Raw genomic sequence first — 174,143 nt, 5'->3', positions numbered from 1 at the left:
GCCCCAGCCTCCGCAGCCCCAGCAGCAGTACCCCTACCCCCGGCCTGCTCAGCGGCAGCAGGACATTCCGCCTGCCACGGCCCATGCCGTGCCGATGCGCATCGAACCGGGCAACGAACCGAGGCCCGCGCCCGCCACCAAGGGGGATCCGCCACGGGAGCGGCCACGCGCCGAATCCGCTTCGGGCGGCCATGACCCCGCGGCAGCCGGGCCGGCCAGGGGCGACACCGCCGACAGCACCGGCAGCACTGCCGGAAACGACGGAACCAACACCGCGGCTCGACCCGCCTCGGCCGCTTCGGACGGTTCGGGAGGCGCCGGCGGTGCCGCCCCACCTCGCCGTCGCCGTCGTGGCCTGCTGATCGGGGCGCTCGCATTGATCGTCGTCGTCGCGGTCGGGGTGACCCTTGCCCTGCCGGGTGTGGCCAACCGGCTGGCGCTGCCGTGGGCGCCGAACGCACCACAGGGTGAGCCGCCGGAGCCGGTGGCGGTGACCAGGGCGTTGCAGGGGCCGGACGCGGGCGCGCCCGCGCCGACACCTTCGGGTGTGGCGGCCGCGCTGCAGGGGCCCGCTTCGGCCGCGGCGCTCGGGGATCTCACCGGCACCGTCGTCGATCCAGCCAGCGGGGAAGTCCTCTGGGAGCAGCGGGCGAACGAGGTCAAAACGCCCGCGTCGGCGACGAAGGTGCTGGCCGCGGCCGCGGCGCTGCTCGAACTCGATCACGGAATGCAGATCCCGACCAGGGTCGTCGAGGGCGAGGAGCCGGGCACCGTGGTCGTCGTGGCCGGCGGGGACGTCACGCTGACGGGGCTTGCGAAGGGCGAGGACTCCCTCTACCCGGGTGCGGCCCGGCTCGACGACCTGGTGAACCAGGTCAAGGAGGCAACCGGCGGCGCGGTGGACAAGGTCGCGCTGGACCTGAGCATCTTCACCGGTCCAACCGAGGCCCCGAGCTGGGCGCCGGAGGACGCGCCGTCCACGTTCGCGGCCGCTGTGCAGCCAGTGGCGCTCGACGGTGGCAGGAAGAACCCCGCGGAGCCGAAGTCGATGCGCCACGAGGACCCGGCTGCCGCCTTCGCGAATGAGTTCGCCGAGCGGCTCGGCGCGTCCGCCGTTTCCGGGACCGTGACGGCGGACGACAACGCGCGGCAGCTCGGTGAGGTGCTGTCCCCGCCGCTGACCGAACTCGTCGACGCGCTGCTCACTCAGTCGGACAATCTGCTCGCTGATGTCATCGGCCGCCAGGTCGCGATCGCCACCGGCGCCGAGCCCTCCTTCGACGGTGCGGGCAAGGCGACGCTGGACGTGCTCGAGCGCAATGGCTTCGAAGTCGATGGCGCGCGGTTGTCCGATGACAGCGGTCTCTCGCCGGAGAACAAGGTGTCCGCCGCGCTGCTCAGCGACGTGCTGTCCGTGGCGGCGGCCCCGGCTGGAGAAGACCCGCGCACGGCGAAACTCCGGCCGATCATCGGCGGGCTGCCGGTGGCGGGTGGCAGCGGCACGCTCGAAGGGCGCTACGACACCGAGGCGTCCGATCAGGGCAGGGGCTGGGTCAGGGCCAAGACCGGGACGCTGTCCGGGGTCAGCACACTGGCCGGCGTCGTGCTCGATGCCGACGGCCGGCTGCTGGTGTTCTCCCTCATGTCGAGCGGTACCGACCTCGGGGTGGCGCGGCCTGCCCTCGACGCCGTGGCCGCGACGCTGCGCGACTGCGGCTGCAGGTAGGGCCATGACGCGGGTAGCGTCGATCCGGTGAGTGTGGTGAGCGAGCAGACCAAGGGCAAGCCGTCCTCGATCGTCGACTGGTCGATGGCCGCGTCGACCGGGGCGCTGCTGGTCCGCAGCGGACCGGTGGTCCCGCAGGAGGAAGCCGAGCTCGCGGTGACGGAGCTGCGGGAGCTGACGATCGCGGCCGAGGCGCACGTGCGGGAGCTGACCGGTCTCGGCGAGGGACTTCCGCTGCTACCGGGCGAGGTGGTGGACCGGCCGGGTTGGGTACGGGCCGCGGCCGTCGGGCTCGGTGAGCTCACCGGGCGCGCGATGCCACGCTCGCAGCCCGGGCCGTTCGCCCCGTTGCTCGCGAGTGGCGCGGGTGTGCAGACCGGGCTGGTGCTGGCCTTTCTCGGGTCCCGGGTACTTGGCCAGTACGACCCGTTCGGCGGACCCGAGCGCGACGGGCAGCTGGTCCTGGTCGCGCCCAACGTGGTCAGCGCCCAGCGGGCGATGAAGGTCGACGGCCACGATTTCCGTATGTGGGTGTGCCTGCACGAGTGCACTCACCGGCTGCAGTTCACCGCGGTCGACTGGCTGCGGGACTACTTCGCCGAACAAGTGGCCACCCTGGTCGGCGATCTCTCCAGCACCGACGGCGTCGGTGACCTGCTCGGCAGGCTGCCGGAGACGGTCAAGGAGCTGCGGCGGTCCAGGGAAGGGGACGGCAAGGGCTCCTCCGTGGGCATCGCCGAACTTCTGCAGTCGCCGCAGCAGCGGGTGGTCTTCGACCGGCTGCTCGCGCTGTCTACGTTGCTGGAGGGGCACGCCGACTACGTGATGGACGCCGTCGGGCCTTCCGTGGTGCCTTCGGTACGCACCATCCGGAGCCGCTTCACCGCCCGCAGGCAGGGCGGTGGCGTATTCGACCGCCTGCTGCGCCACCTGCTGGGGGTGGACGCCAAGATCCGCCAGTACGCGGAGGGCGCGGTCTTCGTCAGAGAGGTGATCGACTCGGTGGGCATGTCCGGCTTCAATGCCGTCTGGACCTCGCCGGAAACCCTGCCCACACGCGCGGAGATCACCGATCCCGCTCGGTGGGTGCGGCGCGTGCACTCAGGAGGGTGAACGCGCCGGAACCAGGGGGCGGCCTGAACGACAGGAACGGCAGGAACGACCAGAACGACAAGAACACCGCCGCACTGGCCCACGTGCGCCGTGCCGTCCGGGAGTTCCTGGCCGAACACGCCGGTCAGCTCGACGCTGGCGAGCTGACCGTGGCGGTCTCCGGCGGGGCCGACTCGCTCGCCCTCACCGAGGCGGCGGCCAAAGCGGCCCGCGACCGCGGCCTGCGCGTGCGGGCGCTGGTCGTCGATCACGGACTGCAGGAGGCTTCGGCACAGGTAGCCGCGACCGCCGCCCGCACCGCGCAGCGGCTGGGCGCGGACTCCGCGGAGATCCTCACGGTCGGTGTCTCCGGGCCTGGCGGGCCCGAGGCCGCCGCCCGAAGGGCCCGTTACTCGGCGCTCCGCGCGGCACTGCCGGGCGGACGCGGACTCGTCCTGCTCGGGCACACCCTGAACGACCAGGCCGAGACGGTGCTGCTCGGGCTCGGCAGGGGCTCGGGCCCGCGTTCGCTCGCCGGTATGCGTCCGTTGGACCCGCCGTGGGCCCGCCCGCTGCTTGGCGTACCGAGAGCGGTCACGCTCGCCGCCTGTGCCGCGCTCGGCCTGCGGCCGTGGAGCGACCCACACAACGAGGACCCTCGCTTCACCAGGGTGCGCCTGCGCACCGAGGTCCTGCCGCTGCTGGAGGACGTGCTCGCGGGCGGGGTCGCGGCCGCGCTGGCCCGTACCGCGGCACAGCTGCGGGAGGACAGCGAGGCGCTCGATCAACTCGCTGGGCAGCTCTTCGACGCCGCCCTGGTCGGTGACGAACTCGATATCGAAGTGCTGACCCCCGCCGCGCAGGCCGTTCGCCGGAGGGTGCTGCGGCGCTGGCTACTCGCCGCGGGGGTGCGTGAGCTGACGGACGCGCATCTGCGCTCGGTGGACGCGCTGATCGGGCACTGGCGTGGCCAGGGGGCGGTATGGCTGCCTGGCGGGTTCGAGGCGGGCCGGATCCGGGGCAAGTTGATCGTCGAGCCCGGCGCGGGCCGTGCTGATCCACGCGCTGATCCATAGGAACTTCGCCTGCCCGAGTTCCACAGATCATCATGACCTCGTAATCCGCGGTTCTCGCCGCGCCCGCTGTCATGTGCTCGCCCGGCCACGGGTCACGGGCGCCCACATGGCACGCTCTGCATGAAACGGGGCTCGCACATATCCTGGCGAACCGGTTTCTCCCGAACCCACCACCAGAGGGGACTGACCCGTGTACGAGGGCGACATCGCCTCCGTGCTCGTCACCGAGCAGCAGATCCAGGACAAGATCACCGAACTCGCCGAGAAGGTCGCCGCCGACTACCCCGCCGATCCCGAGCAGGGTGACCTGCTGCTGGTCGGGGTGCTCAAGGGCGCCGTCATGTTCATGACCGACTTCGCCAGGGCGCTTCCGGTGCCCGCCCAGCTCGAGTTCATGGCCGTCTCCTCCTATGGCTCTTCCACCTCGTCGTCCGGGGTGGTTCGCATCCTGAAGGACCTCGACCGCGACATCGCCGGGAAGCAGGTGCTGATCGTCGAGGACATCGTCGACTCGGGGCTGACGCTGTCCTGGCTGTTGAAGAACCTGGCCAGCCGCAACCCCGCCTCGCTGAACGTGTGCTCACTGCTGCGTAAGCCGGACGCGGTGAAGGTGGAGGTGCCGGTGAAATACGTCGGTTTCGACATTCCGAATGAATTCGTCGTGGGTTACGGCCTGGACTATGCGGAGCGTTACCGCGACCTGCCCTACATCGGCACTCTGGACCCGAAGGTTTACTCCTCGTAATCATCGCCGCCTTGGTCGTGGAACTCCTGTGTCTAATCAAAGGTCGGGTTGTTCACCGCCCACGTGCGGTCAAGCACGGATCTCACCTGCAGTCGGCAGCCATGGCCACCCTCCGGGCGACCCCGTCTGCCGACTTGTGAACAACCCTCGCTGGTGAACTCGCTGTGCCCAGGCCGCCGGAAGTGGGAACCTCGTCTCTGGGAAACGCGTCATACGGTCGAGTTCGGTGCGTTAATCTAAGCGAAGACCGCCACCGCGGGCCCGTGCGGTGCCGTTTCGGGGGAAGGGATGGGGAGGGCAATGCACGACGCAGTGGAACCGCGGATCCTGGCGGTTCCGGTTGTGTCGTTCGTCGTGCAGCACCAGCCCCTTTGTTGAGAGCTCTGGGACAGGAGACAGTGCAGATGGGAAACAGCTTTGCGGATGCCGCGGCGTTCCGTAACGCCGCGGTCACCGGGCAGGTGGGGGTCGATCCCGACGCCGCACAGACGGTGCTGCAGAAGATCAGGCTGGGCAAGGACCAGGTGGAATCGCTGCTGACCGGGGCGAGCGGTCTCGGCGTCGCGCCCAAGCTCGGTGCGAACCCGGTCGGGCAGGCGATGTCCGCCAAGATGTCGCAGCGCGCAGCCGGCGGTGACGAGAACTCCTACACCCAGGCACTGCGCAATCTCTACACCCAGTACGACCAGGCTGAGCAGGCGATCGTCACGGCCATGAGCCGTTACCAGGAGATCGACGACGCCAGTGCCGAGCCGTTCGCCGGCCAGGCGTGAGCGTGGGGGGAATCGGAATCATGGACGACAACACCGGCATCACCGGCGGCCAGCAGAGCCAGCAGGGATCCTCGCCCAGCGTTCCGCTCGGCGACAGTTCGGCCACGGCTGACATCGTCAACCAGGCGCGCAGCAGGCCCGACGGCTTCCTCTACGGCGAGGACAGGGCGATCCTCAGCCCGCCGAACTGGGACGCGCAGGAGAGTCAGCAGCTCTACAACGGCGCGACCATGAACAACGACCCCGGCACCGCCGAGGCCACCGGCGAGTCCTGGATCGGTCACTCCACGAACCTGAACCAGGCCGCCAACGATCTGTACAACGCGATCACCGAACTGGGCGCAGCCTGGGTCGGTGAGGGTGCGGCCGCGGCGCAGGGCTCGCTGGTCGGCATCGCGAACTCGAGCGCACAGGCCGCAGAGGCCGCGCAGACGATGGGCAACCGGCTCAAGCAGCAGGCCGCGGCCGCCGCCGAGGTCAAGAAGATGCCCGCGCCGAAGGAGTTCGACCCGGCGAGGCAGACCGAGGCCATGCTGGCAGGCGGGCCCGCCGCGATGATCGCCGACATGAAGGCGCAGTCCGACGCGGCGAAGGACATCAAGGCCCAGCAGGTCCAGTACTTCAACGCCTACACCAAGGCGATGTCCGAGGTCGACAGCAGCACGCCGAGCTTCGGCCCCGACTCGATCGGGCTCAAGCCCACGGCCGCTTCGGTGGGCACCGGCCCCAGTTCGGTGAGTGGCGTCGGCTCCTTCGGGGGCCTGCCCGGCCAGCACCTCGGGCCCAACCCGCTCGCCGGCGCACCGCTCGGCGGATACGCCGGGGGTGCCGAGGTCGCAGGGCACGGCCAGGCGGGCGGTGTCGGCGCAGGGCATGCACAGGGTGGCCACGCCGGTGCTCCGGCGGCGGGTGTCCCGGCGGCGACCGGCAGCGGGATGGGCACGGGTGCGGGTACCGCCGCGGCCGCTCAGGCTTCCGGTGGTGGCGGTTCCAGCAACCTCGGCATGCAGCTCGGTGGTGCCGCGGTCGGCGCCGGTCTCGGTGCCGCGGGCGCCAAGGCGCTCGGCAAGGGCAACCGCAGCGGCAGCACGAAGCAGTCCTCTTCGGAGACCGGTGCCTCGGCGAGCGGGCAGGGCGCCAGCGCGGCCAGCGTCGCCCCGCAGAGCCAGGGCGTTGTGTCCTCGGCAGGCACGATCGGTGGCGGTGCGGTTCCCCCGGGGGCGGCCCCGATGGGTGGAGGCATGGGTGGTGCCGGCCAAGGTCAGGCGCAGCAGGAAGAGGAGCGAACCCACGCTTCGTTCCTGATCGAGGCCGATCCCGACGAGGCGTTCGGTGCCACCGAGGCCACTCCGCCGCCAGTGATCGGCGCCTGGGCCGACGACGAGGAGCGCTAGTGGCGGTAGAGCTCCTCTCCCCGGTGGAGCTGGACTTCCTTTGGGAGTCACTGGGAGCGGGCGAACTGCCGTACCCACTCGAGGTGCGGTCGCATGGTTCGACGATGGACGAACGGGCGGCCCTGCGCGCGCAGGTGCTGTCCGGGCTGGCCGGACGTGGTCTCGCAGACCGGTCCGGCCGGCCGCAGCCGCATCTGGAGGACTGGTTCGAGGTACTCGCCCGGTCCGAGGTGAGTCTGGATTCGGTGCACATCTCCGCGCCCGACTCGCCGCCGCTGCTCGCGGTCGCGGCCGCACTGGGCGGCCAGGGGCTGCTCGCCGTGCAGGACACCAAGGGCCTGCACCTGCAGGCGGTGCCTGCGGATGGACTTGCCAGCGCCATCGTCGGACTGCTGCCCGCGGCCCCGCGGGGTACCGAGAAGTCCCTCACCGTGCCGCTGGAGCAGCTGCTCTCCGGTTCCGGGGTGGACTTCATGCAGCGCAGGTCGAACGGGGAGCGGGAGACCAAGGGCTCGCCGGGTTCGCGTCCGAACGGCGACCGCTCCGGCGCGGACGACGATCGCAAGGCGCTCGCCAGGTTGCACGCCCAGCCGCGGCTGCGGGGCGGGCAGATCGGCGCCAATGCCCGGAACCGAACGGGCGGACGCAGCCGGACCCCGGTGCTGAGCTGGTTCGACACCGAGGACGGCAGGTATTTCACCCAGGCCAGCAAGGGACACGACAGGCGGGACTGGATCACCATCGCCCCGGCGGACGCGCCCACCCTGCGGCACCGCCTCGGCGAGATGTTGTCGCGTGCGGTGAACTCCGACGCCGCCGCCTACTGACAGCGCCGGCAAAGCGGGCGCACGCGTCGCGCGAAGCCGATGGAGATCGATCGGCGAATCCGGATCGGTGGGCCGGTTGGCTCCCGGTACCGTCGTGGCTACCCTTCGGTGAGCGAGTCCGCCGCACCGAGGGCGTTCGGACGAACATTTCGGGTAGCAGGGGAGAGCAGTGCCCACGCAGGAGTTTTTCTCACCGGTCGCGTTCGACTTCCTGTGGGAGGCGATGCGGATCGGCGAGCTGCCCTACCCGCTGCAGGTTCGCTCGCACGGTGCCACCGAGGACGAGCGGTCCGCGTTACGGCAACGGGTCAACGTCGAGCTCAAGGCCAGAGGGGTACGTGACGGCAACGGCAGGCTGGAGCCACACGTCGAGGACTGGCTCATCCTGCTGGCCAGGCCGTCGCTGAGTATCGACGCGCTGCACATCCCGGACTTCCAGGCTCCCCCGGTGGGCATTCTCGCGGCCTCGGACGGCAAGAACGCGGTCGTCGCCATCCAGGACGCCGACGGCATCTGGGTGCGGCCGATCTACCCGGAGGGTCTCGCCTCGACCGTGGTCGATCTGCTGCCGTCGAGCCCAAGGGGTACCGAGGCGTCCATCACACTTCCGCTGGACGAGGCGCTGGGTGTTCCGCCTGCCCGCAGCATGGCCGCCGCGACCGGCCCCGCCGTTCCCGCCGAGTCCGCCGAAGCGGCGGAGCAGGAGCGGGGCAGGCGAAAGGACCGCAAGCAGGCCAGGGCGCGTGGCGGGCTCTCCGAACGTCCCACCGATCCCAGGCAGGCCTATGCCCAGCTGGCGGGCCAGCCCCGGTTGCGCGGTGGTCAGCTCGCCGCGAACAGCCGAAACTCCCTCGGGAGCAGGCAGCGTTCGCCGGTCCTCGGCTGGTTCGACACGGCCAGCGGGCGCTACCTGAGCCTGTCCAGGGCCGGCTCTGACGGGCGGGAATGGGTGACGGTGTCGCCCGCCGACCCCAAGACGTTGCGCTCGCGACTCGGTGAGATGCTCGCCGCGGTGAGCGATGCCAGGTGAGCGGGGATTGAGTCCCCGAACACCCGGTGGGAACATCGGCGCCGTTCCGACCGTTGAGCTGCGAGAGGCTCTGCAGGGAGACCACCGGAACCGGGCGGTACCCTGGAGGGACCGCACGCCCGTAGCACGGGAGTTGTCAAGACCATGACGGCGGATGTCACATCTACCGCCTAGCCAGGGAGGGTCGAGGCCACCACGGCCGAGTCGAATGGACCGCAAGCGCCTGCTCAAGAACCCACTACTGTGGATAGTTGCGGTTCTGCTGCTCTATTTCGCCTTCAGCTCGATCTTCGACGGGGATCGTGACTACACCCAGGTGCCGACGTCGCAGGCACTGGAACAGATCTCGAGCGGCAACGTCAACGAGGCGAATCTCGAGGACAAGGAGCAGCAGCTCAAGCTCACCCTCGCCAATCCGATCGAGGCCGATGGCCAGCAGGTCACCCAGGTCCTGACGAAGTTCCCCTCGGCGGCAGCCGACAACATCTACCAATCCCTGCTCAACGCCCGGTCCACGGACCAGGCGTTGAAGTTCGACACCACCGTCACCCAGCAGTCGTTCTTCACCCAGATGTTGATCTACATGATCCCGCTGGGCCTGCTGTTGCTGCTGCTGATGTGGATGATGAACAACGCCCAGGGTGGCGGCAACAAGGTGATGAACTTCGGTAAGTCCAAGGCCAAGCAGCTGAACAAGGACATGCCGAAAACCACCTTCGGCGACGTCGCGGGTGCGGACGAGGCCGTCGAGGAACTCCACGAGATCAAGGACTTCCTGCAGAACCCGGCCCGATACCAGGCGCTCGGCGCGAAGATCCCGAAGGGCGTCCTGCTCTACGGCCCGCCCGGCACGGGTAAGACGCTGCTCGCACGGGCGGTGGCGGGCGAGGCAGCCGTGCCGTTCTACACGATCTCCGGTTCCGACTTCGTCGAGATGTTCGTTGGTGTCGGTGCCTCCCGTGTGCGAGACCTGTTCGAGCAGGCCAAGCAGAACTCCCCCTGCATCATCTTCGTCGACGAGATCGACGCGGTCGGCCGCCAGCGTGGTGCCGGCCTCGGCGGTGGGCACGACGAGCGGGAGCAGACGCTGAACCAGCTGCTGGTCGAGATGGACGGGTTCGACGCCCGCAGTGGCGTCATCCTGATCGCGGCCACCAACCGGCCGGACATTCTCGACCCCGCGCTGCTGCGCCCCGGCCGGTTCGACCGGCAGATCCCGGTGTCCGCGCCTGACCTGGCCGGACGGAAGCGGATCCTGGCTGTCCATTCGAAGGGCAAGCCGATCGCCGAGAACGCCGACCTGACGGCGCTCGCCAAGCGCACGGTGGGGATGTCCGGTGCCGATCTGGCGAACGTGATCAACGAGGCCGCCCTGCTCACCGCTCGCGAGCACGGCAGCGTGATCACCGATGAAGCGCTGGAGGAGTCGGTCGACCGCGTCATCGGCGGTCCCGCGCGCAAGAGCCGGATCATCTCCGAGAAGGAAAAGAAGATCACCGCCTACCACGAGGGCGGGCACGCCCTGGCCGCGTGGGCGATGCCGGACATCGAGCCGGTGTACAAACTGACGATCCTGCCGCGTGGGCGTACCGGTGGACACGCCCTGCTCGTCCCCGAGGACGACAAGGAACTGATGACCCGCACCGAGATGATCGGCCGGCTGGTCTTCGCGATGGGTGGACGTACGGCCGAGGAACTGGTGTTCCACGAGCCGACCACCGGTGCCTCCTCCGACATCGACCAGGCGACCAAGATCGCCAGGGCGATGGTGACCGAGTACGGCATGAGTGCCCGCCTCGGTGCGGTCAAGTACGGCCAGGAGCAGGGTGACCCGTTCCTCGGCCGTTCCGCGGGACGGCAGGCGGACTATTCGCACGAGGTCGCGCACGAGATCGACGAGGAGGTGCGCAAGCTCATCGAGACGGCGCACACCGAGGCGTGGGAGGTGCTCAACACCTACCGCGACGTACTCGACGAGCTGGTCATCGAGCTGCTGCAGAAGGAAACCCTGCAGCGCAAGGACCTGGAGCGCATTTTCGCCACGGTGGAGAAGCGGCCGCACATCACCGTGTTCAACGAGTTCGGCGAGCGCAAGCCGTCGGACAAGCCACCGATCAAGACCCCGGCCGAGCTGGCGATAGAGCGGGGCGAGCCCTGGCCCCCGCCGGAGGAGCGCAGGCCCGAGCGCGAACCGGCGCCGACGCCGGTGCGCACCGCTCCGGGTGCTGGCGATCTCCCAGGCGGACCGCCGAGGCCCGCACCGGATCAGCAGCAGCCCGGCTATCCGCAGCAGGGCCAGCCAAACCCGAACCCGTACGCCCCACCGCCGCCCGGCGGTTATCCGAACGGCACGCGTCCGAACGGCAACGGTGGTGGTACTGGTTCCGGTAACGGCGGCTGGCCGCAGCAGCAGTACGGCGGCAACCCACCACAACCGCCCTCGGGCGGTCAGGCGGGTCCACCGAACTACGGTGCGCCTCCCGGCTGGACGCCTGCCACATCACCGAGTGGGCGGCCGAGTCAGCCGTGGCGGTCGAACGTGCCGAACCAGCCGCAGCAGGACGAGCCACGTACGGCCGACCAGCAGTGGTTCGGCGAGCAGGGACATGGGCAGTACGGCGGCCCGCAGCAGGGCAGCCAGCAACAAGGTGCCCGGTATCCCGAGCAGGAGTACCCCGACCAGGGGCGTGCGGAAGGGCAACACCGGCGCACGAACGACGATCCGGACGGTAACCATCAGCAGTGACAGGGCGTCTGAGCACGGCGGATTGCGCGGGCAGGGCGATCTGCGAAACTCGGCTGACGAGGGTTCTCCGCGGCACAGCGCGGTAACAGGGAACGGTCAGTCCACAGCGGATCAGGTTGTTCCGGTGCGCGCCACAGGTCGGAGTTTCGACCAGGCGCGCGCCGAGAGCGCCGTGCGGGAACTGTTGCTCGCGTGCGGTGAGGACCCGGACCGCGACGGACTGAAGGACACTCCGGCCAGGGTGGCGCGGGCGTATCACGAGATGTTCGCCGGCCTCTACAACGATCCGGACGCCGTACTGGACAAGACCTTCGACGAGAGTCATGAGGAACTCGTCCTGGTCACCGACATTCCGATGTACAGCACCTGCGAGCATCACCTCGTCCCGTTCCACGGGGTCGCGCACGTCGGCTACATCCCGAACAACCAGGGCAAGGTGACCGGGCTGTCAAAGCTCGCTCGCCTGGTGGATCTCTACGCCAAACGCCCGCAGGTTCAGGAACGGCTCACCTCCCAGGTCGCCGACGCACTGCAGCGCAGGCTCAAGCCACGTGGGGTGATCGTCGTCGTGGAGGCCGAGCACCTGTGCATGTCGATGCGCGGAGTGCGCAAGCCGGGTGCGCGCACGACCACCTCCGCCGTCCGCGGGTTGCTGCAGACCTCGGCATCCTCGCGGGCGGAGGCGCTCGACCTGATCATGGGCCGCAGGTGACCACGGCGCCCGGCCTGCCCGACCCGGGCCGCTGCGCGGTCATGGGCGTACTGAACGTGACGCCGGACTCGTTCTCCGACGGCGGCCGCTACGAGTTCGAGGCCGACGCGCTGGTGCATGCGCACCGGATGTGGCAACGCGGTGCCGACCTCATCGACGTCGGCGGCGAGTCCACCCGTCCGGGTGCGTCGCGGGTGGACGCGGAAACCGAGATCGAGCGGGTGCTGCCGGTGATCCGTGCGCTCGCCTCGGACGGGGTGGCGATGTCGGTCGACACCACCCGCGCCGCTGTGGCGGCCGCCGCACTCGAGGCGGGTGCGCAGGTGATCAACGACGTATCCGGTGGCCTGGCCGACCCGGATATGGCTCGGGTGGCCGCCGAGTCCGGTGTGCCATGGGTACTGATGCACTGGCGCGGCCACAGCAAGGATATGAACGCACTGGCCACCTACGACGACGTCGTCACGGAAGTGCGGGACGAGCTCACCGCACGGGTCGACGCGGCACTGGCCGCGGGAGTGCGAGCAGAGGCGATCGTGCTCGATCCGGGCCTTGGATTCGCCAAACGCGCGGAACACGACTGGGCGCTGCTCAGCCGGCTGGATGTGTTGCTGGCACTGGGATTTCCGGTGCTGGTGGGCGCATCCCGCAAACGGTTCCTTGGCCGGTTGCTTGCGGACGCGGATGGTGAGCCAAGGCAGGCGTCCGAGCGTGAGGATGCCACCGCGGCCGTGTCCACCCTCGCCGCGGCGGCGGGCGCGTGGGGTGTGCGGGTGCATGAGGTCGGCGCGTCGCTGGACGCCGTGGCCGTGGCAGCTGCCTGGCAGTCGGGTGTCGTGCGCGTGGACCCGAGTTCGCCAGCGAACACCGGGTCCACGGGGAGCCCAGATGCCTGATCGCATCACGCTGACCGGTCTGCGGGTGTTCGGCAGGCACGGCGTCTTCGAACACGAGAAGCGCGACGGCCAGGACTTTCTCGTCGACATCACGGTTTGGCTGGACCTGCGGGCCGCGGCCACATCGGACGACCTCGCCGAGACACTGCACTACGGGGAACTCGCCGAACTGGCCGCTGGCGTGGTCGGCGGGCCGCCGTACGACCTGATCGAGAGCGTCGCGGGCCGGATCGCCGACGAGGTGCTCGCGGACGAGCGGCTGTTCGCCGTCGAGGTCACCGTGCACAAGCCCGCGGCCCCGATCCCGCTGTCTTTCGCCGATGTCGCGGTCACCGTGCACCGCTCGCGCGAGGATGTGTGAGTGAGGCAAGAGAAATGAGTCGTGCCGTGCTCTCACTCGGGTCGAATCTCGGCGACCGCCACGGTTTTCTCCGGCTGGCTGTCGACGGCGTGCGTGAATCTCTCGTCGTTGTGTCCAGTGTGTACGAGACGGCGGCGTGGGGCGTCCGGGAGCAGCCCGACTTCCTGAATGCCGTGTGCATTGTGGACGATCCGGACCTGGACCACTGGGGCTGGCTCCGCCGCGCACGTGAGCTCGAGCAGGCCGCGCACCGTACCCGGGAACAGCGGTGGGGTCCGCGGACACTGGACGTCGACGTGGTGACGGTCGACGGTGTCCGCTCCGAAGATCCCGAACTGTTGCTGCCGCATCCGGGAACCCCGGAGCGGGCCACGGTGCTCGTCCCATGGTTGGAGATCGACCCTGACGCCGAGGTTCCTGGGCACGGCCGTGCCAGGGACCTGCTGGCCACACTGTCCGAAGCGGACCGTGCCGGTGTGCGGCTACGGGACGATCTGGCGCTCTAGGCCTTTTCGGCCATGCGGCCGGAGCAGTTGTGCGCCGCCGATTGCGATCATCGCGAGCAGCATCGGAAAAATGGCCACGCGCTCGGTCGCCCCGCCCCAGTCGTGCTGTCCCGGCAGCACATCGAGCAGGTGCAATCCAGTGACGGCCGATCCGGCGAAACCGAGTGTCCCGCCGCCGGTGCCGGCGGCCCAGCCGGATCGCCCCGTGCGGAGCAGCGCAAGCCCGAGTAACAGCACTCCGGCGTTGCCGAAGATGGTGGCGGCGAAGGCGCCGATCAGATGCAGACCCACTCGCAGGTCGCCCGGATTCAGCCCGACCAGTACCGTGCCCGCTCCCGCGAGGGCGAGCAGGACCGCCGCCGTATTTGGCAGCTGCCGCTGACCGGGCCGCAGGTCTCCGGAAACCATCCGGCCGAGCAGCAGTCCGCCCGCGGCCATGCACACACCGTTGACGACGAAGGACACGTTCATCGCGGTATGCCATGGAGAGCGGGCGGTGCCGAGGTCACTGATGGCGTTGGCCGCCCAGCTGTACGGTTCCGTCCACGCTGATTCGACCACGATGTGCAGTACGAAGAACTGGATCAGGAGCACGAAACACGCGGCCCCGACGATCCGGTCGCGCTGACCCATCGTGTTCGTCCCTCCGTCGGCAGCTACTCGCAGCCTGATCCCGCTAACGGGTTCCTGCGCTGAGTAGTGTCCATTTTCATGGTCCTCCGCGCGATCTGACGACATCCGGGTCGAGGCCGAGCCCTGCGGTGATCTCCAGCAAACGTTTGCGTCCCTCGCCGGGCATGGACGCGAGCCGGGTTCCCGCGACAGCCCGCCGGTCACTGGAGATTCCAGTCGGCGTGCTCTCGGTGCCGGCGCGAGCCGCCGGCTTGCTCGGTACGGTGTCGTCATGCACTTCACGAGGCCGCGCGAACTCGTCGTCGCCGGAGTGGTCGGTCTCGCTCTGACCTATCTGTTGTTCGAGATCGCCTACGGCTCGATCCCGCGACTGCCGGCCATGGCGGGGATCACCCTGCTGGTGCTCGCGGTCGTGGAGACCCTGCTGGGGTTCGCGCTCCGTGATCGAATCCGCTCCCGCAGGGTCCTCGGCGGCCTCACTTTCGCCCGTGCGGTCGCCCTCGCCAAGGCCTCGTCGTTGCTCGGCGCGCTCATGCTCGGCGCCTGGGTCGCGGCACTCGGCTACCTCCTTCCCCGGGCCGACCGCATCACCGCGGCCTCGAACGATCTGCCTGCCGCCGTTGTCGGGGCTGCCTGCGCCGTCGCGCTCGTCGCGGCCGCGTTGTGGCTCGAACACTGCTGCCGCACACCGGAACCACGTGATCGTGATGCCCGCCGGGATTGACCGGTTAACGCGCGGCAGCCACCGCTCGAAGTACCGACTAGGTCTCAGTCGGATTACCAGAAGGTACGGTGTGGGGCATGACTGGCGTGGGTGACGACTCGCGCGGCCGCTTTCCAGGCGCGCCGGCGCTCGTTGTCGGCTTCACGCTCGCCGTGGGCGCGACGCTCGCGCTGGTGTTCACCGAGGACCTGAGATGGCTCCGCCTGGCGATCGTGGCGGCGCTGTGGGCCGCGCTGATCGGCGCCTTCTTCGCCGTGCGGTACCGCAAGCAGGCAGCTGCGACGGCCGAGTCGGTCGCGCAGGCACAGGCGGTGTACGAACTCGAACTGGAACGGGAGATCGCCGCACGCCGGGAGTTCGAGCTCGAGATCGAAGCGGAGACCCGTGACCGGGTGGAAGCCGATTCACGGGAGGAACTGGAGGCGCTGCGCAACGAGGTGACCGCGCTCCGCGAGAGCCTGCAGTCCCTCTTCGGTGGCGAGGTGCTTTACGAGCGGGTCGCGCTGACCGCCCAGTCGACCAGGATGCGCTCACTGAACGACGAGCCCAAAGTCGTCAACGGGGGCGAGTCCAACGGCAAGCCGAAAGCGCAGCTGACAAACGGCCAACAGCCCGATTCGGCAGCGCGCGGCGAGCATCCCACCGAGATGATGAACAAGGTGCGTGACGGCGAGCCGGAGTTCGGAATCGCCAGGCGTACCCCGAAACAGGTGAAACCGCAGGTGGCGGTGCCCCGCGCCGCACAGCAGGCGCAGCCACACAAACCGCAGGCACCGCAGAAACCACTCCAGCCGCCACGCCCGCCCGCGCAGCAGCCCGCTCCGGCACAGCAACGCGAGCAGGAGAACGCGAAGACCCAGCAGGTGCCGAGGGCACCGAGGCCGCCGCAGGACAGTGGCCCGCCGACCCGCAGGGTGCCACTGAACGAGGTCGGTTCAGTGGCAGCGAAAGCGGCGAAAGCCGCAGGCGAGGCTCGGGCGGAGGCAGCAAGGGCACAGCAGCACGAGGACGCGACCGTGGCCGGTATGCGGCCCGTGCAGCCGCAGCCGCAGCCACAGCAGCCGCCGCCTCCCGCTCCGCCCCGCAGGACGGTTCCGCCCGCGGCGGTTCCACGCAGGCCCGCGCCGAGCGGGCAGCGTGAACCGGAACAGCACGAGCTGACGCGCCCCGCCATGGAGCGCATTGCCCGTGGCCGATCCGCGGCCAGTGTCGTGCCGGAAGATCCGCGGAGGGGCGCCGAGCGTCCGGAGCCGGCGCGCGAACCCGAACCAGTTGCCGAGCCGCAGCCGGAGTTCGACTTCGAGTGGATGTCGGCGTGGACCGGCGAGAGCCGGGCCGAAGGGGACGACACCGCCGACGCGGCGGACAGCGCCGACCCGGCAGTCGAGGACGACACCGCAGGTGGCACCGGCAGGCACGGCACAAACGGTTACGGCACAAACGGTTACGGCTCGCCGGAACCGGAACCCGTTCCGGAGGCAGGGCCCGCGCCCGAGGTTCCCGAGCCCAACCCGACGTTGCCCGAATCGGTGCGCGAGTTGCAACGCGGCAGCCGGCCGGGCGGTCGCAGGCGCAGGGCCGAAGACGCCGAGGGCAGCGAGGGCAGCGAGGGCACAGCGCAGTCGTCGAGCGCGTCCCGGCACGGTGCGGAGGAGACCGGACGCGGCTCCCGGCACGGCGCGAACGAGGGCGGCGGCCGCAGGCGCAGGGCCGAAGACGACCCACCGTGGCAGGGATTCGGTGAGCGTGAGCGGCCGGACGAAGAGAGCGGGTCGCACGCCGAGGGACGCTCGGTCAGTGAACTGCTCGCCGCACACGGCTCCGGCGCGACACCCCGCCGCAGGCGCCGCGCCGAGGACTGAGCCACCTCTCGCACTTTCCCGGGAAAGTGCGAGTCGGCGGGCGTCGGTGGCAGTACTCGAACGCGTGTCCGACCCGTCTTATATCGTGCCGAGGCGTGAGGGGATCGCGGCGAGTCCGGCAAGAACGACACCCCCTGCGCCGGCACACCCCGCGCAGGATCACCGTGCTGCTGCCCGTGCTCGGCCTGGTGCTGGTCGCGTTGTGCGGGCTGCTCGTACTCGGTCTCGCCACGGCACGGGTCGGGGTACTGGCCACCGTCATCGGGGTGGTCGCCGCGGTGCTGCCGGTCGCGGTGGTCGTCGCCACGTTCCTCTGGATCGACCGCTGGGAACCAGAACCCGCTTCCCTGTTGCTGCTCTCGTTCTGCTGGGGTGCGTTCGTCGCGACGCTGACCGCGTTGCTGATCAACGACACCGCCTCCGCGGTCGGTGACATGTTGCTCGGCAACGGTAACGGGGACAAATTCAGCGCGATCGTCTCGGCACCGTTGGTGGAGGAGGCGGTCAAGGCCCTGCCGGTGCTGGCCGTGCTGCTGCGCCGCTCGCACGAGTTCGACGGTCTGGTCGACGGCATCGTCTACGCCGGCTTCAGCGCGGCAGGCTTCGCGTTCACCGAGAACATCTACTACTTCGGCAGGGCGTTCGCGGAGTACGGCTTCGGCGATGCCACGAGCGCCGGTGTGCTCGCCGCGTTCATCCTGCGCGGTGTGCTGTCCCCGTTCGCGCATCCGTTGTTCACCGTGCTCACCGGGATCGGCATCGGCATCGCGGCCAGGACGGCGAGCAAGCAGGTGCGCTTTCTCGCCCCGCTCGGTGGCTATCTGGCAGCGGTGAGTCTGCACGCGTTGTGGAACGCTTCGGCGACCCTCGGCGGCGCGACCACGTTCATCAACGTCTACTTCCTGATCATGGTCCCGATGTTCCTCGGTGTGCTGCTGCTCGTGCTGTGGCAGCGACGAAGGGAGCAGCGGGTCGTCGCTGCCGCACTGCCGGAAATGGCCGAGTCTCGGTGGATCGCTCGCTCCGAAATGGAGTTGCTGGCTAGCCTCGCCGGACGCAGACAGTGGCGCAGGCAGGCACGCAGGGAGTCCGGCAGGGCCGCGGGCAGAGCTGTCGGGGCGTACCAGGCGAGTGTGACCGAACTCGCTTTCCTGCGGCGCAATCTCGCGTGTGGCAACGCCGAACCGGGGGCGAATCGCAGGCATGCGGAGTTGCTGGCGGTGCTGCGCTCGGTGCGGGCGGAAGCCGTCCGCCTGGCCAACGGCGACCGTCAGGAAACCGAGAGCATCCCCCAGAGGGGGTGACCCGGTCCGGGTGAAGCTGGTCACCAGGGGCGCGCAAACCCCCCGAGCGCGAACTATTCTCGCGCCGTCGTCCGGTACCCGCAGCCAAGGTCGGGACTGGAACGAATGGCAGGAGCTGTGAGCTATGCGAAAAGGCCGACGATGACGCGCCCCGCCCGGCTTTCGGTGGGTGTGGTGTCCGCGGGCCGGGTAGGCAGTGTGCTCGGTGCGGCACTGGTCCGCGCAGGTCACACTGTGGTTGCCGCCTCAGGCATCTCCACCGAGTCGGTGCAGCGAGCGGAACGACTGCTGCCCGGTGTGCCCCTGCTGCCCTCCGACGAGGTCGCCCGCCGCGCGGATCTCGTCGTGCTGGCCATTCCAGACGACAGCCTCGCCGTGATGGTGCGTGGTCTCGTGGCGACCGGCTCCCTGCGTCCGGGACAGATCGTGCTGCACACCTCCGGCGCGCACGGGGTCGGTGTGCTCGACCCCGTCGCCGAACTCGGTGCGCTGCCGCTCGCGCTGCATCCGGTGATGACGTTCAGCGGCAGGTCCGAGGACCTGGAGCGAATGGCCACCTGCTGCATCGGGGTGACGGCCGCGGCAGGCGACGAGGCCGCGTGGAACGTCGGTGAGGCACTTGCGGTGGAGATGGGGGCCGAGCCGGTTCGAGTGCCCGAGGCCGCGCGGACGCTGTACCACGCCGCGCTGGCCCACGGTGCCAACCACCTGATCACCCTCGTCGCGGATTGTGCCGAGGTGCTCAGGCGCGCGGAGGTGGCGGATGCCGAGCGGCTGCTGGGTCCGTTGTTGTCGGCGGCATTGGATAATGTGCTCCGGCACGGCGACCGCGCGTTGACCGGTCCGGTCGCCCGTGGTGACACCGGTACGGTCGGTGCCCATCTCGGTGCACTGGCCGAGCACGCGCCGGACGTCGTCGCCTCCTACTCGGTACTGGCCAGGCGAACCGCGGAGCGGGCCAGGAAGTCCGGGATGCTCTCTCCCGGAGGCGCCGCCGCGATCGCCGACCTGCTCGACAACCCTGCTGATGGACGTGAGACACAGTGAGTTCCCCGATCCCCGCCTATCCCGCGACGAAGGCGCCCGCGCCCAAGTTCACCCGTAACCAGCTCAACGTCTACCGGACGGTGGCGGATATGAGCCGGGTGACCGACGCGTTGCGGTCGGTGAGCCGCACGGTCGCTCTCGTGCCGACCATGGGCGCGCTACACGCCGGGCACCGGGAACTGTTTCGCAGGGCAAAGCGGCTGCCGAACACAGTCGTCGCGGCGTCGATCTTCGTCAACCCGCTGCAGTTCGGCGAGGGCGAGGACTTCGAGGCCTACCCGCGGCGGCTGGAGGCCGACCTCGAGGTGCTCGCGGATGCCGGTGTGGAACTGGCCTTCACGCCCTCGGCGGCGGATCTGTACCCGCAGGACCGGATCGTGAGCGTGGGGCCCGGCCCGCTCGGTGACGAGTTGGAGGGCTCGTCACGTCCTGGGCATTTCGCCGGAGTGCTGACCGTGGTGTCGAAGCTGTTCAACATCGTGGGGCCGCACTATGCGTTCTTCGGCGAGAAGGATTTCCAGCAGCTGGTCCTGATCCGCCGGATGGCGCGGGACCTGAACTTCCGGACCAGGGTGGTCGGGGTGCCCACGGTCCGGGAACGTGATGGGCTGGCACTGTCCTCGCGCAACGTCTACCTTTCCGCCGAGCAGCGGGAGCAGGCGGTGGTGCTCTCCGCGGCACTCACCGCGGGCGCGCATATGGGGGCGCGGGGACGATCGGCTGTGCTGGACGCGGCCAACAGCACGCTGCGGGCCCGTCCCGAGGTCGAGGTCGACTACCTCGAACTGCGCGGAACCGAACTGGGACCCGCGCCCGTCGACGGGGAAGCACGGTTGCTGATCGCCGCACGAGTGGGGAACACGCGGTTGATCGACAACGTTCCGGTTCTGCTCGGCTCCTCGGCCGGGCATGGGGTGGAGCAGGACGAGGGATCCACCGAGGACGCAGGGGTATAGGAGAGTCCGCCATGTATCGCACGATGCTGAAGTCGAAGATCCACCGCGCGACGGTGACGCAGGCCGACCTGCACTACGTCGGTTCGGTGACCGTCGACGAGACCCTGATGGAAGCGGCCGATTTGCTGCCCGGCGAGCAGGTCTCGATCGTGGACGTCACCAACGGTGCCCGGCTCGAGACGTACGTGATCACGGGCGAACGGGACAGCGGTGTCATCGGGATCAACGGTGCCGCGGCCCACTTGGTGCATCCGGGTGACCTGGTGATCCTGATCGCCTATGGGCAGATGGAGTCGGCAGAGGCGGCGTCGTTCCGCCCACGGGTCGTGTTCGTCGACGCGGACAACCGCGTCACCGACGCTGGCGGCGACCCCGGACACGCTCCGGCAGGGTCCGGTCTGGTCAGTGGTGCGCTGCCGGTGGCGGCGCCGGACGGCCATATCGCCAACTTCCCGGTCGCCGAGACCGTGGACGCGGCGCGGCTGGACGCCCTGCTGCACGCGGAGAGCTGAGCGAGCCGGTGCACCGCTAGTGCTGCTCACCGTCGACGTCGGTAACACGAACATCGTCCTCGGCCTCTATCGAGGCAGGGGCGACGAGGCCGAGCTGGTCCGGGACTGGCGCATGCGTACCGACGCGCGTATCACCGCCGACGAGCTGGCGCTGACCATGCGCGGACTGCTCGGGCCGCACGCCGACCTGGTGACCGGGATCAGCGCACTGTCGACGGTGCCCGCGGTCCTGCGCGAGCTGCGGGTCATGCTGGATCGCTACTACCTGGCCGTGCCGAAGATCGTGGTCGAACCGGGTGTGCGAACCGGCGTTGCGCTGCTGGTCGACAACCCCAAGGAGGTCGGCGGGGACCGGTTGGTGAACACCCTCGCCGCCTACCATCTGTTCGGCACTGCCTGCGTGGTCGTCGATTTCGGCACCTCGACCAACGTCGACGCGATCTCGTCCAGGGGCGAGTTCCTCGGCGGTGCCTTCGCCCCCGGTATCGAGATCTCGGTGGACGCCCTCGCGGCCAGGGCGGCGGCACTGCGGAAGGTGGAACTGGTGCGGCCGCGTTCGGTCATCGGTAAGAGCACCGTGGAATGCCTGCAGTCCGGAATCGTCTTCGGTTTCGCCGGCCAGGTGGACGGCCTGGTGAACCGGATCGTGCGCGAACTTTCTTCCGATGCGACTCCGGTCACGGTGATCGCGACCGGCGGTCTCGCACCGCTGGTGCTCGGTGAGTCCGAGACCATCACCGAGCACGTCCCCGAACTCACCCTGCTGGGCCTGCGCCTGGTCTATGAACGCAATATGCGCTGAGGGTTATTCACGATCGGTCGGACGGGGGTGGCCCGGGGCTTGCGGAGGGTCACTCACGGCTGGCCGATACCAGTGAGATGCGTGCACCCGGCAACTTACGCCGCGTGAATCACCCTCAGCTGAAGGCCTGCTGAGCGTTGCCGCATCCGCTCAGCTGATCACCTTCAGGCCGACGACGCCGGCCACGATCAGCACGAGGCAGGTGATCCGCGCCGCGGTGACCGGATCACCGAGCGCCGCCATGCCGTAAACCGCGGCGCCGACGGCGCCGATTCCGACCCAGACCACATAGGCCGTGCCGATCGGAATGCTGCGCATGGCGAACGCGAGCCCGCCCATGCTGAGCGCCAGCGCGACCAGAAACAGCAGCGAGGGATTGAGCCGGGAAAAACCCTTCGACGCGCTGAGCGCCGCGGCCCAGACGGTTTCCAGGACTCCGGAAATCACGAGTACGACCCAGGACATATGTCCGACCTCCAAGAAGCACGCAGTGAGTTGTCACGACACTGCGCCGTCTTGTCGATGCCGGGTACGACGCGCTCGTCCGGAGTGGTTCGAGATCCACCACACTCGACGTTAACACCGCCCGCCTGCGAGTGCCGGTGGTGTTCACCACCAGTCGTGTGCCAATACCTGCCGCAGGGCTGGCCGGCGCCGGCAATGGGTAATCCGGTTCGCGTCGGCCGAGGCGGGGTTCGTACGCTATGGCGTCATGACCGATATCCCCGCGTCCGAGAACGCCACTACTGACGATGACCTGCCCGAACAGCTGCGGGTGCGCCGGGAGAAGCGTGACCGGATACTTGCTGAGGGTATCGATCCTTATCCGGTTGAAGTCCCCCGTACACATACGCTCGCCGAGATTCGCGCCACACATTCGGATCTCCCGCCGGACACGAGCACCGGGATGCAGGTCGGAATCACCGGCAGGGTGATGTTCCTGCGCAACACCGGGAAGCTGTGTTTCGCGAGTCTGCGTGAGGGCGACGGAACCGAACTCCAGGCAATGATCAGTCTGGCCAAGGTCGGAGCCGACGCACTCGCGGCTTGGAAGGCCGATGTCGATCTCGGCGATCACGTTTTCGTGCAGGGTGAGGTCATCACCTCGAAGCGTGGCGAACTTTCCGTGATGGCGGACGGCTGGCGGCTAACGTCCAAAGCGTTGCGCCCCCTGCCTGTGGTGCACAAGGAATTGGCCGAGGAAACGCGAATCAGGCAGCGCTATGTTGATCTGATTTTGCGCCCGAAGGCGCGTGATGTGGTTCGGACGCGGGCCACGGTGCTGCGTGCGTTACGGGACTCGTTCCACGAACGTGGGTACACCGAGGTCGAGACGCCGATGTTGCAGACGCTGCACGGAGGCGCCGCGGCGCGGCCGTTCGTCACCCATTCCAACGCGTTCGATCTCGATCTGTTCTTGCGGATCGCGCCCGAGCTCTACTTGAAGCGCTGTGTGGTCGGTGGGATCGAAAAAGTCTTCGAGATCAACCGGAACTTCCGAAACGAGGGCAGCGACTCCTCCCATTCGCCCGAGTTCGCGATGCTGGAGTACTACGAGGCTTACGGGACTTACGACACCATCGCGGTGCTGACCCGGGAACTCGTTCAGGAAGCCGCGGAAGCAGCGCTCGGTACGCAGGTCGTCACTCTCGCGGATGGTTCCGAGTACGACCTTTCCGGCGAGTGGACAACCCTCACGATGTATGGCTCGTTGTCCGAGGCGGTCGGTACGGAAATCACTCCTGAGACATCAGTCGACACACTGCGCTCCTTTGCGAAGTCCCACGACCTCGAGGTCGATCCGAAACTGGGTCATGGCAAGCTGGTCGAGGAACTATGGGAGCACCTGGTGGGCGACCATCTTTACGCGCCCACCTTCGTTCGGGATTTTCCGCTGGAGACTTCACCGTTGACCAGGCAGCATCGCAGCAAGCCGGGTATAGCGGAGAAGTGGGATCTCTACGTACGCGGATTCGAACTTGCGACGGGGTACTCCGAGCTCGTCGATCCGGTGGTGGAACGGCAACGGCTAACAGAACAGGCTCGACTCGGTGCCGCGGGTGATAGCGAGGCCATGGTTCTCGATGAGGATTTCCTTCGTGCTCTCGAGTACGGAATGCCACCCAGTGGTGGTGCGGGAATGGGTGTCGACCGCTTGCTCATGGCGCTCACTGGTCTCGGCATCCGGGAGACGATCCTGTTCCCGCTGGTGCGGCCGGAATAACCCATAAGACTGACAAGTAGCTCTTGGTTAGTGCTGGTCGGACTGACTACACAACAACCGCCACGCCTAACAGCAATCGTGATTTGCGTTTAACGGCGGCAGCGGGTATTAATGTCGGAGTCGAAGCTTCTGGCGGGATCGCGTCTCCAGCGATCAACCGCCAGCTCAAAGCAGGAGGAAACTGATGGCGCAGAAGGTTCTCGTCTCTCTCGTGGACGATCTGGACGGTTCCGAGGCGGAGGAGACGGTTGAGTTCGGTCTGGACGGTGTGAGCTACCAGATCGATTTGTCCGCGGACAATGCCGAGGAACTTCGGGACGCGCTGGCGCAGTACATCGAGCACGCGCGCCGTTCCGGTGGTCGTAAGCGCAGTTCCACTCGCGCGGCGGTGAAAGCGACGGCTCGTCCCGCCACAGTGGACCGCGAGCAGAACCAGGCCATTCGGGCATGGGCTCGCAAGAACGGTTTTCAGGTTTCCGACCGCGGGCGTATCCCGTCTGAGGTGGTCGAGGCTTACCACAAGAAGAACTGACGTTCTTCACGGCTCCTGCTTCGAGCGGGCACCACAGGTCGTGCAGTGGGGTCACCGGATTCTTCCGGTGACCCCACTGCTGTCTTGGCCGGTCACGTAATCGATTTCCTCCTTCGCGGTCTGGCGTTGTCGCGTTTGTTCAAGACAGCCGTGTTGCCCCTGCGGTTTGATTCGACGCATGAGTGAACAAACCGACAACGCCGGCGCCCTGGTGTCCGCTGCCCGCACCTTCGTTGAGGTCGCGGGCTCGATCTCGCCGGAGCAGTTGAGGAATTCGACCCCCTGCGCCGAGTACGACGTACGCGGACTGCTCAATCACTTGCTGTACTGGGGACCTCGTCTCGAAGCCGCCGCACGGCGGTTACCCGCGCCACCACAGGACGCGGGTGAGGACGCAGCGGATCTCGTCGGCGCGGACTGGCTCCAGCGGCTGACGCGGCAGTCGGAGGGGCTGGCTGGCGCACTGGCGTCCCCGGCGGCCTGGGCCGGAACGACCGTGATGCGTATGGAACTGCCTGCCTCGATGGTCGGCGGAATGGTCCTCACGGAGTTCGTCGTGCACGGCTGGGATCTGGCGGTGGCGACCGGGCAGCCGTACGGCTGCGAGCCCGCTGTCGCGCAGGCGGCACTCGGAGTCCTGGCGGCGATGGCCGAGCAGGGCAGGCAGATGGGTGTCTTCGGTGCCGAGGTCGAGGTCCCGCCCTCGGCGGGCACTCTCGAGCGAGCCCTCGCGTTGTCCGGCCGCGACCCGCGATCCGGCGGGCACAGGACGCGGAGCTCTGAGCGCCGTTAGCCCTTGGGGCAGGTGCGCGGGCAGCCCGCGCACTCGGCCTCGTGCGGCAGCAGGTAGGAGAAGCAGCAACTCTCCCTGCGCCGCGTCCAGCCCCGTTCGCCGTCGGTCGCGGTCTCCATCCTGAGTGTGGAGGCCGACGTGAGTGGCGGGAAGCGACGTTCGAGCACCAGGGCGGCGTCGGCCACCGCGGCCCCCTCGGCAGCGCGGGTACCGCCCTGTGCTCCCGCCCACCAGAGCGCGCTGTCGAGCGCGTCGGTGGCGCCGGCCCACAGTGTTCTTGCCCCCAATGGGCTGCTCCTGCGGTAGGCCTTCACGAACCGCGAGGCGTGCGCGACGTAGCGGGCACGCAGTACCTCGGCCAGCGCTCGTTCGTCGGCGACCACCGTTGCCTCTGGCCTGCCGCCGCCGGGGTCGGATGGCAGGCAGTAGAAGGACCGGCCCAGTACCGCCACCCCGTCGGGATCCGGCCTGCCCGTAGCCGCGATCCGCAGGGCGAGTTCATCTGGGCGCAGATCGGGCACGCGGCGCTCGTGGTGCAGCAGCAAAGCTCCGGCGTACGCCGGGATGCGCAGGTACCAGGACATGATGTAGCTGGCGACCGTGCGCTCCGGAGCGGTTCCGTATTCCGCCCGCAGCCAGTCGCGCAGCCGGTTGCGCCACTGGTCGAGCTCGCGCTGGTCGTCGAGCAGGCTGGTGCACCGGAGCCAGCGGCCATCGGCGGGGACGTCGACGCGGATCTCGGCCCGCTCCTGGAGCCGAGCCACCCGCTCCAGAGAGGTGGTGAGGCCGCCGGGGGCGGCGAATCCGGCCGCATGCGGACCCGGGCGCCCGGCGTGAGCGGCATCACGGAAGGATCGGTCGATGCTCACTCGGACCTCCCTGCCGTGCCCGGTTCGGTTGATTAGGTCTGCCTTACCTTACATTGAGTGGGAGGTCGCGCCAGTTGTCAACCACGATCGGGCGAAGGCCACAAAGGTCACCCTGTTCGCGTTGAGCGGACAGGCTCGGCCCGGCGGAATCCTGATGGAGGCTCACACGTTGCAATGAACGTCAACAGCCAGCGAAAAGACGTCGATAACGACAGGTCGCGGCCTCCTCAGGAGTGACCATCGCGATCCGATTCCGGCGTAGTCGGACGCCGGTGCGGCGGCTGGGCCACTACAGTGGTCTTACGGTGCTGAACTCATCGCGGGCCGCATCCCTAAAATCGATGGGGACGTGGTGAGATCGGGCCGCCGGCGCAGCAGTCGAGGGAGTGGGAATGTTCGAAAGGTTCACCGACCGCGCGAGGCGGGTGGTCGTCCTGGCCCAGGAAGAGGCCCGGATGCTCAACCACAACTACATCGGCACCGAGCACATCCTCCTGGGCTTGATCCACGAGGGTGAAGGTGTCGCCGCCAAGGCGCTGGAGTCGTTGGGTATCGCGCTGGAGGGTGTGCGACAGCAGGTCGAGGAGATCATCGGCCAGGGGCAGCAGGCCCCGAGCGGGCACATCCCCTTCACGCCGCGTGCCAAGAAGGTGCTGGAGCTGTCTCTGCGCGAAGCGCTGCAGCTCGGCCACAACTACATCGGCACCGAGCACATTCTGCTCGGGCTGATCCGTGAGGGTGAGGGCGTCGCCGCGCAGGTGCTCGTCAAGCTCGGCGCGGACCTGAACCGGGTGCGCCAGCAGGTGCTGCAGCTGCTCTCCGGCTACCAGGGCAAGGAGCCCGCGGAAGCCGGTGCGGGCCGCGGCGAGGGCACCCCGTCCTCCTCGCTGGTGCTCGACCAGTTCGGCCGCAACCTGACCGCGTCCGCGCGGGAGGGCAAGCTGGACCCGGTCATCGGCCGCGCCAAGGAGATCGAGCGGGTCATGCAGGTGCTGTCCCGCCGCACCAAGAACAACCCGGTGCTGATCGGTGAGCCCGGCGTCGGCAAGACCGCCGTCGTCGAGGGGCTCGCGCAGAACATCGTCAAGGGCGAGGTCCCGGAGACGCTGAAGGACAAGCAGCTCTACACGCTTGACCTCGGCTCGCTCGTGGCCGGTTCCCGCTATCGCGGTGACTTCGAAGAGCGGCTGAAGAAGGTGCTCAAGGAGATCAAGACCCGCGGCGACATCATCCTGTTCATCGACGAGCTGCACACGCTCGTGGGTGCGGGTGCAGCCGAGGGTGCGATCGACGCGGCGAGCATCCTCAAGCCGATGCTCGCCCGTGGTGAGCTGCAGACGATCGGTGCCACCACGCTCGAGGAGTACCGCAAGTACATCGAGAAGGATGCCGCGCTGGAGCGCCGCTTCCAGCCGATCCAGGTCGGTGAGCCCTCGCTCGAGCACACGATCGAGATCCTGAAGGGCCTGCGCGACCGGTACGAGGCGCACCACCGCGTCTCGATCACCGACTCGGCGCTGGTGTCGGCGGCCACCCTGGCCGACCGCTACATCAACGACCGGTACCTGCCGGACAAGGCGATCGACCTGATCGACGAGGCCGGCGCCAGGATGCGGATCCGCAGGATGACCGCGCCACCGGACCTGCGCGAGTTCGACGAGAAGATCGCCGACGTCCGCAGGGAGAAGGAGTCGGCCATCGACGGCCAGGACTTCGAGCGGGCCGCGCGCCTGCGGGACGAGGAGAAGACGCTCCTCGGCCAGAAGTCCGAGCGGGAGAAGCAGTGGAAGGACGGTGACCTGGACGTCGTCGCGGAGGTCGACGACGAGCAGATCGCCGAGGTCCTCGCCAACTGGACCGGGATCCCTGTCTTCAAGCTCACCGAGGAGGAGACCACCCGTCTGCTCCGCATGGAGGACGAGATCCACAAGCGGATCATCGGCCAGGAGGACGCGGTCAAGGCCGTGTCGCAGGCGATCCGTCGTACTCGTGCCGGGCTGAAGGACCCCAAGCGCCCCTCCGGCTCGTTCATCTTCGCCGGCCCGTCCGGTGTCGGTAAGACCGAGCTGTCAAAGGCGCTGGCGAACTTCCTGTTCGGCGAGGACGACGCGCTCATCCAGATCGACATGGGCGAGTTCCACGACCGCTACACCGCCTCGCGGCTCTTCGGTGCCCCTCCGGGCTACGTCGGTTACGAGGAGGGTGGCCAGCTCACCGAGAAGGTGCGGCGTAAGCCGTTCTCCGTGGTGCTCTTCGACGAGATCGAGAAGGCGCACCAGGAGATCTACAACACCCTGCTGCAGGTGCTCGAGGATGGCCGCCTGACCGACGGTCAGGGCCGCACGGTCGACTTCAAGAACACGGTGCTGATCTTCACCTCGAACCTGGGCACCTCGGACATCTCCAAGTCCGTGAGCCTCGGCTTCTCTTCCGGCAACGAGGGCGTTGCCAAGTACGAGAAGATGAAGCAGAAGGTCAACGAGGAGATGAAGAAGCATTTCCGGCCGGAGTTCCTGAACCGGATCGACGACATCATCGTGTTCCACCAGCTGACGGAGGAGCAGATCGTCGAGATGGTGGACCTGATGGCCGGCCGCGTCGAGACGCAGCTCAAGGCCAAGGACATGACCATGGAGCTCACTTCGAAGGCGAAGAAGCTGCTGGCCAAGCGGGGATTCGACCCCGTGCTCGGTGCGCGGCCGCTGCGCCGCACCATCCAGCGCGAGATCGAGGACCAGCTGTCCGAGAAGATCCTCTTCGGCGAGATCGAGGCCGGTCAGATCGTCATCGTGGATGTCGAGGGCTGGGACGGCGAGAGCGCGAAGGACGACACGGCGCACTTCACCTTCCGCGGTGAAGCCAAGCCGTCGAACGTTCCGGACGCCCCGCCGGTCGGCGTCGCCGCCTCCAGTGGCGACGAGGCAGGCGAGACCGAAACCGAGTAACACCGCAAAACAACTCCAGAGCAAGCAGAACGCCCCCCGGGACAACTTCCAGGGGGCGTTCTGCTGCGCCCGCGCCAGGTTGGTACGTCTGCAAGTACTCCCAAGCAAGATCGACTTCGTCGCTAACCGCCACCAACTCCCCAACCTGGCACGCGCGAACGGGGATGGGTTGGGGGTAGGAAAACGCGAGAACGATCTTGCTTGGGGGTACTTGCAGCACCTCCATCCCTGGGCGGGAGGGGTGCGGGGACGGTGCGGTTCAGTGCAGGGTGCCCGCGGGGACGGGGAGGTCGGTTTTCGTGGTGAGCGCGGTGCGTACCAGGATGTCGAGCGCGCGGGCGGACTCCTCGACCGACAGACTCGGATGCTCCGTTCCGGCCTGTTCGGGGCTGAACGGCACGTGTACGAAACCGCCGCGCACGCCGGGTAGTTCGGTGGCGAGCAGGTGCATCAGGCCGTAGAACACGTGGTTGCACACGAACGTGCCCGCGGTATGCGAGACCTCGGCGGGCAGGCCCGCGGCATCGATTGCCGCCACGCAGGCCTTGACCGGCAACGAGCTGAAGTACCCAACCGGACCGCCCGGCACGACTGGCGCATCCACCGGCTGTCGGCCCGCGTTGTCGGGGATGCGGGCGTCCTGCAGGTTCACCGCGATCCGTTCCGGGGTGACAGCGGCTCGCCCGCCTGCCTGCCCGGTGCAGACCACGAGTTCGGGCCGATACGCCTCGATGGCCTCGCCGAGCGCGGGAAGGGACCGGTCGAAGTCGCAGGGGAGTTCCGCCACGGCCGGTTGGTAATCCCGGGGCCTGCCGTCCGCCAGCAGCCGAACAGCCTGCCAGGACGGGTTCACGGCCTGCCCGCCGAACGGGGCGAAGCCGGTGAGAAGTACGCGTCGCATGACCACGAACGATACGGCGGATGAAAACGGTGGAGAAAGTTCCGCTGTCGTGTCGATCCTGCCGCACGCTGTTCGACGTCTGGGTAAGGGCAGGGAAACGGACCCAGGCCAGGACAACCGGAGGCATCGACATGACCACCATCACGAGGAACGCCAAGTCCAGCACCAGCACCGCGGGCGAGACCGCCACGCCCTCCGCCGGCAGGCTGGTGAACCTGAGCGCGGGTACACACGGCGCCGTGATCGCCGCGGTGCGAGTCGTGGTCGCGTTCCTGTTCATCTGCCACGGCGCGCAGGGCCTCGGCGCCTTCGGCGGGATCGACGGTCAGGGGGCCGGAGTCGCGTTCGGTTCGTGGCCAGGCTGGTGGGCGACGGCGATCGAGCTCGTCGCCGGTGGACTCGTGCTGCTGGGCCTGTTCTCCCGGCCCGCGGCGCTGTTGTGCTCGGGCGCCATGGCCTACGCCTACTTCGTCGTGCACCAGCCGATGGGACTGCTCCCGCTGCAGAACCTCGGTGAGCAGGCCGCGCTGTTCAGCTGGATCTTCCTGCTGATCGCGGTGCTCGGCCCCGGCTCGTTCGCGCTGGACTCGCTGCGCCGGTCCCGGCGGTCCGTCGTCCGGACGGCATGAGCGCGACCGGCCAGGGCATGCTGGTCGGGTGAGCACGAGTGTTGAAGAGGTCGGAACTGCCGGGAAGGCCGAGCGGAAGGGGCGCGGACGGATGACGATCAACATCCTGCTACTGGTCGCGGCCGTTCCGTTCGCGCTCCTGGCGTTCTTCCGGCTGGCGGGTATCGACGGCAACCGGCACATCGCGGCCACGCTCGCGCTCACGCCGTACGTCACCGCCTGCGGGCTGCTGCTCGGTGTGCTCGCGCTCGTGGCCCGGAGCTGGTGGATCGGCGCAGTCGTGCTCGCGTTGACGGTCGCACTGCTCGCCGTACTGCTGCCCAGGGTCCTTCCGGACGGACAACCGGACAACGGCGGCGCGGTGCTGCGGGTGCTGGCGGCCAACCTGTACTTCAGCAACGGGAACGCCGACCAGGTGGTCGAACTTGTCCGGGACAACGACGTCGACGTGCTTGCGCTGACCGAACTGGACTCGACCGGGGTGGCGGCGCTGGCCGATGCCGGACTGTTCTCGCTGCTACCGCACGAGGCACTGCGAACGGCCGATTACGGCAGTGGTTCCGGCCTGGTGTCCCGCTATCCGCTGGACGAACTGCCGCCGATCGAGCCCTCGACGTTCGCGCAGCCGCGCGCGCGGCTGCACCTGCCGGACGGATCCTCGGCCGAGATCGTCGCGGTGCACGCACGGCCACCCATCTCGGACATGGACGACTGGCGCACCGAACTGGCCGCACTGCCGCCCGCGCCCGAGACGTCCACGCGGATCCTCGCGGGGGACTTCAACGCCACGCTGGATCACGCCGCGTTCCGCCGGGTACTCGACACCGGCTATCACGACGCTGCCGAGCAGCGCGGGAAGGGCTTAGTGCCCACCTGGCCATCGGGCCTCTACCCGCCGCCGGTGACCATCGACCACGTGCTTGCCGACAGCCGGGTGGCGGTGCGCGACTACCAGGTGCTCGACGTGCCGGGCAGCGACCACGACGCCGTGTACGCGGAGCTGGTCCTACCCGGCTGAGGTAGAAGTCAGCAGCTGGTCCAGTGCGGTGAGGGCCGCCAGCGCGCCCATCGGGAGCGAGATCCCCCTGCCGTGCCGCACCTCCGGCTCACGAGGATTGATCCGGATGAGTGCACCACTGGCGGCACTGGCGAGTTCGGCCTGACGCCGAACTGTCGGCACAGCACGTCCGGCCCCTAGTTCGATCACCACGAGGTCGCGCTGCGCGCGGCGCCACTGCCGCAGCGCGTCGAGCTGGCCCTGGCTGCGGTGTCCGATCCAGTCGAGATCCCCGAACATCAGGATGTTCGGGCGGGAGAGCCCGCCGCACCCGGGACAGCTGGGGAGCGGACGCTGCGCCCGCATGGTCTCCTCGTCCACCAGCACCCGGGTGTCGTCCGCGGGCCAGATGTCGTCGTGACAACCGCGCGCGCACTGCAGGTGATGGATGGAGCCGTGCACCTCCGCCACGCCGTTCCCGGGAAAGCCCGCCCGCTGGAACTGCCCGTCGACGTTTGAAGTGAAGACACGCACGCCACCGGGAGTGCGGGAGCCCCACTTCCGCAGCAGCTGGAATCCCTCGTGCGGGACGGTCCTGCGGTAGAGGTCCAGGCGATGTCCGTAGAAGCCCCACGCGAGTTCCGGATCCGCTGCGAAGTGCTCCGGGTCGGCCATCTCGGCGAAGCTCAGGCCCAGCCGGGCGTACGGCGGGTAGGCCCGCCAGAAGCCCTCGTCACCTCGGAAGTCGGGCAGCCCGGAATCGACGCCGGCACCCGCACCAGCGCACACCAGGAGCGCGCCCGCGCCGGAGATCAGCTCGGCGGCGCGAGCGAGGTCCGCATCGGTCACTCGGTTTTGGGGCCGTTGCTCTGTACGACCTCGAACTCCAGCAGGCTCGCACCGCTGGCCACCGGCTTGCCACGCTGCCCGGAGTGCGCCTCCTTGGCCGGGCCCTCGGACCAGGCACGGAAGTGCTCCTCGGACTCCCACTTCGTGTAGACGAAGTAGCGGTTCTCGCCGGACACCGGACGCAGAAGCTCGAACCCGAGGAAGCCGGGCTGCGAGTCGACGGCGTGCAGCCGCGCGGCGAAGCGCTGTTCGAGCTCCGGTCCCGCGCCCTCGGGAACCTCGATCGCGTTGATCTTCACAACAGCCATGCCGTCCAGGGTAGTCCGCCTCCCGGTATCGCACTTTCCCGGGAAAGTGCGATACCGGGCTTGGCTAGCGGCGCAGTGAGCCAGGGAAGAGGAACTCGTCGGTGGGCAGCCGCGTGCCGCGGAACCAGGCGTCGAAGAACTCGCCGAGATCCTGCCCTGCGATATCGGCGACGAAACGCTCGAACTCCGGCCAGCTCGCGTTGCCGTCCCGGTGCGCGGCCGACCACTCCGGCAGCACCCTGGCGAAGGCCTCGTCGCCGATCTGCCTGCGCAGTGCGTGGATGGCGAGGATGCCCTTGTCGTAGACCCCGCTGAACTCGTTGCCCGCCCCCATGTCGTAGAGCTTCGGCGACCAAAAGGCGGTGTTCTCGCGCAGGCGATCGACCGCACGGTGGTAGCGCTGGTCGAGATCCATTCCCTGCTTGCCCTCGGCCCACAGCCATTGCGAGTAGCTGGCGAGGCACTCGTTGAGGCAGATGTCGGCCCAGGAATCGACCGAGACCGAGTTCCCGTACCACTGGTGGGCGATCTCGTGGACCACGGTCTCCAGGTCCGCCCATTGTGCGTACGTGGGCCTGCCCTGGGTTTCCAGGGAGAAGCCGATCTCCTCGTCCAGGTAGATCCCGCCCGCGGTGTCCATCGGATACTCGCCGAAATGTCCACTGAGGAACTCGATGACCTCGCCGACACGGTCGCCGTCCGCGCGTTTCGACTCGGTACCCGGCGCGTAGGCGGTGAGTACGGGAGTGCCGTCGGCGAGCTTCGACCTCTCGATCTCGAACTTGCCCACCGCGAGGGTGGTCAGGTAGCTCGCGACCGGGGTCTGCTCGGACCAGGACCAGGTTGTCCATCCGCCCGCGCTGGTGGTGCCTTCCTCGGTGCCGATGGAGATCGCGGCCCAGCCATCGGGAACCCTCGCGTCGAGCCGGAAGGTGGCCTTGTCGCGCGGAGTCTCGTTGACCGGGTACCAGAACGCGGCCGAGTGCGGTTCGCCGACGACGAAGGCGCCCCCGCCGGAGCTCTGCTGCCAGCCGTTCGCGCCCAGCTCCCCGTTCGCTTCCTTGGGAGTGCCGCCGTAGCGCACGCGAGTGCGGAAGGTGCTGCCCTCGGCGAGCGGGGTCGCGGGGGTGATGACAAGTTCGGTCTCGCCCTCCCGGGCGAACTCCGCGCGGGTTCCGTCGACCTCAACCGAGCCGACCTCCAGTCCGCGCAGGTCAAGGTTGAACCTGCTGAGATCCTGGGTGGCCGTCGCCGTGATCGTGGTGTCGCCGTCGAGGGACCCCGCTGCCGGATCGAAACTCACCGACACGTGGTAATCGAGGGCGTCGTAACCGCCGTTGCCGTCGTTGGGGTAGTACTCGTCGCCTGCCCCGGCCGCTCCGGGTGTTGGCGTGGAACCCGCCTGCCGGGAAGTGTCGGGGGTGCAGCCGATAATGACGACGGTAAGGCCGCAGAGCAGGATCGCTCCGCTGGTGCGGCTACGCATGTCGGGAGCTTAGGCGGTGTGGCGTGAAGCGGGTGCGTGAGGACGTGGTGGACTTCGGCGGGCAGGGGCAGCCGATCGTCCTGCTCCACGGGCTGATGGGCCGCGCGACCACCTGGTGGCCCGTCGCGCGGTGGCTGACGTCGTACGGCCACGTCGTCGGCCTTGACGCACGCGGGCACGGCAGGCTGGCGCGCAGGGGCAGCTGGCACACCGAGGAGTTCGCCGACGAGGTCGCCGAGCTGATCGGCGAAATGGACGAGGGGCCCGCCGTGCTGATCGGGCATTCCATGGGTGGCCTGCACGCGTGGGCGACGGCCGCACTGCATCCGGAGCTGGTGCACGCCGTCGTGGTGGAGGACATGGCGCCGGACCAGCGCGGAAAGACCGTCGACACCTGGCGCGGGTACTTCGACTCGTGGCCGGTGCCGTTCCGTTCGATCGCACACGTGCGGGAGTTCTTCGGCGACGCGGGAAACTACTTCGCCGAATGCGTGGTCGAGCACGCGGACGGCTACCACCTGATGGCCGACCTGGAGGATCTCTACCAGATCGCCGCGGAGTGGGGCAGGCGTGACTACTGGTCGATGGTCGAGGCGGTCGGCTGCCAGGTACTGGTGATCGAGGCGGAGCACAGCGCGATGCCGCCGGGGCAGCAAGCGGAACTCGCCGCGCGGGTGCCCGGCGGCGGTAAGCACATCGTGGCCGAGGGCGCAGGACACGTCGTGCACGACACCGCGCCCCGGGAGTACCGGGGCGCGGTCGAGGCGTTTCTCTCTGGTGTGCTCCGCCGCTGACCGGCGGTGTCAGCCGGCGAGCAGTTCCTTCCACGCCTGTGGCGTAAGGGCCACCGATCGCGTGCCACGCAGCTCGGTCAGCACGCCGGCCGCGCGTGCGGCCTCGTTCTTCGTGCCGGGGGACACGGTGGGCGTGATCAGCGGCCAGATGTCGGCGCCGAGGAAGCCGCGCTCGTCGGCATGGGCGCTGCCGTAACACAGGTGCGCGGTGACGCCGTTGGCGTTCGCGACCCTCGCGACCGCGTCCCTGGTGACGGTGCCGAAAACGCCGTCGGTGGGCACGTTTCGCTCGCCTTGTGCGCGGAGCAGGTGCTGGGCGACAAGCACTCGCCTGCCGGTGTCGCCCGGTTTGAGCAGCGGCCACTCGACCGCGTCGCGGGCCTGCACGCCGAGCACCTGCGCGACCTCTCTGCGCAGCTCCGGCAGTCTGCCGTAGAGGATTCCCCCTGGGCACTCCGTGGAGTTGAAGTCGCGGTGTCCCTTGATGTTCATCGTGGGCACGCCGTACTGGTATGCCATGTAGGCGACGAGCTGAACCAACGAGTCCCACAACCGCTGCGGCACGTCGACCTGGGTGTAGAGCCCTTCGTTCTCAATGCCGATGACCTGGCTGTTGTTGTTGGCGACATTGGTGCCCTGAACGTGCCGGATGCCTTCGCGCAGGATCTCCAGGCTCCGGTGCCTGCCCTCGGTGATGTGGCCGCCGCGGCTGTTGGTGAACTGCTGGCCGCTGTCGATCCAGCCGCGAGTGTCCATGTGAAAGTTCTGAATCGAGCGGGAAATGGCGAATGCCCGCGCCAGGGAGTAGTCGTCGGTGTTGCCCGGCTCGACCGTGTGGTGCACGACGATGTAGTTGGGCACGTGGTTCTCGACGGTGATCGGCCTGCTCGGCGGTCTCGCCAGCCATTCACTCGTGCTGTAGATGCGTGGTTGCTGTACCGGTGCTCTGGCCGGGCCGGATTCCGCAGCGGAAACCGGCTGTGCGGCCAGACCACCCGCCGCACCCACGGCGGTGACGGTCAGCCCGGTCCGGAGCAGGGTGCGGCGGTCGAACCCTGGCTTTTCAGCCATGTTGATCTCCCTCGACAGGGGCGAGTCACTCGCGGGCGCTCGCCCAGATCAGCCGTATTCGGCTATGCGCAGGTGTTCATCAGCAGGGATTGCACCGCAGACGCTAACCCTCGAAGGCAGGTTCGACAATGGTTTACGAACTTCGATCGAGTGTTGTTTGAGTTCTACATGGCACCCAGAGTAGAGCGCTGCTCCATCGGGTTCAGTGCTCGCCAGGCAGAGCGAATCTGCCGTCCTCGATCTGCTCGACCAGACCGTCGGCCAGAAGCGAGTCGAGACAGCGATCGCGGCGGCCTGCCTCCGACCACACCACGTCGAGCTGGGCCTTGCTCACCGCTTCCGGGGTCGCGCGCAGTACGTCCAGCAGCCTGCCGCGAATCTGTCTGTCGGTACCCGCGAACTTCTGCGCCGGCTTGGCCTTTCCCGCGTAGGCAGGCTTGCCAGCGCGCTGCCAGGCGCAGTCGGCGAAGATCGGGCAGTCGGCGCACTGTGGGGAACGTGCGGTGCATACGAGCGCACCGAGTTCCATGACCGCCGCCGAGAACTTCGCGGCTTCGGCGTCCTGTTCGGGCAGGAAGGCTTCGACGTCAGCCATATCCCTGGTGTTGGACGGCGGTCCGGCGTCACCCGCGCCGTGTACCGCCCTGGCGACGACCCTTCGGACGTTGGTGTCCACCACCGGCGCACGCCTGCCATAGGCGAACGTGGCCACCGCACGCGCGGTGTACGCCCCGATGCCGGGTAGTGCCAGCAGGGTGTCGACGTCATCGGGGACGACGTCGTCGTGCTCGCGAGCGATCGCATCGGCCGCGGCGTGCAGCCGTAACGCGCGGCGGGGGTAACCGAGCTTGCCCCAGGCCCGCAGCACCTCGCCCTGCGACGCCGCCGCCAGCGCGGACGGCCGGGGCCACCGGTTCAGCCAGTCGAGCCAGATCGGCTGCACCCGGGCGACCGGTGTCTGTTGCAGCATGATCTCGCTGACGAGCACACCCCACCCGGTGCAGGTGGGCTCACGCCATGGCAGATCACGGCCGTGTTCGGCGAACCAGTCGATCAGGGTGTCAGCGTCGATGGACATCGCCCGAGAGCTTACCGAGCGATTACTCGGCCTCGGTGAGCTTGCCGGTGTGTACGTCGCTGACGAAGCCCCGCACCTGGTCCGTATGCGGCAGGAAAGGACTGCGCTTCACCCGCTGCACCGACTGCCGGACGCTGTCGTTGACGTCCTTGAACGCCTCGACGGCCCAGGTCGGCCGTAGCCCGGTTTCGGCCTCGAGTTCGTCCTTGAAGCCGTCCTCGGTCACCGAGTTCAGGCCACAGTTGGTGTGTTGCACGATCAGCACCTCGCGGGTGCCGAGCTTGCGCTGGCTCAGGGCGAGCGAGCGGATGACGTCGTCAGTGACGACCCCGCCCGCGTTGCGTAGCACGTGCGACTCGCCCTGTAGCAGCCCGAAGATCTCGAACACCCTGATCCTGGCGTCCATGCAGGTGAGGATCGCGATATGGAGTGATGGCTCGGGGGTGGATCGATCGCCAAGAAGGTCGTCGCCTAGTTCACTGTTACGGCGAATCAGCTCGTCGATCGCAGTCATGGTCACCTCCGGAGCGGTACTGGTCCGCAAAGTGCACACGTTCGCCTACCGTTTGGGCAACCGCCTTAGACCAACATCACTGAGTTGGTTCGAGTTCCTCGATCGCACTCCCTCAGGGGCCGAACCAGAGTTCCTCAGCCGTTCGTGGCGGTCCGGAAGTGGCGCCGACGCGAAGTTCCGTCGGCAGGGTGACGACCCGTGGTGTCATCTGTTCGTTCGTGGCGAGCAGCAGCTTCCCCGCAGCCTTGCCCTTCTCCAGCACCGGCTGGTGCACGGTGGTGAGACCGGCGCGGGTGGCCTCGGCGATGCCGTCGAAGCCGGTGACCGTGAGATCCGCGGGCACTCGTAGCCCGCGCCTGCCTGCCTCGGCCAGCGCGCCGAGCGCAAGGATGTCTGAGGTGCAGATCAGCGCCGTGACCTGCGGGTAAGCGTCGAGCAACTGGCGTGCGCCGGAGGCGCCTTCGTCCACCGTGTGCTCGAACCGCTCGACGACCGGAACGGTATTCCAGGCCACCCCCGCCGCCTCGAACGTCTTCGCCAGCGCCGCGAGCCGCGTCCGCTGTACGTGGAAGTGGGCGGCGCGCTGGCGCTCGACCGAAGCGAAATCGTCGTTACGGTCCCTGGACAATCGCATGCAGAGCACGCCGACCTGACGATGGCCGAGGTCCACGAGATGACCGGCGAGTTCGGTGATGGCCGCGGCGTCGTCCGGGCCGACCCGGTCCACGCCCTCGATCGCGGGCTGGTCGATGACGACCGTCGGAACCGGCCGGGAGAGCACCGCGGCAAGGTGCGGATCGTCGTCGGGGACCGAGTAGACCACGAATCCGTCGACACCGGCCCGGTTCACGGCCGCGACGTCCTCCCTGCCGGGGCTGGCCGGTACGAGGTGCAGCCCGACACCAGCGTCCTCGCACGCCAGCGCGAGCCCTTCCAGCACACCGACGGCTGCCGGATCGCGGAACGCGTACGACAGGTTCTCGGTGAGCAACAGCCCGACCGCGCCTGCCGTGCGTGTGCGCAAGGAACGGGCCACGGGGTCAGGTCCCGGGTAGCCGAGGCGGCGAGCGGTCTCCAGTACGCGCCTACGCAGCTCCGGAGAGAGCTGGTCCGGACGGTTGTAGGCGTTGGAGACCGTCGTACGCGAAACGCCCAGCTCAGCGGCAAGTGAAGCCAGCGTCGCCTGACGCCTGGTTCTGATGGGACGGCCCATGAACAAACCGTAACGGTTCAGAACGCATTGCAGAAGCGCTACCCCTCCTCGCGTCGCCCTTGATCACATTCGGCGTTCACTCGGGCGAGTGGACCACGGTGTGTCGTAGTCGATGAGGTAAGGGCCACCCGATGGGGTAAAGTGAATTCGACAACGGTTTCCATTAGCTACACGTTGTGCCCGAACCTTGCCGCCAAGCCTGCCCAGGAGTACTCCCGATGATTCCGCGCCGTCGCACCGGACGCCTGCTCACGATGACCGCAGCGGCCACCGCACTCGCTCTCGGCCTTGCCGGTTGTGGCGACGGCGGCGGTTCCGCGACCGGTAACGGCGAGGGTGACGCCATCCCCGTGGTCGCATCGACCAACGTCTGGGGCAGCGTCGTCAGCGCTGTCGGCGGTGACCAGGTGTCGGTGAAGTCGATCATCGACGACCCCGCTGGCGATCCGCACTCCTACCAGGCCAGCGCGGAAGACGCCGCTGACGTGCAGGACGCTCAGCTGGTCCTCTACAACGGGGGCGGCTACGACGACTTCTTCGCCGGCCTTGCCGAGCAGGCCGACGATGCTCGCAAGCTGGTCGCTTTCGATATCTCCGGCAAGGCAGCGGAGGAGCCTCACGCCGAGGAGGGTCACGCGGAGGAGGCCCACGCGGAGGAGGGTCACGCGGAGGAGCCTCACGCCGAGGAGGGCCACGCCGAGGAGCCCCACGCCGAGGAGGGCCACGAGGGACATGCGCACGGCGAGGTGAACGAGCACGTCTGGTACGACCTGGAGACAGTCGGCAAGGTCGCCGGCCAGCTCGCGACCCAGCTCGGTGAGTTGCGTCCCGAAGCAGCGCAGACGTTCACCGACAACGCCGCGGCGTTCCAGAGTGAGCTCGACGAACTCGGTGGCCGGGTCGAGAAGATCGGCGCGGAAAAGGGTGGTGCTCACGTGCTCGCCACCGAACCCGTCGCGCACTACCTGATCGAGGCCGCGAAGCTCGACAACGTGACGCCCGCCGAGTTCTCCAGGGCCATCGAGGAGGAGACGGACGTCCCGGTCGCCGCGCAGAACCAGGTCAACGAGCTGTTGGCGGGCAATGAGGTGCAGCTCGTGCTGAACAACGTGCAGACCGTCACTCCGGTGACCGAGCAGGTGACCAAGAAGGCCGGCGAGGCGGGTATCCCGATCGTTTCGCTGACCGAGACCTTGCCCGAGGGTGAAACCGGCTACATTGCCTGGATGAGCAAGCAGCTGGACGAGCTGGCGGGAGCCCTGAAGAGTTCATGACCGGCGCCGCCGTCGAGATCAACGATGCCGGGCTGAGTTTCGGCTCACGAACTCTCTGGTCCGGACTGGACCTGCGGGTCGAGCCCGGTGAGTTCCTCGCTGTGCTCGGTCCCAACGGTTCGGGCAAGACCAGCCTGCTGCGGGTGCTGCTCGGCCTGCAGCGGTTGTCCGCCGGCTCGGTGGAGCTGGCCGGCAGGCCTCCTGGCAGAGGAAACGCCCGCGTCGGCTACATCCCCCAGCAGCGGGCGATGGACGAGGGCCTCACGCTGCGCGGCACGGACCTGGTGGGGCTCGGTCTCGATGGTCATCGGTGGGGAACCGGCCTGCGCCGGATGGTCGAGCGGCGCAGGCGGGTCGCGGAAGCGGTCGCCTCGGTCGGTGCCGAGTCCTATGCGGACAGGGCGGTCGGCAGGCTCTCTGGCGGAGAGCAGCAGCGGCTGCGGGTCGCGCAGGCACTCGTCGGCGGCCCGGACATCCTGCTCTGTGACGAGCCGTTGTTGTCACTGGACCTCGCGCACCAGCGCGCGGTGAGTGAGCTGATCGACGCCCGCAGGCGCGAGGCGGACACCGCGGTACTGTTCGTGACCCACGAGATCAACCCCATTCTGTCCCTTGTGGACCGAGTGCTGTATCTGGTGAACGGCGAGTTCCGGATCGGCACGCCGGGCGAGGTGATGAACTCAGAGACGCTGTCTCAGCTGTACCGGACACGGGTCGAGGTCATCAGGGTCGGCGGGCAGATCCACATCGCGGGAGCGCAGAGCGGGTTGTGTGAGGACGACGCACACCACCACTTGGACGAGCGGGTGTCGCAGTACTGATGGAGAAATTCTTCGACTTCGAGCTGACCGCGCGGCTGCTCAACCTCGATCTCGTGCACAACGCCCTGCTCGCCGCGGCCGTGCTGGGACTGGTGGCCGGTGTTCTCGGTCCGCTGATCGTGATGCGGCGGATGTCGTTCGCCGTGCACGGCACGGCCGAGCTGGCCTTCACGGGTGCGGCGGCGGCGATGCTGGTCGGTAGCAGTGTCGCCTACGGCGCACTCGGCGGCGCGATCGTGGCGGCGCTGCTGCTCGGTCTGCTCGGTGGGCGGGAGGCCGATCGGGACTCGGTGATCGGCGTGATCCTGTCCTTCGGGCTCGGCCTCGGCGTGCTCCTGCTCTTCCTCAATCCGGAGCGGACGTCGAACAAGCTCGGCATCCTCATCGGCCAGATCGTCGCGATCGAACCGGCCGATCTGACCGCGCTCGTGATCGCCGCGGTGTTCGTGCTCGTCGTGCTCGCACTGATCTACCGGCCGCTGTTGTTCGCGAGCGTCGATCCCGCTGTCGCCGTGGCCAGGGGAGTGCCGGTGCGGGTGCTCTCGCCGATCTTCGCGGTGCTGGTCGGCATCGCCACCGCACTCGGCGTGCAGATCGTCGGGGCCCTGCTGGTGGTCGCGCTCATGGTCACCCCGGCTGCCGCCGCGGCCCGCATCACGGCGAGCCCGTTGCGGGCGACGGTGCTGGCCGTGGTGTTCGCCGAGACCGCCGCGCTCGGCGGGATCGTGCTCTCGCTCGCGCCAGGCGCGCCGGTCAGCTTCTTCGTCACGGCCATCTCGTTCACGATCTACCTGCTGTGCAGGCTGGCTTCCTACCTCCGCGACCGCGGCCGCCGCTCGAGTCCTGAAGACTCTGACGTGGCCGGCGTCAGTGCAGCATGAGCAGGACCTGCAGTTCGCCGACGATGCCGCCGATGAACGCACCCACGGCGATGAGCTTCCACTCGTCCTGACGGAACGCAGGACGCAGCAGGCCCTCGTACTCCACCGGGGTCAGCTTCAGGATGCGCTGTTCGATCATGGTCGCGACGTTCGGTCCGAGGACGGATTCGGTCAGGTAGGCCTGCGCGTGCCGGACGGTCTCGGGCATCCGCTGAGCAGCCCGGGTCGCCGCGGCCTGCTTGATCTCCTGCAGCCGCTGCCCACCCACGGTCAGTGAGACCACCGGCCGCGCCATCGCGACCTGCTGGTCGACCGCGGCGGCCACGGTCCGCTGGATCATCGCGAGCAGCCGGTCCGAACGTGGGCCGTGCAGGATCGACTCGGTCAGGTTCGCGGTGGTGAGCACCTCGTTCGCGATCAGTTCGCCGTACTGCCGCGCGACCTCGGCCTGCCTGCGCTGGAACTTGCCCTGCAAGCGGTAACGACCGAAGAGCCAGACCGGCTCCCGTGGCACGAAGATCAGTTTGATCGCCAGCCAGTCGGTGAACAGCCCGATGGCCGCGCCGAAGATCGGCATCACCAGGGGTTCCTTCGTCAGCGCCCAGACGATCGACTGGACAATGCCGAGGGCGAAGCCGAAGTAGATGCCGGTTCGTGCGATGAACGCCATCTCCGGGCGCGAGGTCTCCCGGATCAACCGGACCAGCAGCGCCTTGTCCCTGGTCAGGTACTGCACGGTCATGTGCTTGACGTCGAGTACCTCGTCCAGGTTGTCCCGCAGTTCGACGATCAGCTCCCGGACCAACCGGGGCGAGGAGGCCTGAATCTGCTTGATCAGCAGTTCCTGCGCCATCGAGGGCAGCACTTCCCACACCCGCGGATGGTGCTCGGCCAGTACGTCACGGGCGATGTCGTCGATGGCGCGCAGCAGCGGCTGTTCGATCTCCCTGGTGAAGCGGTCGGGGTCGAGCCGGTCGAAGATTTCCTTGACGTCGAGCAGATTCGAGGTCAGCAGGTCCGTCGCCACCGCGGCCATCCGGCCACCGTGCCGGGGCACAACGCCCTGCCAGCCGAGGAAGGGCCGGACGCCGACGAACTCCAGCGGCCGGAACATCATCTCGATAGCGACGCGTTTGGTGACGTAACCGATCAGTGCGGCGATGAACGGGATCGCGGCATACAGCTGCCAATGCTGTGCGAGGTCGTCGAGAACGGCGTCCACGCACACCTCCCGCATCGGTAGCCGGATTACCTGACGCGCAGAGTATCTGTGGCGCTCTAGTGCAGCAGGAGCAGGACCTGCAGCTCGCCGACGAGACCACCGATCACCGCGCCGACCGCGATGAGCTTCCACTCGTCCTGCCGGAACGCCGGGCGCAGCAGGCCCTCGAACTCCAGCGGGCTCAGCTGCCGCATCCGATCCACGATCGTGTTACGCACGTCCAGCGCCCGGATCGCGTAGTCCTCCGCATAGCGCACGGTGTGCGGCACCTGTTCGGCCGCCCGCTTCGCCGCGGCCTGCTTCATCTCCTGGAACTTCCTGCTGCCGACAGCGACGGCGACCACGGGTTTGACGACGCTGGCCTGCGAATCGATCGTGCGCTGCACCTCACGGGTGATCATCTGGAACAGCCGGTCGGACTTCGGTCCGGTCAGTACTGCCTCGAGGAGATTCGGCACGGTGATGATCTCGGTGGCGATCATCTCGCCGTAGTCGGCGGCGACCTGGTGACGTCGCTTCTGGAAGACGCCCTGCCAGGTGTAGAAGCCGAAGAACGTCCTCGGCTCGCGCGGCAGGAAGATCATCTTGAGTGCGAGCCAGTCGGTGAACCAGCCGATCAGCATGCCGAACGCGGGCAGCACCAACGGCGATCTGGTGAGCGTCCACACAACGAGCTGCACGATGCCGAGATAGAAGCCGAACACGATTCCCGACCGGGCGATGAAGGTCATCTCCGGCCGGGAGATGTCCCGGATCAGGCGGTTGAGCAGGGCCTTGTCCCTGACCAGGTTGGTCACCACCATGTGCTTGAGATCGAGCACGTCCTCGATGTTGTTCGAGATCTCGCGCATGATCTTGGCGATGGCCTTCGGCGCTTCCGCCTGCACCCGGTTGAGCAGCAGTTGCTGCGCGCCGACCGGCATCATCTCCCACAGGCGTGGCTGGTACTGCTCCATCACCTCGCGGGTGACGTCCTCGACCACCCGCAGCAATGGCCGTTCGATCTCCTTGGCCACCTGGTCGGGGTCCAACCTGGAGAAGATCTCCTTCGGATCGACCAGGTTGTTGGTCAGCATCTCGGTGGCCGTCGCGGCCATCCGCTCCGCGTTCGCGGGCAGCACTCCCTGCCAGCCGAGGAAGGGCCGGATACCGACGAACTCCAGCGGCCGGAACATCATTTCGATGGCCACGCGTTTGGTGACGTAGCCGATCAGCGCGGCGATGAAGGGCATGCTGGCGTAGACCTGCCAGTGCGCACTCACGTCCGCCACGATGGCGTCGACGTCCACCGGGTCTTCCTCCCACCGTTCGCGACTTCCCCGCCGGGAACGTTAGCTGGCATCCTGCCAACCGCTGCTTCCGCCTCGGGCAGGACTCAGTGCAGGAAGAGCAGGACCTGCAGTTCGCCGACCAGGCCACCGATCACGGCGCCGACCGCGATGAGCTTCCATTCGTCCTGTTTGAACGCCGGTCGCAGGATGCCCTCGAACTCGATCGGGGTGAGCTGCTGCATCTTCTCGACGATGGTGTTGCGCACGTCCAGCGCGTCGGTGGCGTAGTCCTCGACGTGCTCAACGGTCTGCGGCAGGTACTCGATGGCCTTGGCCGCCGCGGACCGCTTCAGCTCCTGGAACTCCCTGCCGCCGACCGCGAAGGCGACGATCGGCTTGGCGACACTCGTCTGTGTGTCGATCGTGCGCTGCACCTCACGCTGGATGAGTGCGAAGAGCCTGTCCGACTTCGGCCCGGTCAGCACGGCCTCCATCACGTTGCGGACCGTGAGCACCTCGTCGGCGATGAGTCCGCCGTAGTCGAGGGCCACCTGCTTGCGGCGCTTCTGGAACAGGCCCTGCCAGCGGAAGAACAGGAACCCCTTCGGTTCGCGCGGGTAGAAGATCATCTTCAGTGCGAGCCAGTCGGTGACGAAACCGGTGATGAACCCGAAGATCGGCATGATCAGCGGTTCCTTGGTCAGCGCCCAGGCGACCAGCTGGATCAGTCCGATCGCGAACCCGAACCAGATTCCCGAGCGCGCGATGAACTTGAGCTCAGGCTGGGCCACTTCCTTGATCAGCCGGCAGGTCAGATCCTTGTCACGGACCATGCTGGTGATCAGCATGTCGTTGACATCGAGGACCTCGTCGATGTTGTTCGACAGCTCGCGCATCAGCCTGGCGACCACCTGCGGCGCCTGCGCGCGCACTCGGTTGATCAGCATCCGCTGACCCTGTGCGGGCAACATCTCCCACAGCCGTGGCTGATGCTGCTCCATCACTTCCCGCGTGATCTCCTCCACGGCCCGCAGCAGCGGCTGCTCCAGCTCTCGGACGAGTTCGTCGGGATCGAGCCTCGCGAAGATCTCCTGCGGGTCCACCAGGTGCTTGGTCAGCAGGTCGACCGCGGTTGTGGCCATGCGGCGGGCGTTCGCCGGGATCACGCCCTGCCAGCCGAGGAAGGGCCGGACGCCGACGAACTCCAGCGGCCGGAACATCATCTCGATCGCGACGCGTTTGGTGACGTAACCGATCAGTGCGGCGACGAACGGGATGGCCGCGTAGATCTGCCAGTTATCGGCGAGATCTTCGAGGATCGCGTGGAAGTCCAATCCCGCTCCCTACTCTTCGCACGGCTGTGCGCGCTCACGGTACTTGCCGGAAACGTAATGCAGCCGAATGGCGGTATCCGATCCGACATGCGAACTCACTATGGTTTGCGGATGCCAGCAGCCGACAAGCCTGAACCGGCCCCCGCGACCTCCCCCTTCGCCACCGCCTTCCGCGGTTACGACCAGCAGCAGGTCGACGAGCGGATCAAGAAACTGACCCGTGACCTCGAGGACACCGCGCAGAACCGCGACGAAGCGGTCGCGTCGCTCGCCGAGTTGTCCAAATCACTCAGACAAGCCCAGCAGGATCTGGTGGAGTCGAAGTCCGCCCTCGGCAGGCTCGCCGCCAACCCCTCGGGCGCCACCGCGATGACCGAGCGAGTCCGGGCGATGATGACTCTCGCCGAGGAGGAGATCGCCGAACTGCGCGCGAAGGCCGAGAAGGAGGCCGAGCAGACCAGAGGGGCAGCCGACTCCTACGCCGAGCGCACGCGTGAGGCCGCGGACAAGCTGGCCGACGAGAAGAAGGTGGAACTGGAGAACCGCCGTGCGGAACTCGAGTCCGAGTTCGAGGCCCGGCACGCCAAGCTGACCGCGGAACACGACCAGTTGATGGCCGACGGCCGTACCGAGGTGGACCGGCTCGCGCAGCTCGCCGAGCAGCGCCGCGACAAGCTGGACGAGGAAGCGGCGCAGCGTCGATCCGCCGAGGAGAAGAAGACCGAGGAGACACTGGCAGCCAAGACCGCGGAGGTCGAGAAGGCCGCGAAGGAGCGGGAGGCAGACGCCGAGAAGCGGTCCACCTCCATGATCACCGACGCCGAGAACCAGCTCGCCGACGCCGAGAAGCAGCGCACTCAGGCCATCGCACTGCGCCGTGACGTCACCGAGCGGCTGACCGCGACGCAGACGGCAATGCAGGACGCCATGCGGCAGCTGGGTGCGCTGGAAGCAGGCGCGGCCGAGGACAACGCGAAGAAGCCGGGAGGCAGGCCGGCCCCTGCCGCCGCCGGCACGGAGAAGTCCGAGAAGTCCGAGAAGGCAGAAAAGCCCGAGAAGGCAGGCAAGCCGGTGCCCGCCAAGTAGCCCAACAGACCCGAGCCGTCCACAGGGGCCGCTCGCGAACCGTCCCGGTGCTCCGGCGCCGCGACAGGCTCGCGAGCGGCCCCTTTTCGCACTTTCCCGGGAAAGCGCGGGTAGGGGTGCCGCGTGAGCTGGGCGGGGCCGGGCCAGGTGTCGCACTTTCCCGGGAAAGCGCGGTACTTGCGCGCGCAAAGATCGCACTTTCCCGGGAAAGTGCGATGCCTCGTTGACGAGCGGCAACGATCTAGAACGAGGTTAAACTAACATCTTGCGTGTTAGTTTAACATATTGCATGATACGGGCTGATGGTAGGGAAACATCCCGCCAACACAGCGACGTGCCTCCAGTGCCAGGCGCCGGCCCGAGTCGTACGTCGCGGTCGCCGCCTGATGCTGTTCGTTCTGGAGGTCAGCATGTCCCAGTCCCCACCTACCGACCGCGGTTCCGGCACGGGCGCCCCGGAGGGTGCCGCAGCGCCGGAACCAGATGACCGGCCACTCACCGGTATCGAGCGCATCGGCATTCCCCGGCCGTTGGTCTGGGGTTTCGTCGCGGTCCTGATCTTCATGATCGGTGACGGCGTCGAGATCACGTATCTTTCGGACTATCTGCAGCAACCGGACGGCGGAGGCCTGCCCGGTGCCCAGGCCTCGTTCGCCACGGTGACCGCCTACGGCGTCGCCGTCATGGTCGCGGCGTGGTTCTCCGGCACGCTGTCCGCGATCTGGGGGCCGCGCAGGGTGATGTGGCTCGGTGCCGGCTGGTGGATCGCCTTCGAAATCATCTTCCTCTTCATCGCGATCCCCACGCAGAACTCGGCGTTCATCATCACGACGTACGCCATCCGCGGGTTCGCCTACCCGCTCTTCGCCTTCGCTTTCCTTGTCTGGGCCCAGATCGCCAGTCCGGAGCGGATGCGGGGTTCGGTCGCGGGCTGGTTCTGGTTCGCTTTCACCGGCGGTCTGCCGACGTTGGGCGCCGCGGTCGCGGCACTGGCCATCGGGCCGTTCGGCATGTCCCTCTACGGGACTTTGGTGCTCTCCCTGGTACTGGTCGCCATCGGCTCGGTGATCGGCTGCTTCTTCGTCCGGGAACCCAGCGGTAGCAAGCCGATCGCCGACGAAACCGTGGAGAACCCCACCAGCCTCAAGCGGCTCTTCGAGGGAGTCGACATCCTCTGGCGCGACCGCAGGGTGCTCGCCGGTGGGCTGGTCAGGATCGTGAACACCGCGCCGCAGTACGGCTTCTTCGCGATGTTCCCGTTCACCTTCGGGGTGGAGGCCACTGACGGCGGCTTCCTCAGTGCCGCGGAGGTCTCCTCGCTCAGTGCCATCGCCTATGGCGCGAACATCGCGGCCAACCTGTTCTTCGGCGTCTTCGGTGACTTCTTCGGCTGGCGCAGGACCGTGACCTGGTTCGGCTGCCTCGGCTGTGCGGTCGCCGCGCCGCTCTGGTACTTCGGCGCGATGGCGGCGGGCACGTTCTCCGCGGCCGCGGCGTTCGGCGTGCTCTACGGCGTGTTGCTCGCCGGTTTCGTGCCGCTCTCGGCACTGATGCCGTCGATGGTGCCCACAAAGGACAAGGGTGCGGCGCTGGCCGTGCTCAACTTCGGTGCCGGTGGCGCCGCGTTCGTCGGCCCCTTCATGGTGACGCTGTTCTACCCGTTGTTCGGCGGCGGTGGTGTCGCGATCACGTTCGGCGCGCTGTACGTGCTCGTCGCGGTGCTGTCGACCAGGCTGAAGGACGGCAGCGACCCACACGAGAAGAAGAAGGCGCGTCTGGCGCGTGCACAGGCGGCCGAAACCCCGGCGGTCGCCCCGGCCTGACCCACGGGAGTGCCAGGTGAAGGCACCTTGTCCGCGTTCGCCGCGGACAAGGTGCCTTCACCGCGTCATCGAACCGCGGTGGTCAGCAACTCGTCGTCGATCCAGCCCCGGTTGTGCAGTTCCGTGCAGAAGCGGCGGTAGGAGCCGGTCAGCGCGTCCAGTTCGGCCGGTTCCGGGTCGACCAGGCTGGTCGATCCCGGAAGGTCGCGGCACGCCTCGCTCAGACCGCCGGACAGCAGCGTGGCCGCGGCGAGCAGCGCGGCACCGTAGCCGGTCTCAGCGCTCTCGCTCACCCGCAGGCTCAATCCGGTCACGGTCGCCCTGATCCGGTTCCACAGTGGACTACGGCTGCCGCCACCGGCGGTGAACAGCGGCGCCGTCACCTCGAGGCCGAGCCTGCGCACGTGATCCAGTGCCAGGCGTTCCACGAACGCGACGCCTTCCAGCCGCGCACGATGTGCCTCGGCGGGGCTGTCCGCCTCCCCGAGACGGAAACCGCGAGCCGCTGCCGAGACGAAGGGGAACCGTTCGCCCTGCCTGCGCAGGGGGTAAGCCACAGTCCTTGCCGGACCCAGTTCCGCCGCCGCGGCGTCGAGCGCGGCCAGATCGGTCGTATCGGCCAGTGCCTCGCCGCCGGTGTTCGCCGCGCCTCCCGGCAGCCACCAGCCCTGGGGATGCCGATGGCTGTACATCGCCTCGGTGTGGTCGGCGACCAGATCGGTGCTGACTCCTTTGAGGACATAGGTGGTGCCGAGAATGCCGACGAACTGACCCGGTTCGCAGGCGCCCGCGGCGAGTTGCCCCGCGCATCCGTCGGTCATTCCCGCTACCACAAGGCAGCCTGGAGGCAATCCCGTCGTCTCGGCGGCAGCGCGGCACACCTCGCCGAGTACGGACGTCGGTGCCACCACGCCGGGCAGAAAGTCCGTGGAGACGCCGAGCGCGTCGAAGACCTCGGCCGGCCACTGTCCGGCCAGCGCGTCGTAGCCGCTCTTGAGTGCGTGCGAGGAATCCGTGGCCACCGGATGCCCGGTCAGGCGTGCGCCGATCAGCTCAGGGGTGTGCCGGACCGCCACCGCGGCGGGAATGTTGTCGCGCAACCAGGCGATCCGGCCGAGCGCGGCCGTCGCCGATGGCGCGAGGCCGAGACGGGCCCAGCGGTCCGCGCCCAGCGCGGCCGCCTTCGCGTTGTACGGCGCACCTCGGCGGTCGTCGTACATCAACGCTGGTGAAACGGGCCGTTCCGCGGCATCCACCGCTACGACCGTGCCTGACGTCGCGGCAACCGACACCGCCCGTACCTCCGCGCCGCGATGCGGCAGCCGGGCGGTGACCTCGGCGAGAGCGGCCTCGACACTCGGCCACCACACGCCGGCGTCAGCCTCGCTGTGACCGGGCTCGGCACGCACGGGAGCAGGTAGGTCGTACGAGGCCGAGGCCAGTACAGAACGGGTGGGCACGTCCAGGGCGACCGCGCGCACGCCCGCGGTCGCGACGTCGACCCCGATGGTCACCGGTCCACTCATGGCGCCGCCAGGTGCGCGCGCCCAAATAATCATCATGAGTGTTAATTTAACGCACTTGATGAGATATTGGGAATGCGCGCGACGGGAATCTCAGCGCGCCACGTCGACCGCGGTACGGCTGCGCAGCTCCTCGAGCAGCTGACCAGGTACGCCGGAGTCCACGATCAGCCGGTCGTAGTCGGACACGGGAGCGAGCCGGTGCAGCGCCGATCGCGGCATCTTGCTCGAGTCCATCAGCAGCACCTTGGTCTCGGCGCTGGCCAGCATGACCCGCTTGACCATGACGATTTCCGGTTCCTGGTGGAAGGTCATCTCGCCGTTCATCGACGACGTCGAGACGAAGGTGGCGTCCACGGTGATTCGCTCCACCGCCTCCAGGCAGGGCATGCCGAGGAAGGAGTCGTGCGTGCTGGAGTAGTCCCCGCCGATGCAGATCAGCCGGATGTCCTCGACGTTCTTCAGCACGTCGATGGTGCGGAGGTAGTTCGTGGCCACGGTCAGCGGCGCCACCTCGGGCAGCAGCTTGGCCAGCGCCAATGCGCTGGTCGAGTCGTCCAGCAGGATCGACATGCCCGGTTCGACGTACGTCAACGCCTGGCGGGCGATCGCGGCCTTCGCTTCGACGTGCGCGCCGAGCCGGTACTCCGCGTTGCTCTCGAACACTGTCGACGGCTGGGCCGAGACCCCGCCGCGGAACTTGCGCAGCAGACCGCGCCGGGCCAGCTCGTCGAGGTCGCGGTGCACGGTCATCACGCTCACCCCGGTCAGCTCCGCGAGTTCGGCCGCCGATGCGGACCCCTTCTCCACGACGTAATCGGTGATGCGCTGCTGCCGAATGCTCCGAGAGCGTGCACTGCCGCCGCTCGACGTCTCGCTGCTCATCCGGTCAATATCTCAGAGCTTGTTTCGCGCCGCGCGACCACGACCGTCAAAGACCGCCGTCGACCGGCAGGTTGAACCGTCGCAGGGCGGTCCGGTCGCCGTCGATGCCGATCTCGGTGAGCGCGCAGTTACCCAGCTGCGGGAACACCGTGCGGTAGGTCGAAAGCGGAATGCCCAGCAGCAGGCACAGCGACAGCCGGAGCAGGGTGTTGTGCGCGACGACCAGCACAACGTCGTCGCCCGCCTCGGCCGCGATCACCCGCAGCGCCTTGGCGCCCCGCTCTGCCGCATCCGCAGGTGGCTCCGAACCAGGAAAGGCGCCGTGCACCGGGTCGGCGCGGAAACGGGCCACCAGTTCCGGCTCCTGCGCGCGCACCTCATTGAGAGTCCGGCCCTCCGCGACCCCGAAATGCACCTCGCGCAGTTCCGCGGAGATTCGGGGGGACAGGCCGAGTGCCGCGGCCGCGGGCTGTGCCGTTGCCCGTGCGCGGCCCTGCGGTGAGCAGTACAGGGCGGTGGGTCTGTGCGCCGCGTCCAGTCCTCGGACGAATTCGGCCAGCGCATCCGCCTGCGCCAGCCCGGTCCGCGTCAGCTCGACCTCGCTGGTTCCGGCATACCGGTTCTCGGCATGCCATTCGGTCTGGCCGTGCCTGGCCAGGAGCAGTCGGGTCGGCATCAGGTCTCCAGTCTCGTCGATTCGTACCGCGCCACATGATGGTGACAGATCGCGTCTAGAGTGTTAATTTAACATCGAACATGTGAAAGGGGTTGTTTCCATGGCACTCGCCGCGGTGGTCTTCGACATGGACGGGGTTCTTGTCGACAGCGAGCACCTCTGGGAGGAGAACTGGGTCGCGTACGCAGCGCGGCACCAGGTCGAGTGGACGGACAGTGACACCGCCACGGTGCAGGGCATGAGCGCCCCCGAGTGGGCGGCCTATCTCGCCGAGCGAAGCGGGACTCCGGAGACGCCGGTCGAGGTCGAAGACGCGGTGGTCGACGGCATGATCGCCGCGATCGAGGCCGGTCAGGCCCCGCTGCTGCCGGGCGCCGACGCGATGGTGCGCGAGGTCAGTGCACGCGTTCCGATCGCGATGGCCTCCTCGGCGGCTCGCCGTGTGATCGACGCGATTCTGCACACGCACGATCTCGAGCGGGAGTTCACCGCGACCGTCTCCAGCGCGGAGGTGGCGCGCGGCAAGCCGAGTCCGGACGTCTACGCCGAGGCGGCCTCGCGGCTCGGGCTGCGTGGGGCCGACTGCCTCGGAGTCGAGGATTCCAGCAACGGCATTCGCGCCGCTGCCGCCGCGGGTCTCACCGTGGTCGCGCTGCCCAATCCGACCTATCCGCCGAAGCCCGACGCGCTCGAACTGGCCAGCGTCGTGGCGCGGGACAACGACGAGGTGCGCCGGACACTGCTCGCATACCTGGCGGGTGAGCTCGTCGCCACCGATGCGGGAGGCATGCCATGACGGTCCTCGGAACCGCGCAGACCTTCAAGCGTGACTGGCTCGACGGGTTCGTCACCGCATACGGCCGGACCGTGCGAAAGGTGCCGGATGCGTACGGCGTGATCGGCAGGCAGGTGCCACGCCAGGGCAAGGTCGCTGTCGTCATCGGTGGTGGCTGCGGGCACTACCCGGCCTTCGCCGGTCTGGTCGGTCCCGGGCTGGCCGACGGCGCGGTGATCGGAGACGTCTTCACCAGCCCCAGCGCCGAGCAGGTCTACCGGACGGCGAAGGCCGCCGACGGCGGTGCGGGCGTGCTCTTCGGCTATGGCAACTACGCGGGCGACGTGCTGCACTTCGGCCTCGCCGCACGCAGGCTGGCGGCCGAGGGCATCGACAGCCGCACGATTCTGGTGACCGACGACATCGCCAGCGGTTCGGCCGAGGACGCGGAGAACCGGCGTGGTGTCGCAGGTGACTTCCTGGTCTTCAAGATCGCGGGAGCCGCCGCGCAGCGCGGTGACGACCTGGCAGGCGTCCACGCCGCGGCAGTGAAGGCCAATGCCAGCACCCGCACCTTCGGAGCCGCGTTCGGCGGTTGCACGCTGCCGGGAGCGGCAGAACCCCTGTTCCGCGTTGGCGAGCAGGAAATGGAACTCGGTCTCGGCATTCACGGGGAGCCGGGGGTGCGTACGGTCGGCAGGCTGGACGCGGCCGAACTGGCGGACGAACTCGTGGACGGGCTGCTGCCCGAACTGCCACTGTCCGGCAGCGACGGCAGGGTGGTCGTGCTGCTGAACGGACTGGGGCGCACCAAGTACGAGGAAATGTTCGTCACCTATACCCGGGTGCACGAGCGGCTGGCCGCGGCCGGGCTCAACCCGCTGCACACCGAGGTCGGTGAGTTCGTCACCTCCCTGGACATGGCGGGGGTCTCCCTGTCGGTCATGGTGCTCGACGACGAACTCGCGGAACTGTACTCCGCGCCCTGTGACACTCCGGGCTACCGCAGTACCGGTGCTGTGCTGGAAACCGTGGAACTGGAGTCCACTGTGGATGCCACTTTGACCGGCGCCGAAGGCGCGGCGGGAGAGGGCCTCGCCGATCAGGTGCTCACCGCGGCGCTGGCCGCGGTCACCGAGGCCGAGGACGAGCTCGGCCGGCTCGACGCGGTCGCGGCCGATGGTGACCACGGGCTCGGTATCACCCGAGGTATGCGGGCCGCCGTTGCCGCCGCCCGTGCGGCCGAACAGGACGGTGAGCCCCTTTCCGGTGCGCTTCTGCGTGCCGGCACGGCGCTTGCCGACGCCTCTGGAGGTGCGTCCGGCGCGCTCTACGGTGTCCTGCTCGCCGAGACAGGAGCGGGTCTGCGGGGGCTGGATTCGGCGGAGATCACCGCGACGGCCGTGGCTGACGCGGTGGACAACGCCGCGAAAGCGTTCGTGGAGCTGGGAAAGGCCGAGCCGGGGGACAAGACGATGCTCGACGCGATCGAGCCGTTCCGCAGAGTGCTCAGGGAGCAGGCGATCTCCGGTGCTGCTGTGGCCGATGCCTGGTGCGAGGCCGCGCAGCGGGCAGCGGGAGCCGCGCGCGAGACAGCCGACCTCGTGCCCGCGAAGGGCAGGGCCGCCCGGCTCGCCGAGCGGAGCAAGGGACACGCCGATCCGGGCGCGACCTCGTTCGCGCTGATCGTGACTGCCGTCGGTGCGGCACTGACGTCTCGAACACCGGCGTCTCGAACACCGGCGTCTCGAACACAGGCAGGGGAAAGCTGATGCGAGTTGTGGTGGCGGCGGACAATGCCGGTGTGGAGCTGAAGAACGCGGTGCGTGAACTGCTGCGGGCCGATGAGCGGGTCAGTGAGGTGACCGACCTCGGCGTCGCCGACGCCGGGGACGATCGCGCCTATCCTGTGCTCGGTCTCGCGGCCGCGGAGGCCATCGCACGGGGAGAGGCGGACCGGGGCGTGCTCGTATGCGGCACGGGAATCGGCGTGGCGATCTCGGCGAACAAGGTTCCGGGGGTCAGGGCCACGGTGGCGCACGACTCCTATTCGGCGGAGCGCTCGGTCAAGTCGAACAACTGCCAGGTGATCACCTTCGGCGCGCGGGTGATCGGGCCGGAGCTGGCGAAGAAGATCGTGACCGAGTGGATCGGTTACACCTTCGACCCGGAGTCGGCCAGTGCGGGCAAGGTCGCGCACATCACCGACTACGAACAGGCCCACGTGGCCTGCTGACCAACCCGCACTTTCCCGGGAAAGCGCGGTAGTTGCACACGCCGTGTATCGCACTTTCCCGGGAAAGTGCGATCGACACGAACAGTGAGAGGAACAACGACGTTGCGGGTACTCGCTGCGGGAGACGAATTCGTCGGCACCGATCTGTTGGTCGCCGCGGTCCGGGCGGAACTGGGCACGGCGGCGGAGTGCGCCGAGCTGTCCCTGCCGTGGCCGATCGAGCCATTCGGCCCGGTCGGCGGTGTGCAGGAGGCCAGCGGCACTGAGGAGCAGGTGATCGAGGCCCTCGGCGGCACCGAGGCCGTGGTCACCCAGATGGCACCGTTCACGAAGAAGGTCTTCGCGGCCGCGCCGGGGCTGAAGCTGGTCTCGGTGTGCCGGGGTGGCCCGGTGAACGTCGATCTCGCCGCTGCCACCGAGGCGGGCGTCGCCGTGACCTATGCCCCTGGTCGCAACGCGACGGCCGCCGCCGAGTTCGCGCTCGGCATGATCCTGGCCGCGATGCGCCGGATCTCGACGTCCTCGGCCGAGCTGCTCGGCGGAACCTGGCGCGGGGACTACTACGCGTACCCGAATGCCGGCGTCGAACTGGAGGGCACGACGGTTGGTCTGGTCGGATACGGCGCGATCGGCTCGCGCGTCGCGCGGGTGCTGGTCGCTTTCGGGGCGAAGGTGCTCGTGTCCGACCCCTTCGCCGATTCCGCGGCCATCGCGGCCGACGGTGCCGAGGTCGTGGAGCTCGACGAGCTGCTGCGCCGCAGTTTTGTGGTGAGCCTGCACGCACGGCTGACCGAGCAGACGCAGCACCTGATCGACGCCGACAAGCTGGCGCTGCTGCCGGAGGGCGCCGTGCTGGTGAACACCGCGCGAGGTGGCCTGCTGGATTACGCCCCCCTGCCGGAGGCGTTGCGCACGGGCAGGCTCGGTGCGCTGGCACTGGACGTCTATGACGTGGAGCCGCCGCCGGCGGACTGGGCCCTGCGGGACGCGCCCAACGTCATCGCCACCCCCCACCTGGCCGGGGCGAGCAGGCAGACAGCCGAGCGCGCGGCGAAGATCGTCGCCGCCGAGCTGGGCCGCTACGCCCGTGGCGAGGCGCTCGCCCATGTCGCCAACCCAGACGTCCTCGGGTAGGCGGCCATGACGACCAGCAACGGGCACATCATCGGTGTCGACATCGGCACCTCGCTGACCAAGGCGGTCGTATTCGACCGTGCCGGGGTCTCGATCGCCGAGGCGTGCACCCCGTCGGAGGTGCACCACCTGCCGGGTGGCCTGGTGGAGCAGGATCTCGAACAGGTGCTGGGCACGGTCGCCACCGTCGTCCGCGAGGTGCACGGGCAGCTGGACGGACCGGTGGTCGCACTGGCGCTGACGGGACAGGGGGACGGCCTGTGGCTGCGCGATGCCGACGGCAGCCCGGTTCGTCCCGCGATCTCCTGGCTCGACGGCCGGGCGAACTCCCTGCTGGCCAAGTGGCAGGCGGAAGGAGTGACGCGGGAAGTATTCCGCCGCACCGGTTCCGGACTCTTCCCGGGCAGTGCCGCCACGATCTTGTCCTACTTGGACAAACACGAACCGGAGTCCCTCGATCGCGCCGTGGTCGCGGGATACTGCGTGGACGCGGTGTTGCAACGGCTCACCGGCGAGATCGCTGTGGACGTCTCAGACGCCTCGCTGCCGTTCCTGAACCCGGCGACCCGGCGCTACGACGAGGAAGCCATCGCGGCCTGCGGGCTCACCCACCGGCGGCACCTGCTCGCCGAACCGGCAGCGCCACGGACCGTGTTCCGCCTCGACGCGCGAGGTGCCGAACTGCTCGGGCTGCCCGCCGGACTCCCGGTCACCGCGGGCCCGTTCGATCTGCCGGCCTGCGCGATCGGGGCCGGTGTGTCGCAGGTCGGCGACGGGATCCTCACCGCGGGTACGACGCTGGCCTGCCAGGTGCTCACCGACAGTCCGGAGTTCGACCCCGAGGGTGAACCGGCCGGAATGTTCCTCTGCACTCCGACAGTGGGCGAGTTCCTGCGCGCGATGCCGGCCATGGTCGGGACCGCGAGTCTGGACTGGGCCTGCGGAGTGCTCGGAATCGAGGTGAACCAGGTGAGCGAGCTGCTTGCCGAGAGCAGCCCAGGTGCGGGTGGCGTGCGCGTGCTGCCGTTCCTGTCGACCTCCGGTGAGCGGGCGCCGTTCGTGGACGCGGCCGCGCGGGCACAGTTCTCCGGGCTCAGCCTGGAGTCCACCCGTGCGGACATGATCCGCGCACTCTGCGAGGGAATCGCCTACGCCGCAAGACATTGCTTCGAGGCAGCCGGACTTTCCGGAACGTTGTACGCCTGCGGCGGCGGAGTGCGATCCACCGAGTGGACCCAGATCTTCGCCGACGTACTCGGCAGGCCGATCGTGATTCCCGGCGATCCGGGAGTGGGCGCTCGCGGCGCGGTCCTGGTCGCGGGCGAGGCACTGGGTGAGCCGTTCGACGCCGAGTTGTGGGCCGCCAACTCTCGCACGGTCGAGGCACGGCCGGAGAACACGGCCGTCTACCAGCGTGGATATGACGAATACCAAGCCGCTTTGGCAGCGGCGCGAGAGCAATGGAGGCTCTAGGTGCTGCTGGGTGACGAGCGGGCCGAGGTGTGCGAGTACGCGCGGAAGATGGTGGCCGACGGGCTCGTGGTGGGAACGTCGGGAAACATCTCGATGCGATCGGGCGAGCTGGTGGCGGTGACTCCCACAGGGGTGGACTACACGTCCCTCACGCCAGAAGACATTCCGGTGGTGTCTCTCGACGGATCCGTCGTGGACGGCTCGCTCAAGCCGACCAGTGAACTCCCGATGCACCTTGGGATCTACACCGGGGCAAGCGATCCCGACGGCAAGGGAATCGCCGCATCGGTGCATACGCACTCCGTACATGCCACAGCGGTGTCCACACTGGTCGACGAGGTACCGCCGATCCACTACATGCTCGCCACGATCGGCCCGTCCGCCCGTGTCGCGGCCTATGCCACGTACGGCACGCCGGAACTGGCCGAGTCGATGCTGAAAGCCCTGGACGGCAGGCGAGGCTGCCTGCTGGCCAACCACGGAACGATCACCTACGGGGACACGCTCGACGCCGCCTACCATCGTGCGGAGCAGCTGGAGTGGGTATGCAGGTTGTGGCTGCTCGCCCGGTCCTCGGGAACTCCCACTCTGTTGCCGGGACAGGAAATCGAACACATCGTGGACCGGCTACGCGGTTACGGTCAGGGCTGAGCTCCTTCGAGAATCTCTAGTGGACCCCGGCGGAAATCTGTTGCCAAGCCGGGGAGCGGATCCCGGCGGGATCGACGCGGTACTGGATGAGCCGCCTGCCCCCGCGCAGCCGGACGGTGGATATCCGAGCGGCGTTGTTACTGGTGCAAGCGTTTGCGCGGCAATACTTCCTGGGCAGTACGGAGGCCGGTTTCGGCGCTGGCAGCTGTAACCAGCGTGTCCACTGTAGACGTCGCAGACAGTGAGCCGGGCTGACTGGCGGTCACGACGAGGGCTTCGCCGACCGGCGGTCTCGACTCGATCGGCGGTATGCCGACACGGAGGGTGCACGCGGCGGCGGCCTGATCGCCGCCCGGGCGTCGGAGTGATAACGGAGATGGTGCGCTTCCGGCCGCGCAGGTGCACTATGTCCCAATGGATCCGATGGGTGAGCAGGTGTCGCCGCCAGTGGACTTTCCCATCTACGGCCTCGACTGGGGATGGCGAGGTCCGCGGTGGCTCGACTTCTTCGAGGGACGGCCTGGTGAGCCGGTATGGGCGTTGTGGCTGGGGCATCGCGAGGAAGGTGGCGAGCACGGTGTGCGTGTCGGCACCTTGCCCCGCGATCGATACGACAGTGCGTTGTCGCCACGATCGGGTGATCCTCTCGTCGCTGTAGCTTTCAGCGCCGCGTTCGGTCTCATCAACCTCACGTTGCCGGACGGTTCGGTGCCACGTCCGGACGGTTTGATTCCGGCGATGGTGGAGCACGCGGAGGAGCAGGCGAAGCGGCATGCGCAATGGCCGCGCGTGGCCTGGGACATTGGCGGTCGTTGGGCACAGGCGTCGATCTGGTCGTTCGCCGGAGCCTGGGCCGGCTTCACCGATCTGCTGGACGATGCTTATCTCGTCGCGATCGGTATCGGAGTTCAGCCGGAGGGTATGCGGTTGGTTCCGGTGGGAAGCAACGCCAAGAACTACGGAATCGACCTCGCGGCTCCGCTCGACGCGACAGAACTGGCCCGGCAGCGCCATGTGCGGCCCGACACCTGGCTGCCGCCCCCGCGGCGGGACGCGTTCCATGCGGACCAGCTGGCGCTCGTCCCGGGAACCCGGCAGCGGCCGTCACCGGTTCCGCGTTAGCAAAACGGGCGCGGCGCGAGCTCGCGAAAACTGGTTGCGACCATCCGCGTCGGTCGACGCATGGCGAACCGTGATGATGCCGTTGCCGCCGCGACCGGCCTCGGAGAAACCGCCGATTTCCCCTGCGACGGAGGGGCCGGGTGCGGTTGCGGCGTTGAACCGGACTGTCGGTGTCGAGGGCTAGCCTGCGCGGTACACACAGATCGGCCGGGAGGGGAGCTTCGCAAATGCCCGATGACTTTCGAGTTCGTATCGGCGTTCGCACCTACGAACTCGACGCCCAAGGGCACGTAAACGGCGCGGTGTACCTGCAATACGGTGAGCACGCTCGGTGGGAATGCCTGCAGGCGGCGGGCATAACCCAGGCGAAGTTGCATGCACGTGGGGTCGCACCGGTGCGCATCGAGGAAACCGTGCGGTACCACCACGAACTACGCGCCGGCGACGAGGTGGATGTGTCCTGCACGTTCGTCTGGGGTGAGGGTAAAGCTTTCCGGGTCCAGCAGGACGTCCGTCGAGAAGACGGCACACTCGTGGCCGAGGTGGCCAACGTCGGTGGCGTTCTCGACCTCACCACCCGCCGCCTGGTGAAGGACCCTGGCGAGCAGTTTCGATCGCTGGCCTCGGCCCCGCACCTGCTCGGTCTGTGAACCCGGGTCACTTTCCCAGTGTGGCAGAACAACATCGTTGTCTGTCTACATTGGACAACATTCGAGTCGTGCCGCGCCTGACGGTTTCGCTGGGACGATTCCCGGCAGATCGGCCTGGCTCTAGAACTGGTAGTACAGGAACGGGCTGAACGTGCCCGTGGCGACGAGGACGGCGGCGTAGAACAGGCCGACGGTCATCACGCCGACGCGCAGTACGGTCGCGGAGTTGGTTCGCGAGGACTCCAGCATCGGCCCGGTCACCGGGTGCGCCGGTAGTGCGAAGACCGCGAGGGCCGCCAGCAGGAGCACCAGGCGCTGGTTGGTCAGCGCGGACTCCACGACGTCGGTCAGCCCGCCGAAGTCCGGCAGCAGCATGTGCCCGATCATCGTCAGGGCCTGACCGAGGTCGGGGGAGCGGAACAGGACCCAGCCGAAGATCACCAGCACCAGTGTCAGCACTCGCCTTCCGGCACGTTTGCCGGGCCGCTCCGGCGTCTGCTCCCAGCCGAACGCTCGCTCGATGATGAGCAGTGCGCCGTGGTAGACGCCCCACATGAGGAAGGTCCAGTTCGCACCGTGCCAGAGGCCGGTGAGGACGAAAACGATGCAGAGGTTGCGGTACGTTTTCCCGATTCCACCGCGGTTTCCGCCGAGCGGGATGTAGACGTAGTCGCGGAACCAGCGCGAAAGCGACATATGCCAGCGCCGCCAGAACTCGGTGATGGTGACCGAGGAGTACGGCCTCGCGAAGTTCTCCGGCAGCCGGAAGCCGAGCATCCGGCCGAGGCCGATGGCCATGTCCGAGTAGCCGGAGAAGTCGAAGTAGAGCTGCAGCGTGTAAGCGATCGCGCCGAGCCAGGCGACCGCGAACGTCATCTCGTCGGATGGCGTGGCGAAACACGCGTCCACCATCGGCGCCAGCGAGTCGGCGATGATCGCCTTCTTGCACAGGCCGAGCGCGAACCGGGGGAATCCGGCGGCGACGTCGTCGAGCCGGTGCAGGCGCTGCTGGGGCAACTGGTCGGCGATCTCCCGGTAACGCACGATCGGCCCGGCCGCCAGCTGCGGGAACATCGCGATGTACGTCGCGAACGACACCGGGTTGCGCAGTGCCTGCCGCTCGCCGCGATAGATGTCCACCACGTAGGAGATGTGGTGGAAGGTGAAGAAGGAAATACCGATCGGCAGCGCCAGCTGCACGATCGGGAAATCGCCGCCGAGCTGCTGGGTGAACCAGGCGATCTGCTCGGTTGCGAACCCGGCGTACTTCCAGACCACCAGGATCGACAGGTCGAAGGCGATTACGCCGATGAGCAACCAGCGGCGCTGCTGGTCCGGCCGCATGTCCCATTCGTCGGGCTGCAGTCTCGGCCCCGCCGCGAAGTTGACCACCATGCAGGCCAGCAGCAGCAGCGTGAACGCCCCGGCACCGGTCGCGTAGAAGATCAGGCTGCCCGCTGCGACGATGCCGTTTCGCCAGCTTCTGGGGCACACCAGCACGGCGAGCAGTACCGCCGGCATGAAGTACCACAGGAACAGTGGCGAGACGAACGACATGCTGGACGGGCCCCCTGGTCAGCGTTCTACAGTCCTCGCCTTTGGTTGAGGCGAGGACGTCGTGACCCTAGCCGAGGCCCTACCCCGTTGGAGTGAGGAGTAGCAGGAAAGTCGCCATGGCCACGTTACGGGCAGCTGCGAGCCCCGAAGCGGCCATGGCGGCGTCCGGCGTCAGATACGGCCGGCCATACGCCTGCGGCGTGCCACCTCGGCGAGCAGGACACCCGCCGCGACGGAGGCGTTCAGCGACTCCACACCCGCCGCCATCGGAATGGACACCGTCTCGTCGCAGGTCTCCCGGACCAGCCGGGACAGCCCTCTACCCTCGGAACCGAGCACGATCACCAGCGGATCAGCTGCCAGGTTCAGCTCGTCGATGTCCACCGAGCCGTCCGCGTCGAGGCCGACGATCATCAGCCCTTCCGCGGCCCACGACTTCAGCTGCCGGGTGAGGTTCGTCGCGACGGCCACCGGCAGCTTGGCCGCGGTTCCCGCGCTGGTCCGCCACGCCACCGCCGTCATCCCGGCGCTCCTGCGCTCGGGAAGCAGCACGCCGTGCGCACCGAACGCGGCGGCCGAACGGATCACCGCACCCAGGTTGCGCGGGTCGGTCACCCCGTCCAGCGCGACCAGCAGCGGTGCGTTTCCGGAGTCCTGCGCCGTGGTGAGCAGGTCGTCCGGGTGCGTGTAGTCGAACGGCGGCACCTGCAGGCCGAGGCCCTGGTGCATCGCCTTGCCGGTCTTGCGGTCGAGTTCCTCTCGCGGGATCTCCAGGATGGAGATGCCCTTGTCCGCCGCCATCCGCACGGCCTCGGTGACCCGGTCATCGGCGTCGATGTTCAGCGCCACATATAGGGCGGTACCAGGGACATCGGCGCGCAGCGCCTCCACCACAGGGTTGCGCCCAGCGATGATCTCCGGTCCTTCGGCCTTCTTGTTCCTGGCCTTCTCTGCCTTGGCCACGGCCGCGGCCTTGCGCTGCTTCGGGTGCCCTGGCCGCTGATCGGCCTTCGGGGTCGGCCCCTTGCCTTCGAGTCCCTTGCGTCGCTGGCCGCCGGAGCCGACGACCTGCCCCTTCTTGGTACCGGGTTTGCGAATCGCGCCCTGGCGTCGGGAGTTGCCTGCCATTGTTCCTCAGTCCTTAATAGTCCACATAGGACCGTTTGCGGTGTCTTCCACCGTGATCCCGGCGCTCTGCAACTGGTCCCGCACCGCGTCCGCCCGAGCGAAGTCACGATCGGCACGCGCCTGCTGCCGTTGTTCGAGTAGTCCCTCGACGAGCACGCCCAGTGCCTGCCGGGTGCCGGTGTCGTCGCCCACACCCGTCGTCCAGGTCCGCGCCAGCGGATCGACGCCGAGCACGCCGACCATCGCTCGCACCGTCGTTGCCAGTTCGAGTGCCTTCGAGATGTCGCCCGAGTCCAGTGCGGCGTTACCGTCGCGCACCGTGTTGTGCAGCACGGCGAAGGCCTGCGGGGTGCCGAGGTCGTCGTCCAGCGCGGTCGCGAAGTCGGCAGGCACCTCACCGACACTCACCTCGCCCGCGGTTCCGGCGACCCTGCGCAGGAACTGCTCGATCCGCCGGTAACCCTGTGCCGACTCGGACAGTGCGTCGTCGGAGTACTCGATCGTCGAGCGGTAGTGCGGCTGAATCAGGTAGTACCTCAGCTCGACGGGCCGGTAGCGGCGCAGCATCTCGGGGATGGCCACGGTGTTCCCGAGCGACTTCGACATCTTCTCGCCGGAGAGCGTCACCCAGGCGTTGTGCAGCCAGAAGCGGGCGAAGCCGTCACCGGCGGCGTGTGACTGCGCGCGCTCGTTCTCGTGGTGCGGGAACACCAGATCGACCCCGCCGCCATGGATGTCGAACTCGGGCCCCAGGTAGTTGGTGGCCATGGCCGAGCACTCGAGGTGCCACCCGGGCCTGCCGGAACCCCATGGCGTCGGCCAGGACGGTTCGCCGGGCTTGGCCCGCTTCCACAGCGTGAAGTCCCTCGGGTCACGCTTGCCGGTCGCCTGGTTCTCCCCCTGCTGGACGTCGTCCAGCCGCTGCCCGGACAGTTCGCCGTAGTTCGGGAAGGAGGTGACCGAGAAATAGACGTTGCCGTCGGCTGCGTAGGCGTGATCGCTGTCGATCAGCCGCTGCATCAGCTCGATCATCTGGGTGATGTGACCGGTCGCCCTCGGCGCGATCGACGGTGGCAGGCAGCCGAGCACCTCGTAGGCGTCCTCGAACGCGCGCTCGTGGGTCGCGGCCCACTCCCACCACGGCCTCTCCGCGGCTTCGGCCTTGTCCAGGATCTTGTCATCGATGTCGGTGACATTGCGCACCATGAGCACGTCGAGTCCACTGTGGATAAGCCACCGGCGCAGCACGTCGTAGTTGAGTGCACCCCGGATGTGTCCGATGTGCGGAATTCCCTGCACCGTGGCACCACACACGTACATGGACGCCGTTCCACTGCGAGCGGGGTGAAACTCCCGCACGTCCCTGGCCGCGGTGTCGTATAGGTGTAGGACCACCCTGAAATGGTACGGGTCACCTCAGCCGGGACGCAGTGAAGGCCAGCTAGAGGACGTCGTGCGCCCGCAGTGCGGCGAGCAGGCCGTCCTGCCGTTCGGTGGTGGGTGACGGCTCGACCAGGGCAAACGCGCACCCGAGTTCCACGGCGGCGCCGTCGGCCTCGGCGCTGTCGCCGACCATCAGTGTCCGCTCGGCCGAGGCGCCAAGCCGCTCCAGCGCAGTACGGAAGATCGCCAGGTCCGGTTTGATCGCCGCGACCTCGAAGGACAGCACGAACTCCTGGACGAACGCGTCGAGCCCGCGCTCGATGAACGCGGGCCGGATGTCGAACGCGATATTGCTGAGCACGCCGACGGGCAGTCCCCGGTCCGCGCAACCTTTCAGTACGTCCGCCGTGTCCGGGTACGGCGTCCACTGGCTGGGGTCGATCAGCCGGTCGTAGAGGGCTTTCGCCTGCTCGACCTGCGGCACCCCGGACTGGCGCAGCACCTCGAGGTAGACCTTGCGGTGCAGGTCCGGATCGAGGTCGCGGTTCTCCCAGGCGTGCTGGTGCTCCGCGGAGAGGTCGACGACCTGGCCCACCGGCGCGGTCATCCGCCGCATCAGCTCGGTCTGCGCCTCCACGTCCAGCGGGTCGCCGCCCGCGTCGGTGAGGTGGTCCAACCACGTCTCGTCCTGCTCGAGACGGAACAACGTGCCGGAGAAGTCGAAAAGAACAGCCTCGATGGTCACGCCCCAAACACTACGTGGTTGCGCTTCGGGGGCGTTGTAGTTCCCCAATGTGGCTTTGGGGAACTACAACGTCCCCAATGCCACATTGGGGACATCCTGAGCAGGCCCGCGCACGGCTTCATCGAACCTCACGGTCAGGGCGCGAGGCCGGCGATCAATCCGCTGTCGCGTTCGCGTCCAGCGGGAACAGCAGGGCCGTCGCCACGGCGGCGATGCCCTCACCCCGGCCGGTTAGGCCCAGCCCGTCGCTGGTCGTGCCGGACACGCTCACCGGTCCGCCCACGGCCAGGCCCAGCGTCCGCTGTGCCTCCTCGCGGCGGGTGCCGATACGTGGTGCGTTACCGATCACCTGCACGACGGCGTTGCCCACGCGATAGCCGGCCGCCTCGACGCGCCGCCGTGTTTCGGTGAGCAACTCCGCCCCGTGTGCGCCGGCCCAGCGCGGATCGCCGGTACCGAAAACGGCACCGAGGTCGCCGAGACCCGCGGCCGACAGCAGCGCGTCGCAGAGCGCGTGCGCGGCGACGTCGCCGTCGGAGTGCCCGGCGCAGCCGTCCACTTCGGGCCACAACAGACCGGCGATCCAGCACGGCCTGCCTGTCTCCACGGGGTGGACGTCCACGCCCTGTCCGATTCTCACTGCTGTCCTCCGGCCTGGTCGCCCGCGAGTAGTGCCTCGGCGACGGTGATGTCGAACGATGTGCGCAGCCGGATGGCATTGGGATGGCCGGCGACGACTGTGGCGTCGGACACCGTCTCGTCCAGCCCGGGACCGCCCTGGACGACCAGCCGTCGCAGTGTCGCCGTCGCGAAGCCGTGGGGGCCCTGTACCGCGCGCAGGCCGGAGCGGTCGTGGGTGGACAGTACGGTTCCGTCGTCGCCGACGACCTTGATGGTGTCGGTGACGTCCTGCACGGGAACCACGGAGGGGGCGCCCGCGCGCACGGCGGCGACTACCGATCGAAATACGGAAGGCGGGACGAATGGCCGGGTGGCGTCGTGTACGAGCACGACCTCGGCCTCGTCAAGTGAGTGTGCGGCAAACGCCGACCGCACCGCGTTGGTGCGGCCGGCGCCGCAGTAGAGCTGTGTCAGGCGGGCAGCGCCGGGTCCGAGCGCCTCGATGCACTCGGCATAGGCCGAGTGCCCGGGCGAGAGCTCCGGGGGGACCGCCAGGATCACCCGGTCCACCACTTCCGAGCCGAGCAGGCCCCGAAGGGTGTGGACCAGTACGGGTTCGCCCCGAACGTGGGCCAGCGGAGCTGGCTCCACGGCCGGGGACCGAGCATCCCTGTTGTCGTAAGGGACCAGCGCGACGACAGTGTTGTCGCAGTTCTGCGCAGCCCTCACCTGTCTGTTCGCCGATACTTCGCGGTGTCTCGAAGCCTGCGAATCAGACTGTTGCGGTTTCCAGAACCTCGTCGAGCAGCACTTCGGCCTTGCCTTCATCAGTGCCCTCGGCGAGTGCGAGCTCGCTCACCAGTATCTGTCGCGCCTTGGCCAGCATCCGCTTCTCACCAGCGGACAGGCCGCGGTCCTTCTCTCGCCGCCAGAGGTCGCGCACCACTTCGGCCACCTTGTTCACATCGCCGGAGGCGAGCTTCTCGAGGTTGGCCTTGTACCGGCGAGACCAGTTCGTGGGCTCGTCGGTGTGGGGAGCACGCAGCACGTCGAAAACGCGGTTCAGACCGTCCTGGCCAACGACATCACGTACGCCGACGATCTCGGCGTTGTCAGCAGGCACGCGGACCGTCAGGTCCCCCTGCGCGACTTTGAGGACGAGGTACTTCTTCTCCTCGCCCTTGATCACGCGGGTCTCGATTGCTTCGATGAGTGCGGCACCGTGGTGCGGGTAGACGACGGTCTCTCCGACCTTGAAAACCATGTGTCCTCTGCCCCTTTCGCTGTATCCAGCTTAGCACGCGACGAGAGTGCGCACCTAGCGCCCCGGGATCGTCCTTGCAGGTCAGTGGCCTAATGCTGCTCTGGATGGGGGTTGACAAACCCGCGTTACCCATACTCACGCAGGTGGCGGCGAATCAGTCTGCCGTTGATCTTGCAATCCACTATGGACCATTTGATCTCACAATTCCCGCGACGGTCGCCACAATGACGACCACGTGCCGGAGGTGATCGGCCGTCCGGCTACCCTTCGCGAGCAGGTACATAAGTAGCTAGGAAGGGCTGAAGACCGTGAGGCAGCAGAATCGTCGCGCGCTGGGCTTGCGCAAGATGAGCTCGGTCGTGGCCGGTCTCGGTGCCGTCCTGTTCATCGCTGGATGCGGTGCCGGGCAGATCACCCAGACCGACTCGCAGGAGGCCGCGATCAACGGCGCGAAGGCCGACGTCGGCAAGATCGCCGTCCGCGACGCCGAACTTGCCTTCCCCGAGCCCGTGCCCGGTGCGACCACCGATTCCGGCCAGCCCGTCCGCTACTTCCCCGCCGGTTCGCAGATCCCGGTCGAGCTCGTCATCGTGAACGAGGGCGACGTCGACGACGAACTACTCTCGGTGACCTCCGACGCCGCGGGCAGCGTGGCCGTGCAGGGTGATCGCCGGATCGTGGCCGGCAGCATTTTGGCGGTCGGCCAGCCGGAGTACGGCGAGGCCGCGGCGTTGGTGGACCCGCCCACCGAGACCGATTCCGGCTCCACCGCCCTCGCGCCGTCCGGCGGGGAATCCCCGGGGAACGGCCACGCCTCGATCGTGCTGGAGCAGCTGGTCAGGGAGGTCTGGCCGGGTCAGAGCATCACGGTGACTCTCACGTTCAAGAACGCAGGTTCCGCCACCCTGGACATCCCCATCACCGCTCCGGCGCACCCGCGCGTCGCCGATGTGGAGCACGGGGAGTCCGAGGGCGGTCACTGACAGGGCGTGTTGTCGGACCCGGTGACTAGCGTCTGATCCATGGCGAAGAAGGGGACGACGTACCGCTGCGGCGAGTGCGGTTACGAGGTCGCCAAGTGGGTCGGGCGCTGCCCGGAGTGCCACGGCTGGGGAACCATCGAGGAACGTGGCGACGCGCGGCCGGCGATAGCCAGGGTCGCGGCAGGGGCGCCGAGCGCACCGGCGCGGCCGATCGGTGAGGTCGACGTCGAGGCCGCGAGGGCGCGGAGCACCGGGGTCCCCGAGTTGGACCGGGTCCTTGGTGGTGGGCTCGTTCCCGGCGCCGTGGTGTTGCTGGCAGGGGAGCCCGGGGTCGGCAAGTCGACACTGCTGCTCGAGGTCGCCTACCGCTGGGCGGCGGGCGAGGAGCCGCGGTCGCGCCGCCGGGACCTGCGGCAGGACGGCGAGTTCGGGCCCTCGCTGTACGTCACCGGTGAGGAGTCCGCAGGTCAGGTGCGGTTGCGCGCCGAACGCACCGGCAACTTGCACGACCAGATGTACCTCGCGGCCGAGAGCGATCTCTCGGCCGTGCTCGCGCATGTGGACGACGTCAAGCCCGGCGTGCTGATCGTCGACTCCGTGCAGACCATGGCTTCCCCGCTGGCCGATTCGGCTCCCGGCGGGGTTACGCAGGTCCGGGCGGTCACCGCGGGGTTGGTGGCGCTGGCAAAGGAGCGCGGGCTGCCCGTGTTGCTGGTGGGACACGTGACCAAAGACGGCTCGGTGGCCGGTCCGCGAGTTCTGGAACACCTCGTGGACGTCGTGTTGCACTTCGAGGGTGACCGGCATTCGACCCTGCGAATGGTGCGCGGGGTGAAGAACCGGTTCGGCGCTGCCGACGAGATCGGCTGTTTCGAACTGCGCGACGAGGGCATCGTGGGCGTGCCCGACCCGTCCGGGTTGTTCCTGAACCGGCACGCCGAGGCCGTGCCGGGAACGGCCATCACGGTCACGGTGGAGGGCAAACGCCCGCTGCTGGCCGAGGTGCAGGCGCTGGTGGCGAAGTCGAGCCTGCCGCAGCCGCGGCGTGCGGTCAGCGGACTCGACTCGGCCAGGGTCGGCATGGTGCTGGCCGTACTGGAGAAGCGGGGAAAGCTGAAGTTCGGCGAGCAGGACGTCTACGCGGCGACGGTCGGCGGAATGAAGATCACCGAACCCGCGATCGACCTCGCGGTGGCACTGGCCGTCTGGTCGGGAGCGGGTGACATCGCACTGTCGCCGCGGCTGGTGGCGATCGGCGAGGTGGGGCTCGCCGGGGAGATCCGCAGGGTCACCGGCGTCGGCAGGAGGTTGGCGGAGGCCGTTCGGATGGGCTTCACCCACGCGATCGTCCCGCCGGACCCAGGCCCGCTCCCCGATGGCATCCGTGCGCTCGAGGTGGACAACCTGGGCGCCGCCATCAACGCGGTCCAGCACGTGCCACTGCGCTGAAAGTTTCACCGCCCAGGTCTCGGTCTTACTATCCGTGTTCGAACGGACTCCGGGGGTGACCAGCAGTGGGTGAGGCGCCCAAACCGAACTTCCATGCGCGCAAACTCGGCCGCACCCTGCGCTCTTTGCGTGAGGAAGTCGGTTTCACCCAACGCGAGGCCGGGGCGAAGCTGCTGTTCTCCGAGCCCAAGATGAGCCGGATCGAGCAGGGCCAGGTTCCGGGGTACCACGAGTTCCTGGCCATGCTCGACGTGTACGGGGTCGTGCTGTCGGACTGGGACGAATACCTCGACCTATACCACCGGGCGAAGGAGAAGGGCTGGTGGCATTCCTACGGGATTGATGATCGCGGATTCGTCACCATCCGGCTCCGTCGACAACGCAGGTTGCTGGAAGACCCATTGCTGACCCTGCACGCGATCATCGACGAGTCGGCCCTACGGCGACCGGTCTGTACAGGACAAGCGCATCGCGAACAGTTGCGTGTCATCGCAGAGCGAGCCAGCCTGCCCAACGTGACCGTCCAGGTCGTCCCGGAGTCGCACGGGGCTTATCCGGGCCAGAACGGCGCGGTGATCGTAGCTAGCTTTCCTGACCCAGCTGAGCACGACGTGGCTTACGTCGAGCACATACTGGGATCGGTGCTTGTCGAGAAGGAGGCCGAGGTCGCCATCGCCAGGCAGGTGCTCGACGATCTTTCTGAGCGGGCATTTGATCCCGACGACTCGATCCTGTTGATCAAAAACCTCTGACTTGGAGACCGCTGTGGAAACCGCTTGGGTCAAGAGCAGCCACCGCCGGAGGTAACAACGCGGACTGTGTCGAGGTGGCCTTCGCCGGGGCGCGGATTGCCATCCGGGACTCCAAGGCCCCCGCCGCGGGCGCCCTGCTGGTCTCCCGGTCCGCGTGGCGGCACCTCACCACGTCGCTCGCCTAGCCCTTCCTGCTGATCAACCGCCTGGGTGGCGCACGCCCCGAACTTATGAAGCTCACGAGCAAACTTCTGCGGATTCACTCTAGACTTTTGCTGATTTCATGAGGAAGTATCCAACGTGTGATGGAGGCCACTGCCGTCGCCACGGTCGATTCCTAGGAGGAAGTAGATGCAGTCGCGAAGACTTCAGAGACGTCGGAGGGGTCTGATCGGCCTCCTCGGTGTCGCCCTGCTCGGTTCCGTGGCCACCATCGGCGCGCCTGTCGCCGCCGCTCAGGATCTCCCGTCTCAAGAACCAGGCGTCACGCTGCGCACCTTCGATCTGCGTCAGTCCCTGGAACAAATCTGCGAGCTCAAGCCCGGCACGACGCCGAATGTCGACAAGTTGATGCCCGCGATCGACTTCAGCAGCGCCGATGAGTTCGGGTTCGAGGACAACTTCCTGTCCCACGTCATCGCCAACATCAACATCCCGGCCGAAGGGGACTACACCTTCCGGTTGACCAGTGACGACGGCTCGCGGCTGTACATCGACGACCAGCTCGTCATCGATCACGACGGGCTGCATGCGGCCGAGCCGAAGGACGGCTCCGTCACGCTGACTCCCGGGTACCACGCACTGCGAATCGAGTACTTCGAGGCGCGTTACGACCAGCAGCTGACCCTGGCGTGGCAGCCGCCGGGTGCCACGGACTTCACCGTGGTGCCGAACTCGGTGCTGAGTACGGACGCCGGTGTCGTACGCGTGACGGCTCCGGGACGCAAGTACTGCGAGGGCGACAACGACACTCCCGGTGACGGGCTCCCGCTGGACTCGGTGAATCCGAACTACACCCTCACCGACCTGCGGCCGGACGGTTTCCAGCCGATGGTGGCGGCGATGGACTGGACCGAGGACAACCAGCTCGTGGTCGTGACCTCCGGCTCGGTGAGCCCCGCAGGCCCTGTGGAGGATCCCGAGCCAGGGGAGGTCTTCCTCCTGGACAACGTCACCGAGGCGACCGGACCTGACGAGGTGACGGTGACAAAGGTCGCCACGGATCTGCTGAACCCGATGGGCGTGGCAGTCGTCGACGGCTCCATCTACGTCTCCGAGCGGGACCGGCTCACCGAGCTCACACCGGACAGCGATGGTGACGGGCTCCTCGAGCACGGCACGCTCGCCGAGTGGCCCTACGGCGGAAACTTTCACGAGTTCGCCTTCGGGCTGCTGCACGACGAGGAGAACTTCTACGTCAACCTGTCGGTCGCGATCAACCAGGGCGGCGCGACGACCGACCCGCAACCCGCGGAGAACCGGGGCACCAGCATCAAGGTGAACCGGGAGACCGGGGAGGTCAGCTACGTCGCGGGTGGCCTGCGCACGCCCAACGGAATGGGCTGGGGACCCGAGGGCGAACTCTTCGCGATGGACAACCAGGGTGGCTGGCTGCCGTCCTCCAAGCTGTTGCACGTCAAGCAGGACCGGTTCTTCAACCACTACACCAACCCGGACGGTCCGTTCGACGACAAACCGGTGACCCAGCCGGTCCTGTGGTTGCCACAGAACGAGATCGGCAACTCCCCGAGCAATCCGGTTCTGCTTGAGGAGGGCCCGTTCGCCGGCCAGATGCTCTTCGGTGACGTGACCTACGGCGGGCTCCAGCGTGCCTCGTTGGAGAAGGTGCACGGCGAGTACCAGGGCGCGGTGTTCCGGCATTCGGCAGGACTCGAGGCCGGTATCAACCGGACCGTCGTCGGTCCCGACGGGGCTGTCTACGTCGGCGGAATCGGCGAAGGGGGCAACTGGAGCGAGCCGGGCAAACTGAAGTACGGCCTGCAGAAACTGGCGCCCAACGGTGAGAACACGTTCGACATGAAGTCCATGAGCGCCACAGAGGACGGCTTCGCGATCGAGTACACCCAGCCGTTGTCCGCGGAGGCCGTGGAGAACATCGCGCAGAGCTACCAGGTCGAGCAGTGGCGCTACGTGCCGACACCTGCCTACGGCGGCCCGAAGGTGGATGAGGAGACCCTGACCGTCGCCGCTGCCGAGGTTTCGGCCGACGGCAAGACAGTCACCCTCGCGATCGACGGACTGAAGCCGGGCCGAGTGGTTCACCTGCGGTCGCCTCGTCCGTTCGCGGCCGCGAACGGGGAGCAACTCTGGAACACCGAGGCGTGGTACACGCTCAACGCGATCCCCGGTGAGCAGCAGGATGCGACCAAGGTCTTCTACGAGGCCGAGGAAGCCCGTCTCGAGGGCGGAGCACGGGTGGACAACGATCACGCCGGTCACTCTGGTGTCGGCTTCGTGGCCGGTTTCGGTGAGCCTGGCGCGTCCACCACGATGCGCGTCGAGGTCGACAAGGAAGGCGCCTACGACGTCGGCCTGCGGTACTCCAACGGCCCGAACCCGTTCACCGGTGACAAGACGGTCAGCATCTACGTCAACGGGGACAAGGTGAAACAAACCGTTCTGCCGTCCACAGTGACCTGGAAGGAGTGGGCGACCAAGAACGAGAAGCTGAATCTGCGTGCCGGGGCCAACACCGTTGAATACAGAGTGGACGGAGAAGACACCGGTCACGTCAACCTCGACCTCATCTCCGTTCGTGAGCCCGGTGAGCGGATCACCCTCTTCGGCGGCGGCGATCTGTCCGAATGGCTGCATACCGACGGACGCTCGCCCAGCTGGAAACGTGTCGACGGTGGTGCCATGGAGGTCGCAGGGGGCGATCTGCGGACCAAGCAGGCCTTCGGTGACTACCGGATGCACGTGGAGTTCAAGGTGCCCCAGCTGCCGCCGGACGTGACCGGACAGGATCGCGGCAACAGCGGTGTCTATATGCAGGAGCGCTACGAGATCCAGGTTCTGGACTCGTTCGGCGACCCGACGCTCGACAACAACGAGGCAGGGGCGATTTACCTGCAGAAGCCGCCGGACGTCAACGCCGCAACGGAACCGGAAACCTGGCAGAGCTACGACATCGAGTTCCGCGCCGCCAGGTACGACGACGCGGGGAACAAGGTCGCCGATGCCCGGGTCACCGTGGTGTGGAACGGGGTGACCGTGCACGACGACGTCGCCATCACCGGTCCCACCGGGGGATCCATCCCCGAAGGCCCGTTCACCGGTGCGATTCGGTTGCAGGACCACGGGAACCCGGTGCAGTACCGCAACATCTGGCTCGAACCCATCGAGAAGGCGGTCGCGTCGGTCAGCGGAACTCCGGCACAGCTGAACTACGGCCAGCAGGGACAGGTCGGCGTCACGGTCCGCTCGGAGAACCCGGTGTCGGGAACGGTGGAGGTGCTCGACGGTGACCGGGTGGTCGGTACCGCCACCGTGCCGGAGAACGGCACGGCCACTGTGGCCATCCCGGCCACGGCGCTCGCGCCGGGAAGCCACGAGCTGTCCGTTCGCTACAGCGGCGACGAGGCGAACCTGCCCGCGGAGGGCACTGTGGACGTTCAGGTCGCCAAGGCGGTCACCAGCGTCGCGGGTGACGCGGCGCAGGTGACGTTCCGCCACGACAGTCCGATCGACCTCACTGTCGGCTCGGCCGTCCCGGTTTCGGGAACGGTGGAACTGCTACACGGTGATCGGCTGTTGGGCACGGGCATCGTGGCGGAGAACGGGACGGTCACGGTGACCATCCCAGCCAAGGCGCTCAAGCCCGGCCGCTACGAGCTGTCGGTGCGCTATGGCGGCGATGAGCTGAACACACCCGCCGAGGGCACGATCGACGTGCAGGTGGGCAAGGCGAAGGTCGTCCGCTAGGAAGTGCCGCTCGATGCCACCCCGCGTGTCTGCGCGGGGTGGCACCGAGTGGCGTTCGGGCGAGGCACACGCACGGCGAGGCGGGGCGCATGTCTCGCGGCGGGTGATCAGCCGCCGAGGGTGGCGGTGTCGATGACGAAGCGGTAGCGGACGTCGCTGTTCTGCACCCGCTCGTAGGCGGTGTTCACCTGCTCGCCCGTGACGAGCTCGATCTCCGCGCCAATTCCGTGCTGTGCGCAGAAGTCCAGCATCTCCTGCGTCTCGGCGATGCCGCCGATCATCGAGCCGGCGAGCACCCTGTTCCCGCCGATCAAGGAGAACGCACTGTAGGACAGCGGTTCGCTCGGGGCGCCGACGTTCACCATCGCGCCGCCGGGTCGCAGCAGCGACAGGTATGAGTCCACCGGCAGCGGCGCCGAGACGGTGTTGAGGATGAGGTCGAACCGGCCCCGCAGCTGCTTGAACGTCGACTCGTCGGAGGTGGCGAAGTACTCCGTGGCGCCGAGTCGCAGCCCGTCCTCCTGCTTCTTCAGGCTCTGGCTGAGTACCGTGACCTCCGCACCCAGGGCAGCGGCGAGCTTGACGCCGATGTGCCCGAGCCCGCCGAGCCCGACCACGGCGACCTTCTTGCCGGGGCCGGCACCCCAACGGCGCAGTGGGGAGTACGTGGTGATGCCCGCGCAGAGCAGCGGGGCAGCGACGTCAAGGCCGATCCCGTCCGGAATGCGGCAGACGAAGGAGTCCTTGACGACGATCTGCTGGCTGTATCCGCCGTAGGTGTTCTCGCCGTCGAAACCCACCCCGTTGTAGGTCTGCACGTTGCCCCGTACGCAGAACTGCTCGCTGTCCGCGCGGCAGTGCTCGCACTCACCACAGGAGTCGACCATGCAGCCGACCCCGACCCGATCCCCGACGCGGTACTCCGTGACACCCTCGCCGATCGCGGCGACCATTCCGGCGATCTCGTGCCCCGGCACCATCGGGAAGATCGCGCGGCCCCACTCCTCCCGAGCCTGGTGGATGTCGCTGTGACAGATACCAGCGAAGGCGATGTCGATGAGCACGTCATCCGCGCGCAGGTCCCTGCGCTCGATCGTCGTCGGTTCCAGCGCGGCGCCCGGGGCGGGTGCGGCGATGGCGCGCGTGGTCGTGGTCATGAAACCCTCCCAAGGATCCGATCGTTCCGGGTCCACAGATAGCTCGATGTGCATGCGACCTACAGTGTAAGAGGTCTCTTACATCTGCCGGTAGCAGGGAGGGGCAACGCGGCATGTCCGGCAAGTACCACCACGGCGACCTGCGCTCGACGCTGGTCGCCACTTCGCTCGACCTGATCGCCGAACAGGGGATGCACGCCTTTTCGGTGGCCGAGGTTGCGCGCAGGGCCAAGGTGAGCCCCGGCGCCCCCTACCGGCATTTCGCCGACCGTGACAGCTTGCTGGCCGCCGTCGCGTGCACCGTCGCGCAGCAGCTTTCAGCGTCGGTTCGGCAGGCGACCACGGCACACACCGAGCCCGGCGAACAGTTGGCGGCGGCCGCTGGTGCCTACACCGAGTACCTGATCACGCGCCGTGCCGGCCTGCAGGTCGTGTTCGCGGCTGGGCTGCGCGGACCGCAGTACGCCGAGCTGCACGAGCAGACCCGCACGCTGATGGACGAGTTCCTGATGTTGTGCCTGGCCGTGTCGTCCGGTCCGAGTGAAGCGCTGGAGCTGATGGAGCAGCTGCTCACCCAGGCCCACGGCTACGCGGCTTTCCAGCTCGACGGAGTCTTCGCCGTCCACGGCTACAGTGTCGAACTGGTGGTGCGGAAGTCGGTGGATGCCGCCCGGATCGTCATCCTCGGCCACCGCGGCGAGCCAGGGGAACGCCGGTAACCAGGGCCGGAGGCGGGTTTGACCCGCCTCCGGCCGGGTACCGGCCCTTGTATGCGTATAGGCAGGAGCGAGGTCAGGTTTCTCGGCGGCGGAGCCGGATGCCTCACCATGATCATCGCCTCGGTGTTGCTCTCGGTCCTGTTGACGGTGCTGCTGAACGTGCTGTTGTGACTGGCTCACAACCCGACCGAGCGGCTGCAGGCGGTCGGTCCGGACCTACTGCGCCAGCAGGTTGGCGCAGCGGATGAGGCCGATGTGGGAGTAGGCCTGTGGGTGGTTGCCCAGCGAGCGCTCGGCGACGGGGTCGTACTGCTCCGGCAGCAGCCCGGTCGGGCCGGCCGCGTCGACGAGCTGCTCGAACAGCTCCTCCGCCTCGGTCCGTCGTCCGGTGAGCAGGTACGCCTCGATCATCCACGCCGCGCACAGGTGGAAGCCGCCCTCATCGCCTGGCAGGCCGTCGTCACGCCGATACCGGTACACGGTGGATCCGCTGCGCAGCTCCGCCTCGATCGCGGTCACCGTCGACTGGAACCGCTCGTCCTGCGGGTCGAGCAGGCCGGACAGTCCCACGAACAGTGAGGCCGCGTCGAGGTCCGTACCGTCGTAGGCCGTCGTGTACGCCCGGACCTCGGCGTTCCACCCGTGCTCGAGCACGTCGGCCGCGATCGTGTCGCGCAGCTCGACCCAGCCCGCGGGCACGTTCCGCCCGTAGACCTCGGCGAGCTTGACCGCGCGGTCGATCGTGACCCAGCACATCACCCGTGAGTACACCCGGTGCCGCGGCACGTGCCGCTCTTCCCAGATGCCGTGGTCCGGCTCCGACCAGCGCCGCGTGACGGCCTCGGCCATCGCGCGCACCAGCTGCCAGTCGTGGTCCCGCAACTCGCCCCGGGCCTCCGCCATGGCGACCACCAGCTCCACGACAGGCCCGAACACGTCGAGCTGCACCTGGTGGTTGGCCAGGTTGCCGACACGCACCGGTCGTGAACCCTTGTAGCCGGGCAGCGAGTCGATCACGGCCTCCGCGCCGATCTGCGTGCCGGCCAGCGTGTACAGCGGGTGCAGCCGTTCCGGGCCCGCCAGCGTCGCGAGCACGCCGTGCAGCCACTCCAGATAGCCCTCGGCCTCGGTCATCGAGCCCAGCGCGACCAGTTCGCGCACGGTCATCGCCGCGTCGCGAATCCAGCAGTAGCGGTAGTCCCAGTTGCGGACGCCGCCGATCTCCTCCGGAAGCGAGGTCGTGGCCGCAGCCATGATCCCGCCGGTGTCGGTGTTCACCAGGCCACGCAGGGTCAGCGCGGAACGCGCCACCATCTCGGACTCGACGGGCGGCAGCTTCAACGTGGTCGCCCAGTCGCTCCAGTACCCGCCCGCTCGGCGCCGACGGTCTATTTCGGACAACTCGTGCGGACCGAGATCTGTCGTACCACAGCGAAGTTCGAGTACGACCGGCTTGTCCGGTGTCGGCTGCACGATCGCCGACGCGGTGTCGTGCAGGCCGTCCGAGGTGATCTCCCACCGAACGCCGGGTGCGCGCAGAACGATCGGCTCCGAGGTGCCCAGCACCCGCAGGCCGTCGTCCTCGGGCAGCAGCCGCACCGGCACGCCGCCGAACTCGGGGCGGGGCGCGAACACCACGGCGGCGGTGGTCTCGCCGGAGATCACCCGGACGATATCGGTGCGGTGCTGTGGGCTCTCGGGCTCGAGGTAGTCGGTGACCAGCAGACGCGACCAGCGGGTCTCGACGGTCATCGTGTTCGGCAGGTACCGCTGGCCGAGCGGCAGGCCGTTGCGGTCCGGCTTGATCGAGAAGTGGCCTGCGCCGGGGCCGCCGAGCAGGTCGGCGAACACGGCGGGCGCGTCGGGGCCGGGGTGGCACAGCCAGTTCAGCCGGGCGTCCGGGGTGACCAGCGCGACCGCGCGCTCACTGGCCAGCATGGACAGCCGCTCGATCGGGGGCGCCTGCTCGCCGTAGAGCCAGTTGCGCCGCTCCTCGAGCATGAACGCCAGCACGGTCGCGACGTCGATGGTGTCCGGAACGCGGTACTGGGCGAGGCTCTCGCCCTCCCCGACCTTCACGCCGAGGTCCGGGCCGGTGATCCGGGCGAACGCCTTCTCGTCGGTGACGTCGTCGCCGATGAACACCGCCGCGGTGGCGCCCGCCTGGTGACGCAGCGTGTCCAGCGCTTTACCCTTGTCGGTCTGGACCACGGCGAGTTCGACGACCTCCTTGCCGTCGGTCACCGAGACGCCGTCCCAGTTGGATGGTCCGCTGTGGACCGCCTCCAGCACCCTGCGGCCCGCCGAATGTTCGGCGCGGCGCACGTGCACGGCGATGCTTGCCGGCTTGACCTCCAGAGTCACCCCCGGTACGTCCAGCACCAGCTGTTCCAGTTCGGTTTCCAGCCTGCGGTGCAGCTCCCGCGCGCTCGTGTCGAGCGCGTGCACGAAGCCGATGTCGAACTCGGAGCCGTGGCTGCCGACGAGGTGTACCTCGGCGGGCAGGCGGGACAGGGTGGCGAGGTCGCGCAGGGCACGACCGGAGATCACGGCCGCGGTGGTCTCGTGCAGCCCGGCGAGCGATCGCAACGCACCGACGGACTCGGGTAGCGGTCGGGCCTCGTCGGGGTTGGCCGTGATCGGCGCGAGAGTGCCGTCGTAGTCGCAGGCGACCAGCAGGCGCGGCGTCCTGGCGATCTGCACGATCGCGCGCCGCAGCTCGGCGGGCAGGGCCTCGGCGGTCAACACTCCTCCTCGGGAGCTGGCAGGGGTGATTGAGATTTAGCTGGACGACTCGGCCCCGAGAGCTTCCAGGAACGAGCGCGCCCACCGATCGACGTCATGGGTCAGGACTTGACGACGTAGGGCGCGCATCCTACGTCGGCCCTCGGCGGGGTCGAGCGTAATGGCAGCCTCCAAAGCGTTCTTCACCCCGTCAAGGTCGTGCGGGTTGACCAGGAAAGCACTGCTCAACTCGGCTGCGGCCCCGGCGAATTCGGACAGTACGAGCGCACCGCCGAGATCGTGACGGCAGGCGACGTACTCCTTGCACACCAGATTCATCCCGTCGCGCAGCGGAGTCACCACCATGACGTCGGCCGCGGAGAAGAACGCGGCCAGCTCCTTGCGGTTCACCGACTGGTGCAAGTAGTGCACGACCGGGTGACCAACGCGGCCGAACTCGCCGTTGATCCGGCCCACCATCTGTTCGATGTCGCCGCGCATCCGCTGGTAGTGCTCCACCCGTTCCCGGCTGGGGGTGGCCAGCTGGATGAAGGTGACGTCCTCGGGGTGAACGCGGCCCTCCTGCAGCAGCTCGTGCAGCGCCTGCAACCGCAGGTCGATGCCCTTGGTGTAGTCGAGCCGGTCGACGCCGAGCAGGATCGTCTTCGGGTTGCCGACGTCGCTACGCAGCTGTGCGGTGCGTTCGGCGACCTCCCTGCTCCTGGCGAGGTTGTCGAGGCTCGCGGCGTCGATGGAGATGGGGAAGGCACCCACCCGCACAGTGCGGTCGCCCACCTGCACCATGCCCGGCCGGGACCGCACGCCGACGGCGCCCCGGCTCGGTTCGAGGCCGATCAGCTGACGGGCCAGCCAGAGGAAGTTCTGTGCGCCGCCCGGCCGGTGGAATCCGACGAGGTCGGCGCCGATCAGGCCGCGCACGATCTCGGCCCGCCACGGCAGCTGCATGAACAACTCGACCGGCGGGAACGGGATGTGCAGGAAGAAGCCGATGCGCAGGTCGGGGCGCAGTTCCCGGAGCATGCTCGGTACCAGTTGCAGCTGGTAGTCCTGGATCCATACGGTCGCGCCCTCGCCCGCGACGGCCGCGCTGGCCTCGGCGAACCGCTGGTTCACCCGGACGTAGCTCTCCCACCACCCGCGATCGAACACCGGGCGCTCCACGACGTCGTGGTAGAGCGGCCAGAGGGTGGCGTTGGAGAAGCCCTCGTAGTAGTCGCGGACCTCGTCGGCGGACAGCGACACCGGGTGCAGGATCAACCCGTCGTCGGTGAACTGGTCCACCTCGACGTCCGGGATCCCCGGCCAGCCGACCCAGGCGCCCTTGCGGGAGCGCAGGAACGGCTCCAGCGCGGAGACCAGGCCGCCGGGGCTCTGGGTCCAGCGCTGCGTTCCGTCGGCGGAGCGGTCGAGGTCCACGGGCAGCCGGTTGGCCACCACCACGAACTCGGCCGCCGTGTTCGTTGGCTCGGTAGTGTCCGGGCGCGGCATACCTCGACACTATCGCGCGAGACCCGAGTACGTGGTGTGAGCAATTGCGCAGGTTGACGCCTGATCAGCGGTGTCGTCGCTGGGGCGTGTCTGCCGGAAAGCGGATCCGTCAGACACGCCCTAGTCCAGTCGGCGGCCCGCCCGCAGTGGACCGGCCATCCGCGGGCCAGACAACTTGCGTTCCAGCCTGCCGAGACCGCTGCGCAGCGGCTGCGCGAAGAACTCGCCGAGCACCACACCGGCGGCGAGGGCGAGCCCGATCGCGACGGCGCTCATCAGGATGGTGATCTCGCCGAAGTTCGCGAGCTGGTCCAGGCCGCGGTAGGTGGAAAGACCCGGCAGCAGCGGGGTGATACCGGACACGGCGACGACCAGCGGGGTCACCTTCAGCCTGCGGGCGAGCACCCCGCCACCGAGACCGACCAGCGTGGCCGCCACCGCCGACGCGGTGATCTGCTCGACGTCGGGAAGCAGCCGCAGTGAGCCGTAGGCCGCGGCACCGACGGCACCGGCGACCCCGGCCACCAGCAGCGGCCGGAGCCGTGAGTAGGAGGCGAGCGCGAAGCAGGCCGCCGCGCCGGAACCGGCCATGATGATGGACGGCAAGTCGAAGGCAGTGGTTGCCGGGACATTCGGAGGCGGCGTCTGTTCGGCCTCGAAGGAAGCCGCGATGTTGATCGCGAGCGCGACACCGGTGATCAGGCCGGCACTCATCATGGCCACTTCCATCGTCCGGCCCGCCGCTGTGACGTAGTAGCCGGTGATGGCGTCCTGCACGGCCGACACGGTGGAGAGGCCGGACAGCAGCACGGTGATCGCGGCCGCGACCACGATCGTCGGTCTCTCCAGCGGGATCAGGTCGACGTTCACCAGTACGGTCGCCGTCAGTGTGGCTATGAGGCCGCCGACAGTCTGCTGGAAGAAGAACGGCAGCGCGTACTTGTTGAGGAAGCGGCCGACCCGGTCCACAACGGAGCTGATCACGAACGCGACCAGTGCCGTCCAGATGTTGCCGTCGATGATGACCGTGACGAACGCGGCCATACCGCCCCAGGCCAGGGTGGAGACCCAGCGCGGGTACGGGTGAGGAGCGCGGTAGATCCGCTGCCACTCGCTGTAGGCGTCCTCGGCGCTGATGCGGCCGCGGGTGATCTTCTGGACGAGCGCCTCCGTGTCGGTGAGGCGGCTGTAGTCCAGGCTGCGGCTGCGTACGACGCGCAGAGAGGTGACCGGCGGTACGTCGGAGCCGCGGTGGCAGCTCACGGTGATCGACGTGAAGATCACGTCGACCTCGCACTGCGGCAGACCGTAGGCGGAGGTGACCGCGAGGATAGTCGCGGTCACGTCCGAGGCACCGGCCCCGCTGAGCATCTGCACCTCGCCGAGCCGGAGCGCGAGGTCGAGCACGAAGTGGACCCGAGCCTCGTCGGGCAACTGCGGCCCCATGGCGATCTCGGCGTCCACCGCGGGCTGTTCGCCGGTCGGCGCTTCCAGCACGTGCCAGGCGCGGCGCTCGGGTTCTTGGCCACGGCGCTTGCTCGCCGCGCCACGCTTCTCACCGCCCTGATCGTCCTCCGGCGGTTCCAGGATGTTCCACGCGCGCCTGCGATTGGCGGCCGTTTTCCCGCGCTGGCTGATCTTCAAGCTCGGTCCACCTCCTCACTGATTCCCGCAGAGCATCGACGCAGACGCCTCGACCGTTGCATGTTGGAAGCAGTGGCGTCCACCACATCGTGTCGTGATCGTGAGCACGATGTGCTTGTTCACTGTTTTCCCAGGTGAGAGCCATTCTCCCTGGGGGCTTGTGTGGGGCGCGAATCGTACGCGCAGCCCGGCTGCGCGCAGCGCCCGAAAGCGGGCCGATACACTCATGGCGCAACGTGACCCGCCGGTATAGCTCAGCTGGTAGAGCATCTGTCTTGTAAACAGAAGGTCAGGGGTTCGAGCCCCCTTGCCGGCTCCATCTCAAACGCTTCTGACGTGGCGTTATTCCTTGTTCGTCCCGGCCCTGCTCCCAGCATCGAGCCCGGGATCCGCCGTCGCCGGTACGGACAGCGATCAGCCCTTCGCGATGGCGGCGATCGCATCCGCCAAGTCACTGACCACGCGCTTGTGCTGGGGCTCGTCGGCGTCGCCCGGCAGGTCCAGCTGCAGGCCCATGAAGGTGGGGTCGAGCAGCGCCACCGCCCGCGCCGCTCGTGCCCGCGTGCAGCCCGTGGCGGCCAGATGGTCCGTGAGGGCGTCCACCCAGCGCTCGTTGGCCTCGCGGACCACCGATACATACGGCTCCCGGCCGAGTAGCCCCAGCGCGGCGGCCTCGACGTAGGTCCGATGGCAGTGGTCGGACTCCTCCGAGGTGCTGACCCGCCAGAGGTCCAGGACGGCCGCGCGCACGCTCCGCGATCGCGGCAGGTTCCGGACGGCATGCACCGATCGGTCGTTGGAGATCCGGAGGATGGTGGCGACAAGGTCGTCCTTGTCGGCGAAGTGGTAGAGCAACATCCGGTCACTGGTGCCGATCGCGGTGGCGAGCGGTCGCAGGCTCAGCCCGATCAGTCCGTGCTCGATCGCGTAGTCGGTCGCCAGCGCGGCCAGCTCCTCACGTCGCGCCGTGTTACGAACCATGACGCCTCCTCGTCCCATTGAGACGAAAGTGTAGCGGATGCTACGTTTGTAGCAGTCGCTACACGAGAGGTGTGTCATGCTCCTGGCCTGGGTACTGCTGTTGTCGGCCATCGGCGTCGAGGTGGCCGCGACCGCCTCGTTGCCCCGCACCGACACTTTCCGCGACCCGCTGTGGACCGGGCTGGTGCTGCTTGGCTACGCACTGTCGTACTGGCTGCTGGTCATGGTGATCCGGCACATCCCGGTTTCGGTCGCCTACGCGATCTGGTCGGGGCTCGGCACCGCGGGCATCGCCGTCATCGGCGTGCTGTTCCTCCACGAGCGACTCGACCTGGCCAAGGTCGCGGGGATCGCGATGGTCGTCATCGGGGTCGCGGTCCTGAACCTGCACGAGGCGCACTGAGACGTGGACATTCCCGATCACAAGCCTGAACCACTGAGAGGTATGAACTCATGAGCATGCACGAGGCGGAACTGGAAGCATTCCTGGCCCAGACCTTCCCCACCCCACTTGGCGTTATCGCGACCTTGCGCCGTGACGGATCGCCGCATGTGGTGCCGGTCTGGTTTCGCTGGGACTCGGGCCTCGTGCATCTCTGGACGACGGAGAACCGAGTGTGGGTGCGCAATCTGCTGCGCGACAAGCGGGCAGCGTTCTCCGTCCAGACTTTCGAGGATCCCTATCCGGCGGTGATGATTCGGGGAGAGGCGACCGCCAGGACCGCGGATGACGTCACTACCGTCGAGCAGGCGCAGGCGATCTCCCGCCGCTACCTGCCGCCGGACGACGTTGAGGCCTACGTCGCCCGCTGGTCGGACCTGCGCACCATCGTCACGATCGTCCCGGACCACATCGTGTCCTGGTCGGTCGGCGGCTGATGTCTGGCGCCAGACCCGGCGCCGCAGCAGGCGTTGTGACCGATCGGTTCTGCCTGGTATCGCCGCCATCGTCTGAGGGCATGGTGGCGGACGAGTACCCACAGCAGGTTGGATGAAGTGGTCGGGGCATGGGAGTGCCTGTGCCGAAGGACTCGAAAAAAAAGGAGAACCGTGTGACGAAGGCACCACGAGACGTTGAACGTATCTACTCCACGGCTGACGTCGTTGCGAAGCTGCGGCGCCTTGCGGACGCGCTGGAGACTGAAAGCTCCTTCCGGATTCAGATCGCTGGAGAGCGGTTCCGTGTGCCAGGTCGGGCTCAGTTCTCCGTCGAGCACGAGCGTGGCGATGGCGAGGAGGAGATCGAGTTCCAGCTCAAGTGGAAGCTTGACGGGACAGATGAGTCGGAGGAAGAGGGCGAATCTGTCGTTTAGCCGTGCAACCGGCTGTGCCGGGCGAGGTGCTCGCTGCTGGCGAACGCATCAGTGGACCGCGCGCCGGATCGGGACGCTGACGTCGACATCGACGTCAGCTTCCGCTGGAGTACGTGCGGTCGCGTGCATGACACTTGTAGTCGCCACCTGCAGGTCGAGGTGGTGACCGTCGGGCACCGTGTAAGCCAATCCGGACATCCGAACCCGCACCGTCTGCGGCGTGCTGGAAAGGTTCTCGACGCGTACCGGGGTCTCCTGCAGATTCACCACCACTCCGGACTCGCGGTCCACGAGCTTGAGGAACAGGTGTGTCACCGGTCCGGACCCGGTGACCTGAAGCGTCGCGGTGGGAATGCCGACCAGTTCCATTGGCCCTCGGTCGGCTACCGCGACCTCGGTGGTGAATGCGTGTGGGTCGCCCGCGCGGGACGGCTGTGCGGTGAACAGCGGCGCTCCCGGCGGCACGGCGCCTGAGAGGACGTCGTCGACGAACGGGGCGGCATCTATTGTGGACGGAAGTGGCGTACTGAGCACCGAGCCATGGCCCGAGGCCGTCTGCATCCGTGCGTCGCTCGGAGTGAAGTGGCTGGCGGTGCGCCAGATTCCCTCGTTGGTGCGGTATTCGACGGGGGCGCCGACGTCGACTCCGGTGTCGCCACGCAGGTAGCGCTCGAACCAGGTGAGGATCGCCTCGTCGAGGTGTGCCCGATCGTCGACCTCGGCATAAGAGGCCGGGCAGCCGACGTGCCCGCCGCAGAACGCGATGAGTTTCGCCGGTGCGCCGCGCGATCGCAGATGCTGGAAGTTGTCGGCGGCCTCGGTGAGGTCGAACAATGTGTCCACGCTGCCCTGCATCAGCAGCGTTGGGACTTCGACTCCGTCGTCCTGACCGTACTCGGCGAGGCTGCTGCGGCCGAAGTAGTCCAGTGTCTGCGTGGAAGGCTGCCCGGTGGCCAGGCCCTCTGCCTGTGCCTCGTGCAGTTCCGGCGCGAGGCCACCCGCCTGCGGGCCCGCCGGGTTGCGCGGGTCCAGGCCTGCGGCGGTTGCGGTGGCGAGGCCCGCGGCGTAGAGGGTCTCGCCCCAGCCGAGGTTGATCACGCCACCGCCGTAGAGGGAGTAACGCAGGTCGTTCCAGGTGATCTCGGGTGCCAGCACATCCACCCGGTCGTCCAGCGTGGCCGACAACAGCTGGATCCCGCCGCCGTAGGAACCGCCGGTGAAGCCGATGCGAGGATCGGCCGGATCGCCGGGCTCACGTGCCACCTCGTCGGCGTTCGCGGCGATCCAGTCGATCAGAACGGTGGCGTCGCGGCCTTCCAGTTCTGGCTTGAGCACATTCGCCTCTCCACCGGAATAGCCGAATCCGCGCTCATCCCAGGTGAACACTGCGTAGCCATTGTCGAGCAGCGTTCGCACCAAACCCGTGGGCTCGCGTTCGCCCTGACCTCCCCAGCCGTGACTGCGCATGACCAGCGGTACCGGTTCCGTGGCGCTGGCCTCCGGTGGCAGGAACAGGGTGGAGTAGATCGGGGTGCCGTCGAACGAGTTGATGACCTGGTGAGTCACCGTCGGTTCCGCTTGCTGCGCGAGCGTCGGTGCCGGGGCGGCCAATGCCACCAGCGCGATCGAAGCCAGCAAACTCTTCCCGATGTTTCGCATCGCACTCTCCCGTGACGGCACTGGTTGGTGACGTAACGAGAAAGCCGTGCTTTGGTCACGCACCTCGTAGAAAACTACGCGCGGTTGTGTCCATTTCAGACGTGTTCGTTCGCGCATACCACCGCGTCAGGGAAAAAGCATCCCTTGATCTTGGGGAAACCGCGTCGTACGTTCCAAAACCGTTGTCGCTAACTCGAAGGCGAGTGGAGGATCCGAATGATGGGGATCAGCGGCATTCGACGCGGACGCACCCTTGCCGGCGCGGCAGTGGTCGCGAGTCTGAGTCTGCTCGCCACGGCGACACCTACGGCCGATGCCATCGCGGCGGAGCCCGATGCTGACAGCTCGCTGCTCGCTCCGGCGAACGGTGTGCACAAGGCGACGATCACGCGGACGAGTCATGGAATCCCGCACATCGTTGCCAACGACTATGAATCACTCGGGTTCGGCCAGGGCTACGCGACGGCCGAGGATTCCCTCTGCGTTCTCGCCGACACACTGCTGACAGCGCGCGGTGAGCGGTCCCGCTGGTTCGGGCCCGATGCGCGCTACTCCGACCAAGTGACCCTGAACGCCACGAACCTGCAGACCGACACGCTCTTCACTGATATCCGCAATCGACAGGTTGTCGAGGGACTACTGGCGGATCCGGTCCGTGGTCCAGGGCAGGAGGCGCGGGCGCTCGTCCGTGGTTACACCGCAGGCGTGAACGACTATCTCGAGTCGATCGACGGTGTCGATGGTGTCGAGGATCCCGCTTGTGCCGGTGGTGATTGGGTCGAGTCGTTGCGCCCGATGAAGCCGATAGACCTCTGGTACGGCACGTACGCCGCCAACCTGCTCGCCTCCACCGGCGTCTTCGTGCCACAGATCGTGGATGCTGATCCGCCCTCCGTGGGCGACCTCGGACTTCCGCTGTCGGCGGACGAGGGTGCTGCCCGGTTTGCCAGCCCGCCAGAGGACCTGCCATCGAAGGAGGCCCTGATGGCGGGCCTCGGCAAGGACCCGGACTCCCCGTTCGGCTCCAACGCCACTGCCCTCGGCTCCGAGGTGACCTCGACCGGCAAGGGGATGATCCTGGGCAATCCGCACTTCCCGTGGCGGGGCCGATACCGGTTCACCCAGTCGCACCTGACGATTCCTGGCGTGTACGACGTAGCCGGTGCCGGTCTGATCGGATCCCCCGTGGTGAACATCGGCTGGAACAAGAACGTCGCATGGAGCCATACCGTGTCGACGGCCTACCGATTCACTCCGTACGAGTACCGCCTCATCCCTGGCTCGCCCACGACCTACCTCACTCGCGAGGGCACACGGGAGCTCGAACGCCGTGCGGTGGAGGTGACGGTCCGGGGTAGTGACGGTGAGACGCACACGGTTACCGAGGAGATCTACCGCACCGACCAGGGCTACGTACTCGACGCTCCCGAGGTGTTGATGGGGTGGACCCCGGCGAGCGTGTTCGCGCTGCGCGATGCCAACGCCGAACACCTGCGCACCATCGACGTATTCCACGAAATGGCCAAGACAGACAACGTGCATGACCTGCTGGCCGCGCAGGACGAATCCGCCGGGATGCCGTGGGTGAACACGATTGCCGCTGACCGTGCGGGAAACGCGTTGTACGCCGACCACTCCGTTGTGCCGAACGTTCCGGACGAACTGGTGCGGAAATGCGCGACACCGATCGGCCAGGTACTCGTGCGGTTGGCCGGGCTGCCCGCGCTCGACGGCACCCGGGCGCAGGACGACTGTGCCTGGCGCAGCGATCCGGACGCCTCGCGTCCCGGTATCTTCGGCCCGTCCAACCTCCCGGCCACGGTCAGGAAGGACTGGGTCGCCAACGCGAACGACAGTTACTGGCTGCCCAATCCGGCCGAGCGACTCGAGGGTTTCGCCCGGATCATCGGCTGTGAGAAGTGCGAGCGTTCCCTGCGCACTCGAATGGTCTACCGGTACGTGCTGGACCGCATCGAGGGCAGCGACGGTCTCGGTGAGCCCGGCACGGTGAGCCACGAGCAGTTGAAGGGCTTCGAACACGCCAACCGCGTCTTCGGCGCCGAACTGTCCCGTGCGGGCGGTGATCTACAGGAGGTCTGCGCGGCGGCCGATGGTGGGGAGGCCTGCGACGTTCTCGCCGCGTGGGACGGCCGGACCAACATCGACAGCGTTGGCGCGCACATCTTCCGGGAGTTCTTCGCCAGGGTGCCCGCCGACGGATTGTGGCAGCAGCCCTTTGATGCCGCTCGACCGATCGAGACACCACGCGACCTCAACCAGCTCAACCCGCAGGTGACCGCTGCGATGCGCGATGCCCTGTCTCATCTGGAGAAGGAGGGTGTGCCTTTCGACGCCGCTCTGGGTGACCTCCAGGTGTCCGGTGACGAAGGCGCTCCGGCGATCCCGATCGGCGGCGGCGAGGGTTTCACTGGCAACGCCAACGTGGTCAGCAGCCGGGACGCGGCCACGAATCTCCAGCGGCTGTACCCGATCAGTTACGGCTCTTCACATATTCAGGCGGTGGCGTTCACCCGAGACGGAGTGGACGCGTCGACCATCCTGACCTACGGGCAGGCGGCCGATCCGACCAGGCCGTTCTCCGCGGATCAGACCGAACTGTTCAGTCAGGAGCGGTGGGTCAGCTTCCCGTTCACGCAGGAGCAGATCCGATCCGACAACGTCCGCAAATACACCGTCGTTTCCCGCCGGTGACCCGGAAGTTCTTTACGACAGAGACATGTCGCTCGTTCAGTAGTTCTGCCCTGCCTACCTCGGAGACGCGATGAAGATCAGAAATTCGTTCCTGGCAGTCGCGGCGGTCGCCGGTCTGTTCCTGACCGCGAGCACTGCCCACTCGCTGCCGATGACGATCGGTTCCGGGGCCGCGTCGCCGTTCGCGGGCGCGACCGTGAGCGAGCTGAAGAAACCCACGCCCAGTTGGTACACAGCTGAACTGCACGAGAAGGCGGTCGCCGCTGCCGCGAATGGCGAGGGGGTGGCGATTCCGGACGGAGTGGACTACCCAACGAGCGCGTTGTCGTTCACCGGCATCCGTCCGGGCGCGTGGATCATCTCGCCTGCGGGCTGTACCACCAACTTTGTTTTCGGCAGCGAGGGAAAATACTCGATCGGCACCGCCGGACACTGTGTCGAGCGGGGCGACGAGGTCACGATCGTCGCGGCGCCCGGCCTGCTGATGACGATCGGCAAGGCGAGTAAGAGCGTCGACAACGGGATCGGCGATGACTTCGCTTTGATCGACATCTATCCCGAGATGCAGCAACACGTGAACCCCTCGATGGCGTACTTCGGCGGGCCGACCGCCGCCGGGTCCCCGCAGATCGGCGACATCGTGGAGCACGCGGGGCACGGACTGGTACTCGGCACGGGAGGTACACCGCGTGCGGGCGTGACCGTCTACCGCGGTCCGGGCGAGGAAAGGCGCAGTGACGCGTTCGCGTGGGACGGAGCGGCCTCCCCCGGGGATTCCGGTTCACCGGTACGCCTGCTCACCGGCGAGGCGGCGGGTGACCTGACGCATCTCGTGGTCGGTGGACCGTACGTGCCCGGTGTCATCGCCGGTACCTCAATCGAACGGATGCTGCAGATCTCCGGGAAACCGCTGGCAACCGCCCCCAACACGCCCGATCCCAGCAGTTGATGCGACGACCCTGCTCGTGCCCGGTCCCCTTGACAATACTTGCCGGCACACTACTCTGAACCAATCGGTTAATTAACTACTTGGTTTAGGGGTTGCGGTATGGTGGATCTTGCTCCGGTTGCCGGGCAACTGAAGTTGCTTTTGGGCGGGACGGCCGACAACCAGCTTTCGGCGCCGACACCGTGCACCGAATACACGGTGGGGGACCTGCTCGATCACCTGATGGCACTGACACTCGCGTTTCGTTTCGCTGCCGAGAAATCCCCCGGCTCGGGTAAGGAGGGTCCTCCCGAGGCATCGGCAGGAAACCTGCCCCCGGATTGGCGCGAGCAGCTTCACGCACGACTGGACGCATTGGTGCGGGCGTGGTCTGATCCCGCTGCCTGGATCGGGGAAGCGACCGCAGGTGGCGTGACCCTGCCTGCCGACGTGATGGGGGTGATCGCGCTGGACGAGATCGCCGTGCACGGCTGGGATCTGGCTCGCGCCACAGGGCAACAGTTCGAGTGTGACAGCGAATCCACGGAGGCACTCTTCGCGCTGCTGTCTCAACCGGCGGACGGGGACGGGGACGGCGACAACGGCCTCTTCGGCCCGGTGGTTCGGGTGTCCGCGGACGCGCCACTGTTCGACCGCGTTCTCGGCCTGGCTGGCCGGGATCCCGCGTGGACGCCCTGACCGCCTGCCGATCACGAAGTTCCGGTCCCTCGCGGGTGCCCGGTGTCCAGGTCACCCGGTTTCTTGTCGAAGTGTGTCGAGTTCTAATGGCGTCCGGACTCAGGATCGCGGTGATATCGCCAAATCGATGGTGACCACAGCCCGGTCTCGGCCGGTCGCGGTCGCTTCCTTGATCAGACGCTCGTCCACTTCGATCAGAACGGTGATCGCGCCGCTGCCGTCGCCCTCGGCGGTGAGCGAGACAAAACCAAGATCGCCATGCGGCAGCGAGAACCGTGTTTCCCAGGGCAACTCGACATCGACATGCTGCCGGCCGCTGATCGGTGGTCGCGCGATCCCGTCGGTGATGTAGCTGACCGTCTCCGCGGTTCCGCTGCCGGTCACTCGGTACACGATCGAATACTCCGCGGCATCAGCGTCGGCATCGGCACTGGTCACGAAGAGCGCGATAACGGAGGTGACCAACGCGGCACCGACCCCACCGAGGCTGATTCCTCGGATCAACGAGCGCTTCGGTGCCTGCCCCGGGCCAGGCGACTCGATCATTCAGGGGGCTCCCTGCCCGTTGGCGACACATCGCTTTTTGCGCTGTACCAGGATTTCGCCAGGGCAGGGCGTGGTGTTACCGGCTGCTCTGTTCGGCCTAACCCGCTGCCGGAGTGGGAAGGCGGAACAGGGTCACGAACAGCTCGACCGCCTGTCGGTCGCCGTCGAGAGTCAGCTCGCCCGAGTCGACAGCGACATCGAGATCATGGCCGCCGTAAAGGATTGCCGCGAGGGTGATCGGTGCCGTCTCCACAAAGGCTTCAGGGGCAGCACCCTGGCTACCGGTCACCCGGTGTACCTCGAACCGGCCCCGATTCACTTCGGCGAGAAAGTGTTCCTCGCCGAATCGCAGCTCCAGCCGGACATCGACGGCCTCGCTCGCGTCCGGGTCGAAGTTGGTCCGCAACGAGAGGACGATCGAGCTGACGCTGAGATTCGCCTCGCGCGGCCGCGACGGTGATCGGGCACCCCAGCGCCCGAGCGATTTGATGACCGGTTCGAGTTCCTGGCCCCACTCGGTGAGTTCGTAAACCGAAGATCCCGCGGGCGGGCCGAGTCGGCGTCGTCGGACGACCGCCGACTGTTCCAGTTCGTCGAGCCGATGGGACAGCACGTTCGCGCTGATTCCGGGCAGTCCCGCTCGCAGGTCCGTGTAGCGCTTGGGGCCCAGTACGAGCTCCCGTACGACCAGCAAGGCCCACCGCTCGCCGACCAGGTCCAGTGCATGTGCCATGCCACACGCGTCGTTGTAACTGCGACTGGTCGCCATAGCGTCCCAGGCTACCAGCGGAAATCTTTTTTCCGGATGAATTGGTTGTTTTTTAGGAGTGACGCCTGCTACATTCTCGCCAACAGCCTGGGAAGGAGTGGGGATGACCGGGGTACGAGTGCTTGTCGGGACGCGCAAGGGGGCGTTCCTGTTGACGTCGGACGGCAAGCGCGAGCAGTGGGACGTCAGTGGGCCGCACTTCGCGGGCTGGGAGATGTACCACCTCAAGGGGTCGCAGGCCGACCCCGATCGTCTCTATGCCTCCCAGTCCGGCGGCTGGTTCGGCCAGGTCATCCAGCGCTCCGACGACGGCGGAAGCAGCTGGGAGCCGGTGGGCAACGAGTTCGCCTACGAGGGAGAAGTCGGTACCCACCAGTGGTTCGACGGTACGCAGCGGCCCTGGGACTTCACTCGGGTCTGGCACCTCGAACCGTCACTGACCGATCCGGACACCGTGTACGCCGGCGTGGAGGACGCAGCGCTGTTCAGGTCGGTCGACGGCGGGCAGAGCTGGGCGGAACTGCCTGGCCTGCGCACGCACGATTCCGCGCCGTCCTGGCAGCCGGGTGCGGGCGGAATGTGTTTGCACACCATTGTTCTCGACCCCAGCGATCCCGCGCGGATGTTCGTCGCCATCTCGGCCGCCGGTGTTTTCCGCACCGACGACTCGGGCAAGACCTGGCAGCCGATGAACAAGGGCCTGCGCTCCGGCGCGATCCCCGACGAGGACGCCGAGGTCGGCCACTGCGTCCACAACCTCGCGATGCACCCTTCGCGTCCCGAGGTGCTGTACATGCAGAAGCACTGGGATGTCATGCGAACAGACGACGCAGGTGAGTCCTGGCACGACATCGGCGACAATCTGCCCACCGACTTCGGTTTTCCGATCGCGGTTCACACGCACGAGCCGGACACCGTCTACATTGTGCCGATCAAAAGCGACTCCGAACACTTTCCGCTGGACGGGAAGCTGCAGGTCTACCGCAGCCGTGTGGGTGGCAACGAGTGGGAACCACTGACGAACGGGCTGCCGCAGAGCAACTGCTACGTGAACGTCCTGCGGGATGCGATGGCCGTGGACAAGCTCGACTCCTGCGGCATCTACTTCGGTACCACCGGTGGCCAGGTGTATGCGTCGGCCGACGCGGGTGACAGCTGGTCGCCGATCGTCCGTGACCTTCCGGCCGTGCTCTCCGTCGAGGTGCAGACGTTGCCTTGACGTCCTCCCGCCGTGAACGGTGGGGATTCCATCCCACACAACCACTACGCAGCGGAAGTAGGTGTGAGTTGAGGTTCACGCTTCGCGGACCGGCGCACGCCGAGGTCTCCGCGGGTTTGGCGTCGGAACACCGCTTGGCTCTCGCGGTTGCCCCGTGCGCAGTACCCCCTGCGGGGTGCTTCTTGCTCGAATCAGCTCCTCCCCGGCGTAAACGCCAGGGTTTCCGCCGATTGGAACCTCGATGATCCGGGTCAAACTACCCACGCACCTGCGCACGCTCGCGCGGGTCGACGGCGAGGTGCGCCTCGACATCGACGGCGCGGTCACCCAGCGCACAGTCCTCGACGCCCTCGAGGAGCGCTACCCGATGCTCCGCGGCACTATTCGGGACCACGCAACCCAAAAACGCCGCGCCTTCGTCCGCTTCTTCGCCTGCGAGGAGGACCTGTCCCACGAGTCGCCCGACGCGCCGCTTCCCGACCCGGTGGTGACCGGGGCAGAGCCGTTCCTCGTGGTCGGTGCGATGGCAGGCGGCTGAGCCCGAATCGACCCCGCCGCGACGGCTGCGGCGGCAAATGATTGACTCTCTGTGACCGATCGAAGGCCCGCTGATGATCTGTGGGTTCACGGACTTTGCCCTCGCAGTGTCGTGCGCCACTGCCAGGGCGGCGAGTTTCACATTTCGTTTCGGTTAATTCGGCTGGATGCCTAGTATTACGCGCGGTAACAGACATCGGTGCGGATGTGGGGACGGGCGTCCGGATCGGGAACGACTGCGTGAGTGTGTGCGTCACACGCAGGGAGCGAGGGAGACGCATGAAGACGATCGAAGCGCCCGCGGCCGAGCGGGTCAGCACACCAATTTTCGAGCAGTTGCGTGAGGAGTTCGGGTTCACTCAGCTCATCGCCGAGATCGAGCAGGATGATCCCGCTGAGGACCCCGCTGAGGAAACCGCGCAGGCGGAAGAGTCCGACGAGGACTCCGCGGCGACCGAAGCCGGCGAGGACGCAGCGGTCACCGAGGCTGCCGCCGTCGATGTCGCCGACGCCGACGCCGCCGAGGTCGAGGAGACCGAAGAGGCCTGACCGGTCTCACGTTCCACCTCCCAGGAAGCAGGCGCCACCGGTCACGACTACCGCACTCTTACTTGACAAATAAATCTGTCAATTAAAGAATGTGACCGTGACCACGCGCGATCTCCTCGACGAACCCGACCGGGTGCGACAGGCGCTGTCTCCGCTGCGCCGGCAACTGCTGGCCCGGCTTCGTACCCCGGCCTCGGCATCGGAACTGGCCACGGAACTGCAGCTGCCCCGGCAACGCCTCGGGTATCACCTGCGCCAGCTGGAGGAGTCCGGACTCATCGAGCTCGTCGAGGAGCGACGCAGGCGGGGGTTCGTCGAGCGGGTGCTGCAGGCCACGGCGGATGCTTTCGTGGTGGACCCCGGAGTCCTGGGAATCCACGAAGGGCAGCACGCCGGAGACGTCCACGCCGCCGAGCACCTGCTCGACGCGGCCACTCGCACGGTCCGCGATGTCGCCAGGATGCAGGCCGGGGCGGAGCGCGAGGGCAAACGCCTGCTCACTTTCACCGTGGAGACCGAGGTTCGCTTCGATGCTCCCGGCGACGTACACCGATTCACCGAGGCCCTTGCCGGCGCTGTCGCCGACGTGGTGGCCAAGTTCGACTCACCGTCCGGGCGCCCCTACCGGCTGATCGGTGCCGGTCATCCTGCGCCACGAACGGAATGACCACACCGCTGACTGGAGGAACCAGTGAACGCGAATTCACCGGAGAGTGGGGAAGGCCCGCGAATCGAAGTCACGATCGCGGCATCCGAGGATGAGGTCTGGCAGGCGTTGCGTAAGCCGGAACTCATCCGGCGTTGGCACGGCTGGCATTTCGACGGCCTCGACGACGAGGTGCGAACCATCTACACCGAAGGCGTCACCGAGGACTCTGAGCAGCATTCGCTCACCGTTCAGGGCGGCGACCGGTTCAGCCTGCATCGGGTGGAGGACGCGACGGTCGTCCGCATCACCCGGTCACCGCGCGGGCTCGACCCCGACTGGGACGTCTACTACGACGACATCACCGAGGGCTGGACCACGTTCCTGCATCAGCTGCGGTTCGCCGTCGAGCGCCACGGACTCGCCGAGCGGCAAACCCTGGTACTGGAAGGCATTCTGCCGGACCAGCGGAAACCGTTCGCCCAGGTGCTCGGTCTCGGCGCGGTGGCCGAGCTGGCGGAGGGCAAACGCTACCGGGCCACGCTCACTCCGGGAGACGATTTCGCGGGCACGGTCTACGCCCGCACGCAGAACCAGCTACTGCTCACCGTCGACGCCCTCGGCGACGGACTGTTGGTCGTGGCCCAGCAACCGCGCAACCCGCATCGCCCCGACGGCGGCGCCCTCGCCGTGCTGACGGCCTACGACACCGACCCCGCCGGCTTCGCCGCCCTGGCCACTCGTTGGAGCACCTGGTGGAAGTCGGTGAACACAGCCACCGCCACAGCCACGGAGACCGAGTAGCGCGAGGCGCCGCAATCCCGCACTTTCCCGGGAAAGTGCGGCGGGCTTGGGCTAGCGCAGGTGGGTGAGGAGGGCTTGCCAAGGGGCTCCGGGGATGGTGAGCGAGCCGCCAGGACGGTCCTTGGTGTCGCGGACAAGTATCTGGTCGGACCGGTGCCCGACCTCGACGCAGCTTCCGCCATTGCCGCTGTAGCTGCTGGTGCGCCAGGCGATGCCATCCGATTCAGGCACGTTCATCGCGATCCTCTCCCGAGGGGTACAGCTCGGTTGCCAGGCTGGCAATCAGCTCCCGCGATTGTCCCTCATCGAGCGCTTTGTCCGCGAGGTCGTGCAGAACCCGACGGTAGGCGGCAATTTCCACGGGCTCCTCAAGGAAGAGGCATGAGGTCTCGCTGTCCAGGTATACGACCGGTTTGAACTCGGTGAACTCCATCAGTTCGAATTGGCCAGCAATGCCAGCGTGTACCCCTATGGCGGCAGGTACCACGCGCAGGGTGATGTGTGGACGCACCGACATTCGCAGCAGATGGTGCAACTGGTCCGACATGATGTGTGAGGTGCCAACTGGCAATCTCAGCACGAACTCGTGCAAGAAGTAGCAGAATCGCACTGGAGGTCGCCTACTGAACAGGCTTTGCCGAGTCAGTCGTGCCGCTACCCGATCTTCGACTTCCTCGGTGGGCACATTGACCACCGCGCTGATCAAAGCTCGTGCGTAGTCGCCGGTTTGCAGCAGCCCCGGCACCATCACCGGTTCGAAGTGATCGATGCTCACCGCCTTGTCCTCGTGGTCGATGAGGGTGCGGAGTTGCTTCGGCAGGCGGTCGCCGTGCTGCTGGAGCCAGCCCGGCCTGCTCTGCTCGTGACTGAGCTGGAGCAGCCGTTCGCGTTCGGCTCCCCTCACCTCGCAGATCGTGAGGAAACTGACGACCTCTATCTCGGTGCCGCCGCGTTTTCCGCTCAACAGCCGGGAAACCCGGCCCTGCGACCAACCGAGCTTGCGTGCGACGTCGGTGCCGGACAGACCGGCTCCGCGCATCGCTGCGCGCAACCCTTCACCCAGTTCCCGGCTGCGGACGGTGGTTTCGCGATCCTCCATGGATCCGAAACTAGACCGAACCGGCCTCCTTCCTGGGCGGCGCGCGGGCCTTTCCCCCGAAGAGGCGCGTGTGTGTCCGGGGGACAAATGTGTTGCTGCCACACTGTGGACGTGCCCGAAGAGCCCGTGTCCATCGCCGAGATCACTTGCGCGCTGCGTACCGTTCGCCCAGCCTCCTATCGGATCGAAACCACGCCGGACGGTCCCGCGCTGGCCCTGGTGATGAACGCCAGTCCGAGCGGACGGCGCAACGCGGCGGACCGAATCGTGCGACTGCTCGGCGAGCACGGTCTCGGCCTCGATGTGCCGAACCAGGTGGACGCGCTCACCGAGGAGAAGGTTTCGTTCGCTGTCGTTCGGCTGCCGTAGGCGGTGAACTCGCGTCGTGCGACTGTCCCTAGTGGATGCGTAGCCCTGCGATGACGAGTTCGACCATGCGACGTGCGTCGTAGCCGGGATCGCTGTCTGCGCCGATGCAGAGATTTCCGACGCCGCGCAGCAGTTCGTAGGCCCCCAGGTCGGGGCGGATCTCGCCCGCCTTGGCGGCGGCGTCGAGGAGTTGGGTGCACACGGGCATCAGGCGGTCGAGGAAGTAGGCGTGCAGGGCCTTGAAGGCGGCATCGTCGGACTGCAGCGCCTCGGCGAGACCGTGCTTGGTGGCCAGGAAGTCGACGAAGAGGTCGATCCACTGTGCCAGGGCGGCGTGTGGCGTACTGCTGTTCGCCAGCAGCGCCGGACCGGCCGCAGCGCATGCCTCTACCTGGTGCTGGTAGACGCCGACGATGAGATCGGCTCGCGTCGGGAAGTGGCGGTAGATCGTGCCGATGCCGACACCGGCTTTGGCTGCGATGTCGCGCACGGGCACATCGACGCCGGAAGTAACAAAGGCCGTGGCAGCCGCGTCCAGCAGCGTCTTTTCGTTGCGCCGGGCGTCGGCTCGCTTCCGCGGCGCAGGCGACGCTGATCCGCCGTCGGTGTCCACCACTTCGCCACTACCTCCGTCACTCACTTGGCAAACGGAACGTTGTTCCGTATGTTGATTTGCGGAACAAGGTTCCGCTTGCCCAAGGATGCCAGAGCGGGTGGGTCGAACCAAGCCACACACCACACGGGCTCCCTCCAGGAGGAACAGCTATGCACTACCGCACCTTGGGTCGCACTGGCGTGCAGGTGAGCACCCTCGTGCTCGGCGCGATGAACTTCGGCAAGATCGGGCGCACCACCCAGGACGAGGCCACCGCTATCGTCGATGCCGCTCTCGAAGGTGGGATCAACCTCATCGACACCGCCGACAGGTACAGCGACGGCGAGTCGGAGGAGCTGGTCGGTAAGGCCATCGCAGGCCGCCGCGACGACATCGTGCTGGCCACGAAGGCGGGCATGCCCATGGGCACCGAGCGCAACCATCAGGGCAGCTCACGCCGCTGGCTGGGCACCGAGCTGGACAACAGCCTCCGCCGCCTGGACGTCGACCACGTCGACCTCTACCAGATCCACCGGTGGGACCCGAGCACCAGCGACGAGGAGACGCTTTCGGCGTTGACCGACCTGCAGCGCGCGGGAAAGATCCGCTACTTCGGCTCCTCGACGTTCCCGGCGTACCGCATCGTGCAGGCTCAGTGGGCCGCTCGGGAGAATCACCTGAGCCGTTACGTCACCGAACAGCCCAGCTACTCGATCCTGCAACGCGGGATCGAGACCCACGTGCTGCCCGTGACCGAGCAATACGGACTCGGCGTACTGGCGTGGAGCCCGTTGGCTTCGGGCTGGCTGTCGGGCGCGATCCGCGAGGGCCAGGAAATCAGCACCAACCGTTCGGTAATCCTGCCGGAGCGCTTCGACCTCACCATCCCCGCCAACCGGGCCAGGCTCGATGCCGTCGAACAGTTGGCCACGGTCGCCGAAGAGGCGGGCCTGACCATGATCCAGCTCGCGCTCGGGTTCGTCACCGCGCATCCGGCCGTGACCAGCGCGATCATCGGCCCCCGCACGTTGGAGCACCTGCATTCACAGCTCGCCGCCGCGGACACCGTGCTCTCCGCCGACGTGCTTGACGCGATCGACGAGATCGTCGCTCCCGGCGTCGACCTCGCCGCGCACGAAAAGCAGGACGCCCCGCCCGCCCTGCTCGACCCGTCACTGCGGCGTCGCTGATCGCCCTTCCGGCCTTCAAACGAAAGGAAGACGGCCCCATGCCGCACACATCCAGGCCACGTTTCGGGATCATGACCGCCCCGATGCAGGTCGACTACCACGACGTCCTGCGAGTATGGCGCGAGGCGGACACCGTCCCGGAGATCGAGCACGCCTGGTTGTTCGATCACCTCATGCCGATCGGCGGTGACCCGAACGGACCGGTGCACGAAGGCTGGACACTGCTTTCGGCTCTCGCCGCACAGACCTGGCGGCTGCGCCTCGGTCTGCTGGTGACCAGCAACCGCTTCCGGCCGCCCGCGATGCTGGCCAAGATCGCCACAACCGTCGACATCGTCTCCGGCGGACGGCTCGACTTCGGGATCGGCGCAGGCTCACGACCCAGTCACCCGCTGGCCCGGCGGGAATACGACGCGCACGGCCTGCCCTTCCACGACTCCGCACATGCCGTGGGAAGCCTCGCCGAAGCATGCACGGTTGTCCGGCGGTTGTGGACCGAGCCGGAACCGTTCGATTTCCATGGCACCCACGTCAGTCTCACCGGAGCATTCGGCAACCCCAAACCCGTCCAGCGTCCCCACCCGCCGATCCTGATCGGCGGACGCTCGGCCCCGGTACTCCGCGTGGTCGCCGAGCACGCGGACATCTGGAACGTGCCCGGCGGTGACATCGACGACGTTGTCCGTCGCAGCGCACTGCTGGACCGCTACTGTGCCGAGATCGATCGGGATCCCGCCTCCATCACTCGCTCGATTCACGTGCCGGTCTCCTACGAGCAACCCGGCAGCACTCGGGACGCGATCGGCGAAGCGATCGACGCAGGCTTCCGGCACATCGTTCTCGGACTGTCAGAGCCCTATCCCGCCAACGTCGCACGGTGGGTCGCCGACGAGTTCATCACGCCCGGTTGATCAGCGGAAGTCCCGGGACTTGCTGCCCACAGCGCCCAACTCCAAGGGGCGCAACAGGTCGGCGACCACGCTGACCACGCCCGTGGCGTTCTGCACCACTCCGCGCACGAGCAGGGCCGGGCTGTTGCGGGCGATGCTGCGCTGCCTGATCCACAGTCCGGGTGAGCACACGACGTTCACCATCCCGGTCTCGTCCTCCAGGTTGAGGAACGTGATCCCACCCGCCGTCGCCGGACGTTGCCGGTGCGTGACGGCCCCGCCGACCAGGATCCGGGTGCCGTCGGGGACGTCGATCAGCGAGGCGGTGGCGAGGGCGCCCGCCGCGTCCAGTTGCGCGCGAAGGAACTGGATCGGATAGCTGTCCGGGGAGATCCCAGTGGCCCAGACGTCGGCGGCCGCGACTTCCAGTTTGCTCATTCCGGGCAGCGCCGGGGGGTGCTGGCCGGGTGTGGTGCCGGGCAGGTGTCCCTGGCGCTGCCTGGCGACTGCGCCTGCCGTCCACAGTGCCTGGCGGCGATCACCGCCGAACCGGGCGAGTGCGCCCGCGCCTGCCAGCGCCTCGAGTTGCGGCTCGCGGAGTGTGACGCGGCGGCCGAGGTCGGCGGTGTCGCGGTAATCGCCGCCCGCCTCCCGCTCGGCGACGATCGACTCCGCCAACTCGTCACCGATTCCCCTGACCCCGGCGAGTCCGAGGCGCACCGCCTGCCCACCAGTACTGTCCACATCAGACTCCAGAGTGGCGTGGGTGAGACTGGCGTTGACGTCCGGGCCGCGGACGATCACTCCGTGCCGCCGCGCATCCGCGACCAGCGACTGTGGTGAGTAGAACCCCATCGGCTGGGCGCGCAGCAGCGCCGCACAGAACGCCGCCGGGTGGTAGTGCTTGAGGTGCGCCGATGCGTAGACCAGCAGCGCGAAGGACATTGAGTGCGCTTCGGGGAAGCCGTATCCGGAGAAGGCGCGAATCTGATGGAAGATCCGGTCGGCCAGCTCGCCGGATATGCCGTTGACGGCCGCCCGCGCGAAGAACCGCTCACGCAGCCGGTCCATTCTCGCGCTGGAGCGTTTGGCGCCCATCGCCCTGCGCAGCTCGTCGGCCTCCGCCGCGCTGAACCCCGCGACGTCCACCGCCATCTGCATCACCTGCTCCTGGAACAGCGGGACGCCCAATGTCCGGTCGAGTGCCCTGGCGAGCAACGGATGTTCGTGCTCCCACGGCTCCTCGCCGCTTCGTCTGCGGATGTACGGATGCACCGACCCGCCCTGGATCGGACCGGGGCGGATCAGCGCGACCTCGACCACCAGGTCGTAGAACTCCCTCGGCCGCAGCCGGGGCAACGTCGCCAGTTGCGCGCGGGACTCCACCTGGAAAACCCCCACGGCATCGGCCCTGCACAGCATGTCGTAGACAGCTTCGTCGGCCAGGTCGAGCTTCGCGAGGTCGACGGTGACGTTCTCGTGCTCGGCGATCAGGTCGATCGCGTAGTGGATCGCCGAGAGCATGCCCAGCCCGAGCAGGTCGAACTTGACCAGCCCGACGGCCGCGCAGTCGTCCTTGTCCCACTGCAGCACCGTGCGCCCGGCCATCCTGGCCCATTCGACCGGCACGACCTCGGAGACCGGACGGTCGCAGATGACCATCCCGCCGGAGTGAATGCCGAGGTGACGCGGAGCGTCCCCGATCCGGCCCGCCAGTTCCACCACCTCGGCCGGGATGGGGTGTTCCTCTCCTGGATCGACCTTCGCCACATGTCCCCACTGGTCGATCTGCCTGCTCCACGCGTCCTGCTGGCCCGGCGAGTACCCCAGCGCCCTGGCCATGTCCCGCACCGCCGACCTCGCGCGGTAGGTGATGACGTTGGCGACCTGAGCGGCGTGATGGCGACCGTGCTTGCGGTAGACGTACTGGATCGCCTCCTCTCTGCGGTCGGACTCGATGTCCACGTCGATATCCGGTGGGCCATCGCGTTCGGGGGCGAGGAAGCGCTCGAACAGCAGGCCCCAGCGCACCGGGTCGGCGTTGGTGATGCCGAGTGCGTAACAGACGGCGGAGTTGGCCGCCGATCCCCTGCCCTGGCACAGGATGTCGTTGTCCCGGCAGAACCGGACGATGTCGGCGACGATCAGGAAGTACCCGGGGAAGTCGAGCTGCTCGATCATCGCCAGTTCGTGATCGAGTTGCCGGTAGGCGGCGGGATTACCGGCGCGGGTGCCGTAGCGCCGCAGCGCTCCGGCCCACGTCAACGCGCGTAGGTGAGTCACCTCGGTTTGGCCTTCGGGGACCGGGAACGGCGGCAGTTGCGGGGCGACGAGCTTCAGGTCGAAGGCGCACTCCACGCCGAACAGTGCCGCGCGCTGGACCGCTCCGGGATAGCGGGAGAACCGGGTGGCCATCTCGGTGCCGGATCGCACGAAGGCCGCCGGAACTGGGGGCAGCCAGCCCCCCAGTTCCTCGATGCTGCGCCTCGCCCGGACGGCCGCCACGGCCGCGGCGAGCTTGCCGTCGCCAGGAACCGCGTAGTGCACGGCATTCGTGGCCACGGTCGGCAGGTCGAGCTCGGCCGCGATACGAGCCAGCAAATCGTTGCGGACCGAGTCCGTGGGCATACCGTGGTCGGTCAGCTCCACGGCCACGTGGTGCCTGCCGAACCGGTCGGCGAGGCCGCGCAGTTCGGCCTCCGCCGCGGCCGGGCCGGATCGGGTCAGTGCCTGGCGGACGGCACCCTTGCGGCAGCCGGTGAGGATGACGCTGTGCCCGCGCAACTCCTCGACGATCTCGTCGTGGTCGTAGACCGGCCTCCCCTTCTCCTCGCCACGCAGCTGGGCGTTGCTGATCACCCGGCAGAGTCGCCGGTAGCCCTCGAGTCCGCGTGCGAGCACCAGCAGGTGGGCCCCCTCCGGGTCGGCGGCGCCGTTCTGTGGTCCTCTCAGCCCGAGGCTCAGTTCAGCGCCATAGCCCACCCGCATCCCGAGTTCGCGCGCCGCCTCGGCGAACCGGACCACGCCGTACATCCCGTCGTGGTCGGTGAGGGTGATGGCGTCCAGCCCTGCCCGGACGGCCTGTTCCACCAGTGCCTCAGGCGAGCTCGCTCCGTCGAGGAAGCTGAAGTGCGAATGGGCGTGCAGCTCCGCATAGGGCACCCGGATCTCGAAACCGCCGCTGTCCCGTGCCGGGCTCAGGCCGGCCGGTCCGGTGTAGGTCTCACGTTTTCGAGTCCACGCCGGACTGTCACCGCCGTCCCCCTGGGGTTCGGGGCCGCGACCGGAAAGGGCTCGCTCCAAGTCACGCCACGGAAGCAGAGGGTTGTTGAACGACATCGCACTTCTTTCCACGTTGATCCTGCCGCCGTGGGGAAGCCAGCGCCGATCTGTTCGAACATGTGTTCGGAGTATGTGTCGGCGTGGCCGGGATGGTCAACGCGGCGAAGCTCACCCGACCCGTCAGGGTGAGAGACTTGGGATTGGCGCGGCGACACCAGGCGATCCACACTGGACACGCTGCTGCTCGCCTGTGACGTAGCGAACACGGACAGACATCCGCAGAGAGGGCACCAGTATGTCCCGTCCCCAGGACCAGCCGATGGCACCACACGATGTTGCCCACTACACCCGCCGCACGCCGGTCCAGGTCGTCGCCGCGGTGGTGTCCCTGACCTTCTTTCTGGTGGGAGTGCTCGGATTCGTACCGGGCGTCACCAGCGAATACAACCTGATGACCTTCGCGGGACACGAGAGCGGGGCACTGCTGTTCGGCCTCTTCGCGATCTCGGTGCTGCACAACCTGGTGCATCTCGCGTTCGCGGTCGTGGGGCTGACGCTGGCCCGCACCGCGACCGGTGCCCGGGCGTTCCTGCTGGGCGGCGGGCTCACCTACCTGGTGCTCGGTGGCTACGGGCTGATCGTGCGGCCCGGGTCGGCGGCGAACTTCCTGCCGGTGAACTCCGCGGACAACTGGCTGCACTTCGGTCTCGCGGTCGGCATGATCGTGCTCGGAGTGGTCTTCGGCCGCAGCACGAAGATCTGACGACACTGTCGGCACCCGGCCGGCAGCCCCGATCCCAGCGGGTTTTAGTTCCCCAATGTGGCATTAGGGACGTTAGATGTCCCCAATGCCACATTGGGGACATCCCGCAAGCCGGCCCGAGCGGCGCGTCGGAAGCTCATACTGTCGGTGCTCTCCGAGACACTGTCCGTCCGTACGGATCTGGGGCTCGGAGGCAAACAGCAGATGATGGGTCGAACGCACGCGCTGACCGGCTGGTGTGCTGGACTGGTGGTTGCGCCGCTGACCGGGGTGAACTCGATCGCACAGGCGGTGGTGTTCGCTTCGACAACCGCAGGCTTCGCCCTGCTGCCCGATCTGGACCATCCCGGCGCTCGAGCGTCGAAACTGCTCGGCCCGCTCACCGGGGGCGTGTCCTGGCTGCTGCGCAAGGCATCCGGCGCCCTGTACTCGGTGACGAAGGGGCCGAGGGACGAGAACGGCAAGGGCACTCACCGGCATCTGTCGCACACCGTGCTGTTCGCACTCGCGATCGGCGCGCTCACCGCGGCCGGTACCGCAGCGGGCGGGCCGTGGGCGGTGGCCGGGGTGGTGCTGCTCGGGCTGCTGCTCGCCGAGGACGCCCTCGGCGACTGGCTGCTGCCGGTTGGCGGCGCGGCGGTGATCTGGTGGGTGTACGAGGCAGGTCCCGATCCGTTGGCCCAGCTGGATGCGGTGTCGGGATACCTTGGCATCGCCGTGGCGGCCGGTTGTATCACCCACTGCCTCGGTGACGCCCTGACGGAATCCGGCTGCCCTTTCCTCTTCCCCGTGCCCATCGCGGGAGAGACCTGGTACGAGATCCGGCCACCGAGCTGGCTGCGGTTCCGCACGGGAAAGGGGGTGGAGAACGCCGTGATCTTTCCCGTGTTCACCGTGCTGGCCTTCGTGCTGTTCCCCGGAGCGTGGGAGCTGGGTGTCGAAGTCGTAGACCGGGTGTTCGGCGATCCGGGAGTCGCGACCGCCGAACCATGAGCTGAAACAGGATGCGCCTGCCTGACCGGATCGCGAGGATGACGGGATGGTGACCCACAGTCTCGCCGACCGTCCCGACCTGCTCGAGCCGGCGCTCGCACTGGGCGGTGTTGGGGCCGAGTTCATGCGGCACGATCCGGTCGGCGGCCTGACCAGGGCCCGACGGCTCGCGCGACGCTGGCCGGAGTTCTTCCTGGTGGTACTCGACGGCGACGAACCTGTGGCCAGGGCCGTCGGTATCCCGTTGGCATGGCCCACCGAGGAGCGGACCGAACTACCCGATCACGGATGGGACGGGGCCATCCTCTGGGCCGCGCAGGACGCACTGGACGAGCGGACACCGGCCGCGCTGTGCGCGCTGGACGTACAGGTGGCGCAGGCTCGCCGTGGTCAGGGTGTGGCCGCCACCGCGCTGGGCGCGTTGCGCGACCGCGCGCGGGAGCACGGACTGGGCCGGTTCGTGGTACCCGTGCGACCGACGGGAAAACGTGAACATCCCCTGGTGCCGATGGCCGAGTACGTCACCCGGCGCCGAGCCGACGGCCTGCCCGAGGATCCGTGGCTGCGCACCCACGAACGTCTCGGCGCGTGCTTCGTGAAGATCGCTCCCTTTGCCATGACGATCACCGGAACCCTTGCCCAGTGGCGGGAATGGACCGGGCTGGCCCTTGTGGACGGTGAGAACGAGGTGCCAGGCGGTCTCGTTCCGGTGCTGGCATCGGTCACCCAGGACGTCGGTGTCTACGTGGAGCCGAACGTCTGGCTGGAGCACCCGCTCTGACGGTGGCGACCGGACCGCGCTTCGAGTGAGCGAGGCCCGGTCGCCTGCCGTTGTCAGCGAGCGGGGTCGACGCCGAACTGCTTGGCGAGGTCGTCCAGCGTCGCGTGCGCACCCTGAAGGCTCACCGAGGTGAACCAGGTGGTGTCGTCCACATTGGAGATGTCGCCCTTGAGCGTGCCCCAGAGCGGATTGCTCTCGAACTGTGCGCGCGGGTCGCCCTCCTCGGTGCGGGGGTCGGAGTAGGTGGAGACGAAGACGTGGTCCGCGTCCAGCTGGGTGATGTTCTCCTGACTGAGGTCCGCCGAGATCGAGTCCTGCGGATTCGGCTGTCCCTCGGGACGCTTCAGCCCGACGTCGTTCATGATGATGCCGCCATAGGACGCGCTGCTGTAGAGCCGAACCGTGGGCTCACCTTCGACGAAGCGGACGAGCGAGTACGTGGCATCACGCCCGAGCTTCTCGCGGATGCTGTCGCCGATCTCCTTGGCCCTGGCCTCGTAGGCGCCGATCTTCTGCTCGGCCAGCTCTTCCTTGCCCAGTGCCTTCGCCAGCAGCCGGATGTTGTCCTTCCAGGTCGCACCGGTGGTCTCGCTGAAGACGGCCGGGGCGACGCCGGACAACTCGTTGTAGATCTTCTCGTGTCGCACCTTGGCGGAAACGATCAGATCGGGCTGGATGTCGTAGAGCTGCTCGACGTCCGGCGAACCCAGTTCACCGATCACCTTCGCATCGGCGGCGAACTGCTTGTCGCTCTCGGGCAGGTAGTCGGGCAACTGCTCGCCCGAGACCGGGAACTGGGTGAAGGCGACGACCTTCGTCTCCAGTGCCAGAGCGGCGTCGACGTAGCTGGAGTCCAGCGCGGCGACGGTCTGCGGCTGGGCCTCGACGGTTGTCTCGCCCATAGCGTGCTGAATCGTGCGGGGAAAGGCACCTTCGCCGGACTGCGCCTGCTGGGCAGGCTCGTCGGTTCCCCCGCAGGCGGTGAGCACGAAGCTGGCCGCCACGGCTGCTGCGACTCCCGTCCGCCACGGTCGGCGTGGGCGCGTCGAACTGGGCATGGCATTCCTCCGGATCACAGGATCACCTGTTTGGTTAGGCTTGGCTAACGGACCCTAGATCCTTCGGATCGTTAACACAATCCGTGCATTGCGGATGTCACGTTCTACCCAGAAATACCTGTTCAGGATGTGGATGACTGAGGAAGTCGTGGTGTGAGATCTCCCAGCCGTAGGCCCCGGCGTACTGGAAGACCAGCACGTCGCCCGCTCGAATCCGCGGTGCCGCGACCTCCCTGGCGAGGACGTCCTTCGGGGTACACAGCTCGCCGGTCACGGTGAGCGGCTCGCCCGCGGACTCCGGTCGCGGCGCGGGGTAAGCCCAACGCTCGACCGGCTGGACGACGAACGGGTGACTGTGTTGCCAGGACACCGGCAGCCGGAAATGGTGGGTCCCGCCGCGCACCAGCGCGAACACCGAGCCGTGGTTGCGCTTGACGTCGAGTACCTCCACCGCGTAACTGCCGCATCCGGCGACCAAAAAGCGCCCGCACTCGAAGTCGATCTCCCGCCAGTGTTCGGGAAACGTCAGCTCGAGGTCGCGCAGGCCGCGAGTAAAGCCGGCCCAGTCGAACTGCGCGTCCAGGTCGCCGTAGTTGACGCCAATCCCGCCGCCCATGTTCACGACCTCGCAGCGCAACCCGAACTCCCGTTCCCAGCCGAGAACCCGGTCCCGGTAGACCGCCAGCATCTCGAGGTGCGCGCCTGCCGAGAGGTTGTTCGACAGCGAGTGCAGATGGAAGCCGGCAAGGCGCACGCCGGGAAGGTCGAGAGCGATGCGCACCGCCTCGGGCAATGTCGATTCATCGACACCGAACTGGGTCGGCCTTCCCGCCATCGCGATGGTCGCGGCAGGAAACGGTCCCGCGAGGTTCACCCGCAGCAGGACGTCGGCACGGACGCCGAGGCGGGAGGCGATCGCCGAAACACGGTGTAGCTCCAGCACGCTCTCCACATGTAGCCGGAGCACTCCGGCCAGCAGTGCGTCGGCGATCTCGCGATCGGTCTTCGCCGGCCCGCCGAACAGAATCGCCGAGTCCCCATCCACAGCGCGGGCCTTCGCCAGCTCACCGCCCGAGGCGACCTCGAATCCGGCGACCAGCGGCGCCAGCGTGCGCAGCAGAGGTTGTGCGCTGTTCGCCTTCATCGCGTAGAACATCCGGCAACGCGGGGGAAGTTCCGCGACCAGTGCCCTGACGTGCGAAGCCAGTTCGTCCAGGTCGTAGGCGTACAGACACACCGGGTCTGGCCCTTTCGCTCGCTCGGCGACCAGGGCGGTGATCCTGCTGCCGGCCATCACGAGGTCGCAAGGGGGTTCGGTACCGGGTGCAGCCGAAGTTCTGTGTCCGGCAGCAGTCGCCGGGTGGTGAGCCGCTCCACCGCGATGGTCGGTTTGGTCAGGTCGAACTCGGCGAAGCGGGTGGTTAGCTCGGGAAAAGTTTGCTGGTACTTCGTCACCCGCGCCCGGATCAGCGCCCAGAACTCGGTCTCGGCCAGTCCGTACGCGTCGGCGAGAAAGATCGCCAACTCGCCGAGGTTGATGAAGAAGAACGCGTCCAGCAGGAAATCCGTCACCAGGTCCAGATCGTCGGTCTCCACAAAGGAGTTCCGGTTCCCGTGGCTGGCCGGGGTTCCCGCCAGTTCCGGACATCGTTCCGGCTCCGCGAGATGTGCACGGGAGAACCGCACCCCGTCATGGAAATCGCGCAGCGCCACCCGGCTCGGAACTCCAGCACGATGCAGGAGAACCATGTTCTGCGCGTGCGACTCCAGCGCGATTCCGTGCGCACACAGCAGATGCAGTAACGGAACGACGCTTACCTCGACGAGCCGGTCGAGCCAGCCGGTGACTCCCTGTTCGCGAATCCACCGATCGATCAGCGGTGTTCCGTCGATCTCGCGGGCCGTCAGCCCGGTGAACGGCACGGCCTCCTCGTCAGGATCGACATGCGCGTGCAAACTCTCCCGCCAGATGCAGGACAACGCCCCGTAGATCTCTTCATGTAACAGTCCTCCGGGCTGGTCTGGCCGCACGGCGCTGCCCTGGATCTCACCGAGCAGCACCACCCTGCAGGCATCGCGCAGGAAGGGATCCGATTCGACCACACCGCGCAACCAGTCGGAGATCGGTGCGGCGTTGCGCACGGTATGCGGCGCGAGCACCCTGCTGGTCGAAGTGTTCACAATGGACATCGAAAGTTTGAGGTAGGGGCGGCGGGCGGCAGTGGTGCAGGCAAGTGTGCGAATCGACTGCTGTGGAAGGAACTCGTCCGGATCAGGCCCCAGTAGGTGCAGTTGCCCCGCTCGGAGTTGCTCCGCGAACGCGGTTTCCACCTGCTCGCGCCACTGCCAAGGATGCACCGGCAGCAGGGTGAAGTTCGCGGGATCGGCACCTGCCGCACGCAGGACGTCCAGGAACCGGTCGACCGTGGCGGCGCCGAGTTGGTCACGGACGAAGTCGTGCCTTTCGAGGGTCCTCGACGCGGTCACCTCGGTGATCTCGTTGTGCGCCGCGATCCACAACGGACGCACCGGGTGAGCGAACTCTGGGCCGAATGCGTAGTTGTCCTCTCCATCGAAGCCCATGCGCGACTTGTACGTCGGGTGGTACCGGTGCCCGTCGGTGATCCGGCACTCCAGTTCGTCGTAGGTCGCACCGGCGAGTCGATCGCCTCGAAGAATGCGCACGTACTGCGCTGTCGCGTCCTTGACCAGCGTCTCCTCGAGCTCCCTCGCGAACCTGTTCAGCAGCAACGGGTCAGCGTCCAACGCGGCCTGCGCCTCGCCGAGAAACCGGGGAAGCGAGACGGCTTCCGCCGTGCCGGCAGCATCGCACCGAAGGATCGGCTCGGTCACGGCGACGCGGCCGAACCCGAACCGGCGCCGGGCAGTGACGAGGTACCGCACCGGCTCTCCGTCGTCGCTCACCGCGTCCACAACCGACTGGCCAGCGTCGTTCTCGTGTGCCCGCACCGCGCGCTCGTACAGCAGTGACTCCAGCAGTTGCCGGAACACCCTGCGCCGCACCTCTGCGAAGCCCGGCGCCCGCGCGGCCCGCTGCACCAGATCTGGTTCCATCGACTTCACCTGATCACTCCTCACGCAGCGGGTTCGGGACATCGACGTACAGCGGACGCTCGCCGCGTCCGCTGAATCGGCTCAGCAGGTTGGCCTTCGCGGGCAGACTCCTCGCGGTGAGCAGGTCGCGGCCGCAGGAACCCGCCGGCTCGCAAGCCGCGACCTCTTCGCGCACCACCCGCCACAGGCGCTTCTCCCCGGTCCCGGTGTGTCGTCCGAGGACCCGCAGCACGTGCCCGAGTTGGTTGGTCACCGCGTGATACCGCAACCGCGACCAGGCCTCGGCATCGTCATAACACACCGGACTGTCCGGCGCCGGCGCGTACTCACCTGCCCGCGCAGGAATCCGGTCCCTGCTCACGCTGACCCCCTCGAGGTCGCGTACCCAGAACCGCACCGGCCAACCGTCCTCCATGCACAGCAACGAGTTCTGTACATGTGCCTCGAAACTGACGCCGTCGGCCGCGAAGACGCCAAGCAGGGGCAGCAACGAGATTCGCAGGTAGTGCCGCAGCCACTCCAAAGTGTCTCCTGCCTCCCACACCCATCGCACCAGTTCCGGCGGCTCGCCCCCGGGGCCCTCCTCCAGCAGTGCGGCCAGCACCCTGGGCGACTGGCCGTTGGCATGGAACGGGTTGTCCCGGTACAGCACGCCGAACTCGGCCGAAAGGTCGCCACCGGCCACCTCGGGATCGATCGTCCGAAAGCCGCTCTCCAGCAGTACCTCGAAACCAGCACAGGACCAGCCGGGAAGCAGCCTGCCGATGAGCATCGACGCGTCGGTGGCCCGTCGCAGATGCTCGACCGGGTTGGTGCGGACGAAGTTGGTGATTCGTACGTGCAGCGGCAGCTTCCACGAAGATGGGAACCCGGGGTCGCACACCGTTCGCACCGAAGAGGTCGGGTACACCCTTGGGCCGAGCGGCCCAAGTGGCACAAGGCCGCCCTCCTCCACAAGTGTCCGGACGCGGGGTTGCGCGAGCAGGTGACGAACCTGCCACGGATGCGCGGGAAGTGGAACGAAACCGGCCGGCACGTGCTCCCGCACTTCAGCTGGGGTCCAGTCCGTATCCGTGATTCGGCGCTGCAGCAACAGCTCCTCGGCGACTGCCAGCTGATGCGGTACGAACGAGGCGCCGAGTTCGGGGGCGAAGTGGGCGAGGTCGTTCTCGTCGAATCCTTCTGCGCTCTTCGGGGTCGGGTGGAACGGGTGTCCGGTCAGCACGCGTTGCTCGGCGTATCTGGTCAACGCCTTCGCGTCCGGACCGGGAAAACCCCGGTTCGGGGCCTCGGCGAGATAGCGGGCGGTATGGGCGACGCTGCCCCTGACCTGTCCGGCGAGCTCCGCCCGGCGAGCCTCGGCGTCGGCGAGGCCGGACCGGTCGGCGATCTCACGCAGCAACGCGTCAAGGAACGCCGCGTTTCCAGCCGGAACAGTTTCACCGTTGTCGGCACCGAACAGTACGGTGTCGTCGAACAGGTGCCCGCCGGTGAGCGACCGGTATCGCACTCGCACGATGAGAGTGCACTGTGCCGCGGCCAGTGGAATGCGCAACTCGCCTTCGGCAGGCACCTGACATTTCGTTTCCCGCAGGAACGCGTTCAGCAACCGCTCCCGCGCTACCCGCCAGGCCGTCTCGGTGTAGTCCTGTTCCACTGTGCTCATCCGGTCGTCCACGGTGATTCGAGTAGCGGGTTGGGTACCGAGCCCGTTTCCGCGGGCATGCTCACCCCGGCCGACGGGCCGCGGCGCAACAGCGGCCCGAGTACCTGCCTGCTCGGCCAGCGCGGTTCGTCCAGCAGCCGTCGCCGGACGGTTCCCGCCACGTGCGCGGGAAGGTCCAATGTGTCCATGGCTTCCGTTGTCGCCGTACGGACCGTCTCCCACAGTGTTTCCTCGCTGATCCCGTAGTGCCTGCCGAGCGCGTCGGCGATGGCGAAGAGGTTGACCTGGATACCGAGTGTCTGCAGGTAGCCGATCAGCCGGTCGGCGGACTCGAGAGACAGCGACTGCGCGGCACCGGGCCGGACGCGGTACCGGGGATCGGCGACGCCTGCTGCCGACATCCACTGTGGACACACCCTTACCGTGTCGTGGTCGCGGAGTATCAGCCGGGCCGCGTGCCCGTTCCGCACGGTCAGAACGACGTTCTGTCCGTGCGGTTCGGGGAGAACGCCGTACCGCAGGAACCCGAGCATGGTTTCGAGGAAGAGCCTTGCCAGCTCCGCGAAGAACGCGAGCGGATCCCGGCCACACAGGATCGGCCGTTCGAGTAGCTGCCACTCGTGCGCCGCGAGCGCCGCGGCCGGGAGTGCGATCGTGGCAGGATCTTCGAGTACGCCGCGCGGGTACTTCCGCACCTGTGCGGCCAGATGCCCCGGCCGGTCGGCGAACTCGTCGCCGGGGTTCGCCTGCCAGCCGCACCAGGTCCGCTCGTCGCAGATCAGCACCCTGGCTCGCAGTTCGGGGTCGCGGTCGAGCAGGTCGCGGAGCAGTTGCTCGCCACGTTCCCCGTTGTCCAGGTAGCGAGGCGGCAGCAGTCGTGCGGCGCCGAGTGTGGAGATGCCGAGTGGAAGTTTCAGGTGCAGGGCAGACTCCGGCGCGGTCGCGAGAGTGCGCAGGGATGCGGTCGGCTGGAACCGCCCGAGACCGCTGAGCAGGGGACGCACGGCTCCGGATGCGAACTCGTCGGCGAACTGTGTGGGGAGTACGTGTTCGAGTTGCCACGGGTGCACCGGAAGGATGGTGAACTCGCCGGGAGGAAGACCGCTCCTCCGGAGGGCATCGGCGAGCTGTTCGGCATCCCGTTGGTTCAGCAGCAGATCTGCGATTCGGTCGCTGCCCCCGCCCGTGCCGTGCCGCAGAAACTCGGTGTGGACCGCGACCCAGTCGAGTGCGAGTGGCCGCCTGCGCATCGGCCCGTAGGTGGCCAGTTCGTCTTCTGTCCATCCGCTCGCGGCTCGCGCGGTGGGGTGGAACGGGCGATTGCGGGTGGCGGCGAGACGCTCACCCGCGAGCAGCCCACCCGGCTGGGGGAGCAGCGTGTGCCGGGCGGCCAGTGTCACGCGAGCGTGCTCCACGGCCACGCGCAGATCCGCGGTGACGGAATGAGCGTGCGGAAAGTCCACTGCCAGCAACCGCAGCAGCTCGGCCGGTGTCAGTTCCACCGTGCCACGGCGCACCGGCCCGCGGCTGTAGCGGTACTTCTGCAGGCGACCGCCTGCGCGCACGAGCACCTCGACGCCCGCAACCCGGTACCGCCACTCGTCGTGCCCAGCCGGTTCCGCGTCGCCCTCGGCGAAGCCGAACAGGTTCTCCTGCAGCAGTGTGTCGACCAGGTCGCGGACGACCTCCTCGGCGGCCGGATCCATTTAGTACAGATCCAGCCAGGTGCCGATCTCTTTCTCCCTTGCCCTGCGATGAACCTCGGCTGCGCAGGCTATGTCTTCCACGGCCATCCCCATCGGGTTGAGCAGGATGATCTCCTCGTCGTCTTCCCGGCCAGGACGAGTGCCTGCCAGTACTTCGCCGAGTTCGGCGTGCAGTTGTTCCCTGGAGAAGGTTCCATCGAGGACCAACTGGTTGATGATCTTCTTCTCCCTGTTGCTCTGTTCCCAGTCGTCGACGACGACCTTGTCCGCGTTGAGGAACACGTCCTTGTGCACGTCCATGATCGATACGTTGGCGAGGAACGTTCCAGGACTGAGCCAGGAGAAGGGAATGTAGGGGGCATCGGCGAGAGTGCACGGCAGGACGACCTCGCCGGCACGTACCGCGTCCTCGGCGCTGCCGGTCACCGTGACCTCGATGCCGGGCCGTTCCACCCCGATCCGGTCCGCCAGGGCGTGCGCGGCGTCCGGGTCGGTGTCGAAGAGGTGGGCGGTCGTGATGTTCGGGAACCATCGGGTGAGCGCCCTGAGCTGAGTACTGCCGATCACCCCACAACCGATCAGTGCGAGGTCGGTGAAGCCGGGCCTCGCGAAGTACTCGGCGGCGAGGCAGGTCACGGCGGCGGTGCGCCACGCGCTGATCAGACTGCCTTCCAGCAACGCGATCGGGTAGTTGGTTTCCGGGTCGTTGAGCACGATCACGGCACTGGCCCGTTCGAGTCCGCGAGCCGTCGGGTTGTCGTGCTTGCTTCCGATCCACTTCAGACCGGAAATGCCGGGATCGCCGACGTAGGCGGGCATGGCGATGATGCGGTCCGCGATATGTCCCTGTTTGCCATTCGCTCGCAGGTACGGCTTGAGCGGTTGCACGGTCCGGCCGGCCGCGTGCGCGACGAGGGCGGCCCGCAGGGCGGTGACATAGAGCTCGGGATCGGCGCCACCGACCGCCGCGATGTCCCGGCGATTGAGGTAGAGCATTCGCGGGGAATCCGTGCCGGCATCCGGGGAGGCGAGGGTCTCGGTCACGAACTACTCCTGTCGGTGTCGGTGTCGGTGGCGGTCTCCGCACGACGAAGCCGTGCCTGCTCCAGCCAGTCGTCGTCGTAGACCAGGTCCAGGTAGCGGTCGCCGCGATCGGGGAAGATCGCCACGATGCGGCAGGGCTTCGGCAGCCGGGGCAGGCAGCGGGAGATCGCCGCGACCACCGAACCACTGGAGCCGCCCGCGAAGATCCCCTCGGTGGACAGCAGCTCCCGGCAGCCGAGGGCGGCGTCGACATCGTCGACGTGCACGACCTCGTCGACCTCGGCCGGGCAGCACAGCTCCGGCACGCGGCTGGAGCCGATCCCGGGAATCTCCCGCCGCCCTGGCGGGCCACCGAAGATCACGGACCCGACGGCGTCCACGGCGACGACCCGCAGCCCGGGAAAGCGTTCCCGGAGCCGGCGTGAGCAGCCGAGGACGCTGCCGGTGGTACTCACCGCCGCGAACAGGTAGCCCGGAGGCTGGGTGAGCTGCGTGACCAGCTCGGCTCCGGTCCCGTGGTAGTACGCCTCCCAGTTGCGGTCGTTGGCGTACTGGTTGATCCAGATGGTTCCCGGTCGTTCGGTGAGCAACTCCCGCACCCGCCGGATGCGCGTGCCGAGGTAACCCCCCGCCGTGTCCACCTCGTCGACGACCTCGACAGCCGCTCCCAGACTGCGCAGGATCGCCAGGTTGGCGGAGGTCGTCTTCGGGTCCACGACGCAGGTGAACTCGAGGCCGTGTACGCGCGCGGCCATGGCGAGGGCGATCCCGAAGTTGCCCGAGCTGCTTTCGATCAGCCTGCTGCCGGGCGTGATCGTGCCGTCGTGCAGTCCGCTCTCGACGATGTAGCGCGCCGATCGATCCTTCATGCTGCCGCCAGGGTTCATCAGCTCCAGCTTCGCGACCACCTCGACGTCCGGGGCCGGAAACAGGCGATGCAGCGCGACGACCGGCGTACCACCGACGCAATCGAGGATGGATGCGCGCACGGATCCGGCCACGGCGTCGGTGACAGTCACGGTTCTCCTCGGCTAGGCGAAGCTGCAGCAGCAAGGTAAGTCTTACCTTAGTACCGCTGTGACTGTAAATGAGAGGGCCGACACGAACAGTTACTGACGGGTTGGCGAAAGGGGCGGTCCCCCCGGATCTGCCAACTCGGCCCCCGGATCTGCCAACTCGGGCCCCGGATCTGCCAACTCGGGCCCTGGAACTGCGAACTCGGGCCCTGGAACTGCCAACTCGGGCGTCATCACCGCTCGATGGAGTTGACCGAGCGCAGGGTTCGCATCGCGTCGGCAAGGGAGGCCGAGACCTCCGGGCCGAGCGGGGTGAGGACCCTGCGCCGCAGGATTTCGGCGCAGGCCTGCCTGGCCTTGTCCGCGACATCGTGGCCGTGCTCGGTCAGCGTCACGAACGTGACTCTGCGATCCTCGGGACTGGGCACCCTGCGGATGAGGCCTGCGGTCACCAACCGGTCGGCCACCTTGGTGAAGCCGCCGCTCGACAGTGCTGCTTCGCCTGCGAGCCGGGTCATGGGCATCCGGTGCTCGGGAGAACGGATGAGGCGGATGAGGATGTCGAACGAGGCCGGCGCCAGCCCGAATCGCTCGGCGATCTCGCCCATCAGCCGGTCCTGCGTTGCGAGGTACCCCTCGATGACCAGTCCCCACCAGGTCACGATCTCGTCGTCGTCGGCACAAGGGTTGGGCTCGGTCGGCACGGGGTCAGTGTACCCGATTCATCTCACTGGAATATATCTTGCGCGCAAGAGGTTATCTGGTTAGCGTCGGAAACACCCCTCGAACGGAGTTGTCATGTCGATCAGGACTAGCGGACTGCACCACGTCACCGCCATCGGTGGCGACCCGCAGCGCAACGCCGACTTCTACCTGCGCACGCTCGGCCTGCGCCTGGTGAAGACCACGGTGAACTTTGATGACCCTGGCACCTACCACCTGTACTACGGCGACCGTTCCGGCAAGCCCGGCACGTTGCTGACGTTCTTCCCCTGGAAGGACGCACCGAGTGGGCGACACGGCACCGGACAGGCAACCACCACGTCGTTCTCCGTGCCGGAGGACTCGATCGGGTGGTGGAAGCAGCACCTCGAGGGTGCGGGCGTGGAGACCAGCCGGGTGACCAACCGGGACGACGAGGACGTGCTGAGTTTCCGGGACCCGGACGGTCTGCAGCTGTCGCTGGTCGCCCATCCGCAGGGTGACCCGAGGCAGCCGTGGGACAACGGGCACGTGCCCGCCGAGCACGCGGTCCGGGGACTGCACTCGGTGACCCTCTCGGTGGACCGGGAGGAGGCCACCGCCGGAATGCTGACCGAGGGGCTCGGCCTGGAGTTCGCCGACCAGGATCGCAACCGGTTCCGCTTCAGCGCGGGCGAGGGCGGTCCCGGTGCCCTGGTGGACGTTCTGGTCACCCCGGACGCGCCGAGCGGGCTGGTTGCCGCGGGCACCGTGCACCACGTGGCCTGGCGCGCACCGGACGAGCCGACCCAGGCCGCCTGGCGGGAGGAACTCGTCGACCGCGGTGTAAAGGTGACCTCGATCCTGGACCGGCAGTACTTCCGGTCGATCTACTTCCGTGAGCCCGGCGGAACGCTGCTGGAGGTGGCCACGGATGAACCCGGTTTCGGGATCGACGAGCCGTTGCTGGAGCTGGGTCGCGCCCTCAAGCTGCCACCGTGGCTGGAGCCGGACCGGGAGCAGATCCAGGCGATGCTGCCGAAGCTGGAACTTCCGGACGAGAACGACCTGGAGCGGGCATGAGTGAGTTGTCCCTGGAACACCGGTTCGTCGCCGGTGAGCAGGATGCCCCGGTGTTGCTGCTGTTGCACGGCACCGGAGGCGGCCCGGACGACCTGCTGGATCTCGGCAGGGAGTTGAGCCCCGCGTCGCCGATGCTCGCCCCGGCAGGGCCGGTGTCGGAGAACGGTGCACGACGGTGGTTCCGCAGGCTCGCGGAGGGCGTGTTCGACTTCGACGACGTTGTCGTGCGGGCGGGTCAGCTCGCCGAGTTCGTGCGAACGGCCCTGCAGCACTACGAACTGGGCGATCGGCGGTTGGTCGCGGCCGGTTTCTCGAACGGCGCGAACATCGCGGCCGCGCTTACCCTCATGCACCCGGACGTGGTCCGCGAAGCGGCCCTGTTCGCGGCGATGTCGCCAGTGCCGGAGCCGCCGCAGCACGATCTGTCCGGCTCGCGGGTGTTCCTCTCCAATGGTGAGCGAGATCCGATGGCACCACTGGATGCCGCGGACCGTCTGGTGCGACACCTGCGAGAGCGGTCGGCAGAGGTGACCACGCATCGCCACTCGGGTGGCCACCAGCTCACGCTCGACGGTGTACAAGCAGCACAGAAATGGCTCAAGGCCTGACTTTCAGGAAGATCCGGAAGCTGGCCGGCTGGCGGGGAGTTACAGATATGACGTCAGCCGGTCGGCCAGCTCCGCCGGGTGGCTGAGCGCGACAGCATGCCCACCGTCGATCTCGTCCGGGGTGATGCCGAGCCGCTTCGCTGCCACGTGGCGCTGGAAATCCGGCGTAAAGAATTGGTCCTGACGAGGGGTCAGTACCTTTGTCGGCACGTCGGGCCAGGCGTCGAGCGGCCACGGTTCGTCCCATTCGGCGCTGGCCTGGTCCCGTGCGTGCGCCGGGGCCTGCGCGACGAGTTCGGCCGGGACGCCGTTGAAGAACTTCTCCTCGTCGCTGAGCTCGGACTGGTCCTGGAAACCCGTGTTGCCCCACCATTCGCTCGGCGGCTCACCAGGGGCGGGAACCATTCCCGACAGCAGCACCAGCAACCGCACTGGTATCGCGTCGGCGACCAGCGGCGCGGTGAACCCGCCGTAGGAGTGGCCCACGACCACGAGGTCGCTCCGCTCGCCGACGGCTTTCACCACCGTCTCGCGGAACTCGTCGAATCCCGCGGACTCGTTCTCGATGGGCAGTTCCGGAGTACTGACCTCATGGCCGCGGGCGGCGAGTTCGGGAGCGACGAGGTGCCAGTCCCAGGCGCTACCCCCGCCGCCGTGGATCAACACGAATGTGGTCATGCCGGACAGCCTCCACCCAACCGAGCCGGCTGGCAATGGTCATACCGTCAACGCGGGCGATCTCGCCTTGATCACCCGTTCGGCTCGCCGGGCTGCGCCGAACTCGCGTCAGGGGGACAATGTCCGGCATGACACACGGGCAGGGCAGGAAGTGGACTTCCTCCGGCGGTGACGACACCGGGCCGGCCCCCGCAGAGTCCACATTGGATGACTACGAGAGGGACGAGCCCGCTCGTCCTGAGCACAGGCGCACCAGGATCAGTGGCGTGTGGATCGCGGTCGTCATCGCCACGATCCTGCTCATCTTCCTGCTGATCTTCATCTTGCAGAACCTCGACACGGCGACCGTGCACTTCCTCGGCATGTCCGGCAGCCTGCCGCTGGCGGTCGCGATGTTGTTCTCCGCGATCGCGGGTGCGTTGCTGGTGGCTCTCGTTGGTGGAGCCAGGATTCTGCAGCTGCGCAAGGAAAACCGGACGACACGCAGGGCCGTCCGCTAGAGCGTGCTGCCGGAAATCGGTTAAGCCACGCGGTGTCCTGCCGCTACTGTGTGCCGATGGCTTCGATCAAACAGTTTCAAGTCGCCTTCGATTGCGCGGAACCTGAGCGTCTCGCCCGTTTCTGGTGCGACGTGCTGGGGTACGAGGTGCCGCCACCACCGGATGGGTTCGCTACTTGGGACGATTTCGATCGCTCGCTGCCGGCTGAGCGCCAGGGTTCAGGATTCGTCTGCGTTGATCCCACAGGCGTTGGCCCTCGGCTGTTCTTTCAGCGCGTTCCCGAAGGCAAGGTCGTCAAGAACCGGGTGCACCTTGACGTCCGGGCAGGCAGCGGGCTCGTGGGCAAAGAGCGCCTCGACACACTCGAGGCCGAATGCGCACGACTGGTCGCGCTCGGCGCGGAGCGCGTTCGGGTGCTGCTCGCGGATGAGTTCGAAGAGTCCTGCATCGTGATGCAGGACATCGAGGGCAACGAGTTCTGTCTCGACTGAGGGTCCGCGAATGTCCCCGTTCTGTCCCTGTCGCGTATATGGAAGACACGCCCTAGCCGTTCGGCCGCCACTGCGGATCACGGCCGACTAGCCCGAGCACTCGATCCAGATCCGGGGCGTTCTCGGCTACCGGGACCACGGCGCCGGACCGAGGCCCCGTACGGGTCCCCGCGGCCGTCGCGACGAGATCTACCGGCAGATCCGTGCCGCGGTGGCCAGGGACGTACGGGGCCACGAGCGAGGACGTCATGGTCACCGCAGGCGCTCAGCAGGCGCTGGACCTGCTCATCCGCGTGGTGTTGCGGCCCGCGCGACAACGACTGGCTGTGTACTTCGTGCACACTGTCGGCACCGGAACTGCCAACTCACGCCCGTAATCTGCGAACTCAAGCCCCGAAACTGCAAACTCGAGGTGACCGGGCAGGGTGGGTCCGGCTGTCCGGTGTCCTTACGCCTACCGGCGGGTAGCATCAGTACCCCAGCAGGAGGGAGCGGCACCGTGGGTCCAGTGGATCGTTCGACCGGCAGGAGTGCGAGCAGCGGGGACGGCGGTCCCGAGCTGGTCCGCCGCGCCGGTTCGCTGGTCGGCTGGGCAGCCCGAACCGGTGCCTCTTTCGGCCGGCGACTCCCGGGAGCCGAGGTGGCCGAACGCGGTCTGCGCTCGCTGGAGCGGGTGGCCCTCACTGAGCTGCGTCGCAGGCTCGACGACGTCGACGACCCGTATCACGCGGCGCTCACCCAGGCGTCGGCGATGACCCAGCACACCGACAACGGCAGGGCGCAGGACCCGCTCCCGGTCCGGGCCACCACCACTGTGGTGCCGACGGCGCTCGGTCAGGTGGAGCCGTTGCGTGCGGCGATGGGCGAACTTCTCAACCAGTCCATCGGCTTCGGCAAGGAGCGGGCACGGGAGTACCTGTACGCGGTGATCCTGCGCCAGCTGACGCCGGACGAGGCGCGCATCCTTTCCGCGCTTTCCGACGGCGAGCCGTTCCCGGCGCTCGACGTGGTGGAGCGCACCGGGCTCGGCGGCGCCGGTCGCGTGGTCCTGCGCAACGCCTCCACCGTCGGCAAGTCGGCCGGGGTGTCGCTGCTCGACCACGTTCCCAGCTATCTCACCCGGCTGATCGGGCTCGGCCTCGTCGACCTCGGTGAGGAAGCGCCCGCGCTGGACACCCAGTACGAGATCCTGATGACCGACGAGACGGTGCGCGCGGCAGAGGATTCGGTGAAACGAGCCAGGTTCGTCCGCCGCACCGTGCACATCTCGCGCTTGGGCAACCACTTCTGGCGTGCGTGCGACCCCAGTGGTGCTGCCTTCCGCTAGCGTTCTGCGAACAGGTGCGCTTTTCCCACTGACGTGTGACCATGGTCACTCGTTGCGGTGATCAAGTGGGAACCGAGGTGGTCATGGGTGCGCTCGTCGACGACTTCATCGACAACTGGCTGCTTTACAGCTCTATCCCGGTCGTCGCGGCGCTCATCGGTTACCTGACCAAACTCGTCGCGATCCGGATGATGTTCCGGCCGCTGGAGTTCGTCGGGGTGAAGCCGTTTCTCGGCTGGCAGGGGATCGTGCCGAAGCGGGCGGCCCGGATGGCGAGCATCGCCTGCGACACCATGACGCAGCAACTCATCCGGCCAGCCGAGGTGATCGATCGCCTTGATGCGGACCGCATCGCGAAGGAGATCGAGAAACCCCTGCTCGCCGCCGTCGAGGAGATCGTGCGCGACGTCGCCGCCGAGTACCAGCCCGGGTTGTGGGAGTCGCTGCCGAACCGGGTGCAGCGCTTGGTGATCAGCCGCGTGCAGGCCGAGGCGCCCCGCATGGTGAGCACGGTGATGGACAGCATCAAGGCCGATGTGGACGAGGTGTTCGACCTCAAGGACATGGTCGTGACCAGCCTGGTCAAGGACAAGGAGCTGCTCAACCGGATCTTCCAGGAGGCGGGTCGCAAGGAGTTCCAGTTCATCGCCAGGTCCGGGTTGTACTTCGGCGCCGTGATCGGGGTCGTGCAGATGGCGGTCTGGATCCTGTTCAAGCTGCCGATCATCATGCCGCTGTTCGGTCTGTTCATCGGATGGTTCACCGACTGGCTGGCACTGAAGATGATCTTCCATCCGAGGTACCCGGTGCGGTATTTCGGCCTGTTCGAGTGGCAGGGGTTGTTCCTCAAACGCCGGGCCGAGGTGTCGGAGGCCTATGCGTCGTTGATCGCCAAGGAGATCATCACCCCGCACAACGTGATCGAGGCGGTGCTGCGCGGGCCACTGTCGGACAAGGTGCTGGGGCTGATCCAGCGGCAGGTGGACGAGGAACTGGCCAAGCACGCGAGCATCGCCAAACCACTGGTGGTGCTCGCTGTCGGAAGCAGGCGGTACCAGGAGATGAAGCTGGGCATCTCCGAGCAGATCATGCGCAGACTGCCCGAAACCATGCGCTACGTCGAGGACTACGCCGAGGACGCGATGGACATCCGCAACATCCTCGTGCGGAAGATGAAGGAACTCGACGCGGAGGAGTTCGAGGGCTTGCTACGTCCGGCGTTCCAGCAGGACGAGTGGATACTGATCACCACCGGCGCGCTGCTCGGTGCGGCCGTCGGCGAAGCCCAGGTGCAGGTCCTGCTCCTGTTCGGCAACTGAGTCCCGCTACTTCTTCGCCGCCGCCTTGGCCGCTTTCTTGAACTCGCGCACCTCGGTAAGGGAATCGGCGCTGGTCACGTCCGCGATCGAGCGCCGGGAGCCTTCGTCGCCGTAGGCGCCGGCCGCCTCGCGCCAGCCATCGAGCTTGACCCCGAGCTGCTTGCCGAGCAGTGCCAGGAAGATGCGGGCCTTCTGGTCGCCGAACCCGGGCAGTGCCTTGAGCCGTTTGAGCACTTCGGCCCCGTCCGGCTTGCCTGCCTTCCAGATCCGGTCGGTCTTGCCGCCGTAGTTCTCCACGACGTACTCGGCGAGCGCGTGTACCCGGCGCGCCATCGAGCCCCCGTAGCGATGGATGGCCGGCTTCTGTACACACATTTCGACGAACTCGTCGAGATCGGCTTCGGCGATCTTGGTGACGTCGAACCCGTCCATCCGCTCCGCGATCTTCCGTGGACCGTTGAAGGCGACCTCCATCGCGATCTGCTGATCGAGCAGCATCCCCGTGAGCAAGGCGAACGGATCCTCGCTGAGTAGCTTGTCAGCCTCGGCGTCGCCGGTCAGTCGTAGCTTCTTCGCCATGGCGTCATCTTCGCACGTCCACCGGTGCGGATGCGTGCACGAGGAAGACGGCTTGCGGTCGCCCGCCGGCGAAGTCAAGTCGTGTCGCGGTCGCCTGCTCGAAACCGGCTGCGGTGGCGACACCCGCGGCCTGGCCTGCGTCCTGCGGGAGTGGCAGGTCGGTGGCCACGAGTTCGGCGATGGCGCCGGAGGGGCGGAAGGTGTCGGCAGGCGGCAGGCTGAACGCCACCCGGCCGCCGGGACGCAGCACGCGAAGCCAGTCACGAAGCGCGGCCATGCCGAGGAAGTGCAGCGCCGAGGCGCACAGCACGACGTCGGTGGAGGTGTCCGGCACCGGGGCCGGGACAGCCTCGCCGATCCGCCAGTCGATCCGCCCGGCCTTGTCCTCCGCAACGGCTCGGCCTCGCGCCCGCTCGATCATCGCCGGGGATATGTCGACTCCGACGAGACCGCGTGCGTCCAGGAGTCGCAGCGCCGCGAATGCCGCGGAGCCGGTACCGGTGGCGATGTCCAGCACGACCGGTGGCGAGGTCATCGGGATGAGGCCCTGGACAAGGGCTTCGGCGACGGACTCGTGAAAGCGATCTTCGTCGTAGCCAGGAGCGAGATCGTCGAACAGGGATCCGGCATCCGCGGTTGTCATGATCGAAGACTAGTGAAATCGACCGAGGTGGTCCATTTCACTATTCGTCGGAGATTCTTCAAAATTGCCCGACAGGGGATGACGCTTCGGTGCCGGGCAGATCACGTTTTCGAAAAGGTGAACGAGTCGGCGAAATTTGCGCAAACCCACAGCGGTCGCGAATCAGTTGGTCACGCTCAGTCGCCAGGGTTGCTCCCCGTCGCCGGAGAATCGCCCTTCCGTCGCTCGCATTTCCGTGGCGATGCCACTACGGTAAGCGGTAGAAGGTGCCCCCGTGCTGGTCACGGTCTTGCGTGTCGCCGTAAGGCGCGGTGGCCATGCAGGTTGTGCACATAGCACACCCCTGGGCATGATCGGTAGATCTATGTCGTCATTGTCACAGGTGATTCGTCATCTTCGCAGGTAGCTCGCTTGCTCGTAGCGGCGTGGGCTGAGCTGCGGAAACTGGTCTGTTAAGTTGCATTGATATGTCCGGAAAGCACTCAGACCGTGCCAACGGCGATAATCGAGCAGCGGTCGGCGACGTGGTGATCGAGAACCCGTCCAAGTCCGACGGCGCGGCGCTCTGGCGAATTGCGCGTGATTCACAAAAGCTGGATCTCAACTCGTCATACGCCTACCTTCTGTGGTGCCACGATTTCGCCTCCACCTCCGTCGTCGCCAGAGTCGACGGCGAGCCAGTCGGCTTCGTGATGGGCTACCGCAGGCAGGACGCGCCCGACGCCGTTGTGGTCTGGCAAGTAGCGGTGGACTCCTCGCAGCGAGGTCGTGGTCTCGCCGGGAAGCTCCTCGACGCACTGTTCGACGGGCTCGTCGACGCCGGGGGAGTCCAGTACCTGGAAACCACCATCACCCCGGACAACGAGGCCTCGATTCGGCTCTTCACGTCCTTCGCGAAGCGCTGGGACGCCGAGTTGAAGTCCTCCGCACTGTTCGCGGCCGACGACTTCCCGGACGAGCACGAGCCGGAGGACCACTACCTGATCGGGCCGTTGGCGCCCCGGAACGTGGCAAGCGGCTGAGTCCTCCACAGGGGACAATGCTGATAAGAGAACTGAGAGACGGAGCAAGCGTGAGCATCTTCGAAACGCTCGAATCGGAAGTGCGCAGCTACAGTCGTGGCTGGCCGGTCGTGTTCGATCGAGCGCAAGGTAGCTGGCAGTACGCCGAGGACGGCAAGGCCTACCTTGACTTCTTCGCCGGAGCGGGGGCGCTCAACTACGGGCACAACAACCCGGTGCTGAAGCAGGCGCTGATCGACTACATCTCCCGTGACGGCGTCACCCATTCGCTCGACATGTACACCACCGCGAAGCGGGACTTCCTGCAGACCGTCGACGACGTGCTGCTCAAGCCGCGTTCGATGGAGTACAAGGTCGTCTTCCCCGGGCCAGGTGGCGCGAACGCGGTGGAAGCCGCACTGAAGCTCGCGCGCAAGGTGACCGGCAAGGAGTCGGTCATCAACTTCACCAACGCCTTCCACGGGATGACCCTGGGTGCCCTTTCGGTCACCGGTAACTCGATGAAGCGCGGTGGTGCGGGCATCCCGCTGGTCCACGCGACCCCGATGCCGTACGACAAGTACTTCGACGGCGCGTACCCCGACTTCCTCTACTTCGACCGGCTGCTGCAGGACTCCGGCAGTGGTCTGAACGAGCCCGCGGCGGTCATCGTCGAGAGCGTCCAGGGTGAGGGCGGCATCAATGCCGCGCGACTGGAGTGGCTGAAGGGCCTTTCCGAGCTGTGCAAGCGGCACGGCATCCTGTTGATCCTCGACGACGTCCAGATGGGCTGCGGCCGTACCGGGCCGTTCTTCAGCTTCGAGGACGCGGGTATCGAGCCGGACATGATCTGCCTGTCCAAGTCCATCAGCGGTTACGGCCTGCCGATGGCGGTGACGCTGATCAAGCCCGAACTCGATGTCTGGGAGCCGGGCGAGCACAACGGCACCTTCCGTGGCATCAACCCCGCGTTCGTCACCGCCGCCGAGTCGCTGCGTACCTACTGGAGCGACGACGAGCTGGAGAAGGCGACCAGGGCCAAGGGCGAGCGCGTCGGCGCCGCGCTGTCGGAGATCGCCGACTCGTACCCGGACGTGGGCCTCACGGCCAAGGGCAGGGGCCTGGCGCGCGGACTCGAGTTCCCCAACGGGGAGCTGGCCGGCAAGGTGTGTGCCGCGGCCTTCGAGCGCGGCCTGCTGATGGAGACCTCCGGCCCCGACGGCGAGGTCATGAAGCTGCTGCCGCCGCTGACCACGACCGATGCCGAGTTCTCCCAGGGCCTGGAGATCATCACCGAGTCCGTCCGGTCCGTACTGTCCGCCTGAGACGGTCCTGCCGGACAGCAAAAATTTAACGACACTTCAAGGAGCACGCTTTGATCGTCCGCACCCTCGACGAGATCACCGACACCGACTCCGACATCAAGACGGAGAACTGGCGGAGCAAGCGCATCATCCTGGCCAAGGAGAAGGCCGGCTTCTCCGTGCACGAGACCACCCTCTACGCGGGCACGGTCAACGATTTTTGGTACGCGAACCACATCGAAGCGGTGTTTGTTTTCGAGGGTGAAGGGGAAATCACCGACAAGGCAACCGGTGAGACCCACCAGCTCAAGCCTGGATCGCTGTACCTGCTGAACAATCACGACAAGCACCAGGTACGGCCCAAGACCGACATGCGCACCGTCTGCGTGTTCAACCCGCCGGTCACCGGCCGCGAGGTGCACGACGAGAACGGTGTGTATCCGATTGTGCGCGAAGAGGACTGAGCGTCTCCGCGCGTTCCGAACACAAACTCCCGAACTGACCGGTGCTCCTCACCACCACCAATGAATGGGGCAATTCGAAACAATAAAATTTAGGAGGCGAGCAGCTTGACGCTCACGGACACCCGTGTGGAGGACAGTTACCCGACCCGCATCCCTGGCGAGGCGCAGCTCATCGACCGACTGGATCCGACCGTCTGGGGCGGCGAATCCGACGGACCGATCGACGCGGCCACCCTCGCCTCGCACGACGCAAAGGGATTCTCGGTCGTGGAGGGACTGCTCTCACCTGCGGAGGTCCAGGGCTACTGGCAGGAACTGGTCCGGTTGTCCTCGGACGACGAGCTCAAGGCAGACGAGCGCGTCATCACCGAGAAGGAGTTCGGCGAAGTCCGTTCCATCTTCGAGGTGCACAAGATCAGTGAACTGATCGGCGAGCTGGTGCGGGACCCAAGGGTGCTCGACCGGGCTCGGCAGATCCTCGGCTCGGAGGTCTATGTTCACCAGAGCCGGGTCAACTACATGCCCGGCTTCAAGGGGTCCGGTTTCTACTGGCACTCCGACTTCGAGACCTGGCACGCCGAGGATGGCATGCCGCGTCCTCGCTCGGTGAGCTGCTCGATCGCACTCACCGACAATTACCCGTTCAACGGTGGTCTGATGGTGATGCCCGGCTCGCAGCGCACATTCGTGCAGTGCGTCGGGGAGACACCGGACGACTACTACAAGACCTCGCTCAAGGAACAGAAGATCGGTGTTCCGAGCGAGAACGACATCACGAAGCTCGCCGCGGAGTGCGGGATCGACCAGTTCACCGGCCCTGCCGGTTCGGCGCTCTGGTTCGACTCCAACATCATGCACGGATCGGGCAACAACATCACGCCGTACCCGCGCTCGAACATCTTCCTGGTGTTCAACAGTGTGGAGAACGCGCTGGTGGAGCCCTACGCGGCGGGTAAGCCCCGGCCCAACTTCATCGGTAGCCGGGACTTCACTCCGCTGTCCCGTTAGGTCGGGCGCCAAGGGTGTGGTCGGGCCGCTTGTAGCGGTCCGACCGCACCCTGTTATGTTATGCCGGTCACGCGGTCGGCCCGGTCTCGGGCCGTCGCCGGCGTGATCGTTGCCGATGACAGTGGAACGGGTTTCTGCTCGGGGTGAGCTCCCGTATCGCTGCCTACGGCAACACCTGGTGGATCGTCCTGCGAGTCCGCCGCAAGCACCACCGAGTACGGCCCCGCGCCATCAGATCGGGACTGATGGCACGGGGCCGTACTTGTGTCCGCTCCCGCCGAACGGGTGACGACCTTTGGTGTCGTCTCAAGCGAAATGACTGTTGCGTATCCGTGGACACCGTTGTTCGCGATACGTTCGGCTTCTCGTTGGAGACCGACCGGGGGGACGGGACGTGGACGAACGGGATATTCACGACGGCGCTGGGCCGGATGTGCGCATTCGCCTGCTTGGCCCGGTGCAACTGTTGCGGAACGGGAAGGCGATACCGGTCGGGGGACCCGGGGTTCGTGGCCTGCTCGCGCTGCTCGCACTGGACGCGAACGAGGTCGTGACGCTCGACGACATCATCGATGCCCTGTGGGGACACGAGCCACCCGCGACAGCACGAACCATCGTGCACGGCAACGTGTCCCACCTGCGGCGGGTGCTGAGATCGGTGTACGGGGAGGACCGCGCGGACAGCGCGGAGTCGGCCCGGATCCGCACCGCGCCACCGGGATACCAGCTGCACGTCGATCCGGATCGGATCGACGTGCACCGCGCACGGGCCCTGTTGGAGCGAGCGGCGGTCGCACCGTTGGCGTTACGTGCGGAACTGCTGCGTGAGGCTTTCGCGCTGTGGCGCGGACCGGTCCTCGGTGGTGTTCCGCAGTCCGTGGCGGCACCCGCACTCGAGGAGCTGCGGCTGGCCGTGCACGGAGCCAGGGTGGACGCCGACCTGGAGCTGGGCAGGCACGCCGAGCTGATCGCGGAACTCACGCCGCTGGTGCGGGAGAATCCGGCGGCTGAGCGCACCGTCGGTCAGCTCATGCTCGCGCTGTACCGGGCCGGTAGAAGGGCAGATGCGCTCGATGTCTATCGCCAGGTCTCGCAATACGTGACCGAGCAACTCGGCATCGACCCGGGCCCCGAGCTGCGCCATCTGCACGACCGGTTGCTGCGGGACGATCTGGTGGGCACGGAAACCGGGGGCACCGTTGCGCTGGTACCGGCCCAGTTGCCCGCCGCGCTCCCCGGCCTTGCCGGACGGAACGAGGAGTTGTCCTGGCTCGATGAGCTGAGCGCGCTTGCCGACGTAGGGGCAGGAGCCATCGGTGTGCTCACCGGCCCTGCCGGAGTCGGCAAGAGCGCACTCGTGGTCTGGTGGGCGCACCGGGCGACCGGGCAGTTCGTGGACGGCGTGCTCTTCGCCTCGCTGCGCGGATTCGATCCACGGATGCCCGCACTCGGCCCTGCCGAGGTGCTCAACCAGTTTCTTCTCGGGCTCGGCGTCGTCGCGTCCGAGTTGCCGGATCGGCTGCACGAGCGGGTCGCGCTCTACCGATCACTGCTGGCCGGCCGCAGGGTGCTGGTGGTGCTGGACGACGCGAGGTCGGCGGAGCAGGTTCGCCCTTTGCTGCCACCGGGTTCGCACTCGATGACGTTGGTGACCAGCCGTTCCAGGTTGGACGGACTCGCCGTCAGCAACACCGCGCGGCTACGCGCGCTGGATGTGCTGGCCGCCGACGATGCGGTGCGGCTGATCGAGGAACTGGCGGGCACGGCTGTCGATGACCGCAACGAACGGCTGGCACGGCTGTGTGACTACCTGCCGCTGGCCCTGCGGATCGCGGGAGCCCGGCTGGCGGAAAGTCCACAGTGGATCGGCGCGGAGTTGCTGGAGGACCTTGCCAACGAGCGGACCAGGTTGTCGGCACTGGAAACCGATGGCGGCGCGGCCAGCGTGCGCGCCGCTCTCGATCTGTCCTACCGGGGGCTGGATAGCGAGATCGCCCTGACACTGCGGGCGATCGGGGTCCTGCCGTTCGCCGAAGTGGACCCGCGACTGCTCGCGGTGCTCTGCGACGTGGAGGTCGGCGAGGCCCGGCGCAGGCTGCGGCTGCTGGTGGCCAACCATCTGCTGGTCGAACCGCAGCGGGATCGGTTCACCTGCCACGACCTGGTGCGGCTTTACGTGCGTGAACTGGCCGAGGCAGAGCTGACCGAGGCGGAACGGTCGGAGCTACTGGCCTGCGCGGTGCGGTACTACCAGGTAGTGGCGGACCGGGCACGCAGGCGCCTCCTGCGGATCGTGGACCCGCTTGACTTCACCGGACTGCTGGCCGAGGCCAGTGCGGCGCTGCCCCCGCTGAACACCTTCGACGAAGCGCTGGACTGGTTCGCCGGGGAATGGGCGAACCTGTTGTCCGTGATCGAGGCGGCGAATGGATCGGGTGCCCATGAGGACGCGTGGCAACTGGCGAGGGTGGTGCACACCTACCGCGTGGTGCGGCCGTGGTGGGACGAATGGACCCGGCTGGTGGAGCTCGGTCTGACCGCGGCCGAGGCGGCAGGCAGTGAGCTGGGGCGTTGTTGGATGTTGATCTCCAGATGTGCCGTTGCGCTGACGTTCGGGCAGGCCGAAGGCAGCCTGACCGACGCGGAGACGGCCCTTGACCTCGCGCGGCGGCTTGGCGACGACCGGCTGCGGATCTCCGCGGACATCCACGTCGGTTGTGCCCTCGTCCTCTCCGGCAGGGACGACGAGGCGATCAGCCGGCTGCGGACGGCGATCGAGGAGACAGAACGCAACGGTGACCTGGCGTTGCTCGGCCAGGCGCTGAACAACTGCGCGGAGGCGGAGAAGTGGGCGGGCAGGTACGCCGAAGCGATCGATCATCAGCGTGCCTCGCTGCGCGTGGACCGGGAGCTCGGCGACGACAGCTATGCGGTGGTGTCGCTGAACAACCTTGCCGAACTGCACCTTGCAGTTGGCGAGCCGATCGAGGCGGAACGCTACGCGCGGGAGTCGATCGAACTCACCGTCGCCCGCGAGTTCGTTCTGCAAGAGGGTGTGGCGAGGCTCACTCTTGGCCGGATCTTAGGCGCGCGCGGTGACGTGTCGGCGGCGCGTGAGCAGCTCAGGGTCGCGCTCGAGCTGCACGAGCGGGTCAGTTCCCGCTCCGCCGTGGAAATCCGGGCAGAACTGGATCGGCTCCGGCCAGCCGACGTTTAGCGGATTCTTAGTGGCGACACGGCCGTTCGGCGTACTGTCCCGCTCGCGGTGCTCGCCACAGTGGCCTTCGGGGGAGGAGCTGCTGTGGCAGCACTGTTCCTTCGCAGACCAGGGAGGGTCGCGAAGAGAACGGGCGTCTCGCGAGACGAGCCGTTGCGTGCTGGCCGGTCGGCCCTGGTGGGGGGAGTTCCGGCCGGCCAGTGGCGTTGGCGCTGCCGCGCTTTCCCGGGAAAGCGCGAGGATGAGCCCGGACGCACTCTTCGGTCGCGCGGCGATTTCGAGCCGCTGCTGACCTGAAAAACGCCCGAATGTGACCGGGCTTGACGTCAAAGGGATAATAAAAAGTCGGCTTGTCGTCCATACATAAATGGATAACAGCCGATCTAAAATCAGTTTAGTCACAGTGAGGGGCATGTGTCAACTCAGGGGTATGAAGGCGAATTGCGGTCCGAGCAGAGCTATGTGGCTGGGCTGTACCGGCGGCTGGACGCCGAGCGCGCGCGGGTGAAGGCTGCGTACACAGCGGCGTTGCGGAGCCCTGTCGCTCGGGAAAACATCACCTCGCCCATGGAGCGCGACGTCGAGGTGCGCGCGCTGGCGAAAGAGGCGAAGCGGCTGGACGTGGTGGACAACGGACTGTGTTTCGGCCGGTTGGATTCCCTTTCGGGAGAGCATTCCTATATCGGCAGGATCGGTCTTTTCGACGAGGAGAACTCCTACGAACCCGTGCTGCTCGACTGGCGGGCGCCGGCATCACGTGCTTTCTACGTCGCCACCGCGGCGAATCCGGAAAACATGCGCCGGCGCCGTCAATTCCACACGCGCGGGCGTCGCGTGGTGGACTTCACCGACGAGGTGCTCGGCCGTCCCGATGCCGCCGAGCGTGGGGACACCGCTCTGCTCGCCGCGGTCAACGCACCTCGGGGTGCGGGAATGCGCGACATCGTGGCAACGATCCAGGCCGAGCAGGACCGGATCATCCGGCTGGAGCACCCTGGAGTGCTGGTGATCGAGGGCGGCCCCGGCACCGGAAAGACCGTGGTGGCGCTGCACCGCGTCGCGTATCTGCTCTACACCCAGCGGGAACGGATGGAACGCCACGGCGTGCTCGTGGTCGGGCCCAACCCGGCGTTCCTGAACCACATCGGCCGCGTCCTGCCGTCACTCGGCGAATCCGACGTGGTGTTCATGACCACCGGCGATCTCGTGCCCGGTCTGCACGTCACGGCCGAGGACACCCCGGAGGCGGTGCGGCTCAAGGGCTCGCTGAAGATCCTCGACGTGCTCGCGGCCGCGGTCGCCGACCGGCAGCGGCTGCCGGATGACCCGCTGTCGATCGACCTGGCGGACGTCACGGTGCGGATCGACGTCGAGACCGCGCAGTGGGCAAGGGAGGAGGCGCGCGCGAGCGGGCTGCCGCACAACGAGGCCCGCGCGGTGTTCACCGAGATCGTCACCTACGTGCTCACCGAACGGGCGATAGCCAGGATCGGTCGGGGCTGGCTGACCAGGGAGGACCGCGAGGGCTGGGAGCAGCTGCGAGCCGACCTGCTCGCCGAACTCGCGCAGGACGAGAAGTTCACCGCCGCGCTCGACGAGTTTTGGCCGGTGCTGACCCCGGAATCGCTGCTTTCGTCGCTGTACACCTCACCCGAGCGGTTGCGAGCGGCAGGCGCCGACGAGGCGCTGGCTCGCGTCGACGGGGATGCCTGGACGGTTTCGGACGTGCCACTACTCGACGAACTGGTCGACCTGCTGGGCAGTGACGGGTCGGCGGACAAGTCGGCCGAGCGGGAACGGAAGGCCGAGGCCGAGTACGCCACCCGCGTGATGGACATGCTCGTCGACCGCCAGGACTCGATGGACGACGACGATCACCTGTTCGCAACGGACCTGCTCTACGCCGAGGACCTCGCCGACCGGTTCGTCGAACACGACACTCGTGAACTCGCCGAACGCGCCGCCGCCGACCGGGACTGGACCTATCGGCACGTCGTGGTCGACGAGGCCCAGGAGCTGTCCGAAATGGACTGGCGAGTGCTGATGCGGCGCTGTCCCGGCCGATCCTTCACGGTGGTCGGCGATCTCGCCCAACGCCGCTCCTTGGCCGGAGCGACGTCGTGGGACACGATGCTGCGGCCGTACGTACCCGGCCGCTGGGTCTACCGGTCGCTTTCGGTGAACTACCGCACCCCGGCGGAGATCATGGCCATCGCCGCCACGCTGCTCGCGGAGTTCGCGCCAGGAGTCCAGGCGCCGGAATCAGTTCGCGCCTGCGGTGTCCAGCCGTGGTCCAGGCAGGTCACCGAGGACGAACTGCCCGCTGCTATCGAGGAGTTCGTCCGGCAGGAAGCCGGATACGAAGGCACCAGCGTCGTGATCGGGCCACCGGGCGTCCCGGGCACGGTGCCGGTTTCGGAGACGAAGGGCCTGGAGTTCGACGCCGTCCTGGTCGTGGAACCGGCGAGGATCCTCGCCCAAGGCCCACGCGGTGCTGCCGAGCTCTACGTCGCACTCACGCGTGCGACTCAACGCCTCGGCGTCCTGCATCAGGGGTCACTGCCACAGGTACTGGCCGGACTCGACGAGAAGGGGACCGCCGCGAAGCTGGGAAACCGTTGATATAGCGACTGGCGTTCGCGGCCGGTCCCGAACACGGACCGGCCGCAGCGCTTCGGCGGAGGGCTGCCGTTGGGGTGAAGGTTCCGTTGCCGCCTCAGTCGGTGCTGTTTTGGCAGCGCTTCGCAGGCTTCGCGCTGCGTGCGTCTCCTTCGGCGGGCGGCTGCCGTTGGGGTGGAGTTCCGTTGCCGCCTCAGTCGAACAGGCTCGTTTGGGAATGGATCTCCAGAAGTTCGTACACCGGCCTGCCTCGCCGGCCGTCGATCGTCGTCGTTCGTACGACGCGCAGGCGCGCTGTGACCGGCTGGTCGAGCTTCAGTTTGATCTCGTCGAGCAGGTCGGGCGCGACGGCGCCCTGAATGGTTCCGCCGGTGTCCCGTTCCAGATAGAAGATGCGCCTGCGGGTTCGGACGCCGTCGAGCCTGCCGCTCACCGTTTCGTAGCCGACGTCCTCACGGGACTCCCGGAGGCTGCTCTGCAGCACCCTGGCCTGTTCCGTGGTCATGCTCCGCGCCACCTCTTCACCGGAGGTCGGTGTGAGAGTGAGACCGATGCCCGAATTCTTGGTCACCGCGTTGACGATGTCGCTGACCGCATTGCGCACCGTGTCGCGCTGCAGCAGCACCGCGTCGAGCGCGCCGTCGTCGGAGCCGTTGACCGGGAGGAAGTCACAGAGTTCCTTCACCGCGCGCTCGGACAACGTCTCGATGCCGTCCTGGATCAGCGCGTCCTCGGCGCTCATCTCCGGAAAGCCGAAGAAGATCGTGTTGCCCGCCTGGCCACGCTGGATCAACGGGGCCTTCTCCCGGTCCGCGGGCTGCACGGAGGTGATCTCGCCCTGCGGATTGCGGACGATATGCCCGACCTTCGCGGTCGCGTCCTGCAGTGAACGGCTGATGTCGGAGAACGTGTATGCGTCGAGCTGGGTCGATCCGAGAACCGAGACCCGTAGCAGCGGCGCCCGCGAGGTGCGTTCGAACTTGGCGTACGCCGACATCGCGGAGGCGCGCGCCAGGTCGTCCAGCCAGGTGCCACCGGGGATGTCGTCGGCGATGTGCCGGAACCTCATACCGTCCTCACCAGGTCACTTCCGCGAAGCCCTTGACGAGCCCCTCCACCGGGCCGTGCGGGCCCCGCACCGCCGACCACGTCTCAGCCCAGGTTTCCTCGTCGCCGGGACGGCAGAGGAAGCCGTCCAACAACCCACCGACCGGCTGCACCTGGTCCAGGTACATCACCGGCTGCTCCACGATCACGCCCCGCAGCGTCAGCAGACCGTAGAACTCGGCCCTGCCCGCACTGTCGAGGCGCTTGAGGCTGCCCCAGTCGTCGGGCAGCAGCAGGACGTCGATGTCGCTGGGGACGCCATCCATCCGGGTGGTGAAGCCACCGCCGATCCAGGCTCTTCCCGCCGGGATCATCCGCATGACCACGCCAAGGTAACCACCGAGCGCGCCGAACAGGTTCTCCCGCTCATTGCGATGCGGGGCGTCCCATACGAAGCGCTCGTAGATGTCGGAGAGGTCGGCCGGATGCCGGCCTGGCGGGAGCAGGCTGTCCGGAGTCCAGTGCGGGAGCGCCATCCTGCCTCCTTACGGTGCGAGTCCTGCGGCGAGTTGCCCGAGAACGCCCTTCGAGATCCACGCCGAGGACGGCACGCGCCGCATCGATGGCTTCCCCCAGATGCTCCGGCGCGGGCCTCACTCGCATGGATGTTCGAATTTATCAGTCCGGCATCAGCGCTCGTGCGGACGGTGGCCCGAGTCGTCCACGATCTCGGTGGTGTGCCCCTCGTCCTCTCGCGGCCAGTCGTTCCTGGAGCGCCAGTCGTCGTCGCGTGGCAGTGTCCCGGACTGACCGCCGAGGTTGATCTGTTGCGTCAGGTCGTCGTCCTGGGGCTCGAACCGGTCGTACGCGGCAGCCGGCAGCGGGATGTCGCCGGAGATCCGTTCGGGAGCCTCGGCCGTTTCCCGACCACCCGCCCGGCTGTCGGCGCGGTCGTCGCGGACCCGCTCCGGCTGGGGTTCGGCGCGCCCGGCCTGTGCCTTCCCAGGTTGCCGTCGAGTGAGGAGAAACCCGGTGATCCCGGCGCCCAGCGCGAAGGAGATCAGCAACCAGAGCCAGATCTGACCGGCCAGCCACAGCATGGCAACCCCTCTCTCACCTCAGTGTGATCTCCACCCGGCGGTTGTCGCCGCCGTCGGTGCGTGGGCGCGTCGCGCCGTACCCCCTCGCGGTGATCTGCTCCGCGGGCACTCCCGCCGAAGTCAGCAGATCGACCACGGTCTCGGCCCGTCTCGTGGACAGCGTCATCGCGGTCGACTCGTCTCCCGGAGTCGCCGCGACATGTCCACCGACCTCGATCTCCGAGAATTCGCGTGCACCAGTGAGCAGGTCGGCGACCGCACGGGCGGAGCGCGCGCCCTCCTGCGTCAGTTCGGCCGTGTCCGGCACGAACGTGATCGGCGTTTCGCCCAGCAAGCGGTCGATCTCGGCCTGCAGTTCCTCGACGCTCTGCCCGCCGGAACCGTTGTCGCCTGCCTGCTCGACAACCCGGACTCCGGTGACCGACCGCACCGCGGCCGCGGCCTGCGCCGCCCGGTCACCGGTGAATCCGTCCAGCGTCGCGTCCCGGCCATCGAACGTGACGGCCCCGCCGCCAAGCCCTTTCTCGGCGAGGGCGGCGGCCGAACGCTCGGTGAGGTCGGCTTCGATGTCCTGCCCGGTTGTCCATCCGGCGAGCAGGGTGAGCACCCCTGTCACCAGCAGTCCGAGCGGGATCAGCGGGAGCCAACCGCGTGGACCGGACATGGGCTGACTGTAAGCCCGCGTGGGTCCCGATGCGACTCGAGAACGCCAGCCGATCGGTGGATCAGCGCAGGTCGGGGTTGCAGGCGGCGACGTCGACCAAGCCGTTCAGCGGTGGCTCGGGCGCCGCTTCGATCAGCGGCGTCAGTTGGGGACGTTTGGGGGCGAGGCCGTCGCCCATGGACTCGCCGCGCAGCTGCCTGCGGATCCACGGCAGCAGGTGTGCCCGTGTCCATTCCAGATCGGAGCGGCGAGAGGTGATCCAGGTGGCGTGCTCGTCGTTCGCCGGCCACGGCTCGCGCCAGTCCGCTTCGATGGCGATGCCGAGCACGTCGGCGGTGCGCAGCGCGATCCGGCGGTGCCCTTCCGCCGTGAAGTGGAGCCGATCGTCACTCCACGCTCGCAGGTCATGCAGGGCGTCCATGGCCCAGAGATCCACGACCTTGGCGCCGTAGCGGTCGGCGATGGCCCAGAGGTGTGCGTTGTAGATCCCGACCTTGCCGCGCAGGATGTTCATCACCGACACCTGCTTGGTGTCCGGACCGGTGAAGATCACGACGTTGATCCCGGCCGCACGCAACTGCGCGACCGCGGACTCGAACCGCTCGGCGACGGCATCGACGTCGGCGCCGGGGACGATGATGTCGTTGCCACCCGCGCAGAGGGTCACCAGGTCGGGCCGGATGTCCAGGGCGATCGGCAGCTGCTCCTCGACGACCTCGGCCAGCATCTTGCCCCGCAGCGCGAGGTTCGCGTACCGGAAACCGGTGCGTCCTCCCGCGAGAATCTCGGCGAGACGGTCGGCCCAGCCGCGAAACGTGCCGTCCGGTCGTGCGTCGTTCAGCCCTTCGGTAAAGCTGTCCCCGAGCGCAACGTAACTGTCGAAGGCATACACGCTGAGTCTCCCTCCATCCGCGCCTGGTGCGATCCCCGCCAAGTGCGTCCGTCCTCCTGGCCAACACCCCAGCTTGTCCAGGTAGTCCTGCCCTGCGCCGCCGTCGGTTTCGACGGAGTTCCCAGTTTCTTCCTTTGTCGGCCGAGCCCGCATCCCCATTACACGGACTGCCTGGATGGCGCCCTCGTTCCATCGGACATCGAGCGCTTTTCCGGCGGTGCCGCTCCCCTTCGCCCCGATCACGGACGGAAGGATGTAATGAAGCTCTCACCCGGGCCTGACCCACTGGCTGTTTTGAGGCACGCTATAGGACGTGACCGACAGTCCCGTGCCTGAGCCCGCGCCGGCGCGGGAATCGCTGGCCACCCTGCTCGGTGGGCGTGCGGGTGCGGTGGACGCCAGCCTCCCGCCGGCGGCCTTCGTGCTGGGCTGGCTGGTGACGGACAGGTCGATCGCCTGGGGTGCCGCGGCCGCGATCGCGGTGAGCATCGTGGTCGGCGCGGTACGGCTCTCCAGGGGCGGCAAGGCCCGCGCTGTCTTGGTGAGCCTCACCGCGGTGATCGCCGGCGCGCTGATCGCGTTGTACACCGGGCGCGCCGAGGACTTCTTCCTGATCCAGTTGCTGTCGAACGTGGTGAGCGCGCTGGTCTGGACCGCGAGCATCGTGCTCCGCTGGCCGCTGCTCGGCGTGGTGGTGGGCACGCTGCTGGGTCAGCGGACCCGCTGGCGGCGTGATCCCGCGCTACTGCGCGCCTACTCGCGGGCCAGCTGGATCTGGGTGCTGCAGTACGTGATCAGGGTGATCGTGTTCGGCGTGCTCTGGTGGAGCGGCGCGGTCGTTGCTCTCGGCGTCGCCCGCACGGCACTCTCCTGGCCGCTGGTGGCGCTCACGATCGCGGTGAGCGGCTGGGTGCTGCGCAAATCGCTGCCTGCTGACCACCCCGGCCTGCGCCTCGCCGCCGACAGCGAGGGCGAGAGCGCGCGCTGACTCCGGCGGAGCGCGGCGCGGGACGGGAGTTCCCCAATGTGGCTTTGGGGTACTTCAACGTCCCCAATGCGGCTTTGGGGAACTCCAACGTCCCCAAAGCCACATTGGGGAACTTTGGCCGGTGCCCACGGCCAGCTCGGGCTCGCTTACCGCAACTGGGGGCGGGGGGCGTTTTCGCCGTAGGCGTCTACGGCGGCTAGCCAGGCCGCGCCGAGTTCGCCGTCGGCGCTGGCCAGCACTTCGAGGCCCCGCAGACCGGCGCGCACCCCCTTGGCCACCGGACCGCACTGGCTGAGGACGCTGCCGACCAGCACCACCGGGGTGTCCTCGCCCGGTTCTCTGGCCGCCAGTGCCTGGGCTACCAGCAGTTCCGCGGCGCGTGTGGTGATCTCCCCGGCGACCGGGTCACCATGCTGTTCGGCCGCGCTCACCAGTGGCGCGAAGCGGGCGAGCCGGATCGGTGCCTCCGCGTTCGCCACGGTGATCAGTTTGTGCGCGACCTCGAGCGGTGCGCCCGCGGGCGGCGCCCCGAACGCCTCGGTGAGTACCGCCTCCGGCAGCCCGTCGAGCGACCGGCCGCCGGTGAGCGCGTCCAGGGTCGCCCGGACCGCCTGCCTGCCCAGCCAGAACGCCGAACCCTCGTCGCCGAGTAACCAGCCGTAACCTCCGGCGACCGAGACACGTCTGCGCTTGCGGATCCTGGCGGCGATCGAGCCAGTGCCCGCGATGAGTACCGTCCCGTCGGGCGCGGTCGTGGCCGAGGCGAACGCCGCCTCAGCGTCGCTGACGACGCGGACAGGGCAGCCGAGCCCGAGGCCTTCCCAGGTCCGCTCGAACGCCTCCGCGACGGCTTGATCGTTCAGTTTGCTCGCCCCGGCCATCCCCACGACGCAGGCGCGCGTCCTCGCCGCGTCCAGTCCGTCCAGCGACCGCGTGATCGCCTCGGCGAGGTGTGCCGTCGCGTCCTCGGGAGAGTGGGAATTCGGGTTCGCGCCGCCGGACCGGCCCCTGCCGAGCACGTTCCCGTCCGGGCCGACCGCCAACGCCCTCGTGGCCGTGCCGCCGCCGTCCACTCCGACGACGTGCCCCTTGTTTCGGTCCATCACCGGGTCCTGGTGACCTTTTGCAGCCCGCGCGGGCGGTCCGGATCCCCGCCCCTGGCCAGAGCGAGGCCGAGCGCGAGCCGCTGAATCGGCAGGATCTCCAGGATGGGCGCGACCTCCTCCGCGGTCTCCGGCACCTCGACCCGGAGGGCGGCGGGCATCGTCGCGGCGGCCGAGCCGACCGCCAGCACGTCGGCCCCCCTGCCGGATACGGCGTCGAGTACGTCGTGCATCGCCGCCCCGCCCCGGCCCGCACTGGTCACCGCGAGTACCGCGGTCTCCCGGTCGACGGCCGCCACCGGACCGTGCAACAGGTCGGCCCCGCTGTACGCACGCGCGGCGAGATAGCTGGTCTCGGCGAGCTTGAGCGCCGACTCCGCCGCGCTCGCGTAGGAATAGCCACGGCCGGTCGTGATGACCCGCTCGACGAACCGGTAGCGGTCCACCGCCCTGGACACGGCGTCCTCGGTGCTGTCGAGAGCGCGCTGTGCCCGCTCGCCGATCGTGGCCACCTCGGTGGCGTCGCCGCCACGGACGGCGTCGATCAGCAGGTAGAGCGCCATCAGGGTGGCGGTGTAGGTCTTGGTGGCCGCGACCGCGTTCTCCGTGCCCGCGCCGATGTCCACGGCCAGCTCCGCGGCGCTGTGCAACGGTGACGACGGAGTGTTGCTGACCGAGACGGTCAGGGCGCCCTGCCGTCGTGCGGCCTCGGTGACCTCGAGCAGGTCCGGTGAGCCCCCGCTCTGGCTCACCGAGATCAACAGCACGTCCCGCAGATCGGGTTTGGCGCCGTAGAGCGTCGCGGTGGAGGGCGAAACCAGGCCCGCGGGCAGGCCGAGTAGTACCTCGATCAGGTATTTGGCGTAGAGCGCCGCGTGGTCGCTGGACCCACGGGCCGCGAGCAGCGCGAACCTCGGTGGCCGCGCGGCGATGCTCCGCGCGACCTCGGCGATGTCCTTCCGCCGGTCGACGAGCCCGGCCAGCACGGCTGGCTGTTCGGCGACCTCGGCGCTCATATGCTCGCCCGGTCGTTGCCCGCTGTCGCTGCTGGTCATCTCGCTCCCGATTCCGGCGGTACGTGAGTGGTCCAATGAGGTCTAGACCAATGCTAGCTGGTCGACAGCATACGTGCGAAGGGTACTTTTCCTCCCTGAGGCTCCGCAGTGCTCACGAGAGGGCATGCTGTGGGGTGGAGGAGTCGGGACACGGATTTCGAGGAGTCGGTCATGTTGGAGACGTCCACCGCAGGAGAAGCCGCCCAGGTGTCCGGGGCGAGGGTGCAGCGCGAGCCGAAGTACTGGGCGCTCAAGCGGCACCTGCTGGACCTGCTCGAGGCGCTGCCTGCCGGATCGCCGATCCCCACCGAACGAGCGCTGGCCGGAGACTTCAACGTGTCCCGGACGACGGTCCGCCAGGCGTTGGCCGACCTCACGGTCGAGGGCAGACTGCACCGGGTCCAGGGCAAGGGCACCTTCGCCGCCGAGCCAAAGCTCGCACAGCGGCTGCAGCTGTCCTCCTACACCGAGGACATGCGGGCACAGGGCCGCGAGCCCTCCTCCAAATTGCTCAACGTCGAGGAACTGCCCGCCGACGCCGAACTGGCGAAACTGCTCGGGATGCGGGCCGGGGCGAAGGTACTGCGGCTGCACCGCCTGCGCCTCGCCGACGCCGAGCCGATGGCGCTGGAGACCACCCATCTGCCGCTGGCGCGGTTTCGTGGTCTGCGCAAGCAGGTGGCCGACGGGGGATCGCTGTACGCCGTGCTCCGCGATCACTACGGGGTCGAGATGGAGCGGGCGGAGGAGACCTTCGAAACCGCGCTCGCCGGCCCGCAGGAGGCGGAGTTGCTCGGCGCCGACGTCGGCATGCCGATGCTGCTGCTGTCCCGGCACTCGTTCGCCGCGGACGGCAAACCGGTCGAGTTCGTCCGGTCGATCTATCGCGGCGACCGGTACAAGTTCGTGACTACCTTGTATCGCGCTTGATCCGCGTCGCCGTCGGCCGTTTGTGAGATCGACGTTTGTTCTTGTCCGATGTGGACAAACCGGTAGTGTCGGTGCTCACTGTGGGGCAACGGCGGGAGCATCTGAACCGACTTACTCGTTGAGACGTGGGGAAAAGCGAGTAGGGGCGGGGAATGTCGAAGCAGGAGCCAGAAAGACCGGACACAGAGCCGGTGGAGGTGCGGGCGCCGGAGGAGAGCTCGGGCGTCAAACCGATCCAGGTGGCCGCGGCCGCACTGGCCGCCATCACCGCCGCGTTCGTGGGCTCGTCACTCGGCGTGTACGGCACCGTACTCGGCGCGGGAATCATCAGTATCGCGACCACGGTGGGCAGCGAGATCTACCTCCGTTCGTTGCGTCGCACGAAGGAGGCCGCTCGCCGCACGAGGGTGCTCGTTGCCCTCTCCGATCAACGCACACGGCAGCCGAGGGTGGTCCCGGTGACCGTGGAGGCGGGGGCCGATACCGGCGACACCGCGGCGATCGGCGAGGCCGATCCGGCGGATACGGACATGTTCACGACCGAGGGGGAGGGTGAGAGCGGCAACCGCCGCTTCGGCAGGCTGCGCTGGCCGTTGATCATCGGCACCAGCGTGCTGGCGTTCATGATCGGCATGCTGGTGCTCACCGGATTCGAGCTGACCACCGGAAACGCGGTTTCCGGCGGCGAAGGCAACACCGTGGGCAAGCTCATCGGCGCTGGCGGCGGTCAGGGCGATGAGCAGCAGGAACTGCCGGTGAGTACGGGTGGGGACGTGCAGCCGACCGAGTCCAAGGCCCCTGAGCAGGGTGGTGCCGCAGACGGCGGCACCGAGACGAGCACCTCGGGGTCGAGCGAGCCGCAGGAGACCGGGGAGTCCGAAACGTCCTCGGCGCCCTCCGAATCCACACAGCCGCCGACCAGCAGCCCGCCGAGTTCGCAGTCCTCGCCATCGTCCGATCCGGGCGGAGATGCCGGAGATGCCGGTGGTGCCGGGGCAGGTGCGGGCGAGGAACAGTCCGACGACTCCTGACCCGGGTCAGCGGGTCAGCCTGTCCCGGAGTCCGCGTGCGGCCGCTGCCGGGTCCTCGGCCTCGGTGATCGCCCTGACCACGACCACCCGATCCGCGCCCGCGTCGAGCACCTCCGGCAGCCGCTCGTGGTCGATCCCGCCGATCGCGAACCATGGCCGCTCCTGCTCCAGCGCCGCTGTCGCGCGGACGAGGTCCAGACCCGGTGCGGTGCGGCCCGGCTTCGTCGGTGTGGGCCAGCAGGGGCCGGTGCAGAAGTAGTCCACTCCAGCCTCCTCGGCGGCGGCGCGGGCCTGTCCTGCCGAGTGGGTCGACCTGCCGATCACGACATCGTCGCCGAGGACGCGCCGGGCCAGCGACACCGGGATGTCGTCCTGCCCGAGATGCAGCACGTCGGCGTCGACCGCGAGCGCGACGTCGGCCCTGTCGTTCACCGCGAGCAGTGCCCCGTGCCGGGCGCAGGCCTGAGCCAGCACCTCGAGAGCGGCGAGTTCCTGCTTCGCTTCCAACGGGACACCGTCGGTCTTGTCCCGCAGCTGGATGATGTCCACCCCGCCCGCGAGCGCGGCTTCCGCGAACTCGGCGAGGTCTCCCCGCGAGCTGCGGGCATCGGTGCAGAGATACAACCGCGAATCGGCTAGCCGCCGTCTGATCTGGTGTCCTTCGAGCCCTGGCATGGCGTCCACCGTAGCGCTCGCGATACGGTGGGAAGCGTCCGCACGGGAGCCCGAGGCACGGGCTGAGAGGGAGCCGCGACCGCTCCGACCGTGGAACCTGATCCGGATCATGCCGGCGCAGGGAGCGTGAGTTCTTGAATGAACACAGCGATGAGTGAACGCACCGTGGAGACACCACTCGCCGTCGTCGGCGGTGGGGTCATCGGCTTGTCCGTGGCCTGGCGGGCGGCGGCAGCCGGGTTCGAGGTGACCTTGTTCGACCCGGCGCCGGGGCGTGGCGCGTCCTGGGTCGCCGGCGGCATGCTGGCGCCCGTGGCCGAGGCCTGGCCCGGCGAGGAGGACGTCCTGTGTCTCGGCGAGGAGTCGCTGCGGCGCTGGCCTGGCTTCGCCGAGGACCTGCGGGCGGAAGGTGCTGATCCCGGCCTGTCCGAAGCGGGAACCGTCGTCGCGGGTGCGGATCGCGCCGACGTCGAGCAACTGATCGTGCTCGCGCGGTACCTAGCCTCGCTCGGCCGCGAAGTGACCGTGCTCAGTGGTCGTGAACTCCGCAGAACGCAGCCCGGTCTCGGGTCGTCGCTCAGCGGCGGCCTGCTTGTGCCCGGCGATCTCGCGGTGGACAACCGAAGGCTGCTCGACGCCCTGATCGACGCCGCGACCGGCAGGGGCGTGCGATTCGAATCCACGCCCGTGACCGGCGTGGGCGGTAACGAGGTGCGCACAGGTGACTCGACCAGGGAGTTCGCGCATGTCGTACTCGCGGCGGGGGCATGGAGCTCTCGCCTGCACCCCGAACTGGCTGAGCGGGTACGGCCGCTGAAAGGCGAGATCCTGCGCCTGCGGGCCCGCAGGGCAAGCCTGCCGCCGCCACACCGCACCGTGCGGGCCGTGGTCGAGGGCAGGCCCTGCTACCTGGTGCCGCGCGAGGATGGGGAACTCGTGCTCGGCGCCACCCAGTACGAGGCCGGTTTCGATTCCACGGTGACGGCGCGGGGAGTGCGCGAACTGCTGGAGAACGCCGAGCGGGTGTTCCCGGCCGTCGCCGAGTACGAGCTGGTGGAGACCTCGGCAGGACTGCGGGCCGCGAGTGCGGACAACCTGCCCTATATCGGTGCGCTCACCGATGGCGTGCTCGCGGCCACCGGCCACCACCGCAACGGTCTGCTGCTGGCTCCGGTGACCGCCGACGCGGTGGTCGCGCTGCTGACCGGCGTCGAGCCACCTGCCTCTGCGGTGGCCGCACATCCGGACCGGACGCGAGAGAAGGAGGGTTCCGCGTGAGAGCGCAGGTCAACGGGACCGAACACGAGTTCGCCGACGGCAGCACCCTGACCGAGGTGCTCGAGAAGGTCGGCGCGAATCGGCGCGGGGTCGCGGTCGCGCTCGACGGGGAGGTGGTGCGCCGCGGCAGCTGGGCCGAGGCCGTCGTGCCTCCCGGCGCGCACATCGAGATTCTTACAGCTGTGCAAGGAGGTTGAGATGGCTGGAGAAGTAGTCACCGACGGCAGCGACGACCTGCTGATGATCGGGGAGCACAAGCTGCGGTCCCGGTTGATCATCGGCACCGGCGGCGCGGGGAACCTGGCCGTGCTGGAAAAGGCCCTGGTCGCCTCGGGGACCGAGCTCACGACCGTGGCGCTGCGGCGGGCCGATGCCGAGGGCGGGTCAGGTGTGCTGGAGCTGCTGCGGCGGCTCGGCATCCGGCTGCTGCCGAACACGGCGGGGTGTCGCAGTGCCGCCGAGGCCGTACTGACGGCACAGCTGGCGCGGGAGGCGCTGGAGACCGACCTGATCAAGCTCGAGGTGCATGCCGACGAACGCACGTTGCTGCCCGATCCGGTGGAGACACTCGACGCCGCCGAACAACTCGTCGCCGACGGGTTCACCGTGCTGGTGTACACCAACGACGATCCGGTGCTCGCGCTTCGCCTCGAGGAGGCAGGGTGCGCCGCGGTCATGCCGCTGGGGGCGCCGATTGGCACCGGACTGGGCATCCGCAACCCGCACAACATCGAGCTGATCGTCTCCCGCGCGGGCGTGCCGGTGGTGCTCGACGCGGGCATCGGCACGGCCTCGGACGCGGCGCTGGCGATGGAGCTGGGTTGCGACGCCGTCCTGTTGTCCACGGCGGTGACCAGGGCACAGGATCCGGAGCGGATGGCGTTCGCGATGCGGTCGGCCGTCACGGGCGGAAGGCTTGCCAGGGCGGCGGGGCGCATTCCGCAACGGTTCTGGGCGCATGCGTCGAGTCCGCCACGCTGACCCGCGTCACTCTTTCGAAGGCAAAGCGCGCCCGGCCCGTATGGTGGACCGAAATTTCTCCCGTTCGTGCCAGGCACGGACCAACGACGCGCAAACATTCGAAGGAGCGCAAGGTGACCACGTCGCCCTCACAGGACGTCCCCGGCAGGTTGTTTCTCGCCGTGGGCAGGCTCTCGCGCTCGCTACGGCAGGCGGGAACGCCCGGGCCGGGGCATGGTGCCATCTCCGCGCTGGCCACGCTCGTGAACTTCGGGCAGTTGCGGCTCGGTGACCTCGCGGCCAAGGAGGGGGTGGCGGCCGCGACGATGTCGCGCATCGTCGCGGCACTGGTCGAGGCGGGCTACGTCCGGCGCGAGTCCGATCCGCTCGACCGGCGCGCCTGGCTGGCCACGGCCACCGAGGAGGGCGAACGACTGGTGTCCGGGGTGCGCTCCACGCGGGTGCAGGAACTGGGCAAGCGAATCGACCGCCTTTCCCCGGAACACCGCGAAGCCCTCGAATCCGCACTCCCGGCACTGGAGGCCCTCCTCGCCGACGAGGAGAAGACCTGACAGCCGTCCCCGACCCCCTTGGTGCGTCTGCAAGTACGCCCAAGCAAGATCAACACGTGCGCTAAGTGCTACCGAGTCAGAGGGTGCGGCGCCGTGGGTTGGGGGTAGTTAACGACGTAGTTGACGCTTCTATGTGTGTCAAGGGTGTGGTGTGGGGGTCATGGTGTTGGTGAGGGTGCGGTAGAGCTGTCGGGTGATGTAGCGCTTGAGGCAGCGGCGGATTTCGCGGGGGGTTTTGCCTTCGGCGGTGCGGCGGGTGACGTAGGCGCGGGTGGTGGGGCAGCAGCGCATGCGGGTCATGGCGATGGTGTGGATGGCGTTGTTGAGTGCTCGGTCACCGCCGCGGTTGAGGCGGTGGCGGATGGTGCGGCCGCTGCTGGCGGGGACGGGGTTGGTGCCGGCGAGTGCGGCGAAGGCGGCGTCGTTTCGGCAGCGTCCGGGGTGGGAGAAGGTGACGATGGCTTGGGCGGCGGAGACGGGGCCGATGCCGGGTTGGTGGGTGAGCCCGGGGGCGAGGTCGTTGACGATGTCGTGGAGTTGGGTGCGGTTGGTGTTCAGGTCGCGGCGGGTGGTGTGCAGGGCGTGGGCGAGGCGGCGGATCTCGGCTTGGCGGATGGTGTGTTCGCGGCTGGTGCCGGTGCTGGTGGTGCGGTGGGCCAGTGTGGTGAGGATGGTGGTGGTGAGTGTGCTGCGGGCGAGGTCGAGGTCGCTGTCGTCGCCGTCGCGCAGTAGTGCGCGCAGGCGGTTGGTTTGTGCGGTGAGGGTGGTGGTGAGGTCGGTGCGGGCGCCCAGCAGGATCCGTAGTGCTTCGCGGTCGCCGTCGGCGCGGGGTGTGGGCAGGCGGTCGGCGGGCAGTCGTAGCGCGGTCAGGACCGCGAGGTGGGCGTCGATGGGGTCGGATTTGCCGGTGCCGCGGCGGGTGGTGTGGGTGGGTTGTTCGCATTCGAGGACGAGGATCCCGGCTGCGGTGAGCGCGCGGGCCAGGCCGGCGCCGTAGCTGCGGGTGCCCTCGATGGATGCGGCCAGCTGGGCGCCGGGTGCGTGCTGGTCGATCCAGGCCAGCAGTTGGGCGTAGCCGGTGCTGGTGTTGGGGATCGAGCAGGTCGCGATTACCGCGCCGGTGGGTGTGGCGAGCTCGACCTGGTGGGTGTCGCGGTGGGTGTCGGCGCCGATGACGGCATCGACGATGTCTGCCAGCATGGGCATAGGCCTGGTCCCTTCCAGACTGGGTCGGTTTCGGTCGGCACCGGCCTGGGTGGGATCACCACGTGGCACATCTGTGACGGGTCACGCCCACGGCGGACAGGCTTCTGATCAGGCCAACGGGGTGGGCCAGGCCGGTGCCGGCGATCCCGGCGGACACGTCAACTGCAGGGCACGCCAGAAGCGGCCAGATCTTGCTGGAGCCACGCCGAGATCACCAGCACCAAGCCTGACAGCGACCCAGACCACAGCCGCCACCCCACACACTCACAGATCTTGCTTGGTGGTACTTGCAGGCACCCCGGCCCGGTTGCTCAGGGGTGGGGGCGTAGGGCGGCTACCTCGGCGCGGAGGGCTCGTAGTTCGGCGAGGATCTCGGCGTTGGCGACCGCCTGCTGCTCGGTCTGCTTGGCCTCCTCCTCGAGCAGGTCGTCGCGCAGCTGGTCCTCCATCGCGCTGACCACCACCGCGATGAACAGATTCAGCACGGCGAAGCTGGACACGAGGATGTAGACCACGAAGAAGATCCAGGCCATCGGGACCTGCTCCATCACGTCCTTCGCGATGTCCGGCCATGCCTCGCCGGTCATCACCTGGAACAGGGTGAACAGCGAAGTGCCGAGATCGCCGAAGTTCTCCGGCGAGACCGTGCTGAACATCTTGGTCGACATGACCCCCGCGACGAACACGATGAGCCCGAGCAGCGCCGCGATCGAGGCCATCCCGGGCACCGCGGCGAGCAGCCCGGACACGACCTTGCGCATCGAGGGGACCACGGAGATCAGCCGCAGCACGCGCAACACCCGCAGGGCGCGCAGTACCGCGAACGGCCCCGCCGCGGGAACCAGGGCGATGCCGACCACCAGCAGGTCGAACATGTTCCACGAGTCGCGGAAGAAGTTCCTCCGGTAGACGTAGAACTTCGCCAGCAGTTCCAGTACGAAGATGGCCAGCGCGCTGTAGTCCAGTGCGTGCAGCACTCCGCCGTACGCCGCAAGGATGCTGCTCGAGGTCTCCAGCGCCAGCGTGACGGCGTTGAACACGATCACCGAGATGATGAAGTTCTGGAAGCCCTTGCTCTCCACGAGCTGGCGCACCTGATCCCGATGCCGGTCGCGTGTCACCGAGTCGCCCCTCACATTCGCCGGAAACCCAAACGCGCGAATGCTATCGGTCGGACGCGGTCAGCGGGGGGTGCTGCGGGTTCCATTCCTCCGCAGCCAGCCGCCAGAACGCGGACACCGGCCCCACCTTCGCGCCCATCGGATACGAGTGCAGGACGGCGTTGCCCACGTACCACTTGCCGAACCGAGCCGCGTCCGCGACGTTCATGCCCCTGGCGAGTCCCGCCGTGAGCGCCGACGCCATCGCGTCGCCCGCCCCGTGCGTATGCGGGGTGCGCACCCTCGGGCCCGGCAACTCGGTGAACGCCCGGCCGTCGTAGAGCAGGTCGACACACTCCGGGTCCGCCGTCAGATGCCCGCTCTTCACCAGCACGGCCCGCGGCCCCATCGCGTGCAGTGCGACGGCGGCCTCCCGCATCTGGTCCCGCTCGGTGACCTCGATCCCGGTCAGCAGGCGCACCTCGTCGAGGTTCGGGGTGAGCACCGTGGCCCTCGGTAGCAACTCCGCCCGCAGCGCCTCGAGCCCGGCCGCGTCGAACAGTGGGTGGCCGTGCATCGACGCGGCCACCGGGTCGACGACGAACGGGATGTCGTGATCTCGCCCGATCCCCGCCGTGTCACAGGCCGAAGCGACCGCGTGGATGATCTCGGCGGATGCGAGCATGCCGGTCTTGGCAGCGCCGACAGGCATGTCCGCCGCGACCGCCTCGATCTGCCCGGCCACGATCCTGGCTGGAACGTCCGAGCGATCGTGTACTCCGAGCGTGTTCTGCACGGTCACGGCCGTGACGGCGACGAGACCGTGGACACCACAGGTGAGAAACGTCCGCAGATCGGCCTGCAGGCCCGCCGCTCCGCCCGAGTCCGACCCCGCGATCGTCAATGCCGCGGGTGGTGCGGTCGCGATCGGGGCGTCCGCTCCGAGGTTGCCGGGCAGGTCATCGGTGCCATTCACGCCAGTCATTTTCCCAGTGTCCCCACCAAGTCCCCGAGATGCTCGGCCAGGTGGGACGGGCAGACGGATGTTCAGTCCGGGTCGCTCCTGTCCAGCCGCCAGAACGGGGAGACCGGGCCGATGCCCTCGCCAAGGGGATACGACTCGACGACCGAACGCTCGATGAACCGCTTGCCGGTCTCCACGGCGTCCGGAACCCCGAGTCCCTTCGCGAGTGCTGCGGTGATGGCCGATGCCAGCGTGTCGCCCCCGCCGTGGGTGTGCGGGGTGTCGTGCCGCCTGCCCTTCAGCTCGACCACATGGGTTCCGTCGGAAAGGAGATCGACGCACTGCGGGTCCGAGTACAGGTGTCCACCCTTGACCAGTACCCACTGTGGACCGAAAGCCAGCAGGGCGTCTGCCGCGGCACGCTGGCTCTCCGGCCCGGTGACCTCGATACCGGTGAGCAGCCGTACCTCGTCCAGGTTCGGCGTCACCAGAGTCGCGCGCGGAAACAGTTCGGTGCGGATCGCTTCCAGCGCATCCTCGCGCAGCAATGCGTTGCCGTGCATCGAGGCGGCCACGGGGTCCACGACGAACGGGGTATCCGCGTCGCGTCCGATGCGGACCTCGTCGAGAGTTTCCCCCACGGCACCAATGATCTCCGCGGTGGCGAGCATGCCTGTCTTGGCCGCGTCGACGCCCATGTCCCCGGCGACGGCCTTGATCTGCGCCACCACGGTTTCGGTGTCGATCGCGGTGAATCCCTGCACACCAAGGGAGTTCTGCACGGTGACGGCCGTGATGGCGGTCATTCCGTGCACCCCGCAGGCGAAGAATGTGCGCAAATCAGCCTGGATGCCCGCACCACCGCCGGAATCGGATCCGGCGATGGTGAGGGCGGTCCGTGGAGTGGCCGTCATGAGTGGGCGGCCGGCTGCTCCACCACCGGCAGGTAGACCTTGTTGCCCCGCTCGCCGAACTCCTCCGACTTCTCCTTCATGCCGGCCTCGATAGCCTCCACACTGGACAGGCCATGTTCCTCGGCATACTTGCGAATGTCCTGCGTGATCCGCATGGAGCAGAACTTCGGCCCGCACATCGAGCAGAAGTGCGCGGTCTTGGCCGGTTCAGCCGGGAGGGTCTCGTCGTGGAACGCCCGCGCGGTGTCCGGGTCGAGCGAGAGATTGAACTGGTCGTTCCAGCGGAACTCGAAACGCGCCTTGGACAGTTCGTCGTCCCAGTCCTGCGCGTGCGGGTGCTCCTTGGCCAGGTCGGCGCTGTGTGCCGCGATCTTGTAGGTGATCACGCCGGTCTTCACGTCATCCCGGTTTGGCAGTCCCAGGTGTTCCTTCGGTGTCACGTAGCAGAGCATCGACGTGCCGTACCAGCCGATCTGCGCCGCCCCGATAGCCGAGGTGATGTGGTCGTAGGCAGGGGCGATGTCTGTCGCGAGTGGACCAAGCGTGTAGAACGGGGCCTCGCCGCAAAGCCGCTCCTCGAGCTCCACGTTCTCCTTGATCTTGTGCATCGGCACGTGTCCCGGGCCCTCGATCATCACCTGCACGCCGAGTTCCCTGGCGATGTGGGTGAGTTCGCCCAGCGTCTCCAGTTCGGCGAACTGGGCCCGGTCGTTGGCGTCCGCGATCGATCCGGGGCGGAGGCCGTCACCGAGGGAGAAGGTGACGTCGTAGGCCCGGAGGATCTCGCAGAGTTCGGAGAAATGCGTGTACAGGAACGATTCCTGGTGATGCGCGAGGCACCACGCGGCCATGATCGAGCCGCCGCGGGAGACGATGCCGGTGACCCGTCGCGCGGTCAGCGGGACGTACCGCAGCAGTACCCCGGCGTGCACGGTCATGTAGTCGACGCCCTGCTCGCACTGCTCGATGATCGTGTCCCGGTAGAGCTCCCAGGTGAGCTTCTCCGGCTCCCCGTCGACCTTCTCCAGTGCCTGGTAGATCGGCACCGTGCCGACCGGGACCGGCGAGTTGCGGACGATCCACTCGCGGGTCTCGTGAATCCGCTTACCGGTGGAGAGATCCATGATCGTGTCGGCGCCCCAGCGGGCCGCCCACACCATCTTGTCGACCTCTTCCTCCACCGACGACCACACGGCGGAGTTGCCCATGTTGGCGTTGACCTTCACCAGGAAGTTCTTCCCGATGATTGACGGCTCGCTCTCCGGATGCCTGCGGTTGACCGGAATCACCGCCCTGCCGGACGCGACTTCCGCGCGGACGAACTCCGGGTCCATCCGTTCCCGGGCCGCGACGAACTCCATCTCGCGGGTGACGACTCCGGCCTTCGCCCACTCCAGCTGGGTCTTGTGCTCCCTGCCGTCTATCCACCCGGTACGCATCGGGTGCAGTCCCTTGTGGACGTCGATGTCGACATCGGTATCGGTGTACGGGCCGGAGGTGTCGTACACGTCGAAATGATCGCCGTTGGACAGGTCGATGCGGCGTGCGGGAACCCGCAGGCCGGACTCGGTGTGGTGGTAGACCTTGTGTGATCCAGTGATGGGTCCGGTGGTCACGCTCGGACGAATGTCAGCAGCGTTGTTTTCCAGCGTCGTCAACGAAGATCACTCCCTACGCCGGCATTACCCGGTCAGGTTCATGCGGTCGGCGGCGCCAGATCCCGGACGGGACCAGCCACCCTCTCAGCCCGCCATGGCGCGAGCTCCCGCGGTGTGTGGTTGTTCCCTGACCATGCCATGCCGGGGGTGGTCTTGCCAAGTGAGTGTCCGCACGCGCTGGGGGCGGGAACGACGACGGCGGGCCCGGCCACCTGGACCGAGCCCGCCGTTCGGCTGAATTCTCTGTGGCTACTTGACCTCGGTCTCCAGGTCCTGCGTCGGCAGGCGCTGGATGTAGGCGGCCGCCCGCTCCGGCGAAAGCCTGCTGGCCACGCCGTAGTAGTAGATGGCGATGCTCCAGCCGAGCAGGATCAGGGCGCCGAGGCCGAGGCCGATCGGCCCGTCCCCACCGTTCAGGATCCACGGATCCGACGGGGGCTGGGTGGGATCCAGATCGCCGAGGTAGCTGACGACCATGATGCCGAGAACCCAGATGGGGAACCACAGACCGTTCTTGATGTCCAGCGGTGGAAGCTCCCGCTTCGCGGTGAAGTGATACAGGGCATAGACGATGTAGCCGAAGAGGAAGGCGACGAACATCTTCTCGTTGATCGGCCACTCGTTCCAGAAGACCAGCATGCTGGATCCGTAGAAGGCAAGGATGGGCAGCAGGTCACCGAACGGCAGCCGGAACGGGCGGTCCTGGTCGGGCAGTTGCCTGCGCAGTGCGCCGACGACGACGGAACCAGGGCCGAACGACACCGCGAACGCGGCGGTGATGAAACCGATGAAGAGCTGCCAACCGGGGAACGGCAGGAAGAAGATGCAACCCACGACGAAACCGAGGATGACCGCGGACCACGGAATGCCCCGGCTGTTCAGCTTCTCCAGCCAGCCAGGAGCGTTTCCGTTGCGCGCGTTGGCGTAGGCCAGCCGAGTGGTGACGCCCGCGTAGATGAGGCCGGTGTCAGCGGGTGAGACGACGGCGTCGACCCGCAGGAGGATGGCCAGCCAGGTAGCGCCGAGGACCACGGCCAGCCCGGCCAGTGGACCGGCGGAGTCGGCGAAGTCCAGTTCGGACCAGCCGTTGCCGAGAAGCTCGGCCGGCAGGCCGGTGATGAAGGCGATCTGCAGCGCGATGTAGATGACCGCGCAGATGATGATCGACCAGATGATGGCGAACGGTACGTTCTTCTGCGGGTTGTCCGTTTCCGCGGCGTACTCGACGGCGTTGCGGAAGCCGAGATAGGCGAATGCCACACCGGCCGCCGGAATCGCGGTCAGCACCGCGCCGAAGCCCTCTGGGGCGAAACCGTGCTGGGTCAGGTTGCCCGGGTTGAACTCCAGGCCGAGGAACATCACCACGACCAGGGCGAGGACGGCGAGCTTCCACCACACCAGCACGTTGTTGAACTGGGCGAACAGTTTCACGCCCATGACGTTGATCAGGCTGTAGACGAACATCAGGGCGACCGAGACCACGATCCCCCAGCCGGTGAGCACGGGCACGCCGTCGGCCTCGGTCATCAACCAGGGAATGTAGGGGTCCGCGTACTGCGTTGTGGCCAGCACCTCCGCGGGGGTCACCGTCGCCGCGGCGAGCCAGCTCAGCCAGCCGACGCTGTAGCCGGTGAAGGAGCCGAAGGCGTAGTGCGGGAATCGGACGATGCCGCCCGCGACCGGAAACATCGCGCCGAGTTCGGCGTAGACGAGCCCGATCACCATGACGATGACGGCGCCGATCACCCACGACAAGATCGCGGCAGGACCCGCGATCTGGGATGCGTAGAGCGCGCCGAACAGCCAACCCGATCCGATGATCGCACCGACACCGGTGAACAGCAGTCCGATCTTGCCGACGTCTCGTCGCAAGCCCGTATCGAGCGCGACCTCCACCTTTCGCGGAGTCTCGGCAGGTGCGGCCATGAGTGCTGATCCTTCCTCGTGGACCTTTACGCACCGGTCCACTCAGGATCGCTGATCGGCACCGGTGCCTGAACGCGGTGCGCCAGGCTAGTAGCCCGATTCGGATCGATCTACCTGAGGGATAAGAGTTGTCTGCTCTGTCCCTTTTGGCCTTTTAGGGTTCGATGTTCGCGGACTCCGGTAGCCAGCTGTTGCCCGGTACGCCCCACTTGTTGCGCTTGAGCATTCGCTTCGCCTCGCGGGCGTGCCTGCCGACAAGCCGGTCGAGGTAGATGTAGCCGTCCAGATGATCGGTCTCGTGTTGCAGGCAGCGGGCGAAGTACCCGGTGCCCTCGACCTCGATCGGTTGTCCCTCGAGGTCGACGCCGGTGACCTTCGCCCAGCTCGCCCTGCCGGTCGGATAGGACTCGCCGGGGGCGGACAGGCAGCCCTCCCAGTCGTCGTCCGGGTCCGGCATCGTCTCGGGCGCTCCCGAGGTCTCCAGGCGCGGGTTCACCACGAGGCCCTTGTGCCGGTTGCCCTCGTCGTCAGGGCAGTCGTAGACGAAGACGCGCAGATCGATGCCGATCTGGTTCGCGGCGAGCCCGACGCCCTCCGCTGCGTACATCGTCTCGAACATGTCCTCGGTGAGGGTGCGCAGCTCCTCGTCGAAACCGGTCACCTCGCGGGTGGGGTTGTGCAGGACTGGGTCACCGGCGATGCGGATGGCGTGGACGGTCACGCGGCGCATTTTAGTCAGACCCCTCTGATAGACCTGAGCCGAACCTGCAACTGGGGATCATCCGAGTACCGAACCCGTCCGAACGCCCTGACTACTGCACAGAAGAGCTTGTGACGCGCCGTGTGTGATGACGGCGCACACACTGCTGCCCGTGATCTAATGGCCTCGCGGGAATCACAGCTGTGTGATTCGAGCACGCTCGCCTACGAATCGGATTGCGAGGAGCCAGATGGACGCTGCGGAGTCGACGGCCCGACAGGACCAGCCGTCCCCGTCCGCGCCGTCCGCGCCGTCAGGGGCTGCCACGCCGGCCACCGGTGCGGCCGAGGGCCTCACTCCCCGTGAGCAGGAAGTGCTGGCGTTCGAGCGTCAGTGGTGGAAGTACGCGGGCGCGAAGGAGCAGGCCATCCGCGAGATCTTCGCGATGTCCTCCACCCGCTACTACCAGATTCTCAACCAGCTCATGGACAAGCAGGAAGCGATGCGTGCCGATCCGATGCTGGTCAAGCGATTGCGGAAGATGCGTGCCAGCCGCCAGCGCACCCGTGCGGCACGCCGGTTGGGGATCGAGCTGTCATGAGTTTCGGTGGAGTGTCCCGTCCGGCCCGCGCGGCGGGAGTCGGCCTGCTCGCGGTCGCGGCCGCTGCGGCCGTTATCGGCGGGGTGACCCTGTTGACCAGCGGTAACGGGGACGAGACAGCCGCGCCGCCCGCGACGTCGGTGCCCGGCTCGCCGAGCGACCCCGGCACCAGCGGGCCGGACGGTACTTCGCCGTCCAGCGGGCCAGACGGCACCAGTACACCGCCGGGAACGTCCGGGGAACCCTCCGGAACGGCGGGACCGGCACCGGGACAGCCGGGGCAGTCCGGTCAGCCGGGGCAGCCCGGTCAATCAGGTCAGCCGCAGCCAGGTCAGCCGGGTGGGCCGCCCGCGCCGGGCGGTTCCGACTCGGCCCAGGACAGGCAGGCCTCGGCCAAGTGGGTCAGCGTCCGCGTGTACAACAACAGCAACATCAAGGGCCTCGCCAGCAGGGCCGCGGAGGACCTGCGCGGGCAGGGCTGGAACGTCGGTCAGGTCGCGAACTATTCGTCGGGGATCATCCCCACCACCACGGTGTACTACCGGCCAGGTACCGACGAGGAGACCGCGGCCGACGCCCTCGCCGCGAGCTTCGGGATGCGGTCGGAGCCGCGCTTCGACGGCATCAAGGACTCCGCGCCCGGTGTGATCGTGATCGTGACCAACGACTACGGCAAGTCGAGCGGTAAGAGCGGCAAGTAACGGTGCCGCGCGCCGGTCACCGCCCCTGCGAGTAGGCCTCGAGGGCCGCGAGTTGTGCCGGGTCCAGGGACGGCCGCACGGAATCGCGGGCCGCCGCGAGGTGAGCCGCGGTGACCTCCTTCGCCTCCAGTGACTCGCGCATCGCCGTGAGTGCGGCCTCCCGGATCAGGGCAGCGCAGTCCGCTGCCGAATAGCCGTCGAGGGTGGCCGCGACGGCGTCGAGGTCGACGTCGCCGGCCAGCGGTGTGTTCCGCGAACTGGCACGCAGGATGTCGGCCCGGGCTTCCTGGTCGGGCGGCGGGACGTACACCAGTCGCTCGAGACGTCCCGGCCGAAGCAGTGCGGGATCGACCAGCTCCGGGCGGTTCGTCGCACCGAGCACGACGACTTCCCGCAGCGGTTCGACCCCGTCCAGCTCGGTGAGCAGGGCCGCCACCACGCGATCGGAGACGCCGGAGTCACCGGACTGGCCGCGGCGCGGTGCGAGGGCGTCGATCTCGTCGAGGAAGATCAGCGACGGTGCGGCATCCGCGGCCCGCCGGAACAGCTCCCGAACGGCGCGCTCGGACTCACCGACCCATTTGTCCATCAGTTCGGCGCCCTTGACGGCGAAGACGTTCAGCGCACCCGTACCGGCGAGCGCTCGCACGAGGAACGTTTTGCCGCCGCCGGGCGGACCGTAGAGCAGTACACCGCGGGGCGGAGCGACGCCGAGCCGGGCGAACGAGTCGGGGTAGCGTAGCGGCCAGAGCACCGACTCGGTCAGCGACTGCTTGACCTCGGTCATGTCGCCGACGTCGTCCAGCTTCAGCCCGCCGGTAGCCAAAGTGTCCGATGTGGACATCGAGATCGGGCGGACGGTGGCCAGCGCTTCCAGCAGATCCGCTTCGGAGATCCGGGGTTCGGCGGTGTCCCGCTGCCGGAGTGCGGCGCGCAGGGCCGCGTCCCTGCGGAGCGCGACCAGGTCCGCGGCGACGAAACCGGGCGTCCGCTCGGCGATGACCGCCAGGTCGGCCCCGTGTTCCATGGGCGCCTCGCGCAGCAGTACGGCCAGCAGTTCCGCCCGAACACGCGCATCCGGCAGCGCTATGCCGATCTCACGGTCGAGCAGATCGGCACCCCGCAGTCGCGGATCCACCGCCTCCGGATGTGCTGTGGTCGCGACCACCGCGAACCCCGGCCTGCTCATGGCCGTGCGCAGCTGTTCGAGGACGACAGTGGCGACTGGCGGCGGCTGGCTCGCCGGCAGCAGGGCGTCGATGTCGGTGAGCAGCAGCACGGTGGGCTGATCGCTTTCCTGTGCCTGGCCGATCGCCGCACGCACCTTCGCCGCTGCCGCGTCAGGGCCGAGCACGGCGACGGTCGGTGCGGTCAGCGCGACGATCCTGACGTTCTCGGCGTGGGCCACAGCACGGACCAGTGTGGACTTACCGACTCCCTCCGGTCCGGAGACCAGCACCCCGAGCCTTCCCGAAGTGCCCAGCCGGGCGAGCAGTTCCGGCCGGTGGAAGGCGAGGTCGAACCACTCGGCGAGCTTGCGGGCAGCAGGGGCGGAACCAGCGAGGTCGGCCATCGGCACCGCTTCCTCCGCGTCCTCCGCTTCCTGAGGGGCCTGAGGGGTCTGAGCGTCCTCCACGAGCTCCGCGTCTAGGATCTCCATGGCATTTTGGGTACTGGTCACCGAAGTCTGGCGTCCGCCGTCCTGCTCGGCAGGGGCGGCGGGGGCGGCGGGCCGAGCGTCCTCAGCCCGGCCCGCGCCGTCCCGCCACTGGACTACTGTGGACGGTCCGATAGCGACTGTGCCGTCCGGTTCGGTCGCGGTGACCGTCAGCAGCTCACTGGTCCAGGTCATGCCGATGGCGCCGGACAGCCTGCTGCGGGCGGTGGGCAGATCCGCACCGGGCGGGGGCGCCAGGTCCTGCGGCAACAGGGAAACCGCGTCGCCCACGGTGAGCACCTTGCCGATCAGGGCCAGCCGCAGCGTCGCCGGGGTGAGCGACGTGGAGGCCAGCCGGGACCCGGCCACTGTCACGGTTCTGGCTGAGCTGACCTCGACCGGTCCGAGCACGATCTCGGTCCCCTCGGTCACCCCGAGATTGGACATGGTGACGTCGTCGGCGAGTACGACGCCGGTCGGACCACTGGCATCGGCAGGCGCGGCCAACGCCGCACTGACCCGCGCCCCGGTCAGCCGGACCGCGTCCCAGGCCCGTAGCCCGAGCGCGTCGAGTACCTCGGGATGCAGTCGCACGACCCCGCGCCGGGAGTCCAAAGCGGATGGCGTGTGCCGGACCGTGAGCGTGATCTGCGGGGTCGAGTGCTGCTGGGAGGACGTCACCCCGCCACACTATCGTCGTCCGAGCCGTGGGTGCGGTAAAGCGCGCCCGCGCCTGTCAGTCCTGCCTGCCGCGTTGGCGCAGACCGATACGTCGCCAGCTACGTCGCCTCTGGCCGTGCTCGGCCGCGCGTCCCTGCGGCTCGGGCGGATGAGTCCGGGACACCCTGGCGACATGCTGGTCGTCGTGGCGGGGCATCCGTACGGCACGGCGGGCGGCGCCTGCCACCCTGCGGCGCAGCGGCGGTCGCAGTCCCAGCCTGCGCTGGCTGCGCGCACGCCGAATAGCCCTGCGTTCCCTTGCGGGCACGTCCCAGGCCTCCGGGTGTCCGGCAAGCCAGTGGTAGCGACGCACCGAGTAGGGAACGTGCGCGATGTACAGCACCAGAGCGGCCGCGAGTGCGATCAGCGGGTACTGGATGATCGCCGCGGCGAGCAGACCGACGCCGACGAGCAACGGTGCGACCGCCTTGGCCGGTGCCTTCACGGTCTTCAGCGACAGTGTCGGGATCCGGCTGATCAGCAGCGCCGCGATGGCTACCGTCCACACCCACACCGTGACGCCCGAGGACCACCAGCCCGCACCGAACTGCTCGGCCAGGATCAACGGGAGCAGCGCGAGCAAACCACCTGCCGGTGCGGGCACGCCGACGAAGAACTCGCTCGCGTACGGCGGCTGCTCGGTGTCGTCGAGCAGCGTGTTGAAGCGGGCCAGTCGCAGGATCATGCACACCGCGAAGATCAGCGCCGCGATCCAGCCGATCCGGTCGCCGTCGAACTGCCAGACGTAGAGGACCAGCGCGGGTGCGACGCCGAAGGAGATCGCGTCGGACAGTGAGTCGAGTTCCGCGCCCATCCTGGAGGTCGCGTCGAGCAGCCGGGCGATGCGGCCGTCGAGGCTGTCCAGTACCGCGGCGACGCCGATCGCGCCGATCGACAGCAGGTAGTCGCCGGTGAGTGCGAACTGAACCGCGGAAAGCCCGGCGCAGAGCGCGAGGACCGTGATCGCGTTCGGTAGTAACCGGACTCCTGGCGTTGTCCGCGCCATCACTGCTCAGCCCTCCGGAGTCGGCGCGGTCGGCGCGGCCTCGACCGAAGGCAGCGCGGCGAGCGGGGTCTCACCACCGATGGTGCGCTGCCCCTTGCTGACCATGACCCGGCTGCCCTCGGGGAGATAGAGATCCACCCGCGAGCCGAACCGGATCAGTCCGTAGGTATCGCCGGCCCGTACCTGCTCGCCCTCGGCGATCTCGCAGACGATCCGGCGGGCGACGAGCCCGGCGATCTGCACGACGACGAGGTCGTGACCGTCCTCGGTACGCAGGAGCACCGAGTTGCGCTCGTTGTCGTCGCTGGCCTTGTCCAGATCCGCGGAGAGGAACTTGCCGGGCCGGTAGGCGACCCGCTGCACGGTGCCGGTCGCGGGCAGGCGCTGCACGTGGACGTCGAACACCGAGAGGAAGACGCTGATCCGCATCCGCGGCGTGGCGGGCAGTCCCAGTTCGGGCGGCGGGCTGGCTTCTTCGATCAGGGACACGACGCCATCGGCGGCGGCGACGGCAAGGCCGGTGCCGGGAGGTGGTACCCGCTTCGGCTCCCGGAAGAAGAGCGCGGTCGCGGCTGTGCCGAGCGCGGCGACGCCGCCGAGGCGCTTGGAGAACTTGCGCAGTACCAGGGTCGCCGCCAGGCCGCCGAGAACGAATGGCCTGCCCGCCGGGTGCATCGGGGGCACGGCCGCGCGCGCGAGCTGCAGGGCGTGGGTGAGGCTGTTGCCAGCCGGTGCGTCGGTTGCCGGCGTGACGGGCGCTTGCGAAGCGGCGCTCATGTGATCGGGGTTCCCCGTGTTGTCGTGGTCCGAAGACGAAACTGTGCTGCCAGTGGTGGCGTGGCGACGGCGATTATCCACGCCCGCCGCAACGGGAGCCAACGCTACGCCAGCGGCGGGAAACACGGATCGGCCGGGCGCATCCACCCCCCGACGGCGACGGATAAACACCGATCTACCTCCTCTAACTTCCTGTGCGTGGGACTGTGGTGGGACGAGTTGGCTTCAGTTCTGCCACCGCATCACCTCCCCTCTCGGTGTCTGCGGCGTCACCCTCGACGGCCTTGAGGCCGGTCGTCGTGGGGTCACCCAGCGCGGCCAGGACGCGCATCCTCGCAGCCTTCGTGCGGTGGATGTAGTCGCCGCTCTGCTCCAGCGTCGCGTGGCCCATGAGCCGCGCGATCTCCCACGGGTCGACACCGGCCTCGGCGAGCCGGGTACCGAACGCGTGGCGCAGATCGTACGGGCGTCCGACCGGGGTGACTTCGGCCGCTCTCTGGGCCTTCACGAAGTTGAACCTGAAGTTGAGCGTGTCCATCGGCCCTTTGCTCCGCGGCTGCCGGAACACCAGGTCCGACTTGCACTTGCCCGCCTGATGGGGGAGGCCGCAGGTCGAGCGGGTCGTTGGGTACCGCGCCTCGTACTCGGTGAGCAGCTCGAGCGCCTTGGACGTGAGCGGGACGGAGCGCTCCTCTGCGTCCTTGGGGTAGGTCTTGATGCGCTTAGCGGTCTTGTCGTACGTGTCGCGTACGGTCAGCCACCCGTTACGCCGGTCGATCCGGCTCCAGTGCAGCCCTGCGAACTCTCCCGGCCGAAGGCCGGTCTCGATGATGAAATCCACGGCGAATCGGTAGGCCGGCCCGAGGTGCGCGTGGATGGCTGCGAGCTCATGCTCGTCAAACAGCCGCTCGACGCCACCCTTCGACTTCGGTGGCAGCGTGATGTCGACGCACGGCGTTCCGGTCAGCACGCCCTTGCGAACTGCTGCGGAGATCGACGACCGGAAGATGGTGTAGACCCGCCTCGTGGTCGAACCCGACAGCGGGTTGTCGGCGCGACGGTGCAGGCTCGTGACCCAGTCCTGCACGTCCGGCTGAGTGATCCGCGCCAACTCCCAATCGCCCCAGCCAGGCAGCAGATGGTTGGCCACGGCGTACCGCTCCTTCTTCTCCGTGCTGGGCTCGATGTCCCGGGTTGGCCACCACACCTCAAGCCACTCCTCCCACGTCGTGTGTCCAGGCAGCGTGCCCTTGCTGGCTGACGCCGTGCGTTTCGCATTCACCTCGGCTTCGCGCGCATCGGCCAAGGCGTCACGCTTGCGGTCCTGCGTCGGCGTGTACCGCTTGACCATGGCGGCATCGCGGTACACCCCGCGATACCGGCCCGACTTCAGCTTCTCGGTGCTGGCCACCGTCGCTCCTTACCTGCCGCCAGCCGCAGAGTCGCAAGCATTGCGATCCACCGCTGGATTCGGTTCCACGTCGAGGCAGCGCACACGCTCGTTGCGGTACTTGTCGTCGCGGCCGCCGCTGCCTTTGCGGTTCTCGTCTGTGTCACCGCGGTCGCTGTGGGCCTCGCGCTCCTCGTCGACGGGAGCGGGTTCCGGACGAGAGGTCGTCTCAGCGCTCGGCTGCGGCGCCGCCGGCTGTCGAGGCACCGGGATCACCGAGCTGCTCGGCGCAACCTTGGCTGTCGGCACCTCGTGCGGCTTCGGGGCAGGCGACACCATGGACGCCACGGTGCTGGGCTGCGGTGTCCTTCGGTTTCGTTGCTCGGGAATTTCAGCGGCCGCCCCTCCGGGTGTTCCAGTGGGAGGGGACACCGTGAGCTCGGCGGGCAGAGCGCCTGGCAGATCGGTTGTCCTGTCATCGCGCTCAGGGCCCAGCACGAAGACCGCCGTCGACACCGCGACGACGGCGAGGGCGGCCGCGGCACTACTGGCAATACCTGGATGGTTGCGCGCCTTCTCCGTTATTCGCGCCGCCGCTCCGCAGACGGCGATCGCCGCGATCAGACCGCCCTTCACGATGGTCAACTTCGGCCGGACGGGAGTCCTGTCCGTCGTGCACTGACGCGCCTCCAGGCGCTGCAGAGCTGTCTCGGCCCGCCGCATGATGTCGTCGAGCTCCGAGATGAGACGGTCGCGCTCAGTCAATACCGCTCCTCATTTAGTCCAAAATTCAAATGTCCGGATCACGGAGTGTCGATGAGCGCGGTCCCAGCGCTACGCTTGGTGCACTAGTCGTGACCGGATGGTTACCCAGGGGGACGTAAGTTTTCGTCCTCCGTGTATGCGTCCACCTGCGCTTCCAGGGCCTCCAGTTGCGCCTTCATTTGCGCCACCGTCGCCCGTAGTTGGGACAGCGGGATCCGTTGCGGGTTCAGCTCAACAACAGGTCTGCCTTCTGGTTCGCTCTCGGCCAGTGCGCGGGTCGCTTGTAGCGCCGCGTCCCTCCACTCAGGACTGTCGGGTTCGAGGTTTCCTGGGTAGCCGGCCATCAGGCTGTCAATCGCCCCGTCGCAGAGCTTCAGGGCGGTCTGAAGCTTGCGCTTGGTGCGCCCAGGCAGCCCGCCCTTGTTGTTGCGAATACGCCGCAGGTTGACCGTCGTCATTCCCGCGCCCTCAGCTACTTCCTCCCAGGAGAAGTCGAGGTCGATACGTCTCTGGTCAAGGCACTCGGCCAACCAGTAACGCCGGTCATCATCGGTCATCCCTGCTCCAAGCGAACGTTAGCGAACATTATGCAGCGTGGCAAGGGTAACGCGCAAGTCACGTTCGGAAACTTTCCGCTGAAGATCGTTGAATGAGCGCACAACGTTCGCTAACGTTCGGCTCATGCCGAAAGACGCACTGACGCTTCCCTTCGACCCGGATCTGCTCCGGGAGGAGCGCGAGCGTGCGGGCCTAACCCGCCCCGGGCTGGCCGCAAGGTGCCTGGCCTCCGGACACCACGTCACGCCTCAGCACATCGGTCGCCTGGAACGTGGGCTGCACACGCCCCAGGCGCCACTGCTTAAGGCGTTCGCCGATGTGCTCGGAGTTCCCATCGACCGACTGCTGTCCTCGAAGGCAGGTGTGTGAATGAACGCGGTTCCACAGTGGATGCAGACCCACCAGGTGGCCGAGTACGCGGGCCGACACCACAAGACGGTCCTGAAGGCCGTGCAGACCTACCAGCGCACACAGGGCCGAAAGGGCCTGGAGGGCTACCAGTCCGCCCCCCGGGCACGTCACACCATTCCCCGAGAAGCGGTCGACCGATGGCTGCGCGGCGAGCCGCCCAAGAAGACCCGGAGCCGCATCCCCGCAGCTGTGTGACCCCAGAAGAAGAGGGGCCCGGCGCTGCAGACGCCGAGCCCCGAGGTGGCCACCAAGCCGCCCCAACCCGAATGAAAGGACATCTGGTGACCGTCCGACAGCCTATCGCCTCCACCACGGCGGTGGTCGCGGTGCTCACGCTCGGCGCATGCCGCGCCGAGCCCGTGATCCCCGTCGACGAGCAGACCACCCACACCACGACCGCGGTCGCACCCACGCCTCCCCCGAACACGCAGGGCGGTAACTGATGACCGCCCTGAACAAGACCCGCAGCCGACTTTCGGCCGCTCGACTGCGGGAGAACCTCGCGGGGTACCAGCGGACGCTCATGGCTGACCGCGATGAGGCTCGCGCCGCCAAGGAGGAGGAGCGCGAATCCGACTTTCTCCACGGATGGTATTTCGGACGCGCGGCGGCCGCCGAGCTCGCGCTGGCCTATCTGAACACCTGGACGGACGGCGAGTTCGGTATCTCGCTTGAAGATCAACGTGCTGAGGAGCAGAAGGCCGAGGCGGGCCAATGACCGCGCGGCGAGGGTGGTTCGAGGAATCCGGTGCTCACCGAAAGCGGTGCGCCGGCATCGACGCCAGCGTGTTGCTGCAGGCAGCAGGCCGAACGATCACCGCCGGCCCACCGCGTCACTCCCGCGCCACTGGGGCTACCGCATCCGCGGCGAGCTCCACATCAGTCGTCCTCGAAGCACGCCCCGACCGGAGGCCCAACCCGATGCTGCACACCGAACCGCACCAGCTGGCCGGTCAGGACGTCACCGTCACGACAAGGACCGGGATCACGATGACCTTCCGAATCGAGGACTGGTGGGACCGGATCACCGGTGGCTCGTGGATGAACGCCGACGGCAACCCCGCCGCGATGGCCTACGCCGTTCGCTCCGTGGAATGCGGCCTGCCGGTCGACAACGCGGTGGTGTACGGCAAGTCGGGCGGCTTCGGCCATTTGGTGCACGTGTCGGAGATCGTCGTCGACGACCCTGGCGACACGACCCGGATCCTCCCGGCCGCCGGTGAGCTCACCGACGGCCAGCTGCTCGAGCAGTCCCCGGACGCGTGGCTGGCCGTCGACGCCCTGTCGAGCTGCACCACCGTGGACTGTGCCGAGGCGCCCGTGTGGCAGCTACGGCACGTGCCCGGCGCCGCGTTCTGCACACCGCACGCGGCCACCAGCTTGGACGCGGATCGTCGTCACGCGCCGCAGGGGGGTGCGCGATGACGATCCGTGTCCTGCCTTCGGTGCCCCAGGCCCCCAATGCAGTCAACAAGCTGGGCAATCACTTCTCCCGTAGCTCCGAGCTGATGCTGATCGTGCTCGCCGCCGCGATCGGGCTCGTCGCGGCCGCCGGCGCGCTCCTCACCATCGGCGGCGTGCTGTGGCTGCTGTTCCTGCAACTGACCGCAGGGATGTGGTCGTGATGAGCACACTGCATCCCGCCGTCACCCGAACCCAGCTCGTGGTGATGCACATGGCCGCGCACAACCTCGGCGAGCACGTCGTAGCGATCGCGCCGGGCTTCGACCCGGTCCGTGTCCAGCTCATAGGAGTCGACGCGCCAGGAGGAGGGTGGAACGAGTTCGTGGCGTGGGCACGGTCTCTTCAGCGGGTATCGATCACGCTGCGGCACCTCGCTCACAGCGTGTTCGCGTCGCTCGAAGGTCGTACCGACGAGCACCACCAGGTCAACGTCGAGCTGATCAACCCGTTCCTGTCGGACGAGGTCCACTCAGAGATCTCCGCCCGCCTGCGTAAGGGCGCGAGCACGGAGCTCACCGTCGACGAGTTCACCGCGCTGCTCCTGGTCGACGGGCAGGTGACGACATGAGCATCTTCGGTCAGCCCACTGACGCCGAGCGCCGCCGCTGGCAGCGCCGCAGCCTTGCCGCGATCACCGAGCTGGTCACACTGGGCGAGGAGCGGAAGCTCGCGCCCCTGTCGTGGACGGTGCCGCCTGGACTCGGCACCGTCTCGGGAAATGTCGAGGCCCGCTCGCATCCGCGCGTTTCCTTCGAGGCGTGGTGCTCCGCGATCGCCGCCCACCCCATGACCGGGCCGCGCACGCTCGGGTATCGGGGTAACGGAGCAACTCGGGACGAACAGACCAACAAGTCCGGCCGGACTCGCATGTGCGCGGCTTTCGAAATGCGGCTGCCCAACCAGTGGGGTGTCGCCGAGGTCGCGCTCATCGCCGAGTGGTTCGAGGACGACATGCCCACCGGAAAGGCCCTGTGATGTCCCTGTGCCCCAACGGCGCGAGCAGCTCAGAGAGCTGGCCGGACGTCGGCAACGCCGAAGACCCCTGCTGTTACGGATCTGCCCTGAGCGGGCCGGGCGGGTGTACGTGCTGGATGCCAGTGTTCGACCTCGAGCAGCAACCGCCACGCACCGATCTGGAACCGGACGTCCAGGCGGGCATGTGCCCGGACTGTGCCTACCGGCCGAACTCGCCCGAACGCCGCGGCGTCGCGGACGCCGCAACCGATGAGCAGGCGCTGCTCGCGCTCGTCGAGAGCGGGAGCGTGTTCTGGTGCCACCGCGGAATGCGCCGGCCAACCCACTGGCAGCATCCGTTCGGCGCGACGACGCCCGCGTCGCCGCTGAACTACCAGCCGCCCATCCATGACGGCCGACCGTACAAAGCGGACGGCACACCGGGTGACCTGTGCGCAGGCTGGACCGCGCTGCGGCTGAAGGCGATGCAGCGGAGTGATGCGGGATGACATCCGTACCCGAGAAGACATGGGCGATAGGGGAGCGCGTCACCGGCACTGAGGTGCTGAGTGGCGCCACCCGTACCGGCCCGTTCGCCGGTCTGCACTCCACCTTCCCCGGCCACCCGCCGGACAACGCGTGGATCGCTGACGAGAGCAACCCGCAAGGCTGGAAGTTCCTGCTCGAACTCGCGTCCCTCAAGGTAACGCCAGCGCAGGGAGGTGATGACCATGGATGAGGATGCCTTCCACGCGGGCGTAGACCTGGTGGGCCGCACCGGTGCCGCCCAACTGGAGTTCGGCTACCTCCATGACCACGTGCCCGTGCACCTGGCGGACTGGTGGGCGAGCGCCACGTATCGCGGAGCGCGGGTTCACGTCGAGCACCACGAAGGCCCAGCGGCGGCAGTGAACGCGCTCGCTGAGCGGTTGCTGATCGGTGGACGGTGCAAATGCGGCTGCCTGGTGTCTCTGTCCGACGACGGCGCGGTGGCGTTCGACAGCCACATGGCCGACGGCTCGTTCTGGTCGGTGCAGGCCGCAAGAAAAGCGGGCCTGTGCCGCTGGCGCCGTGATGGCCAACGTTGGACCAGCGGTTGCACGAGCGGCACCGGCGTGAGGGCGGGTGGTTCCGGTGGCAGCTAAGAGCCGACCGATGAGCGTGAAGAAGTGCCGCTCGCTCGTCGAGCGCCGCAGCAACGGGCTGTGCGAGATCTGCGGTCAGCACGTCGGCGAGACCATGCATCACCGCAAGCGGGAAGGACAGGGTGGTCCGTGGCTGCCCTCGAACGTGCTTTACCTGTGCGGGGACGGCACCACCGGTCACCACGGCATGGTGACCAACACTCGCGCCGTGTACTACCAGGCTGGGTGGTGCGTGGAGTCGTGGGAGGACCCGCACAAGCGCGCGGTGCTACTGCACCACGGCTTCGTATGGCTCACCGACGACGGCATGATGCCCCCGGCTGTCGACCTCGCTCGTTCGGCGAGGTGGCGACATGGCTGAGTGGCATCGCCGTCGGAGCCGCCAGAGCTGCCGACCCGCGGACGCGATCGGGCACACATGCACCGTGGTCCTGCTGACGGTGCTCCGGTTGACGTCGGCTGGCCCACCGCCGTCAGTGCGCGAGATCGCGCTCATGGCCAGCGTTTCGGTGTCGACCGCGCATCACCACTTGCGGACGCTGCGCGAGCTCGGGCTCGTCGACTGGTCGGACCGCGGTCACGGAACCGTCCAGGCAACGGTCCACGCGGTCGCGCTGCCCAGCCCTGGCGGTGCGGTGTGAACGCCGCTGCCCTCGCCAGGCTCGAGCGCCACGCCTGTCCCGTGATCTTGCGTGACGACGCGAACCGGTACGCCCACCGCGCCGTCGACGACGCGCTGCAGCTGATCACCGACGTTCGCGATCTGGATCCGAGACAACTGCTGGGGCGCCTCGTGCTGTGGGGCCGCGAGGAGCCGCCACGCCTGGCGATCGTCCCGCTGGCCCTGGCAGCCATGCACAGCCCGCGCACGCCGATGTCGGAGCTCGGCGCCTACCTGGAGCAGTTGGCGCCACTGCGGGCTGTGTCGTAACCCAAACCTGAAGACGTAGGAGGTTCCCGTGAGCGTGACCTTGTCCAGCACGTTGCCCAAGGGCGACGTGAACGGACTCGACGCCCTGACCGACGCGCTGACCGACTCACCCAAGGGTGGGCACGTCGTCCTCATGGTGGTCGAGGGCAGCCGCTTCTCCACCAACCTCGACACCGGCGAGATCGTGCGCCAGGTGCGCGCTACGCAGATCGAAGCGTTCGCCGGCGGAAGCGCAGATGCGAACCTGTTGATCAACTTGCTCCGGGCTGAGTACCAGGCGCGCACCGGCAAGAACGAGCTGCCGTTCGAGCCGCGCGCTCTCGAGCCCGTGGAGGACCCCGTCGACGTCGACCCGTACGCGCCTGAGCCGGAGGGCCTGGACGCCGACGAGGTCGAGTTGCTGTGCCGGGTGGCCGAGCAGCTGATCGTGAGCCAGCACGGCTCGCAGGCCATGGTGCAGCGCAAGTTGCGCATCGGGTGGGCGAAGGCGGCGCGCCTACTCACCATCCTCGAGGCGTACGGCGTGGTCGGCGAAGCGAACGGCATCACACCACGCGAGGTGCGCTGCCCACCCGAGGACCTCGACTCGGTCCTGACCCAAATACGGGCGACCGAGAGACAGGAGGGCACGTCGCCAGATCTGGGGGAAAGCGGGGTTCTGGAGTGACCACTACCGACGCTGGTGACGTCGCCAGCCCACCGCTGCAGCCGTTCCCTCGGTTCAACTGGGAGCGGCTAGTGCAGCGCATGGTGATGCCACTGCAGATCAAGCTCATCGCCGGCATCCTCGCGCAGCACGCGGATCCGGACGGAACACGCGTCAGGCCCGGCAACCCCCGCCTCGCGGCGATCACGGGCAAGAGCGAACGCACCATCATCCGCTGGCTCGCGGTGCTGCGCGACGAGTACAGGATCATCGACCGCCGCTCTCGTGGTGGCGGCCGCGGTGGAGCGCTCAAGACGGACGAGTACTGGCTGGTGGTCCCGGACGACCTTTTGGACCGGGTCGAGCTCATCGCGCTGGACGGCGCACCGGCGTCCGTGCCGTCACGGACCGATGACTCCGGTGACACAGCTGTGTCAGGCGACGACGCGGACCGAGGTGACATCCACGTGTCACCTCAATCCGGTCCGTCCCCTGTGGACAAGACCGAAACAGGTGACACAGCTATGGCTCGTGAAACTGACTTTCAGGTGACAGATAACGGTGTTCCGGATGGAATGACATGCCAAACCGGACCGATTGAGGTGACACCTGGGTGTCGTACTACCAGCCACGGACCATCCACAAAAGATGACCAAGGGGTGGTGGTCCCGTTCCCGACGCAACTCACCACGGCAGCAGACCATGACGCCGAGATCCCGCCCTCTCAGTGCCCCGCCCATCGGAACTCACCGGCAGTCGGCCCCTGCGGCGCATGCGGCGCCGCACGCCGCCACGCCGCCGCCTGGGCCCGGCAACGTCTGCAGGTGCGAGCACACACCGCCGCGCAGAACCGCGCGACCGCGATCGCCAGCTGCGGACTCTGCGACCAGACCGGCTACGTCGGCCGCCAGCTCTGCGACCACGACCCTGAAAGCTCGGACCGCGCAGCCCGCGGCCGCGCGCTGGTCCGCCAGGCCCTCGAGGAACGGCGGGCAGTGCCGTGACCAATCGCCGAGCCAAACACGGTCGCGACGGGCTGTTCGGTTGGAAGCCGGGCGGCGACATCGAACCGGGCGAGATCCGCAGCAACCCTCGGCACCGCGAGTGCTCGAAGTGCCACGCCCGGCGCGGCCAGCCGTGCACCGATCCCCGCGGCCGCCGGCTGAACGGCTACCACGCCTCGCGGTGCGAGGTAGGCGAAGGGAGCCAACCGTGAGCCAACCCCAGTTCGTGCTCACCCGGGTCACCGAAAACCGGGCATGGGTGTGCACCTCGCTGCCACTGGCGTCCGCGACCGACCGGGTCAACGTCGAGTACCCCAGCCGCCCTCGCTGGCGGCTGGCGAGCCCGCCCGCGACGTGGGGCAAGGGCGCCGACCGTGGCCGCTGCGACCGATCACCCAAAACCCACCGGCACTACGTGTTCACCACCTGAAAGGACCACCGTGACCGACACCGACACACCCAACGGCCAGTCCACAGTGGACGAGGTCCAGCATTGGGAAACTAGCCTCGTCCCTGCAGACGCGCCCATCCCGACCGGCTGGTACGTCATCGGGTACGACTCCACGCCCGGCGCCGAGCCCACCAGGACTATCCACGTCGGCCCCAGCGATGACCGCACCAAGGCGCTCGCCACCAGGATTGCCGAACTGCTCACTGCGAACGCAGCCGAGGTCGAGAGCGGTGGCGCCTGATGACTGACCGAAGGGACCTTGTTTCCGCAATCGGTGATCTGCGGACGACGTTGGACGCGGTTCGCGCCGAGCGGGATGCCGTCCGACGGGAGGTCGACAACCTGCACCGGCAGATCGCGACCACGAAGGCGCACTATCAGCGTCGCTGCGAGAACTTGGCCCGCATGCGTGACCGCTACCGCGAAGAGCGGGATGTCGCCTTGGCCGGTTTGTCCTCCGGGGACACCCCGACATCGCCCGAAGTGATCGAGCAGGCCATGCGGCCGGTCACCAACCTGACCGAGGAGACCGATCGTGCCTGAGCAGCCCACCATCAAACTCCCCGAAGACTGGCGTGAGCAGCTGGGCCGGGCGATTGCCGGTGACTCCACCTGGAACAACCCCAATCCGAGGGTTCAGCTCAACGTGAGGACCGTGGCTCTGCTGGAGTCCTGGCGTGTCCCCGAGGGCCGCGAGGAACCGGTGAACCTGTGCGAGACACCCGAGGACGCAGCACGCCGATTCGCCGGACAGGTGGGCGACCTCCATGCCCGCATCGACGCGGCGTTGGCGGCACTACTGCAGGGCGGGCAGACAGCTGGAGACCGGTGCCGGAGAGCGCTAACCGAACTCGACCCGCCCCGCGTCCCCGAACCCACTCCGGAGCCCTGGTGCGAGGAGCACGGCACCCCGGCACGCAGAAGGGGGTGCGCGCGGTGTGGCCAGCCGTCGCCGAGCAAGTGGTGCGCGGTCTGCGTCGATCGGTGTCATGAGGCGACCGAGTTCGACCACTCGTGCATGATCTGCCGCCCCGCTGGCCCACCGCCGACCGAGCCTGGCGACGCCCATGCCTGACGGACCGTTCTACATGCTGCTGTGCCGGACCTGCGCGGCCGCCGACAGTGCGGCCGCCACCGCTGTCGCACTCCCGTTCACCGACGAACCGGCGCGCCGTGGGTGGGCGGCAGCTCACACCGCCGCGACTGGTCACAACTCCTGGGTGGTCCGCACCGACGACTCGATACGTGAGCCCGGGTCGGGGCGCCGTGGCCTGGAGCGTGCGCTGTCCGGACAGCTCCCGGATCCGATGCCACCGGTGAATGTGCTCCGCTTGCTTTACGGCCTGTCGCTGGTGCTTCACGGGGACACAGATCCCCCGACAGCCTGGCAGCTCGACGAGCTGGTCGAGGAGCTCCACGACGCTGGCCTGCGCGAGCTCGACTGCCGCATCGACGCCACCCTCGCGCTCGCCGACCAGCTCGCCGGCGCGATGCAGTCAGCCGTCCACCGCCACCTCGTCACTGCGTTCGCCGGAATGGCCGAGCACCTGCAGGGCACCGGCCTCCTAACGACGGGACCGGCGCCATCGAGCGCGAAGGCCCGCGCCCTGCACTTCCGGCAGACGCGCAACACCGGCCCGCGACCACAACCACGTACCCCACGGCGAATTGATGGAAGGGGAACCCGCCGATGACCGGCACCGACCCACTGAACGAAGCCCAGTGTCTGCGAGCAGCCTGCGTGTACAGCGCCGCCCGCAGCATCCTCGACAACGACCCGATGGTCGACGACCTCCTCGCAGTCGCCCACTACATTGAGACCGGCACCTTCTCGGGCAACGCCTCGCAGGCCTACTCCGGAATCCGTGCCAACCTCAGCGTCCCCGACGAGTTGCGGCGCTCACCGCTTCCGTTCACACGTGGCGGCACCGTCGGTGACAGGAGTGTGGTGGAGGCATGACCGGCCACCTGCGAATCGCCGCGATCGCTGCAATGCTCGTCATGGCGGTCGCGATGGTCGCCACTCTCGGCGCTATCCCGCCCGGCGCGCGGCTTGCATGGCTCGCAGCCGCGGCCACCGTGATCGCCTCAGCGAACTTGTGGGTGTGGATCGAGATGTGGCTCGTCCGTCGCAACCGCAAACGACAGACGGGAGCACCGTCGCCATGAGCACCTGCATGGTCACCACCTGCACGGTCCTCGATCCGGTCCTCGATCTCGGCGCCTACGCTTGCGACCACTGTCAAGGCGACCTGGTCCGCAAGCTCGGCGCGATCGAGACCTACCTCGAAATCGTGGGCCCCGAACGACAGAAACGTGGCCACGTACGGGGGGCACCCGGCTACGCCTCAGCGTCACCAGCAGACGATCACGTGATCGCCATGTTCGACCCGCGCTCCACAAGCAACGGCGGCATGTACGACTCCGAACCGGAAGCACCGTGGGACACCACCGTTCCCGTAGTCGGGACGATCATCGGCTGGACGCAGATCCTCGCCGACGAAGGCCCAGCCGAGTGGCACCTCCCGGACACGCTCGGTGGCGCGGTGCTGATGCTCCGCACCCACGTCGGGTGGATGTGCCAGCAACCCTGGATCGACGATGCGCACGACGAACTCACCTCGGTGCACCACCAACTGCGCGCGGCCGCCGGCGACGTGCCACCCGACCCGATCGCGATGTGCTCCGACAGATACTGCGGCGGGCCTGTCTATTGGGCGCAACATGTGCACGATGAAGCCGCGTGCGCGCGGTGCGGCCGACCGTACGTTGGAATCGATCTTGCAAGGCTGAGGACTGCTCAGGAGGAACGATGACCGCGAAGACTCGCGTACCAGCCACGGTGGCACTGTCCCTGCTCGCCCGCAGCGGCCACAAGCTGTCGGCCGTGACCCTCCGCCAGTGGGTACACCGCGGACACATCACCCGTGGCCCCGGCGGCTACGACCTCCTCGAGATCGTGAACTACCTCGACAACCGAAACGGACCACGATGCGCGTAACCCCGATCCCCGACTCCGCAGTATGGCCGGGTGCACGCCGCCAGGTCATCGCTCCACCCGACGGTTGCGACCCCACAGGCGACATACGACCCGTCGAAGCCGTCGTCGACGAGTCGTCCTCCATCGGCTGCCGCGTGCTCTCGGTCCGCTGCGCCCTGGACCCCGGCGACCTGGAAACGCTCGCCGCTCACGGCAACGTGTGGATCTCGTTCTACGGCGCTATGGTGCCGTTCAACGTGGATATCGTGCCGAACACGGAGGTCGATCGTGGATGACCTGGTCACGTTCCTCCGCGTCCGCCTCGACGAGCGCGAGGAGGTGGCCACCCAGGTAGCGAAAGGCCCGGTGCTGCTCAACCTGTCTCGGAGGACCGGGAAGGCCACGTTTCGCCGCTACCTTGACACCAACACGCCTGAGTTCATCCTGGTCGACGTGGACGCCAAGCGGCAGATCATCGACGAACTGGCGCCGATCGCTGATGGTGTCATCACCGATGCTGGCGAGCAGGTCGTAGCGGAGAACGTGCTGGCACGCCTGGCCCTGCCGTATGCCTCTCACCCCGACTACCGACTCGAATGGAAGCCATGATTGACGTCCAGTGCTCACTCAACGCAGGCGAGTCCAGGCCGGGGAAGCTCAACATCGAGCAGGACCTGACCGAGGGCTTCAACGGCACCCTCATCCCGCTCCCCAGGACGTGGGACGTCCACACCGACATCACCTGGGACGAGATGCGTCGCTGGTCCGTGGGCGGCGGAACCACCAGCGTCCGTGTCGACCTCCCCGACGGCAAGGTCCTGCACGGCACGGTGGTCGTCCTCGACTGTCACTACACGGACGACGTCGACCCGCAGATCCCGTTCCCCGTCAGCGCCAAGCTGGTCGGCACGAGCCCGTTGGGGGAGGCAGCCTGATGGTCGACGCTGACAACCATGGCCCCCGCCGCCTACCTGACGCCAGCAACGGCGACTTCAGGGACAGCCCCGAGCTGGGCGAGTTCGCGCGCGCCCATGGGCTCGACCCTGCGGACATCTACGGCGCGACCTATGAAGGCGTCCCGGCTGGTCATGTGGCGTTCGAGGTCCTCGCGCGCGACGAGCACGGCCGCCTGAAGTTGGACGGCGACGAGGTGGGCACCGTCTGGGCTCAGGTGCGTCAGGTGCTGCCCTGGCCTCGAGTGACACGCCGCCCGACGAGTGGCGATCATGACAGCTGAGATCCGCCCATGACCAGCCGGGACGCCTGCGAGTACTGCGACCGAGACGACGTCACCCTGTACGCTGGCACGCTGACGTCTGGTGCCGGGACTGCATCACAGCCGACGACCGCACCCCAGCCACACCGCCCGACCAGGCGCCGATGGAACGTCCCGCGAGCACCACTTACGAGCAGCCTTACGTGTGGCAGGCACCTCTTGGGGAGGCAACCTGATGAATCATTCGGACGAGAAGTTCGTCTTCCAGTTCCGCCGAGAGTTGCGCATTCAGGGTGTCCCGACAGACATCGAGACAGAGCGAGTCGCGATCGCTATCGCGCGAGCACTCAGGGACTACTTCGCACACGGAGCGGTGACCGTAGATCAGCCTCGCGACGGCGCGTCGTTTGACCGCAGGTCAGACTACGTGTAACGCTGTTTCCAAGCGGAGCTGTCTCCGCGATCCGGCCCCCGCCAGCCGCGGGGGTCGTTCTCTGTACGAGGTGTTCTTCCCGGCGGCCGTGCGCTTCCGACCTCGTTGGCAAACGACAGCCCCCGAGCACCAGCTCGGCGAGGGCTCCCGCCACCAGGAAGAGCACCACATTGCCATCAGCAACCGTCCACCATGGCGACGCGCTCGCCGTGCTCAACACACTCCCTACGGCCAGCGTCGACACAGTCATCACCGACCCGCCCTATAACTCCGGTGGCCGCACGAACAGCGAACGCAGCAGCAGCACCGCGCGCAGCAAGTACGTCTCCAGTGATGCGAAGCACCAGCTCAAGGACTTCACTGGCGACAACCGCGATCAACGGTCGTACATAACCTGGCTATCGCTGATCCTGTCGGAGTGCCTCCGTGTCACTGCACCAGGCGGACACGCACTCGTGTTCACCGACTGGCGCCAAGTACCAGCCACCTCCGACGCGCTGCAGGTCGCCGGATGGACTTGGCAAGGGACCATGACCTGGTACAAGCCACTGAACCGCCCCCGCCGAGGCGGCTTCCGTGCCGCCTGCGAGTACATCTTGTGGGGAACCAACGGTGCGTACGACGGCACTCGGGAGCTGTACCTGCCCGGAATGTTCTCCGCGAGCCAGCCTGGCGGCCGCCAGCGACGTCACATCACCCAGAAGCCCGTCGACGGCCTGCTCTCCGAACTGGTTCGCATCTGCCCGACAGCCGGCACCATCCTCGACCCGTTCACCGGATCCGGCTCAACCGGAGAAGCCGCACTGCAAGCGGGCTACTCATTCGTCGGCGTAGAGCTCTCCGAGCACTACCACCAGGTGGCCAGCGACCGACTCGCGGCCATCACCCAGGCACCCTAGGGGCGCGACTCCGATACGGGTGAGGAGCCCGGAGGCGCGCAGGAGGGAGACCTGCACAAGCGTCTCCGGGCCCCGCATACACAAGCAGCTATGGGGCTTCCCACCCAGCATCGAAGCACCGCTGAGCGAACGAATCCGCGGCGAGCTGCCAGGCACTCGCCGAAGCGTCCGACGCGGCGCCCAGTGCCTGGCCGGCCTCCGACAGCCCCGTGGTCTGCGACTTCGGTGCCCATTCGTTCACGGTGTTCGCCAACTCAACGCGGGCCTGCCCGGTCTGAGCGGACTGATAGCCCTCCGCGAAGTCGTCGCATGCGAACTTGCCCGGCTTATCCAGCTGCGACGGATCCACCTGCTCCGCCTCCGGGGCTCCGCATCCGGCCAGCACCAGCAACACGCCTATCGCGGCGACACATGTCCTCATGGACATCACATCGCCCACCACGTCGACACCGTTGCAGGCGGGCACATGCCAGTTCGGTCACGAAGGAAATGCACAGCGTCCGGCTGCCCCGAGTGGGCTACTGACGGCGGCCGCTGCCCGCGTCACCACATCCCCCGGCCCCGCCCGAAGGCCAGACCGCGACCAACCAGGCAGGCGCTCGGCTACGACAAGGACTGGTTGCGCAGGTCCGCGAAGTACCGCCGTGATCACCCGCAGTGTGAAGCGTCGGGTTGCAGCCGAGCCTCTCGGCACACCGACCACATTGATGGTGATCGCACCAATTGGGAGGACGAGAACTTGCAAGCGCTCTGCCGCCCACACCACAGTCAGAAGACTGCGCAGCACGATGGTGGTTTCGGTAACCCGAAGACCAGGCGATGATCCCCGATCTGCTGATCGCCCGCCCTGAAATCGGGAGTTACTCAGCGTGAAATTTCTGCGCAAGGGGGAGGGCGGGTCAGATCGCTGTGAGGG

At 67.7% G+C, this 174,143-nt stretch carries 185 protein-coding genes, 1 tRNA gene, 1 pseudogene and 2 riboswitches; of the genes and pseudogenes, 117 read left to right on the top strand and 70 right to left on the bottom strand.

Annotation, left to right across the window (positions count from 1 at the left end):
• From dacB to folK, 13 genes are all read left to right on the top strand, one after another.
• A partial coding sequence (gene dacB / locus D0C15_RS12470) for a D-alanyl-D-alanine carboxypeptidase/D-alanyl-D-alanine endopeptidase (protein WP_342768571.1) occupies positions 1 to 1,726 on the top strand: 1,726 nt, incomplete at its 5' end.
• An 84-nt stretch (positions 1,727 to 1,810) separates the two neighbouring features.
• Positions 1,811 to 2,839 (top strand): zinc-dependent metalloprotease, encoded by a 1,029-nt coding sequence (locus tag D0C15_RS12465; RefSeq protein WP_162830050.1) that lies wholly within the window; start codon positions 1,811 to 1,813, stop codon positions 2,837 to 2,839.
• Between the two features lie 23 nt (positions 2,840 to 2,862).
• Entirely contained in the window at positions 2,863 to 3,894 is a 1,032-nt protein-coding gene (gene tilS, locus D0C15_RS12460) for a tRNA lysidine(34) synthetase TilS (protein ID WP_116044375.1), read from the top strand.
• A gap of 190 nt (positions 3,895 to 4,084) precedes the next feature.
• Positions 4,085 to 4,639 carry a hypoxanthine phosphoribosyltransferase gene (gene hpt, locus D0C15_RS12455; RefSeq protein WP_116044320.1) on the top strand — a complete coding sequence of 185 codons (555 nt, stop codon included), beginning with the start codon at positions 4,085 to 4,087 and terminating at the stop codon, positions 4,637 to 4,639.
• 404 nt (positions 4,640 to 5,043) lie between these two features.
• Entirely contained in the window at positions 5,044 to 5,412 is a 369-nt protein-coding gene (locus tag D0C15_RS12450) for a hypothetical protein (RefSeq protein WP_116044318.1), read from the top strand.
• A 20-nt stretch (positions 5,413 to 5,432) separates the two neighbouring features.
• Complete coding sequence (locus D0C15_RS12445) at positions 5,433 to 6,806, top strand: hypothetical protein (protein ID WP_116044315.1); 1,374 nt, start codon at positions 5,433 to 5,435, stop codon at positions 6,804 to 6,806.
• Positions 6,806 to 7,633, top strand: coding sequence for an ESX secretion-associated protein EspG (locus tag D0C15_RS12440; protein WP_245975719.1), 828 nt, complete (start codon positions 6,806 to 6,808; stop codon positions 7,631 to 7,633). The genes D0C15_RS12445 and D0C15_RS12440 overlap by 1 nt, the downstream gene beginning before the upstream one ends.
• 169 nt (positions 7,634 to 7,802) lie before the next feature.
• Positions 7,803 to 8,663, top strand: a complete 861-nt coding sequence (locus D0C15_RS12435) for an ESX secretion-associated protein EspG (RefSeq protein WP_116044311.1) — start codon at positions 7,803 to 7,805, stop codon at positions 8,661 to 8,663.
• Positions 8,664 to 8,871: 208 nt separating this feature from the next.
• Entirely contained in the window at positions 8,872 to 11,409 is a 2,538-nt protein-coding gene (gene ftsH / locus D0C15_RS12430) for an ATP-dependent zinc metalloprotease FtsH (RefSeq protein ID WP_116044309.1), read from the top strand.
• Between the two features lie 124 nt (positions 11,410 to 11,533).
• On the top strand, positions 11,534 to 12,121 hold the full coding sequence (folE, locus tag D0C15_RS12425; RefSeq protein WP_116044307.1) for a GTP cyclohydrolase I FolE: 588 nt from the start codon (positions 11,534 to 11,536) through the stop codon (positions 12,119 to 12,121).
• A 41-nt stretch (positions 12,122 to 12,162) separates the two neighbouring features.
• Positions 12,163 to 13,017 carry a dihydropteroate synthase gene (gene folP, locus D0C15_RS12420; protein ID WP_170161335.1) on the top strand — a complete coding sequence of 285 codons (855 nt, stop codon included), beginning with the start codon at positions 12,163 to 12,165 and terminating at the stop codon, positions 13,015 to 13,017.
• Positions 13,010 to 13,378 (top strand): dihydroneopterin aldolase, encoded by a 369-nt coding sequence (gene folB / locus D0C15_RS12415; protein WP_116044302.1) that lies wholly within the window; start codon positions 13,010 to 13,012, stop codon positions 13,376 to 13,378. The genes folP and folB overlap by 8 nt, the downstream gene beginning before the upstream one ends.
• Positions 13,379 to 13,392: 14 nt before the next feature.
• Complete coding sequence (gene folK, locus D0C15_RS12410) at positions 13,393 to 13,884, top strand: 2-amino-4-hydroxy-6-hydroxymethyldihydropteridine diphosphokinase (RefSeq protein WP_116044300.1); 492 nt, start codon at positions 13,393 to 13,395, stop codon at positions 13,882 to 13,884.
• Here folK and D0C15_RS12405 read toward each other — a convergent pair.
• Together D0C15_RS12405 and D0C15_RS34100 are read right to left on the bottom strand one after the other, a co-directional pair.
• On the bottom strand, positions 13,861 to 14,517 hold the full coding sequence (locus D0C15_RS12405) for a DUF998 domain-containing protein (RefSeq protein WP_162830047.1): 657 nt from the start codon (positions 14,515 to 14,517) through the stop codon (positions 13,861 to 13,863). The two genes, folK and D0C15_RS12405, sit on opposite strands and share 24 nt — an antisense overlap.
• Before the next feature lie 76 nt (positions 14,518 to 14,593).
• Positions 14,594 to 14,794, bottom strand: a complete 201-nt coding sequence (locus tag D0C15_RS34100) for a hypothetical protein (protein WP_162830046.1) — start codon at positions 14,792 to 14,794, stop codon at positions 14,594 to 14,596.
• On the opposite strand from D0C15_RS34100, the gene D0C15_RS12400 reads away from it, so the two are divergent.
• The 7 genes from D0C15_RS12400 to D0C15_RS12370 all read left to right on the top strand — a co-directional run bounded on the left by D0C15_RS12400 (position 14,789) and on the right by D0C15_RS12370 (position 21,724).
• A complete protein-coding gene (locus D0C15_RS12400; RefSeq protein ID WP_116044295.1) occupies positions 14,789 to 15,241 on the top strand; it encodes a DUF3180 domain-containing protein in 453 nt (150 codons plus the stop codon). The genes D0C15_RS34100 and D0C15_RS12400 overlap by 6 nt on opposite strands.
• 77 nt (positions 15,242 to 15,318) lie before the next feature.
• A complete protein-coding gene (locus D0C15_RS12395) occupies positions 15,319 to 17,103 on the top strand; it encodes a DUF6779 domain-containing protein (RefSeq protein ID WP_116044293.1) in 1,785 nt (594 codons plus the stop codon).
• A 164-nt stretch (positions 17,104 to 17,267) separates the two neighbouring features.
• Positions 17,268 to 18,407, top strand: a complete 1,140-nt coding sequence (locus D0C15_RS12390; RefSeq protein ID WP_116044291.1) for a PrsW family intramembrane metalloprotease — start codon at positions 17,268 to 17,270, stop codon at positions 18,405 to 18,407.
• A gap of 141 nt (positions 18,408 to 18,548) precedes the next feature.
• On the top strand, positions 18,549 to 19,454 hold the full coding sequence (locus D0C15_RS12385; protein ID WP_116044289.1) for a Rossmann-like and DUF2520 domain-containing protein: 906 nt from the start codon (positions 18,549 to 18,551) through the stop codon (positions 19,452 to 19,454).
• The gene (gene panC / locus D0C15_RS12380; RefSeq protein WP_281270700.1) at positions 19,451 to 20,410 is read left to right on the top strand and encodes a pantoate--beta-alanine ligase; all 960 of its coding nucleotides are present in this window, start codon (positions 19,451 to 19,453) and stop codon (positions 20,408 to 20,410) included. The genes D0C15_RS12385 and panC overlap by 4 nt, the downstream gene beginning before the upstream one ends.
• A gap of 11 nt (positions 20,411 to 20,421) precedes the next feature.
• A complete protein-coding gene (gene panD, locus D0C15_RS12375; protein WP_116044287.1) occupies positions 20,422 to 20,922 on the top strand; it encodes an aspartate 1-decarboxylase in 501 nt (166 codons plus the stop codon).
• A gap of 19 nt (positions 20,923 to 20,941) precedes the next feature.
• Entirely contained in the window at positions 20,942 to 21,724 is a 783-nt protein-coding gene (locus D0C15_RS12370) for a type III pantothenate kinase (protein WP_116044285.1), read from the top strand.
• Between the two features lie 150 nt (positions 21,725 to 21,874).
• Here the strand turns inward: D0C15_RS12370 and D0C15_RS12365 are convergent, their stop codons facing one another.
• Positions 21,875 to 22,189, bottom strand: a complete 315-nt coding sequence (locus D0C15_RS12365) for a DMT family transporter (protein WP_116044282.1) — start codon at positions 22,187 to 22,189, stop codon at positions 21,875 to 21,877.
• A gap of 40 nt (positions 22,190 to 22,229) precedes the next feature.
• Positions 22,230 to 22,297: riboswitch (guanidine-III (ykkC-III) riboswitch) on the bottom strand.
• Between the two features lie 139 nt (positions 22,298 to 22,436).
• On the opposite strand from D0C15_RS12365, the gene lysS reads away from it, so the two are divergent.
• The 3 genes from lysS to D0C15_RS12350 all read left to right on the top strand — a co-directional run bounded on the left by lysS (position 22,437) and on the right by D0C15_RS12350 (position 25,273).
• Positions 22,437 to 23,948, top strand: a complete 1,512-nt coding sequence (gene lysS, locus D0C15_RS12360; RefSeq protein ID WP_116044280.1) for a lysine--tRNA ligase — start codon at positions 22,437 to 22,439, stop codon at positions 23,946 to 23,948.
• A gap of 184 nt (positions 23,949 to 24,132) precedes the next feature.
• The gene (locus tag D0C15_RS12355) at positions 24,133 to 24,480 is read left to right on the top strand and encodes a histone-like nucleoid-structuring protein Lsr2 (RefSeq protein WP_116044277.1); all 348 of its coding nucleotides are present in this window, start codon (positions 24,133 to 24,135) and stop codon (positions 24,478 to 24,480) included.
• Between the two features lie 178 nt (positions 24,481 to 24,658).
• Complete coding sequence (locus tag D0C15_RS12350; RefSeq protein ID WP_116044275.1) at positions 24,659 to 25,273, top strand: TIGR03086 family metal-binding protein; 615 nt, start codon at positions 24,659 to 24,661, stop codon at positions 25,271 to 25,273.
• Here D0C15_RS12350 and D0C15_RS12345 read toward each other — a convergent pair.
• The gene (locus D0C15_RS12345; protein ID WP_425455381.1) at positions 25,270 to 26,142 is read right to left on the bottom strand and encodes a (2Fe-2S)-binding protein; all 873 of its coding nucleotides are present in this window, start codon (positions 26,140 to 26,142) and stop codon (positions 25,270 to 25,272) included. The genes D0C15_RS12350 and D0C15_RS12345 overlap by 4 nt on opposite strands.
• 392 nt (positions 26,143 to 26,534) lie before the next feature.
• Here D0C15_RS12345 and D0C15_RS12335 point away from each other — a divergent pair, with 392 nt between their 5' ends.
• Entirely contained in the window at positions 26,535 to 29,087 is a 2,553-nt protein-coding gene (locus D0C15_RS12335; RefSeq protein WP_116044270.1) for an ATP-dependent Clp protease ATP-binding subunit, read from the top strand.
• A 259-nt stretch (positions 29,088 to 29,346) separates the two neighbouring features.
• On the opposite strand, the gene pcp is transcribed toward D0C15_RS12335, so the two are convergent.
• Positions 29,347 to 29,988: a pyroglutamyl-peptidase I gene (gene pcp, locus D0C15_RS12330; RefSeq protein WP_116044268.1), complete on the bottom strand. Its 642-nt coding sequence runs from the start codon at positions 29,986 to 29,988 to the stop codon at positions 29,347 to 29,349.
• 131 nt (positions 29,989 to 30,119) lie between these two features.
• Here pcp and D0C15_RS12325 point away from each other — a divergent pair, with 131 nt between their 5' ends.
• Both D0C15_RS12325 and D0C15_RS12320 read left to right on the top strand, forming a co-directional pair.
• On the top strand, positions 30,120 to 30,617 hold the full coding sequence (locus D0C15_RS12325; protein ID WP_116044369.1) for a DoxX family protein: 498 nt from the start codon (positions 30,120 to 30,122) through the stop codon (positions 30,615 to 30,617).
• A gap of 28 nt (positions 30,618 to 30,645) precedes the next feature.
• Complete coding sequence (locus tag D0C15_RS12320; protein ID WP_245975718.1) at positions 30,646 to 31,635, top strand: endonuclease/exonuclease/phosphatase family protein; 990 nt, start codon at positions 30,646 to 30,648, stop codon at positions 31,633 to 31,635.
• Here the strand turns inward: D0C15_RS12320 and D0C15_RS12315 are convergent.
• The 3 genes from D0C15_RS12315 to D0C15_RS12305 all read right to left on the bottom strand — a co-directional run bounded on the left by D0C15_RS12315 (position 31,624) and on the right by D0C15_RS12305 (position 34,257).
• On the bottom strand, positions 31,624 to 32,463 hold the full coding sequence (locus D0C15_RS12315) for an SIR2 family NAD-dependent protein deacylase (protein WP_116044264.1): 840 nt from the start codon (positions 32,461 to 32,463) through the stop codon (positions 31,624 to 31,626). The two genes, D0C15_RS12320 and D0C15_RS12315, sit on opposite strands and share 12 nt — an antisense overlap.
• The gene (locus D0C15_RS12310) at positions 32,460 to 32,771 is read right to left on the bottom strand and encodes an antibiotic biosynthesis monooxygenase family protein (protein WP_116044262.1); all 312 of its coding nucleotides are present in this window, start codon (positions 32,769 to 32,771) and stop codon (positions 32,460 to 32,462) included. Before D0C15_RS12310 ends, D0C15_RS12315 begins: the two co-directional genes overlap by 4 nt.
• A gap of 64 nt (positions 32,772 to 32,835) precedes the next feature.
• Positions 32,836 to 34,257: a M1 family metallopeptidase gene (locus D0C15_RS12305; RefSeq protein ID WP_116044260.1), complete on the bottom strand. Its 1,422-nt coding sequence runs from the start codon at positions 34,255 to 34,257 to the stop codon at positions 32,836 to 32,838.
• A 23-nt stretch (positions 34,258 to 34,280) separates the two neighbouring features.
• Here D0C15_RS12305 and D0C15_RS12300 point away from each other — a divergent pair, with 23 nt between their 5' ends.
• Positions 34,281 to 35,051, top strand: a complete 771-nt coding sequence (locus D0C15_RS12300) for an alpha/beta fold hydrolase (protein WP_116044256.1) — start codon at positions 34,281 to 34,283, stop codon at positions 35,049 to 35,051.
• 9 nt (positions 35,052 to 35,060) lie between these two features.
• Here D0C15_RS12300 and D0C15_RS12295 read toward each other — a convergent pair whose 3' ends face one another.
• The 4 genes from D0C15_RS12295 to D0C15_RS12280 all read right to left on the bottom strand — a co-directional run bounded on the left by D0C15_RS12295 (position 35,061) and on the right by D0C15_RS12280 (position 38,927).
• Complete coding sequence (locus D0C15_RS12295) at positions 35,061 to 36,122, bottom strand: peptidoglycan recognition protein family protein (RefSeq protein ID WP_116044254.1); 1,062 nt, start codon at positions 36,120 to 36,122, stop codon at positions 35,061 to 35,063.
• Positions 36,123 to 36,324: 202 nt separating this feature from the next.
• Complete coding sequence (locus D0C15_RS12290) at positions 36,325 to 37,200, bottom strand: HhH-GPD family protein (RefSeq protein ID WP_116044252.1); 876 nt, start codon at positions 37,198 to 37,200, stop codon at positions 36,325 to 36,327.
• A 22-nt stretch (positions 37,201 to 37,222) separates the two neighbouring features.
• Positions 37,223 to 37,714 carry a beta-class carbonic anhydrase gene (locus D0C15_RS12285; RefSeq protein ID WP_116044250.1) on the bottom strand — a complete coding sequence of 164 codons (492 nt, stop codon included), beginning with the start codon at positions 37,712 to 37,714 and terminating at the stop codon, positions 37,223 to 37,225.
• 112 nt (positions 37,715 to 37,826) lie between these two features.
• Complete coding sequence (locus tag D0C15_RS12280) at positions 37,827 to 38,927, bottom strand: LacI family DNA-binding transcriptional regulator (RefSeq protein WP_116044248.1); 1,101 nt, start codon at positions 38,925 to 38,927, stop codon at positions 37,827 to 37,829.
• Positions 38,928 to 39,145: 218 nt separating this feature from the next.
• Here D0C15_RS12280 and D0C15_RS12275 point away from each other — a divergent pair, with 218 nt between their 5' ends.
• The 3 genes from D0C15_RS12275 to D0C15_RS12265 are packed head-to-tail and all read left to right on the top strand — an operon-like array spanning position 39,146 to position 41,903.
• Positions 39,146 to 40,201 (top strand): metal ABC transporter solute-binding protein, Zn/Mn family, encoded by a 1,056-nt coding sequence (locus tag D0C15_RS12275; protein WP_116044246.1) that lies wholly within the window; start codon positions 39,146 to 39,148, stop codon positions 40,199 to 40,201.
• On the top strand, positions 40,198 to 41,022 hold the full coding sequence (locus D0C15_RS12270; RefSeq protein WP_116044244.1) for a metal ABC transporter ATP-binding protein: 825 nt from the start codon (positions 40,198 to 40,200) through the stop codon (positions 41,020 to 41,022). The genes D0C15_RS12275 and D0C15_RS12270 overlap by 4 nt, the downstream gene beginning before the upstream one ends.
• Entirely contained in the window at positions 41,022 to 41,903 is an 882-nt protein-coding gene (locus D0C15_RS12265; protein ID WP_116044242.1) for a metal ABC transporter permease, read from the top strand. Before D0C15_RS12270 ends, D0C15_RS12265 begins: the two co-directional genes overlap by 1 nt.
• Here D0C15_RS12265 and D0C15_RS12260 read toward each other — a convergent pair.
• The 3 genes from D0C15_RS12260 to D0C15_RS12250 form a co-directional block, all read right to left on the bottom strand.
• A complete protein-coding gene (locus tag D0C15_RS12260; RefSeq protein ID WP_116044367.1) occupies positions 41,890 to 43,125 on the bottom strand; it encodes a DUF445 family protein in 1,236 nt (411 codons plus the stop codon). The two genes, D0C15_RS12265 and D0C15_RS12260, sit on opposite strands and share 14 nt — an antisense overlap.
• 56 nt (positions 43,126 to 43,181) lie before the next feature.
• Positions 43,182 to 44,357, bottom strand: a complete 1,176-nt coding sequence (locus tag D0C15_RS12255) for a DUF445 domain-containing protein (protein WP_211323181.1) — start codon at positions 44,355 to 44,357, stop codon at positions 43,182 to 43,184.
• Positions 44,358 to 44,500: 143 nt separating this feature from the next.
• A complete protein-coding gene (locus tag D0C15_RS12250) occupies positions 44,501 to 45,730 on the bottom strand; it encodes a DUF445 family protein (RefSeq protein ID WP_116044237.1) in 1,230 nt (409 codons plus the stop codon).
• A gap of 111 nt (positions 45,731 to 45,841) precedes the next feature.
• Here D0C15_RS12250 and D0C15_RS12245 point away from each other — a divergent pair, with 111 nt between their 5' ends.
• Both D0C15_RS12245 and D0C15_RS12240 read left to right on the top strand, forming a co-directional pair.
• Entirely contained in the window at positions 45,842 to 46,816 is a 975-nt protein-coding gene (locus D0C15_RS12245; RefSeq protein ID WP_211323179.1) for a coiled-coil domain-containing protein, read from the top strand.
• Between the two features lie 386 nt (positions 46,817 to 47,202).
• Complete coding sequence (locus D0C15_RS12240; RefSeq protein WP_245975717.1) at positions 47,203 to 48,639, top strand: MFS transporter; 1,437 nt, start codon at positions 47,203 to 47,205, stop codon at positions 48,637 to 48,639.
• Positions 48,640 to 48,704: 65 nt separating this feature from the next.
• On the opposite strand, the gene D0C15_RS12235 is transcribed toward D0C15_RS12240, so the two are convergent.
• From D0C15_RS12235 to D0C15_RS12225, 3 genes are all read right to left on the bottom strand, one after another.
• Positions 48,705 to 50,165 carry an FGGY-family carbohydrate kinase gene (locus D0C15_RS12235; protein ID WP_116044234.1) on the bottom strand — a complete coding sequence of 487 codons (1,461 nt, stop codon included), beginning with the start codon at positions 50,163 to 50,165 and terminating at the stop codon, positions 48,705 to 48,707.
• Between the two features lie 90 nt (positions 50,166 to 50,255).
• Complete coding sequence (locus D0C15_RS12230; protein ID WP_116044231.1) at positions 50,256 to 51,047, bottom strand: DeoR/GlpR family DNA-binding transcription regulator; 792 nt, start codon at positions 51,045 to 51,047, stop codon at positions 50,256 to 50,258.
• Between the two features lie 46 nt (positions 51,048 to 51,093).
• Positions 51,094 to 51,723, bottom strand: a complete 630-nt coding sequence (locus D0C15_RS12225; RefSeq protein ID WP_116044229.1) for a histidine phosphatase family protein — start codon at positions 51,721 to 51,723, stop codon at positions 51,094 to 51,096.
• A gap of 100 nt (positions 51,724 to 51,823) precedes the next feature.
• On the opposite strand from D0C15_RS12225, the gene D0C15_RS12220 reads away from it, so the two are divergent.
• The 8 genes from D0C15_RS12220 (at position 51,824) to D0C15_RS12185 (ending at position 59,764) form a co-directional block, all read left to right on the top strand.
• Complete coding sequence (locus D0C15_RS12220; RefSeq protein ID WP_116044227.1) at positions 51,824 to 52,519, top strand: HAD family hydrolase; 696 nt, start codon at positions 51,824 to 51,826, stop codon at positions 52,517 to 52,519.
• Entirely contained in the window at positions 52,516 to 54,270 is a 1,755-nt protein-coding gene (locus D0C15_RS12215) for a dihydroxyacetone kinase family protein (protein WP_116044225.1), read from the top strand. The genes D0C15_RS12220 and D0C15_RS12215 overlap by 4 nt, the downstream gene beginning before the upstream one ends.
• Positions 54,270 to 54,734, top strand: coding sequence for a ribose-5-phosphate isomerase (locus D0C15_RS12210; protein WP_116044223.1), 465 nt, complete (start codon positions 54,270 to 54,272; stop codon positions 54,732 to 54,734). Before D0C15_RS12215 ends, D0C15_RS12210 begins: the two co-directional genes overlap by 1 nt.
• A gap of 102 nt (positions 54,735 to 54,836) precedes the next feature.
• The gene (locus D0C15_RS12205) at positions 54,837 to 55,868 is read left to right on the top strand and encodes a 2-hydroxyacid dehydrogenase (protein ID WP_116044221.1); all 1,032 of its coding nucleotides are present in this window, start codon (positions 54,837 to 54,839) and stop codon (positions 55,866 to 55,868) included.
• A gap of 6 nt (positions 55,869 to 55,874) precedes the next feature.
• Positions 55,875 to 57,341, top strand: coding sequence for an FGGY-family carbohydrate kinase (locus D0C15_RS12200; RefSeq protein ID WP_116044218.1), 1,467 nt, complete (start codon positions 55,875 to 55,877; stop codon positions 57,339 to 57,341).
• On the top strand, positions 57,342 to 57,992 hold the full coding sequence (locus D0C15_RS12195) for a class II aldolase/adducin family protein (protein WP_116044216.1): 651 nt from the start codon (positions 57,342 to 57,344) through the stop codon (positions 57,990 to 57,992).
• Positions 57,993 to 58,406: 414 nt separating this feature from the next.
• Positions 58,407 to 59,114, top strand: a complete 708-nt coding sequence (locus D0C15_RS12190; protein WP_116044214.1) for a hypothetical protein — start codon at positions 58,407 to 58,409, stop codon at positions 59,112 to 59,114.
• A 227-nt stretch (positions 59,115 to 59,341) separates the two neighbouring features.
• Positions 59,342 to 59,764 (top strand): acyl-CoA thioesterase, encoded by a 423-nt coding sequence (locus D0C15_RS12185; RefSeq protein WP_116044212.1) that lies wholly within the window; start codon positions 59,342 to 59,344, stop codon positions 59,762 to 59,764.
• 120 nt (positions 59,765 to 59,884) lie between these two features.
• Here the strand turns inward: D0C15_RS12185 and D0C15_RS12180 are convergent, their stop codons facing one another.
• The 7 genes from D0C15_RS12180 to D0C15_RS12150 all read right to left on the bottom strand — a co-directional run bounded on the left by D0C15_RS12180 (position 59,885) and on the right by D0C15_RS12150 (position 66,462).
• On the bottom strand, positions 59,885 to 61,321 hold the full coding sequence (locus D0C15_RS12180) for an MBOAT family O-acyltransferase (protein WP_116044209.1): 1,437 nt from the start codon (positions 61,319 to 61,321) through the stop codon (positions 59,885 to 59,887).
• Between the two features lie 171 nt (positions 61,322 to 61,492).
• Positions 61,493 to 62,449, bottom strand: a complete 957-nt coding sequence (rlmB, locus tag D0C15_RS12175) for a 23S rRNA (guanosine(2251)-2'-O)-methyltransferase RlmB (RefSeq protein ID WP_116044206.1) — start codon at positions 62,447 to 62,449, stop codon at positions 61,493 to 61,495.
• A gap of 6 nt (positions 62,450 to 62,455) precedes the next feature.
• Positions 62,456 to 63,844 (bottom strand): cysteine--tRNA ligase, encoded by a 1,389-nt coding sequence (cysS, locus tag D0C15_RS12170; RefSeq protein ID WP_116044204.1) that lies wholly within the window; start codon positions 63,842 to 63,844, stop codon positions 62,456 to 62,458.
• Between the two features lie 46 nt (positions 63,845 to 63,890).
• Entirely contained in the window at positions 63,891 to 64,577 is a 687-nt protein-coding gene (locus D0C15_RS12165) for an HAD family hydrolase (protein WP_116044202.1), read from the bottom strand.
• Positions 64,578 to 64,731: 154 nt separating this feature from the next.
• A complete protein-coding gene (ispF, locus tag D0C15_RS12160; RefSeq protein WP_116044199.1) occupies positions 64,732 to 65,217 on the bottom strand; it encodes a 2-C-methyl-D-erythritol 2,4-cyclodiphosphate synthase in 486 nt (161 codons plus the stop codon).
• Positions 65,214 to 65,927 carry an IspD/TarI family cytidylyltransferase gene (locus D0C15_RS12155; RefSeq protein ID WP_162830045.1) on the bottom strand — a complete coding sequence of 238 codons (714 nt, stop codon included), beginning with the start codon at positions 65,925 to 65,927 and terminating at the stop codon, positions 65,214 to 65,216. Before D0C15_RS12155 ends, ispF begins: the two co-directional genes overlap by 4 nt.
• Before the next feature lie 43 nt (positions 65,928 to 65,970).
• Positions 65,971 to 66,462 carry a CarD family transcriptional regulator gene (locus D0C15_RS12150; RefSeq protein ID WP_091671928.1) on the bottom strand — a complete coding sequence of 164 codons (492 nt, stop codon included), beginning with the start codon at positions 66,460 to 66,462 and terminating at the stop codon, positions 65,971 to 65,973.
• A gap of 308 nt (positions 66,463 to 66,770) precedes the next feature.
• On the opposite strand from D0C15_RS12150, the gene D0C15_RS12145 reads away from it, so the two are divergent.
• The 6 genes and pseudogenes from D0C15_RS12145 to D0C15_RS35030 all read left to right on the top strand — a co-directional run bounded on the left by D0C15_RS12145 (position 66,771) and on the right by D0C15_RS35030 (position 73,591).
• The gene (locus tag D0C15_RS12145; RefSeq protein ID WP_170161331.1) at positions 66,771 to 67,445 is read left to right on the top strand and encodes a copper chaperone PCu(A)C; all 675 of its coding nucleotides are present in this window, start codon (positions 66,771 to 66,773) and stop codon (positions 67,443 to 67,445) included.
• A 39-nt stretch (positions 67,446 to 67,484) separates the two neighbouring features.
• The gene (gene radA / locus D0C15_RS12140) at positions 67,485 to 68,894 is read left to right on the top strand and encodes a DNA repair protein RadA (protein ID WP_116044193.1); all 1,410 of its coding nucleotides are present in this window, start codon (positions 67,485 to 67,487) and stop codon (positions 68,892 to 68,894) included.
• A gap of 65 nt (positions 68,895 to 68,959) precedes the next feature.
• Positions 68,960 to 69,646 carry a helix-turn-helix domain-containing protein gene (locus D0C15_RS12135; protein WP_116044191.1) on the top strand — a complete coding sequence of 229 codons (687 nt, stop codon included), beginning with the start codon at positions 68,960 to 68,962 and terminating at the stop codon, positions 69,644 to 69,646.
• A gap of 74 nt (positions 69,647 to 69,720) precedes the next feature.
• Entirely contained in the window at positions 69,721 to 69,831 is a 111-nt protein-coding gene (locus tag D0C15_RS35590; protein ID WP_342768570.1) for a DUF397 domain-containing protein, read from the top strand.
• 166 nt (positions 69,832 to 69,997) lie between these two features.
• Positions 69,998 to 73,009 (top strand): annotated as a pseudogene (locus D0C15_RS12125) (3-keto-alpha-glucoside-1,2-lyase-like domain-containing protein); the annotation flags it as partial.
• Complete coding sequence (locus D0C15_RS35030; RefSeq protein WP_281270701.1) at positions 72,992 to 73,591, top strand: Ig-like domain-containing protein; 600 nt, start codon at positions 72,992 to 72,994, stop codon at positions 73,589 to 73,591. The pseudogene D0C15_RS12125 and the gene D0C15_RS35030, both read left to right, overlap by 18 nt.
• A 107-nt stretch (positions 73,592 to 73,698) precedes the next feature.
• Here the strand turns inward: D0C15_RS35030 and D0C15_RS12120 are convergent, their stop codons facing one another.
• Entirely contained in the window at positions 73,699 to 74,748 is a 1,050-nt protein-coding gene (locus tag D0C15_RS12120) for an NAD(P)-dependent alcohol dehydrogenase (RefSeq protein WP_116044361.1), read from the bottom strand.
• Between the two features lie 113 nt (positions 74,749 to 74,861).
• Between D0C15_RS12120 and D0C15_RS12115 the strand changes: the two genes are divergently transcribed.
• On the top strand, positions 74,862 to 75,467 hold the full coding sequence (locus tag D0C15_RS12115; RefSeq protein WP_116044185.1) for a TetR/AcrR family transcriptional regulator: 606 nt from the start codon (positions 74,862 to 74,864) through the stop codon (positions 75,465 to 75,467).
• A 216-nt stretch (positions 75,468 to 75,683) separates the two neighbouring features.
• On the opposite strand, the gene otsB is transcribed toward D0C15_RS12115, so the two are convergent.
• The 3 genes from otsB to D0C15_RS12100 all read right to left on the bottom strand — a co-directional run bounded on the left by otsB (position 75,684) and on the right by D0C15_RS12100 (position 81,344).
• Complete coding sequence (gene otsB / locus D0C15_RS12110; RefSeq protein WP_116044358.1) at positions 75,684 to 78,212, bottom strand: trehalose-phosphatase; 2,529 nt, start codon at positions 78,210 to 78,212, stop codon at positions 75,684 to 75,686.
• 36 nt (positions 78,213 to 78,248) lie between these two features.
• Positions 78,249 to 79,700 carry an alpha,alpha-trehalose-phosphate synthase (UDP-forming) gene (locus tag D0C15_RS12105; protein ID WP_116044182.1) on the bottom strand — a complete coding sequence of 484 codons (1,452 nt, stop codon included), beginning with the start codon at positions 79,698 to 79,700 and terminating at the stop codon, positions 78,249 to 78,251.
• A 120-nt stretch (positions 79,701 to 79,820) separates the two neighbouring features.
• The gene (locus D0C15_RS12100) at positions 79,821 to 81,344 is read right to left on the bottom strand and encodes a threonine/serine exporter family protein (protein ID WP_116044180.1); all 1,524 of its coding nucleotides are present in this window, start codon (positions 81,342 to 81,344) and stop codon (positions 79,821 to 79,823) included.
• A gap of 243 nt (positions 81,345 to 81,587) precedes the next feature.
• On the opposite strand from D0C15_RS12100, the gene D0C15_RS12095 reads away from it, so the two are divergent.
• Positions 81,588 to 81,663: transfer RNA gene (locus tag D0C15_RS12095), tRNA-Thr, on the top strand.
• Positions 81,664 to 81,758: 95 nt separating this feature from the next.
• Here D0C15_RS12095 and D0C15_RS12090 read toward each other — a convergent pair.
• Positions 81,759 to 82,325: a TetR/AcrR family transcriptional regulator gene (locus tag D0C15_RS12090; RefSeq protein WP_116044178.1), complete on the bottom strand. Its 567-nt coding sequence runs from the start codon at positions 82,323 to 82,325 to the stop codon at positions 81,759 to 81,761.
• Positions 82,326 to 82,401: 76 nt separating this feature from the next.
• Between D0C15_RS12090 and D0C15_RS12085 the strand changes: the two genes are divergently transcribed.
• The 3 genes from D0C15_RS12085 (at position 82,402) to D0C15_RS12075 (ending at position 83,638) form a co-directional block, all read left to right on the top strand.
• Positions 82,402 to 82,728, top strand: a complete 327-nt coding sequence (locus D0C15_RS12085) for a DMT family transporter (RefSeq protein WP_116044176.1) — start codon at positions 82,402 to 82,404, stop codon at positions 82,726 to 82,728.
• A gap of 50 nt (positions 82,729 to 82,778) precedes the next feature.
• Positions 82,779 to 83,204, top strand: a complete 426-nt coding sequence (locus D0C15_RS12080; RefSeq protein WP_116044174.1) for a TIGR03618 family F420-dependent PPOX class oxidoreductase — start codon at positions 82,779 to 82,781, stop codon at positions 83,202 to 83,204.
• Positions 83,205 to 83,377: 173 nt separating this feature from the next.
• Positions 83,378 to 83,638, top strand: coding sequence for an amphi-Trp domain-containing protein (locus D0C15_RS12075; protein ID WP_116044172.1), 261 nt, complete (start codon positions 83,378 to 83,380; stop codon positions 83,636 to 83,638).
• 48 nt (positions 83,639 to 83,686) lie between these two features.
• On the opposite strand, the gene D0C15_RS12070 is transcribed toward D0C15_RS12075, so the two are convergent.
• Positions 83,687 to 85,297 (bottom strand): CocE/NonD family hydrolase, encoded by a 1,611-nt coding sequence (locus D0C15_RS12070; protein ID WP_162830044.1) that lies wholly within the window; start codon positions 85,295 to 85,297, stop codon positions 83,687 to 83,689.
• A 216-nt stretch (positions 85,298 to 85,513) separates the two neighbouring features.
• Here D0C15_RS12070 and D0C15_RS12065 point away from each other — a divergent pair, with 216 nt between their 5' ends.
• The 3 genes from D0C15_RS12065 to D0C15_RS12055 all read left to right on the top strand — a co-directional run bounded on the left by D0C15_RS12065 (position 85,514) and on the right by D0C15_RS12055 (position 89,636).
• Complete coding sequence (locus D0C15_RS12065) at positions 85,514 to 88,009, top strand: penicillin acylase family protein (protein ID WP_211323178.1); 2,496 nt, start codon at positions 85,514 to 85,516, stop codon at positions 88,007 to 88,009.
• A 70-nt stretch (positions 88,010 to 88,079) separates the two neighbouring features.
• The gene (locus tag D0C15_RS12060) at positions 88,080 to 88,958 is read left to right on the top strand and encodes a chymotrypsin family serine protease (RefSeq protein WP_116044166.1); all 879 of its coding nucleotides are present in this window, start codon (positions 88,080 to 88,082) and stop codon (positions 88,956 to 88,958) included.
• A gap of 99 nt (positions 88,959 to 89,057) precedes the next feature.
• Positions 89,058 to 89,636, top strand: coding sequence for a TIGR03086 family metal-binding protein (locus tag D0C15_RS12055; RefSeq protein WP_116044164.1), 579 nt, complete (start codon positions 89,058 to 89,060; stop codon positions 89,634 to 89,636).
• A gap of 99 nt (positions 89,637 to 89,735) precedes the next feature.
• Here the strand turns inward: D0C15_RS12055 and D0C15_RS12050 are convergent, their stop codons facing one another.
• Both D0C15_RS12050 and D0C15_RS12045 read right to left on the bottom strand, forming a co-directional pair.
• On the bottom strand, positions 89,736 to 90,182 hold the full coding sequence (locus D0C15_RS12050; RefSeq protein WP_116044162.1) for a hypothetical protein: 447 nt from the start codon (positions 90,180 to 90,182) through the stop codon (positions 89,736 to 89,738).
• Positions 90,183 to 90,279: 97 nt separating this feature from the next.
• Positions 90,280 to 90,951, bottom strand: coding sequence for a winged helix-turn-helix transcriptional regulator (locus D0C15_RS12045; protein ID WP_116044160.1), 672 nt, complete (start codon positions 90,949 to 90,951; stop codon positions 90,280 to 90,282).
• Between the two features lie 103 nt (positions 90,952 to 91,054).
• Here D0C15_RS12045 and D0C15_RS12040 point away from each other — a divergent pair, with 103 nt between their 5' ends.
• The 5 genes from D0C15_RS12040 to D0C15_RS12020 all read left to right on the top strand — a co-directional run bounded on the left by D0C15_RS12040 (position 91,055) and on the right by D0C15_RS12020 (position 94,706).
• Positions 91,055 to 92,170, top strand: a complete 1,116-nt coding sequence (locus D0C15_RS12040; protein ID WP_116044158.1) for a WD40/YVTN/BNR-like repeat-containing protein — start codon at positions 91,055 to 91,057, stop codon at positions 92,168 to 92,170.
• 241 nt (positions 92,171 to 92,411) lie between these two features.
• Positions 92,412 to 92,708, top strand: coding sequence for a MoaD/ThiS family protein (locus D0C15_RS12035; protein WP_116044156.1), 297 nt, complete (start codon positions 92,412 to 92,414; stop codon positions 92,706 to 92,708).
• 278 nt (positions 92,709 to 92,986) lie between these two features.
• Positions 92,987 to 93,256: a hypothetical protein gene (locus tag D0C15_RS12030; protein WP_116044153.1), complete on the top strand. Its 270-nt coding sequence runs from the start codon at positions 92,987 to 92,989 to the stop codon at positions 93,254 to 93,256.
• A gap of 97 nt (positions 93,257 to 93,353) precedes the next feature.
• On the top strand, positions 93,354 to 93,923 hold the full coding sequence (locus D0C15_RS12025; RefSeq protein WP_116044151.1) for an ArsR/SmtB family transcription factor: 570 nt from the start codon (positions 93,354 to 93,356) through the stop codon (positions 93,921 to 93,923).
• Between the two features lie 24 nt (positions 93,924 to 93,947).
• Positions 93,948 to 94,706, top strand: coding sequence for an SRPBCC family protein (locus tag D0C15_RS12020; protein ID WP_116044149.1), 759 nt, complete (start codon positions 93,948 to 93,950; stop codon positions 94,704 to 94,706).
• Positions 94,707 to 94,757: 51 nt separating this feature from the next.
• Here the strand turns inward: D0C15_RS12020 and D0C15_RS12015 are convergent, their stop codons facing one another.
• Both D0C15_RS12015 and D0C15_RS12010 read right to left on the bottom strand, forming a co-directional pair.
• Entirely contained in the window at positions 94,758 to 94,943 is a 186-nt protein-coding gene (locus D0C15_RS12015; RefSeq protein WP_116044147.1) for a DUF397 domain-containing protein, read from the bottom strand.
• Positions 94,930 to 95,805: a helix-turn-helix domain-containing protein gene (locus tag D0C15_RS12010; RefSeq protein ID WP_116044144.1), complete on the bottom strand. Its 876-nt coding sequence runs from the start codon at positions 95,803 to 95,805 to the stop codon at positions 94,930 to 94,932. Before D0C15_RS12010 ends, D0C15_RS12015 begins: the two co-directional genes overlap by 14 nt.
• Before the next feature lie 111 nt (positions 95,806 to 95,916).
• Between D0C15_RS12010 and D0C15_RS12005 the strand changes: the two genes are divergently transcribed.
• Positions 95,917 to 96,174: a hypothetical protein gene (locus D0C15_RS12005; RefSeq protein ID WP_162830043.1), complete on the top strand. Its 258-nt coding sequence runs from the start codon at positions 95,917 to 95,919 to the stop codon at positions 96,172 to 96,174.
• A gap of 28 nt (positions 96,175 to 96,202) precedes the next feature.
• Here D0C15_RS12005 and D0C15_RS12000 read toward each other — a convergent pair whose 3' ends face one another.
• Positions 96,203 to 96,787, bottom strand: coding sequence for a TetR/AcrR family transcriptional regulator (locus tag D0C15_RS12000; RefSeq protein WP_211323180.1), 585 nt, complete (start codon positions 96,785 to 96,787; stop codon positions 96,203 to 96,205).
• Between the two features lie 152 nt (positions 96,788 to 96,939).
• Between D0C15_RS12000 and D0C15_RS11995 the strand changes: the two genes are divergently transcribed.
• Complete coding sequence (locus D0C15_RS11995) at positions 96,940 to 97,959, top strand: aldo/keto reductase (RefSeq protein ID WP_116044138.1); 1,020 nt, start codon at positions 96,940 to 96,942, stop codon at positions 97,957 to 97,959.
• A 38-nt stretch (positions 97,960 to 97,997) separates the two neighbouring features.
• Positions 97,998 to 98,870 carry an LLM class flavin-dependent oxidoreductase gene (locus tag D0C15_RS11990; protein ID WP_116044135.1) on the top strand — a complete coding sequence of 291 codons (873 nt, stop codon included), beginning with the start codon at positions 97,998 to 98,000 and terminating at the stop codon, positions 98,868 to 98,870.
• Here D0C15_RS11990 and D0C15_RS11985 read toward each other — a convergent pair whose 3' ends face one another.
• The gene (locus D0C15_RS11985) at positions 98,871 to 102,188 is read right to left on the bottom strand and encodes an error-prone DNA polymerase (RefSeq protein WP_116044133.1); all 3,318 of its coding nucleotides are present in this window, start codon (positions 102,186 to 102,188) and stop codon (positions 98,871 to 98,873) included.
• 262 nt (positions 102,189 to 102,450) lie between these two features.
• Between D0C15_RS11985 and D0C15_RS11980 the strand changes: the two genes are divergently transcribed.
• The 3 genes from D0C15_RS11980 (at position 102,451) to D0C15_RS11970 (ending at position 104,668) form a co-directional block, all read left to right on the top strand.
• A complete protein-coding gene (locus tag D0C15_RS11980) occupies positions 102,451 to 102,894 on the top strand; it encodes a DUF4383 domain-containing protein (RefSeq protein WP_116044131.1) in 444 nt (147 codons plus the stop codon).
• 204 nt (positions 102,895 to 103,098) lie between these two features.
• A complete protein-coding gene (locus D0C15_RS11975) occupies positions 103,099 to 103,887 on the top strand; it encodes a metal-dependent hydrolase (RefSeq protein WP_116044356.1) in 789 nt (262 codons plus the stop codon).
• A gap of 46 nt (positions 103,888 to 103,933) precedes the next feature.
• Entirely contained in the window at positions 103,934 to 104,668 is a 735-nt protein-coding gene (locus D0C15_RS11970; RefSeq protein WP_116044129.1) for a GNAT family N-acetyltransferase, read from the top strand.
• Between the two features lie 53 nt (positions 104,669 to 104,721).
• On the opposite strand, the gene D0C15_RS11965 is transcribed toward D0C15_RS11970, so the two are convergent.
• The 8 genes from D0C15_RS11965 to D0C15_RS11930 form a co-directional block, all read right to left on the bottom strand.
• A complete protein-coding gene (locus D0C15_RS11965; RefSeq protein ID WP_211323176.1) occupies positions 104,722 to 105,726 on the bottom strand; it encodes an ABC transporter substrate-binding protein in 1,005 nt (334 codons plus the stop codon).
• 97 nt (positions 105,727 to 105,823) lie between these two features.
• Entirely contained in the window at positions 105,824 to 107,020 is a 1,197-nt protein-coding gene (locus D0C15_RS11960) for a type III PLP-dependent enzyme (RefSeq protein WP_116044125.1), read from the bottom strand.
• Positions 107,020 to 108,801: an IucA/IucC family protein gene (locus D0C15_RS11955; protein ID WP_116044354.1), complete on the bottom strand. Its 1,782-nt coding sequence runs from the start codon at positions 108,799 to 108,801 to the stop codon at positions 107,020 to 107,022. Before D0C15_RS11955 ends, D0C15_RS11960 begins: the two co-directional genes overlap by 1 nt.
• A 13-nt stretch (positions 108,802 to 108,814) precedes the next feature.
• Positions 108,815 to 110,467 carry an IucA/IucC family protein gene (locus tag D0C15_RS11950; protein ID WP_162830042.1) on the bottom strand — a complete coding sequence of 551 codons (1,653 nt, stop codon included), beginning with the start codon at positions 110,465 to 110,467 and terminating at the stop codon, positions 108,815 to 108,817.
• Positions 110,464 to 112,173, bottom strand: a complete 1,710-nt coding sequence (locus D0C15_RS11945) for an IucA/IucC family protein (protein ID WP_116044121.1) — start codon at positions 112,171 to 112,173, stop codon at positions 110,464 to 110,466. Before D0C15_RS11945 ends, D0C15_RS11950 begins: the two co-directional genes overlap by 4 nt.
• Positions 112,174 to 113,217, bottom strand: a complete 1,044-nt coding sequence (gene sbnB, locus D0C15_RS11940; protein WP_281270697.1) for a 2,3-diaminopropionate biosynthesis protein SbnB — start codon at positions 113,215 to 113,217, stop codon at positions 112,174 to 112,176.
• Entirely contained in the window at positions 113,214 to 114,236 is a 1,023-nt protein-coding gene (gene sbnA, locus D0C15_RS11935) for a 2,3-diaminopropionate biosynthesis protein SbnA (RefSeq protein WP_245975716.1), read from the bottom strand. The genes sbnB and sbnA overlap by 4 nt, the downstream gene beginning before the upstream one ends.
• Positions 114,237 to 114,466: 230 nt before the next feature.
• Entirely contained in the window at positions 114,467 to 114,937 is a 471-nt protein-coding gene (locus tag D0C15_RS11930) for a MarR family winged helix-turn-helix transcriptional regulator (RefSeq protein WP_116044118.1), read from the bottom strand.
• 94 nt (positions 114,938 to 115,031) lie between these two features.
• Here D0C15_RS11930 and D0C15_RS11925 point away from each other — a divergent pair, with 94 nt between their 5' ends.
• Together D0C15_RS11925 and D0C15_RS11920 are read left to right on the top strand one after the other, a co-directional pair.
• Positions 115,032 to 115,997 (top strand): ring-cleaving dioxygenase, encoded by a 966-nt coding sequence (locus D0C15_RS11925; RefSeq protein WP_116044115.1) that lies wholly within the window; start codon positions 115,032 to 115,034, stop codon positions 115,995 to 115,997.
• Entirely contained in the window at positions 115,994 to 116,605 is a 612-nt protein-coding gene (locus D0C15_RS11920; RefSeq protein ID WP_116044112.1) for an alpha/beta hydrolase, read from the top strand. The genes D0C15_RS11925 and D0C15_RS11920 overlap by 4 nt, the downstream gene beginning before the upstream one ends.
• 39 nt (positions 116,606 to 116,644) lie before the next feature.
• Here the strand turns inward: D0C15_RS11920 and D0C15_RS11915 are convergent, their stop codons facing one another.
• Positions 116,645 to 117,283 carry an alpha/beta fold hydrolase gene (locus tag D0C15_RS11915; RefSeq protein ID WP_116044109.1) on the bottom strand — a complete coding sequence of 213 codons (639 nt, stop codon included), beginning with the start codon at positions 117,281 to 117,283 and terminating at the stop codon, positions 116,645 to 116,647.
• 128 nt (positions 117,284 to 117,411) lie between these two features.
• Here D0C15_RS11915 and D0C15_RS11910 point away from each other — a divergent pair, with 128 nt between their 5' ends.
• The 5 genes from D0C15_RS11910 to D0C15_RS11890 all read left to right on the top strand — a co-directional run bounded on the left by D0C15_RS11910 (position 117,412) and on the right by D0C15_RS11890 (position 120,920).
• The gene (locus tag D0C15_RS11910; protein WP_116044342.1) at positions 117,412 to 117,783 is read left to right on the top strand and encodes a LapA family protein; all 372 of its coding nucleotides are present in this window, start codon (positions 117,412 to 117,414) and stop codon (positions 117,781 to 117,783) included.
• A 56-nt stretch (positions 117,784 to 117,839) separates the two neighbouring features.
• A complete protein-coding gene (locus tag D0C15_RS11905) occupies positions 117,840 to 118,274 on the top strand; it encodes a VOC family protein (RefSeq protein WP_116044107.1) in 435 nt (144 codons plus the stop codon).
• Positions 118,275 to 118,477: 203 nt separating this feature from the next.
• Positions 118,478 to 118,651, top strand: coding sequence for a hypothetical protein (locus D0C15_RS34095; protein WP_162830041.1), 174 nt, complete (start codon positions 118,478 to 118,480; stop codon positions 118,649 to 118,651).
• Between the two features lie 131 nt (positions 118,652 to 118,782).
• Positions 118,783 to 119,601, top strand: coding sequence for an Abi-alpha family protein (locus D0C15_RS11895; protein ID WP_211323175.1), 819 nt, complete (start codon positions 118,783 to 118,785; stop codon positions 119,599 to 119,601).
• Positions 119,602 to 119,684: 83 nt separating this feature from the next.
• Positions 119,685 to 120,920: a DUF445 family protein gene (locus D0C15_RS11890; protein ID WP_116044338.1), complete on the top strand. Its 1,236-nt coding sequence runs from the start codon at positions 119,685 to 119,687 to the stop codon at positions 120,918 to 120,920.
• 6 nt (positions 120,921 to 120,926) lie between these two features.
• Here D0C15_RS11890 and D0C15_RS11885 read toward each other — a convergent pair whose 3' ends face one another.
• A complete protein-coding gene (locus D0C15_RS11885; protein ID WP_116044105.1) occupies positions 120,927 to 121,499 on the bottom strand; it encodes an HhH-GPD-type base excision DNA repair protein in 573 nt (190 codons plus the stop codon).
• Positions 121,500 to 121,503: 4 nt separating this feature from the next.
• The gene (locus D0C15_RS11880) at positions 121,504 to 122,142 is read right to left on the bottom strand and encodes a class I SAM-dependent methyltransferase (protein ID WP_116044103.1); all 639 of its coding nucleotides are present in this window, start codon (positions 122,140 to 122,142) and stop codon (positions 121,504 to 121,506) included.
• 467 nt (positions 122,143 to 122,609) lie between these two features.
• Here D0C15_RS11880 and ectA point away from each other — a divergent pair, with 467 nt between their 5' ends.
• The 6 genes from ectA (at position 122,610) to helR (ending at position 131,758) form a co-directional block, all read left to right on the top strand.
• Positions 122,610 to 123,164 (top strand): diaminobutyrate acetyltransferase, encoded by a 555-nt coding sequence (gene ectA / locus D0C15_RS11875; RefSeq protein WP_116044100.1) that lies wholly within the window; start codon positions 122,610 to 122,612, stop codon positions 123,162 to 123,164.
• Between the two features lie 50 nt (positions 123,165 to 123,214).
• Complete coding sequence (gene ectB, locus D0C15_RS11870) at positions 123,215 to 124,468, top strand: diaminobutyrate--2-oxoglutarate transaminase (protein WP_116044098.1); 1,254 nt, start codon at positions 123,215 to 123,217, stop codon at positions 124,466 to 124,468.
• Between the two features lie 50 nt (positions 124,469 to 124,518).
• Positions 124,519 to 124,911, top strand: coding sequence for an ectoine synthase (locus tag D0C15_RS11865; protein ID WP_116044096.1), 393 nt, complete (start codon positions 124,519 to 124,521; stop codon positions 124,909 to 124,911).
• A 105-nt stretch (positions 124,912 to 125,016) separates the two neighbouring features.
• Positions 125,017 to 125,919, top strand: a complete 903-nt coding sequence (gene thpD / locus D0C15_RS11860; protein WP_116044094.1) for an ectoine hydroxylase — start codon at positions 125,017 to 125,019, stop codon at positions 125,917 to 125,919.
• 394 nt (positions 125,920 to 126,313) lie between these two features.
• On the top strand, positions 126,314 to 129,136 hold the full coding sequence (locus tag D0C15_RS11855) for an AfsR/SARP family transcriptional regulator (RefSeq protein ID WP_245975715.1): 2,823 nt from the start codon (positions 126,314 to 126,316) through the stop codon (positions 129,134 to 129,136).
• Positions 129,137 to 129,550: 414 nt separating this feature from the next.
• Positions 129,551 to 131,758, top strand: coding sequence for an RNA polymerase recycling motor ATPase HelR (gene helR, locus D0C15_RS11850; protein ID WP_211323174.1), 2,208 nt, complete (start codon positions 129,551 to 129,553; stop codon positions 131,756 to 131,758).
• Positions 131,759 to 131,948: 190 nt separating this feature from the next.
• Here the strand turns inward: helR and D0C15_RS11845 are convergent, their stop codons facing one another.
• The 5 genes from D0C15_RS11845 to D0C15_RS11825 form a co-directional block, all read right to left on the bottom strand.
• Positions 131,949 to 132,824: a hypothetical protein gene (locus tag D0C15_RS11845; RefSeq protein WP_116044089.1), complete on the bottom strand. Its 876-nt coding sequence runs from the start codon at positions 132,822 to 132,824 to the stop codon at positions 131,949 to 131,951.
• A gap of 7 nt (positions 132,825 to 132,831) precedes the next feature.
• Positions 132,832 to 133,338 carry a DUF6932 family protein gene (locus tag D0C15_RS11840; protein ID WP_116044087.1) on the bottom strand — a complete coding sequence of 169 codons (507 nt, stop codon included), beginning with the start codon at positions 133,336 to 133,338 and terminating at the stop codon, positions 132,832 to 132,834.
• A 153-nt stretch (positions 133,339 to 133,491) separates the two neighbouring features.
• Positions 133,492 to 133,902: a hypothetical protein gene (locus tag D0C15_RS11835; protein ID WP_116044084.1), complete on the bottom strand. Its 411-nt coding sequence runs from the start codon at positions 133,900 to 133,902 to the stop codon at positions 133,492 to 133,494.
• A 13-nt stretch (positions 133,903 to 133,915) separates the two neighbouring features.
• Positions 133,916 to 134,566, bottom strand: a complete 651-nt coding sequence (locus D0C15_RS11830; RefSeq protein ID WP_245975714.1) for an OmpA family protein — start codon at positions 134,564 to 134,566, stop codon at positions 133,916 to 133,918.
• Positions 134,567 to 134,627: 61 nt separating this feature from the next.
• Positions 134,628 to 135,458 (bottom strand): SGNH/GDSL hydrolase family protein, encoded by an 831-nt coding sequence (locus D0C15_RS11825; RefSeq protein ID WP_116044082.1) that lies wholly within the window; start codon positions 135,456 to 135,458, stop codon positions 134,628 to 134,630.
• A 313-nt stretch (positions 135,459 to 135,771) separates the two neighbouring features.
• Here D0C15_RS11825 and D0C15_RS11820 point away from each other — a divergent pair, with 313 nt between their 5' ends.
• On the top strand, positions 135,772 to 136,446 hold the full coding sequence (locus D0C15_RS11820) for a DUF3159 domain-containing protein (RefSeq protein WP_116044080.1): 675 nt from the start codon (positions 135,772 to 135,774) through the stop codon (positions 136,444 to 136,446).
• 146 nt (positions 136,447 to 136,592) lie between these two features.
• Here the strand turns inward: D0C15_RS11820 and D0C15_RS11815 are convergent, their stop codons facing one another.
• The gene (locus D0C15_RS11815) at positions 136,593 to 137,549 is read right to left on the bottom strand and encodes an N-acetylglucosamine kinase (RefSeq protein WP_116044078.1); all 957 of its coding nucleotides are present in this window, start codon (positions 137,547 to 137,549) and stop codon (positions 136,593 to 136,595) included.
• Positions 137,549 to 138,604: an SIS domain-containing protein gene (locus tag D0C15_RS11810; protein ID WP_245975713.1), complete on the bottom strand. Its 1,056-nt coding sequence runs from the start codon at positions 138,602 to 138,604 to the stop codon at positions 137,549 to 137,551. Before D0C15_RS11810 ends, D0C15_RS11815 begins: the two co-directional genes overlap by 1 nt.
• A 171-nt stretch (positions 138,605 to 138,775) precedes the next feature.
• Here D0C15_RS11810 and D0C15_RS11805 point away from each other — a divergent pair, with 171 nt between their 5' ends.
• Both D0C15_RS11805 and D0C15_RS11800 read left to right on the top strand, forming a co-directional pair.
• Complete coding sequence (locus tag D0C15_RS11805; protein WP_116044075.1) at positions 138,776 to 139,534, top strand: GntR family transcriptional regulator; 759 nt, start codon at positions 138,776 to 138,778, stop codon at positions 139,532 to 139,534.
• A 152-nt stretch (positions 139,535 to 139,686) separates the two neighbouring features.
• A complete protein-coding gene (locus tag D0C15_RS11800) occupies positions 139,687 to 140,565 on the top strand; it encodes a hypothetical protein (protein WP_162830040.1) in 879 nt (292 codons plus the stop codon).
• A gap of 6 nt (positions 140,566 to 140,571) precedes the next feature.
• Here the strand turns inward: D0C15_RS11800 and thiE are convergent, their stop codons facing one another.
• A complete protein-coding gene (thiE, locus tag D0C15_RS11795; protein WP_116044332.1) occupies positions 140,572 to 141,240 on the bottom strand; it encodes a thiamine phosphate synthase in 669 nt (222 codons plus the stop codon).
• A 32-nt stretch (positions 141,241 to 141,272) separates the two neighbouring features.
• Positions 141,273 to 141,381, top strand: a riboswitch (TPP riboswitch).
• A 9-nt stretch (positions 141,382 to 141,390) separates the two neighbouring features.
• Between thiE and thiO the strand changes: the two genes are divergently transcribed.
• The 4 genes from thiO to D0C15_RS11775 all read left to right on the top strand — a co-directional run bounded on the left by thiO (position 141,391) and on the right by D0C15_RS11775 (position 144,050).
• Positions 141,391 to 142,518 carry a glycine oxidase ThiO gene (gene thiO, locus D0C15_RS11790; RefSeq protein WP_116044330.1) on the top strand — a complete coding sequence of 376 codons (1,128 nt, stop codon included), beginning with the start codon at positions 141,391 to 141,393 and terminating at the stop codon, positions 142,516 to 142,518.
• Positions 142,515 to 142,715 carry a sulfur carrier protein ThiS gene (gene thiS / locus D0C15_RS11785; RefSeq protein ID WP_116044072.1) on the top strand — a complete coding sequence of 67 codons (201 nt, stop codon included), beginning with the start codon at positions 142,515 to 142,517 and terminating at the stop codon, positions 142,713 to 142,715. The genes thiO and thiS overlap by 4 nt, the downstream gene beginning before the upstream one ends.
• 1 nt (position 142,716) lies before the next feature.
• The gene (thiG, locus tag D0C15_RS11780) at positions 142,717 to 143,499 is read left to right on the top strand and encodes a thiazole synthase (RefSeq protein ID WP_116044070.1); all 783 of its coding nucleotides are present in this window, start codon (positions 142,717 to 142,719) and stop codon (positions 143,497 to 143,499) included.
• 113 nt (positions 143,500 to 143,612) lie between these two features.
• The gene (locus D0C15_RS11775) at positions 143,613 to 144,050 is read left to right on the top strand and encodes a MarR family winged helix-turn-helix transcriptional regulator (RefSeq protein WP_116044068.1); all 438 of its coding nucleotides are present in this window, start codon (positions 143,613 to 143,615) and stop codon (positions 144,048 to 144,050) included.
• Positions 144,051 to 144,188: 138 nt separating this feature from the next.
• Here D0C15_RS11775 and D0C15_RS11770 read toward each other — a convergent pair whose 3' ends face one another.
• From D0C15_RS11770 to D0C15_RS11740, 7 genes are all read right to left on the bottom strand, one after another.
• Entirely contained in the window at positions 144,189 to 145,256 is a 1,068-nt protein-coding gene (locus D0C15_RS11770; protein ID WP_116044066.1) for an IS110 family RNA-guided transposase, read from the bottom strand.
• Between the two features lie 311 nt (positions 145,257 to 145,567).
• The gene (locus D0C15_RS11765; RefSeq protein ID WP_116044329.1) at positions 145,568 to 146,377 is read right to left on the bottom strand and encodes an ion transporter; all 810 of its coding nucleotides are present in this window, start codon (positions 146,375 to 146,377) and stop codon (positions 145,568 to 145,570) included.
• 43 nt (positions 146,378 to 146,420) lie between these two features.
• Positions 146,421 to 147,341, bottom strand: coding sequence for a bifunctional hydroxymethylpyrimidine kinase/phosphomethylpyrimidine kinase (gene thiD / locus D0C15_RS11760; protein ID WP_116044063.1), 921 nt, complete (start codon positions 147,339 to 147,341; stop codon positions 146,421 to 146,423).
• Between the two features lie 62 nt (positions 147,342 to 147,403).
• Positions 147,404 to 148,234 (bottom strand): bifunctional hydroxymethylpyrimidine kinase/phosphomethylpyrimidine kinase, encoded by an 831-nt coding sequence (gene thiD, locus D0C15_RS11755; protein WP_116044061.1) that lies wholly within the window; start codon positions 148,232 to 148,234, stop codon positions 147,404 to 147,406.
• Complete coding sequence (gene thiC, locus D0C15_RS11750; protein ID WP_162830039.1) at positions 148,231 to 149,892, bottom strand: phosphomethylpyrimidine synthase ThiC; 1,662 nt, start codon at positions 149,890 to 149,892, stop codon at positions 148,231 to 148,233. Before thiC ends, thiD (D0C15_RS11755) begins: the two co-directional genes overlap by 4 nt.
• A 249-nt stretch (positions 149,893 to 150,141) precedes the next feature.
• Complete coding sequence (locus D0C15_RS11745) at positions 150,142 to 151,818, bottom strand: APC family permease (RefSeq protein WP_116044057.1); 1,677 nt, start codon at positions 151,816 to 151,818, stop codon at positions 150,142 to 150,144.
• A gap of 154 nt (positions 151,819 to 151,972) precedes the next feature.
• Positions 151,973 to 152,539: a peptide deformylase gene (locus tag D0C15_RS11740; protein WP_116044326.1), complete on the bottom strand. Its 567-nt coding sequence runs from the start codon at positions 152,537 to 152,539 to the stop codon at positions 151,973 to 151,975.
• A gap of 229 nt (positions 152,540 to 152,768) precedes the next feature.
• Between D0C15_RS11740 and napA the strand changes: the two genes are divergently transcribed.
• Both napA and D0C15_RS11730 read left to right on the top strand, forming a co-directional pair.
• Complete coding sequence (napA, locus tag D0C15_RS11735; protein WP_116044055.1) at positions 152,769 to 153,119, top strand: nucleoid-associated protein NapA; 351 nt, start codon at positions 152,769 to 152,771, stop codon at positions 153,117 to 153,119.
• Positions 153,116 to 153,820 carry a LytR C-terminal domain-containing protein gene (locus D0C15_RS11730; protein ID WP_116044053.1) on the top strand — a complete coding sequence of 235 codons (705 nt, stop codon included), beginning with the start codon at positions 153,116 to 153,118 and terminating at the stop codon, positions 153,818 to 153,820. Before napA ends, D0C15_RS11730 begins: the two co-directional genes overlap by 4 nt.
• Positions 153,821 to 153,836: 16 nt before the next feature.
• On the opposite strand, the gene D0C15_RS11725 is transcribed toward D0C15_RS11730, so the two are convergent.
• The 6 genes from D0C15_RS11725 to D0C15_RS11700 all read right to left on the bottom strand — a co-directional run bounded on the left by D0C15_RS11725 (position 153,837) and on the right by D0C15_RS11700 (position 160,692).
• Positions 153,837 to 156,158 carry an AAA family ATPase gene (locus D0C15_RS11725; RefSeq protein ID WP_116044050.1) on the bottom strand — a complete coding sequence of 774 codons (2,322 nt, stop codon included), beginning with the start codon at positions 156,156 to 156,158 and terminating at the stop codon, positions 153,837 to 153,839.
• 55 nt (positions 156,159 to 156,213) lie between these two features.
• Positions 156,214 to 157,203 carry a CDP-diacylglycerol--serine O-phosphatidyltransferase gene (pssA, locus tag D0C15_RS11720; protein WP_116044048.1) on the bottom strand — a complete coding sequence of 330 codons (990 nt, stop codon included), beginning with the start codon at positions 157,201 to 157,203 and terminating at the stop codon, positions 156,214 to 156,216.
• Positions 157,204 to 157,209: 6 nt separating this feature from the next.
• The gene (locus D0C15_RS11715; protein ID WP_116044046.1) at positions 157,210 to 157,980 is read right to left on the bottom strand and encodes a phosphatidylserine decarboxylase; all 771 of its coding nucleotides are present in this window, start codon (positions 157,978 to 157,980) and stop codon (positions 157,210 to 157,212) included.
• A gap of 184 nt (positions 157,981 to 158,164) precedes the next feature.
• Entirely contained in the window at positions 158,165 to 159,391 is a 1,227-nt protein-coding gene (locus D0C15_RS11710) for a tyrosine-type recombinase/integrase (RefSeq protein WP_116044043.1), read from the bottom strand.
• Between the two features lie 9 nt (positions 159,392 to 159,400).
• A complete protein-coding gene (locus tag D0C15_RS11705; RefSeq protein ID WP_116044041.1) occupies positions 159,401 to 160,135 on the bottom strand; it encodes a hypothetical protein in 735 nt (244 codons plus the stop codon).
• A gap of 101 nt (positions 160,136 to 160,236) precedes the next feature.
• Complete coding sequence (locus tag D0C15_RS11700) at positions 160,237 to 160,692, bottom strand: hypothetical protein (protein WP_116044038.1); 456 nt, start codon at positions 160,690 to 160,692, stop codon at positions 160,237 to 160,239.
• A 124-nt stretch (positions 160,693 to 160,816) separates the two neighbouring features.
• On the opposite strand from D0C15_RS11700, the gene D0C15_RS11695 reads away from it, so the two are divergent.
• The 30 genes from D0C15_RS11695 to D0C15_RS11545 all read left to right on the top strand — a co-directional run bounded on the left by D0C15_RS11695 (position 160,817) and on the right by D0C15_RS11545 (position 173,227).
• Complete coding sequence (locus D0C15_RS11695) at positions 160,817 to 161,062, top strand: helix-turn-helix domain-containing protein (protein WP_116044035.1); 246 nt, start codon at positions 160,817 to 160,819, stop codon at positions 161,060 to 161,062.
• Positions 161,063 to 161,299, top strand: a complete 237-nt coding sequence (locus D0C15_RS11690; RefSeq protein ID WP_116044033.1) for a hypothetical protein — start codon at positions 161,063 to 161,065, stop codon at positions 161,297 to 161,299.
• An 86-nt stretch (positions 161,300 to 161,385) separates the two neighbouring features.
• Positions 161,386 to 161,547, top strand: coding sequence for a hypothetical protein (locus D0C15_RS34090; RefSeq protein WP_162830038.1), 162 nt, complete (start codon positions 161,386 to 161,388; stop codon positions 161,545 to 161,547).
• On the top strand, positions 161,547 to 161,822 hold the full coding sequence (locus D0C15_RS11685; RefSeq protein ID WP_116044031.1) for a hypothetical protein: 276 nt from the start codon (positions 161,547 to 161,549) through the stop codon (positions 161,820 to 161,822). Before D0C15_RS34090 ends, D0C15_RS11685 begins: the two co-directional genes overlap by 1 nt.
• Positions 161,823 to 162,025: 203 nt before the next feature.
• Positions 162,026 to 162,529: a hypothetical protein gene (locus tag D0C15_RS11680; protein ID WP_162830037.1), complete on the top strand. Its 504-nt coding sequence runs from the start codon at positions 162,026 to 162,028 to the stop codon at positions 162,527 to 162,529.
• Positions 162,526 to 162,729: a hypothetical protein gene (locus D0C15_RS11675; protein ID WP_116044027.1), complete on the top strand. Its 204-nt coding sequence runs from the start codon at positions 162,526 to 162,528 to the stop codon at positions 162,727 to 162,729. The genes D0C15_RS11680 and D0C15_RS11675 overlap by 4 nt, the downstream gene beginning before the upstream one ends.
• On the top strand, positions 162,729 to 163,136 hold the full coding sequence (locus tag D0C15_RS11670; RefSeq protein WP_116044024.1) for a hypothetical protein: 408 nt from the start codon (positions 162,729 to 162,731) through the stop codon (positions 163,134 to 163,136). Before D0C15_RS11675 ends, D0C15_RS11670 begins: the two co-directional genes overlap by 1 nt.
• Positions 163,133 to 163,543 carry a hypothetical protein gene (locus D0C15_RS11665; RefSeq protein ID WP_116044022.1) on the top strand — a complete coding sequence of 137 codons (411 nt, stop codon included), beginning with the start codon at positions 163,133 to 163,135 and terminating at the stop codon, positions 163,541 to 163,543. Before D0C15_RS11670 ends, D0C15_RS11665 begins: the two co-directional genes overlap by 4 nt.
• Positions 163,544 to 163,665: 122 nt before the next feature.
• The gene (locus D0C15_RS11660; RefSeq protein ID WP_116044020.1) at positions 163,666 to 164,031 is read left to right on the top strand and encodes a hypothetical protein; all 366 of its coding nucleotides are present in this window, start codon (positions 163,666 to 163,668) and stop codon (positions 164,029 to 164,031) included.
• Positions 164,028 to 164,261 carry a hypothetical protein gene (locus tag D0C15_RS11655; RefSeq protein WP_116044017.1) on the top strand — a complete coding sequence of 78 codons (234 nt, stop codon included), beginning with the start codon at positions 164,028 to 164,030 and terminating at the stop codon, positions 164,259 to 164,261. Before D0C15_RS11660 ends, D0C15_RS11655 begins: the two co-directional genes overlap by 4 nt.
• The gene (locus tag D0C15_RS11650) at positions 164,254 to 164,667 is read left to right on the top strand and encodes a hypothetical protein (protein WP_116044015.1); all 414 of its coding nucleotides are present in this window, start codon (positions 164,254 to 164,256) and stop codon (positions 164,665 to 164,667) included. The genes D0C15_RS11655 and D0C15_RS11650 overlap by 8 nt, the downstream gene beginning before the upstream one ends.
• Positions 164,668 to 164,677: 10 nt before the next feature.
• Positions 164,678 to 165,028 (top strand): HNH endonuclease, encoded by a 351-nt coding sequence (locus D0C15_RS11645; RefSeq protein WP_116044013.1) that lies wholly within the window; start codon positions 164,678 to 164,680, stop codon positions 165,026 to 165,028.
• Positions 165,021 to 165,308 carry a helix-turn-helix domain-containing protein gene (locus tag D0C15_RS11640; protein ID WP_116044010.1) on the top strand — a complete coding sequence of 96 codons (288 nt, stop codon included), beginning with the start codon at positions 165,021 to 165,023 and terminating at the stop codon, positions 165,306 to 165,308. Before D0C15_RS11645 ends, D0C15_RS11640 begins: the two co-directional genes overlap by 8 nt.
• Positions 165,305 to 165,598: a hypothetical protein gene (locus D0C15_RS11635; RefSeq protein ID WP_116044008.1), complete on the top strand. Its 294-nt coding sequence runs from the start codon at positions 165,305 to 165,307 to the stop codon at positions 165,596 to 165,598. The genes D0C15_RS11640 and D0C15_RS11635 overlap by 4 nt, the downstream gene beginning before the upstream one ends.
• Positions 165,599 to 165,626: 28 nt before the next feature.
• Positions 165,627 to 166,265, top strand: a complete 639-nt coding sequence (locus D0C15_RS11630) for a DNA translocase FtsK (RefSeq protein WP_116044006.1) — start codon at positions 165,627 to 165,629, stop codon at positions 166,263 to 166,265.
• Positions 166,262 to 167,248 (top strand): helix-turn-helix domain-containing protein, encoded by a 987-nt coding sequence (locus D0C15_RS11625; protein WP_116044004.1) that lies wholly within the window; start codon positions 166,262 to 166,264, stop codon positions 167,246 to 167,248. Before D0C15_RS11630 ends, D0C15_RS11625 begins: the two co-directional genes overlap by 4 nt.
• Positions 167,249 to 167,456: 208 nt before the next feature.
• Positions 167,457 to 167,678, top strand: coding sequence for a hypothetical protein (locus D0C15_RS11615; RefSeq protein ID WP_116043999.1), 222 nt, complete (start codon positions 167,457 to 167,459; stop codon positions 167,676 to 167,678).
• Between the two features lie 10 nt (positions 167,679 to 167,688).
• Positions 167,689 to 167,940 carry a hypothetical protein gene (locus D0C15_RS11610; protein ID WP_116043996.1) on the top strand — a complete coding sequence of 84 codons (252 nt, stop codon included), beginning with the start codon at positions 167,689 to 167,691 and terminating at the stop codon, positions 167,938 to 167,940.
• A complete protein-coding gene (locus tag D0C15_RS11605) occupies positions 167,940 to 168,242 on the top strand; it encodes a hypothetical protein (RefSeq protein ID WP_116043993.1) in 303 nt (100 codons plus the stop codon). The genes D0C15_RS11610 and D0C15_RS11605 overlap by 1 nt, the downstream gene beginning before the upstream one ends.
• Complete coding sequence (locus D0C15_RS11600; RefSeq protein ID WP_116043991.1) at positions 168,235 to 168,774, top strand: hypothetical protein; 540 nt, start codon at positions 168,235 to 168,237, stop codon at positions 168,772 to 168,774. Before D0C15_RS11605 ends, D0C15_RS11600 begins: the two co-directional genes overlap by 8 nt.
• Positions 168,767 to 169,393: a hypothetical protein gene (locus D0C15_RS11595; RefSeq protein WP_116043989.1), complete on the top strand. Its 627-nt coding sequence runs from the start codon at positions 168,767 to 168,769 to the stop codon at positions 169,391 to 169,393. The genes D0C15_RS11600 and D0C15_RS11595 overlap by 8 nt, the downstream gene beginning before the upstream one ends.
• On the top strand, positions 169,390 to 169,659 hold the full coding sequence (locus D0C15_RS11590; RefSeq protein ID WP_116043986.1) for a hypothetical protein: 270 nt from the start codon (positions 169,390 to 169,392) through the stop codon (positions 169,657 to 169,659). Before D0C15_RS11595 ends, D0C15_RS11590 begins: the two co-directional genes overlap by 4 nt.
• Positions 169,656 to 169,868, top strand: coding sequence for a hypothetical protein (locus D0C15_RS11585; protein ID WP_116043983.1), 213 nt, complete (start codon positions 169,656 to 169,658; stop codon positions 169,866 to 169,868). Before D0C15_RS11590 ends, D0C15_RS11585 begins: the two co-directional genes overlap by 4 nt.
• A complete protein-coding gene (locus D0C15_RS11580) occupies positions 169,865 to 170,515 on the top strand; it encodes a hypothetical protein (RefSeq protein WP_116043981.1) in 651 nt (216 codons plus the stop codon). The genes D0C15_RS11585 and D0C15_RS11580 overlap by 4 nt, the downstream gene beginning before the upstream one ends.
• The gene (locus D0C15_RS11575) at positions 170,512 to 170,700 is read left to right on the top strand and encodes a hypothetical protein (protein ID WP_116043979.1); all 189 of its coding nucleotides are present in this window, start codon (positions 170,512 to 170,514) and stop codon (positions 170,698 to 170,700) included. Before D0C15_RS11580 ends, D0C15_RS11575 begins: the two co-directional genes overlap by 4 nt.
• Positions 170,691 to 170,975: a hypothetical protein gene (locus tag D0C15_RS11570; RefSeq protein WP_116043977.1), complete on the top strand. Its 285-nt coding sequence runs from the start codon at positions 170,691 to 170,693 to the stop codon at positions 170,973 to 170,975. The genes D0C15_RS11575 and D0C15_RS11570 overlap by 10 nt, the downstream gene beginning before the upstream one ends.
• On the top strand, positions 170,968 to 171,288 hold the full coding sequence (locus tag D0C15_RS11565; RefSeq protein WP_116043975.1) for a DUF6221 family protein: 321 nt from the start codon (positions 170,968 to 170,970) through the stop codon (positions 171,286 to 171,288). The genes D0C15_RS11570 and D0C15_RS11565 overlap by 8 nt, the downstream gene beginning before the upstream one ends.
• A complete protein-coding gene (locus D0C15_RS11560; protein ID WP_116043973.1) occupies positions 171,285 to 171,614 on the top strand; it encodes a hypothetical protein in 330 nt (109 codons plus the stop codon). Before D0C15_RS11565 ends, D0C15_RS11560 begins: the two co-directional genes overlap by 4 nt.
• Positions 171,614 to 171,916 (top strand): hypothetical protein, encoded by a 303-nt coding sequence (locus D0C15_RS11555; RefSeq protein ID WP_116043971.1) that lies wholly within the window; start codon positions 171,614 to 171,616, stop codon positions 171,914 to 171,916. The genes D0C15_RS11560 and D0C15_RS11555 overlap by 1 nt, the downstream gene beginning before the upstream one ends.
• 582 nt (positions 171,917 to 172,498) lie before the next feature.
• Positions 172,499 to 173,227 (top strand): DNA-methyltransferase, encoded by a 729-nt coding sequence (locus tag D0C15_RS11545; RefSeq protein WP_116043967.1) that lies wholly within the window; start codon positions 172,499 to 172,501, stop codon positions 173,225 to 173,227.
• A gap of 88 nt (positions 173,228 to 173,315) precedes the next feature.
• Here D0C15_RS11545 and D0C15_RS11540 read toward each other — a convergent pair whose 3' ends face one another.
• Positions 173,316 to 173,648, bottom strand: a complete 333-nt coding sequence (locus D0C15_RS11540; protein ID WP_162830036.1) for a hypothetical protein — start codon at positions 173,646 to 173,648, stop codon at positions 173,316 to 173,318.
• Between the last annotated feature and the right edge of the window lie 495 nt (positions 173,649 to 174,143).

Source organism: Amycolatopsis palatopharyngis (assembly GCF_003385185.1).
Classification (GTDB): domain Bacteria; phylum Actinomycetota; class Actinomycetes; order Mycobacteriales; family Pseudonocardiaceae; genus Amycolatopsis; species Amycolatopsis palatopharyngis.
The sequence above is the reverse complement of the archived record's forward strand: the minus strand, read 5'-3'. Positions and strand labels throughout refer to the sequence as shown.

Bases quoted from the DNA above. Each gene is read 5' to 3' on its own strand.
- D0C15_RS12235 (WP_116044234.1), bottom strand. From the start codon at position 50,165: ATGAGTGGACCGGTGACCATCGGGGTCGACGTCGCGACCGCGGGCGTG.
- D0C15_RS12070 (WP_162830044.1), bottom strand. From the start codon at position 85,297: ATGCGAAACATCGGGAAGAGTTTGCTGGCTTCGATCGCGCTGGTGGCA.
- pssA (WP_116044048.1), bottom strand. From the start codon at position 157,203: ATGGCGCGGACAACGCCAGGAGTCCGGTTACTACCGAACGCGATCACG.
- D0C15_RS12060 (WP_116044166.1), top strand. From the start codon at position 88,080: ATGAAGATCAGAAATTCGTTCCTGGCAGTCGCGGCGGTCGCCGGTCTG.
- D0C15_RS11670 (WP_116044024.1), top strand. From the start codon at position 162,729: ATGAGCACACTGCATCCCGCCGTCACCCGAACCCAGCTCGTGGTGATG.
- D0C15_RS12295 (WP_116044254.1), bottom strand. From the start codon at position 36,122: ATGGCTGAAAAGCCAGGGTTCGACCGCCGCACCCTGCTCCGGACCGGG.
- D0C15_RS11555 (WP_116043971.1), top strand. From the start codon at position 171,614: ATGGTCGACGCTGACAACCATGGCCCCCGCCGCCTACCTGACGCCAGC.
- D0C15_RS11575 (WP_116043979.1), top strand. From the start codon at position 170,512: ATGACCGCGAAGACTCGCGTACCAGCCACGGTGGCACTGTCCCTGCTC.
- D0C15_RS12335 (WP_116044270.1), top strand. From the start codon at position 26,535: ATGTTCGAAAGGTTCACCGACCGCGCGAGGCGGGTGGTCGTCCTGGCC.
- D0C15_RS12105 (WP_116044182.1), bottom strand. From the start codon at position 79,700: ATGCCGCGCCCGGACACTACCGAGCCAACGAACACGGCGGCCGAGTTC.
- folP (WP_170161335.1), top strand. From the start codon at position 12,163: ATGGGCGTACTGAACGTGACGCCGGACTCGTTCTCCGACGGCGGCCGC.
- ftsH (WP_116044309.1), top strand. From the start codon at position 8,872: ATGGACCGCAAGCGCCTGCTCAAGAACCCACTACTGTGGATAGTTGCG.
- D0C15_RS12310 (WP_116044262.1), bottom strand. From the start codon at position 32,771: ATGGCTGTTGTGAAGATCAACGCGATCGAGGTTCCCGAGGGCGCGGGA.
- D0C15_RS11585 (WP_116043983.1), top strand. From the start codon at position 169,656: ATGACCGGCCACCTGCGAATCGCCGCGATCGCTGCAATGCTCGTCATG.
- D0C15_RS12185 (WP_116044212.1), top strand. From the start codon at position 59,342: ATGCCCGATGACTTTCGAGTTCGTATCGGCGTTCGCACCTACGAACTC.
- D0C15_RS11990 (WP_116044135.1), top strand. From the start codon at position 97,998: ATGCCGCACACATCCAGGCCACGTTTCGGGATCATGACCGCCCCGATG.
- D0C15_RS12030 (WP_116044153.1), top strand. From the start codon at position 92,987: ATGAAGACGATCGAAGCGCCCGCGGCCGAGCGGGTCAGCACACCAATT.
- D0C15_RS11700 (WP_116044038.1), bottom strand. From the start codon at position 160,692: ATGACCGATGATGACCGGCGTTACTGGTTGGCCGAGTGCCTTGACCAG.
- D0C15_RS12350 (WP_116044275.1), top strand. From the start codon at position 24,659: ATGAGTGAACAAACCGACAACGCCGGCGCCCTGGTGTCCGCTGCCCGC.
- D0C15_RS12285 (WP_116044250.1), bottom strand. From the start codon at position 37,714: ATGACTGCGATCGACGAGCTGATTCGCCGTAACAGTGAACTAGGCGAC.
- D0C15_RS12215 (WP_116044225.1), top strand. From the start codon at position 52,516: ATGACGGTCCTCGGAACCGCGCAGACCTTCAAGCGTGACTGGCTCGAC.
- D0C15_RS11650 (WP_116044015.1), top strand. From the start codon at position 164,254: ATGGATGAGGATGCCTTCCACGCGGGCGTAGACCTGGTGGGCCGCACC.
- D0C15_RS11925 (WP_116044115.1), top strand. From the start codon at position 115,032: ATGTCGATCAGGACTAGCGGACTGCACCACGTCACCGCCATCGGTGGC.
- D0C15_RS11835 (WP_116044084.1), bottom strand. From the start codon at position 133,902: ATGCTGTGGCTGGCCGGTCAGATCTGGCTCTGGTTGCTGATCTCCTTC.
- D0C15_RS12255 (WP_211323181.1), bottom strand. From the start codon at position 44,357: ATGCCCTTCATCGCCGCGCTGATCGGCTACGTCACCAAACGCGTGGCC.
- D0C15_RS12115 (WP_116044185.1), top strand. From the start codon at position 74,862: ATGTCCGGCAAGTACCACCACGGCGACCTGCGCTCGACGCTGGTCGCC.
- D0C15_RS12465 (WP_162830050.1), top strand. From the start codon at position 1,811: ATGGCCGCGTCGACCGGGGCGCTGCTGGTCCGCAGCGGACCGGTGGTC.
- D0C15_RS12395 (WP_116044293.1), top strand. From the start codon at position 15,319: ATGACTGGCGTGGGTGACGACTCGCGCGGCCGCTTTCCAGGCGCGCCG.
- thiO (WP_116044330.1), top strand. From the start codon at position 141,391: ATGAGTGAACGCACCGTGGAGACACCACTCGCCGTCGTCGGCGGTGGG.
- D0C15_RS12270 (WP_116044244.1), top strand. From the start codon at position 40,198: ATGACCGGCGCCGCCGTCGAGATCAACGATGCCGGGCTGAGTTTCGGC.
- D0C15_RS11715 (WP_116044046.1), bottom strand. From the start codon at position 157,980: ATGAGCGCCGCTTCGCAAGCGCCCGTCACGCCGGCAACCGACGCACCG.
- D0C15_RS12120 (WP_116044361.1), bottom strand. From the start codon at position 74,748: ATGACCACGACCACGCGCGCCATCGCCGCACCCGCCCCGGGCGCCGCG.
- D0C15_RS11595 (WP_116043989.1), top strand. From the start codon at position 168,767: ATGCCTGACGGACCGTTCTACATGCTGCTGTGCCGGACCTGCGCGGCC.
- D0C15_RS11950 (WP_162830042.1), bottom strand. From the start codon at position 110,467: ATGAGCACAGTGGAACAGGACTACACCGAGACGGCCTGGCGGGTAGCG.
- D0C15_RS12200 (WP_116044218.1), top strand. From the start codon at position 55,875: ATGACGACCAGCAACGGGCACATCATCGGTGTCGACATCGGCACCTCG.
- D0C15_RS11995 (WP_116044138.1), top strand. From the start codon at position 96,940: ATGCACTACCGCACCTTGGGTCGCACTGGCGTGCAGGTGAGCACCCTC.
- D0C15_RS11605 (WP_116043993.1), top strand. From the start codon at position 167,940: ATGACTGACCGAAGGGACCTTGTTTCCGCAATCGGTGATCTGCGGACG.
- D0C15_RS11665 (WP_116044022.1), top strand. From the start codon at position 163,133: ATGAGCATCTTCGGTCAGCCCACTGACGCCGAGCGCCGCCGCTGGCAG.
- D0C15_RS12040 (WP_116044158.1), top strand. From the start codon at position 91,055: ATGACCGGGGTACGAGTGCTTGTCGGGACGCGCAAGGGGGCGTTCCTG.
- D0C15_RS12035 (WP_116044156.1), top strand. From the start codon at position 92,412: ATGATCCGGGTCAAACTACCCACGCACCTGCGCACGCTCGCGCGGGTC.
- D0C15_RS11745 (WP_116044057.1), bottom strand. From the start codon at position 151,818: ATGGCCGCACCTGCCGAGACTCCGCGAAAGGTGGAGGTCGCGCTCGAT.
- D0C15_RS12305 (WP_116044260.1), bottom strand. From the start codon at position 34,257: ATGCGTAGCCGCACCAGCGGAGCGATCCTGCTCTGCGGCCTTACCGTC.
- D0C15_RS11840 (WP_116044087.1), bottom strand. From the start codon at position 133,338: ATGGCGCTCCCGCACTGGACTCCGGACAGCCTGCTCCCGCCAGGCCGG.
- D0C15_RS12050 (WP_116044162.1), bottom strand. From the start codon at position 90,182: ATGATCGAGTCGCCTGGCCCGGGGCAGGCACCGAAGCGCTCGTTGATC.
- D0C15_RS12245 (WP_211323179.1), top strand. From the start codon at position 45,842: ATGCCAGCAGCCGACAAGCCTGAACCGGCCCCCGCGACCTCCCCCTTC.
- D0C15_RS12445 (WP_116044315.1), top strand. From the start codon at position 5,433: ATGGACGACAACACCGGCATCACCGGCGGCCAGCAGAGCCAGCAGGGA.
- D0C15_RS12405 (WP_162830047.1), bottom strand. From the start codon at position 14,517: ATGGGTCAGCGCGACCGGATCGTCGGGGCCGCGTGTTTCGTGCTCCTG.
- D0C15_RS11695 (WP_116044035.1), top strand. From the start codon at position 160,817: ATGCCGAAAGACGCACTGACGCTTCCCTTCGACCCGGATCTGCTCCGG.
- ectA (WP_116044100.1), top strand. From the start codon at position 122,610: ATGTCCGGAAAGCACTCAGACCGTGCCAACGGCGATAATCGAGCAGCG.
- D0C15_RS11885 (WP_116044105.1), bottom strand. From the start codon at position 121,499: ATGGCGAAGAAGCTACGACTGACCGGCGACGCCGAGGCTGACAAGCTA.
- D0C15_RS11890 (WP_116044338.1), top strand. From the start codon at position 119,685: ATGGGTGCGCTCGTCGACGACTTCATCGACAACTGGCTGCTTTACAGC.
- D0C15_RS12265 (WP_116044242.1), top strand. From the start codon at position 41,022: ATGGAGAAATTCTTCGACTTCGAGCTGACCGCGCGGCTGCTCAACCTC.
- panD (WP_116044287.1), top strand. From the start codon at position 20,422: ATGTATCGCACGATGCTGAAGTCGAAGATCCACCGCGCGACGGTGACG.
- D0C15_RS11730 (WP_116044053.1), top strand. From the start codon at position 153,116: ATGAGTTTCGGTGGAGTGTCCCGTCCGGCCCGCGCGGCGGGAGTCGGC.
- D0C15_RS11955 (WP_116044354.1), bottom strand. From the start codon at position 108,801: ATGGAACCAGATCTGGTGCAGCGGGCCGCGCGGGCGCCGGGCTTCGCA.
- folK (WP_116044300.1), top strand. From the start codon at position 13,393: ATGAGTCGTGCCGTGCTCTCACTCGGGTCGAATCTCGGCGACCGCCAC.
- D0C15_RS12290 (WP_116044252.1), bottom strand. From the start codon at position 37,200: ATGTCCATCGACGCTGACACCCTGATCGACTGGTTCGCCGAACACGGC.
- D0C15_RS12045 (WP_116044160.1), bottom strand. From the start codon at position 90,951: ATGGCGACCAGTCGCAGTTACAACGACGCGTGTGGCATGGCACATGCA.
- D0C15_RS12275 (WP_116044246.1), top strand. From the start codon at position 39,146: ATGATTCCGCGCCGTCGCACCGGACGCCTGCTCACGATGACCGCAGCG.
- D0C15_RS11800 (WP_162830040.1), top strand. From the start codon at position 139,687: ATGTCGAAGCAGGAGCCAGAAAGACCGGACACAGAGCCGGTGGAGGTG.
- D0C15_RS11570 (WP_116043977.1), top strand. From the start codon at position 170,691: ATGCGCGTAACCCCGATCCCCGACTCCGCAGTATGGCCGGGTGCACGC.
- D0C15_RS12385 (WP_116044289.1), top strand. From the start codon at position 18,549: ATGACGCGCCCCGCCCGGCTTTCGGTGGGTGTGGTGTCCGCGGGCCGG.
- thiD (WP_116044061.1), bottom strand. From the start codon at position 148,234: ATGACGGCCACTCCACGGACCGCCCTCACCATCGCCGGATCCGATTCC.
- D0C15_RS12085 (WP_116044176.1), top strand. From the start codon at position 82,402: ATGCTCCTGGCCTGGGTACTGCTGTTGTCGGCCATCGGCGTCGAGGTG.
- rlmB (WP_116044206.1), bottom strand. From the start codon at position 62,449: ATGGCAGGCAACTCCCGACGCCAGGGCGCGATTCGCAAACCCGGTACC.
- D0C15_RS11845 (WP_116044089.1), bottom strand. From the start codon at position 132,824: ATGAGGTTCCGGCACATCGCCGACGACATCCCCGGTGGCACCTGGCTG.
- D0C15_RS12190 (WP_116044214.1), top strand. From the start codon at position 58,407: ATGGATCCGATGGGTGAGCAGGTGTCGCCGCCAGTGGACTTTCCCATC.
- D0C15_RS11960 (WP_116044125.1), bottom strand. From the start codon at position 107,020: ATGGCCGGCAGCAGGATCACCGCCCTGGTCGCCGAGCGAGCGAAAGGG.
- D0C15_RS12280 (WP_116044248.1), bottom strand. From the start codon at position 38,927: ATGGGCCGTCCCATCAGAACCAGGCGTCAGGCGACGCTGGCTTCACTT.
- D0C15_RS12150 (WP_091671928.1), bottom strand. From the start codon at position 66,462: ATGGTTTTCAAGGTCGGAGAGACCGTCGTCTACCCGCACCACGGTGCC.
- D0C15_RS11685 (WP_116044031.1), top strand. From the start codon at position 161,547: ATGACCGCCCTGAACAAGACCCGCAGCCGACTTTCGGCCGCTCGACTG.
- D0C15_RS11590 (WP_116043986.1), top strand. From the start codon at position 169,390: ATGACCGGCACCGACCCACTGAACGAAGCCCAGTGTCTGCGAGCAGCC.
- D0C15_RS11910 (WP_116044342.1), top strand. From the start codon at position 117,412: ATGACACACGGGCAGGGCAGGAAGTGGACTTCCTCCGGCGGTGACGAC.
- D0C15_RS12010 (WP_116044144.1), bottom strand. From the start codon at position 95,805: ATGGAGGATCGCGAAACCACCGTCCGCAGCCGGGAACTGGGTGAAGGG.
- D0C15_RS11675 (WP_116044027.1), top strand. From the start codon at position 162,526: ATGACGATCCGTGTCCTGCCTTCGGTGCCCCAGGCCCCCAATGCAGTC.
- D0C15_RS12210 (WP_116044223.1), top strand. From the start codon at position 54,270: ATGCGAGTTGTGGTGGCGGCGGACAATGCCGGTGTGGAGCTGAAGAAC.
- D0C15_RS11680 (WP_162830037.1), top strand. From the start codon at position 162,026: ATGCTGCACACCGAACCGCACCAGCTGGCCGGTCAGGACGTCACCGTC.
- D0C15_RS11640 (WP_116044010.1), top strand. From the start codon at position 165,021: ATGGCTGAGTGGCATCGCCGTCGGAGCCGCCAGAGCTGCCGACCCGCG.
- D0C15_RS12355 (WP_116044277.1), top strand. From the start codon at position 24,133: ATGGCGCAGAAGGTTCTCGTCTCTCTCGTGGACGATCTGGACGGTTCC.
- D0C15_RS11805 (WP_116044075.1), top strand. From the start codon at position 138,776: ATGTTGGAGACGTCCACCGCAGGAGAAGCCGCCCAGGTGTCCGGGGCG.
- D0C15_RS12240 (WP_245975717.1), top strand. From the start codon at position 47,203: ATGCTGTTCGTTCTGGAGGTCAGCATGTCCCAGTCCCCACCTACCGAC.
- D0C15_RS11560 (WP_116043973.1), top strand. From the start codon at position 171,285: ATGATTGACGTCCAGTGCTCACTCAACGCAGGCGAGTCCAGGCCGGGG.
- thiG (WP_116044070.1), top strand. From the start codon at position 142,717: ATGGCTGGAGAAGTAGTCACCGACGGCAGCGACGACCTGCTGATGATC.
- lysS (WP_116044280.1), top strand. From the start codon at position 22,437: ATGACCGATATCCCCGCGTCCGAGAACGCCACTACTGACGATGACCTG.
- D0C15_RS11690 (WP_116044033.1), top strand. From the start codon at position 161,063: ATGAACGCGGTTCCACAGTGGATGCAGACCCACCAGGTGGCCGAGTAC.
- D0C15_RS11645 (WP_116044013.1), top strand. From the start codon at position 164,678: ATGAGCGTGAAGAAGTGCCGCTCGCTCGTCGAGCGCCGCAGCAACGGG.
- D0C15_RS12090 (WP_116044178.1), bottom strand. From the start codon at position 82,325: ATGGTTCGTAACACGGCGCGACGTGAGGAGCTGGCCGCGCTGGCGACC.
- D0C15_RS12400 (WP_116044295.1), top strand. From the start codon at position 14,789: ATGCACTTCACGAGGCCGCGCGAACTCGTCGTCGCCGGAGTGGTCGGT.
- D0C15_RS11980 (WP_116044131.1), top strand. From the start codon at position 102,451: ATGGCACCACACGATGTTGCCCACTACACCCGCCGCACGCCGGTCCAG.
- D0C15_RS11655 (WP_116044017.1), top strand. From the start codon at position 164,028: ATGACATCCGTACCCGAGAAGACATGGGCGATAGGGGAGCGCGTCACC.
- D0C15_RS12065 (WP_211323178.1), top strand. From the start codon at position 85,514: ATGATGGGGATCAGCGGCATTCGACGCGGACGCACCCTTGCCGGCGCG.
- thiE (WP_116044332.1), bottom strand. From the start codon at position 141,240: ATGCCAGGGCTCGAAGGACACCAGATCAGACGGCGGCTAGCCGATTCG.
- D0C15_RS12365 (WP_116044282.1), bottom strand. From the start codon at position 22,189: ATGTCCTGGGTCGTACTCGTGATTTCCGGAGTCCTGGAAACCGTCTGG.
- D0C15_RS11975 (WP_116044356.1), top strand. From the start codon at position 103,099: ATGATGGGTCGAACGCACGCGCTGACCGGCTGGTGTGCTGGACTGGTG.
- D0C15_RS11920 (WP_116044112.1), top strand. From the start codon at position 115,994: ATGAGTGAGTTGTCCCTGGAACACCGGTTCGTCGCCGGTGAGCAGGAT.
- D0C15_RS11540 (WP_162830036.1), bottom strand. From the start codon at position 173,648: ATGAGGACATGTGTCGCCGCGATAGGCGTGTTGCTGGTGCTGGCCGGA.
- folB (WP_116044302.1), top strand. From the start codon at position 13,010: ATGCCTGATCGCATCACGCTGACCGGTCTGCGGGTGTTCGGCAGGCAC.
- D0C15_RS11815 (WP_116044078.1), bottom strand. From the start codon at position 137,549: ATGGACCGAAACAAGGGGCACGTCGTCGGAGTGGACGGCGGCGGCACG.
- D0C15_RS11880 (WP_116044103.1), bottom strand. From the start codon at position 122,142: ATGACAACCGCGGATGCCGGATCCCTGTTCGACGATCTCGCTCCTGGC.
- D0C15_RS12230 (WP_116044231.1), bottom strand. From the start codon at position 51,047: ATGAGCAGCGAGACGTCGAGCGGCGGCAGTGCACGCTCTCGGAGCATT.
- radA (WP_116044193.1), top strand. From the start codon at position 67,485: ATGGCGAAGAAGGGGACGACGTACCGCTGCGGCGAGTGCGGTTACGAG.
- D0C15_RS11905 (WP_116044107.1), top strand. From the start codon at position 117,840: ATGGCTTCGATCAAACAGTTTCAAGTCGCCTTCGATTGCGCGGAACCT.
- D0C15_RS12080 (WP_116044174.1), top strand. From the start codon at position 82,779: ATGAGCATGCACGAGGCGGAACTGGAAGCATTCCTGGCCCAGACCTTC.
- D0C15_RS11970 (WP_116044129.1), top strand. From the start codon at position 103,934: ATGGTGACCCACAGTCTCGCCGACCGTCCCGACCTGCTCGAGCCGGCG.
- D0C15_RS11965 (WP_211323176.1), bottom strand. From the start codon at position 105,726: ATGCCCAGTTCGACGCGCCCACGCCGACCGTGGCGGACGGGAGTCGCA.
- D0C15_RS11810 (WP_245975713.1), bottom strand. From the start codon at position 138,604: ATGACCAGCAGCGACAGCGGGCAACGACCGGGCGAGCATATGAGCGCC.
- thiD (WP_116044063.1), bottom strand. From the start codon at position 147,341: ATGACTGGCGTGAATGGCACCGATGACCTGCCCGGCAACCTCGGAGCG.
- D0C15_RS12015 (WP_116044147.1), bottom strand. From the start codon at position 94,943: ATGAACGTGCCTGAATCGGATGGCATCGCCTGGCGCACCAGCAGCTAC.
- D0C15_RS12450 (WP_116044318.1), top strand. From the start codon at position 5,044: ATGGGAAACAGCTTTGCGGATGCCGCGGCGTTCCGTAACGCCGCGGTC.
- D0C15_RS11770 (WP_116044066.1), bottom strand. From the start codon at position 145,256: ATGCCCATGCTGGCAGACATCGTCGATGCCGTCATCGGCGCCGACACC.
- D0C15_RS11915 (WP_116044109.1), bottom strand. From the start codon at position 117,283: ATGACCACATTCGTGTTGATCCACGGCGGCGGGGGTAGCGCCTGGGAC.
- napA (WP_116044055.1), top strand. From the start codon at position 152,769: ATGGACGCTGCGGAGTCGACGGCCCGACAGGACCAGCCGTCCCCGTCC.
- D0C15_RS12225 (WP_116044229.1), bottom strand. From the start codon at position 51,723: ATGCCGACCCGACTGCTCCTGGCCAGGCACGGCCAGACCGAATGGCAT.
- D0C15_RS11830 (WP_245975714.1), bottom strand. From the start codon at position 134,566: ATGTCCGGTCCACGCGGTTGGCTCCCGCTGATCCCGCTCGGACTGCTG.
- D0C15_RS11580 (WP_116043981.1), top strand. From the start codon at position 169,865: ATGAGCACCTGCATGGTCACCACCTGCACGGTCCTCGATCCGGTCCTC.
- D0C15_RS12180 (WP_116044209.1), bottom strand. From the start codon at position 61,321: ATGTCGTTCGTCTCGCCACTGTTCCTGTGGTACTTCATGCCGGCGGTA.
- D0C15_RS12325 (WP_116044369.1), top strand. From the start codon at position 30,120: ATGACCACCATCACGAGGAACGCCAAGTCCAGCACCAGCACCGCGGGC.
- D0C15_RS11945 (WP_116044121.1), bottom strand. From the start codon at position 112,173: ATGGATCCGGCCGCCGAGGAGGTCGTCCGCGACCTGGTCGACACACTG.
- pcp (WP_116044268.1), bottom strand. From the start codon at position 29,988: ATGCGACGCGTACTTCTCACCGGCTTCGCCCCGTTCGGCGGGCAGGCC.
- D0C15_RS12220 (WP_116044227.1), top strand. From the start codon at position 51,824: ATGGCACTCGCCGCGGTGGTCTTCGACATGGACGGGGTTCTTGTCGAC.
- D0C15_RS12055 (WP_116044164.1), top strand. From the start codon at position 89,058: ATGGTGGATCTTGCTCCGGTTGCCGGGCAACTGAAGTTGCTTTTGGGC.
- D0C15_RS11985 (WP_116044133.1), bottom strand. From the start codon at position 102,188: ATGTCGTTCAACAACCCTCTGCTTCCGTGGCGTGACTTGGAGCGAGCC.